The sequence below is a fragment of the Clostridioides sp. ES-S-0054-01 genome (genome assembly GCA_021561035.1).
Taxonomy (GTDB): Bacteria; Bacillota; Clostridia; order Peptostreptococcales; family Peptostreptococcaceae; genus Clostridioides.
In genome coordinates this window covers 2404188-2634873 of record CP067346.1, presented here as the reverse complement: position 1 = coordinate 2634873, position 230686 = coordinate 2404188, and the positions used below count along the sequence as shown (strand labels likewise).

General features: G+C 28.8%; 201 protein-coding genes, 1 tRNA gene, 2 pseudogenes and 1 riboswitch (1 of these 205 running past the window's edge). Of the genes and pseudogenes, 170 read left to right on the top strand and 34 right to left on the bottom strand.

Features of this window, described 5'->3' with window-relative positions; genetic code table 11:
* The 17 genes from recG to JJC02_12310 form a co-directional block, all read left to right on the top strand.
* Window positions 1-87, top strand: partial view of an ATP-dependent DNA helicase RecG gene (recG, locus tag JJC02_12390; GenBank protein UDN53701.1) — the 3' end only. 1971 nt of this gene lie to the left of the window's left edge; only the last 87 of its 2058 coding nucleotides appear in the window; the start codon falls outside the window, past its left edge; it ends in the stop codon at window positions 85-87.
* A gap of 58 nt (window positions 88-145) precedes the next feature.
* Entirely contained in the window at window positions 146-700 is a 555-nt protein-coding gene (gene rsmD, locus JJC02_12385) for a 16S rRNA (guanine(966)-N(2))-methyltransferase RsmD (protein ID UDN53700.1), read from the top strand.
* Between the two features lies 1 nt (window position 701).
* Window positions 702-1199, top strand: a complete 498-nt coding sequence (gene coaD / locus JJC02_12380) for a pantetheine-phosphate adenylyltransferase (protein ID UDN53699.1) — start codon at window positions 702-704, stop codon at window positions 1197-1199.
* Between the two features lie 3 nt (window positions 1200-1202).
* Window positions 1203-1727, top strand: coding sequence for a hypothetical protein (locus JJC02_12375; protein UDN53698.1), 525 nt, complete (start codon window positions 1203-1205; stop codon window positions 1725-1727).
* A 349-nt stretch (window positions 1728-2076) separates the two neighbouring features.
* Window positions 2077-3996 (top strand): transcription antiterminator, encoded by a 1920-nt coding sequence (locus JJC02_12370; GenBank protein UDN53697.1) that lies wholly within the window; start codon window positions 2077-2079, stop codon window positions 3994-3996.
* 12 nt (window positions 3997-4008) lie between these two features.
* The gene (locus tag JJC02_12365) at window positions 4009-4287 is read left to right on the top strand and encodes a PTS sugar transporter subunit IIB (protein ID UDN53696.1); all 279 of its coding nucleotides are present in this window, start codon (window positions 4009-4011) and stop codon (window positions 4285-4287) included.
* 130 nt (window positions 4288-4417) lie between these two features.
* Window positions 4418-5677: a PTS ascorbate transporter subunit IIC gene (locus tag JJC02_12360; protein ID UDN53695.1), complete on the top strand. Its 1260-nt coding sequence runs from the start codon at window positions 4418-4420 to the stop codon at window positions 5675-5677.
* Between the two features lie 2 nt (window positions 5678-5679).
* The gene (locus tag JJC02_12355; protein ID UDN53694.1) at window positions 5680-6420 is read left to right on the top strand and encodes an SIS domain-containing protein; all 741 of its coding nucleotides are present in this window, start codon (window positions 5680-5682) and stop codon (window positions 6418-6420) included.
* A gap of 292 nt (window positions 6421-6712) precedes the next feature.
* On the top strand, window positions 6713-8023 hold the full coding sequence (locus JJC02_12350) for a sugar ABC transporter substrate-binding protein (protein ID UDN53693.1): 1311 nt from the start codon (window positions 6713-6715) through the stop codon (window positions 8021-8023).
* A gap of 97 nt (window positions 8024-8120) precedes the next feature.
* Entirely contained in the window at window positions 8121-9038 is a 918-nt protein-coding gene (locus JJC02_12345; protein ID UDN53692.1) for a sugar ABC transporter permease, read from the top strand.
* A 15-nt stretch (window positions 9039-9053) separates the two neighbouring features.
* Window positions 9054-9863, top strand: coding sequence for a carbohydrate ABC transporter permease (locus tag JJC02_12340; protein UDN53691.1), 810 nt, complete (start codon window positions 9054-9056; stop codon window positions 9861-9863).
* 56 nt (window positions 9864-9919) lie between these two features.
* Window positions 9920-11668, top strand: coding sequence for a DUF4091 domain-containing protein (locus JJC02_12335; GenBank protein UDN53690.1), 1749 nt, complete (start codon window positions 9920-9922; stop codon window positions 11666-11668).
* Between the two features lie 305 nt (window positions 11669-11973).
* Window positions 11974-12954 (top strand): glycoside hydrolase family 5 protein, encoded by a 981-nt coding sequence (locus tag JJC02_12330; GenBank protein UDN53689.1) that lies wholly within the window; start codon window positions 11974-11976, stop codon window positions 12952-12954.
* Between the two features lie 4 nt (window positions 12955-12958).
* Entirely contained in the window at window positions 12959-15265 is a 2307-nt protein-coding gene (locus JJC02_12325) for a glycosyltransferase (GenBank protein ID UDN53688.1), read from the top strand.
* Entirely contained in the window at window positions 15237-16352 is a 1116-nt protein-coding gene (locus JJC02_12320) for a hypothetical protein (protein ID UDN53687.1), read from the top strand. Before JJC02_12325 ends, JJC02_12320 begins: the two co-directional genes overlap by 29 nt.
* Window positions 16353-16369: 17 nt before the next feature.
* The gene (locus JJC02_12315; protein ID UDN53686.1) at window positions 16370-17788 is read left to right on the top strand and encodes an MBOAT family protein; all 1419 of its coding nucleotides are present in this window, start codon (window positions 16370-16372) and stop codon (window positions 17786-17788) included.
* 15 nt (window positions 17789-17803) lie between these two features.
* Window positions 17804-19012, top strand: a complete 1209-nt coding sequence (locus tag JJC02_12310) for a hypothetical protein (protein ID UDN53685.1) — start codon at window positions 17804-17806, stop codon at window positions 19010-19012.
* 80 nt (window positions 19013-19092) lie between these two features.
* On the opposite strand, the gene JJC02_12305 is transcribed toward JJC02_12310, so the two are convergent.
* Entirely contained in the window at window positions 19093-20481 is a 1389-nt protein-coding gene (locus tag JJC02_12305) for a cation:dicarboxylase symporter family transporter (GenBank protein ID UDN53684.1), read from the bottom strand.
* 339 nt (window positions 20482-20820) lie between these two features.
* Between JJC02_12305 and JJC02_12300 the strand changes: the two genes are divergently transcribed.
* Window positions 20821-22155 carry a CoA-disulfide reductase gene (locus JJC02_12300; protein UDN53683.1) on the top strand — a complete coding sequence of 445 codons (1335 nt, stop codon included), beginning with the start codon at window positions 20821-20823 and terminating at the stop codon, window positions 22153-22155.
* 130 nt (window positions 22156-22285) lie between these two features.
* Here JJC02_12300 and JJC02_12295 read toward each other — a convergent pair whose 3' ends face one another.
* Window positions 22286-23203 carry a ribonuclease Z gene (locus JJC02_12295; protein ID UDN53682.1) on the bottom strand — a complete coding sequence of 306 codons (918 nt, stop codon included), beginning with the start codon at window positions 23201-23203 and terminating at the stop codon, window positions 22286-22288.
* A 410-nt stretch (window positions 23204-23613) separates the two neighbouring features.
* Here JJC02_12295 and JJC02_12290 point away from each other — a divergent pair, with 410 nt between their 5' ends.
* From JJC02_12290 to JJC02_12260, 7 genes and pseudogenes are all read left to right on the top strand, one after another.
* Window positions 23614-25455 carry a bifunctional metallophosphatase/5'-nucleotidase gene (locus tag JJC02_12290; protein ID UDN53681.1) on the top strand — a complete coding sequence of 614 codons (1842 nt, stop codon included), beginning with the start codon at window positions 23614-23616 and terminating at the stop codon, window positions 25453-25455.
* A 305-nt stretch (window positions 25456-25760) separates the two neighbouring features.
* Window positions 25761-26468: a response regulator transcription factor gene (locus JJC02_12285; protein ID UDN53680.1), complete on the top strand. Its 708-nt coding sequence runs from the start codon at window positions 25761-25763 to the stop codon at window positions 26466-26468.
* Entirely contained in the window at window positions 26462-27772 is a 1311-nt protein-coding gene (locus JJC02_12280; protein ID UDN53679.1) for a HAMP domain-containing histidine kinase, read from the top strand. Before JJC02_12285 ends, JJC02_12280 begins: the two co-directional genes overlap by 7 nt.
* Window positions 27773-27888: 116 nt before the next feature.
* Window positions 27889-28572, top strand: a complete 684-nt coding sequence (locus tag JJC02_12275) for an ABC transporter ATP-binding protein (GenBank protein ID UDN53678.1) — start codon at window positions 27889-27891, stop codon at window positions 28570-28572.
* Window positions 28565-30952 (top strand): FtsX-like permease family protein, encoded by a 2388-nt coding sequence (locus JJC02_12270; GenBank protein UDN53677.1) that lies wholly within the window; start codon window positions 28565-28567, stop codon window positions 30950-30952. The genes JJC02_12275 and JJC02_12270 overlap by 8 nt, the downstream gene beginning before the upstream one ends.
* Before the next feature lie 279 nt (window positions 30953-31231).
* Window positions 31232-32374, top strand: coding sequence for an alanine--glyoxylate aminotransferase family protein (locus JJC02_12265; protein UDN53676.1), 1143 nt, complete (start codon window positions 31232-31234; stop codon window positions 32372-32374).
* 18 nt (window positions 32375-32392) lie between these two features.
* Window positions 32393-32521 (top strand): annotated as a pseudogene (locus tag JJC02_12260) (ECF transporter S component).
* Between the two features lie 361 nt (window positions 32522-32882).
* On the opposite strand, the gene JJC02_12255 reads toward JJC02_12260, so the two are convergent.
* Entirely contained in the window at window positions 32883-34886 is a 2004-nt protein-coding gene (locus tag JJC02_12255) for an alpha amylase C-terminal domain-containing protein (GenBank protein UDN53675.1), read from the bottom strand.
* A 152-nt stretch (window positions 34887-35038) separates the two neighbouring features.
* Entirely contained in the window at window positions 35039-35677 is a 639-nt protein-coding gene (gene recX / locus JJC02_12250; protein UDN53674.1) for a recombination regulator RecX, read from the bottom strand.
* Between the two features lie 275 nt (window positions 35678-35952).
* Here recX and JJC02_12245 point away from each other — a divergent pair, with 275 nt between their 5' ends.
* From JJC02_12245 to JJC02_12220, 6 genes and pseudogenes are all read left to right on the top strand, one after another.
* Window positions 35953-36642, top strand: coding sequence for a nicotinate-nucleotide adenylyltransferase (locus JJC02_12245; GenBank protein ID UDN53673.1), 690 nt, complete (start codon window positions 35953-35955; stop codon window positions 36640-36642).
* Entirely contained in the window at window positions 36643-37215 is a 573-nt protein-coding gene (gene yqeK / locus JJC02_12240; GenBank protein UDN53672.1) for a bis(5'-nucleosyl)-tetraphosphatase (symmetrical) YqeK, read from the top strand.
* A 116-nt stretch (window positions 37216-37331) separates the two neighbouring features.
* Window positions 37332-37682 carry a ribosome silencing factor gene (gene rsfS / locus JJC02_12235; GenBank protein ID UDN53671.1) on the top strand — a complete coding sequence of 117 codons (351 nt, stop codon included), beginning with the start codon at window positions 37332-37334 and terminating at the stop codon, window positions 37680-37682.
* 352 nt (window positions 37683-38034) lie between these two features.
* Complete coding sequence (locus tag JJC02_12230) at window positions 38035-40455, top strand: leucine--tRNA ligase (protein ID UDN53670.1); 2421 nt, start codon at window positions 38035-38037, stop codon at window positions 40453-40455.
* A gap of 878 nt (window positions 40456-41333) precedes the next feature.
* Window positions 41334-42002: a VanZ family protein gene (locus JJC02_12225; protein ID UDN53669.1), complete on the top strand. Its 669-nt coding sequence runs from the start codon at window positions 41334-41336 to the stop codon at window positions 42000-42002.
* A 39-nt stretch (window positions 42003-42041) separates the two neighbouring features.
* Window positions 42042-42122: pseudogene (locus tag JJC02_12220) on the top strand (VOC family protein).
* A gap of 202 nt (window positions 42123-42324) precedes the next feature.
* Here the strand turns inward: JJC02_12220 and JJC02_12215 are convergent.
* Entirely contained in the window at window positions 42325-43320 is a 996-nt protein-coding gene (locus tag JJC02_12215) for an asparaginase (protein ID UDN53668.1), read from the bottom strand.
* 120 nt (window positions 43321-43440) lie between these two features.
* Window positions 43441-45069, bottom strand: coding sequence for an aspartate 4-decarboxylase (gene aspD / locus JJC02_12210; GenBank protein ID UDN53667.1), 1629 nt, complete (start codon window positions 45067-45069; stop codon window positions 43441-43443).
* 651 nt (window positions 45070-45720) lie between these two features.
* Between aspD and JJC02_12205 the strand changes: the two genes are divergently transcribed.
* The 6 genes from JJC02_12205 (at window position 45721) to JJC02_12180 (ending at window position 52023) form a co-directional block, all read left to right on the top strand.
* Entirely contained in the window at window positions 45721-46938 is a 1218-nt protein-coding gene (locus JJC02_12205) for a threonine ammonia-lyase (GenBank protein UDN53666.1), read from the top strand.
* 94 nt (window positions 46939-47032) lie between these two features.
* The gene (locus tag JJC02_12200) at window positions 47033-47413 is read left to right on the top strand and encodes a RidA family protein (protein UDN53665.1); all 381 of its coding nucleotides are present in this window, start codon (window positions 47033-47035) and stop codon (window positions 47411-47413) included.
* Between the two features lie 289 nt (window positions 47414-47702).
* Window positions 47703-48185: a PTS glucose transporter subunit IIA gene (locus tag JJC02_12195; GenBank protein ID UDN53664.1), complete on the top strand. Its 483-nt coding sequence runs from the start codon at window positions 47703-47705 to the stop codon at window positions 48183-48185.
* 20 nt (window positions 48186-48205) lie between these two features.
* A complete protein-coding gene (locus tag JJC02_12190; protein UDN53663.1) occupies window positions 48206-49021 on the top strand; it encodes a PRD domain-containing protein in 816 nt (271 codons plus the stop codon).
* Window positions 49022-49073: 52 nt separating this feature from the next.
* The gene (locus tag JJC02_12185) at window positions 49074-50624 is read left to right on the top strand and encodes a PTS transporter subunit EIIC (GenBank protein ID UDN53662.1); all 1551 of its coding nucleotides are present in this window, start codon (window positions 49074-49076) and stop codon (window positions 50622-50624) included.
* A gap of 46 nt (window positions 50625-50670) precedes the next feature.
* Window positions 50671-52023 carry a 6-phospho-alpha-glucosidase gene (locus JJC02_12180; protein UDN53661.1) on the top strand — a complete coding sequence of 451 codons (1353 nt, stop codon included), beginning with the start codon at window positions 50671-50673 and terminating at the stop codon, window positions 52021-52023.
* Between the two features lie 211 nt (window positions 52024-52234).
* On the opposite strand, the gene JJC02_12175 is transcribed toward JJC02_12180, so the two are convergent.
* Together JJC02_12175 and JJC02_12170 are read right to left on the bottom strand one after the other, a co-directional pair.
* On the bottom strand, window positions 52235-53635 hold the full coding sequence (locus JJC02_12175) for a multidrug efflux MFS transporter (protein UDN53660.1): 1401 nt from the start codon (window positions 53633-53635) through the stop codon (window positions 52235-52237).
* A gap of 3 nt (window positions 53636-53638) precedes the next feature.
* Window positions 53639-54547, bottom strand: coding sequence for a TetR/AcrR family transcriptional regulator (locus tag JJC02_12170; GenBank protein UDN53659.1), 909 nt, complete (start codon window positions 54545-54547; stop codon window positions 53639-53641).
* Between the two features lie 260 nt (window positions 54548-54807).
* Here JJC02_12170 and JJC02_12165 point away from each other — a divergent pair, with 260 nt between their 5' ends.
* Together JJC02_12165 and JJC02_12160 are read left to right on the top strand one after the other, a co-directional pair.
* The gene (locus tag JJC02_12165; protein ID UDN53658.1) at window positions 54808-55455 is read left to right on the top strand and encodes a M15 family metallopeptidase; all 648 of its coding nucleotides are present in this window, start codon (window positions 54808-54810) and stop codon (window positions 55453-55455) included.
* Between the two features lie 324 nt (window positions 55456-55779).
* Window positions 55780-58419 carry a cation-translocating P-type ATPase gene (locus JJC02_12160; protein ID UDN53657.1) on the top strand — a complete coding sequence of 880 codons (2640 nt, stop codon included), beginning with the start codon at window positions 55780-55782 and terminating at the stop codon, window positions 58417-58419.
* Between the two features lie 58 nt (window positions 58420-58477).
* Here JJC02_12160 and JJC02_12155 read toward each other — a convergent pair whose 3' ends face one another.
* Window positions 58478-59581, bottom strand: a complete 1104-nt coding sequence (locus JJC02_12155) for a histidinol-phosphate aminotransferase family protein (GenBank protein UDN53656.1) — start codon at window positions 59579-59581, stop codon at window positions 58478-58480.
* 360 nt (window positions 59582-59941) lie between these two features.
* Here JJC02_12155 and JJC02_12150 point away from each other — a divergent pair, with 360 nt between their 5' ends.
* The 10 genes from JJC02_12150 (at window position 59942) to JJC02_12105 (ending at window position 71367) form a co-directional block, all read left to right on the top strand.
* A complete protein-coding gene (locus JJC02_12150) occupies window positions 59942-60763 on the top strand; it encodes an HAD family phosphatase (protein UDN53655.1) in 822 nt (273 codons plus the stop codon).
* Window positions 60764-61018: 255 nt separating this feature from the next.
* Window positions 61019-62335, top strand: a complete 1317-nt coding sequence (gene argH / locus JJC02_12145) for an argininosuccinate lyase (GenBank protein ID UDN53654.1) — start codon at window positions 61019-61021, stop codon at window positions 62333-62335.
* A gap of 337 nt (window positions 62336-62672) precedes the next feature.
* The gene (locus tag JJC02_12140; GenBank protein UDN53653.1) at window positions 62673-64046 is read left to right on the top strand and encodes a carbohydrate ABC transporter substrate-binding protein; all 1374 of its coding nucleotides are present in this window, start codon (window positions 62673-62675) and stop codon (window positions 64044-64046) included.
* Between the two features lie 65 nt (window positions 64047-64111).
* Window positions 64112-65008, top strand: coding sequence for a sugar ABC transporter permease (locus JJC02_12135; protein UDN53652.1), 897 nt, complete (start codon window positions 64112-64114; stop codon window positions 65006-65008).
* A gap of 21 nt (window positions 65009-65029) precedes the next feature.
* Window positions 65030-65857: a carbohydrate ABC transporter permease gene (locus JJC02_12130; protein ID UDN53651.1), complete on the top strand. Its 828-nt coding sequence runs from the start codon at window positions 65030-65032 to the stop codon at window positions 65855-65857.
* A gap of 14 nt (window positions 65858-65871) precedes the next feature.
* On the top strand, window positions 65872-66957 hold the full coding sequence (locus JJC02_12125; protein UDN53650.1) for a glycoside hydrolase family 130 protein: 1086 nt from the start codon (window positions 65872-65874) through the stop codon (window positions 66955-66957).
* Window positions 66958-67027: 70 nt separating this feature from the next.
* Entirely contained in the window at window positions 67028-68044 is a 1017-nt protein-coding gene (locus tag JJC02_12120; GenBank protein ID UDN53649.1) for a LacI family DNA-binding transcriptional regulator, read from the top strand.
* Between the two features lie 23 nt (window positions 68045-68067).
* Window positions 68068-69651 carry an alpha-glucosidase gene (locus tag JJC02_12115; protein ID UDN53648.1) on the top strand — a complete coding sequence of 528 codons (1584 nt, stop codon included), beginning with the start codon at window positions 68068-68070 and terminating at the stop codon, window positions 69649-69651.
* Window positions 69652-69683: 32 nt separating this feature from the next.
* On the top strand, window positions 69684-70631 hold the full coding sequence (locus tag JJC02_12110) for a DUF1861 family protein (GenBank protein UDN53647.1): 948 nt from the start codon (window positions 69684-69686) through the stop codon (window positions 70629-70631).
* A 403-nt stretch (window positions 70632-71034) separates the two neighbouring features.
* Window positions 71035-71367, top strand: coding sequence for a DUF2325 domain-containing protein (locus JJC02_12105; GenBank protein UDN53646.1), 333 nt, complete (start codon window positions 71035-71037; stop codon window positions 71365-71367).
* Window positions 71368-71559: 192 nt separating this feature from the next.
* Here the strand turns inward: JJC02_12105 and JJC02_12100 are convergent, their stop codons facing one another.
* Complete coding sequence (locus JJC02_12100) at window positions 71560-72849, bottom strand: D-alanyl-D-alanine carboxypeptidase (GenBank protein ID UDN53645.1); 1290 nt, start codon at window positions 72847-72849, stop codon at window positions 71560-71562.
* Between the two features lie 79 nt (window positions 72850-72928).
* Between JJC02_12100 and JJC02_12095 the strand changes: the two genes are divergently transcribed.
* The 5 genes from JJC02_12095 to JJC02_12075 all read left to right on the top strand — a co-directional run bounded on the left by JJC02_12095 (window position 72929) and on the right by JJC02_12075 (window position 81031).
* On the top strand, window positions 72929-73633 hold the full coding sequence (locus JJC02_12095; GenBank protein ID UDN53644.1) for a helix-hairpin-helix domain-containing protein: 705 nt from the start codon (window positions 72929-72931) through the stop codon (window positions 73631-73633).
* Between the two features lie 81 nt (window positions 73634-73714).
* Complete coding sequence (gene selD / locus JJC02_12090; GenBank protein UDN53643.1) at window positions 73715-74761, top strand: selenide, water dikinase SelD; 1047 nt, start codon at window positions 73715-73717, stop codon at window positions 74759-74761.
* 17 nt (window positions 74762-74778) lie between these two features.
* Window positions 74779-76191 carry an L-seryl-tRNA(Sec) selenium transferase gene (locus JJC02_12085; protein ID UDN53642.1) on the top strand — a complete coding sequence of 471 codons (1413 nt, stop codon included), beginning with the start codon at window positions 74779-74781 and terminating at the stop codon, window positions 76189-76191.
* Between the two features lie 113 nt (window positions 76192-76304).
* Window positions 76305-78188 (top strand): selenocysteine-specific translation elongation factor, encoded by a 1884-nt coding sequence (gene selB / locus JJC02_12080; protein ID UDN53641.1) that lies wholly within the window; start codon window positions 76305-76307, stop codon window positions 78186-78188.
* A 104-nt stretch (window positions 78189-78292) separates the two neighbouring features.
* Window positions 78293-81031, top strand: a complete 2739-nt coding sequence (locus JJC02_12075; GenBank protein ID UDN53640.1) for a sporulation-associated two-component system sensor histidine kinase — start codon at window positions 78293-78295, stop codon at window positions 81029-81031.
* 119 nt (window positions 81032-81150) lie between these two features.
* Here JJC02_12075 and manA read toward each other — a convergent pair whose 3' ends face one another.
* Window positions 81151-82095 (bottom strand): mannose-6-phosphate isomerase, class I, encoded by a 945-nt coding sequence (manA, locus tag JJC02_12070; GenBank protein ID UDN53639.1) that lies wholly within the window; start codon window positions 82093-82095, stop codon window positions 81151-81153.
* 171 nt (window positions 82096-82266) lie between these two features.
* Here manA and JJC02_12065 point away from each other — a divergent pair, with 171 nt between their 5' ends.
* The 7 genes from JJC02_12065 (at window position 82267) to JJC02_12035 (ending at window position 90109) form a co-directional block, all read left to right on the top strand.
* Window positions 82267-83628, top strand: a complete 1362-nt coding sequence (locus tag JJC02_12065) for a Sapep family Mn(2+)-dependent dipeptidase (protein UDN53638.1) — start codon at window positions 82267-82269, stop codon at window positions 83626-83628.
* A gap of 87 nt (window positions 83629-83715) precedes the next feature.
* Window positions 83716-85605: a transcription antiterminator gene (locus JJC02_12060; GenBank protein ID UDN53637.1), complete on the top strand. Its 1890-nt coding sequence runs from the start codon at window positions 83716-83718 to the stop codon at window positions 85603-85605.
* 14 nt (window positions 85606-85619) lie between these two features.
* A complete protein-coding gene (locus JJC02_12055; protein ID UDN53636.1) occupies window positions 85620-86075 on the top strand; it encodes a PTS sugar transporter subunit IIA in 456 nt (151 codons plus the stop codon).
* Window positions 86076-86133: 58 nt separating this feature from the next.
* Entirely contained in the window at window positions 86134-86451 is a 318-nt protein-coding gene (locus JJC02_12050; protein UDN53635.1) for a PTS fructose transporter subunit IIB, read from the top strand.
* Between the two features lie 24 nt (window positions 86452-86475).
* Window positions 86476-87708: a PTS fructose transporter subunit IIC gene (locus JJC02_12045; protein ID UDN53634.1), complete on the top strand. Its 1233-nt coding sequence runs from the start codon at window positions 86476-86478 to the stop codon at window positions 87706-87708.
* Window positions 87709-87812: 104 nt separating this feature from the next.
* Window positions 87813-88877, top strand: a complete 1065-nt coding sequence (locus JJC02_12040; protein UDN53633.1) for an aminopeptidase P family protein — start codon at window positions 87813-87815, stop codon at window positions 88875-88877.
* 53 nt (window positions 88878-88930) lie between these two features.
* On the top strand, window positions 88931-90109 hold the full coding sequence (locus JJC02_12035) for a PatB family C-S lyase (GenBank protein UDN53632.1): 1179 nt from the start codon (window positions 88931-88933) through the stop codon (window positions 90107-90109).
* A 190-nt stretch (window positions 90110-90299) separates the two neighbouring features.
* On the opposite strand, the gene JJC02_12030 is transcribed toward JJC02_12035, so the two are convergent.
* Window positions 90300-91355, bottom strand: a complete 1056-nt coding sequence (locus JJC02_12030) for an FAD:protein FMN transferase (GenBank protein UDN53631.1) — start codon at window positions 91353-91355, stop codon at window positions 90300-90302.
* A 66-nt stretch (window positions 91356-91421) separates the two neighbouring features.
* On the opposite strand from JJC02_12030, the gene JJC02_12025 reads away from it, so the two are divergent.
* From JJC02_12025 to JJC02_12005, 5 genes are all read left to right on the top strand, one after another.
* Complete coding sequence (locus tag JJC02_12025; GenBank protein UDN53630.1) at window positions 91422-91793, top strand: NusG domain II-containing protein; 372 nt, start codon at window positions 91422-91424, stop codon at window positions 91791-91793.
* Window positions 91794-91829: 36 nt separating this feature from the next.
* Window positions 91830-92504 carry a uracil-DNA glycosylase gene (locus JJC02_12020; GenBank protein UDN53629.1) on the top strand — a complete coding sequence of 225 codons (675 nt, stop codon included), beginning with the start codon at window positions 91830-91832 and terminating at the stop codon, window positions 92502-92504.
* 248 nt (window positions 92505-92752) lie between these two features.
* Window positions 92753-93592, top strand: a complete 840-nt coding sequence (locus JJC02_12015) for a G5 domain-containing protein (protein ID UDN53628.1) — start codon at window positions 92753-92755, stop codon at window positions 93590-93592.
* 243 nt (window positions 93593-93835) lie between these two features.
* Window positions 93836-93932, top strand: a tRNA-Sec gene (locus JJC02_12010).
* Window positions 93933-94085: 153 nt separating this feature from the next.
* On the top strand, window positions 94086-94793 hold the full coding sequence (locus JJC02_12005; GenBank protein ID UDN53627.1) for a tRNA threonylcarbamoyladenosine dehydratase: 708 nt from the start codon (window positions 94086-94088) through the stop codon (window positions 94791-94793).
* Window positions 94794-94934: 141 nt separating this feature from the next.
* On the opposite strand, the gene JJC02_12000 is transcribed toward JJC02_12005, so the two are convergent.
* Window positions 94935-95771 carry an MBL fold metallo-hydrolase gene (locus tag JJC02_12000; protein ID UDN53626.1) on the bottom strand — a complete coding sequence of 279 codons (837 nt, stop codon included), beginning with the start codon at window positions 95769-95771 and terminating at the stop codon, window positions 94935-94937.
* A gap of 188 nt (window positions 95772-95959) precedes the next feature.
* On the opposite strand from JJC02_12000, the gene JJC02_11995 reads away from it, so the two are divergent.
* The 4 genes from JJC02_11995 to holA all read left to right on the top strand — a co-directional run bounded on the left by JJC02_11995 (window position 95960) and on the right by holA (window position 100470).
* Window positions 95960-96865, top strand: a complete 906-nt coding sequence (locus tag JJC02_11995; GenBank protein ID UDN53625.1) for a DUF2156 domain-containing protein — start codon at window positions 95960-95962, stop codon at window positions 96863-96865.
* Window positions 96866-96873: 8 nt separating this feature from the next.
* A complete protein-coding gene (locus tag JJC02_11990; GenBank protein UDN53624.1) occupies window positions 96874-98058 on the top strand; it encodes a GNAT family N-acetyltransferase in 1185 nt (394 codons plus the stop codon).
* Between the two features lie 113 nt (window positions 98059-98171).
* Window positions 98172-99473, top strand: a complete 1302-nt coding sequence (locus JJC02_11985; GenBank protein ID UDN56421.1) for a ComEC/Rec2 family competence protein — start codon at window positions 98172-98174, stop codon at window positions 99471-99473.
* A complete protein-coding gene (holA, locus tag JJC02_11980) occupies window positions 99427-100470 on the top strand; it encodes a DNA polymerase III subunit delta (protein UDN53623.1) in 1044 nt (347 codons plus the stop codon). The genes JJC02_11985 and holA overlap by 47 nt, the downstream gene beginning before the upstream one ends.
* 181 nt (window positions 100471-100651) lie before the next feature.
* On the opposite strand, the gene rpsT is transcribed toward holA, so the two are convergent.
* The gene (rpsT, locus tag JJC02_11975; protein ID UDN53622.1) at window positions 100652-100918 is read right to left on the bottom strand and encodes a 30S ribosomal protein S20; all 267 of its coding nucleotides are present in this window, start codon (window positions 100916-100918) and stop codon (window positions 100652-100654) included.
* A gap of 524 nt (window positions 100919-101442) precedes the next feature.
* Here rpsT and JJC02_11970 point away from each other — a divergent pair.
* The 15 genes from JJC02_11970 to JJC02_11900 all read left to right on the top strand — a co-directional run bounded on the left by JJC02_11970 (window position 101443) and on the right by JJC02_11900 (window position 120230).
* The gene (locus JJC02_11970) at window positions 101443-101964 is read left to right on the top strand and encodes a helix-turn-helix domain-containing protein (GenBank protein ID UDN53621.1); all 522 of its coding nucleotides are present in this window, start codon (window positions 101443-101445) and stop codon (window positions 101962-101964) included.
* 33 nt (window positions 101965-101997) lie between these two features.
* On the top strand, window positions 101998-102774 hold the full coding sequence (locus tag JJC02_11965; GenBank protein ID UDN53620.1) for an alpha/beta hydrolase: 777 nt from the start codon (window positions 101998-102000) through the stop codon (window positions 102772-102774).
* A gap of 351 nt (window positions 102775-103125) precedes the next feature.
* A complete protein-coding gene (locus tag JJC02_11960; protein UDN53619.1) occupies window positions 103126-104079 on the top strand; it encodes a GPR endopeptidase in 954 nt (317 codons plus the stop codon).
* A 17-nt stretch (window positions 104080-104096) separates the two neighbouring features.
* Entirely contained in the window at window positions 104097-105116 is a 1020-nt protein-coding gene (locus JJC02_11955; GenBank protein ID UDN53618.1) for a stage II sporulation protein P, read from the top strand.
* Window positions 105117-105146: 30 nt separating this feature from the next.
* Window positions 105147-105398, top strand: coding sequence for a hypothetical protein (locus tag JJC02_11950; protein UDN53617.1), 252 nt, complete (start codon window positions 105147-105149; stop codon window positions 105396-105398).
* A 281-nt stretch (window positions 105399-105679) separates the two neighbouring features.
* Window positions 105680-107485 (top strand): elongation factor 4, encoded by a 1806-nt coding sequence (lepA, locus tag JJC02_11945; GenBank protein ID UDN53616.1) that lies wholly within the window; start codon window positions 105680-105682, stop codon window positions 107483-107485.
* Window positions 107486-107625: 140 nt separating this feature from the next.
* Window positions 107626-108963: a CCA tRNA nucleotidyltransferase gene (locus JJC02_11940; protein ID UDN53615.1), complete on the top strand. Its 1338-nt coding sequence runs from the start codon at window positions 107626-107628 to the stop codon at window positions 108961-108963.
* A gap of 236 nt (window positions 108964-109199) precedes the next feature.
* The gene (locus JJC02_11935; GenBank protein UDN53614.1) at window positions 109200-110516 is read left to right on the top strand and encodes an amino acid permease; all 1317 of its coding nucleotides are present in this window, start codon (window positions 109200-109202) and stop codon (window positions 110514-110516) included.
* A gap of 169 nt (window positions 110517-110685) precedes the next feature.
* Window positions 110686-111861 carry an oxygen-independent coproporphyrinogen III oxidase gene (locus JJC02_11930; GenBank protein UDN53613.1) on the top strand — a complete coding sequence of 392 codons (1176 nt, stop codon included), beginning with the start codon at window positions 110686-110688 and terminating at the stop codon, window positions 111859-111861.
* A gap of 102 nt (window positions 111862-111963) precedes the next feature.
* Window positions 111964-112983 carry a heat-inducible transcription repressor HrcA gene (gene hrcA, locus JJC02_11925; protein UDN53612.1) on the top strand — a complete coding sequence of 340 codons (1020 nt, stop codon included), beginning with the start codon at window positions 111964-111966 and terminating at the stop codon, window positions 112981-112983.
* A 29-nt stretch (window positions 112984-113012) separates the two neighbouring features.
* Window positions 113013-113633, top strand: a complete 621-nt coding sequence (gene grpE, locus JJC02_11920) for a nucleotide exchange factor GrpE (protein ID UDN53611.1) — start codon at window positions 113013-113015, stop codon at window positions 113631-113633.
* Between the two features lie 91 nt (window positions 113634-113724).
* Window positions 113725-115572: a molecular chaperone DnaK gene (gene dnaK / locus JJC02_11915; GenBank protein ID UDN53610.1), complete on the top strand. Its 1848-nt coding sequence runs from the start codon at window positions 113725-113727 to the stop codon at window positions 115570-115572.
* A 210-nt stretch (window positions 115573-115782) separates the two neighbouring features.
* On the top strand, window positions 115783-116937 hold the full coding sequence (gene dnaJ, locus JJC02_11910; protein ID UDN53609.1) for a molecular chaperone DnaJ: 1155 nt from the start codon (window positions 115783-115785) through the stop codon (window positions 116935-116937).
* Between the two features lie 952 nt (window positions 116938-117889).
* On the top strand, window positions 117890-118825 hold the full coding sequence (locus JJC02_11905) for an ROK family protein (GenBank protein UDN53608.1): 936 nt from the start codon (window positions 117890-117892) through the stop codon (window positions 118823-118825).
* A 31-nt stretch (window positions 118826-118856) separates the two neighbouring features.
* Window positions 118857-120230, top strand: coding sequence for an MFS transporter (locus JJC02_11900; protein ID UDN53607.1), 1374 nt, complete (start codon window positions 118857-118859; stop codon window positions 120228-120230).
* 187 nt (window positions 120231-120417) lie between these two features.
* Here the strand turns inward: JJC02_11900 and JJC02_11895 are convergent, their stop codons facing one another.
* Both JJC02_11895 and ugpC read right to left on the bottom strand, forming a co-directional pair.
* Complete coding sequence (locus JJC02_11895; protein ID UDN53606.1) at window positions 120418-121185, bottom strand: helix-turn-helix domain-containing protein; 768 nt, start codon at window positions 121183-121185, stop codon at window positions 120418-120420.
* A gap of 29 nt (window positions 121186-121214) precedes the next feature.
* Complete coding sequence (gene ugpC / locus JJC02_11890) at window positions 121215-122324, bottom strand: sn-glycerol-3-phosphate ABC transporter ATP-binding protein UgpC (protein UDN53605.1); 1110 nt, start codon at window positions 122322-122324, stop codon at window positions 121215-121217.
* 457 nt (window positions 122325-122781) lie between these two features.
* Between ugpC and JJC02_11885 the strand changes: the two genes are divergently transcribed.
* From JJC02_11885 to JJC02_11655, 47 genes are all read left to right on the top strand, one after another.
* Window positions 122782-122958, top strand: coding sequence for a hypothetical protein (locus JJC02_11885; protein ID UDN53604.1), 177 nt, complete (start codon window positions 122782-122784; stop codon window positions 122956-122958).
* Between the two features lie 102 nt (window positions 122959-123060).
* Window positions 123061-123798: a CRISPR-associated endoribonuclease Cas6 gene (gene cas6 / locus JJC02_11880; protein UDN53603.1), complete on the top strand. Its 738-nt coding sequence runs from the start codon at window positions 123061-123063 to the stop codon at window positions 123796-123798.
* A gap of 4 nt (window positions 123799-123802) precedes the next feature.
* Window positions 123803-125269, top strand: coding sequence for a hypothetical protein (locus JJC02_11875; GenBank protein UDN53602.1), 1467 nt, complete (start codon window positions 123803-123805; stop codon window positions 125267-125269).
* A 19-nt stretch (window positions 125270-125288) separates the two neighbouring features.
* Window positions 125289-126302: a DevR family CRISPR-associated autoregulator gene (locus JJC02_11870; GenBank protein ID UDN53601.1), complete on the top strand. Its 1014-nt coding sequence runs from the start codon at window positions 125289-125291 to the stop codon at window positions 126300-126302.
* Between the two features lie 14 nt (window positions 126303-126316).
* Window positions 126317-127114 carry a CRISPR-associated protein Cas5 gene (gene cas5, locus JJC02_11865; protein ID UDN53600.1) on the top strand — a complete coding sequence of 266 codons (798 nt, stop codon included), beginning with the start codon at window positions 126317-126319 and terminating at the stop codon, window positions 127112-127114.
* Window positions 127115-127140: 26 nt separating this feature from the next.
* Complete coding sequence (gene cas3, locus JJC02_11860; GenBank protein ID UDN53599.1) at window positions 127141-129537, top strand: CRISPR-associated helicase Cas3'; 2397 nt, start codon at window positions 127141-127143, stop codon at window positions 129535-129537.
* Window positions 129538-129847: 310 nt separating this feature from the next.
* Complete coding sequence (gene prmA / locus JJC02_11855) at window positions 129848-130795, top strand: 50S ribosomal protein L11 methyltransferase (protein UDN53598.1); 948 nt, start codon at window positions 129848-129850, stop codon at window positions 130793-130795.
* An 18-nt stretch (window positions 130796-130813) separates the two neighbouring features.
* Complete coding sequence (locus tag JJC02_11850; protein ID UDN53597.1) at window positions 130814-131572, top strand: 16S rRNA (uracil(1498)-N(3))-methyltransferase; 759 nt, start codon at window positions 130814-130816, stop codon at window positions 131570-131572.
* Between the two features lies 1 nt (window position 131573).
* Window positions 131574-132872, top strand: coding sequence for a tRNA (N(6)-L-threonylcarbamoyladenosine(37)-C(2))-methylthiotransferase MtaB (gene mtaB / locus JJC02_11845; GenBank protein ID UDN53596.1), 1299 nt, complete (start codon window positions 131574-131576; stop codon window positions 132870-132872).
* A gap of 42 nt (window positions 132873-132914) precedes the next feature.
* Complete coding sequence (locus JJC02_11840) at window positions 132915-133265, top strand: histidine triad nucleotide-binding protein (protein ID UDN53595.1); 351 nt, start codon at window positions 132915-132917, stop codon at window positions 133263-133265.
* 162 nt (window positions 133266-133427) lie between these two features.
* The gene (locus tag JJC02_11835) at window positions 133428-133607 is read left to right on the top strand and encodes a 30S ribosomal protein S21 (GenBank protein UDN53594.1); all 180 of its coding nucleotides are present in this window, start codon (window positions 133428-133430) and stop codon (window positions 133605-133607) included.
* A 29-nt stretch (window positions 133608-133636) separates the two neighbouring features.
* Window positions 133637-134080 (top strand): GatB/YqeY domain-containing protein, encoded by a 444-nt coding sequence (locus JJC02_11830; GenBank protein ID UDN53593.1) that lies wholly within the window; start codon window positions 133637-133639, stop codon window positions 134078-134080.
* Between the two features lie 110 nt (window positions 134081-134190).
* Window positions 134191-134688 (top strand): tryptophan-rich sensory protein, encoded by a 498-nt coding sequence (locus JJC02_11825; GenBank protein UDN53592.1) that lies wholly within the window; start codon window positions 134191-134193, stop codon window positions 134686-134688.
* A 192-nt stretch (window positions 134689-134880) separates the two neighbouring features.
* Window positions 134881-135435 (top strand): ribosome-associated translation inhibitor RaiA, encoded by a 555-nt coding sequence (gene raiA / locus JJC02_11820; GenBank protein ID UDN53591.1) that lies wholly within the window; start codon window positions 134881-134883, stop codon window positions 135433-135435.
* Between the two features lie 212 nt (window positions 135436-135647).
* Complete coding sequence (locus JJC02_11815; GenBank protein UDN53590.1) at window positions 135648-135884, top strand: YabP/YqfC family sporulation protein; 237 nt, start codon at window positions 135648-135650, stop codon at window positions 135882-135884.
* Window positions 135885-135896: 12 nt separating this feature from the next.
* Window positions 135897-137240 (top strand): sporulation protein YqfD, encoded by a 1344-nt coding sequence (gene yqfD, locus JJC02_11810; protein ID UDN53589.1) that lies wholly within the window; start codon window positions 135897-135899, stop codon window positions 137238-137240.
* Complete coding sequence (locus tag JJC02_11805; protein UDN53588.1) at window positions 137179-138294, top strand: PhoH family protein; 1116 nt, start codon at window positions 137179-137181, stop codon at window positions 138292-138294. Before yqfD ends, JJC02_11805 begins: the two co-directional genes overlap by 62 nt.
* A gap of 56 nt (window positions 138295-138350) precedes the next feature.
* Window positions 138351-138812: an rRNA maturation RNase YbeY gene (gene ybeY, locus JJC02_11800; GenBank protein ID UDN53587.1), complete on the top strand. Its 462-nt coding sequence runs from the start codon at window positions 138351-138353 to the stop codon at window positions 138810-138812.
* Window positions 138813-138817: 5 nt separating this feature from the next.
* The gene (locus tag JJC02_11795) at window positions 138818-139537 is read left to right on the top strand and encodes a diacylglycerol kinase (protein UDN53586.1); all 720 of its coding nucleotides are present in this window, start codon (window positions 138818-138820) and stop codon (window positions 139535-139537) included.
* A gap of 118 nt (window positions 139538-139655) precedes the next feature.
* On the top strand, window positions 139656-140057 hold the full coding sequence (locus JJC02_11790) for a cytidine deaminase (protein UDN53585.1): 402 nt from the start codon (window positions 139656-139658) through the stop codon (window positions 140055-140057).
* Between the two features lie 66 nt (window positions 140058-140123).
* On the top strand, window positions 140124-141017 hold the full coding sequence (gene era, locus JJC02_11785; GenBank protein ID UDN53584.1) for a GTPase Era: 894 nt from the start codon (window positions 140124-140126) through the stop codon (window positions 141015-141017).
* Window positions 141018-141028: 11 nt separating this feature from the next.
* Window positions 141029-142408 carry a magnesium transporter gene (gene mgtE / locus JJC02_11780; GenBank protein UDN53583.1) on the top strand — a complete coding sequence of 460 codons (1380 nt, stop codon included), beginning with the start codon at window positions 141029-141031 and terminating at the stop codon, window positions 142406-142408.
* 72 nt (window positions 142409-142480) lie between these two features.
* Complete coding sequence (locus tag JJC02_11775) at window positions 142481-142636, top strand: YqzL family protein (GenBank protein UDN53582.1); 156 nt, start codon at window positions 142481-142483, stop codon at window positions 142634-142636.
* Window positions 142602-143375: a DNA repair protein RecO gene (gene recO / locus JJC02_11770; protein ID UDN53581.1), complete on the top strand. Its 774-nt coding sequence runs from the start codon at window positions 142602-142604 to the stop codon at window positions 143373-143375. Before JJC02_11775 ends, recO begins: the two co-directional genes overlap by 35 nt.
* Entirely contained in the window at window positions 143368-143967 is a 600-nt protein-coding gene (locus tag JJC02_11765) for a DUF4342 domain-containing protein (protein UDN53580.1), read from the top strand. Before recO ends, JJC02_11765 begins: the two co-directional genes overlap by 8 nt.
* Window positions 143968-144126: 159 nt before the next feature.
* Complete coding sequence (gene glyQ, locus JJC02_11760; protein UDN53579.1) at window positions 144127-145005, top strand: glycine--tRNA ligase subunit alpha; 879 nt, start codon at window positions 144127-144129, stop codon at window positions 145003-145005.
* Window positions 145005-147071 (top strand): glycine--tRNA ligase subunit beta, encoded by a 2067-nt coding sequence (locus JJC02_11755; GenBank protein UDN53578.1) that lies wholly within the window; start codon window positions 145005-145007, stop codon window positions 147069-147071. Before glyQ ends, JJC02_11755 begins: the two co-directional genes overlap by 1 nt.
* 386 nt (window positions 147072-147457) lie before the next feature.
* A complete protein-coding gene (locus tag JJC02_11750; protein UDN53577.1) occupies window positions 147458-148225 on the top strand; it encodes an IclR family transcriptional regulator in 768 nt (255 codons plus the stop codon).
* A 286-nt stretch (window positions 148226-148511) separates the two neighbouring features.
* Window positions 148512-148709, top strand: a complete 198-nt coding sequence (locus tag JJC02_11745) for a 4Fe-4S binding protein (protein UDN53576.1) — start codon at window positions 148512-148514, stop codon at window positions 148707-148709.
* Window positions 148710-148736: 27 nt separating this feature from the next.
* Window positions 148737-149813, top strand: coding sequence for a 3-methyl-2-oxobutanoate dehydrogenase subunit VorB (gene vorB / locus JJC02_11740; GenBank protein UDN53575.1), 1077 nt, complete (start codon window positions 148737-148739; stop codon window positions 149811-149813).
* A 2-nt stretch (window positions 149814-149815) separates the two neighbouring features.
* Window positions 149816-150535 (top strand): 2-oxoglutarate oxidoreductase, encoded by a 720-nt coding sequence (locus tag JJC02_11735; protein UDN53574.1) that lies wholly within the window; start codon window positions 149816-149818, stop codon window positions 150533-150535.
* Window positions 150536-150547: 12 nt separating this feature from the next.
* A complete protein-coding gene (locus JJC02_11730) occupies window positions 150548-151087 on the top strand; it encodes a 2-oxoacid:acceptor oxidoreductase family protein (GenBank protein UDN53573.1) in 540 nt (179 codons plus the stop codon).
* Window positions 151088-151234: 147 nt separating this feature from the next.
* Window positions 151235-152293 (top strand): butyrate kinase, encoded by a 1059-nt coding sequence (gene buk / locus JJC02_11725; protein ID UDN53572.1) that lies wholly within the window; start codon window positions 151235-151237, stop codon window positions 152291-152293.
* Window positions 152294-152310: 17 nt separating this feature from the next.
* Window positions 152311-153204, top strand: coding sequence for a bifunctional enoyl-CoA hydratase/phosphate acetyltransferase (locus JJC02_11720; GenBank protein UDN53571.1), 894 nt, complete (start codon window positions 152311-152313; stop codon window positions 153202-153204).
* Window positions 153205-153233: 29 nt separating this feature from the next.
* Window positions 153234-154442, top strand: coding sequence for a PLP-dependent aminotransferase family protein (locus tag JJC02_11715; GenBank protein UDN53570.1), 1209 nt, complete (start codon window positions 153234-153236; stop codon window positions 154440-154442).
* Between the two features lie 23 nt (window positions 154443-154465).
* On the top strand, window positions 154466-155725 hold the full coding sequence (locus JJC02_11710; protein UDN53569.1) for an MFS transporter: 1260 nt from the start codon (window positions 154466-154468) through the stop codon (window positions 155723-155725).
* A 660-nt stretch (window positions 155726-156385) separates the two neighbouring features.
* Window positions 156386-157522 carry a M20 family metallopeptidase gene (locus JJC02_11705; protein ID UDN53568.1) on the top strand — a complete coding sequence of 379 codons (1137 nt, stop codon included), beginning with the start codon at window positions 156386-156388 and terminating at the stop codon, window positions 157520-157522.
* 766 nt (window positions 157523-158288) lie between these two features.
* A complete protein-coding gene (locus tag JJC02_11700; protein UDN53567.1) occupies window positions 158289-158834 on the top strand; it encodes a PTS glucitol/sorbitol transporter subunit IIC in 546 nt (181 codons plus the stop codon).
* 12 nt (window positions 158835-158846) lie between these two features.
* On the top strand, window positions 158847-159860 hold the full coding sequence (locus tag JJC02_11695) for a PTS glucitol/sorbitol transporter subunit IIB (protein UDN53566.1): 1014 nt from the start codon (window positions 158847-158849) through the stop codon (window positions 159858-159860).
* Between the two features lie 220 nt (window positions 159861-160080).
* Window positions 160081-162054 (top strand): BglG family transcription antiterminator, encoded by a 1974-nt coding sequence (locus JJC02_11690; protein ID UDN53565.1) that lies wholly within the window; start codon window positions 160081-160083, stop codon window positions 162052-162054.
* A gap of 68 nt (window positions 162055-162122) precedes the next feature.
* Window positions 162123-162482 carry a hypothetical protein gene (locus tag JJC02_11685; protein UDN53564.1) on the top strand — a complete coding sequence of 120 codons (360 nt, stop codon included), beginning with the start codon at window positions 162123-162125 and terminating at the stop codon, window positions 162480-162482.
* Between the two features lie 34 nt (window positions 162483-162516).
* Complete coding sequence (locus JJC02_11680; GenBank protein UDN53563.1) at window positions 162517-162873, top strand: PTS glucitol/sorbitol transporter subunit IIA; 357 nt, start codon at window positions 162517-162519, stop codon at window positions 162871-162873.
* A gap of 36 nt (window positions 162874-162909) precedes the next feature.
* Window positions 162910-164202, top strand: coding sequence for an NAD(P)-dependent oxidoreductase (locus tag JJC02_11675; GenBank protein ID UDN53562.1), 1293 nt, complete (start codon window positions 162910-162912; stop codon window positions 164200-164202).
* Window positions 164203-164638: 436 nt separating this feature from the next.
* Window positions 164639-165277: a helix-turn-helix transcriptional regulator gene (locus JJC02_11670; GenBank protein ID UDN53561.1), complete on the top strand. Its 639-nt coding sequence runs from the start codon at window positions 164639-164641 to the stop codon at window positions 165275-165277.
* A 6-nt stretch (window positions 165278-165283) separates the two neighbouring features.
* The gene (locus JJC02_11665; protein UDN53560.1) at window positions 165284-166126 is read left to right on the top strand and encodes a kinase/pyrophosphorylase; all 843 of its coding nucleotides are present in this window, start codon (window positions 165284-165286) and stop codon (window positions 166124-166126) included.
* 60 nt (window positions 166127-166186) lie between these two features.
* Window positions 166187-168814, top strand: a complete 2628-nt coding sequence (locus JJC02_11660; protein ID UDN53559.1) for a pyruvate, phosphate dikinase — start codon at window positions 166187-166189, stop codon at window positions 168812-168814.
* Window positions 168815-169026: 212 nt separating this feature from the next.
* On the top strand, window positions 169027-169272 hold the full coding sequence (locus tag JJC02_11655) for a zinc ribbon domain-containing protein (protein UDN53558.1): 246 nt from the start codon (window positions 169027-169029) through the stop codon (window positions 169270-169272).
* A gap of 276 nt (window positions 169273-169548) precedes the next feature.
* Here the strand turns inward: JJC02_11655 and JJC02_11650 are convergent, their stop codons facing one another.
* From JJC02_11650 to JJC02_11640, 3 genes are read right to left on the bottom strand one after another with little or no spacing between them, the layout of a single operon-like run.
* Window positions 169549-170871, bottom strand: coding sequence for a TolC family protein (locus JJC02_11650; GenBank protein UDN53557.1), 1323 nt, complete (start codon window positions 170869-170871; stop codon window positions 169549-169551).
* A 21-nt stretch (window positions 170872-170892) separates the two neighbouring features.
* Window positions 170893-174027, bottom strand: a complete 3135-nt coding sequence (locus JJC02_11645) for an efflux RND transporter permease subunit (protein ID UDN53556.1) — start codon at window positions 174025-174027, stop codon at window positions 170893-170895.
* A gap of 3 nt (window positions 174028-174030) precedes the next feature.
* Complete coding sequence (locus JJC02_11640; protein ID UDN53555.1) at window positions 174031-175254, bottom strand: efflux RND transporter periplasmic adaptor subunit; 1224 nt, start codon at window positions 175252-175254, stop codon at window positions 174031-174033.
* Window positions 175255-175507: 253 nt separating this feature from the next.
* Between JJC02_11640 and JJC02_11635 the strand changes: the two genes are divergently transcribed.
* Window positions 175508-175993 carry a MarR family transcriptional regulator gene (locus tag JJC02_11635; protein UDN53554.1) on the top strand — a complete coding sequence of 162 codons (486 nt, stop codon included), beginning with the start codon at window positions 175508-175510 and terminating at the stop codon, window positions 175991-175993.
* Between the two features lie 97 nt (window positions 175994-176090).
* Here JJC02_11635 and JJC02_11630 read toward each other — a convergent pair whose 3' ends face one another.
* The gene (locus JJC02_11630) at window positions 176091-178319 is read right to left on the bottom strand and encodes a type IA DNA topoisomerase (GenBank protein UDN53553.1); all 2229 of its coding nucleotides are present in this window, start codon (window positions 178317-178319) and stop codon (window positions 176091-176093) included.
* Between the two features lie 112 nt (window positions 178320-178431).
* Between JJC02_11630 and dut the strand changes: the two genes are divergently transcribed.
* Complete coding sequence (gene dut / locus JJC02_11625; GenBank protein ID UDN53552.1) at window positions 178432-178863, top strand: dUTP diphosphatase; 432 nt, start codon at window positions 178432-178434, stop codon at window positions 178861-178863.
* A 261-nt stretch (window positions 178864-179124) separates the two neighbouring features.
* On the top strand, window positions 179125-180315 hold the full coding sequence (locus JJC02_11620) for an SH3 domain-containing protein (protein ID UDN53551.1): 1191 nt from the start codon (window positions 179125-179127) through the stop codon (window positions 180313-180315).
* A gap of 239 nt (window positions 180316-180554) precedes the next feature.
* Here JJC02_11620 and JJC02_11615 read toward each other — a convergent pair whose 3' ends face one another.
* The 3 genes from JJC02_11615 to JJC02_11605 are packed head-to-tail and all read right to left on the bottom strand — an operon-like array spanning window position 180555 to window position 181631.
* Complete coding sequence (locus tag JJC02_11615; protein UDN53550.1) at window positions 180555-181127, bottom strand: manganese catalase family protein; 573 nt, start codon at window positions 181125-181127, stop codon at window positions 180555-180557.
* A 28-nt stretch (window positions 181128-181155) separates the two neighbouring features.
* Window positions 181156-181422 carry a spore coat protein CotJB gene (locus JJC02_11610; protein UDN53549.1) on the bottom strand — a complete coding sequence of 89 codons (267 nt, stop codon included), beginning with the start codon at window positions 181420-181422 and terminating at the stop codon, window positions 181156-181158.
* The gene (locus tag JJC02_11605) at window positions 181422-181631 is read right to left on the bottom strand and encodes a spore coat associated protein CotJA (GenBank protein UDN53548.1); all 210 of its coding nucleotides are present in this window, start codon (window positions 181629-181631) and stop codon (window positions 181422-181424) included. Before JJC02_11605 ends, JJC02_11610 begins: the two co-directional genes overlap by 1 nt.
* 268 nt (window positions 181632-181899) lie before the next feature.
* Between JJC02_11605 and JJC02_11600 the strand changes: the two genes are divergently transcribed.
* From JJC02_11600 to JJC02_11550, 11 genes are all read left to right on the top strand, one after another.
* Entirely contained in the window at window positions 181900-182760 is an 861-nt protein-coding gene (locus JJC02_11600) for a tRNA 2-thiocytidine biosynthesis protein TtcA (protein UDN53547.1), read from the top strand.
* 47 nt (window positions 182761-182807) lie between these two features.
* Entirely contained in the window at window positions 182808-183836 is a 1029-nt protein-coding gene (locus JJC02_11595) for an exonuclease domain-containing protein (protein ID UDN53546.1), read from the top strand.
* A 396-nt stretch (window positions 183837-184232) separates the two neighbouring features.
* A complete protein-coding gene (locus tag JJC02_11590; protein ID UDN53545.1) occupies window positions 184233-184901 on the top strand; it encodes a hypothetical protein in 669 nt (222 codons plus the stop codon).
* Between the two features lie 157 nt (window positions 184902-185058).
* Complete coding sequence (locus JJC02_11585; protein ID UDN53544.1) at window positions 185059-185565, top strand: 3'-5' exonuclease; 507 nt, start codon at window positions 185059-185061, stop codon at window positions 185563-185565.
* A 128-nt stretch (window positions 185566-185693) separates the two neighbouring features.
* Window positions 185694-186677, top strand: a complete 984-nt coding sequence (locus JJC02_11580; GenBank protein ID UDN53543.1) for a transglycosylase domain-containing protein — start codon at window positions 185694-185696, stop codon at window positions 186675-186677.
* 354 nt (window positions 186678-187031) lie between these two features.
* On the top strand, window positions 187032-187736 hold the full coding sequence (locus tag JJC02_11575; protein ID UDN53542.1) for a B3/4 domain-containing protein: 705 nt from the start codon (window positions 187032-187034) through the stop codon (window positions 187734-187736).
* Window positions 187737-187792: 56 nt separating this feature from the next.
* Window positions 187793-187993: a hypothetical protein gene (locus JJC02_11570; GenBank protein UDN53541.1), complete on the top strand. Its 201-nt coding sequence runs from the start codon at window positions 187793-187795 to the stop codon at window positions 187991-187993.
* 588 nt (window positions 187994-188581) lie between these two features.
* Complete coding sequence (locus JJC02_11565) at window positions 188582-188959, top strand: BlaI/MecI/CopY family transcriptional regulator (protein ID UDN53540.1); 378 nt, start codon at window positions 188582-188584, stop codon at window positions 188957-188959.
* Window positions 188952-189995, top strand: a complete 1044-nt coding sequence (locus JJC02_11560) for a protease (GenBank protein ID UDN53539.1) — start codon at window positions 188952-188954, stop codon at window positions 189993-189995. Before JJC02_11565 ends, JJC02_11560 begins: the two co-directional genes overlap by 8 nt.
* Window positions 189996-190266: 271 nt before the next feature.
* Complete coding sequence (locus JJC02_11555) at window positions 190267-191295, top strand: M56 family metallopeptidase (protein UDN53538.1); 1029 nt, start codon at window positions 190267-190269, stop codon at window positions 191293-191295.
* Between the two features lie 490 nt (window positions 191296-191785).
* Window positions 191786-191962 (top strand): peptidoglycan-binding protein, encoded by a 177-nt coding sequence (locus tag JJC02_11550; GenBank protein ID UDN56420.1) that lies wholly within the window; start codon window positions 191786-191788, stop codon window positions 191960-191962.
* 792 nt (window positions 191963-192754) lie between these two features.
* Here the strand turns inward: JJC02_11550 and JJC02_11545 are convergent.
* Together JJC02_11545 and JJC02_11540 are read right to left on the bottom strand one after the other, a co-directional pair.
* Window positions 192755-193771: an alpha-hydroxy-acid oxidizing protein gene (locus JJC02_11545; GenBank protein ID UDN53537.1), complete on the bottom strand. Its 1017-nt coding sequence runs from the start codon at window positions 193769-193771 to the stop codon at window positions 192755-192757.
* A 328-nt stretch (window positions 193772-194099) separates the two neighbouring features.
* Window positions 194100-194282, bottom strand: coding sequence for a hypothetical protein (locus JJC02_11540; protein ID UDN53536.1), 183 nt, complete (start codon window positions 194280-194282; stop codon window positions 194100-194102).
* Window positions 194283-194595: 313 nt separating this feature from the next.
* Between JJC02_11540 and JJC02_11535 the strand changes: the two genes are divergently transcribed.
* The 8 genes from JJC02_11535 (at window position 194596) to JJC02_11500 (ending at window position 204003) form a co-directional block, all read left to right on the top strand.
* Window positions 194596-195015, top strand: a complete 420-nt coding sequence (locus JJC02_11535) for a DUF3785 domain-containing protein (protein ID UDN53535.1) — start codon at window positions 194596-194598, stop codon at window positions 195013-195015.
* 432 nt (window positions 195016-195447) lie between these two features.
* Window positions 195448-197448 (top strand): sigma 54-interacting transcriptional regulator, encoded by a 2001-nt coding sequence (locus JJC02_11530; GenBank protein ID UDN53534.1) that lies wholly within the window; start codon window positions 195448-195450, stop codon window positions 197446-197448.
* 262 nt (window positions 197449-197710) lie between these two features.
* On the top strand, window positions 197711-198970 hold the full coding sequence (locus JJC02_11525) for an aminotransferase class I/II-fold pyridoxal phosphate-dependent enzyme (protein UDN53533.1): 1260 nt from the start codon (window positions 197711-197713) through the stop codon (window positions 198968-198970).
* Between the two features lie 60 nt (window positions 198971-199030).
* Window positions 199031-200818 carry an indolepyruvate ferredoxin oxidoreductase subunit alpha gene (gene iorA, locus JJC02_11520; GenBank protein UDN53532.1) on the top strand — a complete coding sequence of 596 codons (1788 nt, stop codon included), beginning with the start codon at window positions 199031-199033 and terminating at the stop codon, window positions 200816-200818.
* Window position 200819: 1 nt separating this feature from the next.
* The gene (locus JJC02_11515; protein UDN53531.1) at window positions 200820-201395 is read left to right on the top strand and encodes an indolepyruvate oxidoreductase subunit beta; all 576 of its coding nucleotides are present in this window, start codon (window positions 200820-200822) and stop codon (window positions 201393-201395) included.
* A 52-nt stretch (window positions 201396-201447) separates the two neighbouring features.
* Complete coding sequence (gene buk, locus JJC02_11510; protein UDN53530.1) at window positions 201448-202518, top strand: butyrate kinase; 1071 nt, start codon at window positions 201448-201450, stop codon at window positions 202516-202518.
* 217 nt (window positions 202519-202735) lie between these two features.
* Window positions 202736-203437, top strand: coding sequence for a hypothetical protein (locus JJC02_11505; GenBank protein ID UDN53529.1), 702 nt, complete (start codon window positions 202736-202738; stop codon window positions 203435-203437).
* Window positions 203438-203496: 59 nt separating this feature from the next.
* Window positions 203497-204003 carry an NUDIX domain-containing protein gene (locus tag JJC02_11500; protein UDN53528.1) on the top strand — a complete coding sequence of 169 codons (507 nt, stop codon included), beginning with the start codon at window positions 203497-203499 and terminating at the stop codon, window positions 204001-204003.
* Between the two features lie 369 nt (window positions 204004-204372).
* Here the strand turns inward: JJC02_11500 and JJC02_11495 are convergent, their stop codons facing one another.
* A complete protein-coding gene (locus JJC02_11495) occupies window positions 204373-204681 on the bottom strand; it encodes a DUF1540 domain-containing protein (GenBank protein UDN53527.1) in 309 nt (102 codons plus the stop codon).
* 59 nt (window positions 204682-204740) lie between these two features.
* Window positions 204741-205169, bottom strand: coding sequence for a hypothetical protein (locus JJC02_11490; GenBank protein UDN53526.1), 429 nt, complete (start codon window positions 205167-205169; stop codon window positions 204741-204743).
* Between the two features lie 245 nt (window positions 205170-205414).
* Between JJC02_11490 and JJC02_11485 the strand changes: the two genes are divergently transcribed.
* Together JJC02_11485 and JJC02_11480 are read left to right on the top strand one after the other, a co-directional pair.
* Window positions 205415-205732 (top strand): transposase, encoded by a 318-nt coding sequence (locus tag JJC02_11485; GenBank protein UDN53525.1) that lies wholly within the window; start codon window positions 205415-205417, stop codon window positions 205730-205732.
* Window positions 205690-206586 carry an IS3 family transposase gene (locus JJC02_11480; GenBank protein UDN56419.1) on the top strand — a complete coding sequence of 299 codons (897 nt, stop codon included), beginning with the start codon at window positions 205690-205692 and terminating at the stop codon, window positions 206584-206586. Before JJC02_11485 ends, JJC02_11480 begins: the two co-directional genes overlap by 43 nt.
* Before the next feature lie 108 nt (window positions 206587-206694).
* On the opposite strand, the gene JJC02_11475 is transcribed toward JJC02_11480, so the two are convergent.
* A complete protein-coding gene (locus tag JJC02_11475; GenBank protein ID UDN53524.1) occupies window positions 206695-208152 on the bottom strand; it encodes a carbon starvation protein A in 1458 nt (485 codons plus the stop codon).
* 407 nt (window positions 208153-208559) lie between these two features.
* Between JJC02_11475 and nadA the strand changes: the two genes are divergently transcribed.
* From nadA to nadC, 3 genes are read left to right on the top strand one after another with little or no spacing between them, the layout of a single operon-like run.
* On the top strand, window positions 208560-209474 hold the full coding sequence (gene nadA, locus JJC02_11470) for a quinolinate synthase NadA (protein ID UDN53523.1): 915 nt from the start codon (window positions 208560-208562) through the stop codon (window positions 209472-209474).
* Between the two features lie 12 nt (window positions 209475-209486).
* On the top strand, window positions 209487-210788 hold the full coding sequence (locus JJC02_11465; GenBank protein UDN53522.1) for an L-aspartate oxidase: 1302 nt from the start codon (window positions 209487-209489) through the stop codon (window positions 210786-210788).
* The gene (nadC, locus tag JJC02_11460) at window positions 210769-211605 is read left to right on the top strand and encodes a carboxylating nicotinate-nucleotide diphosphorylase (protein ID UDN53521.1); all 837 of its coding nucleotides are present in this window, start codon (window positions 210769-210771) and stop codon (window positions 211603-211605) included. The genes JJC02_11465 and nadC overlap by 20 nt, the downstream gene beginning before the upstream one ends.
* A 159-nt stretch (window positions 211606-211764) precedes the next feature.
* On the opposite strand, the gene yidA is transcribed toward nadC, so the two are convergent.
* The 6 genes from yidA to JJC02_11430 all read right to left on the bottom strand — a co-directional run bounded on the left by yidA (window position 211765) and on the right by JJC02_11430 (window position 217213).
* Entirely contained in the window at window positions 211765-212586 is an 822-nt protein-coding gene (gene yidA, locus JJC02_11455; protein UDN53520.1) for a sugar-phosphatase, read from the bottom strand.
* Window positions 212587-213009: 423 nt separating this feature from the next.
* On the bottom strand, window positions 213010-214491 hold the full coding sequence (locus JJC02_11450) for a recombinase family protein (protein UDN53519.1): 1482 nt from the start codon (window positions 214489-214491) through the stop codon (window positions 213010-213012).
* A gap of 238 nt (window positions 214492-214729) precedes the next feature.
* On the bottom strand, window positions 214730-215104 hold the full coding sequence (locus JJC02_11445) for a winged helix-turn-helix transcriptional regulator (GenBank protein ID UDN53518.1): 375 nt from the start codon (window positions 215102-215104) through the stop codon (window positions 214730-214732).
* 30 nt (window positions 215105-215134) lie between these two features.
* A complete protein-coding gene (locus tag JJC02_11440) occupies window positions 215135-215428 on the bottom strand; it encodes a response regulator (protein ID UDN53517.1) in 294 nt (97 codons plus the stop codon).
* Between the two features lie 131 nt (window positions 215429-215559).
* Complete coding sequence (locus JJC02_11435; protein ID UDN53516.1) at window positions 215560-216696, bottom strand: alpha/beta hydrolase; 1137 nt, start codon at window positions 216694-216696, stop codon at window positions 215560-215562.
* Window positions 216697-216757: 61 nt separating this feature from the next.
* Window positions 216758-217213, bottom strand: a complete 456-nt coding sequence (locus tag JJC02_11430; GenBank protein ID UDN53515.1) for a MarR family transcriptional regulator — start codon at window positions 217211-217213, stop codon at window positions 216758-216760.
* 467 nt (window positions 217214-217680) lie between these two features.
* On the opposite strand from JJC02_11430, the gene JJC02_11425 reads away from it, so the two are divergent.
* The 11 genes from JJC02_11425 (at window position 217681) to JJC02_11375 (ending at window position 230300) form a co-directional block, all read left to right on the top strand.
* A complete protein-coding gene (locus JJC02_11425) occupies window positions 217681-219375 on the top strand; it encodes a M3 family oligoendopeptidase (GenBank protein ID UDN53514.1) in 1695 nt (564 codons plus the stop codon).
* A 330-nt stretch (window positions 219376-219705) separates the two neighbouring features.
* Window positions 219706-219818, top strand: a riboswitch (glycine riboswitch).
* Window positions 219819-219921: 103 nt separating this feature from the next.
* Window positions 219922-220293: a GrdX family protein gene (locus tag JJC02_11420; protein UDN53513.1), complete on the top strand. Its 372-nt coding sequence runs from the start codon at window positions 219922-219924 to the stop codon at window positions 220291-220293.
* A gap of 94 nt (window positions 220294-220387) precedes the next feature.
* On the top strand, window positions 220388-221335 hold the full coding sequence (gene trxB, locus JJC02_11415) for a thioredoxin-disulfide reductase (protein ID UDN53512.1): 948 nt from the start codon (window positions 220388-220390) through the stop codon (window positions 221333-221335).
* Between the two features lie 62 nt (window positions 221336-221397).
* Entirely contained in the window at window positions 221398-221715 is a 318-nt protein-coding gene (locus JJC02_11410) for a thiol reductase thioredoxin (GenBank protein ID UDN53511.1), read from the top strand.
* A gap of 285 nt (window positions 221716-222000) precedes the next feature.
* Window positions 222001-223287, top strand: a complete 1287-nt coding sequence (locus tag JJC02_11405; protein UDN53510.1) for a glycine/sarcosine/betaine reductase component B subunit — start codon at window positions 222001-222003, stop codon at window positions 223285-223287.
* A 112-nt stretch (window positions 223288-223399) separates the two neighbouring features.
* Window positions 223400-223873 (top strand): glycine/sarcosine/betaine reductase complex selenoprotein A, encoded by a 474-nt coding sequence (locus JJC02_11400; GenBank protein UDN53509.1) that lies wholly within the window; start codon window positions 223400-223402, stop codon window positions 223871-223873.
* A gap of 31 nt (window positions 223874-223904) precedes the next feature.
* A complete protein-coding gene (gene grdB, locus JJC02_11395; protein ID UDN53508.1) occupies window positions 223905-225215 on the top strand; it encodes a glycine reductase complex selenoprotein B in 1311 nt (436 codons plus the stop codon).
* A 240-nt stretch (window positions 225216-225455) separates the two neighbouring features.
* Window positions 225456-226988, top strand: coding sequence for a ketoacyl-ACP synthase III family protein (locus JJC02_11390; protein UDN53507.1), 1533 nt, complete (start codon window positions 225456-225458; stop codon window positions 226986-226988).
* Between the two features lie 10 nt (window positions 226989-226998).
* Window positions 226999-228144 carry a glycine reductase gene (locus JJC02_11385; protein UDN53506.1) on the top strand — a complete coding sequence of 382 codons (1146 nt, stop codon included), beginning with the start codon at window positions 226999-227001 and terminating at the stop codon, window positions 228142-228144.
* Between the two features lie 365 nt (window positions 228145-228509).
* Complete coding sequence (locus JJC02_11380; GenBank protein ID UDN53505.1) at window positions 228510-229589, top strand: aminopeptidase P family protein; 1080 nt, start codon at window positions 228510-228512, stop codon at window positions 229587-229589.
* A gap of 111 nt (window positions 229590-229700) precedes the next feature.
* Window positions 229701-230300 (top strand): hypothetical protein, encoded by a 600-nt coding sequence (locus JJC02_11375; protein ID UDN53504.1) that lies wholly within the window; start codon window positions 229701-229703, stop codon window positions 230298-230300.
* The last annotated feature ends 386 nt before the right edge of the window (window positions 230301-230686 follow it).

The window sequence follows — 230686 nt, the reverse complement described above, 5'->3', positions numbered from 1 at the left end:
AATCTACAATTAAAAGAAAACATGGCACTCAAAAAAGAAATTATAGATAAATTCAAAGATACATTGAAAGAAATTTCATTAAATTAATTTTAAATTATGTTAAAATATTACTAATGTAATAATGTGCTGAAGGGAGATTGTCATATTGAGAGTAATTTCAGGAAAAGCGAGAGGATTGAAACTAAATACTCCAAAAAATGAAGATGTAAGACCAACTACAGATAGGGTAAAAGAGTCTCTATTTAATATGATAAATTCATATATAATGGAAAGTGAAGTTCTGGATTTATTTGCTGGGACTGGCTCTTTAGGAATAGAGTGCTTATCTAGAGGTGCCAAGGCATGTACTTTTGTAGATATCAGTAAGGAAAGTATAAATATTGTTAAGTCTAATATAAAAAAGGCAAGAGTTGAAAATGAAAGTATTATTTTAAACCTTGATTTTAAAACTGCCATAGATAAACTTAAATTGCAAAATAGTAAGTTTGACATAATTTTTATGGACCCTCCATATTATAAAAATATGTTTATAGAAGCTATTAAAAAAATTGATAATTCCAATCTATTGAACGAAGATGGAATAATAGTTGTAGAACATGATACTAATGATTTATTTCCAGATAAAATATGTAAATTAGAGAAAACTAGAGATAAGAAATATGGAAATACTACATTAACTTTTTATAAGATGGAGGAGTAATATGGAAAATAAACTTAGAAAAGCTATATTTGCAGGAAGCTTTGACCCAATTACTAATGGACATTTAGATATTATTTGCAGGGCTTCGAAGTTATTTGACGAATTACAAATAGGAGTATTAAATAATCCTAATAAAAAGGGTCTATTTAGCTTTGATGAAAGAGTAAAGCTTATAGAAAAAAGTACAAGCCATTTAAATAATATAAAAGTTGTGACTTTTAATGGTTTGTTAATAAATTACTGTCAAGAAAATGGGATTGGAGCACTAGTTAGAGGTGTGAGAAGTGGTGCTGATGTTGACTATGAACTTCAAATGGCACATATGAATAGAGAGCTTAATCCAGATATAGAGACTATAATTTTACCAAGCTGTACAAAATATTCATTTATAAGTTCATCTTTAATAAAAGAGGTTTTGCTCTTTGATGCTGATATAAAAAATTTGGTTCCAAAGATTGTTTTGGAAGAATTAAAGAAAAAAACTAGTGGAGGTAATTGATACATGAAGATAGATTTAGAAATGGTTGAACTATTTGAGCAGTTAGAGGAGATATTTAGAAGTGCTTCTACAATTCCTTTCTCACATAAATGCACAGTAGATAAAGACGAAGTTTTGGCAATAATTAATGATATAAGAACTTTGATACCAGAAGAAGTAACACAAGCAGTATGGATTAATAAAGAAAGAAATAAAATAATAAGTCAAGCCAAGCAAGATGCTGCAAATATAGTTGAACAAGCAAAAAAGGAAGCTGAGAGAATACAACAAGAATATCAAGAAAATATAGAAGAATTAAAGAAAAATTCCGAAGATGTAGTAAAAGCATATGTAGAATCTAGTGAACCTGTTGTTCAAGCAGACCAAAGAGCTAAGGATATAGTTGATAGGGCTGAGAGAATAGCAAATGAAATAAGACTTGGGTCAATTGAGTATGCGGAAGATGTGCTTTCTAGTGTTGAGTACAATTTGAAAGAAATATTAGAAGAAGTAAAAAGAGATAAGGATGAGCTTAGACCTAAAAAATAAATTTTAAATGAATAAAAACGGAGCTGTTGCACAAAAAATTCTAAATTGATGTGTGAGAGCTCTCTTTTATTATAGAAATTATTTGCTAATTAATCTTGCTTTTTTATATTAATTATATCTTGTTTTTTGATACTGGTTAAAAGAGTTTAATTTTTTATTTGTTAAAATTAGCTTATTTCTTTGTATAAATGATATGGGTTATTTTCACATTTTTAAATACCTTTAGAATTATATATCTTTTAGATTAGAGTTAAACTGTGCAAATTTATAAAATAATATTAAATCATGTGCAATTATTTGGTATGGCATTATATATGTAAAATGTAGATAATAAAATTAAGGAGGTAGTATGAAGGAGAGGGCTAAAAAAATATTAGATTTTATTATTAAAAATAACAATGTAACATCACAAGAACTACAAGAAAAGTTTGACGTATCAAAAAGAACTATTTATTACGATATCCTAGCTATAAACAAACAACTAGGAAAAAGTGGTAATATAAAAAATGTAAAACACAAATTTATATTTGAAGGTAACTTAAGTAATGCAAGAAAAATAATTTCAGCTGAAGAAGATAAATTTTTAGATAGTGACTATAGAAAAACTTTTATATTAAACAAAATATTACTTGGTGAAAAAATATCAATAGAAAAACTAACAAATGAAATGTTACTTTCAAAAAATACAGTAGTACAAACAATAACTGATGTAAAGAAGTATCTTCAAACAATGGGTCTAAAATTAGAGTACAAGGGAAAATACAAGGTTATAGGTGATGAATATGTTATTAGAGAATTATTCTTAATACTTACTCAAGAAAATGTACTAGAAATTAATTCTATAAGTAAGGAAGTAAGTAGATTTGACACGAAGGGACACGTAAATCTTACAGATTATTCATTATTAAATCTAACTAAGTTTATAAAATTTTTAAATAAAAGAATAAGAGATGGGAAAACATTATACTCCTATAAATATCTAAATGAAGCTAAAAAGATTAGCTACTTTAATAGATGTAAAGACCTTTTATGTGAAGAGGCTAATGAGAATGAACAAGCTTATGTGTGTACTTATGTAAGCTCACTTCCTAGTTTAAATAGTGAGGTTAAGGAGGATTTTGTTGAAGAATATGTAGATAAACTTATAGACAAGTTTGAAGTAAATACAGCAATAAAATTAGAAAGTAAACATGAGTTTAAGAAAAATATTTTAAGGCATCTAAATTCTTCTTATAATAGGATAAGATTTAAGTTCCCTATTAGCAACCCTATGTTAGATGAGACTAAGTATAAACATAAGTCACTTTATAAAATTATAAAATCAATTATAGAAAATGAAGAAGAGTTTCCTGTATTTGAGGGAATAAGGGAAGAAGAGATAGGATTTATAGCAGCATATTTTGGAGGATACTTAAGAGGGTCTAGGGACAATGGTCTGAGAAGAAATAAAGTATTACTGGTTTGCCCTAATGGGCTTATGGTATCAAAGAGTTTGGAAATACAACTATACAAATACATACCAACTATAGAAATAGTCGGTATAGTATCTATTAAGCAACTAAAAGATGTAAATGTATACTATGATTATATAATTACGACTATAAACATACAAAACATAAGTAATGTAATAGTTGTAAATCCTCTTTTAACAGCATCAGATATTCAATTACTTATGAACAAACTCATAAGTGTAAAAGAAAATGAGAAGTATTTCAATCTTGAACTAATAATGCAAGCTATAAGAAAAAATGGAGTTATTAATAATGAAGAAGCACTAAAAGATGATTTATTAAACATAATACATAAGATAGATGAAGGAGAGATGTATCAACCGATGTTAAAGGAATTAATTAATGCAGAAAGGGTCAACATAATAAGAAATGTTAAAGATTGGAAAGAAGCAATAAAAATAGCTTCAAAGCCATTGTTAGAAGATAATTCTATAGAAGAGTTATATATAGAAAATATGATAAAGTCAGTTGAGAAATATGGACCTTATATTGTTTTGGCTGATAGATTTGCTCTACCACATGCAAGTTCTAAAGAGGGCGTAAACAAGCTTGCCATGTCTTTACTTATAGTAGAAGATGAAGTTGATTTATTAGGAAAGCCAGTAAATATATTTATGGTACTAGCTGCTATAGATAATACTACTCATATTAGAGCATTAGCATCACTGTCAGAGATGATGTACGAGGAAGAAAATGTAAAACTAATAATTAATGGCGATAAAAGTTCAATATTAGAACTTATAAATAAGCAAAATTAGGAGGAGTGTAAAATGAAGATATTAGCAGTATGTGGTTTTGGTGTAGGTTCATCAATGGTATTAAAAATGACGATACAAAAGGCACTAAAACAGTTAGGTATCGAATGTGAAGTAGAAAATACAGATATAAATTCAGCTAGAGGTGCTGACTGTGACTGTATATTTACAAGTCAAGAATTATTAAATGAATTAAAAGGAACTTGTAGTGTAGTGGTATATCCAGTTAAAAAGTATATGGACTTAGCAGAAGTCACAGAAGTTGTTCAAACTTTTTTAAATGATAAGAAATAATATGAATTTTAAAAAGTAGATTAAGTTAACCGACATAAAATAAAAACTTACTAAACTAAAAATAGTAATAGGGAGAGGAGGAATTTAGTGATAGAAAACTTAAACAGTTAAACTATCATTAAAAAATATAATGCTTGATTTTATTTCAAATAATATTTTACGTAATCCGTCTATGCTAATTGGATTAATAGCAGCGTTTGGTCTTATTTTACAGAAAAAGAAAGCATCCGATGTTATAAAGGGGTCACTACTTGCAGCTTTCGGAATTATAATTATGGAGACTGGAACAGGTATGTTAGTTAGTTCAATAGCACCAATTAATGGAGCTTTCCAAAGTATAAGTGGTGGTGCAGTAACAAAAGGCTTAAGTGATGTTACTTTTACTGCAAGTTATGGTGGAATTATAGGCTTGGCAATGTTTGTAGGTTTAGCTCTTCACTTAATGATAGCAAGATTTACTCCTATTAAGACAATCTTTTTAACAGGTCACATGCTTTACTGGTTCCCATTTATATTTGTAGCGTCAGGAGTTGAAGCTGGATTAAATGGTGGAGTATTAATAGCTTTTGCAGCAGTATTATCAGCACTCTATTGGTCAATAATGCCATGGCTATTAAGAAAATACGTATTTGATGTTATAGGAGATGATTCTTTTACATTAGGTCATCCATCAGGTTGTTTAGCACTTATATCAGGATTTGTTGCTAAATTAGTAGGAAATAAAGAAAAATCTACAGAAGATATAAACATACCTCAAAGTTTATCATTTTTTAGAGAAATATCTATAAGTGGTGGAATGGCAGTATTTTTAATGTTTATAGTTGTTGGTATAGTAATACCAGATGCATTTAAAGATAGTAATGAGTTTATTGGAACGTATGCAATAAAGCAAGGTCTTTCTTTTGGAGCAGGTCTTATAATAATGCTTCATGGGGTAAGAATGTTAATAAATCAAATAATGCCAGCCTTCCAAGGAATATCAGAAAAAGTTGTACCAAATGCACTACCTGCTTTTGACTGTCCAATATTATTTAACTATAAGCCAAATGCTGTATTAATAGGATTCTTAGTTGCTATGTTAACATCTACAGCTATGATTTTAATATGTAACTATTTTAATGTATTTGACTTATTACTTATACCACTTGTTATAACTTCCTTCTTTGAGTGTGGAGCAGCAGCTGTAATAGGGGAATCACAAGGTGGTATACGTGGAGCTATAATAGGTACAGCTATATCTGCAATATTTATGGTAATTTTAGTAGGAATATCTGCTGTAATTTATTCAGGAACTATTCAAAATTGGATACTAATATTTGGTGGTAATGACCTTTCACTATTTGGTATAATCAGTAAGATTATAGGTTCATTGTTTGGAGGAATATTATAGATATGAAATTTAAATACATAGATGAGATAAGAAGATTAATTGATATAATAGAAAATGAAGAAAAAGTCAATATGGAAAAAGCAGTACAAATCCTTGTTGAAGCAATAGAAAACAAAAAAGCTATATTTTCATTTGGTGCTTCACATGCAGGAATACTAACAGAAGAATTATTCTATAGAGCAGGTGGATGTGTCCTTATAAATCCAGTATTTGCAAAATCTCTAATGTTAGATACAGCACCTATAACTCATACCAGCAAAATGGAAAGACTCGAAGGATATGGTACAGCTTTGGCTGATAAGACCCCAATTAAAAAAGGAGATGTAGTTATAGTTCATTCAGTATCTGGTAGAAATCCAGTAAGTATAGAGTTTGCTATGGAAGCTAAAAAAAATAAGGCAATAGTAATATGTATAACTAATTTAAGTTACTCAAAAAGCGTATCTTCAAGACATTCTTCAGGAAAAAATCTTTATGAAGTATGCGATTTAGTAATAGATAATCATGGTCAAAAGGGAGATGCCTGTGTAGAAATAGATGGATTAAATCAAAGGGTTAGTCCAACTTCTACTGTAATAGCAACTACTGTGATGAATTCTATTATAGCTCAAGTTACTCAGGAATTAGTTAATAGAGGATTAAAGAATCCACCAATTTTCTATAGTGCCAATATAGATGGCGGAGATGAGTTAAATAAGGATATTTTTAATGAGTATAAAGGTGTAATTCACTATGAATACTAAGGTAAGGAAAGTATTTTAATAAATGTTAAAACATATTAATAATATAAATAAGTAGTACTATCACTTAAAAGCTGTAGGTAAGAATCTACAGCTTTTATTGTTGTGTATTGAAAAAGATGAGTAATTAATTTTAAAATATGTGAAAATAGATTGGAAAATATCCGTTAGAAATATTGTAAACGTTGTCATAGAAAAAAACTATATTAAAAAAAAGTAAATAGAAAAAACTGATTAGACAATAAATACATGCTTTGATAATATTTTAAATGGAATAAAAATATGTAGAATTATAATGAAAAAAGAAAATAAAATGGAGGGAATAAAAGTGGGTATATTAAAAAAGTTATGTTCACTAGCTATGGTGGCAATTATGACTACAACACTTATAACAGGGTGTTCAAGTGGAAATGGAAAAGATTCAAAAAAGGATGGCAAAAAAGAAAAGTTAGTACTTTGGATGCCACCAGTAGAAAATAATATGAAGGAAGTTTGGGACCCTATTTTAGATAAATTTGAGGAAAAAAATAACTGTGAAGTAGATTTACAGATAATTCCTTGGGATAATTATTCAGAAAAATTTGCAACAGCCATAAGTGCTGGTGAAGGTCCAGATGTAGGATATATGTATGCAGAAATGTATCCACAGTTTATAGAAAATGGAGCAGTAGAAGATTTAACTAACTATGCAACTAAAGAAGATAAAGAACAGTCTATTTATATAAAAACATCTGAAATGATGGGTGGAATGTATGGTATGCCATTCCAAGCAGCTAATCCAGGTGTATTATACTATAACAAGGATATTTTAGATAAAATAGGAGAAAAACCTCCTAAAACATGGGAAGACTTTAAAAGAATTTGTAAAAAAGCAACACAGGATACTGATGGTGACGGAAAGGTAGACCAATGGGGATTGGCTCAAGGATGGGGGGCTAAAACTTTTGGTAATTTAAACTGGAACTGGTATCCTTATTTATGGCAAGCTGGTGGAGATATATTTAATGATGATTTAAAATCAGTTAAGTTTAATGATAAGAGTGGTTTAAAAGCAGCTAATTTCTTAAAAGAATTACAAGCATATGTGCCTGAAGATTCTTTATCCAAAGATAGTAATGAAATGATAGAAAGTGTATTTGGACCAGGAAAAGCAGCATTTACAGTAATGCTATCTTCTGCTGCAACAAGCGTATTTGATGAATCATTCCCAGACTTAAATTGGGGATTTGTAACTGGGCTAGAAGATAAAAAAGCAGCAACTTTTGGAGCAGTAGACCATCTATCTTTAATGTCAACAGCGAAAAATAAAGAACTTGCATACAAGTTAATACAACATATGTTGAGTGTTGAATCAATGACAGAGTTTCATAAATCAATACCAAGAGCACCAATAACAAAAGGTGAACCGTACCAAGGTGATGAAAGATTCAAGGAAATGGTAGAAAATGACAAAGATGTATATAGACCACTGGTAGTAGGTCCTCATGGAGTTGAAATATATGAATATTTATGGAAAGAGCTTCAAACTATGATTTCGGGAGATAAAACTCCAAAGCAAGCATTAGATGATGCTGCAAAATATTCAAACGATTTATTAGCACAATAAAAGTTTAAAGCTGTAATATGTTGTAAAGTAGTTTACAGATTAAAGTTAGCATTGTATTTATAAATACAATGCTAATATTTATATTGGAGAGGATAAAATGGAAAACTTAGTTAGAGATTTTGAAGAGAATTCAAAAAGGAAAAAAATAAAATTAAATATTAAACCGTATATGTATATATTGCCATTAGGAATAATTTTGGTGTCATTTTATGTGCTACCAATAATAATGTCAATATACTTTAGTTTTACAAAGTATAATATTATTAGCCCAGCTACCTTTATAGGTTTAGAAAACTATAAAAAATTATTTACAGATGAAATATTAAAAGTATCCATTATGAATACTATTAAATTTACTGTTGTTGTAGTACCTTGCCAAACTATCTTATCATTGATTTTGGCAGTTTGGATTACAGGAAAAGGAAGTAGCAAAATAGCTTCATTTGCTAAAGGTGCTATATTTATACCAGTATTATCATCTATGGTTTTGATAGGTATGGTATGGAGGGCTTTATTGAATGGGGAAGGTTCCATTATATATCAGATATTGGGTACTTTTGGAATAGAGTCATCTAAACTTTTAGGAGATAGTAAGACAGCATTACCTACGCTTATGTTTATATCCATGTGGAAAAATATAGGATATTTTATGGTAATTTATATTTCAGCTATAATGAATTTACCAAAGCACTGTTATGAAGTGGCTAAGGTTGACGGAGCTACAAAATTTCAAGAATTTATAAAAATAACTGTACCTTTATTGAAACCAACTACAATAATGGTTGTATTTTTAGGTTCGATATGGTCATTACAAGTATTTGACTTAGTTTATACTGTGACAGGTGGAGGTCCAGGTATATCTACTATGAGTATAGTTATGCATGCATTTAACTTAAACTTTAAAAACTTTAATTCTGGATATGCAATGACTGTAGCAAACGTATTGTTTTTGTTAATAGCAGTAGTTTCGATTTTACAAAACAAGCTTGTAAAACGAGACAATTCAGATTTTTAGAAAGGTAGGTATAATATGAAAACAACAAGAAGATTATTGAGTGATGGTTTACTTTTATTTATAGCATGTGCAAGTTTAGTACCTTTTATATACATGTTGATAATATCATTAAAGATAACATACAACTCATATAGTTTGGATATATCTTTTTCAACAGTAACTCTTCAAAACTATATAGATATCTTTACTAAAAAAGGATTTGCACAATATTTTTTAAATACAGCGATAGTATCTTTTTCAGGTGTATTATTAAATTTAGTATTTAGTACATTAGCAGGATATTCTTTTGCGAAGATGGATTTTAAAGGTAGTGATAAGTTATTCTTATTTATGATAATGACTTTAATTATACCATCTCAAGTTACAATGATACCACTTTATATAATAATGAAGCACTTAGGATGGATAAATAGTTATCTTGCACTTATTATGCCAATACCAACTGCATTTGGTGTATTTATAATGAGGCAAGCTATTTTAGGAGTACCAAAAGAGCTATTAGAATCAGCAAAAATAGATGGTTGTTCAGATTTTAGGATTTTAATACAAATAGTATTACCTCTAATTAAGCCGGCATTAATTACACTAGCAATATTTACTTTTATGGGAGCTTGGAATGAGTTTATGTGGCCTCTTATAGCAACAACTAAAGATGCAATGAGAACATTAACAGTTGGATTATCTACTCTTAAAACATTCCAGATAACTAATTATGGACAAATGATGGCAGGAGCGACAATAACATTTTTACCTCCATTTATTTTCTATTTGATTTTACAGAGTAAATTTGTTGAAGGAGTGTCTTTATCTGGTATAAAAGGTTAAATAGTCCGATTTTAAAATATAGAATAAAATTGTATAAATATGGAGGAATTTAAACTATGGAAATTTCATATGTGCTGAAAGATTGCACATTCAAACACAATAAATATTCTGTTATAGAATCTGAAACTTGGGAAGCTAAGGATTTAGATATTGTAGTAGCTAAAGGTGAAAAATTTGCATTTCAAATTATGCTAAAAGCAACAGAAGAATTTAATTGTACAATTGATAAAAGCAATGCTATATCATGGAAAGGTCTGGGAAATAGAGTAAGATTAGCATTAAATGTGTCTAATAGCTTAGAAAATAATTTTAGTATAAATATATTAGGATATGTTCAAGATGACACAAAAGCATTTGTAAATGATGCTATTTTAAGGGACAAAGATATATTAGTAGAGCAATATTTACCTCAAACATTTTGGATTGAAGGTAAAGTACCAGAAGATTTTGAAAAAAATAACTTTAATATAGGTATTGATATATTTAAAAGCTTTGGATATGAAGATGAAGAAAAAGTTTGTACAATTGATGTTCCTGTAGAGGTAAAAAATGTTGTATTAAAGCCTTTGGATGAAAGTAAATTCTTTTTAGATTTATGGCAACATCCAAGTTGTTTAGCTAGAATGTATAAAGTTGAGTTATGGTCTGATATTCATTTTGAAATAATCGATAACTATTTAAAAGAACTGGCTTATTTAGGAGAAAAAGTTGCAACAGTTATAGTTTCAGATTATCCATGGGCAGGACAAAGTTGTTATAAAGTTTATAAAAATCCATCCAACTTATATGAATATAACATGGTAAGTGTATCAAAAGGTTTAGATGGAAAGATTAAATGTAACTTTGATAGTATGGATAAGTATATAAGTATAGCTGATAAGTATAAAATGGCTCAGGAGATAGATTTATTTGGTCTATTAGGTAATTGGTGTGCTGGTGAGTTTGGAAACCCTGTAGAAGGCTATAAGGACCCTATAAGAGTAAGATATTTTGATGAAAGTGATAAAGTATTTAAATTTATAAATAATACAAATGATTTAAAAGAATATATAGGATTAGTGTTAAATCATTTAATAGAATGTGGATTATGGGATAGAGTAAGGATTATAGCTGATGAGCCAAATAATCCAGAAGTAGTCAAAGAGTGTATAGAATTTATAAATTCTACTGTAAGCACTCATCGAGTTAAATATAAATCAGCAACTCACGACCAAAATTTTTTAGATAGAGCTAAAGATGAAATTGATGATATGTCAATAAATTTAAAACTTACTATCCAAAATTATAAAGATATAGAAAATCTAAAGAAAAAAATCAACGACAAAGGTGGAATATTGACTTGGTTTGTATGCTGTTTTCCAGAGAAACCAAATAGTTTTATAAGTTCCCCTTTTGTAGAAAATAGAATAATAGGATGGTATACTTATTATTTTGGTCTTGATGGATTTTTAAGATGGGACTATAATTTATGGACAGAAGACCCTTGGAAAGATTCAAGTTACAAATTCCCTATTTGGAAAGCTGGAGATATGTTTTTTGTTTATCCTGGAAAAGATTTAAAGCCAGTTAGAAGTGTTAGAATGGAGAATTTAAGATTTGGGATACAGGATTTTGAGCTATTTACCATGTTAGAAAAAGAAAAGGGAAGAGAGTATATAGAAGTTGAGATTATGCAAGAATTATTAAATAAAAAAGAAAATGCTGAGATTAAAGGTTTTGGAGATATAGAACTAGGATACTCACTAGATAATTGTGCATATGATAAAGTTAAAAAATATGTATTAGAGTTGTTAGATAGATTATAAAAAAACATAAGGGTGCCTCAAAATGAACTTTTTAGTTCATGAGGCACTCTTTTTGTATGAAATAAAATATATTTTCATTATTTCAATAATGAAAAATAGGCTTATCCCTATTCTGAGACACCCTTTTGTTTTTTTAGTTGTATTTAATGTTTTAAAACAATTATAAACACTATAAAGTTTATAAATGACAATAATTATATATAACATGATGTACTTTAATTTGTTATAATAGGGATTAAGTAATATTATATGGAAGACAATATTGTTGGGAGGAGAGTAAGATAAAAAGAATAGGTATTATTATAATGTTTTTTTTAAGTATAGCTTTTATTGGATTTTATCTTGTAATAAGAGGAAACAGCGATACAATTAAGATGCAACGAGGGATAAATATAGGTAATGCACTAGAATCACCTAAGGATTTTACCTGGGATGTAAAAATGTCAAATAAGTTTTTTGATGATATAAAAGATGCAGGTTTTGACACAGTACGTATACCAGTAAGGTTTTCTGATTATACGTCAGATTCTAATGATTTTAAAATTGACGAAGAATTTTTTAAAAAGATTGATGAATATGTAAATTATGCATTGGATAAAGACTTAATAGTTGTGTTGGATTTACATCATTTTGAGGAAATTATGAAAGAACCAGGAGTTCATAAAGAAGAGTTTTTAAAAATATGGCAACAGATAGCTAATAGGTATCAAAAATATGATAAAAAACTGGTATTTGAATTATTAAATGAACCTAAAGAAAATCTATCTTCACAGTTACTAAATGAATACCTTGAAGAAGCAATAAATATAATTAGAAAAACTAATCCTAAAAGAACACTTATAGTGGGACCATATAATTTCTATCAAATTGATTATTTAAATGAATTAAATATTCCTAAAGATTCTAATATAATAGTTTCTTTTCACTATTATGAACCAAATGATTTTGCATTTCAAGGAAATATCTATCATAAGGGATTTGAGCACTTGAGTAATATTACTTGGGAAGGAACAAATGAACAAATGGATTATTTAAAGAAAAGGTTTGATACTGTGGAAAAATGGGCAAATAAAAATAAAGTAAAAGTCTTTTTGGGTGAATTTGGAATAACAAAAGAGGCACCAGAAGCTTCAAGAAAAGCTTGGATAAAAGCTGTAAGAGAAGAAGCTGAAAAACGAAACTTTTCATGGGCTTATTGGGAACTTGCTTCTGGATTTGGGATATACAATCAAATTGAAGGTACTTGGGATAGAGATATATTAAACGCATTAATAGAAAAGAGGTGATTTTATGAAGAAAAATTCAAAAAAGATACTTATAATTTTAACTATTATTACGAATATCATATATATTTTTTGGAGGATTTTTTATACAGTACCTAAAGAAGAAGGTATGTTTGCCTTAATATGTGCTATAATACTGCTTTTTGTAGAGATAATAGGCATGATGGAAATGTTTGTACATTATTATGGTATGTCAAATATTGAGTATCCTGAAAAACCAATTATAAGTGAAGAGCTTTATCCACATGTAGATGTATTTATTGCAACATATAATGAATCTGTTGATTTGGTGAGAAAAACCATAAATGGATGTATACATATGCAATATCCAGATAAGAAAAAGGTACATATATACGTATGTGATGATGGAAATCGTGAAGAAATGCGTATTCTAGCAGAAAAAATGGGTGTAAATTATATAACTAGAACAGAAAGAGAAGGAGCAAAAGCTGGAAATTTGAATAATGCAATGCAACATACAAACTCCCCTTTGATTGCTACATTTGATGCAGATATGATACCAATGCATGATTTTTTGATTGCTACAGTACCATACTTTTTGAAAAATGAGCAGGCTAAGAAAGATGGAGAAAAAGAGGAGTATGAAAAGGTTGGTTTTGTACAAACCCCACAGAGCTTTTATAATCCAGATTTGTTTCAATTTAATCTGCACTCTGAGGGTAGAATTCCAAATGAGCAAGATTATTTTTACAGAGATATTCAATTGGCTAGAAATAGGACAAATTCTGTAATTTATGGTGGTAGTAATACAGTTATTTCAAGGGAAGCTCTGGAAGAAGTTGATGGATTTTACACTTATTCTATTACGGAAGATTTTGCAACAGGTATCTTAATTCAAAGTAAGGGGTATAGATGCTATGCTATTCCAGAAGTACATGCATCAGGTTTATCTCCTACTGATTTAAAAAGTCTTATTAAGCAACGTGAAAGATGGGCACGTGGATGCATACAAACTGGTAGACGTCTAAATATTTTGTTTAGGAGAGGTTTAGGATTTTGGCAGAAAATAAGTTATATTTCTTCAATTACTTATTGGTATGCAAGTATAAAACGCTTTGTATATATAATGGCACCTATTTTGTTTTCTGTGTTTAATGTGATTGTAGTAAAATGTACATTACTTCAAGTATTGGTGTTTTGGTTACCAATGTATATTTTAAGTAGTTTATCTCTTAAAATATTTTCTCAAAATATAAGAAATACTAGATGGAGCAATATATATGAAACTATAATGTTTCAGTCTTTGATGCCAGCAGTAATACTTGAAACGTTCGCAATATCCAAAAATAAATTTTCAGTAACAAATAAGAATAAATTAGAAGAAAGTAAAATGTATAAATTTTTACAGGGAATACCTTATTTTATTTATATAGTGTTATCTATAATAGGAATTTTAAAAATGTTTATAGCAATATTTGAAATGAGTTCAATGACATATTCAGTTGTACTATTTTGGTTAATTGGAAACTTTTTCAATCTTGTTATGGCTACATTATTTATATCAGGAAGACAACAGTTAAGAAAGTCTGAGCGTTATATTGCTGAAATTGATTTTAAGTTAAAGAAAAATTCTTATGTTCTTTCTTCAAAAACAATTGATATATCAGAAAGTGGATTTGCATTTTTGTTGGAAAATCCAGAATATATTTCTCCAGATGAGGAATTTGAGGTAGAGTTTAGAGAAAAATCAGGAAATGAAATGTATATAGCTAATATGAAGGCAAAGATTGTTAATGTTGTTGAAGTGGATTCAAAATGGAAATATGCAGCTTATATTACACATATTGAAGATAGTGAAATAGATAACTGGATGTGTATTGTTCATGATAGAATACCTACTTTACCAATGACAATATCTAATCAACTAGGTTTCTTTGATGATTTGCAAATTAATGTAAAAAAACGTATCGAGAAAACTAGAACATTATCACGAAGAAGTCCAAGAATCAATATGAATTTTCAGATGGATATAAAAAATATAGGTAAATTAAGAATAGTAAATTTTAATTATCAATATGTATTATTAAATTTTGAAAATATAAATACTTATCCTAAAGAAATAGAATTAGAAATTAATGATAATATTGCCCTAGAATGTAATTTATGTGAGGGTAAAACTAATGAAAGAGGTATTTTATATAAAGTGAATAACATTGATAGTGTAATGCAAAATTTCTTTTTAAGAGATGAGATGATGGATTGGATATTACAAAATAAGACAATTATTATTTCAAAACCTAGTAAAAAGAAAGAAAAAAGTACAGATGAGTTTGAACCCATGGAATATATTTAGGAGAGATGAAATGAAAACTTTAAAAGTATTTTTTTGTTCTTTAAAATATTTTATTTTGGTGTTTATTTTTTTTATAAATGCTACTTTTGTAAGTTTAGCAATAAGTAACAAAAATTTAGATTTATATTTTAAAAAGATAGAGAATAATTTAAGTTCTAAAATTACGCATGAAGATAAAGGTATAAAAATAGAAACAGATAGTTCTAAAGATGATGAAGAACGTTATTTATATGTTTACCAAAATATAAAAGAAAATTGGAGTATGTACCATAATTTTTATATTGAGATTCAAAATAAAAATAAAAGCTCTCAACGAATAAATTTAAGTATACAAAGTAAAAGTATGACTGAATTTAGGTTAAAAGAAGGTAGTGAAGTTTTTCTTGAAGATAAAAATATAATCTATTTAGATAAAATAAAAGATGGATGTATAGAAGTACCAGGAGAATTTGAAGGAAAAATTTATGTGAATTTTAATAGTTTTATAAATGATAAAAATAATATGTTATTAGATTTTAATAGACTTTCAGATATTGTTAGTTGGGGGATTACATTTATTCCATCTAATGAAGAACATAATATTGTTATTATAAGAAAGTTATCCTTATTGTCTCAAGAGCAATTAGAATCTTTACATAATACTAAAATAACTGGTGATGAAGAAGTACAAATACCTGTATTGGGTCAGAGCATAAGTCAGTACAAAGTATTAGGGATTGAAAATAATTCAGATGTCAAGTATTCACTTATGGAAAAACAAGATAATATAACTATATCTCAAAAAGGTAAATTAACATTAAACAGTAAAGCCAAACCTGGACAAATTATTTTACAAGTTAATGTTGGTGATAAGTTTAAAATTGGAAAGAAAATAACATTGACTCAATCTTGGAGTATTAATAAAAAGGATAAGGATGGTGTTCCATATACATTAGTATCTCCTGAGCAATCACCGACAGTACAAGACATGAAAGAAATAAATTTTATGAATAATATTATAACACTTATTCGAATTTTATTTATGTCTTTAGTAGCAATGTTTTTAGGAATATACTTATATTGGAAAAAAAAATCAAAGACTAAGTAAAGAGAGGAGGTTATATTTTGTTATTTTCAAGCTTAATTTTTTTATTTTATTTTTTACCAATAACTTTGGTATTATATTATGTATTTAGGTTTAATCGAACGATACAGAATATGATATTACTTGTTGTTAGTTTATTTTTTTATGCTTGGGGAGAACCAAAGTTTGTTGTTATTATGATAGCTTCTATAATAATGAATTATATATTTGGTTTACTAGTAGATAGATATAGAGAAAGTAAAATAAAAGTAAAAATTTTTTTGTTTTTAATGTGTGCATATAATATAGGAGTTTTATTTATATTTAAATACCTAGCTTTTGCACTAAGAAATATTAGCGAACTTATTAGTACTGAATTGACTATACCTAATATTGTTCTACCTATAGGAATTTCATTCTTTACATTTCAAGGAATGTCTTATGTTATAGATGTATATCGTAGACATGGAGAAGTTCAAAAGAATCCTTTTTATGTGGGACTATATATAGCCTTTTTCCCACAATTAATAGCAGGTCCTATAGTTAGATATGAAAGTGTGGCAGAGCAAATTCTTAATAGAAAAGAAACGTGGGATAAATTTTCTATTGGAACTTGTAGGTTTATAACAGGTCTAGGCAAAAAAGTATTAATTTCAAATAACATGGCTATAGTAGCAGATTATATTTATACTATGAATAGTCAAGGAGAAATAGCTGTATCGCTTGCGTGGCTTGGTTCTATAGCTTATACTCTGCAAATATTCTTTGATTTCTCTGCTTATTCAGATATGGCTATAGGATTAGGTCTTATGTTTGGTTTTAAATTTGAAGAAAACTTTAATTATCCATATATATCAAAATCAATCACTGAGTTTTGGAGAAGATGGCATATTTCTTTGGGAATGTGGTTTAAGAGCTATATATACTTTCCACTTGGAGGTTCTAGAGTAGCAAATAAAGATATTATGATTAGAAACATGTTTATAGTATGGTTATTTACTGGAATATGGCATGGAGCAGAATGGACATTTGTAATTTGGGGAATTTTAAATTTTGTTTTCTTAATTATAGAGCGTTTTATAATGTTTGAAAAGATTGAAAATCACAATTTTATAAAACATATTTATACTTTATTAGCAGTTAATTTTGGATGGGTATTATTTAGAGCCCCCAATTTAAAAGAAGCACATAATTATTTTAAAGCTATGTTTGGAGGAAATGGAATTATATGGAGTGATTATACATATATGTTTTTAAAAGAATACTGGATTTTCTTTATGTTTGCATTTATTTTTAGTATACCTATTGCGAAGAAAATCAATAAATTTGTTGTTGAACAAGCTAGATGTAGTATGATATTTAATGTATTTTATCCAATCTCAGCTATTTTATTGTTCTTTATTTCTGTGACATATTTAGTAACTGGAAGCTATAATCCATTTATTTATTTTAATTTTTAATGGAGGAGGAAAAGTATGAGTAGATTTTTCAAAATAAGATTAATAACTGCAATTATGTTCTTAATTGTTTTATTCGCTTTCTCTATCTTTAATATTTGGTATTCTGGAAAAGATATGATACAGGAAATAAAAAATTCAGTTTCTGAGAGAAGTAGTTTAAAAGAGACAATATCATCTATTGATAATACCGTAAATGATAAAGTAATATATAAAAATACATTTATTGAAACTTATGGATATTTACAAAAACTAATGGGTAAAAATGAATTTTCAAAGTTTAGCGTTGTAAAGGATACTTCTGGTAAGATGCATTATACGTATTTTGCTAAATCTCCAAATCAAGTTGGTGTACTAGCAGATAGGGTAAGAAAATTTTCTGAGGAAATGGAGAAACAAAACACGAAATTAGTTTACTTAATGACTCCAGATAAGTACATAAAAGGAGTGACAAAATTTCCAAAAGGCATACCGTATTCTTATAGTAATGAGACAGCAGACAATTTTTTAAATCAACTAAAAAAGTACAATGTTGACTATATTGATTTTAGGGAAAATATTTTAAAAAGTGGTATTCCAAAAGATGATTTATTTTTTAAAACAGACCATCACTGGAAAGTAGAAACTTCTTTTTGGGCTTTTGGAGAGTTAGTTGAGCAACTCAATAAAAAATACAGTATGAATTTAGATGAAAATCATTATTATAGAGATAAGGAAAATTATAATTCAATTCTATACCCTAAGTCATTTCTTGGTTCTATGGGAAGGAAGACTGGTATTTTATATGGCGGGATAGATGATTTTACATTAATTTATCCTAAATTTAAGACCAATTATACATATTATACAGATTCTAAATCACAGAAATTTGAATTAAAAGGAAGATTTGAAGAGAGTTTGATATTATCATATCCTTTTAATGCAGACCTTAATTTAATGAATGCTCAATCAGACAAGTATTTTACATATTTATTGGGAAATAGACCATTAGTTAAAATAAAAAATACAGAAAATCCAGAAGGATTAAAAGTGCTATTTGTTAAAGACTCTTTAATCGTACCAACAGCAGCATTCTTTTCCTCTGTTTGTTCAAATATAGATATGATAGACCCTAGATATTATGATGGAGATATATTAGAATATGCAAAGTCTCAAGACTACGACTTTGTTTTTATATCTGTATATCCTCAGAATCTTGTAAAAGAATTTTTTCCATTTTGTGAATAAATGTGTCAATAAATTTTCTAATAAAATAAAAAATAAATGGCTAACTGATTAAAAATTAGCCATTTATTTTTATACTTATTTTAAGAAATATTTTTCTTGTTAAACACTTCTTTATCGACTTTTCCAAGTGATTTTCCTACAGTGATTGACGATATCATAGCACCATTAACATTTATCATTGTACGTCCCATATCTAGTATAGGGTCTATTGCAAGTATACCACCAACTAATGGGAAATAAGAGCCAAGACCCACTCCAGATATAACAACTGAAACTGCCATTGTAGCAGTTCCTGGAAGCCCTGCTATTCCAAAAGAACTAATTGTTATAACTATTAACAACATAACATAAAAGCTCATATCCATGTTTACACCAGCCATATTAGCAAGTGTTACAGCCATTAAAGCGGGATATATACCTGCACAACCATTCATACCCATATTTGCACCTAAACTTGCTGTAAAGCTTGATACACCCTCATCAACTCCGTGATTTTGTACTAGACTTTCTATAGTCACAGGCAATGTTCCTAAACTAGAACGAGAAGTAAATGCTAGAAGTAGAGCTTCAATTGAATTTTTTATATAATTAATGGGATTTAAACCATTTAAAGTTATAAAAATTAAATGTATAACAAACAATATTGCAACTGATATATAAAGAGCCAATATAAAATGTAAAACAGATACTATTGAGTTAATACCTTGTGAAGTTATTGTGTTTGCAAGTAGAGCAACAACAGCATAGGGCATAAATTTAATAACAGTCATAGATACACTTACAATTATTTTATAAGATGCTTCTATAAAATCTATAAATGGTTTTATTGTTTCAAAATGTTTTTTACTTAATCTCTTTATTGATGTAGCTATAAATGTAGCAAATATTATTGTAGCTACAATATTTCCATTTGCCATAGCCATTACAGGATTAGATGGTAGTAATCCTCTTAAAGTATCGACAAGAGAATTTATTTCTTTAAGCTCTTGATTTACTTCTAAAGTAGGAAGATTGACTCCTACACCTAACTTCATTATATTTGCAACGACAATTCCAACAATTGCAGCTATAGCAGTAGTAGTAAGAAGCATACCTAAAGACTTAAATGTCAGAGTTTTAAGATTGTTATCTTTCATATTAATAATTACTTTTATGATAGATAAGAAAACTAAAGGTACTACTAACATTTTTAATAAGTCCATAAATCCAGAGCCAAATAGGCTATACCATTTACTTACTTCTTGTAGCCAAGTGACTTGAGTTGTATCATTAGGAAAACCAGCAAAAGCTTGAATTATAATTCCTAATATAAGTCCTAGTATTGTAGCATATATTGTTCTCAATGAAAATTTAATTTTTTTCTTTTCAAATTGTCTAACAATAAAGAATGTACCTAGAAGCAAGATTATGAAAAAAATTGTTTTAAAATCTGTAATCATAAGAAATTGTGATAAGAATGAACTTTCCAATATTTTTTCTCCTTTATCTAAAAATAAATTTTTCTAAGCTTAAATAATATCAATATATTAAAAAAATGTCAATATTATATCATAATTTACTGAAATAGGATAAATTAATTTAATTTACAGAAATGTGATTAAATACAGAAAAATAGGGTATAATATATGGTCAAAGAATTTAATTTAGGGTAAGAAAAGATAAAACAGCTTTTATAAAATTTGATTTCAAATAAAAAAATGTTAAAAAAATAACTTTGATTTATTATAAAGATGTGTACATAGAATATATATCAAATGAAAAGCTCAAAATAAGTAAAGAAATTAATTAGACATCAAAGGAGAGATAAAATGAGAGTAATAATAATTGGTGGTGTTGCAGCTGGTATGAGTGCTGCAGCAAAATTAAAAAGAATAAAACCTGAGTATGAAGTGGTTGTTTATGAAAAAACAGAGATAGTATCTTTTGGTGCCTGTGGATTACCATACTTTGTTGGAGGATTTTTTGATGATGCTAATGACTTATTAGCAAGAACACCTGAAAAACTTAGAGAGTCTGGGATTGATTTAAATATATTTAGAGAGGTTATTGAGGTTGATAGTGAATCTAAGAAAATAAAAGTAAAAAATATAAAAACAGGTGAAATATATGAAGATTACTATGATAAATTGATGATAGCAACAGGAGCAAGAAGTATTATGCCTCCTATAAAAAATTTAGAATTGAAGAATGTTTCCACATTAAAAAGTTTATATGATGGGGAATATTTAAAAAAACTTTTAAGCAATGAAGAAAATAAAAGAGTGACAATAATAGGTGCTGGTTTTATAGGATTAGAAGCAGTTGAGGCATGTAAGAAATTAGGTAAAGATGTACATGTAATTCAGTTGGAAGATAGAATATTACCACAAGTATTTGATAAGGAAATTACAGATGTATTAGAAGAAGAAATAAATAGACATAATGTTAAACTGCACTTGGATGAAATGGTTGTAGAACTGTATGGAGAAGATAAAGTACAAAAAGTTATAACAAATAAAGGCGAAATAGATACAGATGTAGTAATAATTGCTACTGGTGTAAGACCTAATACAGAGTTTTTGTTAAATACTAATATAAAAATGCTAAAAAATGGGGCTATAGTGGTTGATGAGTATGGAAGAACTTCTGTAGAGGATATATACTCTGCTGGAGATTGTGCAACTATAAAAAATATAGTAAGTAATGAAAATGTATATGTGCCTTTAGCTACTGGAGCTAATAAATTGGGTAGGATAGTAGGAGAAAACCTAGCAGGAAGAGAAGTTTCTTATCAAGGTTCACTATCTTCAAGTTGTATAAAGATTATGGATATGGAAGCTGCTTCAACTGGAATTACAGAAAGACAAGCTAAAGATTTAGGCATAAATGTCAAATCTAAATTTATTTCTGACTATAATCAAACTCATTATTACCCAGGAAGAAATAAAATATATGTAAAGCTTATTTATGATGCAGATACAAAAGTTATTTTAGGTGGACAAGTGGCAGGTTTTAAGGATGCTGTACAAAGAGCAAATGTATTGGCAGCTGCTATCTTTGGAAAAATGACTACAAAGCAACTTGGAATGTTAGATTTGTGTTATGCTCCACCATTTGCAAGAACATGGGATGTTTTAAATGTAGCTGGAAATGTATCTAAATAATAGTATTTAGATTATAGTTAATATAGTTGCAAGCAATTAAAGGAATGAATTTGCCTAAAATATTTTTATCAAGGTAAAATTCATTCCTAAATTTTTATTCTAAATTTTTGATAATAAAGATTACATTAAATTATTCATCAAAATTTAAATGTAGACTTAATCTATCTTCTCCAAGAATGGTCTTTTCAAAAACATTAGTAGCATTTTCTAAATACATACTAGGTGTATCTAGAGAAGGGCTAAAATGTGTCAGTAAAAGTTGTTTAACATTTCCTAGATTTGCAAGATTCGCAGCTTCTCTAAAAGTCATATGTTTGTTTCTAACAGCTTTTGATATATCTAAATCATCACCATACATGGCTTCACATATAAATAAATCACTATCTTTTATAAAGTCTGGTATTGATTCTATAGGTCTTGTATCGGTTGTAAGACTTATCTTAACTCCCTTTCTCGATTCTCCTAAGACCATATCTGAAGTGTATTTTTTTGAATCTAAAACTATACTTTGACCTTCTTGGAGCTTATTCCATAACATTTTAGGAACTTCATTTTTAGTTGCTTTATCTATATCAAATTTAGGGTTTCTTTTAAAATTAAAACTGTATCCTAAACACTCTATGGAGTGTTCTAAATTGATTGTTGAAATTTCTAAATTTCTTAAAAATTTATTATCTAAAGAAAAATTGCCTTGAGGATTTTCTATAATTTTTAAAGTATATGGTATATATTCTACTAAATTTCTCATAGAACGAATACAATCGACTATTCCAACTGGGCCAATTATAGTTAAATCACTTGTACGACCGCTATTTCCAATCGTTGATAAAAGTCCTAAAAGTCCAAATATATGGTCACCATGTAAATGGGTTATACAAATTAAGTCTATATCTTTAAAGCCACATTTTTTTAGCTTCATAGATACCTGAGTACCTTCTCCACAGTCAATTAGTATTTTTCTACCTTTATAGTTTATAAATACAGAGGATAGAAATCTGTTTGGCGTAGGTACATTTCCACCACATCCAAGTAAAGTTAAATCTATCATTTTTTCCCCTTTCTAAAATTAACACAAGTCTGCTGTTTGTTTTTATTATGATATCCTATTATAATTATTTTAACATTAAATATAACAATAAATGTGTATTTGAGTCAAGAAATATTATCAAATAGAGTTTTTATATAACAAGGTGATTTAAAAGTACCTCAATGGACTTTTAAAAGAGACCAGTTGAAAAGATTTTAAAATAATAATTTTATATAATAAAAGAAAAATATAGATGTGAAAAAATGTAATTAGATTAAAACTAATTGGATATGGACAAAATTAAATTGATAGATAAATATTAAAAATTACACTAATCAATCTTACTATAGTTTAATATTTATCTAAAAAGTTTTATGTAAAATATAAATTTTATCTTAAAGCTAAAACTAATTTGAGGAGGCTAATTTATATTGAAGATTAGAAGGTATTTAATTTTGGTAATTATAATTCTAATTACAACAAGTCAGAGTTTTATTTCTTATGGACTAGAGCGATTTGAAGAAATAACTATTTTTCACACTAATGATATACATGGAAGATATGCTGAAGGTGATGACCATATACAAATAGGAAATCTAGCCACATTGAAAAAAGAAACTCCAAACTCAATTTTAGTAGATGCAGGAGACTGTTTGCATGGACTTTCAATAGTAAATATGGATAGAGGGAAAAGTGCAATTGAATTAATTAAGTGTGCTGGATATGACTATATTACTCCTGGAAATCATGACTTTAATTATGGAAAAGATAGACTGTTTGAGTTATCTAAAAGTGCTAATTTAGGAGAGAATACTTTAAAATTTTTGTCATCAAATATTTTTGAAAATGGAAAAAAAGTTTTTGATAGTAATGATATAAAAGAAATAGATGGAATAAAAATAGGATTTTTTGGACTCTCAACCCAGGAAACAAAGAGCAAAACTAGATTTAAAAATGTGGAAGGGTTAGAGTTTAAAAATCCTATAGAAAGTGCAACAGAACAAGTAAATGAATTAAAAGGAAAAGGTGCCAATGTAATAGTTGCAATATGTCATATTGGTACAAACAGTTTAAGTAAGCCGAATAGTATAGACATAGCAAATGAGGTTCAAGGAATTGATTTGATTATTGATGGGCACAGCCACACTAAGTTTGAAAATGGTAAACAGGTGGGTGATACATTGATTGTAAGTACTGGACAATATTTAGAGAACATTGGTGAGGTAAAATTAACTTTGGATACTAATGATATAGAAAATATAAAAATAGAAAATAAATCAGCTAGATTAATCGGAAAAGAAGAAGCATTAAGATATAAGCTTGACTTTGATGTAAGTAAAAAGGTTGATAAAATAAAAGAACAACAAGAAAAAATATTAGATAAAGTTATAGGTGTAACTACAAATACTCTGGATGGTTCATATGAAAATGTAAGGATAAAAGAAACTAATTTAGGTAATTTAATAAGTGACATTTTACTAGATAAAACTAATGCTGATATTTCTTTATTTAATGGAGGGAATATTCGAGATACGATAGAAAAAGGCAATATAACAAGAAGAGATATTGTAGATGTATTTCCTTTTAGCAATACTATAGTTACCAAAGAGCTTACAGGAGCACAGATTAAAGATGTGTTGGAGCATGGAGTAAAACTTTATCCAGAAAAAAGTTCAGCCTTTTTACAAGTAGGAGGAATTTCATATTACTTTAATCCTAAACAAAAAGAAGGTGAAAGAATAACAGGTATTCAAAAAGAAGGAAAGCCATTAGATTTAAATAAAAAGTATGTAGTTGCAACGAATGATTATATAGCCTCAGGTGGAGATGAATTTCCTTGTTTTTCAAAAGAGCCAGTACTAAAGGAGTTTGGAAATTTAGAGAGTGCAGTCATTGAATATATAGAGTACAAAAAAGAAATATCAAAAATTGTAGATGGAAGAATTGGTATTAAATCTAAAGATGAGTTAATAAGCAAGAATCATGAGAGTGATTTGATATTAAGTGAAAATGAAAAAAGTATCAATGATAATGAAGAGAATCTATCTAATAATATAAAAAGCTCTGATAGTGATAAAAATAAAAGCTTAGATAAAACAAGTGCTAGAGAAAGTTCTAATCTAGGAATATCTAAAAGAGAAGCTAAAGAAAAATCTCCTAAAACAGGAGATTTAGGTTTTTCAAATAGTATAATTATATTTATAGTTTCAAGTACATTAATATGTTTATTGAATTTTAATCAAAAAGAGTTAAAGGATAAAAAATCAAAATAAAAATTAATGAGCAAAAGTTAGTAGATAGTAATTTAATTTTAGATAATAGTAAACAGCAAAGGAAATTGGTTATATAAATATTAATTTCCTTTGTTTTTATGCTTTAACATGATTACTTTTAAATAAAATTGTATGTTATGAAAAATAATTACACTAAATGGTATAGTATTATGGCTATTTTTAGTTTTTATTCAAGTAAATGAAATCATATTAACAACTTCTGATATATTTACAAATTGATAAAAAAATGATTTTACTAGTATGATATAATTTATCTAGTATGTATGATAATGGAGGATATAGGGATGAATAATATACTACTTTTGGAAGATGACAAATCTTTAAATAGAGGAATTAGTTTTAAATTAAAAAAAGAAGGATACAATGTTTTTAGTGCATTTGGTATAGAAGAAGCAAAAAATATTTTCGCAAAAGAAGAGATATGCTTAATTATTTCCGATATAGGTCTACCTGATGGTAGTGGTTTTGACTTTTGTGAGGAGATTAGAAAGAAAAGTGATGTTTACATAATAATGTTGACAGCTCTTGATGAAGAGGTGGATATTGTCACAGGATATGATTTAGGTGCAGATGATTATATCACAAAGCCTTTTAGCTTGATGGTATTAATATCAAAAGTGAATGCGCTTATGAAAAGAGTAAATACAGTAAAAAATTATACTCTATTAGTTTGTGATGATTTATTCTTTTATTATATAGAAAATAAATTAATTATAAGAACAGATGATAAGGAAGAAGAGATAATTTTAAGTAAGACAGAGACAAAACTATTAAAATATTTGATGGAAAATTCTATGCAGACATTGACTAAAGAACAACTGTTAGAATCTTTATGGGATAGTAGTGGTAATTTTGTAGATGATAATACGATTGCAGTAAATATAAGAAGACTTAGACAAAAGGTTGAAAAAAATCCATCTGAACCTAAATATATAAAAACAGTAAGAGGGGTTGGATATATGTGGGGAGAAAGGAGTATAAAAAAATGCTAAAAAATATGAACCTCAAAGATGGTTTAAGTGTGAAAGATGATTATATAATGAGAAGAGTTATTGTATATTCTGTTTTATCTGTACTAATAGTAACCCTTGTATTTATACTTTTTGAATATAGCAGATTACATAAATTGTATGAACATCAAATAAAAAATACTCAAAATATTGCTGGAATATTGATTGAAAAATATCCTAATGATGAAATAGATATAGTAAATTCTATTTATAATTCCGATTATAGTAAGGTGTCTACTGGAGAAAAGGCATTTAAGAAATTTGGCTATGGATTGGAAAATAAAATGTCAAATGATAAAAATTTTAGTTTATACTTAAAATCTTTTTTTAAGGAATCATTTTTTATTTTTTTAATGATGTTTATAGTAGTTATAGGTATAATATATTATTTTATAAGATACATAAATAAAAGATTGAGTAAAATTTATTTTATAGTAGATAAGATGGCACAAGAAAACTACTTGAAGGACACTACTGAGTCAGAAGAAACTGGTTATCTAGTAGAATATAATGAGTATTTTAAAGAAGGTACATTTAGTAAGATAAATAACTGTCTATATGAGCTTAATAGAAGTTTAAAGATAAAGTTTATTAAATTAGAAAAAGAAAAAGAAAGTGTAAAATCATTAGTAACAGATATTTCCCATCAATTAAAAACTCCTTTAGCATCCTTAAAATTATACAATACATTACTTATAGAAGAAAAATTAGAAGAAGATGAAGCCAACGAGTTCTTATTAACCAATAAGGCTTCTATAAATAAATTAGAAAATTTAATAAATTCTTTAGTGAACATATCAAGGTTAGAAATTAGCATGATAAACATAAAAAAAGAAGATAATGATATAAAAAATACTATTCTAAATGCAGTAAAAAGTGTTACCCCTAAGGCTAAGAGCAAAAGTATAACATTAAATTTAAATGAATTTAACAGTAGAATTATACCACATGATAAAAAGTGGACTGAGGAGAGTATTTTTAATGTATTAGATAATGCTGTAAAGTACACACAGGTAAATGGAGAAATAAATATATCTGTAGAAGAAACTGCTAATTTCTTTAAAATTATAATAGAGGATAATGGCATAGGGATTGAAAAAAATGAGTTTAATAATATATTTAAACGTTTTTATAGAGGTTCTGCTGATGAAATTGAATCTGTAGAAGGTAGTGGGGTAGGATTGTATTTAAGTAGAAAGATTTTAGAAGAACAAGGTGGAAATATTATAGTTTCTTCAAAAGTAGGGATAGGGAGCAAGTTTTCTTTGTTTCTTACAACTATGTAATATTAAATGAAAGGAAAATGTAAGCCTCTACATTTATTATATAAGTATAAACAGCTCCAGAAATAAAAAATTAATAAAATATGGGGTAATATAACTTAGAATGAGGGGATAATTTTATGAAAATACTATATACTGAAAATTTATCAAAGCATTATGGAAAAGGAGAAAACTTAGTAAGAGCTTTGGACAATGTTAACTTAGAAATAAATGAAGGTGAATTTGTTGCAATAATAGGAAAATCAGGTTCTGGAAAAAGTACACTTTTACATATGATTGGAGGTCTTGATATACCTACATCTGGGAAGGTGTATATAGATAATAAAAATATATTTACATTAAAAGAAGAAGAACTAGCTGTGTTTAGAAGAAGAAAAATAGGGTTTATATTTCAAAGCTATAATTTAATTCCATCTCTTAATGTATGGGAAAATGTAGTGTTGCCAATCGGTCTAGATGGTAGAGAAGTAGATGAATCTTTTATAAAAGAACTTTTGAAATCATTAGGACTTGAAAATAAACATGACGTTTTACCAAATACATTATCAGGTGGTCAACAACAAAGGGTGGCAATAGCAAGAGCATTAGCTACAAGACCAGCTATAATACTTGCTGATGAACCAACTGGAAACCTAGATTCTAAAACATCTGATGAGGTTATGAGTATATTAAAATCTATGTCTAAGAAGTACAGTCAAACTCTAGTTATGATAACTCATGATGACAGTATAGCCCAAATGGCTGATAGAGTTATATTCATAGAAGATGGCAGGGTGTCAAAGGTTGGTGATAAAAATGATTAATACTACTAAAATAGCAAAAAGTAATTTAAAACAAAATAAATCAAAAAGTATTCTAATAATAATCACTATAATACTTTCTACTTTAATGCTTTCTTCTATTGGAATTTATATTGTTGATGCAGGAGCATATCAAAAAGAAAATACTATAAAGTATTCAGGTAATTATCAAGGTATATTAGCAAATGTAGATGAAAAACAGGCTGATATATTGAGTAATCATGCAGATGTTGAATTAACTGGTGAAATGAATGGAGTAGGTGTTGAAAAACTGGAAGATGATTCAAATATTTCTCTAGCATACATGAATGAAGATGCTTTGAAATTAAATAGTTTTGAACTTATCAAAGGAAAATTGCCAACAAAAGAGAATGAAATTGTGTTAGATAGTGGAGCTTTAAAGGCACTTGGTTATAAAAATAAAGACTTAGGTGAAAAGATAAAAATATCTTATAATGACTATAAAAATGATAAAAAAATTGAAAAAGAGTTCGTTATAAGTGGAATCTTAAAAACTAGCGAAATATCTGAAGCAGGTAAATATTATTATGCTATTATATCAGAATTATATATGAGAAATACTAGAGATATGTCACAAGAAGATTTTAATATTTATGTAAAATTTAATGATAAAAGTAATTTATCAATAGAGCAAGCAAAAGAAAAATTAGATAAAATTGCTAATGATATAGGACTTGATACTATTAATACTGCTGTAAATGAAAATTATATAAATGCTTTAAAACCAGATATGGAAACGATTATGGGTGGAGGTTTTGTAGGATTAGTAATTGTATTATCTAGTATTTTAGTAATATACAATATATTTTATATTTCAATAGTTACAAAAGTTCAAGAATTTGGAAAACTTAGAGCAATTGGTGCAACTAAGAAACAAATAAAAAATATAGTGTTTAAGGAAGGGTTTATATTAGCCGGAATAGCAATACCAATAGGAATAATTTTAGGCTATGTACTTGCAAATATTATAATAAAATCATTTATGGATATAGATGTAAAATCATCACGATTACCAGTTATATTATCGGTTGTGGTAATAAGCTTTATATCTGTTGTTTTATCACTTTTAAAACCAATGAAAGTAGCATCAAAAGTATCCATTGTTGACGCAGTAAGATATACAGGAAATAAAATAAGTAATAAGAGTAAGAGAAAAGGATATAAAAATATAAATCTAAAGAGATTATCACATGCCAATTTAGAAAGAAATAAAAAACGTACTTACATGACATTGGCATCACTTATACTTAGTGGAACTATATTTATAACAGTATCAACTGCTTTAGAAAGTTTTGATGCTGAGAAGATGGCAAGAGAACACTTTCCTTATGATATAGAAGTTAGACTATCTGGCTATGAAATGGACAGTGATAAAAACCCTAAAAATAATTTAAATATTTTACAAATGGATAATCCTCTAAGTAAAGTTTTTTTTAATCAAATAAAGAACATGAAAGGAATTAAAAGAATAGAGTCTGCAAGAAGTGTAAAAATTGGTATGGAGGATTATGATGTTGAATTTAAGTATGACCTTTTACAAAGTATAAATGAAAATGATGTAAAATCATTAAATAAGAATCTAATAGATGGAAAAGTAAATCTTGAAAGACTGCAAACTGGAGATGAAATAGTAATTACTCATGTTGATACAGCAAAGGAAATGGGAGTAAAAGCAGGAGATAAAATAAGATTAACTTTATATGATGGAGATAAAAAGATAAAAAAAGAATTTAAAGTTCAAGCAATAGCTATGGGAGTTCCAAGTTTTGGCATAGGGAAAGATTTTATTGATAGAACTTTGAAATACGATTCAACTAGTAGCTTGGGAATATATACAGAAGAAGGAAAGTATCAAGAAATCAAAGATAGTATCAAGAAGATTGCTAAAAATAATGGATTTTTAGAGACCGATTTTATAGATAGTAGAATTGAGTCAAATAAGGCTACTATTTCATTTATAAAGATAATGGGATACACGCTAACAGGCATAATAGGTGTGATTGGATTTATGAATCTTGTCAACACAATGATAACTAGCATAGTTACTAGAAAAAAAGAGCTTGGCATGCTTCAAGCTATTGGTCTTACTAATAAACAACTAGTGAAAATGCTTAATTCAGAGTCAATGTATTACACTTCTGGAATGATGATAGGAAGTATTTTATTTGGAGGTATATTAGGGTATATTGCTGTTATACTTCTAAAAAAGACTGGATTATCTTATGCAACATATTCTTTGCCAATAGTACCAATCTTGTTGATGATTGTGTGTATTCTTATAGCTCAATTTATAACAATTTATTTGATAGGACGAAGTTTTAATAAAGAATCTCTTATTGATAGAGTAAGATACAGTGAATAAAATGCAAATATTTATGGTTAGTTTAACTAGAAAAAAGCATATAAAAAATATAGTTAAAGAGATTCATAATTAAATAGGTTAAAGTATAGTCACGGAGCAAACAATTTAAACTGATGTTTGCTCTGTATTTTATTATGTAAACAATAATATATCTAATAGACTGATATTATTCATGTTAGAAAATGTATCGGTACAATTCTAAAAAAGTATAAAATTGTACCATATAAAATGAAAATTTTGTATAATAATCGTATAGAAAATAAATAGGAGCTGATATATATGAATAAGAAGATTAATTATGCACCAGGACCAACTGAAACTAGGGAAAATGTAAGATTAGCAAGAGCAGAAAAAACAACAAATCCAGATATAGATATTGATTTTGTTGAATTTTATAAAAAGACATGCGAGAAGTTTGGCAATATAGTTGGAACAAAAAACGATGTTTACATATTGAGTGGTGAAGGAATATTAGGGCTTGAAGCAGCATGTGCATCACTTACCGAAAAAGGAGATAGAGTACTTGTAATTGACAATGGTATATATGGAGAAGGTTTTAAAGATTTTGTAACAATGTATGGTGGGGAGCATGTGCTTTTTTCAAGTGAATATACTAAAAGTATAGATATTGATGAATTGAAAGCATTTTTAGATAAGGATAGTAATTTTAAATATGCAACAGTAGTGCATTGTGATACTCCAACTGGTGTATTAAATGATGTAAGCAAAATATGTCCATTACTTAAGGAATATGGAATATTAACTGTAGTTGATTCTGTAGCAGGTATGGTAGGAGAAAGATTAAGTGTAGATGAATCTAAAATAGATATAATATTAGGTGGTTCACAAAAAGCTATTTCTGCACCAGCAGGACTTACTATAATTGGAATAAGTCAGGATGCAAAAAATTGTATAAAAAATAGAAAAACTGATGTAATAGGTTTTTATTGTAATTTAAATATATGGGAAGGCTATTATGAAAAAAAATACTTCCCTTACACGATGCCAATAAGTGACATAATGGGGCTTGATAAAGCACTTGATAATATATTAGAAGAAGGAATAGAAAACGTATTAAATAGACATGAAAAAATAGCTTATAGTGTTAGAAAAGCTATTGAGGAATATGGTCTAGAATTATTTTTAGAAGAAGGGTATTCTAACACAGTTACAGCTATAAAAATTCCTGAAAGTATAGGAGCTTTAAAGCTTACTGATTACATGCTTAAAAATTATAATACACTTGTTGCAACATCACTAAATCAATATATGGATACTATTTTAAGAATAGGTCATATGGGAGAAAATGCAAATTTAAATAAAATAGAGCATGTATTAAATGTTTTGGATAAAAGTTTAAATGCATTAGGATTTAAAGGAAATGGAAATTTGTTAAACTTATTTAATAAGTATTATTTTTAATAGATAGGGGTATATAGCATGGAAGTTACAACTAAGCAAAAATTTACAACGAAAGACATGCTGGAAACTTCCCTATTAATAGCATTAGTATTTATTGCAACTAAATTTATAAATATAAGATTACCAATATCTATAAATGGTGGCTTGAGTATTTAGGAACTGTTAAGATGAATATAATACCACAAATTAAAAGTTGGAAATTATAGAACTGAATGTAAAAGATAGTTAAATAGTATTAAACCAAATTAGCCAAATAACATTTTGTATTTAAATTGTTATTTGGCTTTTAGTGTTTATTTTAATATGAGTGTTATATACTAGAAAAACCAACAAACTGTTAGAGTGTGGATTATCATAATGTCATATTCGGGAGCTAAAAGGCTTAATACTGATTTGTCAATGTGTCTTTTTAGCATGTTGAACAGGTATATTGCCATGCTTTCATTATTTTATTTTTTTGCCTTATACTGGACTACATTTGCAGTTTCCTAATATATTTGGCTCATATTTAAATACCATTATCTAAAAGTACTATTGCTGTACGAGAGGCAATAGGCATTTTAGAAGAAGGAGGAGTTGAGCTAAAGTATACATCATAATCTCTTAAGTTTTCTTTTTTTGTGTTTCCTCCAAACTCTACCATATCAGTATTTAATATCGTTTTGTAGTTTGTATTTTGAAACTTTGAAATATCAACTGATTGTATTAGATTAGGGTGGAAATTAAATATAAATAAATATTTGCCCTTACTGTACACCAAAATCTTTTTATCATTATCCATATGTATAAGTTCATGACTATTTTGGATAAAAATATCACTGTATTTTGTAAGTTCGAGCATAGATTTATCAAAACTTAATAATTGTTTATACTTTAAGTTGTTATCTCCTGAAAGGCTCCATTGTCTTCTGGCATACTTATAGCTCCAATTATTGCCTTCTCGTGGAAAATCAATCCATTCAGGATGCCCAAATTCATTTCCCATAAAATTTAGATACCCTTCACCTGCTAGAGAAAAAGTTATTAATTTAATTAGTTTAATAAGAGACATTGCTCTATTGATAACATGATTATTTGAGTTTATTTCCATGTTCCAGTACATTTCCTTGTCAGCTAACCAAAAAATAATTGTTTTATCGCCAACCAATGCTTGGTCATGAGATTCACAATATCCTATATTTTTTTCACCAGGACGTCTAGTTGTAAGCTCATACCACATTTTACCCAAATCCCAGTTTTCATCAGATAAGTTAGAAATAGTTTTTATCCAAAAATCAGGCACTCCCATTGCAAGTCTATAGTCAAATCCAATTCCGCCATCTTTTATAGGTATACACATACCAGGCATTCCGCTCATATCTTCTGCGATACTTATTGAATTAGGTTTAATTTCTTTTATCAATTCATTTGCAAATTGGAGATATGTTATAGCTTCAATATCTGTATTCATACTAAAATATTTTTCATAACTATCAAATGAAACTCCAAGACCGTGGTTATGATACAACATTGAAGTTACACCATCAAACCTAAAACCATCAAAATGGTACTCATGTAACCAAAATTTTATATTTGAAAGCAAAAAATGTATTACCTCAGGTTTACCATAGTTAAAGAGCTTTGTACCCCAAGCAGGATGATTTCCCTTTGAACCTGAATGGAAGAATTGATGTTCACTTCCATCAAACTCATTTATTCCCTCCAAAGTATTCTTTACAGCATGAGAATGAACTAAATCTAATAAAACAGCAATTCCCATAGAATGAGCAGTATTTATGAGATTTTTTAAGTCTTCAGGAGTACCAAACCTAGAGGAGATTGCATAAAAGTTTGAAACTTGATACCCAAAAGATGCATAATATGGATGCTCCATAATAGCCATAAGCTGAATGGTATTGTAGCCAGCTTTTTTTATCTTAGGAAGTATTTTTTCAGTAAATTCATTATAAGTTCCAATAGATTCGCTTTCAGTAGACATACCTATATGACATTCATAGATTAGTGGAGAAGTTATGTTTTTTAAGTCAAAATCATTGTCAGTCCAGATAAATGGAGTCTTTGGTTGCCATATTTGTCCATTAAATCCACCAAAATCTTTTTGAATTACTCTTTTTATATATAATGGTATACGGTCAAATGTTTTTCCATTTGCAGTAACTTGTAGCTTTACCTCTGATTTGTGAGGCAAGCTATTTTGACCAGGAATAAATATTTCCCAATTACCAGAACCAATTTTTTTTAGAAGATGAGATTTTCTATTCCAATTATTAAAGTCACCAATTAATGATAAACTATCTGCATTTGGAGCCCATTCTCTGTAAAACCATCCATCATTTGTTTGATGAAAGCCATAATAAAGATGAGCATTTGCAAAAGAATTAAAATCTTTATAGTTGGTTAATAGTTTTGCTTTAACATCTTCATAATGTTTCATTCGTTTTTTTATGTCAGATTCAAATGGTTGTAAGTATACATCAATGTCTAAAATTTTAAATTTTTTTTGACTTTTCATTTTATTTCTCCTCCATAATAAATATTACATCTAAAAAATAATATTTATCTCATACTATCTTCTCTATATAATTGATATATATTATATAATCCTAATAAAAAGCTTAAAACACCAATAATTAATTTCATAATTTACCTCCTTAGTATTTACACTTATATATCGTATTCATCAAAATTTAAAAGTTTGTTCAAAACTCTTTTAATAATATCATAATCAAAGCCTTTATAGGAAAGATGTTGAGAAATTTTTTGATATATTTTCTTTTTATCTTCTTTCTTTACCCTTTCAAATCTTTTTTTTGCTAGATACATAGCATTTTCAAATTCAATATCCTTATCTAATTCAGATACTGCTTCATCAATTGTACTTCTATTGATACCTTTATTATATAGGTTTTGCTTAATTCTATTTTTACCACATTTATTTAAGTTAACGTTTGTGTTAACTATTTTTTGAGCTAATATGCTATCATTTATTAGATTATAACTTTTAAGAAAATCCATAACCCTCTCAATTATGTTTTCATCAAATTCTACTGATAGCTTTTCTTTTATTTTTTTTTCAGATTGGTCAGCATGGGATAAAATGTTTAGTGCTTTATTTTTAGCTTTTATATACATCTCATCATCTAAAATGGTTTTTAATTCCTCCTCATTTATTTCATCCCCTTTTTTTAAATTAAATGTATAAACAAGTTCTTTAAATATAGCAATAAAAAATTTATCATCTACATAAATATTAACTCTATCATCCTTTCTTTTTTGTTGTTCTATTTTTGTAATTATACTCATAAATCCTCCTTTTTTATATGTAATTATATTAACAAAAGCAACTAATCAAATTTAACAAAAAACTTATATTTATATGTTATATTTTATCAAAATTAAGACAAAATAGTAAAAAGTTATTTTTATTAAAAAGTAAAGTAAAGTCATGTTAAATAATTATTTTTTAAAGTATTTTTTAGCATATAAATATAATTATATACCCCAAAAAACAAATTATAAGCTTTAAGAAATAAAAAATAATGGTACAATAGTATTATAACATTAAAAGGAGACAAAATATGAGAAGTGAAAATCTAGTTAAGATGGCAGAGTTGAAAAATACTGAAAAACTAGAGAAATTTAATCGCCATAAAGGCAAAATTAAAATAGGTATATTGGGAGGTACTTTTGACCCTATACACTATGCTCATTTAGCAACAGCAGAATTTATTAGAGACAAGTATGACATTGACAAAATTATCTTTATACCATCAGGAAATCCACCACATAAATTATGTATCACTACAGACAAGTATGATAGATATAATATGACACTTCTAGCAACTGAAAGCAACGAAGATTTTTTAGTTTCAAAAGTAGAAATCGAAAGAAAAAAAAGGACTTATACAATAGATACATTAAAATACTTAAAGAAGAAATACAAAAATGCAGACATTTATTTTATAACAGGTGCAGATGCGATTTGTAGTGTTGAAGAGTGGAAAGATGTAAAGAAAAACTTTGAGTTAGCTACTTTTATAGCTGCAACTAGACCAGGAATTAGTTTGTTAAGGTCACAAGAGACTATAGAAAAACTAACTAAAAAGTATAATGCTGACATTATAACAGTTTATGTTCCATCACTGGATATATCGTCCACATATATAAGGGAACAGCTAAATGAAGGCAAGTCAATACGTTACTTAGTACCCGAAAATGTAGAAAATTATTTATATGAAAATAAACTATATCAATATGGAGATGATTAAATGAACTTAGAGAATATTAACCAGAGACTAAATCAAATGCTACCAATGGGGAGGCTTAGCCACTCAAAAAATGTTGCAAAATGTGCTGAAAAATTATGTGAGATTTATGGATGTGACAAAGAAAAAGCTTACTTAGCAGGAATGATTCATGATTGTGCAAAGTATTTAAGTGACAAGGAAATAGAGGATTATGTCAATAAGTATGAAATATATTTAGACCCAATAGAGGATGGAAACCGTTCATTGTCTCATAGTGTAATTGGGGCGTACATATGCGAGTATGAGTTTGAAGTAGAAGATGAAGATATTATAAATGCAATCAAATATCATACAACAGGAAGAGAGGATATGTCTCTTTTAGAAAAAATAATTTACATAGCTGATTTAATTGAAGAAGGGAGAAAATTCCCGGTTGTAGATACATTAAGAGAATTAGCATATGGAGGCAAGCTTGATGAAGCACTTTTAACTTCTTTTAATAATACTTTAATGTTTGTCATCAATAAAAAAGAAGAGATACATCCAAGAACAATTATGGCAAGAAATTATCTAATTAAAGAAAAGTTATTATAAAAAACCTATATAAAGGCAAACATATTAATAAATTTAAAGTTGACTATGTTACAAAATCGTATTAATATGTTACAATAACTAAGTGCATTTTAATTAGGAAAGTGAGGAATTTTTATATGACAGTGGAACAAATGACAAAAATAGCATATGATGCCATAGAAGATAAATTGGGTCAAGATACAGTTATAATAAATATAGGAAAAGTTTCTAGTTTGTGTGATTATTTTATTATTACTACAGCATCTTCTCAGAGACAGGTAAAAGCTATTGCTGATAATGTGGAAGATGAATTAGCAAAACTAGGATTAGAACCAAGAGGTAAAGAAGGACAAGGAACTCAAACTTGGGTGCTTCTTGATTATGGAGACATAATGGTTCATGTATTTAATGAGGAAAATAGAGGGTTTTATAATTTAGAAAAATTATGGAAAGATGCTCCTTATATAGATGTTGACACATTAGCATAAACATGATAATATATGTTATTATAATTAGAAAATTTAAAAAATTATATTAAATTGAATAGACTAGAGCAGTAAAAGATTATATTTTTTCAGAGAGTTAGTGGTAGGTGAGAACTAATATTATGTAACTTTGAACTTACTAGATTAAAATCTATTCTCCATAGCTGGATTAAAAGCTATCTAAGAGGGTCTATATTAATGTAGGCTAATTAGGGTGGTACCGCGAAGATTTATCCTCGTCCCTAAACGTAAGTTTAGTGACGAGGATTTTTTATTTTCAAAGAATTATTTGGAAATTATAAGTAAATAATACTAAATAAGGTAATTATACACAACTAAAAATAGGAGGTAAAATATGAGCGTATATAATTTTAAAGAAGTAGAGTCGAAATGGCAAAAAATTTGGAAAGACAATAACCAATATAAAATGGATACTGCACAAACTGAAAAACCTAATTATTATACACTAGAAATGTTCCCTTATCCATCTGGAAAGATACATATGGGACATGTTAGAAATTATTCTATAGGTGATGTTGTTGCAAGATTCAAAAAAATGGAAGGGTATAATGTACTTCATCCAATGGGATGGGATTCTTTTGGTTTACCAGCTGAAAATGCAGCTATAAAACATGGAATACATCCACATAAATGGACAATGGAAAATATAGAAGAAATGAAAGAGCAATTAAATTTATTAGGGCTTAGTTATGATTGGGATAAGGAAGTTGCAACTTCAACTCCAGAGTACTATAGATTCACTCAAGAAATATTTTTGAAGTTTTTAGAGCATGGGCTTGCATACAAGAAGAAATCTTATGTTAACTGGTGTCCTTCTTGTGAAACTGTTCTTGCAAATGAGCAAGTTGTTCAAGGAGCATGTGAGAGATGTAAAGCAACAGTATTAAAGAAAGATTTGGAACAATGGTATTTTAAGACTACTGAATTTGCAGAAGAATTACTTAATGACTTAGATACATTAGATGGATGGCCAGAAAAGGTTAAAACAATGCAAAAAAATTGGATAGGTAAAAGTACAGGAGCAGATTTAGTTTTTGATATAGATGGAACTGATAAATCTATGACAGTATTTACAACTAGACCAGACACAACTTATGGAGTTACTTATATGGTACTTGCTCCAGAGCATGAATTAGTTAAAGAATTGGTTGCAGGGACTGAATATGAAGCAGATGTTGAAGCTTTTGTTCAAAAAATGCATACTATGACAGAAATAGAAAGAACAGCAGCTGATGTAGAAAAAGAAGGAATGTTTATAGGTAGATATGTTATAAATCCTTTAAATGGCAAGAAAGTTCCTCTATGGATAGCTAACTATGTATTAGTTGAGTATGGAACAGGTGCTATAATGGCAGTTCCAGCACATGATGAAAGAGATAGAGATTTTGCTGAAAAATATAATTTAGACATAATTGATGTAATAACAGAAGATAACAAAATGATAAACTCAGAAGAGTTTAATGGATTAGATGCTTCAGAAGGATTTGAAGGAATAATAAATAAGTTAGAAAAAGAAGGTAGAGGAAAGAGAACAATTAATTATAGATTAAGAGACTGGTTAGTTTCAAGACAAAGATACTGGGGTTGTCCTATACCTGTAGTTTATTGTGATGAATGTGGAATAGTTCCAGTTAAGAAGGAAGATTTACCAGTTCTTTTACCAACAGATGTTGAATTTACTGGAAAAGGAGAATCTCCACTTACTACTTCAAAAAAATTTATGTCAACAACTTGTCCTCATTGTGGAAAACCAGCTAGAAGAGAAGTTGATACTATGGATACATTTGTTGATTCTTCTTGGTATTTCTTAAGATATGTGGATAGTAATAATGAAAATGAACCATTTAGTAAAGAATTAGTTAATAGATGGCATCCAGTAGACCAGTATATAGGTGGAGTAGAACATGCTATAATGCACTTACTTTATGCAAGATGGTTTGTAAAAGCATTTAAGAGCATGGGTATGATAGACTTCGATGAGCCATTTAAAAACTTACTTACTCAAGGAATGGTTCTTATGGATGGCTCTAAAATGAGTAAGTCTAAAGGTAACACAGTATCTCCTATAGATATAATAGATGAGTATGGAGCAGATACTGCAAGACTTTTCGTATTATTTGCAGCACCACCAGAAAGAGATTTAGACTGGTCAGAGCAAGGTGTCGATGGATGTTTTAGATTCTTAAATAGAGTTTATAGATTGGTTGATGAGTTAGCAGATGTGGTTAAAAAGGATGTAGAGTTTGGAGAATTAAATTCTCAAGATAAAGATATGAGATATACTATACATTCTACACTTAAAAAAGTTACTGCTGATTTGAGTGAAAAATTCGGATTTAATACTGCTATATCAGCTCTTATGGAATTAATAAATGATATGTATAAATATAAAGAGTTGGATAATATAAACGAAGCAGTTATAAAAGAAGGTGTACAAACTATAGTAACTATAATTGCACCATTTGCACCTCATTTAGGTGAAGAATTATGGACTATGATAGGTAAAGAGGGAAGTGTATTTGATATAGACTGGCCTAAATATGATGAAAAAGCTTTAGTAAAAGATGAAATAGAGGTTGTTGTACAAGTCAATGGAAAAGTTAGAGGAAAATTAACTGTTAACTCAAATATATCTAAAGAAGAGATGGAAAAAGTAGCTTTAGAAGATGAAAAAATAAAAGGATTAGTTGAAGGTAAAACTATAGTTAAAGTTATAGCTGTACCTAAAAAATTAGTAAATGTAGTTGTTAAATAACTCAAAAATATAAACAAAAATATAAATTTATAAAATAAATGAGGCTGTCTCAAAATAGAGATAAGCCTTTTTTTCATTGTTGAAATCATGAAAATAGATTTGATTTTATACAAAAAATGATTAAAGAACTAAAAAGTTCATTCTTATACACCTTAATTGTTGTTTTAAACATTATTATAATTAATATTAAATCGCGTTAATGTATTAAGTGGTATGTAAATCATTCAGTTTCTAAAGTGTTGTTCATGGAGGAACTACTCTAAGTTTAGACGAAAAAATATAATTATTGTATTTTTGAAATTTTTTTTATATAATAAAAATAGACAAAAAAGGTGCGTATCTATGGCTTTATCTGAAACACCCAGACAACGAAATTCAGATTCATATAATAGCTACCATATTTCTAAAAAGGAACTTGCAAAAAAGATAGGCGTTTCCACTTCCCAGTTGATTAAAATTATCAGCAGGAAAACAAGGATGGTCAGCAGCGTTATTCTAATGGGTGTCTTGATATATCCAAGTTGGGATTGTCTGAGAATGTTATCAAAGAACTTGTGATAGGTGCAGTAGATGTGGAGATTCTCAACCGTCTTATGGAGCATAAAAACTTCCAACGCCTGATAAATCTGATACGGATTTATTCTCAGAATATGGTTGCTTTGGGAGATATGGAGCGTAACCAGTTTATTGATATGGTGACCATTTTTTTCTAATTTGATGAAAGAATCCCCAGAATACCATACAGAAGTAAGACAGGAATTAACTGATGGTATAAAATGCTAAAGGTAATTTTAAGAATTTTGATAGAATGATTTTAAGATTTATCTGCTATTTTGTTTTTTAGAAATAATTGAAATGTTATGAGGAGGTATGTACAAATGGAGATTGTATCAAATAATCAATCAGGTGTAGAAATTCAACTCAGTCTGTTTGAAGCTATCAAAGATTTATTGTTAATTAATCCTATTTTCTTGTTGGGAACTATCTTGATTGGTATTTCCTTAGTTGTAATATTCAAGAAAAATAGTGATATTCCAAAGGTCAAAACATCTATTTTATCACTGGCAATGTATTATTACTTATGTGTAGCACTATCGCATATTGTTGGTATCCCTACACTCAGTGAATGTATAAGACTTTCACAGTTAGGAGAAACGTTCTTTAATCCAAACATAAATCTTATTCCTTTTAGTGATGGATTTAGTTTGAGCTTTATTTTGAATATTTTACTTTTTGTCCCATTAGGTTTTTTATGTCCGCTTATCAGCAAAACTTTTGAACGTTTGAGAAATACATTCTTGATTGGTTTTGGATTATCTCTCTTTATCGAAACTATTCAGCTTTTTACGTTACACAGAGCAACCGATATAGACGACTTACTCACGAATGTAATTGGAACAATAATAGGCTATTTCTGCTTCAAACTGATTGCTAAATTGCGAATTGTAAAACTACATTCAGATGATGACTCTATGGAACAGGATTACACAGTATGTATTCCGATTGCCATTATAATAGTTGCCCTTATATTGGGATTTTTTAGTTAAGTTCCAAATAGCTAATTTGGGAATTATGGAGGTCATTAAGTGAATAAAATTACTTTTATATATTTAGGCGTAAAAAGTATGGAGAAGTCAATTAAATTTTATAGAGATGGATTAGGATTTTAGATTACAAACTTCCAGTTTACCAAGGAGATAGCAAAGTCGTGTGTCAAAGGGTGACCATTTAGAAATCCAGACAATATAACAGACAGTATGTTACCTTTTACAGGAGCATACTGTCTGTTATGTTGTCAACATCCCATTTTATGGTTTGTGTGTAGTTTCTTGTAAACTGAACTAAATAATTAAATAGAAGCTATTTTGTTTAACAATAGATTCCTTTTTCAAAGAAGTCTTTGATTTCATCAAGGTTATCAGTTTTTCCAAGTGCTAAGATAAGTTTTATTCTAGCTTTTTGACCTGGAAGGTCTCCACCAAATATACATCCAAGGTTTTTTAGGTCTCTACCAGAACCAAAGTAACCATAACTATCGAACACTCTACCTGAATGGCATCTAGAAACTATAACCACAGGAAGTCCTTTTTCTCTAGCATATTCAACTCCAGAAAGCATTTGAGGAGGAACATTACCTCTACCCATTGCCTCAATAACTATACCCTTATATCCACTATCAACAGCAAATCTTATAAAATCAGCATTTTCTCCTACATATGCTTTAAATAAAGCAACTTTAGATTCTACCTTATCAGTATCTATAATTGTTCTATTTACAATATCTCTTGTAAGGACAAGTTCATTGCAGTCAATTATTCCCAATGGGCCACTAGTTAGAGATTTAAATGTATTTAGAGAAAGAGTATTTGTTTTAGTAGCTTCAGAAGCTAACAATACTTCATTATTTAAAACTACAAGGACACCTTTGCCCATAGCATCTTTGGATACTGCAGTACAAACTGATGCAGATAAATTACTTGAACCATCATATCCAAGTTCAGAGCTACTTCTCATAGCACCTGTCACTATTACAGGTTTGATATTGTCAATTGTAAGGTCTAGAAAATAAGCTGTTTCTTCTAAACTATCTGTACCATGTGTTATTACAACTCCTGTAATATCTTCTCTTGCTAATAAATCATTTACATAATTTTTTAATTCCATCATTCTATAAGGTGTTATATGAGGTCCTGGAATTTCATCAAAGTTAAAAACTTCAACATCTGCAACTTTATCAATGTTGGTAACCATTGATAATATTTGTTCACCTGATAAAGTTGGTATAGCAGCTCCGACTTTATCATCTACTGTCATGGATATAGTTCCACCAGTAAAAACTATGGCAACTTTTTTCTTAATACTCATACTATTCTCTGCCTTTCATAAATAAAATTTATAATTCCGATAGGATTATATCAAAAAAAGTAGTTAAGGTCTACCTAAACTCTTTTATTCATATAATTTAGATATTTCAGTGTAATATAATTATTTTTTAATTTTTTGCCATTCAACAATATAACCATTTAGTATTTCTCTTATGGCTTTTCCTATCTTAGTGTAAGCTTCATCATATAAATTTGCTAGAGATATTCTAATTGACCATTCAGGGCCATAGAATCCATTTCCACTTAGTAAAACTACTGAATAGTCATTAGCTAATTTATAAAGGACATCTACTGGAGATGCATTCTTACTTATAAATTTAAATAAATCTTCTCCGTAGTTTAATTTAGCCCATTCCTCAATATCAAACTGAGTATAATATGCAGCATTATTTTTATTTTCATTAATTGGAAGTTCTAAGGCTTCAAATAATAGTTTTTGACGCCTATGGCAGATACTCATATTGAGTTTTTTGTAAGCATCAACTTTGTCAATCAATGCAAAGGCAGAGAAAAATGCCATTTGTACTTGCTGTGGAGTAGAAAGACCAGCAGTATGGTTAAGAGCAACAAGTCTACTATCAGCAACAACTCTTTCCATAAATGAAAGACTAGAAGGATTAAGACTCATATCACTGTAACGCTTATCAACAGATTTTTTTAGCTCTCCAGTTAAATCATTTATTTTCTTATCAAAAACATTTTTCTTATGAAGTGCAAATGTACCAAGTCTCCATCCTGTAACTCCAAAATATTTTGAATAAGAATAAACTCCAACAGTGTTGTAAGGTAGTTTTGACATCAATGATGAAAAATCTTCTACAAAAGTTCCATAGACATCATCCGATATTATCATTAAATCCTTATTATAATTTTCAATTACATCTATTAGATTATTACAAGATGTCTCATCCATAGCTATAGATGCAGGATTATTAGGGTTAACAACGAATAAAGCTTTAATAGATTTGTCACGAAGTTTCTCTAATTCTTTTTTAGTATACTGCCATGTATGAGCACCTTTTTCGTCAACTTCATTAGCATTTATATTTACAACTTTAAAGTCATAACGAGGAAGATTAGGTATTTCAAGATAAGGTGTAAATATTGGAGTCATTAAGGCTATGGTATCACCCTTTTTTAAAAGTTCATTTGCCATTAATGAATCAAATATATAACACATAGCAGCTGTAGCACCTTCAACAGCAAAAATCTCTACATCACCATATTTACCTGATATATCGTATTTCATTTCTTGAACTAGGTAATCGTGTACTATTTTTTCCATATGAGGTAACATTCTATCTGGAAGTGGATAATTATCACCAATAATTCCATCAGCTAGTTCATGAACAAATTCATCTCCATCAAATCCAAGTTCGTTTATACCAAAGTTTATAATATCTCTAGCTAAATATGCTCCTGGCATATCTATATTTTCATTTATAAATTTAAAAAATCTTTCTTTAATACCCTTTTTTTGAGGCATTCCAGCCAAGTGACCTAAATCCCAATTAGAACGAGTTTCAGTAATGGCAAAGTGACCAAAAGTAAAAAAGGCTTCTCTAGCAGTTGAACAAGTCCAGTTTGGATTTCCACGACCTGCATCAAGTAATTCCCTGTTATTTTCTTTTGCGGTGTATTTTGCGATATCTATTAATTTGTCCTTAAATTCAAAAGGGCTTATTTTTCCATATATGTTTTTGATTTCTTTATAAGTATGATTTTTCATTTTAAATTCCTCCTTATGTAATAAGTTTCACATTTTTATAATAAAATAAACAAGTTGGCAAAATGATTATACTTTAATTATAATAGGTTTATAGAAAAAGTAAAGTATGAAATTAAAATAATAGCTGTATTTAACCTTATTAAATATGTATTAAAATAAAAAATACTTTTTAATAAAAAATGATTGCCATATAAAATAAATCTTCAATTTAATTAGCATCTTGGTTTTTTATTTTATTAATATGTATAGTTTTCTAATTTTGAATAAAAATAAAGTAAAACTTTCTTTTATATTGAAGTTGTTTAGTAAGACGTATATTTTATTATTTTGTTAACATTAATAATGTTAAATAAAGTAAAAAAAATAGATTTTGAATAAATAAAATAATATAAAATACAAATTTTAACAAAAATAATAAAGTATATGTTGTTATTTTGATAAAAATGTAAAAAATATTTTTATATTATCATTTAATGTAATTTAAATTAATTGAAGATACATATTTATTGTATTCAATTATTGTATTTTTAGGTTTTTTGTGATTAATTAAAAAATTATAAAAATCGTTTACATGTTGATTTTTCAAAAAAAAAGATATAGAATTATATAGAAAGTAATAAACAAAAATTGGATTTACGGGAGTGGAATAAAATGATAAATGTTACCTTAACAGATGTAAAAAAAGCTAGAGAGACCATTAAGGACATAGTTAAAAAAACTGATTTACTTGAAAGCGTTAAACTTAGCGAAAAAACAGGTGCGAAGGTGTTCTATAAATGTGAAAACCTTCAAAAAACGGGTTCTTTTAAATTAAGAGGAGCTTGTAACAAAATAGCAAGTTTAACAGATGAAGAAAAGGCAAATGGAGTTATAGCTTCAAGTGCAGGAAATCATGCTCAAGGTGTTGCATTAGGGGCAAAAATGACTGGTATAAAATCTACAATAGTAATGCCAGCAACTGCACCTTTAGCAAAAGTTAGTGCAACTAAAGGTTATGGTGCAGAAGTAGTTTTAAATGGTACGGTTTATGATGATGCATATGCAAAAGCTGTTGAAATACAAAAAGAAACAGGAGCAACTTTCTTACATCCATTCAATGATAAGTATGTTATAGCAGGACAAGGAACTATATCTCTTGAGATTTTTGAACAATTAGACAATAAAGTTGATACTATATTATGTCCAGTTGGTGGAGGAGGTATCATCTCTGGTGTTGCTGTTGCAGCAAAAGCTCTAAATCCTAATGTGAAAATAGTTGGTGTCCAAACTGCAAATATACCTTCAATGAAAGAGTCAATAAAAAATGGAAAAGTAACAACAGCATTTAATGATACTACAATAGCTGATGGTATAGCTGTTAAAACTCCAGGAGATTTAACTTTTGAGATAATAAATGAATTAGTTGATGAAATAGTAGTGGTTGAAGAGACAGAAATTGCAGAATCAATATTATTTATGATGGAAAGTCAAAAGATAGTTTCAGAAGGTGCTGGAGCTGTATGTACGGCTGCTATATTAAGTGGTAAGTATGTACCAGCAAAAGATGAAAATGTAGTTTGTATAATATCTGGTGGTAATATAGACATAAATACATTATATAGAATAATAGGTGTTGCTTTAGCTAAAGAAGGAAGAAGATATTCATTTAGTACAATTATGGAAGATAAACCAGGAAACTTTGCTGAATTAACTAGAATAATAAGTGAGAATGGTGGAAACATTTTAAGTGCTAATCAAGGTAAATTATCAGCAGGGGAAGCTCTAGGAAAACAAAGTGCGGAATTTATATTAGAGACAATAGATTATGAACATATAGCTAGAATAAAGAAAGCTATAGAAGAAAAAGGTTTTAAAATTATAGAATTATAATGAAAAGTGTATATAATATATAAGAAAAATAGTATAATAGTGTATGAAGATACATTTTATATGTATTAGATTAACGAATTAGGAGGATTTTAAAATGAAACATGAAGTAATACATACTAATGATGCACCAGCAGCTTTAGGACCATATTCTCAAGCTATAAAAGCTGGAAATTTATTATTTGTATCTGGACAAGTTCCTCTTGTACCAGAGACTATGGAAGTAGTTGAAGGAGATGTACAAGCTCAAACTGCTCAATCTTTAAAAAATCTTAAAGCTATATTAGCTGAAAGCGGAGCTGATTTTTCAAATGTAGTTAAGACTACAGTGTTTATAAAAGATATGAATGAATTTGGAGCTATAAACGAAGTTTATGCTGAATATTTTGGAGAAAATAAACCAGCAAGAGCTTGTGTAGAAGTTGCTAGATTACCAAAAGACGTTAAAGTTGAAATAGAAGTAATAGCTGTATTATAAGAATACAATACTTTTAATTTAAAAAGGCTGAAGCACTATCTTCTAGTGATTCAGCTTTTTTATATAAAAAATAAATCATAAGCTTAAAAAGCTATGATGAATATTGTCGAGTTAAAAAATAAAATTAAAATAAATATTGCAATATTTTTGAGAAGGTTTTATAATGAATATATAATTTGAAACGTGTAACTATTAAATTAGGCATGAGTTCTTGGATATTTTTATCTTTAGGATTCATGCCTTTTTTGTATTGAAAGTTAAAAAATTTATTTAATAAGGAGGAAATACTGTGTTAAATTTTTTCAAGAAAAATAAAGACTATAAAGTACATGCAGTAGTGAGTGGTAATAGCATTAATATTGAGAAAGTAAACGATTCCGTGTTTTCAAAAAAGTTAATGGGAGATGGAATTGCAATTATTCCTAATAGTGATGTTGTTGTAGCTCCTTGTGATGGTAAAGTAACTGTGCTTACAGAGTCAAAGCATGCATTTGGTATGGTTTCAGATGAGGGAGTTGAAATATTAGTCCATATAGGAATTGATACAGTTAATTTACAGGGTGAAGGATTTAAAAATGAAGTGTCTCAAGGAGATATTGTTAAAAAAGGTAATCCAATAATAAGTTTTGAAAGAGAAAAAATAAATTCTAAGGGAATTGATTGTACAATAGTAATGGTTGTGTTAAACCATAGTGAATTCTCGAAAATAAATTGCATAGTAGAGAATGAGGTTGTTGCTGGGCAAGATACTGTTATTGAAATTATGAAATAATAGGAAGGGATTAATTCAATATGAGAGTAGTAAAAATCTTTAATAATAATGCACTATCTACGGTAACTAACGACGGAAAAGATGCTATTTTACTAGGTCTTGGTATAGGTTTTAATAAACGTCCAGGAGATAAAGTTAATGAAGATAAAATAGAAAAGATTTATTATGTTCAAGACCATATGCAGACGAAATTCTTAGAATTGTTAAAAAATGTTAGCCCAGAAGTGATGGATGCTTCGCAACAAATTATAAGTCTTATACCAGGAAATGAGGGGAAGTTTAATAATAAAGGAATATTATCTTTAGTAGAACATATTAGTTTTGCAATAGATAGGATGAAAAATAATGTTTTTTTACCTAATTTAATGCTTTTGGATATAAAGATGATGTATTCAAAAGAATTTGAATTGGGAGTAAAAGCTTTAGACATTATATACAAAGTATGTCATATCCATTTGCCTGAAGATGAAGCAGGTTACATAGCTTTACATTTTGTTAATTTACAATCAAATGATAATTTGGCATATGATACTTTAAAATTTGTAAAAGGTAGTGTGGATTTGATTAAAGAATGTTATGGATTAGAATTAGATGAATCTAGTTTAAGTACATTACGTTTTAGAACTCATCTTAAATTTCTTGCCCAAAGAATTTTTAAGAATGAAATTTGTCAGGATGATAAAATGCTTGAGATGTATGATTATTTAATTAACAATCATCCTAAAAATAAAGAATATTTAGAAAAGTTAAATGTATATATTGAAAAAGAATTTAGATATAAATTAGATAAACCTGAAAAAATTTATTTACTACTACACCTAACAAAAATATTATAGGAATGAAATGAATTAATAATAGAAATATATATAATTTTAGGGGGGTATAAGATTGAAAGAGAAACTACTTGGAGGATTGGAAACATTTGCAAAAGCAATGGTTCAACCATTAATGTATTTATCAAGTGCAGGGATATTAATGGTCGTAGGGGTACTACTTACAAACGATATGCTATTAGGAGTACTTCCGTTTTTTAAATGGGAACCAATTCAAATATTTGGAAACTTAATTTATAACTGTATAATGGCTATTATTAATAATCTTGCTGTTATATTTGCTATAGGTATTCCAGCTGCACTAGCAAAAAAAGAGAAGCACAAAGCAGCATTAATAGGCTTTATGAGCTATATAATATACCTTACAGCGTCTAATACTATGTTGACCTCACTAGGTCAACTAGCGAAAGAAAGCAAAATGCTTGGATTGATAGGGACTGGACAAGCTACTATTTTAGGTATTCAAGTTGTAGACACAAGTGTATTTGGTGGAATTATTTTAGGGTGTATAGCTGGATATGTATTTAATCGTACAAGTAGCAAAACATTTAAAGGAGCTTTACAGATATATTCTGGAGCAAATTTTAGTTTTATATGTATGTTCTTTGTATCTATTTTAATTGGCGTTGTGAGTAACTTCATATGGCCATTAGCCCAACAAGGAATAGCCTCTCTTGCAAATGTCATCAAAGATACAGGTACATTTGGTTTATTCTTATATGGCTTTTTAGAGAGAATATTAGTACCAACTGGGCTTCACCATTTAATCTATACACCGTTTCAATTCTCTGATTTAGGAGGAGTACTTAAAGTTGGTGCAGATACAGTTTCAGGAGCTTATGCTATAGTTATGACAGAAATGAATTTACCAGTTGAGCGCTTTTCAGATAGTATATACTACATGGCAACTGGATTTACAAAGATGTTTGGCTATATAGGTATAGGAGCTGCATTTATTTATACTGCATATAAGCAAAATAAAAAGAAGGTCAAGGCAACGATTATTCCACTAATAATTACAGCAGTATTAGCCTCTGTAACAGAACCATTAGATTTTATGTTTGTATTCTGTGCACCACTTTTATTCTTTGTACATGCAGTTATAGCTGGGCTTTTTATAGCTTTATTAAAAATATTTGATGTTACTGCATTATGTGGAGGTAACTTATTAGTGTCAATTATAATGAATACTACAGTAGGTATAGAAAAAACACACTGGCCAGTAATGATGATATTAGGGCTTGTACAAATTATTGTATACTTTGTAGTATTTAGTTTCTTAATTAAGAAATTTAATTACAAAACACCAGGTCGTGAAGATGAGAGTACAGCGACAGACAAAGGACAATCAAAACCACTTAATTTAGATACAGATATAGAAAATATAATTGATGGGTTAGGTGGAAAAGAAAATGTTAATACAGTAGAAAATTGTATTACTAGATTACGTGTTAATGTAAAAGATGAAAGTAAGATTAATGAAGATATAATTAACTTAACACCAAACAGTGGAATTGTAAGGAAAGGAAAAGATATACAAATAATTTTTGGGCTTCATGTGCATGAAGTAAGACGTGCAGTAGAAGATTTTTTAGAAGCTTATTAAAGATACATATAATTTATATAGAGTTTATAGAGGAGGAATAATTATTATGATTATTACTATTGTTGGTGGAGGAAGTACATTTACTCCAGGTATTGTTAAGTCGATTGCATTAAGAGAAAAAGAGTTAGAGCTTGATGAAATTCGCTTATTCGATATTGATAAAGAACGTCAAGATAAAGTAGCTGTAGTTGTCGACTGGATATTAAAAGAAGATGTTAAAACAGATATTAAACTAACTGTAACTAATTGTGAAAAAGAAGCTTATACAGATGCTACATTTATATTTGCACAAATGCGTGTTGGTAAATACGAAATGCGTGAGCAGGATGAAAAAATTCCATTAAAATATGGTTGTGTGGGTCAAGAAACTTGTGGTTGTGGGGGGATGGCATACGGACTTCGTACAATACAACCAATGATAAAGGTTATTGACGATGTAGAAAAATATGCTAAAAAAGATTACTGGATATTAAATTACTCTAATCCTGCTGCAATCGTTTCTGAAGCTTGTCGTAAGTTAAGACCAAAGGCAAGGATTATAAATATCTGTGATATGCCAATAGCTATTATAGATATGATAGCTGGGTCATTAAATATCAATGACGTTCATAATATACGCTATGATTATTTTGGTCTAAATCATTTTGGATGGTTTACTTCAATAGATTATAAACATAGAGACTTAATGGAAGAGATTAAGGAATACATAAAAGAAAATAAAATATTACTACCAAAATCTTATATAGAAAACTTAAATAAAAGTCGTAGTACAGGAAATCGCCATGCTGTAAGTAGCTGGATACATGTTTGGGAATCTGTTTATACAATGTTAGAAAGTTTCCCAAAATATTTGCCAAACACTTATTTAACATACTATCTTTTAAGTAAAGAAACAGTGGAACATTCAAATATAAATCGTACTCGTGCAAATGAAGTTATGGAGAGCCGTGAAAAAGATTTATTTGAAGGTGTGAGACATTACTTAGAAACTGGAGAAATTTCTGAAAAAGCATTTTATGCAGGCTCACATGGAGATTGGATTAGTGATTTGGCAGTTTCAATTAAAAATGATACACGTAGTCGTTTTTTAGTTATAACTGAAAATCGTGGAGCTATCCCAAACATGCCATATGATGCAATGGTAGAAATTCCAGCATACATTGGTAAAGATGGTCCAGAAGTTATTGCTCGAGGTCCAATACCTCTATTCCAACAAGGATTAATGATGCAACAACTCAACAGTGAAAAATTGATAGTAGAAGCTTATATTGAAAATAGTTATGAAAAAGCTTTACAAGCATTTACATTAAATAAAACTGTTCCAAGTATGAATGTCGCTAAAGAAATTTTGGATGAAATGATAGAAGTTAATAAGGAATATTGGCCAGAATTAAGATAGAAGGGTAGAAGAAAAGGTTTCTACTTAATATTTGGGTATGTTTTTCGAGTCTTTTACCCTATTAATTGGAATGGTAAAGATAAATGAGTGTTTAATATAGGTGCTATATAGGAAAAATATAGAATAATTAAAAATGTACTGGTTAAAATAAGTGAAAAGGAGTTATCACAGAGCAAACTTAGATTGTTCGTATGACAACTCCTTTTTTATATTAGTTTCTAACAATTTGATGTTCTTTTATAAAACATATAGAGATAATTAAACCAATAAATGCAAGCGTAGCAGCTGTTGAAAATGCAACATCCATTCCGTGTATGTTAGACAGAATAGCTGAACTCATATGAGCTTTTTTAGTGGCAGCAGTCATTATAGTAATAAGTACAGCAGAGCCTATAGCGCCGGATATTTGTCTGAGTGTACTATTGATTGCTGTAGCATGAGAAATAAGCTCTCTGTCTAGGGTTTTAAGTCCCCATGTAGTTAATGGCATTAGAACTAGTGAAATACCAATCATACGTATACAATACATCAGTGATACATAAATTAAAGATGTATCTTGACCTAAAAAAGCAAAAGATAAAGTTCCTAAAAATAAACAGCCAGTTCCTAATATTGATAAAGCTTGAGGTCCGTATTTATCTAAGTGACGACCTGCAACTGGATTTAATGCAACCATCAATATAGCACCAGGCAACATTAATGAACCTGAAGATAATGCAGAAAATCTCCTTACAGATTGAACGTATAGAGGAATCATTAATGTAGCAGACATCATTGAAGCATATACAATCATAATTAATACTGTAGAAATTAGGAATGGTTTGTTTTTAAAAACCCTCAATTCTAAAAACGGTTCTTTAGCTTTTAATTGACGTAGTGTAAATAAAATTAATGATATAATTCCTATAATTATTGGTAAATATGTGGCAATATTAGTCCATCCATAATTACCTTGATTAGTAAATCCAACCAACAAACCACCAAAACCTAGAGAAGATAGTATTATTGAAGGTATATCTAATTTTAGTTTTTGAGCTTCTCCAACATTTTTTAGTAGAATAAATGAAAGTATAACATCTAATACAGCAATAGGTGAAAGAAGTAAAAATAAACTATGCCAACCAAATGAATCTACTAACCATCCAGATAAAGTTGGTCCTATAGCTGGAGCAAATCCTACTGTAATACCGACTAAACTCATAGCTGAACCACGTTTTTCAACAGGACATAAATAGAGTATAATGACCTGTAACAGTGGCATTAAAGAACCAGAACCTACTGCTTGTAATACACGAGCAACTAGCATAGTTGAAAAGCTATTAGAAAAAAGTGCAATGACACATCCTAGAGAAAATATAGTCATTGATGTAATGAATAATTTTCTAGTACTAAATCTATTTATTAAATAAGCTGTTGTGGGTACAATAATACCTGCAATAAGTAGATAAATTGTTGTTAACCACTGACCGACATCAGCAGTAATTTTAAAATCTGACATTATATTAGGTAATGCTGTTGATAATAGTGTTTGACTAAGAGAACTTATAAAAGCACCAGTCATTACGATTGCTATTATTAAATTTCCTTTTTTATTGTTACTTTGGGTTTCCATAATTTATAACGTCTCCTTTTTTAATTGATTTTTAATGCTGTTCAATAAAAGTACCTTTGGTCTCAAAATGTCTTCTTTTTCTAAGTATGTAATCATTGCATCCATAATTAAAGAATCATATTGCTGGTTTTTGCCCTCGATATATAATTTTTTTGTTGCTTGTAGTAACTTAGGGTTTTCAAGGAGATAAGTGTCCGTTTTGATTAGCTCTTCTATATCTTGTATCGTTTTAAAAAATAGCGATTTATTATGAATGGAAAAGTAAGCTTCATCTTCTTGTTCATGTAAAAACATTGATTTTTTAATTAAAGGGTTTAGATTATCCATATTTTCTACAACTAAATCTAGAATTTGTATAGTAAATTTAGCAATAAAGTATACATTTATTTCTCTTTTTTGTACATGAATAATGTATATAAACTGGTGAATTAGAGCATCTAATAAGAAAACTAAATCAAATATGATGTTTTCTATTTTATCCCCATAGTTATCGAATAAGCTGAGCTTGTATTCATTCAATAAGTTAGCTCGGGATTTTTTTTGCAGTTTACTTGTAGCCTTACGTTGCACTTCAGAAAAATTTTCTCTTATATAGGTATTTATGGTAGTTCTAGAAAAAATATTTCCCCATACAGCAATTATCTTTCTATTTAACTTCTCAGATGATGGAATGTCATTATTTTCATTGATGGAATGTATAATTTCTAAAAACTTTTCGTCATAATAATTGATTATTTCGCAGATAAAACTTTCCTTAGTTTCAAAATGCTTATAAAAAGTAGCTTTAGACATTTTACACTCTTTTACAATATCTAGTATTGAAGTATTTTGAAAACCTTTTTGGTCAAAAATTCTTTCTGCAATAGTTATAATAAGTCTTTGTTTGTCTGTCACTTTATTATCTCCCTTCATACAAAAACATTAAGTACTATATAGTACCTATAAGTTTCTATAAATATATTATACATCATTTGGAAAAAAAATCAATATATGCACTATAATATGAAATTTTTGAAAAATTTGTTGTTATTTTTAATCGTATAAAGAAGAAACTTAAGAGTTTCTTAAGAATTGTTTAAAGAAATTGCAATAAATTAGTGGTATGATTATAATGTGAGAAAAAGTGTCTTAGAATTTTTCTGTATCAAATTCCAATTATGGAGGTGTAGTATATGAAAAAGAAAATTTGTGTAGCCATAATTTTTGCTCTATTTATAGTTTTTGTAAAAATGTTTATTGATAGTTCTAGTGAAGGAAGGAAAATTATGGCATATGAATTAAGTAAATACAGAAGAGGCGTAAATGTATTATCAATAAATAATATTATAGTAGCAAATAAAAAATACAGTTTACCTGAAAACTATTCTCCTCAGGAAAATAGTGAAGCGAAAGATGCTTTTTATAGAATGAATAAAAATGCTCAAAAATCAGGATTAAATTTAAAAGCTTTTAGTACATATAGAAGCTATGAATATCAAGATAGATTATTTAAGTCATATGTAAAAGAACATGGAGAAAAAGAAGCAAATAGATTTTCAGCTAAACCTGGAGAGAGTGAGCATCAAACTGGACTTGCTTTTGATATTGGAGGAGATGACCAGTCTTGTTGGGCAAATAAAAAGTTCAACAATACAAAAGAAGCTAAGTGGTTGTATGAAAATGCATATAAATATGGTTTTATACTTAGATATCCAGAAGGTAAAGAGCATATAACAGGATATATGTATGAATCTTGGCACTATAGATATGTTGGAACTGAACATAGCAAAAACTTTGCAATGAATAACTTGACTTTAGAAGAATACTTACATATAAATTAAGAGATGGTTTGTTAAAATTAGGTTAAAATAAAAAATAAACTAGACTATTAATTGTGTAAAGTGATATAATGTAAATACAATTTAAGATAACTACTCGAAGGGGAGTAGCTTACACGAAAGTGGTAATTAATCGTCAAGACAGTAGAAATACTCGGTTAATTAGCAAGGAATTCCTTGATAGCAAGACCTTCAAAATAAGCATTAGGTATGTTTGTTTTGGGGTCTTTTTTTATTCAAGGAATTTTTATTTAAAAAAATTTAAATTTCAAGTATACATAAGAGTCCCCAAACATAAAATAAATTTATTAAAGAGGAGGGCAACAAATGTCTTACAAAAGTACTTATAAAGAAGTAATTAAAAATTTAGACTCAAGCTTATCTGGTTTGAGCAATGAAAGAGCAGAAGAGCTGTTAGAAAAAAATGGAGCTAATGAATTAAAAGAAGCAGATAAAATTCCTACTTATAAGCTTTTCTTAGAAAGTTTTAAAGACCCATTAGTAATAATTCTATTGATAGCTGCCTTAGTACAAATATTTTTAGGTGAAACCGTGGAGTCTATAATAATTTTTGCAGTTATTATTATAAACTCTGTTCTAGGTGTTGTACAAACAAAAAAAGCAGAAAGTTCATTAGAAAGTTTGAAAAATTTATCTGCACCAAACGCAAAGGTAATAAGAGACAATAAAAAAATGACAATTCCAGCAAAAAATTTAGTAGTTGGAGATATTGTATTCTTAGAAGCTGGCGATTACATACCAGCAGATGGAAGACTTATAGAAGCACAATCTCTCAAGGTTGTAGAAGGTATGTTGACTGGAGAATCAGAACCAGTTTTAAAGCATACAGAAAAAATAAGTGAAGATGTAAGTTTAGGCGACCAGAAAAATATGGTATTTAGTGGCGCTGTAGTTGTTTATGGTAGAGGTTCTTTTGTAGTAACTGGAACAGGTATGAATACTGAAATGGGTAAAATAGCTGGACTTTTAGAAAGTGCTGAAAATAAACTTACACCGTTACAACAAAAGATAGAGGATTTTAGTAAAAAGCTTGGTGTAGGTATTGTAGTACTTGCTATTTTAATATTTATAATTCAAGTAGCAAGAAATTATTTTATAGCTGGAAATGGAGAAATGACACAAATTATTTTAGATTCATTCATGTTCTCTGTAGCAGTAGCAGTGGCAGCTATACCAGAAGCTTTATCATCAATAGTTACTATAGTATTGGCTGTTGGAACAAATAGTATGGCAAAAAAACAAGCTATAATAAGAAAATTACCAGCAGTAGAAACTTTAGGCTCAACAAGTGTGATATGTACTGATAAAACAGGTACTCTTACACAAAATAAAATGACAGTTGTTGATTATTATATGTATGGAACTAATAATGATGAGTTAAATAAAGAAAAGGTAAACTATTCTTATCATGCTAAATTATTGACTATGGTTTCTACGTTGTGTAATGATTCTCATATAACTAGTGACGGTAAAGAAGTTGGTGACCCGACAGAAGTAGCTTTAATAAATTACTCAAGTAAAAATGATTTAGATTATGATAAATTAAGAAGTAAGTATATCAGAATAAATGAAATACCATTTGACTCAGATAGAAAGCTTATGTCTACTGTAAATAGTATATATGGAGATTATATAATGTTTACAAAAGGTGCTCCAGATATTGTGTTTAGTAGATGTAAATATGCTTTGAAAAATGGTTCAAAAGTAGATATAACAGATGAGATAATAGAAGAATATAAACATAAAAATGAAGAGTTTTCAAATAGAGCACTTAGAGTATTAGCTTTTGCAATAAAAGATGTCCCAGAGGAAGATTTTACACCTTCAATTGATGATGAGCATGATATGACATTGGTTGGAATAATGGCAATGATAGACCCACCAAGAGAAGAAGTAATGGATGCTGTAAAAGAGGCAAAGAGTGCTGGTATAAAAACTGTTATGATAACTGGTGACCACAAAACAACAGCAGCAGCAATTGCAAAAGAGATTGGTATAATGGAAGATGGAGACTTAGCTCTTACTGGAAAAGAGCTTGATGCTTTGAGTGAAGAACAACTATATGAAAAATTAGAAAATATAAGTGTATATGCCAGAGTCTCACCAGAAAATAAAATTCGTATAGTAAAGGCATGGCAACATAAGAATAATATAACAGCAATGACTGGTGATGGTGTTAATGATGCACCTGCATTAAAACAAGCAGATATAGGAATCGGTATGGGAAGTGGTACTGATGTAGCAAAAGATGCTTCTGCTATGGTATTGGTTGATGATAACTTTGCAAGTATAGTAAAGGCTGTTGAAGTTGGTAGAACAGTATACAGTAATATAATAAAATCAATTACGTATCTATTTGCAGGAAACTTAGGAGCTATAGTGGCCATATTATTTGCAGTATTTGCAGGTTGGTCAAATCCATTTACAGCTTTACAACTTTTATTTATAAACTTAGTAAATGACTCTTTACCAGCAATTGCACTAGGGTTTGAAAAGTCAGAAAAAAATATAATGAATAAACCTCCTAGACATCCAGATGAAAGTATACTAGCAGGAGGAACAATGAAGGCAGTTGTTATAAGAGGTTGTATAATAGGTATAGTTACAATAATTGCACAGTATGTAGGTTTACAAGTATCTCCAGAACTTGGAGTAGCAATGGCATTTTCAACATTGATATTAGCTAGAATAATGCAAACATTACCTGCACGTTCTAATAATCAAACAGTAATAAAATTAGGTTTTTTCAGTAATAAATATGTTATAGGAGCAGTTGTAGTTTGCTTTGGACTTTACTCTTTAACACTAATACCAGTGTTAAGAGGAATATTCTCTATACCAACAACATTTGGATTATACCAATTGGGAATTTGTTTAGGTCTAGCGTTGATTTCATCAATATTAATGGAACTTAACAAATTAATAAATAGAAGTGAAATAAAATAATTAAAAAATTAAAGGGACATATTAGTTTTAATAATATGTCCCTTATAGATAATCTAATTTACTCTATATTATCAATTATTTGGAATGCTTTTATAACTTCAGGTAGTTCTTTTTCTTCAGGCATTCTAAATCTTATGAAATTTTTATCAAGTCCAGTGAAATCACTTCCAGATATAACTCTTATTTTTAATTTTGCAAATTCTTGTTGTAAATCTATTTCCCTGTTCTTATGTTCAACTGTCATTATTGATACAGTATCACTAGTTTCAGCTATATTAAGGTTTTTCCATGGAATCAATAATTGACTTTTTATATCTTTTGTTTTTTCCTTTAATTCTTCTATAAATTGAACATCATCCAATAAATTGGCTGCAATAGTACGAGATATTTCAGATACTTCGTAAGGAGTAGAAATTTTTTTAATAGGGCTAACAAGTTGTTCTGGAAGAACTGCATATCCTGCTCTTAGTCCTGCTAAACCAAAACCTTTTGAAAATGTTTTTAAAACAATTACATTATCATAATTATTTAGAAGTTTGACAGCTGAATTTTCTTTTGGCATGTATTCACCATAAGCTTCATCTACTATAACTGCTATATCATATTTATCTGCTTCCTTTACTATATTTTCAATTGATGATAAAGGTATAATTTGTCCTGTAGGATTGTTTGGATTATCAATGTAAATTACTTTATATTCTGGATTTATTTTTTCAATGAATTCTTTTTCATTAAATTTAAAATTATCTTCTTTCTTTAAAAGAACATAATCATAAGTAGCACCGTGCATCTTTATGTCTGTTTCATATTCTGAGAATTGTGGTGAATATCCTAAAACTTTGTCTCCTTTTTCAATAAACAGTCTATTTAAAAGGTAAATAACATGTATAGAACCATCTGCCAAACAAATTCTATTCGTATCTAATGTTGTGAAATCTTTCCAATAATCAACTATATTGTCTTTTAAAGTAATTGAATGAGGATATCCTCTTATCATATCAAATTTTAAAGCATTAAAAGCTTCTACAGCTTTTTTTGAGTAAGACACTGTATTTATACCTTCTCCACAGTCTATCTCAAATACATCTTCTGAATGTCCGGATTCTATTGCATAACTTTTTTTCAACTGCATTTCAATGGCTTTGTTAATTTTTAATTTCATAGTTTATCACTCCTTATTTAGTCAATAATAAATGTTATAAAAGTCGCTAGATTTAAAATATTATGAAAATATATAATAGTAAAAAATGAATATAAATATTATAATAGCTCACTTTATTTAATATGATTATATATCATATATTGTAAAATTTCTAGCATTATAAGACTATAAATTGAAAATATTCAGAAAAATACTACAAGAAACGATTTATTTTGCTTTTAAAATAAGTTAAACGAATGTTATTAATTTTGTAAATTGAAATGGTTTAAGTATAAAGTTATGATATAATCTAATAAGGGTAATTCTTTAGACTATATTAAGGAAATATAAGTATACAATAAAAAGTTATGGAGTTGGATTATGGGATATAAATTAATTGTAACAGATATGGATGGAACTTTATTAGGCAATAATCATAAAGTTACAGATGAAAATAAAACTGCACTACAAAAAGTTATAAAAAGTGGTGTTAATGTAACTTTAGCAACAGGAAGAGCCTTCGATTCAGCTAAATGCAATGTAGATTTTCTTAAAGAAGACATGCCAATAATAGCTTGTAATGGTTCATTAATAAGAGAGCAAAATGGAAATATAATATATTCAAATAAGATTGATACAACAACATGTTTAAATATCTTAGATGTATTAGATAAATACGATATTTACTATCAATGTAATAGTATAGATTCTATGCTTTCAAAAAAAATAGAAGGAATTGAAGAGAGATTAAGTGTATTTTTAGGCTCTGAGACAGAAGTAATTATAAAAGATGATTTGAGAGAAGAAATCTTTAAAAAAGATATACTAAAATTTGTAATTATAGAAGAAAAAAACCCATCTATTTTGGATGAAATAAGAAAAGAATTAAGAAAAGTTCAAGGAATAAAGATAACTTCTTCATGGCCAAATAATATTGAAGTTATGAATGAAGGTGTTGATAAAGGTAATGCAGTTAAAATTTTAGCTGAAAAACTGAACATAGATAGAGAAGATATAATTGCATTTGGAGATAATTATAACGATATAGAAATGATAAAGTTTGCTGGTCTTGGAGTAGCTATGGGAAATGCAGAAGAATTAATTAAACAAGAAGCTGATTATGTTACAGCTACCAATCAAGATAGTGGAGTTGCAAAGGCAATTTATAAATTCTTAGAGTTAAAAGAATCCCTTAGTTCTTAAGAACGGTATATACAGGAAAAAATAGATTGACTATTTTGTCTATAGTAATTATAATACAAATAGATAAAACATAAAAACTTAGATTCAGTGAAGAAGAGAGTAGATATAAAGAAAATCTCAGCGAGTTAGGAATGGTGTGAGCCTAATGATAACACGGAATATTTCGTCTCTTGGTCTTTTTGACCAGGAGATTTTTTAGTTAAAGTATAAATATTATAATTAAAATACAAAAATTTAAAATATGAGGTGAAAGGCATGAAATTATGGGGCGGACGCTTTAGAAAAGCGGAAAATCAACTTATGGAAGAGTTTAATAAATCTTTTGGTTATGACTGTGTACTGTACAAAAAAGATATTGAAGGAAGTATAGCACATGTTCATATGCAGGTAAAATGTGGTCTTTTAACAGAGGAAGAAGGAAAGGCTATAACTGAAGGATTAAAAGGGATACTTGAAGATGTAAAAAATGGAAAGTTGGCATTGGATGGAGAGTATGAAGATATACATAGTTTTACTGAGATAAATTTAATTCAAAGAATTGGAGATGTTGGCAAGAAGCTTCATACAGCACGTAGTAGAAATGACCAAGTTGCAGTTGATATGAGACTGTATGCCAAAGAAAAGGCAAATGATTTGGTGGATTTAATATCTGAGTTTAAAGCTACTATAAAAGATGTTGCTGACAAAAACCCAGTGATGATGCCAGGTTATACTCATCTTCAAAGAGCACAAGTAGTGACATTTAAGCATCACTTAATGGCATATTACAGTATGTTTGATAGAGATGAGAAAAGAATAAAAAATGCTATAGAAATATTGGATGAATCACCTTTAGGTTGTGGGGCTTTAGCAGGAACTACGCATGATATAGATAGAAATATAACTTGTGAACAATTAGGATTTAAAAAAGTAGTAGATAACTTTATGGATGGAGTAAGTGATAGAGATTATTTATTAGAGTTAATGAGTGACTTTTCAATTATAATGATGCACTTAAGTAGATTAAGTGAAGAGTTGATACTTTGGAGTTCTCAAGAATTTGGATTTGTTGAGATAGATGATTTATATACAACTGGAAGTAGTATAATGCCTCAGAAGAAAAATCCTGATGGTGCAGAACTTATAAGAGGTAAGACTGGCAGAGTATATGGAAACTTATTTGGTCTTTTTACAGTAATGAAAGGAATACCATTAGCATATAATAAGGACATGCAAGAAGATAAAGAAGGTTTCTTTGATAGTGTACATACTCTTGAAATGTGCATACAAATAATGGATAGAATGATAGCTACATTAAAGGTAAATGAGGATAAAATGAAACAAGCAGTAAAAAATGGTTTTTTAAATGCAACAGAAGTTGCTGATTATTTAGTTAAAAATAATGTTGCCTTTAGAGATGCACACGGTATAGTGGGAAGTATTGTTATATATTGTGAAGACAATAAAAAGGCAATAGAAGATTTAACATTAGAAGAATTACATAAGTTCTCATATGCCTTTAAGGAAGATATTTATGATTTTATTGATTATGAGAGTATCTTAAATAAAGGAATAAAAAAGAATTTAAAATAATATATTGGATTTCTAAAGGAGTTATCTCATAACAAATTTAATTTGCTCATGCGATAGCTTCTTATTTTTTTGTACAAAAAAGGACGTATCACTATTTTCTAGTGTGACAGCCCCTTTTATGGTTAATCAGTTATATAAAATTTAAAATATTTTATAAAGTTTAAATTAAAGTGTAAAATAAATAAAAATTAAAGTAAAAATAAATGGAAATTAAAGTGAATTAGATTTAAAATAAATATGAAAAGGTTTGCAAGAAGTGCTGGTTTAAAGTTTAAATTAAAGTGATTTTAAAGTGAGATATCACTAGGTAGGTATTTATAATAGGGAGGATTATATGATGAAAAAAGTAAAAAAGGGAATTGCTTTATTAGCGTTATCAAGTATTATGATTGGAACATTGAGTGGTTGCACTAAAAATGATGCAAGTTCATCAGATGAGATTACAGTAAGTTTTTGGTCATCTCCACAAAAGGTTCAATATGATTTTTGGGAAGGTAAGGCAAAAGAATTTAATAGTAAAGAATTAAGAATTAATGATAAGGTTGTAAAGGTAGAAGTACAACAAATGCCTGAGACACCATCCTCAGAAGCGGGAATACAAAATGCTCTAGCAACAGATACTGTTCCAGCAATATCAGAAAATGTAAATAGAGGTTTTGCAGCAACATTAGCAGATTCTGATGCGATATACAATTTAGATGAAGAAGAATGGTTTAAAGATGTAGTAAAAAATAAGGATATCGAAGATGTTATAGAAGGTTGGCAAATAGAAGGAAAACAATATGTTATTCCTCAATATGTTAACCCAATGGTATTACAATGGAATTCAAAAGGATTAAAAGCATTAGGATATGACAATCCTCCAGCAACAAAAGCAGAATTTGAGGAATTAATAACAACATTTAGAGCAAATAAAGACAAGATGAAAGAAGTTGGTGTAAGTAGTGTTATGTATAGAAATCAACTTATAAGACCAGATTTCTGGTGGGATAGATGGAATGATTTCCAAAACATTTACTTATCATTTAGTGGAGGAAAACCATGGGTTGAAGGTAATAAATTAGTTCTAGATAAAGAAGTAACAAAAGAAGTATTCGAATTCTTTGGAACAATGGGAGATACTTTATTAACTCAAGAAATACCTAATTTATGGGCAGAAGAAAAACCTCAAGCATTGTGTTCTATAGCAGCACCATGGGAAATAAATGCTCTTAGAGAAGGCGGTAAGATATATGGTGAGGATTATGTATTTGGTCCAATGATAGTGAAAAATGAAGGTGACACAGCATACAATTTCGCTGATTCAAAAGGCTTAGTCTTATACAAAGATGCAAATATTACAGATGAAATACATCAAGGTGCAGTGGAATTTGTTAAGTGGTTATACAGTGAAGAAAATTCTTCAAAAACTGATTTAGAGTGGGTTCAAGCAACAACGATGTTACCTGTTAGAGGAGATTTAGTAGAAAATGATACATTCAAAACTTACTTAGATGAAAATGTTGAATTAAAAGTATTAGCACAAGAAGTACCAAATGCAGTTCCATGTATGCCACATGGAAAAATGGCTGAAATTCAAGAAGCTTTAGGTGGACCTTTAGCAGAATATATTGAAATCACATTAGGGTCAACTAGTTTAAAACCTACTGATGCAACTAAATATGTTGATAAAGCATTTGATGCTATGAAGCAAGCTGGTGGATTAGAGTAAAGTCAAAAAGGTAAAGCGAAAATAAAATACTTTATTTTCGCTTTATCATAAAGGAGGGATGATGGATGAAAGAAAAAATACAAGGTTTAAGTAATAAAGGTGGAGTTCTGGGGTGGCTTTTCAATATACCTTACTTGGTTTACTCTTTAATATATTTCTTAATCCCACTAGGATGGGCTATTTGGTTATCAGCTACAGATTGGAATTTAATGTCTATCAATAAAAACTTTGTAGGAATAGATAATTTTATTAGATTGTTTAGTGATTCAAAAATAAAGGCAGTTTTTTTTAATTCATTTAAATATTTAGTACCAATTGTTGTATTATCATTTATTGTTGCAATGATTATTGCATTATTAGTTTATAACTTACCAGATAAGATAAAGGGTTTTACAGCAGTATTATTTTTTATACCGTATTTAACTTCAGGGGTAGCAGTATCAGTAGTGGTAAGATATTTCTTTAGTTACAATTCCGCTTTAAGTATATTTTTGAGGGATAATGGAATTAATATCGATTGGTTTAGAGATTCTGGATGGGCTTTTGCCATAATTATAGGAATAATTGTTTGGAAAATGTCGGGTTATTATGCACTATTTATATTGTCAGCATTAGAATCTATACCAGACGATGTACATGATGCATGTAAAATAGATGGAGTTTATGGATTTAAAAAGTTTACATGTGTAATATTACCAATGATACTACCTACTTTAACAACAGTTTTAGTTTTAGCATCAGGTTTAGCGTTTGGGATATTTACTGAGCCATATTTATTAACTGGAGGTGGTCCTAACTTAGCAACTACAACTTGGCAACTAGAAATATACAATACATCATTCACTAATTTCCAATCAGGATATGGTGCTGCTATAGCAATAGCCAATGCGGTTCATATATTTATAACTATTAAGATATTAAATGTAGTTATGGATAAAATTAATGCTAAGTATGGAGCATAAAAATAAGGGGAGGTTAAAAATATGAGTAATAAAAAGAAAGTAAATAAGATTTTAGTTATAATAGCAACTTTGATAATATTAGCGATGTCTTTATTCCCATATTACTATATGATAATTCAATCATTTGCTTCATGGAATCAAGTTGATAAAGTTATAATACCAACTAGTTTTGATTTAAGTAGTTATAAATACTTGCTAGGTGGAGCTGGTGGAGCAACTGTAAGTATGTGGATAAAAGCATTAGTTAATTCATTTATAGTCTCTTTGCCTACGGCAATAATGTCAGTAGTAGTAGGATTACTTGTTGGATATTCTATATCTAAAATGAAAAGATTTAAAGGTGAAAAATTTATAATGAACACACTTTTATTTCAAATGTTCTTCCCAGTAATAATACTATTAGTGCCAAGATACATGCTAACAAAACCATTAACAAATACTTATATAGGAATGATAATACCTTTGTCAGTATCTATTTGGGGAATATTCATGTACATAAATTATTTTAAATCTTTGCCAAATGATGTATTTGAAGCAGCTAGAATAGACGGTGCTTCAGAATTAAGAATACTAGGTAGCATTGCATTTCCTGTAACAAAATCAGTTACAACAATAGTATTCTTATCTACATTCATGAGTAGATGGGGAGAACTTATGTGGGATATGTTAATTTCACCAAAGGTAGATATGCAAACATTAAATGTTTTAATATCTACTCAATTTAAACCAATGGGAAATTTACCAGGTCCAATGTATGCAGCTTCAGTAATATTAACATTACCGATAATAATTATGTTTTTGTGTTTCTCTAAACACTTTAAAGAAGGGATAAACTTTATGCTTAAATAGTAGGGGGAAAAGTAATGAATAATATAAATGTAATAAGAAGTAAAAATAATCCATTAATAAAACCAAGTGATGTAAGACCAAGTAGGGAAGATTTTAAAGTGGATGGTGTGTTTAATTGTGGGGTTTGTAAATACAACAATGAGTATATATTACTTTGTAGAATAGCAGAATCAGTTAAAGTTGATTCAAATAAGGAAGTAAAAATTCCTATAGTAGTTAATAAGGATGGAGAAGATGTTATAGAAGTAATATCTTTTAATAAAGATGTAGATACACAATATGACTATTCAGACTCACGTTCTTTATGGACAATAGATAATAGAGGAGCTAAAAAAATAGCGTACTTAACATCATTATCACACATTAGAGTAGCAAGGTCAAAAGATGGAGAAAACTTTATAATAGATGATGAGCCATTTATAAAACCAATAGCGTCAGAAGAAGAGTGGGGAATTGAAGATCCAAGAATAACTGAAATAGATGGAATTTACTACATAAACTATACATCAGTAACAAGAAATGGAGCAGCAACGTCATTAGTATCTACTAAAGATTTTATTAGTTATGAAAGACATGGTATAATATTTGCACCTGAAAATAAAGATGTAACTATTTTCCCTGAAAAAATAAATGGAAAATATATAGCATACAATAGACCTGTGCCTTGTGCAATAGGGGGTCCTGACATGTGGATAGCAGAATCTCCAGATTTAATGCACTGGGGTAAGCAAAGATACTTTTATGGTGTAACAAATGAAGACTCTTGGGAAAATGGAAGAGTTGGTGGTGGAGCAGTGCCATTTTTAACAGAAAAAGGATGGGTTAAAATTTACCATGCGGCAGATAAGAATAATAGATATTGTTTAGGAGCATTTCTACTTGATAAAAATGAACCATGTAAAATATTAGCGAAGACAAATAAGCCTATATTAGAGCCTGATGCAGATTATGAAAGGGAAGGATTCTTTGCAAACGTAGTATTTACATGTGGATGTATATTTGAAGATGGAATTGTAAAGATATATTATGGTGCAGCAGATGATAAGGTTTGTAGAGCGGATATAAAGATTGAAGAAATATTTGCAATGTTAGAGGTTTAATGAAATCTAAGTTTGTTGGTTAATTTGTTGACCAATGTCTTAAATTATATAGAATTTGGAGCGTTAATTTATGAGAAGAGTAACAATGAAGGATATATCAAATAAACTAGATATATCTATAAATGCAGTATCTTTAGCTTTAAACAACAAGGTGGGTGTGAGCGAAGAGACCAGAAAAATGGTATTAAATGTAGCGGAAGAACTAGGATATTTAGAGAAATCTCCTAAATTTGTAAAATCATATGCACAAAAAAATATATGCGTAATTATTAAAAAAATTTACTTTGAAGATAATACTTTTTATTCTAAGGTAATGAAAGGAATAAGTGATGAAGCTAGTAAAAACAACTATGATATTATAACCTGTATAAAAGATGATTCAAAAAATATTCCTAGTTGTGTAGAAACAAAGAAGGTCTGTGGGGTAGTAGTAATAGGAACTATAGATGATGATTACTTATTCAAACTAAAACAATACAATATTCCAGTAGTATTAGTTGACCATACATCATTACTTTATAATACTGATAGCATACTGACTGATAATAAAATGGGTAGTTTTAAAATAACGAAATTACTTTTTGATAAAGGATATGAAAAAATAGGATTTTTTGGAGACTTAGAATACTCTTTGAGTGTTAAGGAAAGATATTTTGGATATAAAGAGGCTATTAAAAAATTTGCACCTACAGAAATTAATGTAAAAGAAACTATACATAAATATTCAATTTTAAGCGATATAGAAGAGTATATATTAAATGGAGAACATAAAAAAATTCAAGAAATTATAAAAAATGTAAGTGCATTACCAGATGCATTTGTATGCTCTAATGATAATGCAGCTATTATGTTAATTACTTCATTGACAGATTTAGGATATAACGTTCCAAAAGATATCGCAGTAGTCGGATTTGATGATATAGCTATGAATTCACTATTAGTTCCAAAATTAACTACAGTAAGAGTAAATAAAGAACTTATGGGAATAAAAGCTGTTAAACGATTACTTTGGAGATTAAACAATAAAAAAGAGATGACCGAAAATTTAGTTATGGGTGTCGATGTGATAGAACGAGCTAGCTGTTAAAATGAAATTTGGAAGGAGAATATATGCAAAATAAATGGTGGAGAGAATCTGTATTTTATGAGATATATATGCCTAGTTTTAAGGATGGAAATGGTGATGGTATAGGAGATTTCAAAGGAATAACATCAAAACTAGATTATTTAAAAGATTTAGGAATAAAGGGGATTTGGCTGACACCATTTTATCCATCTCCTAAAGTCGATAATGGATATGATATATTGGATTATTATAATGTAGATAAAGATTATGGAACCTTAGAAGATTTTAAGGAATTTTTAAACAGGGCTCATAACTTAGATATAAAAGTCATAATAGACATAGTTCTTAATCACACATCTAATGAACACCCTTGGTTTAAAGAGTCAAAATCATCGATAGATAGTAAGAAGAGAGATTTTTATATTTGGAGAAAGTGTATTCCAAATAATTGGGAATCTTTTTTTGGTGGAGAAGCATGGGAATATGATGAAAATACAAAAGAGTATTATTATCATGCATTTGCAAAAGAGCAAGTAGACTTGAATTGGTCAAATCCAAAGGTTTATGAAGCTATGAAAGATGTATTGAAGTACTGGCTAAACTTTGGAGTTGATGGATTTAGGTTTGATGTTATAAATTTCTTAACAATACAAGATGATTTAAAGGTTGATAATCCGTTTGATGAAAATGGTGAACAAATACATAAATATGATAAGGATCAAGATGGTGTATTAGACATAATAAAGAGATTAGTAAAAGATGTTAGAAACATTAAGGAAGATGCTTTTCTTGTGGGAGAAGTAGGTACAGAATATTTTAATGAATTAAAACCATATTGTAGTGAAAATTTATTAGATGTTGTGTTTAACTTTAACCTAGGTAGTATAGATGAATTTTCAATAGAGAAAGTATATAAAGAAATACGATGTATGAATGAAGAATATGATGAAAATCAGATACCTACAATATTTTTTAATAGTCATGATATGGGAAGAAGTATAACAAGATTTAATCCGAAGGGGAATTGTAATGGTATTGAAAAAGCTATAGCAGCTTTACTTTTGACAACTAAAGGTGTTCCATTTATTTATTTTGGTGAAGAAATAGGTATGGAAGACTTGGTTTGTTATGATATTAATAAAATGAATGATATACAAGGAATAACTAAATATAAATTAGAAATAGCAAAAGGTAAGTCAGAGTATGAAGCGTTAAAATCAGCAAATAAAAGCTCTAGAGATAAGTCCAGAAGCCCTATGCAGTGGAATAGTGATAGCAATTATGGTTTTAGTAAAACCAAATCTTGGATTAATATAGAGGACAAGAAAGATAAAACAACAGTTGAAAAAGCTATAAAGGACAATAAGAGTTTATTAAACTTATACAAAGAATTAATAAAAATAAGATGTAATACAACAGCACTATTATATGGGGATTATGAGGATTTGAAGTTAGAAAACGGTGTATTAAGCTTTAAAAGAAAATATAATGATATAGTTGTAGACGTTGTAATTAACTTTAGCAAGGAGGACTATACTCTCAAAATAGATAAAATAGAACTTTTAAACACATCAGAAAACAATATATTAAAACCATATGATTTCTCAATATATATGAGTAAATTATAAAAAATAATAAACTAATAATTAAGAGGTAAGATATGTCTACTTTAAAAACAATCGAACAATTATTAAATGAATATAATGCAAAAGATATAAAATTCTATGGCAAAGAAAAAATAGAATTCGAAAATGTTGGTGAAAAAGATGTATATAATATAAGTGCACCCTTTATGGATGAAAATGAATTAGTAATAGCAGGAAGAGTAGAGTCTAGAGATAGTGAACATTCAGAAATTCACTTTTTTGTTAAAAGAAATGGAAAATGGATACAAAGAGAAAATACTAAAAAATTTACTTTACAAGACCCATTTTTTACTTTTATAAATGGAGAATTGATATTAGGTGGAGTGGAAATATTCCAACATCCAACTATAGAAAACTCATTAGGATGGAGAACCGTATTTTATAAAGGTAAAGATATAAACTCTTTAGAAGAATGTTTCAAGGGTCCTGATGGAATGAAAGATTTAAGACTCGTCGAGTTAAAGGATAAAAAAATAGGAGTTTTGACTAGACCACAAGGAAACAAAGGTGGTAGAGGTAAAATAGGATTTACAATAGTTAATAAAATAGAAGATTTGACTGTAGATGTTATAGAAGATGCACCGTTACTAGAAAATCAATTTACTGATTTAGAGTGGGGTGGAGCGAATGAAGCACATTTATTAAAAGATGGAAGAATTGGAGTGTTAGGACATATTGCTTGCTTTGATAACAATGGGGGTAGACATTATTATCCAATGGTATTCATATTAAACCCAGTAACTAATGAAACTACTGATATACAATTAATAGCAACTAGAAAAGATTTTTTAGAAGGACCTTCAAAAAGACCAGACTTAGTTGATGTGGTATTTAGTGGAGGATTAGTAAGGCACAATGATAAAACGGCAACTTTATATGCTGGAATAAGTGATGCTGATGCTCAACTGATAACAATTGTAGACCCTTTTAATGGATATATAGACACTAAACCTTCCATTTGAAAACTTTAATATTGGAAAGTATTTAAGCGATGAACTCAAGATAGTTACTTAAATAATGATGCAAATGTTGCTACGTTGGCAGAGGTTTTGTTCAGAAAGAATATCTTCTGGAACTGCTATAATGAAAAACGCTCAAAATGCTGTAGATAGCGGATTAGTGCATACAATTATTATATAAGAATCCCAGGTTGTTTTGAATTTGGGATTTATTTTTTGTGTAAAAATTTATTATATAAAAGCAAGAAATTTAAAAGGAGTAATGTTTAAAATATATATAAATAAAAAAATTATTATTAAAATGATAATTAATATCAATAAGTATTGACAAAATTATTTTTAGATACTATTATATATGATATAAATAATAATGAAAATCAATATCAAATAAATGGGAGGAAATCTAATGAACTTATTAGTGATTGGTGGTCATGAAAGAATGGAAAAAGATTATATGGTTATGGCCAAGAAAAAAGGTTATAAGACAAAGGTGTACACTACTATGTCATCTAAATTAAATAATTCTATAGGAAGACCAGATGCAGTTGTTATACTTACATCAACAGTTTCACATAAGATGTCTAGAACGGTTGAGTCTCAAGCTAAAAAACAAGATATATTAATCGTAAGACATAAAAATAGTAGTAAGGTAGCATTTAATGAATGTCTAGACATGGTCGATGAATGTCTAGGAAACTGTTCAAAATGTAAGCTTAAGGATAAACAAAAAAATATATAAGTATAAAAAATACATAAACATAAAATTAAAGGGGCTGTCTCAAAATAGAGATAAGCTTCTTTTTCATTGCTGAAATGATGAAGATATATTTGATTTCATATAAAAAAGAGTGCCTCATGAACTAAAAAGTTCATTTTAAGACACCTCTAAATTTATAAGAATGAGTATATTATAAAGTTTTTATTATAATTGCTACTTTTTCATATTTCTTTTACTTCTAACCTTTTTTCTACTTTTCTTCTTAATATTTGAAGCTATTATAAATAAAATTAAAAGGATTAAAATACCTGCAACAATCTTAACAAAAGTCGTTAAAGTGTTATTTCCAGTTAAAAATGGAAGACTGCTATCAAGATTATTTTTTGCAATCAAATCTATACTATTTTCTAGTTTACCATCATTATATATATTTAAAGTACCAATCTTAGCGCCTTTTTTTATAGGTAAATCAATTTTATTTAGCTCTGTTTTAGTATCATAGTTTCCTTGAGATTCATTTTTTTCTAAGAATATTTTATAACTATTTTTTGGTCCATAAATCAATTCATGTTGTTTTGTAAATAATACTTTTTTAGTATCAGTATATTTTTCTTTATCAACAATAGTAGCACACTTAAAGTTATCAAATCCATAATCAATCAAAATACGTGAGTCTAAATATAAATCAGCATTAGTTGAATTAAATACAGCAGCGATAACCCTTCTTCCATCTTTTACAGCACTAGATAAAAGACACTTACCAGCAGCATCAGTATATCCAGTTTTTATACCATCAACTATATCATATTTTATATTTATAGGTTGACCTTTATATGTAATCTTATCATGTGATGTTAAAAACTTATTAGTGTTTATAAAGTATCTCTCATAGGGATATGCTTTTGTAGCTTCAAATTTAAGTGACTTAGTTTTTACAATTTGTCTAAAAGTATTATTATTCATAGCTTCTCTAGCTATAAGAGCCATATCATGAGCTGTTGTGTAGTGATTTGGGTCTGGTAATCCATGAGGATTATTAAAATGAGTATTATTAGCTCCAATTTTCTTTGCTTCAGAGTTCATAAGGTCAATAAATTTTTGTACATCTCCACCACCAACATATCTAGCTAATACAAAGGCAGCATCATTAGCGGAATGAACTAAAAGAGCATTTAGTAACTGCTTTACAGTAAAAGATTCTCCTTCTTTTAGATACATACTAGAACCATCTATTTGAGGTAAGTTTTTAATTTCTATTACTTGATTTAAATCTTTAACCTCCTTTAGAACTAGGCAAGCTGTCCATGCTTTAGTTGTTGAAGCTGGATAAAGCTTAGAATTTCCATCTTTATTATATAGTATTTTGCCAGATTCATAGTCCATTAAAACTGCATGTTTAGCAACTATAGCTGGTTCATCATCTGCAAAAGAGATATTAGAGCTTCCTAAAAATGAAGTAAATATCAATAAACAGATTAATAAAAGTGATAAATTTCTTTTCATTGTGAGCCTCCAAATTTTAAATTCATCTTTTAGTATAGCACATATTTGTCAATAATTAAAAGAAAGGAGTGATTAATATATGAAAAAAAAGGTAAAATTTATTTCGTTTTTTGTTTTATTTATTTTAATAATATCATCAGTAATCATTTATAAATCACATATTTTTAAAGATGATATTTATGTCGTAAGTAAAAAAAATTCACCTAATGAAAAAACACATGCTGTAGAGAAAGAAATTAAAAATGAAGATAATAGTCAAAATAAAGTAGTTAAAGACATAGATAAAAATTTTCAAAATAATAAAATAACTATATACATAAGTGGAGCAGTAAATAGACCAGGGATTGTAACTATAGAGTCAGATAAGAGACTTTATGATGCCGTAGAATTACTGGGAGGAACAACAAAAGAAGCTGATTTAAATGGAGTCAATTTATCAGTGAGGTTAGAAGACGAACAACATTACATAATACCTAAAATAGGTGAAGCAACATCTGTGACAAGCAATGATGATTCCAATAAATTAAATCAAAAAAACGAGTCAAGAAGTGAGTCTAAAAATAAAGATAATAAAAATATATCTAATGAATCAAAAGTAAATATAAATGTAGCAACGATAGAAGAATTGGATTCTCTACCTGGGGTTGGAGAAGCTACAGCCAATAAAATTTTACAACACAGAGAAGAAAATGGACAGTTTAATTCAATTGAGGAGATAAAAAATGTAAATGGTATTGGAGATAAAAAATATGAAAATATAAAAGATTTAATTTGTGTAGACTAAAATATAATACAAAACTTACTTATAGATATGGTATTATAAATATGTGTGTATATGTGGAAATTTAGTAAAGGAGGCACTTTTATGAAAAAAGAACAAAAAAAACTTACAGAGATGACAACAGCAGGTGGTTGAGCCGCTAAAATAGGGCCAGAGGTTCTGGCATCAGTTTTATCTCAATTGCCTAAAAATGATAATATAGAAAATTTATTAGTAGGACTAGATACAGCAGATGATGCTGCAGTTTATAAATTAAATGATGATATGGCACTTATTCAAACATTAGACTTCTTTACACCAATGGTAGATGACCCATATGTATTTGGACAAATTGCTGCATCAAATTCACTATCAGATGTATATGCTATGGGAGGCAAACCTTTGGTTGCAATGAATATTGTTTGTTTTCCATCATGTCATAATATGGATGTGCTTGCAGAAATATTAAAAGGTGGGTTTGATAAAGTGAAAGAAAGCGGAGCACTTTTAGTTGGAGGACATACTGTAGATGATAAAGAGCCTAAATATGGTCTTTCAGTTTCTGGGATTGTAAGTCCAAATAAAGTTTTGTCAAATGCTACTGCAAAGACTGGTGATAAATTAATTATAACAAAACCAATTGGAGTAGGTGTATTAAATACTGCCATGAAAGAAGGTATGGTAGAACAACATATAGCAGATAAAGTAATAGAAATAATGATACATTTAAATAAATATGCAGCAATGAGCTTTGATAAGTTTGATGTAAATTCAGTTACAGATATAACTGGTTTTGGTTTACTTGGTCATACTTTAGAAATGGCTAAAGCTTCTGAAGTAAGTATTGAAATTGAATCAAAACATGTACCAATTATTGAAGGCGCAATAGAGATGGCACAAATGGGAATTATACCTGCTGGTATGTATAAAAATATGAATTATGTATCTAAAGATGTAGAAGTTGTAGGAGATGTGGAAGTTGCAGTTCAAGATATTTTATACGACCCACAAACATCAGGAGGGTTATTAATTTCAGTAAAAGAAGAACTTGCAGAGGAACTTGTAAAAGATATGAAATTAAATGGAGCAATAGAAGCAAAAATTATAGGTTCTGTAGTTCCAAAAGGGGAAAAATATATTACAGTTTTATAAAATATTATAGAGAAAGAGTGATTGTTTTGAGCAAAAGAGAGTTGTTTGCAATGTTACCTTCAGTTGATGAAGTGTTAAATGATAATAGAATTGTAGCAATAATAGATGAATATCCTAGAAGCTTAGTTTTAGAATCTGTAAGAGAAATAATAGATTTTAAAAGACAATTTATATTAAGATTAAAAGAAGAAGTATCAAATTCTGTAACAATAGAATTTGATGAAATAATAGAATCTACGATAGAGAGAGTTAAATTAAATTACTCATTATCCTTAAAAAAGGTTATAAATGCAACTGGTACAGTTATTCATACAAATTTGGGGAGGTCTTTGCTTAGTGAAGATATAAAAGATGAATTATGGTGTGCTGCTTCAAGGTATTCAAATTTAGAATACGATTTGGAGAATGGAGAAAGAGGTTCAAGATACTCCCATTTAACTAGTACAATAAAAAGACTTACTGGTGCGGAAGATGTATTAGTTGTAAATAATAATGCAGCAGCAGTGCTTCTTGTACTTAGCACAATGGCTAAAGGAGGAGAAGCAATTGTATCTCGTGGAGAATTAGTTGAAGTAGGTGGCTCATTTAGAATTCCAAGTATAATGTCTCTTAGTGGTGCAGAATTAGTTGAAGTTGGTTCAACCAATAAAACGCATTTAAAAGATTACAAAGAGGCCATTACGGAAGATACAAATGTATTGATGAAAGTGCATACAAGTAACTATAGAATTATGGGATTCACAGAGAGTGTTTCTATAGAAGAACTAGTTAATTTAGGTAAAAAATATAAATTGCCTGTAATAGAAGACCTAGGAAGTGGGGTATTTATAGATTTATCAAAATATGGTCTATCGTATGAACCAACTGTATTAGATTCTATACGACAAGGTGCAGATGTAGTAACTTTTAGTGGAGATAAGATGCTTGGAGGTCCACAAGCTGGTATTATAGTTGGGAAAAAAGAGTATATAGAAAAAATGAAGAAAAATCAACTTACTAGAGCACTTAGAGTCGACAAACTCACAATATGCGCTCTTGAAGCAACATTGAGAATGTATTTGGATGAGACAAAGGCTATAGAAAATATACCTACTTTAAAAATGTTGACGTATAAAATTGAAGAATTAGAAGTAAAAGCAAATAAACTATTTGAAAAAATAACTGCTTTGAACTTAAATGCCAATATAAATATAGAAGATGGATTTTCTCAAGTGGGAGGAGGGTCTATGCCTCTTGAAACTATAAGCACAAAGGTAATAACAATAACTCCTGAACATATGAATGTTTCATCTTTAGAAAAGAAACTAAGACTTGGTGAAGCACATATAATAGCTAGAGTGTATGATAATAAATATGTACTAGATGTAAGAACTATATTTGATGATGAATTTGATGTAATAGTTGAGGAATTGAGAAAAGCATTTAATTAAATAAATTTGACTTAATAAATATTAAATTTAGAAGTATAAGTATTAAATTTTGATTAAAAAATAGCTACGCACACTTGTGACTTTGGTCATGAGAGGTTCAGAGGGGGCAAAAAATGAAAAATGTAGTAATTGGAACAGCAGGTCATATTGACCACGGGAAAACTACTCTTATAAAAGCATTGACTGGAAGAGAAACTGATACATTAGATGAAGAAAAAAAGAGAGGCATTTCAATAAACTTAGGATTTACTTATTTTGATTTACCAAACAACAGAAGAGCTGGAATTGTAGATGTACCGGGACACGAAAAGTTTATAAAAAACATGTTAGCTGGAGCATCAGGGATTGATATAGTTTTACTTGTTGTAGCAGCAGATGAAGGGGTTATGCCACAGACAGTTGAGCATTTAGATATTCTAAGCTTTTTAAATATCAAAAATGGAATAGTGGTTCTAACTAAGTCTGATACTGTGGATGATGAATTTAGAGAGTTAGTAAAAGAAGATATTTGTGAAAAAATAAAAGGAACTTTTCTTGAAGATGCTGAAATAATTGAAGTTGATTCTATATCTAAAAAAGGTATAGACACCCTTATTGAAAAAATAGATAAAATGAGTGATGATATAGAAGATAAAAATGAAAACTCTCCAGCCAGACTTAATATAGACAGAGTATTTTCAATAAAAGGGTTTGGTACTGTGATAACAGGTACTTTAATAGAAGGAAAGATAAGTATAGAAGATGATTTGGTTATATATCCACAAGTATTAAAAACAAAAATAAGAAGTATACAAGTTCATGGAGAAAATAAAGATACAGCTTATGCAGGACAAAGAACAGCAATCAATATATCAAATGTAAAAGTGGATGATATAAAAAGAGGGGATGTTTTAGCTGCACCAAACTCATTAGAGGAATCAATGATGTTAGATGTAAAATTATCATTGGTAAATCATTTAGACAAAGGATTGAAACATTGGGACAGATTAAGGTTGTATCATGGAACTAGAGAGATACTTTGTAGAGCAGTTCCACTAGATAAAGAATTGATTGAAAGTGGAGAAAGTGGATATGTTCAGTTAAGACTTGAAGAAAGTATAGTATCTAAAAAAGGCGATACATTTGTAGTTAGACGTTATTCTCCAATGGAAACTATCGGTGGAGGTGTAATAATTGACCCATCCCCTAAAAAACATAAGAAATTTGATGAAAAAGTTATAGAAGCATTAAAAATAAAAGAAAAAGGCGAACTTAAAGATATAATAGAAGAGTATTTAAAAAGGAATCTAAAAAATTATCCAAATATAAAAGAAATAATGAGCTATAGTGGTGCTCATGAAGAAGATGTAAAAAGAGCACTTGAAACACTTATATCAGAAGATAAAGTATTTATTATAGGAAATATGTATATGCATATAAATCAATACAATAAGTTAAAGGAAAATACAATAAAGCTTTTAAGTGAGTATCATAAGAAATATAGACTTAGAAAAGGAATGTTAAAAGAAGAAGTAAGGTCTAAGATAGAGAGCAATTTCAAAACTAGGGAGATGGATATTTTATTAGAAAAATTATCTACAGAAAACGCCATAAAAATAGAAAATAATATAGTATCTCTGTTAGATTTTGAAGTTATTTTAAATGAGAAACAAAAAGAAATAGCAAAAAAAATAGAAAAAAGATTAAAATCATGTGGAGTTTCTTCTATACTGACAATAGATGAAGTTTCTGAAGGAAATCATAACTATGCTGAAGTATTGGAGTCAATGATAGGTAATAAAGTAGAGAAATTAGATGATTTGTATATAATGGACAAAGGTATTTATGAAAATGCAAAGAATACTTTGATAAATTATATAAAAGAAAATAAAGAAATAACATTAGGAGAATACAGAGATTTGATTGATTCTAGTAGAAAAAATTGCATGATTATATTGGAAAACTTCGATAGAAACAAAATAACTAAAAGAGTAGAAAACAAAAGAATTTTGTTTTAGCAGAAAATGTCTGTTTTTGCTTTAAGGTATAAAGAAGGAATTATAATGTCGAGTATCGTATAATTAATTATTATAAAATATTAATTAAGAGGAAGTGTAAAGTATTGAAGAATATAATACCTGATGTAAAACCAGATATAAAAGAAAGAGAAGACATGAGCCTTTTATTTATAATAATGGGCTCAGTACTTTTATTATTTATTATAAAAGATACAGATAAGTATGAAACTCTATTACATGCCATATATACTATATTCTTAGTAGCCACAGGAATAATTATATTTAATACTACAAAATTTAAAGTGGATTCATTTTCTACATTTTTAGGATTAATTTTTATAGCCACTGGAGCATTTGAGTGTATATATTTATTTAATTCCTTAGGAATTAGAACTAAGTCTGTAATGGAGATTAATAGCACGATATCAGCAATAACAGATTTATTTCCTATACTGGGTGTATACTTAAGTTTTAAATTTGTTAAGGATAATAAACAAATTTATTCAAGTATAATTTTATTTATAGCAACTGTTACATTAACAATAATATCTTTATTCATAATATCTGAAATTTGTGACTATCTAGGAAATGGTACATCACAATATACTTTAGGAGTTATAATATCTATATTCACAATAATTATTTCTATTATTAGTGTAATTGAATTAAACTCAAGTTCAAATGAAAGTAAATGGGAATATAATGAAAAAAAGATTTTTAATAGAATAATAGTAATAATAATCTTATCAAGGGCTCCAAATCTATTGCATATAGTTATTGCTGATAGGAGTGTAGAGAGGATATTATCACAGATAATAATAAATGTAGCCTTATATTATTTATATAATTACATAGTATCTAAGAATATTAATAAAACAGCGCTAGAATTACATGATACAAATGAAGAATTGACAATAAAAACGGAAAGTTTAAAAGAAAAGAACAAAAAATTAATCTATGAGACAGAAAAGATAGAGGAACTTAAGGGAATACTTATGAGAAGAGAATCTAGACTACAATCTACATTAGATGTAGCAGTAAATAGCATAGTTGTATTTAACAAAGATGGAGATATTACATACGCAAATAAGAGTTTTAGAAATACTTTTGGAGATTATAAAGAACAAGATAAATTGACTGATAAAATAAAAAACTTCAACGATTTAATAGAAAGCATTCACTATGTGTTTGTACATGAGAAGAATGTAGAAAAACTTATTAATACAAGTAATAATAAAGTTTATCAAGCTATATTTGCTCCTTTAATTATTGCTTTACAAACAGAAGGGGTATTATGTGTACTAGAAGATAAGACCAAGAAAAAGGAATATGAACGCAAACTTATTGAAGCAAATAAGAGAAGCAGAGATTTTTTAGAAAGTATTGGAGATGGCATAGTAGTACTTGAAGGTAATAACAAAATATACGTTAATAATGCATGTAGAGAAATTTTTAAAAATAAATTAGAAAGTATTGATTTTTCAGCAGTATGTAAAAGTGAAGAAAGTATAGAAAAAAGATATGTAATAGATGGTGAAGTAAAGTACGTAGAGATGAGTTTTTCTCAGTATACTAATGCTGGGACTGATAAAACTATTATTGTGATACGTGATACAACGTCTCGAAAAATATCTCAAATAAAACTTGAGGAAAGTCAATCATCCTATTCAAGATTTATAGATATATTACCTGATGGCATATGCTTACTAAAAGAAGATTTAAGTATAAACTATGCAAATAAATCGTTTTTAGATATGCTAGCTTTTACAAATATAGATGATATAAAAGACTCTAATATTAAGGTATTAATGAATGCAAATACTGAAGAAAAAATGAAATTTACTGATAATATGGCTAAAGTTCTAAATGAAAATAGAAGTATACTTTTACTAGAGTATGAGTTGATAAATAGTTATGATGATATAGTAGAAGTAGAATTAAGTGCATTACCTTTTGCTATATATAACAGTAGATACATAATGCTTATTATAAAAGATTTAGTACACAAGAAATATTCTGAACAAGCAGAAAAAGAACTGCTTGAAAGATTTAAAACAGATAAAATCAAAACTGAGTTTTTTGCAAATATGTCTCACGAGTTAAAAACTCCACTAAATGTTATATCAAGTTCAAATCAACTAGTAGATTCTTTCTATAGAAGTGAAAAGATAAAAGACTACAACAATAATATTAAGTCTCATGTAGATTTAGTAAGACAAAGTTCTTATAGGCTTCAAAGATTAATAAATAATATTATAGATTTAACAAAGATGGAGTCTGGGTTTTATACACTAAAGCTTGCAAAATACAATATTGTATCTGTAATAGAAGACTTATTTATGAATATAGAAGAGTATACAAGTAGAAAAGATATAAAAATTCTATTTGATACAGAACTTGAAGAAATTAATGTTTATATAGACAAAGTTGAAATTGAGAGGATTATGTTGAATCTATTGTCAAACTGCATTAAGTTTACTGATAATGGCGGATGGATATACGTAAATATCTATCATAAAATAGATAGGATAATCATAAGTGTAAAAGATACTGGAGTTGGAATACCTAAAGATAAGTTAGAATTGATTTTTGAAGAATTTTCACAAGTTGATAAGACTCTATCTAGAAATACTGAAGGAAGTGGAATAGGACTTGCTATAGTTAAGAATTTAGTAAATCTTCATGGTGGAGATATAGAAGTAGTAAGTGAAGTGAATAAAGGTACGGAATTCTTGATTTCACTTCCAATAAAAAGTTTTAATAGTGAACATTATACAGAAGATAAGAGAATATATAATATTCAAGAAAAAATAAAAATAGAATTTTCCGATATATATTATTAGAGGTTATTACAAAATAAAATGAAATTAAAATACTATATGTTTATAGTCAAATCTTTTATAAAAAATGGGCTATCATAAAGTGATTATTATGATAGCCTATTTTTAGTTTGATTTTATATCTATATATGAGAACATATAATCTCTAAACTACCTTCAAAGCTAAAATCTCCAAAGTTATTTGGTAATATGAAGTGCATTCCCTTTTTTAAATCATATTCAACAGAATTGTGTACTAGTTTTCCATTTCCATCTAGTACACTATATAATGAAAAAGGTGTATTATGTGTAAATTTACATTTTCCAAAAACATCTAGTTTATAAACGCTAAAAAATTCATTTGATACAAATGTTGTGCATTTAAATTGTGGTGTTGATACGGTTTTATAATCAGTATCAAAATTTATATGAGGAACATTCGTAACATCTATTGACTTTTGAACATGAAGTTCACGTTTATTGCCTGAATTGTCAGTTCTATCATAATCATAAACTCTATAAGTAGTATCTGAATTTTGCTGAGTTTCTAAAATTAATGTTCCTTTACATATAGCATGTATAGTTCCACTTGGAACATAAAAAAAATCTCCCTTTTTTATGTTAACTTTTCTAAGTAGTTTGTCCCATTCATTATTATTTATCATATCTACAAATTCTTTACGAGATTTTGCATTATGACCTATTATAATTTCTGCATCATCAGAACAATCTATTACATACCAACACTCCGTCTTACCTAACTCTCCATTTTCATTTTTCTTAGCATATTCATCATCTGGATGAACTTGAACTGATAAATTATCATTTGCATCCAATATTTTTGTAAGCAAAGGAAATTTATCTCCAGGTGTATTTCCAAATAATTCTCTATTTTTATCCCATAATTCAGACAGTTTTTTACCTTTATATTCTCCATTTTCTATTAAGCAATCTCCATTTTTATGAGAACTTATAGCCCAACATTCACCAGTTGTTGGTGAATCTATTTCATAATTAAATTTATCTTTAAGTGCAGTACCGCCCCATATTCTATCCATAAAAATAGGTTTTAAAAATAGTGGTTCCATAATCTTGTTCCTCCTATAATATTAAATTTATCCTACAAATAATTATATATAAATAGATTATAAAATCAAGAGTAAAAAAGTTTTGTCCCTTGAAATGACATAAAGTATAAGGAGTTATCAAATAAGATAAACTATGATTATAATATAAAGTTCTAAATTGGAGTGATAATTATGACATTATTTAAGGAAGAAAGCAAAAAATATGAAGAAGAATTTTTGAAATTGTTGGAAGAGTGGATAAGCATACCTTCATTTTATGATAAAAAAACTGCATCTAAAGATATGCCTTTTGGAAAAGGTGTATATGATGCATTGAATTGGTTTGAAAATTTAGGCAGAAAAAACAATTTTAAAGTAAAAAATATAGATAATCATGCTGTTCAAATTGAATATGGACATGGTAAAGAGTATGTAGATATATTTGGACATTGTGATGTCGTAAATCCAGGAGAAGGATGGGACAGTGAGCCATTTAAATTAAATATTATAGGCGATAAATTAGTTGCTAGAGGAGTATCTGATAATAAAGGACCTATGATAGTGAATTTTTTAGCACTAAAAATGATAAGGGATTTAGAGATTGATTTAAAAAGAAAGGTTAGATTAATAGTTGGAGGAAATGAAGAGAGTGGATTTAAATGTATAAAGCATTATTATAGCAAAGAACCATATGGTGTATGTGGATTTACTCCAGATGCTAAATTTCCTGTGTTAAATGGAGAAAAAGGTGGAGCAATAATAAAATTAGTTTCAAATATAGATGATAAATCTTTATACGTAAGTGGTGGAATAGAGTTTAATACAATACCAGATAAAGTGTATATAAATAATATAGAAAAATTGGGTAAAGATAATATCTGTTGTGATGTTAACAATAAATCAATAAGTTCTGATAATGGCAGTTATATTGTGCATGGAAAAGGTGGACATTCATCTAAACCTGAAAAATCAAATAATCCTATATTAGGTACAATTAAACTTATGTCAGAGATTATTGATGAAGAGTGGGCAAAAGACTTGTATAAATTAATAAACGAAGATAATATAGATGGAAAATTATTTAATTTAAATATTGAAGGAAAATGTGGAATTTTATCAATGGTTCCAACAATAATAAATATAGTAGATGGAAAGCTAGAAATAGTTTTAAGTGTTAGATATCCAGAAGTATTAACAATTGAAGATATAATAAAAAAATTTGATTTGTATATGAAGAGAAATAACATTAATAAATTTAGGATTATTGGGGAAAATTTAAAGCAAGCAAATTATATAGATAGAAATTCAAAACTTGTAAAAAGTTTGCACGATATATATATAAAGTATTCTGGTGATTTAAAAAATGATGTTAGAGTAACTAGTGCAGGAAGTTATGCTTCTGAAATGAATAATTCAGTAATATTTGGTTGTGAATTTCCTGATGGAAGTTTTGGAAATGTCCATAGTGCTAATGAATTTGCTAGCTTAGATAGATTTATAAATGCAATAGCCATATATGCAGATGCAATAATTGCATTATGTAACAAAATATAAATACAAAATGTCCCTTATACAGACATATTATATATACAATTAAAATTTTACTTGATATATAATTGAAATCAAAGAGAAGGTGATACAATGATAACTAAGAAACATGCATTAATAGTAAAAAGTTTAAGCAATAAAGACGGATATATGACATCAAGTGAACTAGCTATCAAATTGGATGTGTCCACTAAAACTATTAAAAGATATATAGCAGATTTAAATAGTATTTTAAGCAAGTATGATTTGGTAATAGCTTCTTCTAGAGGTATAGGATATAAGTTAAGTGGCTCTAAAAGCAGTATAGCAAGAGCTGTTAAAGAAGCAAATAAATATATTGATGGTTTTTTAGATGACTCTGAAGAATCAAGAATGTCAAATATAATATGTATGCTTATTAATAGAAATTATATGAGTATAGAAGCAATGGCAGAAGAATTAAATCTAAGTATAGCCGCTATAAATAAATTGTCTAGTAAGCTTAAAAGAAAACTTGAAAAGTATGACTTAGTTATAAAATCTAAACCTTACTATGGAAGCTATATACATGGTGAAGAAATTAATATAAGACAATTGATTACTGACTATGCAATAAAATTGGATGAAAAAAGTAGAGTCAAGGTGTTTTTAGATGATATCAGTGAAAACGATATATACTGTATAGAAAGTATTTTAGAAAAACATTTAAGAGAGAACGATACAATAATTTCAGACAAAGATTTTAATCTTTTGATTTCAAAGATAATAGTTTCTGTATTTAGGAGTAAGAGAGGTCATAGCAAACACATAAACTTAATGGATACAAGTTATAGGTTTCATAATTATTACTTTATAGAAAGCTTAATGAAAGAAATCTCTGAAACGATTGGATTTAAACTTGTTGAAGATGAAGTAATTTATATTTCAAATTATTCTGGTGTAATAGCATATAAAGGTACACAAGGAAGAAAAAGCACAAGTGAAGTAGAGGAGCGAATAAGTAGTGTTATAAGTAGTGCACTTCAGGATATATTACTTATTTCAGGTAGTGATTATACAAAAGACGAGGAGTTTATGGTATCAATATCTGACCATATAAAGAGATTTTTAAATAGAGCTAAAGCTAATATAAAATCAAATAATCCCTTACTTCATCAAATAAAAGAGAAGTTTCCAATAGCTTTTAATCTAGCTGTGTTTTTATCAAATAAACTAGAAACTGAATTTAATTTAAAACTTGATGAGGATGAACTTGGATATATAGCTATTCATTTTGCTGCTTCAAATGAAAGAATGAAAAAAAATACTAGTAAAAAAATTTGTATAGTTTGTCATTATGGTATAGGAACAGGACAACTTATATCTGAAAAGTTAAAGCAGAATATAAGTGATTTAAATGTAGTAGGTGTTTATCCAGTTAGATACCTCGATATGGCTATAAGTCAAGATGTCGATTTAATAGTGTCTACTGTTGAATTAAAAGGATATGAAAAACCTGTCTTATATATAGAAAACATATTTGATGATAGCTTAATTGAAAACGTAAACAAAGCCTTTTATGAAAAGGAAGAAAGAAGAAAGATAATAAGTAACATGTTTGATGAAAAAGCTTTTTTTAGCATAAAGGCTAGCACTAAAGAAGAGGTTATACTTTCACTTTCAAATAAACTAAAAGAAAGAGGCTTTATAGAAGAAAGTTCTATAAAAAGCATAATAGATAGAGAAAATATTTCATCAACTGAAATAGGAAATCTAGTGGCAATACCTCACACAATAGTGAAGGGAGATAAAAAATCTATAATAGGAGTTGGAATACTTGAAAATCCCATAATTTGGGATAAGCAGGAGGTTCAACTAGTATTTATGGTATTTTTTAATACTAAAGAAAAACATAATTTCTCGATATTTAAATACCTTTATAATTTTATAAAAGACGAAGGTGGAGTAAGAGGAATTATTAAAATATGTGATTTTAATAAATTAATGACACTGATAGGTAATTAAGGAGGAAATTAATAATGGGAACAAACATATTTAACAAAGAATATGTATTTTTAAATGTTGATGCTAAATCAAAGATTGAGGTTTTAAAATTTATAGCAAAAAAAGCTAAAGAATTAAACTTAACAGAAGATGAAAGTTTTGTATATGAAGGTTTAATGGCTAGAGAAGAACAATTTACTACAAATTTAGGAGAATCTATAGCAATACCTCATACTAAAAATGATGCAATTGAAAATCCAGCAGTAGTAGTGTTGAAGTTTAATGAAGATGTTATTTGGAATGAAGGTGAAGATAAGGTTAAATTGGCGATAAGCTTGCTTATGCCAGGAAAAAGTAAAGAAAATATTCATCTTAAATTATTATCATCTCTTTCAAGAAAATTAATAAATAAAGACTTTAAAGATTCTCTTTTAAAGAGTGATAATGCTGAGGAAATATCTAACTTAATAAATGAAGCTTTAGGTTTATAAATAAACACTAAGGTTAAAATAAAACAAATAATTAATTAAAAAATAGGAGGAATTTAAAATGAATAAAAAATTAGTCGCATTATGTGCTTGTCCAATGGGATTAGCTCACACTTTCATGGCAGCAGAAGCAATAGAGCAAGCAGCAAAGGCATTAGGTTATGAAGCAAAAGTTGAAACTCAAGGTGCAGATGGTGTACAAAATGAGTTGACAAGAGATGATATATTAGGAGCAACTATGGTAATACATGCAGTGGCAATAACACCAGAAGGTATGGAAAGATTCGATGGTTGTGAAGTTTATGAAGTTGAATTACAAGAAGCTATAAAAAATGCAGAGGGTGTTATAAAAGAAATAGAAGAAGATTTAGGAATATAATAAATTTATTGTGGAGGAAATAGAATGGCAATTAAGAAAAAGGTTATAAATAGTTCAGGTGCTTCTACTCCATCTAGTCCAACTCAATCAAAGGGAAATGGAAAATGGAAAGAAATAAGTAAACATATAATGACGGGTATATCATATATGATACCAGTTTTAGTAATGGGTGGACTTATAGGAGCTTTATCTCAATTAATACCATATGCTATATTAGGGCTTGACCCATCTGTAGGTATAGTTGATGCTATGAACTCAGGTGAATTTACAGGATTCAAGCTTAGTCTTTTAAATATGGCACAATTAATGTCAAATTTCGGATTTACTTTATTTGGATTTGCAATACCACTATTTGCAGCATTTTGTGCAAACTCTATAGGTGGAAAAACAGCCTTAATTGCAGGATTTATAGGAGGGTATATAGCCAATAAACCTGTAGGTGTACCACAATTTGTGGATGGACAATGGACTGAAGTTGTTCCAGTTGCATCAGGATTTTTAGGCGCAATATTAATAGCATTCATAATAGGATATTTTGTAAAATGGTTAAATAAATCTATAAAAGTTTCTCATAACTGGTTAGCTTTTAAAACAACATTTTTAATACCATTAATAGCATCATTAGCTTGTATGGTATTGATGATATTTATAATAACTCCATTTGGTGGATTAATTAATGAAAGTATGAAAAACTTCTTAACAGCAGCAGGAGCAGCAGGAGAATATGTATATGCAACAGCTTTAGCAGCAGCTACAGCATTTGACTTAGGAGGACCAATAAATAAAGCAGCAGGATTTGTTGCACTTGGTTTAACTACAGAGAATGTACTGCCAATAACAGCAAGAACAATAGCCATAGTTGTTCCTCCAATTGGATTAGGATTAACAACATTATTAGATAAAAGACTAGTAGGAAGAAGAGTATACGATAGACAATTCTATCAAGCAGGAAAAACTTCTATGTTCTTATCATTTATGGGTATATCTGAAGGAGCAATACCATTTGCACTTGAGAGACCAGGTTTTGTTATACCTTTAAATATAATAGGAAGTGTAATAGGAGCTATTACAGGTATAGTTCTAGGAGCAATTCAATGGTTCCCAGAGTCAGCTATATGGGCATGGCCTCTAGTAGATAACTTATTTGGATATGTAATAGGTATAGCAGTTGGTGCTATATTCATAGCAGTAGGAAATATATTCTATAGAAATAAATTAATAAAAGATGGTAAACTTGTTGTAGATTATATCGACTAGTATTTAATTTTTACTATCTATAAATAACCTTGGCTGGTAATATGGTTTTAATCAATATTACCAGCCTTACCTATATGATTAATTAAAGGCGGTGGAGATAAGGTATGGATAAGCTAGAAAAAGTAAGAGAGTATCTTAGAGAATATGATATTGAAGGATTTCTTATCAATAGTCCTACAAATAAGTTTTATGTCGGAAATCTATTTAGTTCTTCAGGTTATGTTTTTATAACAAAGGAAGCACAATATATAATAGTAGATTTTAGATATTTTGAAGAAATTAAAAGAAAATCGAGTTTATTTGATGTAGTATTAATGGACAAAAATAGAACTCATTTCGATATAATTAATGATATTTGTAGAGAGCAGAATATAAGAAAAATAGGATTTGAAGGAAATGAAGTATCCTTTGATTCATATAAAAGTATGAGTAATAAGTTAATTGCAACCTTAAAATCAGTTGACTTATCTACTTTAAGGAAAGAAAAAGATGAAGACGAAATAAAATATATAAAAAAGGCTTGTGAAATAGTCGATGCTACATTTTATCATATAATTGATTTTATAAAAGTTGGTATGACTGAAAAGCAAGTTGAAAATGAAATTGTTAGGGTTATAAAAGATTTAGGTGGTCAAAAAGAATCTTTTGACACAATAGTTGCATCTGGGATTAGAGGAGCATTGCCTCATGGAAAAGCAAGTGAAAAAGTTATAGAGTATGGAGATTTTGTTACTTTTGATTTTGGTGCTAAGTATAATAATTATTGTTCAGATATTACTAGAACCATTTGTATGGGTACTATAAATAAAGAGTTAGAAGAAATATATAATATAGTAAGAGAAGCAAATGAAGAGTGTATAAAGGTTTTAAGACCAGGAATGACTACTGGAGAGATAGATAAAGTTGCAAGAGATATAATTGGCTCATATGGATATGCTGATAATTTTGGTCATAATCTAGGTCATGGTGTAGGCATCATGGTTCATGAATATCCTGCATTAGCTCCTGAATCAAATGAAATATTAAAAGAAGGTATGATTGTAACTATAGAGCCGGGTATATATGTTCCAAGTCTCGGAGGTGTAAGAATAGAAGATGATGTACTTATAACACAAGGTGGATGCATGAGGTTGACTACATCTACTAAGGATTTAATAGTTGTAAGTTAAAAATAAACTAGATAAATATTTCATAAAAATAAGAAAAGAAGAGGTAAATTTAAATGTATAATTTTGATGACAGACCAGATAGAGTAAGTGAAAAGTGTAGAAAGTGGGATTTAAACATTATAAGAGATAAATTTGGTAATATTAGAGAAGATTTTGTACCAATGTGGATTGCTGATATGGACTTTAAAATACCAACAGAAATAGAAAATAAATTTATTGAAGTTGTAAAAAGAGGTGTGTTTGGATATACATACTGTTATGATGAGTTTTATGATTCAGTTATTGAGTGGCAAAAAAATATGCATGAGGTAAATGTAGAAAAAGAATGGATTACATTAACTTATGGAACTGTATCAACACTTCACTACGTAGTACAAGCTTTTTGTAAAAAAGGTGATAGTATAATATTAAATACACCAGTTTATGACCCTTTTGAATCATCAGCAAAAAAACAGGGTGTAAATGTAGTTTGTAATACACTAGATGTTATAAATGATAGATATTATATAAATTTTGATAAATTAGAAATTCAAATTAAAGAAAATCAACCTAAGTTAATGATGTTTTGTACACCACATAATCCATCTGGAAGGATATGGACGATTGAAGAAATGACAAGAGTAGCAACTATATGTAAAGAAAATAATGTTATTTTGGTTGCAGATGAAGTACATGCAGAGCATATTCATTATGGAAAATTTAATTCAATACTTAAGATTGAAAAAGAGCTTTTAGAAAATGTTATTCTATTGACATCACCAAATAAAGGATTTAATCTTGGGGGATTAAAGACTTCTTATTCAATAGTTATAAATAAGGGTATAAGAGATAGATTTAGAAATAAACTAAAGCAAAATTCTATAACTTCTCCAAATGTGTTTGGAATAATAGGATTGATAACTGCTTATAATGAATGTCGTGAGTGGTTAAGTGGTGTAAATGAATATATAAAATCAAATTATGAACTTTTAGAAACGTGGGTAAATAAATATAATAAGATTAAATTGATGAAGATGGAATCATCTTATTTAGCTTGGATGGATATAAGTGGATTAGGTATAAGTGCAAGTGAATTTACAGATAAGTTGGCTATTGATACAGGGGTATTATTAGAAGATGGAAGTCATTTTGTAAAAGATGGTGAGAACTATGTCAGAATAAATTTAGGAACTCAAAAAGAAAATGTAATTGAAGCTTTAAATAGAATGGATTTATTTTTAAAGTCTTTATAAAAATTAGTTGAATTAGTGTTTTATATAAATTTGAACTATTAATATGGTATATACATAAGTACAATTTGTTTTAGACTACTTAGTATATACCATATTTTATATAAAATTTAAATTTGCGTTAGTTATGTGATAACTATTTAAATTCGTGTGTATTTTGTACGTATATAGGTATAGTTATTATTTAAACTCATTATTTATTTAATTTTTCAATAGAAAAAGCTTCATTTGTAAGTTTAAAATTATCTTTTATACCCTTAGTTAAGTATATTTTTTTATCCTTAGTTATAAATATAGCATCTACATTATCAATGCTATTAATTAAATCCATACCTTTCTCAAGTCCAAGTCCAAATGTAGAAGTAGATAAAGCATCACAATTAATAGATTTATCGGAGATTATCGTAACACTACTTAAGTTGTTTTCAAAAGGATACCCAGTAAATGGATTTAGCATATGATGATATATTTTTCCATCTTTTTCGATAAATCTTTCATAGATTCCAGAGGTAACAACAGATTTATTTGTTGTTTCTATGTTTCCTATAGACTCACCATTTTTACTAGTTGGGTCTTGAATACCTATTTTAAAAGGTTTATCATTTTTACCATTTTCTAAAGTAAATATATTCCCTCCTAAGTTTACTAAACCTTTTTGTACACCTTCTGATTTTAGATAAGCTACAATTTTATCAGCAGCATATCCTTTAGCTATGGCACCTAAATCAATTTTCATGTTTTCTTTGGTTAATTTTATAGATTTATTTTTTTTATCCAAGAGAATGTTTTTATAATCAATAAGAGGCAGAAGATTTTGTATCTCAAAATCACTTGGCACTTTAGCTTTATCTGTACCAATTGCCCATAAATTTGATATTGGACCAACTGTTATATCAAAATATCCATTTGATAATTTGGAATATTGTATGGATTCTTTTACAACGAAAAATGTATCATCTGAAACTTTGACAAATTTCTTACCAGCATTATCATTTATTTTAGAAGCATCACTTCCTGGTATATGAGTACTCATTTTGTTGTCAATATATCTTAAAATTGAATCACATTCATTTAAGATTTTATCACTTTTGGATTCTTTTACATTAAATACAGTAACTTCATTTACTGTACCAAGGTAGTAGCTAGTTTTACTATATTTAGTATTCTGGCTTGAATTCCTAAAAAATGAAAATAAAATTAATGCTAAAATCAATATCACAAAAATAAATGTGATTTTTTTCTTATTCATGGTATATTCCTCCTATGAAATTGTGTTATTATTTTATTATAACATAATTTCATAGGAGGACAAAAAATGAAGAAAAAAGACATTCTTCTTATTTTAGGCATTTTGGTTGTTATTACAGCATGTTATGGGATAATAAATGTTATAAATTCTAAAAATGCTGGAAATATTGAGATTTATGTAGATAATAAATTGTATAAAACTGTTTCAATAAATGCCAAAGAAGAATTTAAAATAGAGAATAGAGGGGGGTATAACATAGTAAAGATTCATGATAAAGGGGTTGAGATAGTAGATGCTTCATGTCCTGACAAGGTCTGTGTACACACTGGGTTTATAAATAAGCCAAGTCAAAGTATAGTTTGTATACCTAATAGAGTGAGCATAAAAATAAATACAAATGAAAAGAATGATAATCAAGAAGATATAATTTCTAAATAAAATAATAAAAATAATTGAAAGGAATTGGTGATAATTATGGTTAACTTAGGAAACGATTGGGATGAATTATTGAAAGAAGAATTTGAAAAAGATTACTACTTAAATTTAAGAAAATTTCTTATAGAAGAATATAGAACACGTCAAATTTTTCCAAATATGCACAATATATATGAAGCTTTAAAACACACTTCATATAAAGATACTAAAGTTTTAATACTAGGACAAGACCCCTATCATGGAGATAATCAAGCTCATGGTTTAGCTTTTTCAGTTCAACCACAAGTGAAAACTCCACCATCTCTGTTAAATATGTATAAAGAACTAAAAGATGATTTAGGGTGCTTTATACCCAACAATGGGTATTTAATGCCTTGGGCAGACCAAGGAGTGTTACTTTTAAATACTGCTCTTACTGTTAGAGCGCATGAAGCTAATTCTCATAAGGATAAAGGATGGGAAATTTTTACTGATAGAGTAATCTCTATTTTAAGTGAGCGTGAAGACCCAGTTATTTTTGTATTATGGGGAAGTAATGCACGTAAAAAAGTAGAGTTGATTGATACAAGTAAGCATTATATTTTGGAAGCACCTCATCCAAGCCCATTGTCAGCAAATAAAGGCTTTTTTGGATGTAAACACTTCTCTAAGATAAATAAAATTTTGGAAAAGTTAGGAAAAGAACCTATTGATTGGCAAATAGAAAACATATAAAAGTAAAAGGTAACAAAATGATAACAAAACAACAATAAACAATGACATTGTTGTAACTAATAGAAATATGCTTAAATGGTTGAAAATACTATATATGCATATTTCTATTTTTTTGTCAAGTTGACAACTCTTGAAAAAATAGTTACAATTTAGTTACACAAAAAAACACAAATAAAAAAGAAACTTACAAAGCAGAATTTTATGAAGCAAAATATATAGTGTAAAAAATCTTAGGGAGGAAATTTTATATGAATTTTAAAAAATTGAGTAATGCTAAAGTCTCGGTAATGGCGGTTGTTTTATCAGTTGGAATATTATCGGGATACTCTGCACTTAATAAACAAGTAACATTAGTAGTAAGGGGAGAAGAAAGAACTATATCAACGTTCAGTTCTAATGTAGGAGACCTTTTAGAATCTCAAAACATTAGCTATGATGCAAATGATATAGTTACTTTAGATGAAAATTCAAAGTTATCTAATGGAGATAAAATAGAAGTAATTGATGTAAAGGAAAAAACAGTTGTAGAAACTAAAGACATTCCATTTGAAGTTACAGTTGTTGAAGATGATTCTTTATTAAAGGGAGATTCTAAAGTTAAAGAAGAAGGAAAGTCTGGTAAAAGTGAATTAATATATAAAGAAACTTATCACAATGGAAAGAAAGTAGAAAAGGACTTTGTGAAAAAGGTTGTTAAAGCTGAGCCAGTAAATAAGGTTGTAAGCAAAGGGACAAAGGTAGAAATGCAAGTAGCCTCATCAAGGGGAGAAAGCTCAAGAAGAATGGCTTCATCATCATCTAGTAGCAGTAGTAGCAACAATGGTAAAAATATGAGAGTGGTAGCAACTGCATATACTGGTCATAGTATAACTGCAACAGGAACAAAACCTAAGTGGGGAACAATAGCTGTAGACCCTAAGGTTATACCATATGGAACTAAAGTTTATATACCTCAATTTGATATGGTGTTTACTGCAGAAGACTGTGGTGGAGCAATAAAAGGAAATAAAATTGATATATATATGAATGATTCAAAAACAGTTTATAACTGGGGAAGAAAAACTATAGATATACGTATATTAAAATAGTTAAATAATTTATATTTACACTGGAAATTATATTTTAATTATATAGAGAAGAAACTCTTTATAGATTCTTAAAATATAATTTCCAGTTTTTTAGTTTAGATATACAATAAAAGATGTAAATTTTAACCATGTATAGATAAAAGCTATTTAAATTATAATTTACTATCAGATGAATCTATAAAAATTGTTGCAAAGAGTCAAAATATATGATATTATAGATTTCGTTGAGAAGGATTTCATTATGGGAGTGGATGGGTGCCGGTGTGCCCTCTAGTCTTCAAAACTAGTATGAGGGGTTAAGAGCCTCTTAGGTGGGTTCGATTCCCACGCATTCCCGCCAGTATGTAAAGGGTATCTTTTAATATTAAAAGATACCTTTTTAAATTTATTTTAAGATAATTTACTTTTAATAATATATGATATTTTTGTATTATATAATGTAAATTTTCTAATACTATTATATATTTAGATAAAAGTCTAGGAGAGTGGAAAGATGGAAAATAACTTTACAACAAGAACTAGTTTTTTAGTTGGAGATGATGGGATAGAAAAACTTAATAATTCAAATATAATAGTATTTGGAGTTGGAGGAGTTGGTAGTTTTACTGTTGAAGCTTTAGCAAGAGCTGGAGTAGGTAATATTACTATTGTAGATTTTGATGATGTAGATATAACCAATATAAATAGACAAATACCAGCCTTACATTCAACTGTAGGAAGGTATAAAGTTGATGTTATGGAAGAAAGAATATTAGATATAAATCCTAATATCAATATAAAAAAAATAAGAAGTCTTTATAATAAAGACACTAGTGATGAAATACTTACTGAAAGATATGATTATGTTGTGGATGCAATAGACATGGTAAGTTCTAAAATACATCTAATTGAAACTTGTGAAAAAAAAGGATTAAAAGTAATAAGTTCTATGGGTATGGGAAATAAGTTAGACCCAACTAAAATAGTTGTTACGGATATACACAAAACAAGCACTTGTCCTTTAGCTAAAGTTATGAGGAAAGAACTTAGAGATAGAGGTATTAAAAAATTAAAAGTAGTATATTCTACTGAACAACCAATAGAACTTAAAAAGAAAGTAATGAATGGCAGAAAAGTAACGCCTGGTAGTGTATCATTTGTTCCCTCTGTAGGAGGGCTAGTAATCGCATCTGTAATAGTTAATGAACTATTAGGACAATAAGTTTTAAATATTTTAATTTATAAATTTTATATACCAACTTGAAGGCTAGAAGCATTAATATAAAACAATTTTATATTCATACTTTTAGCCTAATTATTTTACATTACCTTATTTTATGTAGTTGTAGTTTTGTTTTTTATATTATGTATCTATCTCATATTTATGTTTTGTGAATATAATTTCTCCATCACTATAAAAAACAATATCTCCTATTTTGTCTGTTCTATAAATTGATACATGGTTTTGTTTTAGATTATTAATAACTTCTCTGTGTGGATGACCATATTGATTTTTATATCCACATGATATTGCAGCTATATCTGGACTAATTTTTTTTATAAATTCTAAAGATGATGAAGAATTACTTCCATGATGACCTATTTTTATAAAATTAATATTGTTTAATTCAAAAGAGCGTAAGATTTCTTTTTCATTCTGTTCTTCAGCATCGCCCATAAATAAAAAAGAGTTATCATTAAAAGTTAATTTGAAAACTATAGAATTTAAATTAGATTCTTCTTGTATATATGATGGACTTAATACATATATATTTATATTGCTATCTATGTTTAAAACATCATCTTTGTAGAGATACTGAATAGATAGGTCTTTATCAGTACAAGAATTTATTAGGTTTTGATAAGATTCACTATCTGTTGATTGTTCGGGCATATACACGGAATTTACATTAAACTTTTTTATAACATTGTCAAGGCTTCCTATATGGTCTGAATCTGGATGTGTAGCTATTATAATGTCAATAGTCTTTATTCTTTTTTGTCTAAGATAACTAATAATTATGTTTTCACTATCTTCATCACCTCCATCAATTAATATATTCTTGTTTGTGGGTGTTTGTACTAAAATACTATCACCTTGACCTACATCAATCATATGTACAGATAGTAGAGATTTTTTGTCACAACCGCTTAAAAGTGATATTATAATAAGTATTGATAAAAAAATTTTATTTCTCAATAAAAAATCACTCCATTCATTACATGTTTATATAAATTTATGATGGGTAATATAAGATATATATGACTTATTATATTTTATATTTTAAACAATATAAATGAAATTAATACCATAACAAAATTGGAGTTTTTATAGATACAAAATAAAATTTTTTAAAAATTAAGCAATAAAAAAGGTAGGAGGATTTTATGTTTTTCAAAGATATTGAACTAAATTCAAAAAAAGAGTTAGACCCATATTTTGATTTAGTAGATTATGAAGCTTGTGAGTACTGTTTTAGTACTTTATATATGTGGCAACATGTTTATAAGACGGGATATTATATAGGTGAAGATTTTGCTGTTTTAGTTGGTGAGTATGAAGGAGATAGTTTCTCAATATTACCACTTGCTAAAAAAGACAAACTTCCAGAAGTAGTAGATTTTGTACTTGAATATTTTTCTAAAAATAATAAAAAAATATACCTAAGAGGTATTACTACTGAAGTAATAGAATTTTTAAAAGAAAAATATCCAGATAGATTTGAGTATATAGAAGAAAGAGATTTATTTGACTATATCTATGATGCAGAAAGTTTAAGAACTCTAGCTGGCAAGAAGAATCAAAAGAAAAGAAATCATATAAATTATTTCTTAAAAGAGTATGCAGGTAGATATGAAGCCAAGTTATTAGATAAAGAAAACTTTGATGAGTGTTTAGTATTAATGAAAGAATGGGAAAGTAATAAAGAAGAAAATAATGAATTTGATGAAAGTATGGATGATGAATTAATAGGTATCAAAAAGATATTTAACCATTATGATGTATTAAAAGACAAGGTAAAAGTGTTTGGTGTCTATGTAGATGGAAAATTAGAAGCTTTTAGTATAGGAGAACTTTTAAATAAAAATATGGCATTGATTCATATAGAAAAAGCTAATACTGATATAAGAGGTCTGTACCCATTTATAAATCAGCAATTTTTAGTAAGTGAATTTAAGGATGTTGAATTTGTGAATAGAGAAGAAGATTTAGGTATTGAAGGATTGAGAAAAGCTAAACTTTCTTATCATCCTTGTAGATTTGTTGAAAAGTACAGTGTTAGGGAGGCTTAGTAGACTATATGGAGATTAGATATGCTAAAGAAGAAGAAATAGAAAGTATAAAAGAGATTTGGAGCTATTGTTTTAACGACAGCGAGAGTTTTATGAAGTACTATTTTAGTGATAAATATAAATCTGAAAATACTGTAGTGGCTTTAGATGAAGGAAAAATTATTTCCTCTCTTCAGCTAAATCAGTATAAGTTATTACTAAATAATAAGGTATATAATACATCTTATGTCGTGGGAGTTTCTACACTTCCAGAAGGAAGAGGAACTGGGTATATGAGTAAAGTAATTAAATTTACTTTAAACGAATTGTATAAAAGAGGGCAATTAGTGTCTATATTGATGCCTATTGACTATAGACTTTATAGAAGATTTGGATATGAGCATTGTTATGACCAGATTGAATATACTATTAATACAGATGACTTAAAAAATTTTAAGTCAAGTGGAAGAATGATAAAGTCTGATTTATCACAAATTGATGATTTGATACGAATAGATAGAACTTTTTTAAATGAGGTTAATGGTAATGTGTTAAAAGATGAACATTATTATGAAAACTTATTTAAAGAGATTCAAAGTGAAGATGGATTTTTATACATTCATGAAGGAAATGAGAAGGATGGATATATAGTTTATTTTCTTCATGGAGATAAAATATTTGTTAGAGAGTTATTTTATAAAAATATAGATGCTCTTAAATCAATGCTCAAATTTATATATAATCATAATACTCAATGTAAGATAGCTACTATATCTACTCCTATAATAGATAAGATAAGATTTATATTAGACAACCCTAAGGATAGTGAGATAAAAATAAAACCTTTTATGATGGGAAGAGTTATAAATGTAAAGAAATTTATTGAAGATATAGATATTGATAAGGATATTAATGGTTCAGTTAATTTATTAGTAGAAGACAAGTTTATAGATGAAAATAATGGTCTATTTAAAATTTCTGTACAGAATAAGAAGGTATCTGTACAGAAATTATATAAAAAAGATACAGAAAAGGTTCAAGAAGGTTTTGATATTAAATTAGATATAAATACCTTAACACAGTTAGCATTTTCCTATATAGATGTAAAAGAAGCTCTTTTCTTAAACGATATAAAAGATGTTTCAGAAGAAACGATAGAAATACTTAATTGTATTTTCTTTAAAAAAAATAATTATATAAATGAATATATATAAGTAGAATACGTCAAAAGATTTTTATAACTTTTTGACGTATTTTTTTGTTTATATAATAATTTATCTTGTTTAAAAATTTACTATTTGAAAATAATCTAAATAATATGTTTTATATAGGAGTGATTATAATTCAAATAAGAAGACCTTTATTAATTATATTAATATTTGTGATAGTTATATCATTTATCATAACGAATAATGTGAAAAGTGATGCAGAGCTTAATGATAAGATAATAACTATACAGGGAATAGTTAAAGGGCAAGTTAAAAAGAAAAAATACAATCAATATAAGGTAGGAGTTTTTCTGATAAATGATTATACGAGAAATAAAAATTTGAAAATTGGTCAAGAAGTTAGCATTACAGGCAAATTTAAAAGCTTAGACAAAATGAAGTATGATGATTTTGATTATGGAAGATATATAAAAAGCACTGGCTATAAAGGTATAATATATATAAATAACTATAAAATTATTGGTAAAAATAAAATTTATTCTTTAATAGGAAAAATAAAGTCTTATATTAGTAAGACTTATAGGTATTTATATAAGAAAAACTCAGACTTTATAAATTCTATATTATTAGCAGAAGTTGAAAATTTGACTGACGAACAAAAAGAAATTTTTACTAGAACGGGAACTAGCCATGTAATATCTATATCAGGTCTTCATACAGGTATACTATGTGTAATTATATCCTTTCTATTAAGAGGTATAAATAAATTGTATAAATTATTAATACTGTCGATTTTTACAACTTTATATTGTATAATGGTAGGTGCGTCTCCATCCATAGTTAGGTCTATAACATTTGTTATGGTTTTTTATTTATCAATATTCATTGATAGAAAAAAAGATGGAATATCGGCATTGTCTCTAATAGGGATAGTTTTAATTATGAATAACCCCTATGTTATATATAATGTAAGTTTTCAATTATCTTTTTTAGCTACATTTTCTATATTAATATTCTATAATAAAATAAATAGTATTATAAAATTAAGTATGGTATCATTGACAATATCATCAAATATATTAACTTTGCCTATAATTTATTATACATTTAAAGGTATACCACTGCTTTCAATTATAGGAAATTTAATTATAGTACCATTTGTAGGAGTAATGATGTATTTAAGTATTGCAAGTTTAATAGTATTTAAAATAAGTGTAGTAATAGCTAAAATTATATCCCTTTTTAATAGTACACTGATAGAAAGCATATTTTTTTTACTAGAGAAACTCAGTAATTTAAGCTTTGCATACATTAATATAGAAAATCCTAAATTTTATATTGTAGTGATTTATTACATAGGAGTGTTTTTTTACATATTTTACATAGAAGGAAAAGAGATAAAGGAGCAAGAAAATGAATTACAAGGATATTATAAGGAATGTAAAAGAGAAAAATTTTGAAAAAATGTATCTTTTTTATGGAAGAGAGTATTATTTAATCGAGAATGCAATAAAAGCATTTAAAGATAGTCTAAACGAGGGAATGCTTGATTTTAATTTAGATATAATAGATGGAAAGGAAATAGTCTTAAATCAGCTTATAAGCTCTATAGAAACACTTCCATTTATGGATGATAGAAAAATAGTAATAATAAAAGACTTTGAACTATTAAGGGGAAAGAAAAAGAATTTTACAGATAGTGATGAGAAATACTTAATAGAGCATTTAGACAATACTCCAGACACTACCACTATAGTTTTTGTTGTATATGGGGATGTTGACAAAAGAAAATCTCTAGTTAAGAAAATAGGGAATAATGGAATCGTTTTTGATTGTGACAAACTTTCTGATATGGATTTATTTAAATGGATAAAAAAATCTTTTGCTTTAAATGACGTTATAATAGAAAATTCTCAAATAATGTATTTTATTGAACAAGAAGGATATAGAGATAAGAGTAGTGAAAAGACTTTATCTGATTTAGAAAACGAAATAAATAAAATAAGTTCATTTGTTGGTAAAGGAAATAACGTAACCAATGATGTAATTGATAAATTATCTCAAAAAAAAGTTGAGAACGATATATTCAAATTAATCGATTATATTGGAGAACAAGATGCTTCTAATGCAATGAAAATATTAAACGATATGATACAGGAAGGTGAGTCTGTTTTAGGTATATTTTCTATGATAGCAAGACAATTTAAAATAATTATGCAAGTAAGACAGTTACAACTTGATGGATATTCAACAAAACTTATAGCTGATAAATTAAAAATGCATCAATTTGTTGTAGGAAAAGCATTAAAGCAAACTAAAAATTTTTCTGATGATATAATTGTAGAAATATTAAATTATATATTAGAAAGTGATTATAAAATAAAGACAGGTCTTATAAGGGATACTTTAGCGGTAGAAATGTTGGTTAGTAAGTATTGTAAAAGAAGAGTTATATAAATTAACAGTATATAAAAAATAAATAGTAGGATTATTGTAGTTTAAAATAAAATAGACTAAATTGAGTTTAAGTATATAATACACTATAATATATCTAACTATTTATTTTTTATTGTATAAATTTTCAAAATAAAAAACCCCTACATAGGGGTCATTATATATAAGAAATATAAACTGGTAATTAAGCGTTCATACCGTTTAGTTTTTGAGCTAATTTAGCTACTTTTCTAGCTGCAGCATTCTTATGTATAGTTCCTTTAGAAGCTACTTGGTATATTCTTTTTTGAGCATATTGGAACTTAGCAACAGCATCCTCTCTGTTTCCAGCTGCAACAGCATCTTCGAATCTTCTTATTGCAGTTTTTATTTGAGATTTTCTAACTCTATTTAAAGCAGTTTTCTTTTCGATAACACTTATTCTTTTCTTAGCTGATTTTATATTTGCCACCGTGTTCACCTCCCTGTATTTTTTTATCATATTCATCGTCAACATATTAGATTTTAACAGAAATAAATCTAAAAATCAAGGATTATTATTTATATATTTTAATAATGTTTTTAATTTTGATTTTTTAGACTATAGATTGTGTATAAATAATTTGCAATATCTTGTTTTTATGTTAACGTATTTTATTTTTTAAATATTTTAACTCATATAAATTAATACTTTATTTTTACAACAAATATTTTGAAATAATACAAATTATTAACATACATTTTGATAGTATTTCCAATAATTATAAGATAATACAAGAAATTACTTATTTTTCTAAATTTAATAAAAAAATTTAGAAAAATATAAATTTATATGCTTAATTAAGATAATTTTTCCAATAATTAAGATGATTTTTTTATTTTATAGTATATCATTTAAGTAGAACTATAATATCTAGAGGTATTTATATCATAAACTTGATTAGTCTAAAAAAATAGACTATAATATTTTTATAGACCAAAGAAAGGGCTGATAAGATGGACATAGCAAAACTAATTTTAAATCCTGCAAGGCTTCGTATTTTACAGTATATTCGACTTCATGGCAGTGTTCGCACATCTGATATTGTAAAGTATTTAAATGATATTCCTCGTGCAACAGTTTATCACCATGTAAAAATTTTAGAAGAGAACAATATGATTGAAGTAATTGAAGAAAATCGTGTGCGTGGTACTATTGAAAAGGTTTATGCACTAAAGGAATATACAACATCTATGGAAGGAGAGACCTTCGTTGCACTTTCTACAGCATTTTATGTAGGTCTGATGCAGGAAATGAATGAATATTTTAGTAGAAAAGAGCAAGACCATAAAAAAGACAATGTATTTTTCTCTTCAGCATTGCTATATATGAGTGACAGTGAATATAAAAGTCTTCTTAAAAATATAGCTGATTTATTGAAGCCATATATAGAACAAAAGCCTAAATCAAATCTAAAACTTAGAAAACTTTCAATTATATCTTCTCCACCTACAATTGATAATGATAAAACAAAATAACATGAATCCCATTTTTATAAAAGGAGGTTACATATGAAATTTCATGAGTTTGGAAATAAAAACAGACCACATATTATGTTGATTCATGGAGGAGGGAATGCGTGGTGGAACTATTTGCGACAAGCAGAAGTTTTGTCTAACAACTATCATGTGATACTTCCTACATTGGATGGTCATGGAGAAGAATATGAAACAACTTACATTTCTACAGAGGATACAGCAGATAAGTTGATATCATATATAGATGAAAATTGCAGTGGGCGTCTTTTTGCTTTGTGTGGAGTATCGCTTGGTGGTCAAATTGTCATGGAACTTTTATCTCGGAAGCATGATATTGCTAAAAAAGCAATTATAGATGGTAGTATCTGCTACCCAAGACCTACTATGGCAAGGTTTTGTATTGCTGGTATCCGATTTTTTGGAGGGCTTCTATTTAGTGAGAAGGCTTGTCGCTTTCAAATTGCTATGATGCCAAAATTATTACCTGAAAATATGCAGTACCCAGATGAAATAAAAGCATACTATATGAAGGATATGCCAAATGTGAGAAAAGAAACATTCTATAATATGTATCGCACTTACATGATGAACTATACACTTAAAGCGAATGTTAAAAAAACCACAGCACAAGTAATGTATTGGTATGGAGAAAAAGAAATGAAATGTGTTAAAAGATCTGCAAAAATGTTTAAGTCTTATGTATCTTCTTGTGAGATTTATGAGGCTAAGGGATACAATCATGGATATTTATCACTTTATCTTCCAAATGAATGGTTGGAAATTGCTGAACCATTTTTTCAACAGGAATAAAGAAGTGAGGTGATTATAAGATAATTACTACCTATTTTTTAAAATGTAGTAAATGAATGAGATATGATAGGAAAAGAATTATTTTAAAGATAGTATATTAATGAGTGAAAACTTAATAGAAAAATGATAAATGGATTAAAGGTAGCGCCTATGTAAATAGTTGCTATTTTTTTATGTTTGTAAATAAATGATAGATATGAAAGTTTACTGACAAATTACTGACCAAACTCAATTTTCTTACATTGAAAGCCTTAATTTTACTTGTTTTAAATAAATTTATAGTTTTTTGTTATAAAATACTAAATTTTGTTAACAATTATAATTAGCATTTAATTTATACTGGAGGTTTATATGATTAATGTAAGAACAGATTTAGCTTTAGAAGCTAGTGAAATGTGTGAAAAGTCTCAAGAAGGAAGTAGTATTCCTGGCGTAAAAATAGAAACTAAAGAATTAGAAAACTGTATTGTAACAAAAGTTGAAGTAATAGATAGACAAGGCGCAGAGATAATGAACAAGGATATAGGAAAGTATATAACTCTGGAAAGTAATCTTATGAAGTTTGATGATGATGAATCAAGAGAAGAAATGATAAGTTATTTGAAAGATGAATTAGTAGATATATTTGGACAAGACAAAAACAAAAAAACATTGGTAATTGGTCTTGGAAATAGAAATATTACTTCTGATGCATTAGGACCAAAAAGTGTATCAAAAACACTTGTAACTAGACATATTTTTAAAAATTATAATAAAGATTATGATGATGATTTTTCTGAGGTGTCAGCTTTAAGCCCAGGAGTTATGGGAGTTACTGGAATAGAGACTAGTGAAATAGTAAAGTCATTAGTTGAAAAAGTAAAACCAGATAGAGTAGTAGCAATAGACGCATTGGCTTCAAGAAAAATGGAAAGAGTAAACTCTACTATACAAATATCAACAGCAGGAATATCACCTGGTGGAGGTGTTGGCAATACAAGAAAATCTCTAACTAAAGAAACTTTAGGAGTAGATGTTATTGGAATAGGAGTACCAACAGTGGTTGATGCAGCAACTCTTACAATAGATGTTTTAGATATGGCAATAGACAATTTAATAGCTCAATCAGAAGAAACAGAAAGTTTTTATGAAATGTTGAAAAAACTTAAAGAAGAAGAAAAATATCATCTAATAAAGGATTCACTAGACCCATATGACAAGAATTTAATAGTAACACCAAAGGATATAGATGATACAATCGAAAATCTATCTATAATAATAAGCGAAGGTCTAAATAGGTCTTTACATCCAGGTAGATTGGTATAAAATAAGGAGGAACAATTATGTTTAAAAAATGCATTAAAGTAGTAACCTTGACTTTTATATTAGCATGCATTTTACCAGGAAAATCATTGGCTTTGAATCAGGATGATTTTTTAAAGTTTTTAGTAAATTCATCTTATCCAGAAGCTAAAGTCGAAGGAAATGATACAAAAGATAAAAAGAATAATAAAAATAAAGAAACAAGCAAAGAAAATAAGGAAGAAAGTAAAGAAGAAAATAATAAATCTAAAGATGCAAGTAAAGTTGATAATAAAAAAGAGAGTGAAAAAGAATATATAAAACTTTATGTTGGTAAAGAAAATGTTCCAGATATTGAGTCAAAAAATTCAGATACAACTGAAACTAGCACGACATCTAGTTCAGATTATAAGGATGATTTAAGGGTAACTAAAGAAAATCCAAGAATCTTGATATATCATACTCATGGATGTGAAACTTATTCAAATTCACCTGCTGGAAACTACCATTCAAGAGATAAGAAAAATTCAGTAATGGAAGTAGGAAGTGCATTAACTAGTGCTTTAGATAGCAAGGGATGGGGTGTAGTTCATACAACTAAGTACCACGACTATCCATCTTATAATAACTCTTATGCAAGTAGCTTAAAAACAATACAAAGTATATTACCTAAATATAATTCAGTGGACATAGCAATAGATTTACATAGAGATGCTAGGGATTTAACTAATCCAGCCACTAAGGAAAAAGACCATTTAAAATATACAACTATGATAAATGGAGAGAGAGTATCAAAGTTCTTCTTTGTTGTAGGAGGCAAAAACACAAATAGAGCACAACTTAGAGCTTTAGCAGAAGATATAACTGCTTTTGCTGAGAAGAAATATCCTGGCTTGGTATCTCCAATAGTAGAAAAAGACTATGCTAGATTCAATCAATTTGCAGTTAAGAATCATATGTTGATAGAAATAGGAAATAACGCAACAAGTGTAGAAGAGTCTAAAGCTACTACAAAGTATCTAGCTGAGATTTTAGATGAATATTTTAAACAAAAAAATTAGAGCTTTAAGGTATAATTAGGAGCATGTTAAATGAGCCGATTAGAAAAAAATATAGAAAGTAAAAGTAAGCTAAGAAAATACAAGTATATTATGAAAATTATGTTTTTAATTACTATGATTATAGGTACATCAGTTTGTGTATTTATAGTAGACAGTAATGCAAAAAGTATGTTAGGAATGAAACAATATGATTTTCCAAGTATTAAATTTGATATAACAAAATTTGATTTTGATATATCGAACTTTGATATACATGAAATCATCAGAAAATTTAATAAGTAATAATAAGTGAATAAGGTTTATTGATTAAAATAAGCCTTATTTTAGTTATGTATTTTTGATGTATAAAATAAAAATTCATTAACTGTATTTTATAGGATTTACTTTAAGTTTACGATATTATATAATATTTAGTGTTAGACTTGATAATCCACATATAATGTGGATAATTTTGTTTAGTGCCAATTAGTTTATATTCAAAAATTTTAAATTTGGTATATAAAGAGTTTTTATATAATGTAAAATAATAACTATAAGAATAATCAAGAGGAGGGAATTTTAAGGTGGACAATAAACAAAGTAGAACTAGAAATTTTAGTATAATTGCACACATAGACCATGGAAAGTCTACCTTAGCTGATAGATTAATACAACAAACTGGGCTTGTTAGTGAAAGAGACATGAAAAGTCAATTACTTGACAATATGGACCTTGAAAGGGAAAGAGGAATCACTATAAAGCTTCAAAACATAAGATTAATGTATAAAGCGAAGGATGGAAATGAATATTACTTAAATCTCATAGACACACCTGGACATGTAGACTTTAACTATGAGGTATCAAGAAGTTTAGCTGCATGTGAGGGAGCATTATTGGTAGTTGATGCAGCTCAAGGTGTTGAGGCACAAACTTTAGCTAATGTTTATCTTGCTATAGACCAAGATTTAGAAATATTACCAATAATAAATAAAATAGATTTACCAAGTGCAAGACCAGAAGAAGTAAAAAATGAAATAGAAGATTTAATAGGGCTTGACTCAAGTGAAGCACCTCTTATTTCTGCTAAGACTGGTTTAAATATAGAAGATGTCTTAGAAGACATTGTAAAAAATGTTCCTCCACCTAAAGGAGATAATGAAGCTCCATTAAAGGCATTAATATTCGATTCTTACTATGATGCTTATAAAGGTGTTGTAGCTTATGTTAGAGTATTTGAAGGAACTGTTAAAAAGGGTATGACAATAAAAATGATGAATACCAATAAAAAGTTTGAAGTAACTGAAGTTGGTGTCATGGCTCCAGGTCAAACTGAACTTAGTGAATTATCAGCAGGTGATGTTGGTTATATTGCGGCTAGCATAAAAGATATAAGAAGTTGTCGTGTTGGTGATACGATAACAGACTCAAATAATCCTACAGAAGAACCTTTACCAGGGTACAAAAAAGCTACTCCAATGGTATATTGTGGTATATATCCAGGAGAAGGAGAAAAGTATGAAAATGTTAGAGATGCTCTTGAAAAGCTTCAAGTAAACGATGCTGCACTTGAATATGAAGCTGAGACTTCAGCAGCATTAGGATTTGGTTTTAGATGTGGTTTCTTAGGTCTTTTACATATGGAGATAATGCAAGAAAGACTTGAGAGAGAATTTAATCTTGATATAATTACTACAGCGCCATCTGTTATATATAGAGTTACAAAAATGGATGGAGAGGTTGTAATGATACAAAATCCTGCAAACTTACCAGAACCATCTGAGATAAAGATGATAGAAGAGCCGATAGTAAAAGGAGATATAATAGTTCCTAAAGACTATGTAGGTGTTGTTATGGAACTTTGTCAGGAAAGACGTGGAAACATGTTAAATATGGAATATATAGATGAGAGAAGAGTAATGCTTCACTATGACCTTCCTCTCAATGAAGTTGTTTACGATTTCTTTGATGCCTTGAAATCAAGAACTAGAGGTTATGGTTCTCTTGATTATGAGGTTAAAGGTTATGTAGCATCTACACTTGTAAAACTTGATATATTAATTAATAAAGAGCAAGTTGATGCACTTAGTTTTATTGTTCACGAAACTCGTGCTTTTCCTAGAGGAAAGGCAATGTGTGAGAAATTAAAAGGAGAGATTCCAAGACATCAGTTTGCTATACCTATACAAGCTGCTGTTGGTAATAAGGTTATTGCAAGGGAAACAATAAGTGCTCTAAGAAAAGATGTCCTTGCTAAATGTTATGGTGGAGATATATCTCGTAAGAAGAAACTTCTTGAAAAGCAAAAAGAAGGTAAGAAACGTATGAGACAAATTGGTTCTGTTGAAGTTCCTCAAAAAGCATTTATGTCTGTACTTAAATTGGATGAATAAATTTAGATAAAGATATTTAAAAGCTAGAGTGATTTTAGATTTATTTCTAAATTAATCTAGCTTTTTTGTAGTATATTTTAAGTAAACTCATAGAAAATATAAGTAAGAATATATTAAAAAAGAATAAAAAGGTGATATTTATGATTAATATAGAAATTCCTAAAAAAGTAGACTATATAATTAAAGAATTAGAAAAGAATGGTTATGAAGCTTATGTAGTTGGAGGATGTGTCAGAGATTGTTTATTGGAAAGAATTCCAAATGATTGGGATATAACAACTAGTGCTAGACCAGAGGTAGTAGTAGAATTATTTGAAAAAACAATTCCAACTGGTATACAACATGGGACTGTAACAGTTATGATTGAACATGAACCATTTGAAGTAACAACTTATAGAATTGATGGAAATTATAGTGATGGTAGACATCCAGATTCAATAGAATTTACAAATAACATAGTTAATGACTTATCAAGAAGAGATTTTACTATCAATGCAATTGCATACAATCCAAAGACAGGATTAGTCGACCCATTTGATGGCTATGAAGATATACAAAATAAGTATATACGTTGTGTTGGAAACCCAGTAGATAGATTTGAAGAAGATGCACTTAGAATGCTTAGAGCAGTTAGATTTTCGGCACAACTCAATTTTAAAATAGCTGAAGGTACTGAGCAAAGTATTCATAAAAAATCAGCATTGATAAAAAATGTTTCTATGGAAAGAATACAGACTGAATTTAATAAAATGCTAGTATCTGATTCATCTAAATTAAATTTGTTAAATTCAACAGGTTTGTTGAAATTTATAATTCCTGAAATATGTGAATTAGAAGATGTTACTCAACATAATCCATATCACATTTATGATGTGCAAAAACACACTTTAATAGCCACAGAAGTAATTGAAGATGAACTGTATTTAAAACTTACAATGTTATTTCATGATTTGGGTAAAAAAGTAACTAAAACAACTGACAAAAATGGTATTGACCACTTTTATACTCATAGTAGAGAATCTGTAAAGATTGCAAAGAAGATTTTGAAGAGACTTAAGTATGATAATTGTACTATTAATAAAGTTTTACTATTAATACAATATCATGATTATAGGATAGAACCAAAAAGGAAAATAATTAAAAAGTTATTAAATAAACTAGAAAATGTTGAACTATTTGAAGATTTAATAAAAGTTAATTGGGCTGATACACTTGCTAAAAACCCAAAATATGCGAAAAAAAAGATATTGAACCTTATTGAGTGTGAAAAAGAATTCAAACACATAATAAATCAAAAGGAATGCTTTAATATTAAAGACTTAGCTATTAACGGAAAAGATTTAATGTCTATAGGGGTAAAACCAGGTAAAGACATGGGACATATCTTAAATAAGATGCTTGAAATTGTTATAAATAATCCAGAGTTAAATGAAAAAGAAATACTGAAAGAAAAAGTATTAAATATATACACATTTTAGATTCAAATATAAAAATTTGATTTAATCAATTTAAAAATCAAAAATACAATACTTATTTAGATAAAGTAAATAATTTTTAGAGTCTATTTTAGAAACTAAGATTATACAGTTTTTAAATATGTAGAAACTTAATCTAGAATTAGCAGATTAATATAAAAAAAAACTTTGGGAATACTATAACCATAAATTTATAAAATTAATATTTTATACACTATAAAACAGTGAGGAGGGACAGTATGCGTACTCAACTACAAAAGACTATTGGTCTTTCAGCAGCTCTTTCTACTGTTGTAGGTATGGTTATAGGTTCGGGAGTTTTTTTTAAGCCACAGGCGATATACACTACAACTAATGGAGCTCCAGGTCTAGGTATTATAGCATGGCTTTTAGGTGGTTTTATAACAATAACTGCTGGGCTTACAGCTACAGAAATTTCAGCTGCTATACCAAAAACTGGTGGTATGATGATTTATATCGAAGAGATATATGGACAAAAATTAGGTTTTTTAACTGGATGGATGCAAACTGTATTATTTTTCCCAGGTACATCAGCAGCACTAGGAGTAATATTTGCTCAACAAGCATCTGAGCTTTTAGGCATGAGCCCAAGTAATATGTCTAATGTACTTCCTATAGCAATTGGAGTTATATTATTTCTAGCAGTACTAAATATAATAGGCTCATCTTTAGGAGGAAAAGTTCAGACAGTGGCCACTATTGGAAAGATGATACCTTTAATTTTAATAATAATATTTGGATTTATTAAAGGGCAAAGTAGTGAAGTATTAAATCCATTTGTAGGAGATGGTGTAAATGCATCAAATGCACTTGGACAAGCATTAATAGCTACTTTGTTTGCATATGATGGTTGGATAAATGTTGGAGCTATATCAGGAGAAATGAAGTCTCCAGAGAAAGATTTGCCAAGAGCAATAGTTGGCGGTTTATCATTAGTTATGGCAGTTTATATTATAATAAATATAGCTTATCTTTGGGTAGTGCCAGCAAGTGAATTAGCAACAGTTACTTCGCCAGCCACATTAGTTGCAACAAGATTATTTGGAAATATAGGTGGAAAAGTGATAACTGTGGGTATATTAATATCAGTATTTGGGACATTGAATGGATACTTATTGACAGGTTCAAGGATACCTTATACATTAGCTGAAATGGGAACTTTACCAGCATCTAAAACTCTTTTAAAAGTAAACTCTGGAGGTTCTCCTGTAAATTCAATACTACTTATAACTGTGTTAGCCTGTGTATATGCATTATCTGGTCAATTTAATCTTTTGACAGACTTAACTATATTTTCAATATGGGTATTTTATGTATTGACTTTTATAGGTGTTATGAGGCTTAGAAGAGAAAAGCCAGAGTTATACAGACCATATAAAGTTCCTTTATATCCAATAATACCAATTATAGCTATATTAGGTGGACTGTTTGTGATAATAAATCAAATAATGACTTCAACAGTAATATCTTTAGGTGGAATATTTATAACACTATTAGGTTTACCAGTTTATTATTATATGAAAAAAAATAACTAATTATTTTAAGTTAAACAAATTTGGATGAAAGTCAAGGCATACTTTTATCCAAATTTGTTGTAGTATTACATAATAAAAGTGTATGATTTCTTACTTGATGTACTATTTTGTTTGATTTATAATTTAGTAATTGCTATTTTAAGATAATTTAAGAAATGAGGAATATAAAATGTTAGGACTTTATGTACATATTCCATTTTGTGTGAAAAAATGTAAGTATTGTGATTTTAATTCTTATAAAATGGACATAGATTCAAAAAAAAGATATATAGAAGATTTAAAAATAGAAATGGAATTATACAGCAACAAATTATATAAAGATAATAACTATAAGGAGAAAGAAGATTGTAGTTTAAACAAAACAGATACAATAACCAGTATATTTATAGGTGGAGGAACACCTAGCATTTTAACATCTAATGAAATAAGAGAAGTGTTTACAAGTATAAAAGAAGTGTTTAATATAGATGAAAATGCAGAAATAACTATAGAATGTAATCCTGGGACATTGACCATAGAAAAATTAAAAGCTATGAAAGATGTTGGTATCAATAGGCTTAGTATAGGATTGCAAGCTGTTCAAGAAAAGCATTTGAACTTTATTGGAAGAATACATACTTATGAAGAATTTGAGAAAAACTATAAAGATGCATTAAGTGTAGGCTTTAAAAATATTAATATAGATTTAATGTACAGCCTTCCAAATCAAACTCTATGTGATTGGAAGGAAACTCTTCAAAAAGTTGTAGACTTAAATCCAACACATATATCAGCTTATTCTCTTATACTAGAAGAAGGCACTGAACTATACAATATGCATGAGAGTAATAAATTTGAACTTATAGATGAAAATATAGATATAGAAATGTATGAGTATACAATAAATTATCTAAAGTCAAAAGGGTATAATCAATATGAAATATCAAATTACTCAAAAGAAGGCTATAATTGTGAGCATAATATTTTATACTGGGAATGTGAACATTATATAGGGCTTGGAGCAGGAGCTTCTGGCTATATTGATAATAATAGATACAATAATCTAGAATCTTTAGAAGAATATCATTTAAGTTTGGTAAAAAGAGAAAAACCAATACAAGAAAGTGAAAATCTTTCTATAAAAGATATGATAGAAGAAAAGATATTTATGGGGCTTCGAATGAATAAAGGTATAAAATTTGAAGATTTTAAAAAAAAATTTGGAATAGATTTTAGAGAAAAATACAGCAAGCAAATAGAAATGCTATCGACTAGAAGGCTTATAAATAAAAGCTTTGAGGGTATACAGTTAACTCAAAAAGGAAGAGAAATATCTAATAGTATATTTATAGAATTTATGGAATAATTTTTAAAGTGTTGACAAAATAAATTTATAATGGTATATAATATATATAATCTTTTTAGCACTCGAACTTGGTGAGTGCTAACAGCTAGGAGGTATAATAATATGGAATTAAATGAAAGAAAATTAAATATCCTCAAAGCTATAGTTAAAGATTATATAGAAACAGCTGAAGCTATAGGTTCTAGAACAATATCTAAAAGACATGATTTAGGTGTTAGTGCTGCTACTATAAGAAATGAAATGGCTGACCTTGAAGAATTAGGGTACTTAATTCAGCCTCATACTTCTGCGGGTAGAGTTCCATCTGAAAAAGGCTATAAGTTATATGTAAACTCTCTTATGAGTAAAAGCGAACTGGATGATAATGATAAGATTCTTATTGAACAGTGTATGAATCACAACATAAATCATATAAAAGAATTGATTCATGAAACTTCTAAGCTATTATCTCAACTAACAAACTATACAACTGTAGCAGTTACCAAGAGTTTAATAAATCAAAGTGTTATAAAGCACATACAGTTGGTTGCTATGAATGACAATAATATTTTACTTATAGTTGTAACAGATAAAGGAGACTTAAAAAAAGCTAACCTTACAACTAATGTATATTTAGAACAATCTAAGTTAAATTTGATTTCTGATAATCTTACAAGGAAGCTCTTAGGTAAAAGTATAACAGATTTGGATGATAATCTAATTGCTTTTATTAAATATGAAATAAGTGAGTATTCTGGGCTTATAGATGAGCTTTTAAATGCTTTGAACTCAAATATGAAAGAAGAAGATTTTTCTCTATCATTGAATGGAGCTACTAATATATTTAGCTATCCAGAATTTAATGATGTATTAAAAGCAAAGTCATTTTTAAATATGTTAGAAAAAAAGGAAACGATAGCTGACATAATTAAATCAAAGGGAATACAAAAAGACAATCTAAATATAATAATTGGTAGTGATAATGATTGTGAATTGGCACAGGATTGTAGTATAGTTACAGCAACTTATAATGTAGATAGAGACTTGGTTGGGCGAATAAGCTTCATAGGCCCTACAAGAATGGATTATGCTAGAATTTACTCTATAATAAATTATATGAGTTTATTAATTAATAGAAAGTAAAGAAATTTTAAATTGCGAGGTGTAAAGTCTTGGATAAAAAAAATGAACAACAAGAAGTAAGAGAAGAAAATGATACTTCCATTAACCAAGAATCTGAAACTCAAGTAGAGTTAGAAGAAGAAGTTATTAATGAAGAATGTGAAGATTCAAGTGAACAAACAGATGAAAAAGAAGTTGATGATGAAAATGTAACAGATATAAATTCTAAGTTAGCAGAAAAGAAATTGCAGGATGAACTAGATGAATTAAATGATAAATATCAAAGACTTCAAGCCGAATATGCAAACTACAGAAGAAGAACTCAACAAGAGAAAGAGACAATAGGTGTATTTGCAAATGAAAAGATAATAACTGAGTTAATACCAGTTATAGATAGTATGGAAAGAGCCTTAGATGCATGTGAAGATAAGGAGGATACTATGTATAAGGGTATAAGCCTTGTACATAAACAGTTAATAGACACTTTAGTAAAATTTGGAGTAGAAGAAATAGAAGCAGAATCTAAGGAATTTGATCCAAATTTACATTTAGCAGTTATGCAAGAAAGCGTAGATGGAGTTGAAGCAAATCAAGTAGTAATGGTGCTTCAAAAAGGATATAAGCTAGGAACTAAAGTTATAAGACCTTCAATGGTTAAAGTTTCTTGCTAAGTATAAATTAAAGGTTAAAATATTTAACCTAATATAAAATATTCAAATAAGTAAAACTTAATTATATAATTACTCAAGGAGGATTTTAGTCATGGGAAAAATAATAGGAATAGATTTAGGAACAACAAATTCATGTGTTGCAGTATTAGAAGGTGGAGAAGCACAAATAATAGCAAATAGTGAAGGTATGAGAACTACTCCATCAGTAGTAGCATTTACAAAAGATGGTGAAAGAATAGTTGGAGAACCTGCAAAAAGACAAGCAGTTACAAATGCAGATAAAACAATAACTTCTATAAAAACTCATATGGGAACTGATTATAAAGTAAATATAGATGGGAAATCATATACTCCACAAGAAATATCAGCAATAATTTTACAAAAATTAAAATCAGATGCAGAAAGTTACTTAGGACAAACAGTAACAGAAGCAGTTATAACAGTTCCAGCTTACTTTACAGATGCTCAAAGACAAGCTACTAAAGATGCTGGTAGAATAGCAGGGCTTGATGTTAAGAGAATAATAAATGAGCCAACAGCAGCAGCACTTGCTTATGGTATGGATAAATTAGACCAAGAAAAGAAAATATTAGTATTTGACTTAGGTGGAGGAACTTTTGACGTATCTATACTTGAAATAGGAGATGGAACTTTCGAAGTTTTAGCTACAGCTGGTAATAATAGATTAGGTGGAGATGATTTTGACCAAATAGTAATAGATTACTTAGCAGAGGAATTCAAAAAAGCTGAAGGTGTAGATTTAAGAAATGATAAAATGGCTCTTCAAAGATTAAAAGAAGCAGCAGAAAAAGCTAAGAAAGAACTATCATCAACAATGAGTTCAAATATAAACTTACCTTTCATAACTGCTACAGCAGAAGGACCAAAACACTTAAATATAGATTTATCAAGAGCTAAATTTGAGGAATTAACTAGAGGTTTAGTTGAAAAAACTATGGAGCCAACTAAGACAGCTTTACAAGATGCAGGACTTTCTACAGGTGATATAGATGATGTATTATTAGTAGGTGGTTCTACAAGAATACCAGCAGTACAAGAAGCTGTTAAGAAATTTATAGGAAAAGAACCTCACAAAGGTATAAATCCAGATGAGTGTGTTGCAGCAGGTGCTTCTATACAAGCAGGAGTTTTAGCAGGAGATGTTAAAGATTTATTATTACTAGATGTTACTCCACTATCTCTTGGTATAGAAACTATGGGTAATGTAATGACTAAGATAATAGAGAGAAATACTACAATACCAACTAAGAAATCTCAAGTATTCTCAACTGCTGCCGATAATCAAACAGCTGTTGATATACATGTTCTTCAAGGTGAAAGAAGTATGGCTTATGACAATACAACTTTAGGAAGATTCCAATTAACAGATATACCACCAGCACAAAGAGGAATACCTCAAATAGAAGTTACTTTTGATATAGATGCAAATGGTATAGTTAATGTTTCAGCTAAAGATTTAGGTACAGGAAAAGAACAAAAAATAACTATAACATCAAACACTAATTTATCAGAAGCAGAAATAGAGCAAAAGATAAAAGAAGCAGAAATGAATGCAGAAGCTGACAAACAAAAGAAAGAAAAAATAGAAGCATTCAATCAAGCTGAATCTACTATATATCAAACTGAAAAAACTTTAAATGAACTTGGAGATAAAATAAGTTCAGGTGACAAAGAGGATATAGAAAAAGCTATAGCAGATTTAAAAGCTGTAAAAGATAATCAAGATGCTACAGCAGAAGAACTTAAGAAAGCTACAGATGAAGTAATGACTAAGTTCCAAAAAGTATCTCAAGAGATGTACCAACAAGCAGCTCAAGAGCAACAAGCAGCACAAGGTGCAGAACAAGCTCAAGACAATGGACCTAAAGATGACAATGTGGTAGATGCTGACTTTAAAGAAGTAGATGAAGATAAATAAGATATATAATATGTAATACTAAATGATAATTGGAGCATATATGATTTATGAAAATCATATAGATGTTAAAGATATATGGACAATACACATCATAAAGAATATAATATATCATAGATTATATAACTTAAAGTAGAATATAAGAATTAATGATAGCTTGTAGTTTATTATTCTACAAGCTATCGTTTTGTAAAACGAAGGTGGTGTCAATTTTTGAGTACAAAAAGGGATTATTATGAAGTCTTAGGTATCAGTAAAGGTGCAGAAGCTCAAGAGATAAAAAAAGCTTACAGAAAATTAGCAATGAAGTACCATCCAGATAGAAATCCTGGAGATAAAGAAGCAGAAGAAAAGTTTAAAGAGATAAATGAAGCTTATGAAGTGTTATCTGATGATACAAAGAGAAAAACTTACGACCAGTTTGGACATGATGGGCTAAATGGTCAAGGCGGTTTTGGTGGTCAAGGAGGATTTGGCGGTCAAGGCTTTGGTGGTTTTGAAGATATGTTCGGAGATATATTTGGTGACATGTTTGGAGGAAGCTTTGGAGGTGGAAGACAGAGAAGAAGAGGTCCTCAACGTGGTGCAGATATAAGACAAAGCGTTACTATATCTTTTGAAGAAGCTGCATTTGGTAAAAAGATGTCTATAAAATTAAATCGAAGTGAAGAGTGTGAAGAGTGTAATGGAACTGGAGCAAAACCAGGGACATCAAAGAAAACTTGTTCAACTTGTAGTGGAACTGGTCAAGTTAGAACTGTTCAAAGAACTCCATTTGGTAATATAGCAAGTTCAAGACCATGTAGTACTTGTAATGGGACTGGAGAAGTAATTGAATCTCCATGTAGTAAATGTCATGGAACTGGAAATACAAGAAAAGTTAAGACTATAGAAGTAGATATACCTGCTGGTATAGATGATGGTCAAATGATAAAACTTTCTGGTCAAGGTGAAGTAGGAGAAAAAGGTGCTCCAAGAGGAGACTTATATATTGTAGTTAATGTTAAGTCACATCCACTGTTTACTAGAGATGGAAATGATATTTATTTTGAAATGCCAATTACATTTGTTCAAGCAACTTTAGGTGATGAAATAGAAGTACCTACTTTGGATGGAAAAGTTAAATATAGTGTACCAGAAGGAACACAGACTGGAACTGTATTTAGACTTAAAGAAAAAGGCATTCCTAGAATTAGAGGTAATTCAAGAGGAGACCAATATGTTAAAGTTGTAGTTGAAATTCCTAAAAAATTAAATGATAAGCAAAAAGAACTATTGAGAGCATTTGCGAAGGAGTGCGGGTCGAACGTCCACGAAAAGAAGAAAACATTCGGACAAAAAATAGAAGATATGTTTAAGAAAAAGTAGTTAAAATAGCCAATATATAATCATATTTTTGAAGTCTTAGTTATTTATGAGATTTTCAATGAACATATTATGATTTTTATATTGGCTATTTTTGTATAGAAAAATAAAACTGAATATAGATAATTTTCTGAAAAATACTTGTCCTAAAATATATAATGTGTTATAATATAACCAAACAAAAGAAAGGGGTGATTCCAGTGGGAACGGATGTGGCACTGCCAAATGATGAAGAAAACTTTATTGTAATATGTAAGATAAAATTAGATGCTTTTAGTGCTAGATTAAGTACTGGAAAGACTCATAAGCTGGGATAATTATTGTAATTACCTAGACCTAAATTTTTAGCAGTAAAATAGTCATATTATATGGACAAAGCATCTAATTTTTAAATCTTTTGCATGAATTAAAATTTTTATAAAGGATATATCTAATTAGAATTTAGTTAGTGTAACCTAGTTATAAACTACTTTTAGTATATACATGTGTAAAAAGATATGTATGTGGTATTAATTGCTGTGTTAGATATGTATGTAAAGAAATATATATCTGGTTTAGGTATATGCAAATAAATATGCATATATTCTATATAAAGGTTTTAGTATAAATTACTAAAATATGAGATTATTTTTATAGAAAGTTAATTTATGCCAATTAAAAAACATGTTTAAGATTTGTTTGATGTTTAGTTATAAATAATATTGTATATAAAAAATAAGTAGAAACAAAGGTTTAAAATGTTTGCTTTAAATATAGCTTGTTTTGAACACTTGCCAAATTAAAATAATTAATAAAATAGGCATCTTCTCATAGTAAGAATATACTGTGAGAAGATGTTTTTGCTTTGTTTATAAACTTTTATGAAAAATTTGCATAGTATCACATTTTAATATACTATATATATAATAAAATATAGGTAAAAATTAAATAATTCAAAAGAGAAAGGTGAAAAAGGATGTATTATATAGGTGTAGACATAGGAGGAACAGGTATACAAGCCGGTGTAGTTGATAATTATGGGAAGATACTTTTTAGGTCAGAATGTAAAACAGTAATTGAAAAAGGTTTTGAAGGAATACTTTATGACATAAAAGTAATGATTGATAAGTTGTTGGAAGATAACAAGCTTACTATGAGTGACATAAAATCCATTGGATTTGGTGTGCCTGGATTTATAAACAAAGATGGGTTAGTAACTTGTGTAAATTTAAAATGGGATAGAAAAGACTTTAATAAGGAACTAAAAAGAATATTTCCAGATGTTGAAATTCATGGAGAAAATGATGCGACAGTAGCAGCACTTGGAGAAGCAAAGTTTGGAAGTATGAAAGGTGCTAATGTTGGTGTCCTATATACTTTAGGAACTGGTGTAGGTGGAGGAATAATAATTAATCAAAAAGTTTTTTCTGGAGCACATGGACTGGGTTCGGAAATAGGTCATCAAATTATAGGAGAAAACTATTTTAATTGTAATTGTGGAAATAATGGTTGTGTAGAAACTTTTTGTTCAGCAACTGCAATTATAAAGTATTCTCAAAAGCTGATACAAGAAGGAGAAAAGAGTAGTATCTTAGATTTAGCAGAAGGTGATTTAGAAAATATAAATGCAAAGATGGTGTTTGATGCATATAGAGAAGATGACTTAGTTGCAATTAAAGTAATAAATAGGTTTAAAGAGTATTTAGCAAAAACTTTTGCAAATACAATAAATTCTTTAGACCCGGAAATTATATCTATAGGTGGAGGTATTTCTAAATCTAGTGATATAATACTTGATGGAATAGAAGACTTGGTAAGAAAATTTGTATTATACAAAGAAGAAGATATAGCTACAATTACGTGTGCAACTTTAGGTTCAGACGCAGGAATTATAGGAGCAGCTTTTTTATAAGGTAAATAAACTGCTTATTGGAGGCGCGATTATGGGTAAAACAAATGCTAGAAGAACGCTTTTTTTGGTAGCCATAGGTTCAGGAACTATGCTGAATCCTCTTAATTCTTCTATGATTTCACTTGCTTTACATAGTATACAAAATGATTTTCATATTAGTTTTACAACGGTATCTTGGATTGTTTCAGCATTTTATTTAGCTAGTGCTATTGCACAACCAGTTTCAGGTAAGATAGGAGATTTAATAGGTAGAAAAGTTTTATTTTTGAGTGGTTTAATACTTGTAATTTTATCAGCATCTATAGTACCGTTTGTTCAATCGTTCTTTATATTGATTTTTATAAGAGTAATTCAAGCAATTGGAACAAGTACTCTATATCCATCTGGGGTTGCTCTTATACAAAATAATATAAAGGAAAGACAGTCTTCTGCATTAGCAGTTCTAACCATTTTTGCTTCAACTACATCAGGGTTAGGTCCAACACTTGGAGGATTATTGTTGGATTTAGGAGGATGGCATGCTATATTTCTCGTAAATATACCTATTGTTATGGTTTCTATATGCCTAGGGTATTTTTTATTCCCCAAAGAGGCAAAAGAGAAGACATCTATAAAAGAGACTTTAAAAAGTGTTTTATCAAGATTAGATATTATTGGTATACTTCTATTTTCAATTGCAATGATTTTTATATTGATATTTATGCTATCTATGAAGGAGTCTTTTAATTTGGAACAACTTATATTAGGTATAATATTGATATGTCTTTTTATTTGGCATGAGTTGAAAACAAAATTGCCATTTATAGATATTAAGCTTTTTGTAAGTAACCCTAAATTGTCAAAGGTTTACTTACAGTTTATTATATTAAATTTCTTTAATTATATTTTGTTTTTTGGTCTTCCTAGCTATTTTCAAGATGCATTACATTATAGTGCAAAGTCGACTGGATTATTTATGTTATTTATGTCTGGTATAGGTATATTTATATCTCCATTAACTGGAAAATGGATAGATAAATCTGGAACTAGATTTCCTCTTGTTATGTCATCAATTTTTATGTTTATTAGTGCAGTACTTCTTTCAGTAATTTTTGTTCATATATCAGTAATAGGAAAAGGTATTATTTTATCATTAGCAGGTATTAGTTATGGAGTTGGTAATGTAGCATTACAATCCTCTATGTTTGAAGAAAGTCCTACTGACAGTATAGGGACAGCTTCTGGCCTTTTTCAAACTAGTCGTTATTTAGGCTCTATTTTAGCAACTGTTTTACTTGGAATGGTATTTGAGGCAAGTATAACATCAGAACAATTTCAGATATTAGGATATGTGATGGTGGTCTTAGGTACGATAAGTTTTTTATTGAATTTTATATTAAAGAAAGAATTAAGAAAAGTAAAATAGTGGACTTATGAACTTAATAAGTATAATAGTTGATAAGTTTAAAAATACTGTTTGTAAAACATAACTGATTGGATATTTATGAACTCTAAGCTTTGAAGTATAGAGTATTTCATAAGTATACAATATTTTGAATTAAAATTAAGCAGAAATTTGAACTAGTCTTTCAAATCTCTGCTTAATTTAGTAGTTAAATTTTTTTATAGAGAAAATAAGATTTGACACTCAGATAAAAAATCATTGCACTTTCAAATTTCTTTAAATCAAATCCAAGTATCTCGTTAATTTTTTCCAATCTATATACTAGTGTGTTTCTATGTAAAAACATACTATTAGATGTCTTAGAAATGTTTAAGTCATTATTTATAAATTTTATTCCTGTATATAGAAGTTCTTCGTCAATAGATTTAATCTTATTAAAATCTATTAATTTATTGAGTATATTATCCTCATTAATTAAATCTAAAGTTTTATATCTAATAAGGTCAAATAAATTTAAAAACTTATTTTCAGCGTTGTCTTTTACAATATGAGGTAGTAAATCAGAACATAACTGTAATCTAAAATCAAAATCAAATTTATTATCTAATTCACCAAGATAAAAAATATAAGTACTTTGATAAGTTTCAGTTTCAATTATATTTTGTGTAGTTACATTGATATCTAAGTCATATTTAGAATTTACCACAATGAAACCATTGAGTTGTATTATATTTATGTCATCATATAAGTTATAAAAAATATTTTTTATATATTCAAAGTCTATGTGAGATTGATAAATTAAATAAAAGTTACCTTTTAGATTATCAAGATTATTTTTATCTAGAAAATCAATAACATAAATAGCATTATTGAAAGTAACTAAATGGCTATTAGCATTTAAACTTTGATTTTCATATGGATAGATATTTATTTTTTTATTAAGTTGTCTTTCTAAAAAACCTTTTAACTCTTCCATAAAGTCTCCTTAAAAATAAGATTATATTCTTATCTTATAGCTAAAGTAGTTTCTTTGTCAAATATGTGTATTCTACTATTATCAACTGAAAGTGTTAAGTCATCACCAACATTAATTCTGTTTTTACTATCAAATCTAATTGTTATCGTATTTTCACCTAGTTTTAAGTGAGCATAAGTCTCTGCTCCCATAAGTTCTTTTATTTCAATCTTTGATTTAAAACAAGTATCTGGATTGGATTTAATAAAAGTATCTTCTACATGAATATCTTCTGGTCTAATACCTATAATAACTTCATTATTAATATAATTGTCTTTTATTAAATCATAGTGTTTTTCTTTATTCAATTTAAGCTTAATATTTTCATTTTGTGCATAAATTTCGTTGTTTTCTTCTATTAATATTGCATCAATGAAGTTCATCTGTGGTGCTCCAATAAACCCTGCAACAAATATATTAGCTGGATAGTCGTATACATCTTGTGGTGTTGCAATTTGTTGAACTACTCCATCTTTCATTACTACGATTCTATCAGCCATAGTCATAGCTTCAACTTGGTCATGTGTTACATAGATAAATGTAGTTCCAAGCTGTTGGTGTAGCTTAGTTATCTCTGTTCTCATGGCAGTTCTAAGTTTTGCATCTAAATTGGATAGAGGTTCATCCATTAAAAATACCTTAGGATTTCTAACTATTGCACGTCCTAAAGCAACCCTTTGTCTCTGTCCTCCAGATAGTGTTTTAGGTTTTTTATCTAAAAGAGGTAATAAATCTAATATTTTAGCAGCCTCTTTAACTTTTTTGTCTATTTCATCTTTGGGTAATTTTCTAAGTTTAAGTGCAAATGCCATGTTTTCATAAACAGATAAGTGGGGATATAAAGCATAGTTTTGAAAAACCATAGCTATATCTCTATCTTTTGGTTCTATATTATTGACAAGTTTATCTCCAATGTATAGTTCTCCTTCAGAGATTTCTTCAAGACCAGCAATCATTCTAAGTGTAGTCGATTTGCCACAACCAGATGGTCCTACTAAGACGATAAATTCTTTATCTTTAATGTCTATGTTTATGTTTTTTACTGCGTTAAATCCATTTGAGTAAAGTTTTGATATATTTTTTAAAATTACTTCTGACATAGTATTCTCCTTAATATTTAAGTTTTAATTATATAGTATCAAATTTTTTTATTATATTAAATGTTTAAAATGACTAAATGTATTTGTATAATGTGTATATCAAAAATTTGGAATAAGAATTTTTTTAATTTAAAAAATGTATTTTAATTTAGAAAAGTTTTATGTATAATAGTATATAGCTTTTAGCTCAACAAAATGGGATTTAAATATCAATTTAATTTATATGGAAATAGTATTATATTAATAGTTTAGATTAACAATGAGGAGTATAAAAATAAAATCATATAATTAAAATTATATTGATTCTACATGATTAAATTTCTAATCAAATTAATTATGTAGAATATATTTAGCCTATCAAATTAAATATAAGAAATAAAATCTTGACTCTATATAAGTAATATCATATAATGTAAATATGATTTAATAAATATAAAAATATAGAGGGGGAATAAATATGAATTTAAACAAAATAAAAGAAATAATTAAGAAAGGGTTAAAAAATTTTATGAAAATAGTAGTAAATTTATTTTGTAATAAATTATCTCATTACATGTTATATGTTATTTCTATTTCAGTAGTAATAAAAATTACAATGGACATAAATTTATACATATCTATTTTAAAATATTAACTATCTTATAAATATAAAAAATTCATAGATACATATATTTATGAATTTTTTATATTACAAACAGAGAATAATGAATTATACTAGAAGGTAGGAGGTGAAGGCATGAGTAGAATTTCAATTTTTATGGAATCATGTAATGGCAAATTTCCAAATGAAAATTCAATGTTGTCAGTTTCCTTTATAAAAAATATTCTAAATGCAGAAAACAAAGATTTTGCTAAAAGCATATTTAACTATGGGGAAGAAGGAAAAAACAATAAGCAAATAAAGGATATAAATACAGCCATTTACATACCAAATCTTATAAGGAGCAAAAATGAGTTACTTGTTGATGGAGATATAATATTTAATATAAGTTTTTATAATTATTCTATGTTCAGTAACTTATACAATGGAATTTTAAAAGTTAAGGAGCTAGAATATAAGGGCTATAGATTTAAAATAAAAAATATAAAAATACATAAAGAACACGAGATAAAAGAAAATGGTGCTATATTTAAAACTATGTCTCCTATAATAATTAAAAATAAAGAAGGTAAATATTTAGATGTAGAAGATTCAAACTATATAGAATGTTTAAACTATATAGCTAATCTAACTCTGGAGAGTATAAGAGGTAGAGGGCTTATAAAGCCACTAGAATTTATACCTCTTAACTTTAAAAAAAGAGTTTTAAAAGAAAAGATTCGTGGATTTAAAGAAAGAGAATATTACTATATAAACGCTTATTCAGGAACATTTTTTTTAAAAGGAGATGTAAAAGATTTAAATGCACTGTATAAAATGGGGATTGGATATAGAAGGACGGAAAATGCAGGAATGGTTGATATATTAAAGTAGCGAGGTGAGAGCAATAAAAGCTAAATTTTATAGATCAGGTGATATTGTAAGAGATATTGGCATTGTTTACTTTTATGAATTACTAATGGATTTAAAAAACGAACTAGAAAAAAATGATTATAAGCTAAAATTTACTTGTGAGTTAAATAGAAATTATTTATCTTTAGAATCTGCAGAATATATAGACCCTAAGTATATATCTGATTATATATTAGAAAATCAACTTTTTAAGGTATTTAAAAATGGAAAAAAGGAAACTTTAGAAAAAATATTTAATAATATAGATAATTTGACGTATGTAAATTTTATTGAGGAATTAGATAAAGCTTCTGCAACTGAGAAACAAAAGGAAGGTATTAAAAAAGATTTTAAAAACAGAAGATTTCCATATGTTAGAAATAGTGGTAAATATGGATTAAACACGAGTTTAGAAAACATGGAAACAAATGTAAAAAAAATAGTCGATACTGTAATCAAATCAAATATAGAAATAAATAAAATTGATTTGACACAATATGAAGAAAAAGATAGTGTATGTAATGTTTGTAATATAAATAAAACAACAAAACTAGATATTGATTTAAGAGAACGAAAAGACTCTAAGTATAACTTTTTATTTAGAGGTGCAGAAAAATCAGGCTTTAAAAGAAGTGGACAAGTTGAAAGTAATATTTGTTTTGAGTGTGAATTTTTCAACTTAATGTGTATTTTATATATAAATTTAAAAAGACCAATGGTTTTTGCATATACGAATGATTTAAGAGAATTAGCATTTTTAAATCATAAGATAATGCTTAAAAGAAAAATGTATTCAGATAAATCATTTTATAAAAAACTTTTGCATGAAAAAATAAGTTCAATTAGACTATATAGGTTTGATATTGATACGAATAAAGGTATAATTCTAAAGTTTGACTCTATTATAGAGTATAAAGAATTATTAAAAAAAATTGAACTTATAGATATTATAGATAATTATAATTTCTCAAGAGAGCCAGGTAATACTAAAAATTTGGGTAAAAAAATGATTGATAATGGAAATTTATCAAATTTAAAAGAATTATTACTTGATAATATAAGTGTTTTAAAGCAATCAACTGGAACTTCTCGAGAAATGGATTTTGTATCTAGCTCATATAATATCGGTTTATATATAAAATTGTGTTGGATTGTAAATGGGGAGGAGGAGTATAAAATGAAAAACTATATGGAAGGTAATTTAATATATTCAAGGGTAGGTAAAGACTTATTTAATAAAATGACAGATGAATCCAGAAGAAAAAATTTTTCTATGAAAGTGATTCAACTACTTAAGTCTAATGATAGAACTCAGCTATTTCAAACTATAATGCATGTGTTAGTTTCTAATGGAATCTTAATAGGAGAAGGGTTTGTAGAAGGTCTAATGCAGAGTTCTGAATTAGAATTAAATACAAATGTAGGTCTATTTATTCAAGAAATCATGAAATAAAAAAGGGGGAAAATTTAAAATGAATGAAAAGAGAGTAAAAGGAGTAACATTAACTATATTGACAGAAAGCCCAGTTCCACTTTCGTATGACCAAGGGTATGGAAATTATACACCAATAAAAAAAGAACAATATAGAGATAAAGTACATGCAAAAACTAGTATAGCTACAATAACATATGACTTAAGAAGAATGCTCCATCAAGAATATGGTTGGAATTTAAGTAATATTATTTTTGGGAAAAAAGGAAATGTATATCCATCTATTAAGAAAAATGTAGGATGTGTAGATGAAAATGGATTAGAGACTGATGTATTTGGTTATTTAATACCACTTAAAGATAAAGGTTCTATAAGTAAAGCTTCTCCACTTAGAATAATACCTTTTAGGTCATTAAATCCATATAGAGGTTCAACACAGTTAATAACAAATAGAGGCTTTTTAAGTAGTGAATTTGGTAGAAAATATTATGATGAGAAGGAAGAAAATGAAGTACCTAGAGATGAAAATTTTCCAACAACACAAGCATTGGCAATAGAAGAGACTTTATCTGATTACTACGTTTATACAATAACATTGGAGCTTGATAGAATAGGAGTAGTAGAAGTAGAAGATGGAAAGTTACTTTTGCCAGAAGAAAGAAAATTTATGAGCAAAGACTTAAGAGAAAAAGCAGTAAAAGATATACTGGATGTAATTACTGTGTTTACAAGAAATATAAAACATTCATCAGTACTATTAAAACCACTTGCAGTAATGGGTGGAGCTTTTGATAAAGTTGTACCATTTTTTTGGGATGATGTAGATTATAATGCTGATAGTGGGGAGATAAATTTAGATGGAGTTATAGAAACTATAGAGAGTTATAGCCTTGAAGAAAGTAATACAATACTTGCTATCAATGATAGGTTAAAAATTTCAAATAAAAAGGAATTAAATAAGTTTAATTTAAGTAAATATCCTGTAAAAGAGATTAAAAATCTAGCAGATAGATTGGAAATTGGAGAAGATAACATGTGGTATTTAAAAGAGTAGGAGGTTTTTAAACTATGAAAGTATTACAATGTAAACTTAAGCAACCAACTGCTCATTATAGAGACCCAAAAGTATTTCAAAATGAATATATAAGTACTTTAAATTTACCATCTAAAACGACAATAATGGGAATGATAACATATTTATGTGATAGAAGATTAAACTTCGATATAGATATAGGAATAATTGGAACATATCACCATAGAGAACTAGAATTTTCAAGAGGAGAGAACATTGATTTTTGGAATGAATATACAAATATGAGAAAAGGCAAAGATAAAGAAAAGTTTTTGCTTCAAGGAAACTACTATGATTACTATAAAGAGCATAAAGCTCAAAATAGCATATTAAACTATGAAGTTCTTAAACAAGTAGAACTGACTATATTTATTTCTTGCAAGGATGATAAAGAACTTGAATTTATTAGAAAAAAGCTTGAAAGCCCATGTAAATATGCAAATTTAGGAAGAAAAGAAGATTTTGTAATACCAAGTGAAAAAGGGTGTTTTGTGAAAGAAGTTGAGTTAAAAGAGGTTATACCTATGAATACTCGTGATGCTATAAAAGAAAATATAAAATTAAAGAATACATATGTAAGAGTTGACTTAAGAGATAAAGATAATGTCGAGACTATAATAAATCAAGGTTTATTGATTGCATTACCTCATAAATATAAAGATTTAGAAGCAAATAGAGATGATAGAGTTTATGAGTTTTGCCATTATATATATGTTGATAATGATGGTATATATCCTAAAAATATTAAGGTAAATGTGTGTATTGATACAAAAGAAGTTTTTACATGGCTTTAAATTATTTTGAAAGATAGGTGTTTATCATGCAAAAAGAAATATTAGCTAAGTCATACAATTTAAGAACTAATCAACAAGAACAAACATTAGTTGAACATATTAAGGATTTATTTGAAGTATTAGAATCTATATTAGAGCTAAATTTATATTCAAATAAAGATATAGAGATACTGAAAATATGTTGTGCTTTGCACGATTTAGGAAAAATTAATTCAATTATGCAACAAAAAATGGAGATTAATAATAAAATATCGTCTAGTTGTTCAGAAAAAGAGAGGAAAAAATTAGAGTCTGACAAAAAATCTTTAAAAAAGATAGCAAGACACAATATATTATCTGGAGCATTTTTAAGAGATATATTAGAAAAAATGAACTTGTCAGAAGAAGATAAGTTATATATATATAAAAGTATAATGTTACATCATGGAAACTATGAAGATTATATGAGGTTAAGTACTAGTAAAGTTCAAGAAGAAATTTATGATTATATTGAAAAAGGCATTTTAGAAAAAGAAGAGTTTAATCTGAAAGATATAGAGATTTATATAAAGGACATTTTAGATGTAGATTTTAAATTTAGTGAAGATGTATTGGATTATGATTACATAGATAAATTAAGTGAAAGTATGGTTATAGACAGTGATTATAACAATGGTCAAATAGAAGATTCAATTTTAAATTATAGAAAGTTTAAGTATATTTTATATAAAGGGATGCTGAACTTAATAGACCATAGTGCATCAAGTAGACAGAAAGGTATAAAATTTTATAACGATTTTACTAATGAAGAAGTTGATGAAATGATTCTAACTGAGATATATAAGAGTCATGATAATTTAGACAAAAATAATATAGAATTTAACCCTATACAAAAAAGACTACGAGAACTTTCTGGAAGAAATGTTCTGACTGTTGCATTTACAGGTTCAGGAAAAACAGCTGCAGATTATAGAAAGACTTTTAAAAGAAAATTCTTTTTAGTACCAAATAAAATATCAGCAGAAAGTTTTTATAGAAAAAATATTTTTCAAAATAAAAATGATTTAGATGCAAGAAATAGTAATGATTACATTGGATTACTTCATGGAGATATAAATTTATATTCAGAGAATGAAGATAATGGAGAACATGATTTTGTATTGACATTAAGGGATATAGATTTGAGTATAAATTTTTGTAAACCTTGTGTAATTGCAACAGTTGACCAGTTATTGCTTAGTATGTTTAAATTTCCAGGATATGAAAAAATATTTGCAGCTGTAAAAAATGCATCTATAACTGTTGATGAAGTACATTTATTAGAACCTAAGATGTTTTTGATTTTGATATATTTTATGCAATTTGCATGCAAATACTTAGATGTTGATTTTCACTTAATGACAGCCACACTTCCAAATTCATATAAAGAGCAAATGATAAATAAGGGAATTATTTTTCAAGAAGAATGTAATGAAAATGTTACTGATAAAGGAGAAATAGTTTTTATTGAAAGTAACAAGGAAGAAGAGGTTTATGAAGGTAAAAATGTAAAGGTTTCTTTTATAAAGGAAAAAGAAATCAAGTCAATAGTTGAAGGTGCTTTAGAAAATAAACAAAAAATTCTTATAATAAAGAATACTATTGATTCAGTGAATAGAACGTATGAGTTTTTAAAAGAAAATTTATCAGATAAGTATAGTGGTGTAGATATAGATGTTTTACATAGTAGATTTAAATTCAAAGATAAAAGAGATAAATATAGTAAAATATTAAATGGTGAGGGTGATATTTGGATATCAACTCAATCAGTAGAAATATCTTTGGATTTGGATTTCAATACAATAATAAGTGATTTAGCAACTATGGATAGCTTGATACAAAGAATGGGTAGATGCAATAGAAATAATAAATATGAATATGGAAATTTTTATATTCTACCTAGTGAAGATAAGATTTATGATAACAAACTTAAAAACACAACTAAAAACATCTTAAAGGACATATTAAAAACTAACTCTATTTTTACAATGGGAATTAGAAAAACTATTTTAGATGATTACTATGATAATAGTGTAGTTAAAAAATATTTTGAAGAGAATTTTATAAGTTGTGATAAAGAAATTAAAAATATTTATGGCATAAATAAAGAAGTTTTTGATGGATTGGATTTAATTTTCAATTTTGAGCCTTACAAAAATATTGTTGATAGTAAGAAGGAAGCAGTTAAAATTTTTAGAGATGTTGATGTTAGTTATAAAATTATTCTGGAAGAAGATTTTTATAAGGAAGATAGAGATTTACAGCAGGATTCTATTCAAGTATCAAAATTTATATTTAATAGATTATATTATTATGGCTTAATAAGCAAAGTAGAAGGATACATGGTACTAAAATCTAGTAGAAAGTTTGATTATAATAATACTGTAGGCTTAATTTTAAAGTGAGCATATGTTTAATATAATATGCCTTTAGACCTTGAAAATACAAAAGACACTACTGTAGGCTCACTGCAAAAACTATCTTTTAAAAAGAAAAATAAGCTGTGATATAGAGTGTTTCCAATGTGTCTAATAGATAATAAATTTGATGTTTAAGATTAACTAAGTGGATTTTAAATTATGAATAGAATTCTAATTCTTCATAATAATCAGGAAGTTTAAAACCAATAATATAAAACAATAAAATATTATATTTATGATATAATAAAAGTTATGGAAAAATAGGAATATTACTATAAAGAAGAGAGGTAAACTTATGAATAATTGGATAGAAGTAACTATAAAAACAACAACAGAAGCAGTTGAGCCTATAACAAATATACTATATGAACAAGGAGCTGGTGGGGCTGTAATAGAAGACCCAAAAGACTTTTTATTTCAAAAGAAAAATGAACTAGATTGGGATTATGTTGAAGAAGAAGTATTTAAAAAGAATGAGGAAGACGACGTACTTATAAAAACTTATGTTTCAGAAGAAAAAAATGTGATGGAATTTGTCGAAATAATAAAGCAAAAAGTTTTAGGGTTAAAAGATTTTGGTATAGATATAGGTGAAGGAAGTGTATCACTAGACCAAGTAAATGAAGCTGATTGGGCAAATGCATGGAAGGCATACTACAAACCAACAAAAGTGGGACAAAGGGTAGTAGTAAAACCTACATGGGAAGATTATACTATGCAAGAGGGAGATTTAATCATAGAGCTTGACCCTGGAATGGCATTTGGTACAGGGACACATGAGACTACTAGTATGTGCATTAGAGAATTAGAAAAGTATGTGAATAAAGATTCTAAAGTATTTGATATTGGTTGTGGTAGTGGAATTCTTGCAATAGCAGCAGCTAAATTAGGAGCAAAAGAAGTTGTAGCTGTAGATTTAGATGAAGTGGCAGTAAAAGTTGCAAAAGAAAATGTTCTTGAAAATAAAGTTGAAAAAAATGTATCTGTAATGCATGGTAATTTAACCGATGTAATAAAAGATAAAGCTGATATAATAGTTGCAAATATAATAGCTGATATAATAAAGATACTTGCAAATGATGTGCAAAACTTTATGAAAGAAGATGCTATATTCATATCTTCAGGTATAATTTTGGATAAAGTAGAGGAAGTTAAAGATAGCTTAATTGAAAATGGATTTGAAATAGTTGAAGTTCAAAAATTAGGTGAATGGTCAGCAATAGTTTCTAAGCTTAAAAGATAGGGGATATGGTGACGTATAATGGATAGATTTTTTGTTGAAAAAAATAATATAAATCTACAAGATAGAACTTGCACTATAGAAGGTGAAGATGTAAAACACATTTCAAAGGTTTTAAGATGCAAGCCAGGTGAAAAACTTGAGATATGTGACAAGAATAATAATGAGTATATTTGTGAGATAATGAATATAGATAAGAGTATAGTTAATTTAAATATTTTAGAAAAAGTTGATATAAATAGAGAATCAAAACTTAAAATAAGACTATATCAGGGACTTCCAAAAGCTCCAAAAATGGAGATGATACTTCAAAAATTAACTGAAGTGGGTGTAGAAGAAATAATATTAGTTCAAACTAAGAGAAGTGTCGCTAAAGTTGATGATAAGAAAGAAGATAAAAAATTTGAACGTTGGGAAAGAATAATTTATGAAGCAGCAAAGCAAAGTAAAAGAGGTAAGATACCAAAACTAAGAGGTGTTTTAAGTTTTAAAGAAGCTTTAGAAGATATGAAAAAAAATAATACAAATATTTGCCCTTATGAAAATGAAAGAACCGTTTCAATAAAACATACACTTAGAAAATGTGATTCTAGTATAGATAGCATTGGAATTTTTATAGGTCCAGAAGGTGGATTTTCTGAAGAAGAAATAGAACAAGTACAAAAAAATAATTGTAGTGTTGTATCATTAGGGCCTAGGATATTAAGAACTGAGACAGCTTCTGTTGTAGCATCAACAATAGCTTTGTATGAGCTAAGTGATTTAGGAGGAGAAAAATAAATTGAAAAAAGTAGCTTTTTATACACTTGGGTGTAAAGTCAATCAATATGAAACGGAAGCTATGCTAGAACTATTTGAAAAAGATGGCTATGAACAAGTTAATAGTGAAGAATATGCTGACGTTTACGTTATAAATACATGTACAGTTACTCATATGAGTGATAGAAAATCTCGTCAATACATAAGACGAGTTAAAAAGAAAAATCCAAATGCAATAATAGCCGTTGTAGGATGCTATTCTCAAGTATCACCAGAAGAAATTTTGGATATAGAAGAAGTAAATTTAGTAATGGGTACAAATGATAGAAGAAAGATTGTTGAAGAAATTAGAAAGATAGATGCAAATAAAAAAGTTAGTACAGTTGATGATATAATGAAGGTTAAAGCATTTGAAGAAATAGAAATTAGCCAAACTAATGGAAAGACTAGAGCATTTATGAAAATACAAGATGGATGTGATAGATTTTGTACCTACTGTATCATTCCTTATGCCAGAGGACGCGTTAGAAGTAGAGATATTGATAGTATAGTCGATGAAGTGAAAAAATTGGCTAATAATGGCTATAAAGAGGTCGTATTAACAGGAATACATGTTGCTTCTTATGGAAAAGATTTAAAGGATAAGGATATTAAACTTCTTGATGTAATAAAACGAATAAACGAAATAGATGAAATAGAGAGAATTAGACTTAGCTCTGTTGAACCAATTTTATTTACAGATGAATTTGTAAATGAAGTTTTAAAAATGGATAAAGTTTGCCCTCATTACCATTTATCACTTCAAAGTGGATGTGATGAAACTCTAAAAAGAATGAATAGACGATACACAACTTCAGAGTACAAAACTATTGTAGATAGATTGAGAAGTAAAATGCCAGATGTTGCAATAACTACAGATGTAATAGTAGGGTTTCCCGGAGAGACAAATGAAGAATTTAAAAAAACGTATGAGTTTTTAAAAGAAATAGAGCTTTCACAAATGCATATTTTTAAATATTCACCAAGAAAAGGAACTCCAGCTGCAACTATGGAAAATCAAGTCGACCCTCAAATGAAACATTTTAGAAGTGAACAACTTTTAAATTTAAGTAAAGTAAATTTTAATAAATTTGCAAATAAATTTATTGGTCGTGAGTTGGATGTTTTATTTGAACAAAATCTAGAAGGCAATAAATATGAAGGACTAACTTCAAACTATATAAGAGTTGTTGTTGAAAGTGACAAAAATATACAAGGTCAGATATTAAAAGTGAAAATAAATGATGTAAAAGACGAATATGTAGAAGGAATTTTGCTATAACATGTAGAAATTATAATATTTATAAGATAGGAGGTGGAAAAAATGGATTGTATTTTTTGTAAAATAGCGAACGGAGAAATACCTTCAACTAAAGTTTATGAAGATGATAGAGTCTTAGCGTTTAATGACTTGAACCCAGTTGCTCCATACCATATATTAGTTGTACCTAAAAAACATTATGATAGTTTAATTGATATTACTGATAAAGAGATGGACATTGTGTCACATATTCATGTTGTTATTAATAAAATAGCTAAAGAGAAAGGTTTTGACCAAACTGGATTCAGAATCATAAATAATTGTGGAAGTGATGGAGGGCAAGAAGTTAAACATTTGCACTATCATATTTTAGCTGGTAAAAAGCTTCCTAATTACGAAGCGGGACAAAACTAAACTAAATTATTGAAAAATTGAGTTTCTTCTTGATAAAAATACTTGATAAAAGTAAAAATTTAGTTTATAATAAACAAAGTGTTAGGTTGTAATGCATATTATGCAAAAAGAACATAGTTACAGTCCCAGCATAATTGCGCTATTGGAGGGAGGGAAAAAGAAATGTCAGAAGTAAGAGTTAGAGAGAATGAAACATTAGACAGCGCTTTAAGAAGATTCAAGCGTCAATGTGCAATGTCTGGCATCATGTCAGAAGTGAGAAAAAGAGAGCACTATGATAAGCCAAGCGTTAAGCGTAAGAAAAAAGCTGAAGCAGCAAGAAGAAAAAACGCTAAGAAATAGTAGTAAATAAGAATAAAGAGGTGAAGGGGATGTCCCTTAAGCAAAAGTTACAAGAGGATTTGAAATCTTCGATGAAAAACAAAGATACAGTGAGAAAATCTGTAGTAACTTTAATAAGAGCTTCTATAAAGCAGTATGAGGTTGATAACAGAGTCGAGCTTGATGAAGATGGAATTATCGATGTAATAGCAAAGCAATTAAAGCAACGTAGAGATGCATTAGTTGAATTTGAAAAAGCTGGAAGAGAAGACTTAATAAAAGAAACAGAAGTTGAAATTGAAGTTTTAAAAGAGTACCTACCTCAACAATTAAGCGAAGAAGAGTTAGAAGAAATTGTAAAATCTACTATATCTGAAGTAGGAGCAACTTCTATGAAGGATATGGGAAAAATAATGTCAGTTATCCAACCAAAGGTTAAAGGAAGAGCTGATGGAAAACTTATAAATAAGTTGGTAAAACAAAACTTACAATAGATTGATATAGCCTAGAGAGAAATCTCTAGGCTTTTTATAGTTTTTGGGAATAACAAGTCATATCTGAGCATATCTATAATCAAAGAAAATTTTGAAAGAAGGGGAAAAATTTGATTATATCAGTAAAAGAAATTAGAAATTTTTTGATAAACATATTGATACCATTAATAATAGGTTACTTAAGTAGCACTTTAGCAATGATTATTAGTGGTACAGATATTTCAACCTACTATTTGCAACTCACAAAGCCAAGCTTTGCACCACCAGCTTTTATCTTTCCTATAGTTTGGACTGTATTGTACATATTGATGGGTATATCTTCATACCTAATATTAAGAAAGGGTTACAATTTACCTAAAGTAAGAGATGCGATTTTTTATTATGTATTACAACTTGTATTAAACTTTGTTTGGAGTATATTATTTTTTGGTTTTGGACTTAGATTTACAGCTTTAATAGATATAATAATAATGATTTTAGTTTCTATAGTAATGATTTCGAAGTTTTCTAAAATAGATAAGAGATCTGGATACATAAATTTGATTTATTTGATGTGGCTTGTTTATGCAGGATTTTTGAACTATTTTATATGGTTTATTAATAAATAGTATGTAAAGATTTTGTAAATTACCCTGTACTTTTAATAATATCATACTAAAGAAAAAATAAATAGACTATTAAAAATAATCATTTTCATATACAATAATATTAATTTAAATATAATAAATTTATAAAAATTGTATTTAAAGATTAACATATTAAAGTATTAGAATTGGAAAGGCTTGAAGGGAGAGGTTTTTATGCAAATAATAGTATCTGGGAGACAAATGAAATTAACTGACGGAATAAAAGGATACGTAGATGGAAAATTAAGTAGGTTAGAAAAATACCTTGATCCTGAATCAGAAGTGAAAGTAACAGTAAGTGCGAAAAAGGATAGACAAAAAGTGGAGGTTACAATAATTCCTATTAATGGGCAAATAATAAGAGCAGAAGATGTAGAAGACGATTTATATGCGGCAATTGACATTGTTTGTGACAAATTAAGTAGACAAGTTGTCAAATATAAAACTAAAGTTAAAGACAAAGGTCAAAATAATAAGAGCATAAGATTTGAAAATGTTGACTTTATAGATAATAGCAATGAATTTGATGATTATGATAATGAAGATGAAAATATAGTTATAGAGAGAAGAAAGAAATTTAATGTAAAACCTATGAGTTCTGAAGAGGCTATACTTCAAATGGAACTAGTAGGACATAATTTCTATATGTTTAGAAATCAAGATAATTTTGAAATAAACATAGTGTATAAGCGTAAAGCTGGTGGATATGGTTTAATAGAACAAGACTAATAAAAAAATTGTATACGTTTAGATTTTATATAAAAAAATAAAAAGGTAATTATGTTGATTTTTTATCAATATGATTACCTTTTTATTTTTTAAATAATATATTAAATATTAGGTATTTATTATATAAAAATTTTAAAACTAATCTGTTACAACATCAATAAAGTGCATAAATACCTATTTCAAGCATAAAATTAATTAAGGGGGTAATGCTTATGTTAGAAATATCCACTGATTTACAAGTAAATCAACCAGTTATTACTGTTACAAGTAATACGTTTATTAGTATAGAAAATTATCTATCAATATTAGAATATGAAGTTGATTTAATAAGAATAAAGACTAAGGTTAAAACAATTAAAATATCTGGAGATAAACTTTCACTTAAGTATATTACTGATAGTGAGATAGGTATAAAAGGAATTATATACAATGTTGAGTATGTTGATTAGGAGGAGATACACTTGATAAGTTTTATAAGGGGATACTACGTTATAGTTGTAGAAGGAGTAGGACTCGAACAATTTTTAAATCATCTTATAAGAAATGGTATAAGTGTTTACAATGTAACTAGAATAAAAAATACTAAAATGGAGTTTCATATAGATAGACAAGATATAAAAGAATTTAAGAATGTTTATAGAGGAAGTAAATTTGATATAAAAGTAAAACAAAAAACAGGTGTTCCTTTTATTATCAAAAGAGTTTATAAGCACAAAGGTATGTGGATTTGTGCTGTTGTCTCTTTATTTTTATTGATGTCAACATCACAGTTTGTGACAGATGTATATATACAATCTCCTGAAGGTATAAAAAAAGAAGCTCTTAAAAGTGAGCTTTACAAGGTTGGAGTAAGACCAGGTGTTTACAAGAAGAGTATTGATAGAAAAGAAGTTAGAGACCATATGATGTCTAAATTTAATGATGTGGCATATTTATCTATTAATGTAAAAGGAACAAATATATTTGTTACTGTCACAAAAAAGGCAGAATCCTTAAAATCTACAGACCAATCAAATTATTGTAATGTAATTGCTTTAAAAAATGGTATAATAGAAAAGGTAATCCCTAGAAGTGGTAAATCAGTAATTAAGTCTGGAGATATAGTACAAAAGGGAGATGTTTTATTAAATGGAGCTAATACAAAATCAATACCAGAAGTATGGGCAAGTACTTTTTATGAATCCAAAAAAAAGGCAAGTTATGTAGATACTGTAAATAAAAAGACTGGAGAAAAGAAAAATATATATACACTAAGTTTTTATGATAAAGAATTTACAATGAGAAAAAACATAAAGTATAAAGATTATGTTGTTGAAAATAAAGAAAAAAAATTATCAATAGGAGACTATACTTTTCCGATAAAGATAAAGACGAGTACTTTTTATGAAACAAAAAAAGTTGAAGTAAAAAGGAATAAAGAAGAGTTAAAAAAAGAATTATCTGAAAAAGCTTTAAAAGAGTTAGAATATATAATCCCAGCTTCGGCTAGAATAATAGATGTAAAACATAATTTTAAGGTCAATAAAAATATGTTAGAATATTTAATAACAGTTCAAACTAGTGAAAATATTGCTAAAATTTATCCTCTTAGTAAATCAGAAGCAGAAAGGTTTATAAAGGAAGAAAGTAAACCAAATGAAGGTGAAGAGGAAGTTCCTTCCAATCCAGAAAAGAGACCATTAAATGATATAAGAAATGAATTTGATGAGGATAATAAGGATAATAAAGACCAAAACAATCCTAGTGAAAATAATAGTAATCAAAATAGTAATAATAATCAAAATAATAATAGCAATAACAACTAATAAAATTAAACTTAAAATTTTAGGAGGACTAATTCAATTGATAATACAAAAGAAATTTACAATAGCAGATGGTAACTTTGAAAGAGAGTTATTTGGCAACTTTGATGAGAATGTAAAATTAATAGAGAAGACTTTAAATATAGATGTAATACTTAGAGAAGGAAATATAATTTTAATTGGAGAAGAAAAGAATGTAGATTCTGCATTAAAGCTTATGAATGAATTACATCAAACTGTATCAAATGGTAAGCATTTAGACAAACAGAGTATTTCTTATTCATTATCTCTTTTACTTGAAGGTAGTGAACAAAAAATAAAAGAACTTGAGGGAACAATTGTCATAACTCAAAGAGGTAAAGCTGTTCAACCTAAAACTTTAGGTCAAAAAGAATATATAAAACTTATAGAAAATAATGATATAACTTTTGGCGTTGGACCTGCTGGAACAGGAAAGACTTATCTTGCTGTTGCTATGGCAGTAAAGGCCTTTAAAAGAGATGAAGTTAGTAGAATTATACTTACAAGACCAGCTGTGGAAGCAGGAGAGAGTCTAGGTTTTTTACCAGGAGACTTAAAGGACAAAGTTGATCCATATTTAAGACCATTATACGATGCACTATTTGAAATGTTGGGTGCTGATAAATTTAATAAATACTTAGAAAGAGGTACTATTGAGGTCGCACCACTTGCATTCATGAGAGGTAGAACACTTGATAACTCATTTATAATATTAGATGAAGCTCAAAACACTACTTCTGAACAAATGAAAATGTTTTTAACTAGACTAGGATTTGGTTCTAAAGCTGTAGTTACAGGTGATGTAACGCAAACCGATTTACCACAAAATAAGAAGAGTGGTCTAATACAAGCTACAGAGATTCTTAAAGGAGTTCCAGGGATTGGGTCTATAATGTTAACAGATAGAGATGTTGTAAGACATGAATTGGTGCAGAGAATAATAAGAGCTTATGAGAAACACAATAAAAGAGAAGAATTTAAAAAAGAAGAACGTAAAAAAGTGAAAATACAGGAAAAGACTTTCAAAAGAAAGTAAAAGTGTAGTAATATAGATATATAGCATTATTAATGAATAAAAAGTAGGTGTAGTTAATGGATTTGATATTAGATGATAGACAAGATAAATTAGAAGTAAATGAGGAGTTAATTGAAAAGATAAAGGATATAATCTTAGAATGTTTAGATTATGAAGGATATGATGATAATTATGAAGTGAGTCTTTCTTTTGTAGATAATAAAGAGATTCATGAATTAAATAGAGAATATAGAGGAGTTGATAGAGTGACTGATGTTTTATCATTTCCTCTTTTAAGTGATGATTTTGAGGATGTTGAGTTAGAGGAAGAATCTCTAGGTGATATAGTAGTATCTCTTGAAAGAGCATTAGAACAGAGTATAGAGTATAATCATAGTTTTGAAAGAGAAGTATGTTTTTTAATATGTCATAGTATGTTTCATCTTTTAGGTTATGACCACGATACAGATGAAAATGCAAAGGAAATGAGAGAAAAAGAAGAGCACATATTAAATAAGTTAAACATAACAAGGGAGTAGTTTTTATGAAACCAGAAAAAACTCGTCAAGGTATAATTAAAGCGTTTAATGCAGCTATAGAAGGGATATTGTATACATTTAAATTTGAAAGAAACATGAAAATACATTATTTAGGTTCGGTTGCTGTTCTTATAATAAGTTTGTTTTTTAACTTTTCAAAATTAGAAATGATAATGTTACTTATGGCCATATGTTTAGTTGTAGTTGCTGAGATGTTTAATACAGCTATAGAAAAAGCTGTTGATTTAGTAACTGATGAATATCATGTGCTTGCTAAGATAGCAAAAGATGTTGCAGCTGGTGGTGTTTTAGTAGCAGCACTAAACTCAGTAGTAGTTGGATATATTTTGTTTTATGATAAATTGACAGATATATCTGGGATATTAATTTATAAAATAAGAGAATCAGAATTACATATAACCTTGATATGTATATTATTGGTTCTTATAGCTGTTGTAGTTGTAAAAGCATTGACTTCTACAGGTACTCCTCTAAAAGGGGGAATGCCAAGTGGTCATGCTGCTTTATCATTTGCCATAGCAACTGCAATTACACTTATGACTGAAAGAGTCGTTGCATCTACTCTTGCATATATAATGGCTGTATTAGTTGCCCAAAGTAGGATTGAAGGAAAAATACATACATTTTGGGAGACTATAGCTGGAGCTTTATTAGGTGTATTGATAGCTATATTAGTATTTCAGCTTGGAATGTTCTATAATTAAAATAAATGTACATAAAATATTTAAAATAAAACAAATCTGTGCTAATTAAATTTTTATGATATAATGTAGAGTATTAAATAAAAATAACTTTTAATTATTGTATACAGGAGGAACTGTTGTGGATAACATAGAATTGTTAAGGTTGGCAGAAGATGCCAGACAACATTCTTATTCTCCTTACTCGAGCTTTAGAGTGGGTGCAGCTCTTTTAACTAAGAGTGGTAAAGTTTATACTGGATGTAATATAGAATGTGCATCATTAGGTGGAACAAATTGTGCAGAAAGAACAGCTATTTTTAAAGCAATATCAGAAGGTGATAAGGATATATATAAAATAGCTATAGCAAGTGATAACTCAGAAAATAATGAGCAAACATATCCTTGTGGAATATGCAGGCAGGTAATTATAGAGTTTGGTTCTGATATAAAAATAATAACAGGATATACTAAAGGAGAGGTGTTTGAGCATGATATAAAGGATTTGTTGCCAAACTATTTCTCTGGAAATGATTTAAAATAGATTTAAAAAATATAAATAAATTTAAAGTAATTAAAACAAGAAGATAAAAAAGTTAGGAGACAGTTAATGTTTAAATCAGGTTTTGTCAGTATAGTAGGTAGACCAAATGTAGGAAAATCTACTTTAATGAATAATGTAGTTGGAGAAAAAATAGCTATAATGAGTGATAAGCCTCAAACTACAAGAAATACAATACAAGCAGTATATACAGATGAAGAGATGCAGATAGTATTTTTAGATACACCAGGTATTCATAAACCAAAAAATAAATTAGGTGAATTTATGGTAAAGGCAGCAACGGAAGCCTTTAAAAATGTGGATTTAATATTATTTGTAGTTGATGATTCTAAAAAAATAGGTCCTGGAGATAGAAAGATAATAGAGGATTTAAGAAGTGTTAAAACACCAATAATTCTAGTTGTAAACAAAATAGACCAACTAGACCAAAAAGATGAGCTATTTGATATAATCAAAATGTATGATAATGAAGGTATTTTTAAAGAAATAGTACCAATATCAGCATTAAAAGGAAAGAATACGGATACTCTAATAAAAGTTATACAAAATTATTTAGAAGAAGGTCCAAAGTATTTTCCAGATTATATGATTACAGACCAGCCAGAGAGGGTATTAATAGCAGAACTTATAAGAGAAAAAGTTCTTCATTATCTTAATGATGAAATACCTCATGGCGTAGCTGTTGAAATTGAAAAAATGAAAGCAAGAAATGATAAAGAAATAGTAGATGTATCTGCCGTAATATACTGTGAAAGAGATTCACATAAGGGAATAATAATAGGAAAAAATGGTAGGAAACTAAAAGGAATAGGCAAATCAGCAAGACAAGATATAGAATTACTTTTAGGTTCACAAATAAATCTTCAATTATGGGTTAAAGTCAAAGAAAATTGGAGAAATTTACAAAATTATATAAATAATTTTGGATATAATGATAAATAAAGGTGGGTTATATGGATAGGAAACTGGATGCTTCCCAATATTTATTATATGAAGTAAAGTCATTAATTGATAATAATAAAGTATTGGAGTTAAGAGAATTAATAGAGGAATATCATATAATTGATATATTCGATATAATGGAAAATTTAGAGGAAGATATGAAAATTCAATTGTTTGAAGTACTTCCTTTAGACATGGCATCTTCTATATTAGAAGAAGGTAGTGTAGAGTTTTTTATTAGTATTTTATCTAAGCTGGATGTAGAACACTCAAAAAATATACTTGAACTTATGTCTCTTGGAGACATGGCAGACAAGTTAAGTGAACTTGAAGAAGAAGAAAGAGAACATATAATAAATCTTTTGAATCAAGAGAATGCTGATTATGTAAAAGAGCTATTATTCTATGATGAAGATTCTGCTGGTGGAACAATGACTACTGGATATATTTCTATAAATAAAGATATGACAGCTCTTGAAGCGATAGATCATATGAGAGAAGAAGCTGAAGAAGCTGAAACTATTTATTATATATATGTGGTTGATGATGAAGAAAAGCTAGTTGGAGTATTGTCATTAAGAGAATTAATAATAGCTAGAGATGCAAATATAGTAGAAGATTTGATGAGTGAAAATATAATCTCTGTTTATGTAGATGAGGATAGAGAAGAAGCAGTGAGATTAGTATCTAAATACAATTTAATAGCAATTCCAGTAGTAGATAGACAAGAGAAATTAAAAGGGATAATAACAGTAGATGATATAATCGATGTAATGGAAGAAGAAGCAACTGAAGATATGTATAAGTTTGCAGGAAGTTCAGAACATGAAAGAGAAGTTGCTGAAAAAGAAAATCCTACCTTGAAAGAGCAAATAATATCAGCACTTAGAGGAAGATTACCTTGGTTAATTATTACATTAGTAGGAGGATTGTTGGCTTCATTAATACTTTCTAACTTAGACTATGTAATGAATCCTGTATATGCTCCATTGGTATTTTTTATACCTGTAGTAATTGGTATGGGTGGAAATATTGGAACTCAATCATCATCTGTTACAGTAATAACATTATCTAATAAAGATTTGAATTTTAGCAATGTGGTTAGAGAAGGTATTGTAGGAATTATTACAGGTCTTTTATGTAGTATAATAACAGGTATTATAATTTACTTTGTTATGAGAGAGTTAGACATTGTATTAATTGTTTCAATATCATTATTTATAAATATGGTTTTAGGTGCAACAATAGGTGCGTTTATGCCTGTCTTATTAAAAAAAATGAATGCAGACCCATCTACAGTTTCATCACCAATTATATCTACAGCTCTTGATATAACTGGTATAGCAGTTTACTTTATAATAACAACAGCATTATTGTCAAAAATTGTTTAATAACTTTATGTATGATTTATCCTCTTCTTACTAAAAATATAAGTATAAATGTAAGAAGGGGGTTTTTTAAAAATGAACAATATCAGTTGGGAAGTTTTTAAAAAAACAGGTAGTATAGATGCATATTTATATTTCTGTGATTGCAAAAACATATATGAAGAAATTGAAGAAGTAAGGGAGAAAAAAGAAGACGATGATAATCCTGAACACCCAGGGGATAGTACTTAAAGCTATAAGGTATAAGGAAAGTGACATAATACTTACACTATTTACAAGAAAGCTTGGAAAAGTATCTGCAATAGCAAAAGGAGCCAAAAAAAATAAGAGCTCTTTGCTTTCATCATCACAGTTATTTTCTTATAGCAATTTTACCTTAAAAAAACAAGGTAATATGTACAAGGTTACTCAAAGTGAAATAATAAAAAGTTTTTATAATATATCCTATGATATAGAGGCATTTTCTTATGCTACATATATTACAAAATTAGTTGAAAATTCTATACTTGAAAATCAGACTAATAATAGGCTATTTATATTACTTGCGCAGACTCTGTATTTGTACACACAAGAGAATACAGATAATAGGTTTATAACAGCAGCATTCGAGTTAAAATTTTTAGACTATATAGGATTTAAACCTATAGTAAATAAATGCATTAATTGTGAATGTAAAATTTTGCAAAACTCTGTGTTTAATATCTACGAAGGTGGTATACTATGTAGTAAGTGTAGTAAACTTTTTGATAATAATATAAAATTAGACTTAACAACTATAAGTCTTATGGAATATGTATTAAGGAATGATATTTTAACATGCAGTAAAGCTAAAGTATCAAAATATATAACACATGAGCTTGAGAATATTCTAGACAAGTATTTAAAAGTTTATGTCGATAATATTAATTTTAAATCATTACACGTATTACAAAGTGTAAAAAATAATAAGGGAGTGGATAATGATGAGTAGTAATATAACTATTGAAATGGTTGATTCAGTCTTTGAAAGAGTTCCAGGAGCAACTTATGCAGAAGCAAAAGAAGCATTAGTAATATGCGATGGAGATGTAATTGAGGCAGTAATATATCTAGAAAATAAAAAAAATACTTGTAATTGTAAAGCAAAATCTGCTAAAGAAACTATGGAAGAAGTGTTTGGTAAAGATGGAGAAAATATAAAATCTCAACTAAAAGAGCTTCTCAGAAAAAGTAGTGTAGTAAGAATAATAATTGAAAAAGATGGAAAAACTATGATGAATATTCCTTTAACAGTTGGAGTTGTTGGATTAGCTTTTGTGCCATTAGCTACTTTAGTTGGATTGTCAGCTGCTGTTATAAGTAAATATCGTATAAAAGTTCAAAATGAAGAAGATGGAGAACTTGTAGATTTAGGTGAATTGAATGAAGAAAAACTTCATGTTTTGAAGAATATGATAACTAATGCAGCTAAAGATGTGAAGGATGTAGTGGTTGACAAAAAAGAAGATGACAAAGATGTAACTGCTGACCTTATGAAAGAAGAATTTGAAAAGAATAAAGAAGACGAAGACGAAAATAAATAGATATAAAGAGACTTTTAAAAAATGAAGAGAAGATAATTATAAGAATTATCGCTAACATTGACAAATTTTATAGAATTTGATATTCTAAAAGTTGTAGAAGAACTATTAAAATAGCCTTTCGTGTAGACGAGAGGCTTTATTGTTATAGGAGGGATTTTTATGAATTTTCAAGAGATGATACTGGCGTTGCAAAAATACTGGTCAAAGCAAGGTTGTATCATGATGCAACCTTATGATATTGAAAAAGGTGCAGGAACTATGAATCCTAATACTTTTTTAAGATCATTAGGACCTGAGCCTTGGCAAGTATGCTATGTAGAGCCTTCAAGAAGACCAGCTGATGGAAGATATGGTGAAAACCCAAACAGACTATATCAACATCATCAGTTCCAAGTTATATTAAAACCATCTCCAGATAATATACAAGAGTTATATTTGGAAAGTCTAAAAGAAATTGGAATTGACCCAAGTGAGCATGATATAAGATTTGTTGAAGACAACTGGGAAGCTGCTACAGTTGGTGCATGGGGACTTGGATGGGAAGTTTGGCTAGATGGTATGGAAATAACTCAATTTACGTATTTCCAACAAGTAGGTAATATTGAATGTGAGCTTGAGACAGGAGAAATTACATATGGATTAGAAAGATTAGCTATGTACATTCAAGAAGTTGATAGTGTTTATGATTTAAAATGGAATGATAAAATAACTTATGGTGAAGTATTTAATAAAGCTGAGTATGAAAACTCAATGTATGCGTTTGAATTATGTGATGCAGATATGTTGTTTAATCTGTTTGATATATATGAAAAAGAAGCATTAAGACTTATGGAAAATGGACTTGTAATACCTTCATACGATTATGTGTTAAAATGCTCTCATGCATTTAATACATTGGATGCAAGAGGAGCAATAGGAGTTAGTCAAAGAGCTTCATTTATAGGTAGAGTTAGAAATATGGCAAAGACTGTTGCAGAAACTTTTGTAAAACAAAGAGAAGAAATGGGATTCCCTCTTTTAAAGGAAGGTGACAAATAATGAAAAATTATCTTTTATTTGAAATCGGTGTCGAAGAAATGCCATCAAGATTTGTAGGCAGTACACTGGAACAATTAAAAAACAATCTTAGTAAATTATTTGATGAAAATAGAATATCTTTTGACAGAATAAATGCGTATGGGACACCAAGAAGATTGACTTTGGTGGTTGAAGGATTGAGTGATAGACAAAGTGATTTAGAAGAAGAAATAAAAGGTCCTTCTAAGAAAATTGCTGTTGATGCAGAAAATAATTTAACAAAGCCAGCTTTAGGATTTATAAAAAGCAAAGGATTAAGTGAATCTGATATATACTTTAAACAAGTTGGAAAAGATGAATATATCTTTGCTACTATAAAGCAAGATGGAAAAGAGACTTCAGAAGTATTAAAAGATATATTACCAGAGACTATAAAATCTGTAGTGTTCCCAAAAGCCATGCGTTGGGGAGGAAAAAATCTTAAATTTGCAAGACCTATAAGATGGATAGTTACATTGTTAAATGATAAAGTATTAGAGTTTGATTTAGAAGGAATAATATCTTCTAATATAACAAAAGGTCATAGATTTTTAGGAGAAAGTACAATAGAAGTCAATTCTATAGAAGATTATTTTGAAAAATTAGAAAAAAATTATATAGTTTTAGACCAAAATAAGAGAAAAGAAATCATAAGAAAGCAATGTATAGAAGTAGCAAATTCTTTGGGTGGAGAAGTTGAATTTGATGAAGATTTACTTGAAGAGGTAACTTACTTGGTTGAATATCCAACTGCTTTTTATGGAGAATTTGATACAGATTATATAAAACTACCAAAAGAAGTTGTTATAACTCCTATGAAACAGCATCAAAGATATTTCCCAGTGCTTAAAGACGGAAAACTATTACCTAATTTTATAGCTGTTAGAAATGGCGATTCTTACAAAATAGACAATGTTAAAGCTGGAAACGAAAAGGTTTTAGAAGCAAGACTTGCAGATGCTTTATTTTTCTATAGAGAAGATACTAAGAGAAACTTAGAAAGTTACATAGAAAAATTAAAAACTGTTGTATTCCAAGTAAAACTAGGAACTATTTATGACAAAACTTTAAGACTTGAAAAGTTAAGTGCTGATATACTTGATAGTTTAGGTTTAGTAGATGAAAAGGCAGATACTATAAGAGCTGCTAAACTATGTAAGGCAGACTTGGTTACTGGAATGGTAGGAGAATTTGATGAATTACAAGGTTTTATGGGAAAAGAATATGCAAAAGTTGGAGGAGAAAATGAGGTTGTAAGTGAAGCTATTTTTGAGCATTATCTTCCAAGATTTGCAGGAGATATGCTTCCTAAGACTAATGCGGGGGTTGCCTTATCAATAGCTGATAAATTGGATTCAATAGCAGGTTTCTTTGCTATAGGTATACAACCAACAGGTTCTCAAGATCCATATGCTTTAAGAAGACAAGCTTTAGGTATACTTAGTATACTTATGGATAGAAAAGTTGCTGTGGATATAAAAGTACTTATTGAACATGCTTTAGATAATTACTCTGAATTAAATTTTAATAAAGAAGAAGTTGTTGAACAAATAATGAATTTCTTCAATGAGAGAGTAAAAAATCTATTTAAAGATTTAGGAATAAGATATGATGTTGTCGATGCTGTTTTAAGTTCTGATATAAATGATATTTCTGATATGCACATGAGAGCTTTAGAACTTAATAATTGGCTAGAAAAAGATGAATTAGTAGAGATGCTTACTGCCTTTAATAGAGTTTCTACTTTAGCCCAAAAAGCAGAAAGCGATAAGGTTGATAAATCTTTATTAAAAGAAGATGCGGAAATTAAACTTTACAATGAGTTTAAACAAGTAAAGGTAAAAGTCGAGGAATTATTAAAAGATAAAAAATATGGTGTTGCTTTGGATGAATTTGCATCTTTAAGACCAGTAGTTGATAACTTATTTGATTCAGTTATGGTTATGGATAATGATGAAGATGTTAAGAATAATAGACTTGGTCTACTTAAACAAATATATGATACTATGCTAGAGATTTGTGATTTATCTAAAATTGTTTATAAATAAAATTCAAACCATTTATAAAAAATGAGATAGCTTATAACTATCTCATTTTTTATAAGTAAATATAATAAATTATATTTTTCCTAATCTAGTCTTACCTATTTCAAAACTACTTCCAACAAACAATTCAAATACATCTGTAGATACACCGTCAATATTCTTCCTTTTACAACATAAACCTATACTACCAACTTGGTGAACACCACATGAATTTAAACTTCTTCATTTAAAAACTTTGAAGAATATTCTTTAAAATTAGCTAGTTCATTTAATAATATTTTGTTTTATAAAATAAAATTAAGATAAATAGATAATTTTGTAATTTTAATATATAATATTTAATAGAGTGTTGAAGTAGCACTTAATATTTTCAGGAGGAGTTTTTGTATATGGGAGAAATAATAAATGCATTAGATAGAGCCCTAGACATAATTTTGTTATTATATCATGAAAAGAGAGAAATGGGAATAACTGAAATAAGTAAGGCTATGGGAGTATATAAAAGTACTGTTCATAGAACTTTGGTCACTCTTGAAAACAAAGGCTTTGTTATACAAAACACAGAGAATGGTAAGTATTGGCTAGGAATAAATTTATATGCAATAGGTATGGTTGTGGGAGAAAAAATGTCATTGACTGAAATAGTAAAACCATATACGAAAAAATTAAATCAAGAATTTAACGAAGTAGTTAATGTGTCTATATTAGAAGAAAGAGCTCAAGATTCTCCAAGAAGTATCATAATACATAAAGAATATGGTTCAAATCAACTACTCTCAGTAAATCCATCAGTTGGCTCAAGTAGTGAATGTTATTGTTCAGCAGTTGGAAAGTGTCTTATGGCATTTAATGATTCTATAGACTTTGAAAAATATAGAAAGACACCAATACACAAGTATACAGAACATACAATTGATAATTGGGATGATATGATGCTTTTTTTAGCAAAAATAAAAGAACAAGGATATGCCATAGATGATGAAGAACTAGAACATGGACTAACTTGTATTGGAGCACCTATCTTAGATAAAAACAATAAAGCTATTGCAGCAATAAGTCTATCAGGTCCGACTATAAGAATGAGAGAAGGGGACTTTGAGTATAAAATTAAAAGAGTTATAGAAACTGCAAAAAGTATATCTGAACTTTTTAGATGATTTTTTAATCTGCATAATAAAAATAGGCTATATTCAAATTGTTACTTACAAATAACAATTTAAATATAGCCCCTTTTTATTTAATCTAAAATTAAATATTTTTAAAATTTAAAATATTATTGAAATATATAAGCGAATGTGTTATCTTCTAATTAAGTGGTATAAAATAGAACAAAGTTCTAAACAATAGAACAAAATTGAGGCATATATAGTGTTTATACAAAATATAAATATTATATATTTAAAATTAAGTAAAAAATATTACATTAAAGGGGAGATTTGAGAAATGGAAAAAGTCAAGTTGAGTGTTGAAAGATGTAAGGGATGTTATCTTTGTATTGAAGCTTGCAAAAAAGATGCAATAAGTCTTTCTGATTACACAAATAAAAAAGGCTTTGTAACTATTAAAGTCGATGAAGAAAAGTGTATTCAATGTGGCGCTTGTTATACAATGTGTCCTGATTTAGTATTTGAGATATTATAAATTATTTTTATTAGAGGGAGGAAAAGTATGCAAAGTTTATTGATTAAAGGAAATGAAGCTTTAGCAGAAGGTGCTATACGTGGTGGATGTAGATTTTATGCAGGCTATCCAATAACACCACAATCAGAAATATTAGAAATGATGGCATGGAGACAAAAAGAAGTTGGAGGAGTATTTATCCAAGGTGAATCAGAAATAGCTAGTGTAAATATGGTTATGGGAGCAAGTGCACTTGGAGCAAGAGCTATGACTTCTTCATCTGGTCCAGGATTTTCATTAAAACAAGAAGGCATTGCATATTGGGTATCAGCTGGTTTACCAGCAGTTGTAGCATGTGTACAAAGATATGGTATAGGTGATGGATTTATAGGAGCTGGTCAAGATAACTATTGGCAGGCAGTAAAAGGTGGGGGAAATGGAGATTATCATTTAATAGTATTGGCACCTAATAGTGTTCAAGAAAATATGGATATGGCATATGAGTCTTTTGAATTAGCTGAAAAATATATGCATCCGGTACTTATACTTTCTGATGCTACAATAGGTCAAATGGTAGAGCCTTGTATAGCACCACCTATGAAAGAATACGATATGGATAAGGCTCCATGGGCTGCTAAAGGAACACCTGTAGGAGAAAAAAATAAAGTCATAACTGATATAACATATTTTGAAGACCAAGATACATGGCAAAAAGGCTATATAGAAAAAATGAGAAAAGTTCAAGAAAATGAACAAAGATGGGAAGAGATAGAAATAGAAGATGCCGAAGTAGTATTTGTGGCATACGGCATTTCATCGAGAATAGCAGAAGGTGCAGTTAGAGATGCTAGAGTAAAAGGAATAAAATTAGGATTAATAAGACCAAAAACATTGTGGCCTTATCCAAGAAAAGCATTTAAGAAATTAAGTAATTCATTGAAGGGACTTGTAACAGTTGAAATGAATATGATGGCACAAATGAAGGAAGATGTAATTATAGCATGTGATAATAGATTTCCAGTATATTCAGTAGCAACAGCTCAATATATGGCAGAAGTAAATCAATTAATAGATTTTGCTCAACAGATTATAGATGGAAAAGCTAAGCAAGAGGAGGTATTTTAATTATGGCTAAAAAAGCACCAGCAATAATGATGTGTGAAAATATGTTCTGTGGAGGCTGTGGTCATTCTATAGTAGATAGAATTATTGGAGAAGTATTAACAGAAATGGATATATGTAAAGATACAATTATATGTTCGGATATAGGATGTAATCATATGTTTCAATTTAGTATGAATGTAGATGTTGTCGTCCCTCCTCATGGTAAAATGGGTGCAGCAATGGCAGCTATGAAAAGAGTTAGACCAGATAAGTATATATTTACAATAGCTGGAGATGGTGGAGCTTATGCAATAGGGCTTGGAGAAACTATGTCAGCTGCTACTAGAAATGATAATGTAATCTTTCTTGTTATGAACAATAACATGTTTGCAATGACAGGAGGTCAAATGGCTCCAACTACTGTAGAGGGTCAATACACAGCTTCTACTCCATCAGGTAGAAATTACGCAGAACACGGTTCAACATTTGATGTTGTAAAAGTTATGGGAAATTTAGATATAGCATATCTAGCAAGAGGAACAATAACTAACCCTAAAGAAATAAATACAACAAAAAGGTACATCAAAAAAGCACTAGAAAAACAAAAAGAAAAAAAAGGGTTTTGCTTAATAGAAGTGCTTGTACCATGTCCAACAAACTGGGGACTAAAGCCAGTAGATGCTATGAAGAGAATTGAAAATGAACTTGTTCCAAAGTATCCACTTGGAGAATTTATTGGTTAGGGAGGAAATGATATGTTGAAAGAAATTATATGTGCTGGTTTTGGAGGACAGGGAGTTCTTACAGCAGGAAAGATTATAATGTATGTTGCATATAAGGCAGAAAAAAAAATTACGTGGTTTCCATCTTATGGAAACGAGATGAGAGGTGGAAGTGCAAACTGTAATGTTGTTGTAAGTGATGAAAAAATTGCAAATCCTTGTGTAAAAAATCCAGATATATTATTGGGAATGAATAGTGTATCAGTAGATAAGTATGAAAGTTTAATTAAAACAAATGGTTATATGTTTGTCAATGACTCACTAGTAAGTAAGGATAAAAAATACAGAGAAGATATTAATGTTATAAGAGTACCTGTTACTGAAATAGCACAAAATTTAGGCAATGAAAAAGCTGCTAATATTTGTATGCTAGGTGCTATGGTAAAGAATTTAGATTTATTTACAAAAGAAGAATTTGAAAGTGGCATGTGTGAGTACTTTGAAAATCAAGGGAAAGGCAAGTTTAATGCCAAAAATGTAGAAGCATTTGAAGCTGGATACGACTATAAATGAATATTTTAAATATTTATTGAAATACTTATTTTTATGTGTTAGTATTTAATTAATAAAATATAGAACGTCGTTCTGTATAACAGAACAATGGTTTTGGATTAAAATATAAGAACGATGTTCTATATAGTAAAACTAGGGGGGGTTAAATTGAAAATTCTAGTAATAAATCCTGGTGGTACATCTACAAAGATTTCTGTTTTTCAAGATAAAAATGAAGTTTTGAAAAAAAATATAACTCATACAAGAGAAGATTTAAAAAGCTTTGCTAAAGTATTTGATGAATATGGCTATAGAAAACAATTAATAGTGGATATTTTAAGTAGTGAGAATCATAGTATAAATTCTTTTGATGCAGTAGTTGGTCGTGGTGGACTTATGAAAGCTATAAAAGGTGGAACTTATGCTGTGAGTGAAGAAATGATTGAGGATATGAGAAATGAAATAAATGGAGAACATGCATCAAATTTAGGGGCATTATTAGCTAAAACTATAGCTGACGAAATAGGAGTACAATCATTTGTAGTAGACCCAGTTTCTGTAGATGAATTTGATGATGTATCAAGAGTTACAGGAATATCAGATATAGAAAAAGCTAGCTGGTTACATGCATTAAATCATAAGGCTGTTTCAAGAAAAATTGCACAAAAACTAGGTGGAAAATACGAGGATTATAACTTTATTGTAGCTCATTTAGGTTCAGGAATATCGATTGTAGCACATAAACAAGGCAAAATGATTGATGGAAGTGGTGGAAGGTCTGATGGTCCATTTTCTCCAGAAAGAAGTGGTGGATTGCTTGCATATCCTCTTATAGAATTGTGTTACTCTGGAAAATATACTCATAATGAAATGGTCGAAAAAGTAAGCTCGATTGGAGGAATGTACGACTACTTAGGTACAAAAGACATGATAGAAATTGAAAACAGAATCAAGGATGGTGATGAAAAGGCAAAACTTATAATGGATGCATTTATTTATCAAGTAGCAAAAGAAATTTCCATGTATGGAGCTTCACTTTCAGGTAATGTAGATAGAGTTATTTTAACAGGAGGGATATCTCATTCAGAAATGGTAGTTAAAGGAGTCATAGAAAAAGTTTCATATCTAGCTCCAATAGAGATAGTACCAGGAGAGATGGAAATGGAAGCACTTGCTCTTGGAGCTCTTAGAGTACTTAATGGAGAAGAGATAGCAAAAACTTATTAATATTTAGGAGAAAGAGTATGTTAAAAGATTTTAACAATTTATTGGAAGAAGCTAAAAAGCTTGAACCTGTTATTGTAAGTGTTGCTGTTGCCGAAGACAAAGAAGTATTAAAGGCTGTTAAATCAGCGACAGATTTAAATATTATAAAGCCAATTCTTGTAGGAGATAAAGATAAAATAGAAAATATATCGAGAGAAATCGGATTAAAAGGTCATGAAATAATAGGGTGTCAAAATCCTTATGAATCAGTTAAAAAAGCTGTGGAAATGGTTAAGAATAAGGAAGCTAAAGTTCTTATGAAGGGATTAGTAAATACAAGTGTCTATATGAGAGCTATATTAAATAAAGAAAATGGTCTTAGAACGGGAAGATTATTGAGTTTACTTGCAGTATATGAATTACCTCAATATCACAAACTTCTTTATTGTACTGATAGTGGAATAAATGTATCACCAAATTTAAATCAAAAAAAGGATATAATGATAAATGCACTTCTTACTATGAAAAGTATAGGCATGGAAAATCCTAAAACTGCAATACTTACTGCAAATGAAATGGTAGACCCTAAGATACAATCTACAGTGGATGCAAACCTACTTGTGGAAATGGAAAAAACGGGAGAAATACCAAATTGTATAGTGGAAGGTCCAATAGCATTTGATGTAGCATTTGATGCACATGCAGCAGAACATAAAGGTATTAAAAGTAATATTGCTGGTGATGTTGACTTACTAGTATTTCCAAATATAGAAGCAGGAAATATACTAGGAAAGTCATGGCTTAGATTTAATAAAGCTAAGTGGGCAGGTATAGTTTTAGGAGCAACAAATCCAATAATTTTAGGTTCACGTTCTGATACAGCTGAAATTAAAATAAATTCAATAGCATTAGCGTGCCTAGCATCACAATAAGAAATTATTATTAAGGAGGATAAAGTATTATGAAATATGCAAAAAGAATGGATATGGTAAAAGCTTCAGCGATAAGAGATTCTCAAAAGAAAATAGCTCAGAAGGTAGCAAGTGGTGGAACGGTTATATCTTTTGCTGCAGGGCTTCCTGACCCAAATTTATTTCCAATAGAAGAGATAAGTGAAATAACTCAAAAAGTACTTAATGAAAGAGGAAAATTTGCCCTAGCGTATGGACCTACTAAAGGTGAAGATGAGTTATTAGAGCTACTAGTAAAAAGAATGAAGGAAGAGGAAAATATTGATACAAAAGCAGAAAATATCATAATAACTACTGGGTCACAACAAGGTATAGCTCTTAGTGCTATGATTTTATTGGAAAAGGGGGATGTAGTAGTTACAGAGAATCCAAGTTACTTAGGTGCAATAAATGCATTTAGACCTTATGAATGTGATTTTTTAGGGGTAGATACAGACGAAGAAGGAATGGTAACAGATGATTTAGAAAAAATATTATCTGAAAATTCTGATATAAAAGTAATCTATGTAATACCAACATTTCAAAATCCTACAGGAAAAACATGGTCTTTACAAAGAAGAAAAAATTTTATGGAAGTTGTAAATAAATATGATGTCATAGTAATAGAAGATAATCCTTATGGAGAAATAAGATTTACACCAGAGCCTCTGCCTACACTTAAATCTCTTGATACTAAAGATAAAGTATTGTATCTAGGGTCATTTTCAAAGGTATTGTGTCCAGGATTCAGAGTTGCTTGGATGTGCGGTAATGTAGACCTCATAGATAAGGCAGAACTTTTAAAACAAGGTGTAGATTTACAGTCAAATCAATTTTCTCAAGTACAAGTACTAGAATTTTTGAAGAAATATAACTTAAATGAACATATAGAAAAAATAAGAGCAGAGTATAAAAAGAGATGCTTATTGATGCTAGATGCTATGAAGAAACACTTCCCAGAGGAAGCTAAATATACAGAGCCAGATGGAGGAATGTTTATATGGGTAGAACTTCCTGAAAGCATAAATGTAGATGATTTATTAGATAAAGCTATTGATGCTGGAGTTGCTTATGTCTCTGGAGAATCCTTCTTTGCAAATAATGGTCCAAAAAATACTATGAGACTTAACTATACAACAATGTCAGAGGAACAAATTGTTAAAGGTGTTGAGATACTTGCAGAAGTTATAAAAAAAGAACTCAATTATGCTTGTGAATAAATATAAAAAGTGAGGGTTTGAATATGGGAGAAAAAGGAAACGGTATAAAGTTTGGAAAGTTAATATTTCAACTTGTTATTATAGCAATATCTTGGGAATTAGTTTATATTATACCATTTATCCAATATACATTATATGACCCAATCCTAAAAGCATTAGAATGTACAAACACTCAACTTGGTTTTTTACTTACAATTTATGGATTAGGAAATATATTTGGAGCTCCTATAGGAGGTTGGCTAGCAGATAGATTTGATTATAGAAAGATAATTTTAGGTTCTGTGTTTCTTAATGGAGTAGTATCATTTTTATTTGCATTTAATATGAACTATCCATTTGCAGTTGTGACTTGGGTAGGTTGTGCAATCACATCATTAGTTATGAACTATCCTTCTATGGTAAAGATACTTAGAGTTATAGGAAAAGATAATCAAGGTAAAGTTTATGGATTTAATGAAGCTATGGTTGGAGTTTCTGGAGTAGTAATGGGAGCAATATTCTTATATATTTATACATGCTTTGCAACTCCAACATTGGGTATGAGATGGGTAATGATATCTTTAGGAATATTATCAATAGCGATGTGTCCAGTATTATGGTTTGTAATTAAAGATGTAGATACTAATGAAGAAAAAGAGGAAGCAAGTGAAAAAATGTCTGCTGGTGATTTTATGACAGTACTAAAATCACTAAATACTTGGCTAGTAGGTATAAGCATATTCTGTGTATATTCATTTACAGTTACAATGTCTTATTTTACACCATATATAACATCAGTACTCGGAGGTTCTGTGGCACTATCTGGTGCATTAGCAATAATAAGACAGCATGGTCTAAAATTATTTGGAGCACCATTTGGAGGATATTGTGCAGACAAATTAAAATCTCCTACAAAAGTACTTTTACCAATATATGTATTTGGTATAGCAGTAATAGTTTTATTCCTAGTATTACCTGCATCAACTCCAATGACTATATTCATAGCTCTAACATTTGTAGTAGGTATATTAGGTTACATGGGAAAAGGTATTTACTATGCAGTCCAAGATGAAGTAAAAGTTCCAGTTAAATATTCAGCAACTACTATAGGTATAGCTGCAGCTTTAGGATTTTCACCAGATGTATTCCAATTTGCATTAATAGGACATTGGATAGATACTTATGGTAATAAAGGTTACACATACACATTTATATTCCAGATAGCAATTCTAGTTATTGGGATACTATCTTGTTTATATATATTAAAGGTTAAGAAGAGAAGAGCAAGTAAATTAGAAGCTTAAATATTCAATTTGGAGATTAAGTATATGTAAATATAATACTTATTTTGATGAATATGATTGTATAGATAACATGAAAAATATAAATAGATTAAGTTTTATAATAATGTTTAGATAATAAAGTGTAAAAATAAAAATGTTATCAAGTTTTCTAGGCTTTAGCATAAAGTTACCCCTGAAGGTATAAAATTGAGTAGCAATTATTATCTATTTGCATATTTACATAAACCTATTTAATTTAAATTTTAAAAGGATTTCAAAACTAGATGGTAGTTGTGCTCAATTTTATACCTCATAATAAATACGAAAATTTAAAATCTAACTAGATATTATTTAATTATATGTTAACAAATATATATTGTACTATTTATATAGTAACAATTTCAGGCTTTTCATTATATGTATTCCAATTTATCTTGTTTGATTATTGCTCAAACACACATTGTTAAAAAGTTTATAAATTTATGTTTAGATATGATTATCTAAGACAGAAAAAGATGGAATAAAAAGGAACGATAGAACTTTTAATCCTATAGATTTGGATGTAAGAAATGCTGAATTTGGGGAAAATAGATGCCTAAAAGAGAATAAGCATGAGTTAAATTAAAGTTATATATAGGATATAAGAATTACTAAATAAATTTAGTGGGAGGTAGGGTTAATATGAAAGAAAAAATAATACAAGTAGCGGATTTAAAGAAAGAAAAAATTTTAGAGCTATGTCAATCTTTATATGATGAACCAGAAATTGCTTTACAAGAATATAAATCTGCTAAAAAAATAGCAGATTTTTTAAGAGAAGAGGGTTTTGAGGTTGAGGAAAAATTGGCAGGTATGGATACAGCTTTTAAAGCAACCAAGAAAAATGGCGATGGTCCAAGAATAGCATTTATTGCAGAATACGATGCTCTTCCAGGTAATGGTCATGCATGTGGGCATCATTTAATAGCATCTATGGGAGTTGGAGCTGGAATAGCTCTTTCAAGTATACTGGATACTTACAAAGGGGAAGTAAGTATAATCGGAACACCTGCTGAAGAAACTGGAGATGGAAAGCCTTACTTGATAGAACATGGGGTATTTGATGGCTATGATGTAGCAATGATGATACATCCAAATTCCAAAACTTGTGTAACACCAGAAATTATAGCAATAGGAGGTCTAGATTTCATATTTACTGGAAAAGCATCTCATGCAGGAGCTAAGCCATATAACGGAATAAATGCCCTAGATGCAGTAGTACTACTATATAACAATATAAATGCACTGAGACAACAGCTAGTAGATGGAACGAGAATACACGGTATTATTCTAGAAGCAGGTACTGCTGCAAACGTAATACCTGATATGGGAAAAGTAAGACTAGAGATAAGAGCAAAAGAACAAGATTACTTTGATGAAGTAGTAGAAAAAGTGAAAAATTGTGCTAGAGGTGCTGCAATAGCCACTGGATGTGAGCTTGAGTTTTATCACTTTGAGCCAACTTGTCAAGGATTAAATGAAAATAAAGTTTTGGCAGGTATATTTACAAAGGTAATGGAAGAATTTAGTATATATGAAGATGAGCAAGTAATGTTAGGTTCAACAGATATGGGAAATTTAAGTCAAATAATACCGTGTATACATCCTTTGATGAAGTTTTCTGAAAATGGAGAAGAAATACATACAAAAGAATTTTTAGAGGCTTCTATAAATTCATATGCAAAAGATAGAGTAATTGATGGTATAAAAATATTAGCTTTAACAGGATTTAATTTATTTGAAAATCCAGAGTTATTGAAAAAAATGAAAGAAGAGTAGCGTATAGACTATCTTTAATTTGTAGCACAAAATATCATGAATGATAACAGTTCGAATCATAAAATCAATTAAAGGTACTGTCTGATTTTTTTCGATTTTGTTGAATAAAAAATGTATTTAATCATTTTAAATAATTAGACTATATAAATCATCTGAAAGTTTTTATTTGTCGTATTGAATTAGCTATAATATTTTAGTATAGTGATAAAAAGGTGATAGATATAGCTATTGGTAGTGGATTTGAATCTTCAGAAGCATTTAGTAGGGATTGAAGTTCATAGTTATGAGAAGTGGTATCTTAGATAATTTAGATAAAACTTATGAATATATATGGGTACTTGGTTTCTAAGCTCAAAAAAATAAATTGATACTTATATATCTATAAAATAATCTATAAGAAAACTAAAAAATAATTTGATTAAAAAATAGATGCTTATAAAAGGGCATCTGTTTTTTTATTTTTATCAGATTTAGATAATTTTAATAATAAAAGAAATAAAAATAAGTTCTTAAATTTCTAAGAAGAATTTAAATTATAGTCGAAATAAAATTTGTATATTTCTGAAAATTCTAATTAGTACAATTTTTTCCTTTATAAAGTTGAAAAAAGGTGTATTTATTTATCAAAAATATTATATTAAAATGATATTAATAAAAAAACATTTATAATAATATCGTATAGTACAGAAAAAAGAAGTAATTTGTAAAATTTATGGTGAGTAGTAAAATTAAAAATTTAAAAATATTATAGGGAGGTTATAATTTTATGGAAAACGTTATTACAGGTCTAAGTAAAGGTGCAGAGTGGTTTATTGGTTTGTTTCAGAAAGGGGGAGAACAATTTGTAGGTCTTGTTTCAGGTACTCTTCCAACGCTAATTGTATTAATGGTAGCTATTAATTCTTTGATTAAGATAATTGGTGAAGAAAGAGTTAATAATTGGGCTTCTAAACTAGGAAAAAATTCTTTTACAAGATATATTCTACTTCCACTAGTATCGGTATTTTTCTTAGGAAATCCTATGTGTTATACATTTGGTAGATTTTTAAAAGAAGAACATAAAGCAGGATTTTATGATGCAGCAGTTTCATTTGTACATCCAATTACAGGGCTTTTTCCACATGCAAATGCAGGAGAACTTTTTGTATGGTTGGGAATATCAGCAGGTTTGACTACTTTGGGTAAAGAAACTACTACACTGGCATTGTGGTATTTTATAGTTGGTCTAATTGTAATTTTTATAAGAGGTATAATAACAGAAAAAATGTATGCTTTTTTAACAAGAAAAAATAAAGTAACAAATAAGGCTTAGGAGGTAGATAAAATGGAAGAAAATAAAATATTAAAAATAGAAAAGGGAACTTCAGGTTGGGGAGGTCCCTTGTATATAAAAAAAGAAGGCAATAGAAATAAGATACTATCAATGACTGCTGGTGGTATCCATGAAGTAACATTAAAAATAAAAGAACTACTGGGTTATGAAATTGTAGATGGATTTAAAACTGGAGTTTCTGATGAAGAAGTGGCAGTAGTTATTATTGATTGTGGTGGAACTGCTAGATGTGGAGTTTATCCAAAGAAAAAAAAACCTACAATTAATGTAAATCCAGTTGGAAAAACAGGTCCTTTAGCAAAATTTATAACAGAGGAATATTATGTATCAGATGTCACTCCTAATTGCATAAGTGTTGTAGATGGAGAAAACATGCAAAAAAAATCTCAAGAAAATAAAAGTGAAAATAAGAGTTCTATTAGAAAGCCTGATAATTATGATGAGGTTAAGTCAAAAGCTCAGGGAGAATACGCTAAAAAGAATATAATACTTTCCATTGGTCAAGGGGCAGGACAAGTAGTATCAAAGTTTTATGATGCAGGTCGAGATACTATTCAAATGGTAATGAATAATGTAATACCATTTATGGCATTTGTAAGTATGCTTATGGGAATTATTTTAGCATCTGGATTGGGAGATTGGATTGCAAAAGTCATATCTCCACTTGCTGGTAATATCGGTGGATTATTAATTATCTCAATAATTTGCACACTTCCATTCTTATCACCAATATTAGGACCTGGTGCAGTTATAGCTCAAGTGGTAGGAACTCTTGTAGGTACACAAATTGGTCTTAGTGCAATACCAGCATATTTAGCACTTCCAGCTTTATTTGCAATAAATGGACAAGCTGGATGTGATTTTGTCCCAGTAGGACTAAGTTTAGGAGAGGCAGAACCAGAAACTGTGGAATATGGTGTTCCAGCTTTATTTTACTCTCGTTTAATAACTGGACCAATATCTGTTATCATTGCATATGGAGTTGCAGTATTTGCATTGAGATAATATTTAATATCAAGATAAGGTTTGAAATTAATTAATAAAATTGTAAATATAAATTTAAGCTAGTCAAGATTTTTGCTAATGAAAGACTAGCTTTTATACTATTAATTAGCTGTAATTATCGATTTAGATTAATACTAAATTTTCCTTTATTAAAGTGAAATTTTATGTATTAATTTAGTTTCAAATTTGTACTAGAATGAAATCAAGGAGGAGATACAAAATGAGTGTAACTGAGAAAATTCCTTCTATTGACCGTAAGATATTTAAGATATTGATTATGTGTAGTAAAAAAGAGTTTGTAAGTATTAATTCAATAGCAAATGAATTGAATGTCACAACTAGAAGTGTAAGGACGTATATAAAACAATTGAATAAAGATTTAGGTAGTGATATAGCAGTAGTCAAATATATAAAGGGTCAAGGTTATAAACTGGAAATAAAAGATGAGCAGATACTCAATAATATTATTGATATGAATAGAAAAAATGTATTTTCATTAAATTCAAAAGAAGATAGGGTAGAGTTTATACTAAATTATTTGATAGAACTAGATGGATTTATTACACTTGATAGTTTGGCTGATGAGATGTGCGTAGGAAGAACTACTTTAGTAAATGATTTCCAGTATGTAGAAAAAGTTTTGGCTTCATATAATTTAAACTTAATAAAAAAACAGAATACAGGTATGAAATTGAATGGAAATGAACTTGATATTAGGCTTTTTATATTAAATCAGTTGTATAAAAATTCAAGGAAGGATTTCAATAATTCAAAGTATTTTAAAGGAATAAAAAAAGAAGAAATTATAAATTTAGAAGAAAAATTATTCACTTTATTTAAAAAAAATAATTTTTATGTTACAGATGAAATGTTAAGAGAGGTTATTAACTACATAATAGTTTTAGTCTATAGAGTAAAAGAAACAAAGAAAGTAAAAGAATATGATGTAAAGTTTGATTTACTTAAATCATATGATGAATACTTTATTGCTAGGGAAATAAAACATATAATATCAGAAATGTTTGAATGTATTTTAAATGATGAAGAAATTATTTATTTAACTATACCACTAGTGAGTGGAAATGCACCAGCATCAGAATGTGCTTTAAATAGTAGCAGAATTAGCAAAAATATTGATGAGTTGATGGAAAATATATTTAATCAAATATATGTTGATATGGGAATTTCTATAAATGAAGATGAATTAAGAGTAGGATTAGGATATCATCTTAGTTTTACTCTAAACAGGCTATTATTTAATATAAAGTTAAAGAATGTTTTGCTAGAAGAGATTAAGCAAAACTATATACTTCCATTTAAATTAGCACAAATAGCAGGAAGAGTAATAGGAAATAAGTATAACTTAGAAGTTTCAGAAGATGAGATTGGTTATATAGCAATTCATTTCAGTGGATATTTAGAAAGAAATAGTAGTAGGCTCTATTCAATAAAGAAAATCGCAATTATATGTAGTACAGGTCTAGGAACAGCAAAACTATTAAAAATAAGAGTAGAAAAATTGATAGGAAATAATCCTAAAATTGATACGCTTTCAAGTTTTAATTTGAGAAATATTAATTTAGATGAATATGATATAGTTTTTACAACTATTGATTTAGACACATCAAATATAAACACAATAGTATTAAAAATAAATACAATCTTTGATGAAAATAAACTAAGAGAACAATTAAAGACAGTGTTGTGTTTGAGAGAAGGAAATATTGATACTACCAATTCTACAAATTTACTAATAAATAATTTACTGGATGAAGATAAATTTATGATATTGAATGAAAAGACTATAATTGGCTCATTAGAAAAAATGATGGATAATCTTATGGCTTTAGGATGTATTGATGATAAGTTTAGAAAAAATATAATCAATAGAGAAGAAAAATCTCCTACAGTCTTTGATAAGGGTCTATTATTCCCCCATTCTGTAAATGAAAAATCAGATAAATTTTTAATGGCAGTCGGAATTTTAGAAGAACCAATAGAATATGCAAATAGAAGTATAAAAATAATTCTTATGACAATGTTCCCATGTGAGAATAAAATGGATTCAGACTTATTGGTGAAAATTTATGAAGAAGTTTTAAAGATAGGACAAGATGTAAAATTGACAAATAAGATAAGTAAATGTAGAAGTTTTTTAGAATTTAAAAAGGTATTACTTAAAAGCCTTATGTAACTATCGTACAGAATTTATAGTTATTGTGCAAAATTAAAAATAATATGATTTGTGGAAGGTGTATAAATATGAAAATACTTTTGATTTTATTTGTTGCTTATATTCTAAATACTATATTTATAATGAAGCAGAATAAATTGTATTTTAAAACCTTAAATAGAGCTAAAAAAAAGGGTGACATAGTCTCTACAGGTAAAAAGAAAAGATATTTTTCTAAAGGAAGTATAGCTATTATATCTTCAGATTTAGATGGATTTATAAAGTTTGGAGAAATTTTAAAGGGGCGTACAGTAATGGCTAAGTTTAAAAAAATTGAAGAAATAGAAGGATTAGATATATATAGTGCAGAGCAAAAATTTAAAGATGAAGAGAGTATTGTACAAGCTATAGAATTTATAAAAGAAAAAATAAATGTTTCTTTTAATTAACTTAATATAAATATAAATTATCAGGAGGAATGTCATGAAATATGAAGTTAAGATAAGTGGAATAGGTAGTTTAGTTAAAGAGTTAATAGATGAAAGTAATTGTCTTATTATATATGACGAAACAATTAACGATGAAGACTTAAAGGATATATCTGTAATTCATTCAGTATCAAAATTAAAAAGTGATGTTGAAATAGGGGATACACTTACTATAGGAAATAGAGATTATTGTATAGTTTCAGTTGGTGATATTGCTCAGAAGACCCTTAGAGAAATTGGGCACTGTACAATCAAATTTGATGGAAAATGTGAAGTAAACTTACCAGGAGAAATACATGTGGAAATAGGAAATCCAAACATAACTATTGGAGATTTAATAACTATTTCTTAATTTGAAAATAAAATTATTATAACAGGAGGAATTAGTATGTTAGATTTAAACAGAAAACTTGCAAAATTGGAGGAAGAAGGTAAAAAAATAAAAGTAGCTCTTATCGGAGCTGGGCATATGGGAAATGGAATGGTAAGCCAAATGGCAAATATGAAAGGTATCGAGGCTTCTATTGTTGTAGATATAAATTTAGAGTTAGCTCATAAAGCATTTACTGATGCAGGAATAGATGAAGAAATTATAGATAATGTAACAAATGAAAATGATGCAGAAATGAAATTACAAGAAGGAAAAGTATTGACATGTAATGATTTTCTTGTGGCTTGTAAAACTAAGTCAATAGATGTGGTTATAGATGCAACTGGTGGTATTGCAATTGGTGCAGAGATAGCATTAAATTCTATTTTAAATAAAAAACATATAGTTATGTTAAACGCTGAAACTGATTGTGTTGTTGGACCAATACTTAAAAAATTAGCAGACGATGCTGGAGTAATATTTACAGGTTCTGCAGGAGATGAGCCAGGTGCAGTAATGGAATTATTTGATTTTGCAGATGCAATGGGGTTTGAAGTTAGAGTAATAGGTAAAGGCAAAAATAATAAATTAGATTTAGATTGTAATCCTGATACAGTTAGGGACGAAGCAGAAAGAAAAGGAGCTTCACCTCATATGATAGCTTCTTTTAAAGAAGGGACTAAAACAATGGTAGAAATGGCTTTAATGTGTAATGCAACTGGATTTGTACCTGATGTAAGAGGTGGTCATGGTATTGAGGCTACAGTCGATGAAGTACCTAAGAAATATGCATTAAAAAGCGAAGGTGGAGTATTAGATAATTATGGTGTAGTTGATTTTGTAAATGGTATAGCACCTGGAGTTTTCGTAGTAGTTGCTCATAAATTAAAAGCAGTTAATGATGAACTAAAATATTTAAGTATGGGTGATGGACCTAATTACATATTATATAGACCATATCATTTATGTAGTTTAGAGACTCCTTTATCAGCAGCTATGGCAGTTTTAGAAAATAAGGCTACAATAGTGCCTAAAGCTGGGTTAGTTGCAGAAGTTATGACTATAGCTAAGAAAGATTTGAAAAAAGGTGAATATATGGATGGGTATGGAGAATATACATGCTATGGTACTATAGAAAAATACGATGTAGCAAAAGCTATGAACGCTGTACCTATTGGCTTGATAAGCAAAAAGACTAAAGTTGTCAAAGATATTAAAAAAGGTGAAGTTATAACTTATGACATGGTAGAGATAGAAAAAGATACTACTTTATATCATTTAAGACAATTACAAGAAAAAATATTTGGGTAAGATTTAATAGTAATATAAAATAGATATTAGTTAAAAGGGTTGATGGTTGTTTCTAAATCAGCCCTTTTAAATTTTTATATGTTCTTGTTAGGAGATTTTCTCTAGAAGTATATTATAGGTTATTTGTAGTTATAAAAATTAATTTAAATTGGTTATGCAATTTTGTATTCATATTAAAATAATATTATTAAAAATTTTAATATAAAATGAATTAAAATGACCAATTATGTATTATAATATTAACTGTAATACTAATATAGTTCTATTAATTAAAGAAATATCCCCCATTAATATATAATAAATATCTTTAAGCGAGAGAACTTAGTAAAAAATATATCGTATTCAATAAAAAATCTGTTTACAGAATGGTATATATAGTTATATAATATACTATATAAGATGCGAAAAGATAAAAAGTATAGCACAATGAAAGAAGGTGATTATTATTCAGCTTAATGAAAGACAACTAAAAATTATAGATATAGTTAAGGAAAATGAACCAATAACGAGTGAAAGTATTGCCTCCAGCTTGAATGTGACTCGTGCTACACTTAGATCTGATTTAGCTATATTGACAATGACAGGAATATTAGACGCAAGACCAAAAGTTGGATATTTTTATTCAGGAGTTAGTGAAATTAACTTAATTGGTAAAAGTATAAAAGAAAAAACAGTAGAAGATATAATGAGCATGCCTGTACTAGCTAAGAAGGACGAAAGTATATATGATGTAATAGTCACTATGTTTTTATCTGATGTAGGGAGTATAGTTATTATAGATGAGAATGAAGAGTTATGTGGAGTTGTTTCCAGAAAAGACTTGTTAAAAGCAACTATAGGAGGTTCTGATATAAATAAGATGCCAATAGGTATGATAATGACAAGAACTCCAAATGTAGTCACTTTGACTAAAGGAGCAAGTGTTTTATTAGCTTCAAGAAAAATAATAGAACATGAAGTAGATTCGATTCCAATTGTTGAATATAAGGGAGAAGACAAAAATCATATGAGAGTTGTTGGGAGAATATCAAAGACCAACATAACTAGGCTATTTTTAGAAATAGTTGACAATTAAGGAGGTATGCTGGTGAAAAACCTAATTATATATGCAGTATCAGATTCAGTAGGGGAGACTGCGCAACAAGTTGCAAAAGCATGTATGTCTCAATTTTATGTAAATGAAACTTATGAAATAAAAAGATTTCCATACATGATTAACAAAGGAGTACTACTTGAAACTTTGGAGAATGCAAAAGCTGAAAACGCTTTGATTGTATATACATTAGTTGATGAAGAGTTATGCAGTATTGTTGAAAGGTATTGTGAAAGAGAAGGTCTTAGTTGTATAGACCTTATGACAGATATACTAAGAGAAATAAGCAAGAGAACAGGAAGAAAACCTAAAAGAGAAGCTGGTATAATTAGAAAATTAGATGAATCTTACTTTAAGAGAGTTGAAGCTATAGAGTTTGCAGTAAAATATGATGATGGGAAAGACCCTAGAGGTGTTCTTCAAGCAGACATAATTTTAGTGGGAATCTCAAGAACATCTAAAACTCCTTTGAGCATGTATTTAGCTAATAAAAATATAAAAGTAGCTAATGTTCCATTAGTTCCAGAAATACCAATTCCTAAAGAAGTATTTGAGATAGATACTAAAAAGATAATAGGTCTTACTAATTCACCTGAAAAGCTAAATGAGATAAGAACTCAAAGGTTAAAAGCCTTAGGTCTATCCAGTAAGGCAAACTATGCTAATTTAGAAAGAATACTTCAGGAGTTAGATTATTCAGAAGAGATAATGAAAAGAATTGGATGCCCAGTAATAAATGTTTCAAATAAGGCAATAGAGGAAACAGCAGGTATAATTTTAGACATAATGAAAGAAAATGGTCTAAAGATATACAAAGAAATAGAAATTTAATAATGTCTATTAATAAAAATGATATAAATTAAAATAAAAAGATTAATGGGGGATTTAACAATGGAAACTAAGTATGTTTATAGTTTTGGTGAAGGAAGCAAAGACATGAAATCTTTACTAGGAGGTAAAGGTGCCAATTTAGCAGAAATGACTAAGATAGGTTTACCTGTTCCTCCTGGATTCACTATAACAACAGAAGCATGTAATGATTATTATGTTAACAATGAAAGTATAAGAGAAGATATAATAAAAGAAATAGAAGAGCATTTAGCCACTTTAGAAAAAGAATTAGATAAAACATTAGGATGCAATAAGAATCCATTATTAGTATCAGTTCGTTCTGGTGCAGTATTCTCTATGCCAGGAATGATGGATACAATTCTTAATCTAGGTCTTAATGATAATAGTGTTGTTGGTCTAGCAGAGGCTACACAAAATGAAAGATTTGCATATGATAGTTACAGAAGATTCATACAAATGTTTTCTGATGTTGCTATGGAAGTTCCAAAATATAAATTTGAAAATGTATTAGACAGAGTAAAAGAAGAAAAAGGATACACAGTTGATACAGAACTTACAACTGAGGATTTAAAAGAAATAGTAAAAGAATTTAAAGCAATTTACAAAAAAGAAATAAAAAATGATTTCCCACAAGACCCAAAAGAGCAATTAATGCTTGCAATAGAGGCTGTATTTAAATCATGGAATAATCCTCGTGCAATCGTATACCGCAAGTTGAATGATATAGCTCATAACTTAGGAACAGCAGTAAATATTCAATCAATGGTATTTGGTAATATGGGAGAAACTAGTGGTACAGGTGTTGCATTTACTAGAAATCCAGCCACAGGAGAAAATAAATTATTTGGTGAATTCTTGATGAATGCACAAGGCGAAGACGTTGTTGCAGGTATAAGAACTCCTCAAAATATATCAACTCTTGCTGATGTAATGCCAGCTGTATTTGATGAATTCGTAAAAATTACTCATATACTTGAAGGTCACTATAAAGATATGCAAGATATAGAGTTTACTATAGAAAATGAAAGATTATATATACTACAAACTAGAAATGGTAAGAGAACAGCAAAAGCAGCAATAAATGTAGCAGTTGATTTAGTTGAAGCTGGAATAATTGATGAAAAAGAAGCTATAATGAGAATTGAGCCTAATCAATTAGACCAATTATTACATCCAAAATTTGAAGATAACGCATTAAAAGAAGCTAAAGTTATAGCAAAAGGTTTACCAGCATCACCAGGTGCGGCAAGTGGTAAAGTTTATTTCAATGCTGATGATGTAGTAAAAGCAAATGAAAAAGGAGAAAAAGTAGTTTTAGTTAGACTAGAGACATCTCCAGAAGATATAGAAGGTATGATTAAAGCTGAAGGAATTCTTACAGCTAGAGGTGGAATGACATCACATGCAGCAGTTGTTGCTAGAGGTATGGGCAAATGTTGTGTTGCTGGATGTGGAGAGATAAAAGTTGATGAGTTTAATAAAGAAATAAGAGCACTTGATGATGTAGTTATAAAAGAAGGAGAATACATTTCTATAGATGGTTCTACAGGAAATGTGTACCTAGGAGATGTTAAGAAAACAGAAGTATCTTTAACTGGAAACTTTGAAAAATTGATGAACTGGGTAGATAAGCACAAATGTATGATGGTTAGAACTAATGCAGATAATCCTAGAGATGCTCGTGCAGCTATAGAGTTTGGTGCTGAAGGTATAGGTCTATGTAGAACTGAGCATATGTTCTTTGATGAAGATAGATTACCAGCAGTTAGAGAAATGATATTATCTAATACAGTAGAGCAAAGAGAAAAAGCACTTGAAAAAATATTACCAATGCAAAGAGAAGATTTTGTAGAGTTATTCAAAGTTATGGATGGAAAACCAGTTAATATAAGATTACTAGACCCACCACTACATGAATTCTTACCTCATGATGATGAGACTATAGAAGAACTTGCAGAATCTATGGGAATAAAAGTAAGTGATATTAAGAAGAGAATAGTTGATTTAGATGAATTTAATCCAATGCTTGGACACAGAGGTTGTAGACTTGCAATAACTTATCCTGAAATATGTGTAATGCAATCTAAAGCCATAATACAAGGAGCTATAGAAGCAATAAGAGCAGGTGTTAAAGTTTCTCCAGAAATAATGGTTCCATTAGTTGGAGAAGTAAATGAGTTAAAGATAATAAGAAAAATGATAGTAGATACTGTTGATGCTATAATAAAAGAAGAAGGGGTAGAAGTTCCTTATACTATAGGTACTATGATAGAAATACCTAGAGCTTGTTTAACTGCTGATGAAATAGCACAAGAAGCGGACTTCTTCAGTTTTGGTACTAATGACTTAACTCAAATGGCATTTGGATATTCAAGAGATGATGCTGGTAAATTCTTAAGTCAATATGTAGATGAAGAAATACTAGAAAAGGACCCATTCCAAGTACTAGACCAAAATGGTGTTGGTAAATTGGTTAAGATGGGAGCTAAATTAGGTAGAGAAGTTAAACCAGAATTAAAACTAGGAATATGTGGAGAGCATGGTGGAGAACCATCTTCAGTAGAGTTCTGTTATAGTGTGGGGCTTAACTATGTATCTTGTTCACCATTTAGGGTGCCAATTGCTAGACTTGCAGCAGCTCAAGCATCTATAAAAAATCCTAGATAATAATAGACTGTAAAATATATAACTAAATTAAAATAATATCCCCTATTGTTTAATGTATCAAATTAAGTATTTGTAAGTTGAATATAGGGGATATTTATTATAAAAATTTAACTTATATAGTTGTAAGTGAAACGTATTTAATTATATTGCATATATTACTGTAGAGAGAAATTTTAACTATAATTAAATTGAGTTTACTGGAGGGGATAAAGTTGACAAAGTGTCCTAAATGTGGAAAGGAAGTATCATCACGTCCAGGTAGTGTATGCCCACGATGTGGATTTAAAGTAGCAGAGGAAAGTCTAAAAATAAGATGTCCAGAACCTAGCTGTAGGGCTTTGGTATCTAGGAAATTGGACTATTGTCCTAAATGTGGATGCAAACTTAGAGGATATAATATTTCTGAATTTGTTAATATGGTGAGATGCAAAATAGATGAGACATTTGATAAAAGATAATTAAATTTAGAGTTAAGCTTTTGAGGGTGTCTCAAAATGAACTTTTTAGTTCATGAGGCACTCTTTTTTGTGTGAAATCAAATATATTTTTATTATTTAAATAATGAAAAAGAGGCTTATCTCTATTTTGAGATAGCCTCTATCAAAGTATACGGTTTTATAAGTAAATATATCTTTGCTAATCTATTTCTATTATTTGCCTTCTGAATCTTCCATGATTAAAGTTACGAGTGTGCATAGCTATTTTTTAATCAAATGTATGTTAAAGTAATCTTTCTATTTACTAGAATTGTTTCCAGTATTAAGTATCCAAGGCTTCTCTATACCATTTTTTAATGAGTTATAATTCACAATAAGTGTGTCATAGCTATTTTTAGCATCATCATTACTTACAACTTGTTTTTTATAATCAGTTAGAGTAATTAATCCTAAATCATATCTTAATTTAGTATTTTTTAATTGTTTTTCTGATAGTTCAAGTTGCTTTTTAGTAGTCTGAATTGTATCTTCTAAAGCAAGTAATTGAGCATAGCTATCAATTAATCCTTTTTTAAGAGCTTTCTTACTGTCTTCTAATGTTACTAGACCATTTTCAGTATTGTATTTTTGCTGAAGATAATTTGCATAAGTAGTAAGACCAGCAGCATAAGTTTTTCTTTCAAGATTATATGCGTCAACTTTGTTTTTATATTGTTCATAATCTTTTTTATACTTATCCATAAGAACATTATATTCATCATCAGTTAGACTACCTTGTTCTGGTTTTTTGGGAGCAACTGGTCTTGTAAGACTAGGTCTATCTGGTAAATCTACTTTATTCTCATCATCATCATAAAAACTTTCTTCTGTACGTTCTAAAATCAATTGGTCATATTTTAAATATTTATTAACCTTACCTTCCATATATGAATCAACTGAGCCACCTACTCTAAAAGATTCAAATCTATATTCTTTATCTAATTGATAATTGTTTAAATCTATATTAGTTAACAATTTAAAATAGTCTTGGTTATTTTTTAGTTCTTGAAGTTTGGCTTTTTGAGTATTTTGTAATGTCTGAAGTTCAAGTTCAGCTGACTCAGTTTCTAAAGAGGTTACTAACCCTAAATCCTTTTTTAATTTCATATCTTTAATTTCTTTAGTTTTTATCTCAATATTGTTTTTTATCTTATCTAGTTCATTTTCTCTTGAGACTAAATCATTAAATTTATTAGTAATGTCGTTGGCTATTTGGTCTTCCATAAATTCTTTAGCTTGCTCACTTTGATTTTTAAGAAGTCCCATTTGGTCATATGGAAATGAGTTGTTACCTTCATCATACCTATCAATTTCATCTTGTACTTTTAACTTTTCTTTTAACATTTTTATTTCTTCTGATTTCATTTTTAATTTTTCACTATTTTTAAGTGCAGCACTTACAGCTTCTCTAGCAGTCAAAATTTCCTTTTCAGATGTTCTTTTATTTGATTCACTTACAATGGAATTATCAACTTTATTTATAGAAGAAGTATTATCATCTGCATAAATTGGTATTAGATTGGCTGTTATTATACCAACACCACAGCCAATTGCAACCATTTTGCTAACTCTTTTATTCAATACAATCACCCTCCATTCTATTTAAACTTTAGCTTTCAATTTTGGTTTCTTTATTATCTTGCGCTTTATACTTCCTATTTTATCTGTTATCTTACCAAATATTTTAGGCATTTTGCCTGAAAACTTATTTTCCCATTTATCAAATATTAAGTATATAGTAGGTATAAGTACCAAAGTTATAAGTGTAGATACAGTTAGACCACCCATTATAACTATAGCTAGTGGTTGCATTGTCTCCCCACCTTCACCAAGAGATAGTGCTGTTGGTAACATACCTAAAATTGTTGTTGCTGTAGTCATTAGAACTGGTCTTAATCTTGCTGCACAACCAATTGAAACCAAACCAATTAAATCATTATTACGATTTGCTTTTCTAAGTTGCTCTATGTAGTCAATAAGAACTATACCATTATTAACAACGATACCTATAAGTAAGATTATACCTAGCATACCGACAGTACTTAAACTTTGACCACTAACTAGAAGAGAAAGTACAACTCCAACAAATGCAAATGGAACACAGAACATAATTATAAATGGTTTACTAAATGATTCAAACTGAGCTACCATTACCATATAAACTAATGCTATAGCTATGACCATTGAAAATCCAAGACTCGCCATAGATTCATTCATCATCTCTGTTTCACCACCAACACCTATAGAGTAATCTTTAGGAATTACCATTTTGTTCGTTTTCTCTAATGCTAGTTTTGTAGCAGTACCAGCATCTAAATTGTCAAGTGTAGCAGTTATATTTACAGAAAAGTCTCCATCAGTTCTAGATATAGATTGTAAACCATCTGCCATTTTTATGTCTGAAAAAGCCCCAAGAGGAACTTCTTTTCCAGTTGCCGAATTTACTTTTAATTGTTTAATATCTTCTAGATTATCAATACTATCTGCTTTAAATTTTAGATTTACATCGACCTTGTAATCATCAATTGTGGCAGTAGTAACTGAATCACCATTTATTGCTGTACGTAATAATCCTGCAATTTCAGTAGTATTTACACCATATTCCTGAGCTTTGTGTTTGTCTATTGTAAATTGAGCCTCTTGTGTTGTATCTGCAAGAGACGTTTCAACGTTTCTAAATCCTTTTATAGAACTAAATTCTTTTTCAGCTTCTTTTCCTAATATCTTCAATACATCTAAATCAGGACCTTTCATTTCTAATGTGAAGTCTGCTCCTCCAGCTCCACCCATAACACTACTGTTTTGACTTACGTTTATTTTACAATCTGGCACAGTAGCAACCCTATCAATTATCTCTTTTTCTATTTCATCAGTAGTCCTTTTTCTATTTTTTTGAGATTCTAATTCAATTGCTATATTTGCTATATTATTGTTTGAATCTGATGTTAAAGTTGTTATTAAAGTTTTAACTTCTGGAATATCTGAAACTTTTTTCTCGGTCATAGATACATAATAATCATTGTATTCTAGGCTAAGACCTTTTGGAAGTTCTATAGAAATAGATAATTCTCCCTTGTCTGCAGCAGGCATAAAGTCCATACCTATGAATCCCATTCCAAATAGGGAAGCTACAAAAATAAGTAAACTTGATATTACAACTAAACGTTGATGTCTCAAACATACACTTAATAATTTTTTATATGCTTCACTTACCTTATCAAATATAGGGCTATCTTTTTCTTGCATCTTTTGGCTATTTTTTCCTCTACTTAATTTTGCAAATACACTAGGAACAAGTGTAATTGCACCTATAAAAGAGAAGGCTAGGGAAGCTATTAGTGTTTTACCCAATGCTCCAAAGGTTATTTTGGCTATACCTTCTGTAAACATAATAGGCAAGAATATTGCTATAGTAGTCAATGTCGATGCAAGTATTGCATTGGTTACAGTTCTTGTTCCCTCAATAGCACAATCGTCAAGACTTAACCTACCACTTTTCCTATATTTAAATATATTTTCAATTACAACTGTAGCATTATCAACAACCATACCAACTGAAATTACCAATGAACTTGCAGTAATAAGGTTTAAACTTTCACCAGTAAAGTAGAGAATTGCTATAGCACCTATTATAGAAATTGGTATTGCAACTGCAACAACTAGTGAAGCTCTTACACTTTTTAGGAAAGCAAATATTACAATAAATGCAATAACAGCACTTATAAGTAAGTTGCTCATTACACTGTTTATTGATTCGCTTATGTATGAACTTGTATCGTTAGCAATTTTAATTTTAAATTGAGGATTTTCTTTATTCAATTCATCCACATATTTATATGCACTTTGCATAACTTTTACAGTATTGGCATCCTGTTGTTTAGAAATATCAATTACTAAACTGTCTTTTCCATTGTATCTATAAATACTGTCTTTGTCTGCGTATCCATAATCTACACTACAAAGATTATCTAATCTAACTGTATTTCCTCCCTTTACAGGAATTTGAATCTGTTTTATGTCCTCTAAAGATTCTAGTTTATCAATTGCTCTTAGAACTATTTTATCCTCACCTTGAGTAATTGAACCATAAGGGAATGTTTTATTACTAGATGATAAAATGCCCTTTATAGTTGATAAACTGACTCCATAATTTGAAAGAACCGCTGGGTCAGCTATTACATTAATTTGTGCTTTTTCTCCACCTTTAAGGTCTGCTGATGTAACACCATCTATAGATTCTATTTTAGGTTGAATTACATCCTCAGCATATTTTCTTAATGCCTGTGAACTATTTTCATTTCCTCCAGATATAACAAGCTGACCTATAGCTTGTGCATTCATATCTAATTTTAGAACTGTTGGTTTAGCTGAATCATCTGGAAGGCTAGTCTGCAATGCATCAACTTTAGACCTAACATCATTCATTATCTCATCTAAATTAGTTCCAAATTCAAATTGAGCCACTACCATAGAAACACTTTCTTGTGAACTTGATATAGTAGATTTTACATTTGAAACAGCTGATAAACTTTCGTCAACTTTTTGACTAATTTGTTCATCGACGTCTTGAGGACCAGCACCTGTCCAAGTAGTCATAACCATTACAACCGGTATTTCTATATCAGGCATTAGGTTTATTGACATTTTCTTATATCCAATACCACCAAAAACTATTAATACTAAAAAGACCATTATGATTGTGAGAGGACGTTTAACGGAAGTATGTGTTAAATTCATAGTCTAATTCTCCTTTTCTACAGGAAATATCTTAGTTCCATCAGAAATAAGACTTATCCCTCCAATAATCACTGTATCTTTATCACTCACACCACTTTTAATTTCTGTTTTATCCTCTGTTACAATTCCAGTTTGAACTAATTTTTTCTTTGCTATATTATCTTTGTTTGTTATGTATACATATTTCTTTCCATTTTCTTCAAATATAGCCTTTTTAGGCACTGTAACAGCACCATTTTCTTTTTCGACAATTAAGTTTACTTGAGCAGACATTCCTGCTTTAAACTTGTTGTTTGTATTAGTAACAAGTACTTTAACAGGATATAAAGACGTCTGAGGGTCAACTACTGAGGGTACATAATCTATTTTTCCTAGAACTCTTTGGCCCTCAATTATAACATCTACATTTCCATCCTTCTTAAATTTACCTATATCTGATTCTGCCACATTTAAATCAACTTCTAATATATTAGGATTAGAAATAATAAAAGCTGGCTGTGATTGTGTTATCATTTCTTTTGAATCAAAGTTTTTAGCCGTTATTGTACCATCTACTGGAGATGTTAATGTTAATTTATCTAAGTTACTCATTGCTAAATTATATGATACTTGAGCCTGATCAAGTTGTTTTTTAGCAAGTGATTTAGATTGAGGTATACTTTTTGAAATTACTGTATCATATGCTCTTTGAGCAGAATCTAGTTGTTGCCTTGATTGTTTCAAAGCAAATACTATCTTTTTAAATTGGTCTAAACTAATTACTTCCTGATCATAAAGAACCCTATTATTGTCATAATTTCTTTGAGATTCGTCATATTGAATCTTTGCATTATCAAGAGCTGTTTTTGCTTGATTTACCTGAGCTTCTAATGAGCCACCAGTGGCACTTGAATAACTTGCTTTTGCTAAATCTAGTGCTGCCTTACTCTGTTTTACACTATTTTCTAGCTCTGGACTGCTTATGCTCAATAATTCATCTCCTTTTCTTACATTTTGCCCAAGTTTTACATAAACTTCTTGAACTGTGCCAACAGTCTGTGCAGTAACAGCTGTTTCATCTTTAACCTTTGTAGTTCCTGAGAAAGAATTTGTGTTTTCAATTTCTCCACCTACTGCTTTTTGAACAGAGACTGCTATTGGTTTCTCAGGTTCAGATTCTTCTGTTTTTCCACATCCAACTAAAAACAGTGAACTACACATTAAGAAAACTATTAAATATCTTTTCATATTTCCTCCTATTATATATTACACACTAGCTTATTGTAGAATTTAAAGTGTCTTATAATTTAAGTTTAGTTTTAGACTAATTAAAAAACTTCCCTTTTATTGGCAATTTATAATTCTCTAATTTGATTATAAATTTATAATTATTATGAGTCAATAACTTTTTCTTGTTTTAAATTTATTAATAGTTTATAATTTATACTATATTAAATAACGAATATTTTATTATATTATCTATTGAAGGGATGTTACGAATATGGATAACAACAAGATACTTAAAATAGCGGACTCTTTTTTAGACTTTTTATTTGTACTTGAGAATAATATATTTAAAGAAAGTGATTTGTTAAAAAAATTTCAAAATAACTCGGATATAATGAAAGCGTATTTTGAAGAATGTCCAATGGCTCCATCGCATGCTAAGGTAATTCTTTATCTTATGACATCGAATTCATCATCAATCTCTCAAATAGCTTCTAATTTAGGAATTTTAAAATCAAACATGACACCGATTATTGATAGATTAGTGGAACATGGTTTAGTCAATAAATTTCCTGATCCAAAAGATAGAAGAATTCTTAGAGTTGAATTAACAGATAAGGCATTTGAATTATTTGATGCGGTAAAAGCCATTTTCAAAGAATCTCTAGTAAAAAAATTATCGAATCTTTCTGATGAAGAGCTAACTTTATTGGATGAACATACACTAAAGTTATCAGAAATAGTAAAGAAATTAGGTTAGCTATCACTATTTACAAAGTTAAAACTTTGCAAGAAAAGAAATGGCAGTAGCATAATATTCTATATTATACTACTGCCATTTCTTTTCTTATGAGTATTTAGTTATCAAACTCTATTTTCCAATTAAAATAGCCAGTATCTGGGTTTTTATTATATTTTAATGTAGCATCAAATTTATTACCGTTTTTAGCAGTTAAAGATTTTACTCTTGTTTCACCTTTTTTTAAAATATTTTTGACCATTGTTTTGTTAACTTTCTTTTTATAAAGACTTAAGTACTTATCATTTTTCCAAATAACAAATTTACATTCTTTGTGATTTTTACAAGCAAATCCTTTATCAAATTCAAGTACATCACCTTGACAAATAGGACATTTACCAAGGGATTGATTTTCATCATTATTTCTACCTTCTTTTTTGATGTCAGAATCTTTTGATATACCAACTTCTTTTTCAGCATTAGTCACATCTTTTTTCTGTTTTTTTTCTTTTGTTTTGGTAAATTTTTTAGTTTTTGAATCAAAAGTATATGCTTCTGTGTTTATATTTTTTGAAGCGTCTTGTTTTATAATATTTACATTTTGATATATAAAACTAATTATATTAGTAAGATATTCTTTTCTAGTGTATTTTCCTTTTTGAATATCGCTCAAGCTTTTTTCAAGTTTTCCAGTATAATCTACATCAAATAAGTCTTTAACAGGAAAAATTTCAACTAAATTTTTTCCAAGGTCTGTTATAGAATAAGATTTTCCTTTTTTCTTTACATATCCTACTTGATTTATCTTATTTAATACATCAGCACGTGTGGCTGATGTTCCAATTGAATATCCAGACAGCACTGTTGTATCTTTTTCAGGCACATTTTTGCCACAATTTTTCATAGCTTTTAAAAGGGTGTCCTCAGTATATGGCTTAGGTGGAGTAGTTTGCTTAGTTAGTGGTTTTATTTCTAATACATCTACAATATCATCTTTATTCACAAGTGGAAGTAAATCGTTTTTTTCTTCCTTATTATATACTTCAAGATATCCTTTTGATTTAAGTACCTTACCTTTTGTTAAAAAAGTACAATTATCTACTTCAGTCTTAATTTCTGTGTTCTCATATTCAGCAGGAGGCATAAAGTTTGCTATAAACCTATCTTTTATAGTATCATAAACTAATTGTTCATCCTTAGATAAGCTTTTGGGAATTATATAAGTTGGGGTTATAGCACTATGAGAGTCTACCTTAGAAGAATCAAAGACCCTTTTAGTTTTAGAAAACTTAATTTTATTTTCGTATTCAAGACCAACCTTTAGTTTGTCTAGAGTTTGAGAAGCTTTTGAAGCCAAACTTTCTTCCAAGAAAATAGAATCAGTTCTAGGGTAAGTTATATATCCACCCTTACCATTCCCCTCATAAAGAGATTGACAGACGTTTAAAACCTTGTCAGATGTAAAACTCGAATACTTAGAAGTTATATATCCTTGAAGTGATGTCAAACTAAAAAGTTTTGGTGCATATTCTTTTGACATAGTAACTTTTTTATCTAGTATTTTACCAGTTTCAGACGTAATTGAAGCTATAATTTTATTTGCATCTTCAAGTGTATCAAATTTACTTTCTTTGCCCTTAACATATTTACCTTTATATTCACCAGTTTCAGCTTTAAAATGACCTTCTATTTCATAATAAGTTTTAGGAACGAAATTTAGTATTTCCATATCTCTATCATAGACTAATTTAACTGTTGGAAGAATTACTCTACCTATATTTAATAATTTTCCATTTCCATATTTTAATGTAGCAACAGAAGTGAAATTTATTCCAATCAACCAGTCAGTAATGAGCCTTGTATATCCAGCAGCTTGAAGATTTCTCATCTCATCTTCGTCTTTTAAGTTTTTTATACCTCTTGTAATATCTTCTGGTGTCCATTCATTTACCAAGATTCTTTTTACTGGTTTTTTATTTTTTGCAAGTAAAAATATTAAAAATGCTATAAGTTCTCCTTCTCGGTCATTATCAGTAGCATTTATTACATATTCCACATCTTTTCTATTCAAAAGCTTTTTTACAGTGTTGAATTGTTTGGTTTTAGAACTATCAATTTTAAATTTAAACTTATCTTCAGGAACAAATGGAAAATTATTCATTTTCCAAGATCCAGAATATTTATCTTTATCATAATCCTTCATATCATATAATGATACTAAGTGTCCAACCGCATAAGTAATTATATAATCATTTCCTTCAAAGTAGCCATCTTGTCTGGTCTTTGCACCTAAAAATGATGCTATAGTTTTTGCCACAGATGGTTTCTCAGCAAGTACAAGTTTCATAAAAAATCCTCCTTTAAAACACTAATAATTATATTACCACAAAAAAATAAAAAACTTCAAGAGGTCTAAATTTAAGTTATAATATTTATAGAAAGTTGAAAGGAGATATAAAATGTACAATTTGAAAGTAAAAAAACTAAGTGATGATGCTATAATACCTAATTTCGCTCATAAAGGTGATGCTGGTATGGATTTGTATTCTATAGAAGAGGTTGTAATACCTTCTGGAGAGACTAAACTTATTAAAACTGGAATATGTATAGAGCTTCCTGCTATGACAGAAGCACAGGTAAGACCTAGAAGTGGGCTTGCCTTAAAACATTCTATTACTGTGTTAAATACACCAGGAACTATTGATGAAGGATATAGAGGAGAGCTTAAGATTATATTAATAAATCATGGGAAAAATGATTTTAAGGTTGAAAAGCATATGAAAATTGCTCAAATGATAGTAAAACCTATCTATGATATTAACATAGAAGAAGTAAAAGAATTAAGTGACTCTGAAAGAGGAAAAGGTGGGTTTGGCTCAACTGGATTTTAAAAAGTTACAAAAAAGTTAAAAAATATAGCCATCTTTTAAAAAGGTAAAAGATGGCTATATTGCTAAATTACAGGCTATTAATGATTAAAATTCATTCATGGTAATTTATGGTAAATAAATATTGCTATAGACAAATAGTTACAAATTTGTAATAATATTAATATAAAAGAAATAATTGATATTTTAATATAGTGTCAATTATTTTTTTTATATTTAGAAATGAAATAAAGATAGTAGAAAAGAGGAGATGAGTGGAAAGTTATGAATTTTAATCAAAAGAGGATAGCAGCCAGTATAATGGCAACTGCGATAATAATGCCTACCATGGGTAACTTAGCATATGCTAATGAGTCCGAAGTAGAAAGTGTAAGCATGGAAAGCAGAACAATAACAGGGAATGCGGTAAATTTTAGAAAAGGACCAGGTACAAACCATGAATCAATGGGGAAACTTTACAAAGGTGATAAAGTTGAGTACGTAGGAAAAGATGGTTCTTGGGTAAAAGTTAAATATAATGGAAACACAGGTTATGTGCATGGGAATTATGTAGCAATAAATAACCTTGGAAATAGTAATGAAAGTAACGATGCTTCAGTTAAGTCAACAAAAGTTGTAACAGCAAAGGGATTAAATTTTAGAACAGGGCCAAGTACAAGTAGTTCTAAAATATCTACACTAGGATACGGGACTGAAGTTGGATACATATCTGAGTCAAATGGATGGTCAAAAATAAGTTCTAATGGTAGAGTGGGTTATGTTTCAAGTAAATATTTAGGAACTAGTGTAAATGACTCTACAAATGAAAATGATGTAAACAGTTCAAATGACCTTGTAAAAGATACAAAGGTTGTAACAGCAAAGTCATTGAACCTTAGAACAGGACCAGGTACAGGTCATTCTAAAGTATCTACATTAAGCTATGGTACTGAAGTTGGAAGCATTTCTGAAAATGGAGGATGGACAAAAGTAAGTCATGACAATCAAACAGGATACGTGTCAAGTCAATATCTTGCTGAAAAAGGTTCTGTTGATACTTCAACTCCAGCTGATTCAACTAATTCTCCAAGTCAGGGAGCTGACAGTGTAATAAGTTTTGCAAAAACACTACTTGGAAAACCATATGTATGGGGAGCAGAAGGTCCAAATAGTTTTGACTGTTCTGGATTCACACAATACGTTATGAAAAAATCTGCAGGAGTTAGTATACCAAGAGTATCGAGAGACCAAAGCAAGTATGGAACATATGTAAATAGAGGAGACCTTAGAAGTGGAGATTTAATATTTTTTGATACACAAGGTTCAAACAATGGTTCTGTAAGTCATGTTGGAATATATATGGGAAATGGAGATATGATACATGCATCTTCAGGTTCATCAAAAAAGGTAACAATATCTAATATAAATAGTAGCTACTATTCAAGTAGATATGTAAACGCAAGAAGAGTTTTATAATTATTTTTTATTATGAAACTTAATAAATAGATTTTTCTTTATTGCTTATAATATGAAAGCAGGTACAATATTGATAGTAACATATATTAAATTTATGCTACTATTTGGTTGGTACCTGCTTTTTTTATTTATTTTCTCCGTTTATAGAAAATAAGTTGTATTTATATTTTTTTATAAATTTTAACACAAACAGTAAATTATAAATTATCAAATAGTAGTAGTTTATATAAATAAAAATTTTAGAATATTTTTTGAGATTCTTCTAACTCATAAGCGTCCATTAAAGCTTCTCCAAATCTCTGATAGTGAATTATTTCCCTTTGACCTAAGAATTTTAGTACATTTATAACATCAACATCATCTGTTAGATTTATAAGTTGATAATAAGTTGCAAGTGCCTTTTGTTCAGCTGCCATATCCTCATGTAAATCAGTTACAGGGTTTGACATAACTGCAATAGGTCTTACATCAAATGGAACACCATTTGAATCTGTTGGATAAAGTCCATATCCATTTTGAGCATAATTTGAACCAAGACCTGCAGCTTTTAGTTCTTCAGGGCTTGCATCAGAAGTCAACTGATAAACCATAGCACAGATAACCTCAACGTGAGCTAGTTCCTCTGTACCAATATCTGTTAAAAGTGCACGCATATTACCAGTAGGCATTGTATATCTTTGGCTTAAATATCTCAATGATGCAGCAAGTTCTCCATTTGGTCCACCAAATTGAGTTATAAGAAATTTAGCCATTCTAGGGTCGCAAGTTTTTATATTAACTGGGTGTTGTATAGTTTTCTGATATATCCACATAAATTCTCAATCCTCCAATACTCGATGTCTAATAATTAAATTCTCTGTCCCAAGGCCAAGGTTGGTCAGCCCATTGCCAAGGGCATCTACTTGGAGCATACCCAAAGTTAGTTAAAGGACCGTATTTATTTTCGTAAGCATATCTAGCTTGCGCAAATTGATTACATAATGAATTGTAAGTGTTGATAGCATTTTTATCGTTAGGATGATTGTCTAAATATAAGTTCATATCAACACATGCAAAAGATGTCTCCTGAATTTTTCTCATAAGTTCAGCTCTAGATGAATCTTTCATTATCTTCTACCTCCTCTATATTTTTTTGGCTTAGCATATAATTCTTTGTTGTACATTTCAGATTCTAATAAGTTTAGTTCTGGGAATATAGTTCCAAATTTTAATGCATCAGAAAGGCAGTACATTTCTGTGAAAATTTGATTGTTAACATATGGTCTAGCCAAAGATGAACCACAATTTTTTTTGATATCTCTAGTTTTATTTTCCAAGATGAAAACCTCCTTGTTGTAAATAGATAGGTAACTCTATCTAGTGTATAATATTCAATCATTTAAAAATCGTTACTCATAATAAAATATTAAATGAGAAAAATAAAAAAGATAATAAAAGAAAGAGGTTATTTATGTTATTATAAGTTTATGTGTTATTGCAAATTATAAATTATTTATTAAAATTAAAGTAAAAATTATAGTATTTTGTGAATGAAGGTAGACTTTTTTTAAAAATATTATTAACATAAATATACGAGGTGATTAAATGAGTGAGCTATCAGGAAAAGGCTGTGAAATTATAGTTCCTTTTGAGGAAAGGCTTCCAGTAAGAGATATAGAAAAAAGTATAATAAAAAAGTATAGAAAAAATTTATGGTCCAAGTTTATGAAGGCAATAAGAGATTATAAATTAGTTGAAGAAGGGGATAAGATAGCTGTAGCAATTTCTGGTGGAAAAGACAGTATTCTTATGGCTAAAATGTTTCAAGAGTTAAAGAAACATGGACAAGTTAATTTTGATGTTGAATTTGTTGCTATGGACCCTGGATACCATGCAAATATAAGACAATTACTTATAGATAATTGTAAATATCTAAATATACCAATACATTTATTTGATTCAAGAATATTTGAAATAGCAGATGAAATAGCAAAAGATTATCCATGTTATATGTGTGCAAGAATGAGGAGAGGAGCATTATATTCAAAAGCAGAAGAGTTAGGATGTAATAAACTTGCATTAGGTCATCATTATGATGATGTAATAGAGACAACAATGCTTAACTTATTGTGTGCTGGCAATTTTAAAACAATGCTTCCTAAACTTAATTCCACTAATTTTGAAGGTATAAAAATCATAAGACCACTTTATTATATAAGAGAAGAACATATTATAAGATTTATTCAACATAGTGGTATATGGCCATTAAATTGTGCATGTATGGTTGCTGCTAAAAAAACAGGCAATAAGAGATATGAAATAAAAGACTTAATAAAGAGTCTAGAACCAAATTTTAAAAATGTAGAAAAGTCTATATTTAAGGCAGCAGAAAATGTAAATCTTGATTCAGTACTTGGCTGGCAAAAAGATGGGGAGAAACATTCTTTCTTAGAAAATTTTGAATAAAAGTAATTAAAAAGAATCACTATAAACAATTGGAAAGGGTGTTTATATTGAAAAGAGTATATATAGATTTTGAAATGAATATGCCAAATTCTAAATCAAAGAGAGCAGTATTAAATTCTGATATAATTGCAATTGGAGCAGTTATGTATAATGAAAAAACAAAAAATATTGCTAAATTTAAATCTTTAATAAGACCAGTAAGTAATGATGAATTGTATCCTCATATACAGGAATTAACACATATATCTTCTGAAGAATTGAAGAATGCACCAAGTTATGAAGAGGTCATGAGAAAGTTTAAAAAATGGCTTGGCATATTTTCTGACATTAAAGGGATATATACTTTTGGTAATTTAGATTTGACATGTTTCAATAACACAGATATGAGAAGTTCTAAAAAAAATAATCATCCAAGATTTGTAAATAATATTAGAGATTTATTTGTAGATATAAAAGAAAAATATATAAACTGTGGTATGAGATGTATGAACTATATATCATTGAAAAATTTACTTGAATTTATTAACTTAGAGTTTAGTGGAGATGCTCATGACCCATTAAATGATGCATATAATTTATTTATTTTGGATGAAGCAATCACAAATAATATAGATATACAAAATCTTTTGATAATACGTGATATAATAAGACCACCATTCAATTCTATAAATTGTAATTTAGATAATTGTTTTGATAAATTTAAGGAGTCACTATATAAAAAAGAAGGAAATTATAATATTGTAGATTTTTCGATTGAGATAATAAAAACTGTGAGAATGTACTTATCAACAATCATAGATGTAAATATACAAAATTTAGAGGTTGTGAAGGATATAAGTAAAAAATTGGATACTATAGATAAATTGAAAGATATAGCGGAAGGTTATTTTTATTTATTAGAAGATGTGTATTTCGACATGAAAGACATACTAGAAGACTTAATGCTTTATAGAGTGCATGAAGATGAGTATAAGTATGAGGTAGAAAATATAATAAAAATGTTTGATGAGGACTTATATAATGAAAAAATATATATAAGTGAATTTAATAATTTAAATGTTATTAACAAGGTATAGGAAATTATAAATAAGAGAATAAAACTTGATAATTATAATAATTTTTTATAAGATTAAATCGAAATAAAACTAAATTAATATAAAAATAATATATAATAAAAAATGTAGAAAGTATAGATGCTTTCTACATTTTTTATTGTATATTATTTTAAGTTTAAAAATGTATTATATGTTTTATAATTAATATATTTTATACTTGTAAAACATAAAAACTAGTTATTGTTAAAGTAATTGATTTGTTGTATTATAATTTACCTTTATATTTGACTTATATTAATACAAATAATTTCAAGGTTAATTTTATGCAATATAGTATTATAAAAGTATAAATAGCATTCAATAAAAATATATATTGTATTAGGTATCTTAAATAAATTTTTTAAAGGGTGATTTTTTATGCAAAATATAACTAGTTATTTTAGAACAATACTATGTGTATTTATATGCTTATCATCTATATTTATATTTACTCAGCTAGTTAGAGTATTTATTAATAAGAAGAAGGTTAATCAAAAAATTAAATCAAAAAAAGGATTTAGATATGATAGAGATTTGATTGAAGCTAGAAGAGAAGAAATACATATAAATAACAACAATAATAATAAAAATAAGAGTAGCAATAAGAAATTAAAAGAAGAAAAAGTATTTAAATATGATAATGGCGATTTATATAAAGGTGAATTTGTTGATGGGAAGAAAAATGGATTTGGGATATATATTTTTTCAAGTAAGGAAAAGTATGAAGGCTTGTGGAAAGATGATAAGATGCATGGAATAGGAAAATATACTTATAGAGATGGTTCAATATATACAGGTGAATTTAAATATGGATTAAAAAATGGTTTGGGGAAATTAACGTATCCCAATAATGATATTTATAAGGGCTATTTTTTAGATAATAAGAAAAATGGGAAGGGTGTATTATACAAAAATGATGGAAATAAACAGGCAGGAATATGGGAAGATGATGAACAGTGTAAAAGTTTGGATTTTAAAGATTTAAATAATAATAAAATAAGCAAGGTTTATCAAAATAGATTAAATAACAATAAAGCAAAAATTTAGTCATTATAATAAAAAATCTTTATTTATGGCGGAATATAGAATATATCTATGTTGTAATTTGTAAAATCTTTCTATATCATATAAAATTAAGTATTGATTAGTCTATTACATAAATATAGAATATAAATATATCCATTTGATAATAAGGAGAAGAGATATGAAAGAATATGTAGTTGTGGATTTAGAAACTACAGGATTAGATCCATATAAAGGTTGTGAAATAATAGAAATAGGAATAACAGAAATAAAAAATGAACAAATTGTAAAAAACTATTCAAGGTTGATAAAACCTAAAGGAATAATTTCTTCATTTATAACAGAATTGACACATATAAGCAATGAAATGGTAGAAAATGAAGAACCTTTAGAATTAGTTTTACCTAGATTTAGAAAATACATAGGTAATAGAACTATAATTGCACACAATGCGAAATTTGATTTAAAGTTTTTAAATTACTATCTTAGAACATTAGATTTAGAACCAATAAACAATTATATATGTACGCTAGAGTTATTAAAAAAGTGTAAAAGTTATAAAGGAAAAAATAAGAAGCTTGAAACAGCTTGTGCTTATTACAATATAGAGAATATAAATGCTCATAGAGCTGACAGTGATACTTTAGCAACTGCAAAACTATTTTTGAAAATAAAAGATGAATATTAATCATAAATATAGAGAAAATTAGTGAAAATATGTTTTATAAAATTTGACCCTTAAGCTTACAATTTTGTTCTTTGATTTATTTTGTAGAACAATGTATAATGTACCTTATATGAGGAAGGGAGACTAAAATGGGTTATTACAACGATGATGATAATAATAAAATAAGACGTAAAAAAGTCAGCAACAGTAAAGATAGTAATAAAAAATCTAAACATTATAAGACAAGTTCTAGCAAAAGAATAAGTGAAAAAGTAGATTCACAGAATCTTATAAAAAGAGATAGAGATAGTTTTACAAGAGATAATGTAAGACCTTTAAATACAGATTATAAGCAAAGAGAAAGAAGAAGAGGCGAGTATAAAGAAAGAGAGACAAAATTAAAAAGTAAAAAAAGAAAAAAACAAAAAAGGATTAAAATAGTTAGAGCATTGTTATCTATTATGCTAGTTGCACTGATTGTATTTTCAGTGATAGGTGCAATATTTACAGTTTCAGCTATAAAAGGTTCACCTGAAATTACTAAAAAATTAATTAGGTCTAAATATATAAGTAGTGAGGTTGTAAGTATAAAGCAAATGCCAAATGATTTAAAGCACGCAATAGTTTCTATAGAGGATGAGAGATTTTATAAGCATAAAGGAGTAGATGCTATTTCTCTAGTTAGGTCAGTACTAAATAATGTGTTTACAGATACAACGCAAGGTGGAAGTACTATAGATATGCAAGTTTCAAAGAACCTGCTTACTAGTGATGATAAAAATATGAAACGAAAAATAAGAGATATGTATAATGCTAAGCAGATGAATAAGATTATGACTAAGGATGAAATTCTTGAAGCTTATTTAAATAATATGTATCTAGGCAAAAATGCATATGGAGCTGCAAAGGGAGCTGAAGTCTACTTTGGTAAAAAAGTTAGTGAATTAAATCTAGCTGAATGCGCTATGTTGGCTGGTATGACAAATAACCCTGCAAGGTATATTGACCATGGAGAGGCTAAGAAGAGACAGGTGATTGTATTGTATAAGATGCATGAGCTTGGTTATATAACTGATAAGGAGTATAGAATAGCAAAAGCTGATGACACTCCATTTAAATCTGAAATTGATTAAAAATGTAAAGAATACAGTGTTTTCAATAGATTGAATAGCTAGAGATGTAACAAAATAGGTGATTTGTCACCCATTTGACACCGTAATTACAATCTGGTGGCAAATTGTTTTAATATATAAATTGGATAATAGAGTCTTGTTTTAAATACTATATTATGATAAAATTTATTTGTATTTTATCAATTAAAAAACATATAGTTTAGTTTTCTAGGGTTCCGCATTTTATAATGGTCAGGTCCAAGAGAAAACGCACAATTATTGTGTACACGGAAGGATAAAAGCCTGGGAGATATTTAATAATATTTCTATAGGCTTTTTTATTTTTACATATTTTAAATTTGAGGAGGTTTTCTAATGAAAAAATTTGTTGTTGAGGATGCGTTTTGGAATCTATTTCCTAGTGCAAAGATTGGGGTTGTTATCTGTCATGATATAGATAACTTTATAAAAGATGAAGACTATAAGAAAATAATTTTGCAGGGAGAAGAAGAAGCATTAAAACACTTGGAGAATTCAGAATTTAGCAACAACCAAGTGATTAAAGTATGGAGAGAAGCATTTAAAAAATTTAAAACGAAAAAAGGAGCAAGGTCGTCTATTGAGGCATTATTAAAAAGAGTCCATAATGGAAATCATATAGGAACTATTAACCCCTTAGTGGATATCTACAATTTTATCTCATTAAAATATGCATTACCTTGTGGAGGAGAAGATATAGATAAATTTATAGGAGATATTAGGCTAACTAGAGCAATTGGCAATGAGGAATTTATTCCACTAGGGACAGATGAAAATTCATCTCCATATGAAGGAGAGATAGTTTATAAAGATGATGCTGGAGCAATTTGTAGATGTTGGAATTGGCGTGAAGCAGTGAGAACTATGCTTACTGAAAATACTAACAATGCCTTTTTATGTATTGAATTAGTAGATGAAAGTAGATTTAAAGAATTTGAAAATGCTTTAAATGAATTAGCTAAAATAGTTCAAGAAAAACTAGGTGGGAGATGTAAAATTTCAATTTTAGATATTGACAATAGAGAAGTATCAATAAATTAATTTGGGGATGATGTTTGTAATGGGTTATTTTAGTTATAAAGATATTTATATTGAGGATGGGAAAATTTATTTTAGGTATAACGATTATCAAAGGATATAATGATGATGAGGATTCTATTGATAAGATAAAAAGTATTGTTTACAAATTATCTCAAGATAAAATAATTGTTGAAAGAATAAATGATGGAAAGTTTAAGAAAAAGCTTGGTTCATTTGAAGAAATTTCAAAGGAATTGTGTAATATTAAAAACATTTAAAAGCAAGAAACAATTAAGTATTGATATGACTAATTATGAATATGGTGAGATTTGATGTTGTAAGGGAAAGAAAGCTATAAGTTTAAAATGATTTATAGACATTATATCCTATTAAAGAAAATAAAAATCTAGAATATAATAAAAGCCTTTAAAATAATAAATGTATTTTAAGGGATTTTTATTATGTTCTTTTTTTAGAGGATAATGATTTAACTATTTAGGAGCTATGCCATGTCAATTATAGTTAATTTAGATATGTTTGTAAATAATCAATATAAAATAGATATTTTAATTAAGGTAAAGTGAAAATAAGGAGATTATTAAAATTTATTATATATTGCCCTAGTTTATTTTAAAAAAAAGTATTATAATATCCCTTGTGCGAAAATAACATTCTACACTATTATAACTAAATATATAAAAAGTAGAATATTTAAGCAAATATATTTTAAAATCTAACTTTTAGTATTTTAATAAATTAGAAAATTAACAAAAAATACAAAAATTCACATTTTTTTCATAAAGTGTTTGACTATGAAATTCACATGTTGTAGAATTAAGATAGTAAAAGTTTTGAGGGAGGTGCAAATGATGATAAAGAAAATACCACAAGCAGAACTAAAAGTAATGAAATTCATTTGGAGAGTAGATGCTACAGTGACATCAAAAGAGGTTATTGAAGCTATGGGAAAAAAATATGGCTGGAAACAAACTACTACACTGACACTTTTATCGAGACTAGTAAAAAGAGGATTTTTAGATGCTCAAAAAATAGACAGATATACACATTACACAATAGTTATAAAACACAAAGAATATTTAAGTTTTGAGACAAAGGATTTCCTAACTAATATACATGATGACTCTTTGAAAAGCTTAATTGTAGCATTACATGATGATGAAAACATAGGTAAAGACACGCTGAACTTTTTAGAAAGTTATTTTGAAAATTTGAAGGATGAATAATTGTATGATATATATCTTTGAAAATCTTATACAGACAACTATTATATGTAGTATTGGTATTTGTCTATTATTATTTTTGAAAAGATATGTGTTTAAAAAGTTTAGTAAGAGATTCAATTATTATATTTGGTTGGTAATAGTCTTTAGAATGTTACTTTTTCTATTTAATTATACTGTAACTTATGAAGTAAAGAAGAATAACAGAAATACAGTAGGAAATAGTATTACACAAATTGATATTCCTAAAGATAATAATCTTATGCTATATGTAGCTTATTTATGGGTATTTGTAGCAATAGTTATTGCAGTTTATACATTTATAAAGTATACAAGGTTTAAAAATCTTGTTGTTGATGTATCTTATGATATTGAGGATAATGATGTAAACTATCTCTATAAAAATTTATTAGAAGAATTAAACATAAAAAAGAAAATTGAGCTAAGAGGTTCTGATGAATTGATAAGCCCAGCAGGTATGGGATTATTTAAGTCATACATATTTTTACCAGATTATCCTTATAGTAAGGATGAGTTAACTTGGATTTTAAAACATGAATTGATGCATTTTAAAAACAAAGATATTCTAATAAAGTTTTTAGTGTTGTCTGTGAAAATAATATATTGCTTTAATCCACTTGTTTATATAATGAGCAGTAAAGTAAATCTAGATTGTGAATTATGTTGTGATGAAAGTGTTTTAGCTGATTGTTCTCTAAGAGATAAAAAAGAATATGCATTAGCACTTATAAAGTCAATTAAGTTAAGTAAGAATTATCATAGTGGGGTTTTAACTACAGAATTTAATAAGACAAACTTAGAAAAGAGACTTGAGAGTATTGTTAAAAAGAAGGGTAAAAGTGGTATTATAATAGCATTTACTTTGATTTGTGTGTCTTTAGCAACTTATTTTAATTTTGAAAAAATTAGTTTTGATAATTCCAATACTTTGAGAACAATAGGGATTTTCAATAATACAAAAGCAGATCTTAAAGGAGATGGTTTGTCAGGTCGTACACGTATGTATCAAGACTATTAAGTTTAAAAATAAATATTTATACTTAATAACTATGATTAATATTAGTAAAAATACTCTTATATATTTAAAATTTATATAAATATACATATTATATGATGTTGATAAAATAAAAGGAACATTTAGACTCTAAGAAAAAGTATTTTTAAAGTACTATATATAAAGATCCTTTAAAAAGTTTAATTTTGGTATTAAAATGAATAGAACAATATAGATAAAAATAAGCTAGATTTTTCAAAAATCTATTTTAATAATCTAGGAGAAAGATAATTATATGTTATATATATTTGAAAATCTTATACAAACAACTATTATATGTAGTATTGGTATTTGTCTGTTATTATTTTTAACAAAATTTTTCTTTAAGAATTTTAGTAAGAAGTTTAATTATTATATTTGGTTGATAATAATTTTTAGAATGTTATTTTTTATGTTTAATTATACAATATTATATGAGGGAAAAAAATCTAAAAGTAATTTAGTAGGAAATAATATTATAAAAATTATTCCTATGAATAATAACTTTATGCTATATCTAACTTATTTATGGATATTTATAACTATACTAATTGCAGTTTATACATTCATAAAATATACAAAATTTAAGAACTTTGTTGTTGACGTATCTTATGATATTGAAGATGATGATATAAATTGTATCTATAGAAGTTTGGTGAAAGAACTAAATATAAGGAATAGAATTAAATTAAGAGGTTCTGATGAATTGACAAGTCCAGCAGGTATGGGATTATTTAAGTCATACATATTTTTACCAGATTATTCTTATAGTAAGGATGAATTAAGTTGGGTTTTAAGACATGAATTAATGCATTTTAAAAACAAGGATATTCTAATAAAATTTCTAATTTTGTTTGTAAAAATAATATATTGGTTTAATCCATTTGTCTATATAATGAGCAATAGAGTAAATCTAGATTGTGAATTATGTTGTGATGAAAGTGTTTTAAATAACTGTTCTTTGAAAGAGAAAAAAGAATATGCATTAGCACTTATAAAGTCAATTAAGTTAAGTAAGAATTATAATGGTAGTATTTTGACAACAGAGTTTAATAAGACAAACTTAGAAAAGAGACTTGAGAGTATTGTTAAAAAGAAGGGTAAAAGTGGTATTATAATAGCATTTACCTTGACTTGTATATCTTTAGTAACTTATTTTAATTTTGAAAAAATTAGCTTTGATAATTCTAATACTTTGAGAACAATAGGAATTCTCAATAATACAAAAGCAGATCTTAAAGAAGATGGCTTATCAGGTCGTACACGTATGTATCAAGACTATTAAGTTTAAAAATAAATATTTATATATAATATTTTTACAAAAAGTATCAAGGAGGAGTAAAACATTGAAAAGAATAACAAAAATTTTAGTAATTACATCTTGTCTAACATTAGCATTTAGTAATACTGTATTTGCAAATGTGGATAATAAAAATTCTAACTATGTAAATGTATCAAATAAAAAATCTGATGAAAAATCATTTACAGTATCAGGGTATGAATTTACTTATCAAAATGCACCAGAGGAAGTTAAGAAAGGATATGAAAAGAGTTGTGAAGAATTTAATATAAAACCTTCTCCAGATAACATAATTTTTGTACCTGATGATAATATAAGCACTTATGATTTAGATGAGTATATAGATGCTAGAACTTGGTTTGATGTTTCGTATTCTAAAAGTGGGGGATATTTTAAAGTTGTAGGTGGAAATAAAAATTATACTGTAAGTACAAGTGTTACTGTAGGTTATGGGTATGTTACATCAGGTAATCCAGTGCATTTGGTTCAAATTTTATGTAGGAATCTAGCAGGTGTTAATATTGAGCCTGATAGCCAATTTGGAAATAATACATATAATGCAGTTAAAACATTACAAGGTAAACTTGGTTTAACAAGAGATGGAATCGTAGGAAAACAAACTTGGGAAGCTGCAGGAAATAGAATTCCATAAATAGAAAAAAAGAAATAATAAACTTATAAGTTTATTATTTCTTTTTTTTAAATAGAATGTGTATTCTTCTAAAAAAATAGTGATAATTAAAATATTAAATATCACTATATAAAGGCAGGTGTACACTTTTTATATTTATTAAAAACTAAATATTAAAAAGAATTATTAAAAAATATATTGTCAAAACAAGTACAGATGTTCAATATATGTTAAAAGATTTATTTGCAATTATAATTCACTAAATGTTAGAAGTGTAGTTTGATAATCACTTAGGTTATGATAGATATGATGATAAGAATAAAAATACTAAAAACTCTAGAAATGGATATAGAAACAAAAACGTTAAATTAGATTTTGTAGGAAAATAGGATAATAAATATATAACAACATTAAGAAGCTAGCGAAGTAATTGGAATGAAATAGCAACATATTTTAATGTACTCCTCAAATGATTCTTTGTATAACTGAAAAATGGACTCAAAAGATTAGAAATTGGACTCAAATTTTAGATACTTTAAGTACTTATTTTGAAGAAAGAAATTTAATTCTAAATTCATAAAGATAAAAATAAATATTTCAAAAAATTAAGAAATTTTTTGAAGGAGTAATAATTTTTGTAAAAATGGAAAAATACGGAAATAAGGCTATGCTTTTTATGCTATAGCCTTATTAATAAATACTTAATCATCACTTCAAAAATAAATTTTTATCTAAAGAATAAACATAAATATTTTCAGATTCATATGAAATGATATAATATTTAAATATAAATCTTATAAAATTGTTTTACAATCATTTCCATATAACCCTACTATCAATATCCTTAACCTCTTGACAACCAGTCAAAATCATAGTCTCATACAACTCATTTCTAATCTTATCTATAAAAAACTCCACACCATCAATACCACCACCAAAAGAAGCAGTAACAAAAGGTCTCCCTATCAAAACAGCATCAGCACCTAAACCAAGCATCTTAACTACATCAACACCAGTTCTAACACCACCGTCAACAAGTATTGTTATCTTTCCCTTTACAGCCTTAGCTATATCTGGAAGTACATCACAAGTACCAGGAGTATAATCAAGCACTCTTCCACCATGATTTGAAACTATAATAGCACTGGCACCAGATTCTACAGCCATCAAAGCATCATCTACAGTCATAATTCCTTTTATAATAAAAGGTAATCTAGTAGACTCAACCAATTCTCCAATTTCATCAATTGTCTTAGGAGAAAAAGGATTTTCTTGATGCTGTTTGTTGATTAATCCACAAGCATCAAGGTCTACACCAACTGCAAAAGCACCTGCTTTTTCAGACAATTTAATCTTTTCTATTATCTTTGAATTTTTCCAAGGCTTTATAAATACAATCCCATCTCCACCATTATCTTTTAATACATCTAAATTATCCAATAAAAAAGTATCTACATTAGTATCACCAACCATGGCATAAATTCCAGAATTGGAGCAACCTCTAACAACAGGTTCTATGTATTCTTTTTCAGAAACTTTACCGCCCATATTTAATATAGTACCTGATATGGGTGCAGCGAATATAGGAGAACTCATTTTTTTACCAAACAATTCTATAGATGTATCTGGATTTGAAACATTATGTATTACTCTCATATTTATCTTTATTTTTTCTAGACTCTTTCTATTCTCAATAAAAGATGAGCCACTTCCTTTACCACCCATACCAGGAACATTTCCAGCACAAGCTAATCCATTACAAATTTTACATACTTTGCATGTTCCATTAAAGTTTTCTCTGGCTGATTTTAGCAGGTCATTATAATTCATATAAAAACTCTCCTTTTCATAATATTAAATTTGAGTATTACTATGATGAAAATATCTTAATTGTAAATGTAGAGGTGATATTATGATGAGTTAAACTAGATAATACATATTAGATATTTTTATTCTTGTAGATACTTAAATTATAGCATATGAGATAGGTAAATTTTAGAAAAAATTAATTTATTTAAGTATACATTTTGAGAAAATTTAAAAAGGCCATATATAGATTTTTAGAGAATTCTATATATAGCCTTTAAGTTTATGTCAATCTTTTTTATTAATGAATAAATAATATGGAATACAATATACAAAAAAGTTTCTTAAAATGCTAGGATAATCCCCACTTACAGAGTAACTTCATTATGCTGTGTAAATTTGAATCAACAATATTTTCTCCATATCTAACCATAAAATCCTCTAGCTGTGTGTCAATAAATGAATAATATCCACTTAGACTATCAATGTATGCAGTCATTAGGTGCATACATTCATCACTCTTATCTTTATACATATATATCTCCCCCTATATACAATATATAAATTTAGATACTAAATTGTATCATATTAAATAGTTAAGTGTGTCACATCTATACAGTTCTATATTTATATCCTTATATTAATAGTTAAATTAAGTTTTGACAATAGGTTTTGGGAAACTGGATGCTTAAAACGTAAACTTGGATTTTAAAAGAATTAAGTTAGATGTATAGCAATATTTGTATATATGACTTAATTAATTGGAAAGATTATAAACAATTACTTTTATTAAGTTTGTTTAAGTGGTAGAATAACTTGGGGATTAATAATTATAAGGAGGATATAATATGAGTTTATACAAATTTATATATAATGATAAGGAATATTTATTAAAAGAGGATAATTGTAGCGCTTTAATAAATGATGAAGAAAATCCAGTTCAAGGAGTAAGTATTTCAAAAATAATTGATATACTTAATGAAGCAGAAGAAGTTGATTTTGATATAGAATATTATCAAGAAGCATGTCCACTGTGTTTAGAAGGAGTAAAAGAAAAGAAAAAATTCTTTCCATTTTTAGAATATCATTTTTATATTTTCAGTAAAGATGGAGAATACGTAATAAGTAATATATCTATTGATTATAAAGGATTATCTTTTAATAAATTATCAAGGGCAAATAAGGTTGATAATAGTTATATTGTAAGTGTGATAATTTGTGAGAATTGTCAGGATTATATAGTTCAGATAGAAAATTGTATAGTTTAGTATAAAGTATGTCTTAATTTAAGAGAAATCTCTAAATTGAGACATGGACTTTTTTCAAAAATAGTATGGAAAATTACTAAATTTGTGAGATAATGTAAGTCGGAGGCGAGTTACAAGTTATCAATTAAACTAATAAGCGAAAACCAAGTTATAGTTATTGTAGATTTAGAGATAAATAATATATGGTGAAAAATCATAAGCTAGAGAAAGCTATAAGTGAAGTAAGTTGGTCTGAGTTTAGAAGAATGTTAGAATATAAAACCAAATAGTATGGTAGAGAAGTTATAGTGTAAGATAAGAATCTTGCATCTAGTCAGTTATGTTCAGAGTGTGGTTATAAAAATCCAGTAGTAAATAACCTAGGTATAAGAAAATGGTAATGTCCAGAATGTAGAGCAATCTATGATAGAGATACTATAATTTAAAATTGAGGTGATTTTGTTGCGAAAAAAAATAGGAATTATAGCCTCTGATATTGAATTAAAAGAGAGAATAGAAGAATTATATAGAGAAGATGTAGAAAATGGAACTATAATAATTGACATACTTAATCTAGACTTAATGGAAAATCAAGGACGTATACTTGTTGAAAAAGGTGCTCAAGCTATAATTGGTAGAGGTGGAGGTTATAGTCTAGTAATAGATACAGTAAATGTACCTGTTATACCAATGAATATGAAATCAACTGACCTCTTAAGGGCAATAGAATTAGCAAAACAGTATTCTAAAAAAGTAGTATTAATTCTTGGGGATAACGAAGTTTCTTTTGATTATGTTGGCTGGAGAAATGTTATAAGTACTGAAATAACTGAAGAATGGTTTGAATCTAAGTATGAGATAAGAAGTAAAGTTGTAAAATATATAGACCAAAAAGATGAAGTTGTAATCGTAGGTGGAGGTCTAGCTTGTTCTTTTGCAAGACAATATGGCATTGATAGTGTATTTGCAACTGCTAGTGATGAATCTATAAGAGAAGCTGTTGAGTATTGTAAGAAATTATTGGATACATTAGGTGAAGAAAAATTTAATAATGAAGTGTTGCGAAATATACTCGATGGTATAAAAGATGGAGTAATTGCGATAGATAGTAATGGTAGTATAATTTTGTACAATGAAAGTGCAAAAAATATGCTTAAAGTAGAGAGAAAATGTGCACTCAATAAATACATATTAGATGTGTTCCCAAAAATGGAGTGGATGTTAGATTGTTTACATGAAAAAGAGGATGTAGAAGATAGAAAGATAAGAAATATAAATAACTTAATTGTTAATACTAGAACGACATTGATAAAAGTTGATAATAGTACTTACGGGGTTTTAGGAATAATACAAGATATAACTAAGCTACAAAACTTAGAAAGAAAAATAAGATTTGATTTAAATCAAAAAGGTCTCTATGCTAGATATACTTTTGATGATTTTTTATTTAAAGATAAATTAACTAAAGAGTTTATTGAAGAAGCTAAGAAAATTGGAAAAAGCGACTATACAACTTTACTCTATGGAGAAAGTGGGTCTGGTAAAGAAATTATAGCCCATAGTATACACAATATAAGTAAAAGAAAAGACAGACCTTTTGTTGCCATAAACTGTGCTACTATAGCAGAGAACTTGCTTGAAAGTGAACTTTTTGGATATGAAGAAGGTGCATTTACTGGTGCTAGAAAAGGTGGAAAAAGAGGGTTGTTTGAACTTGCTCATGGAGGGACACTTTTTTTAGATGAAATAAATAGTCTATCTTTTAATATTCAGACAAAACTATTAAGAGTAATAGAAGAACGCCAAATAATGAGAATTGGTTCTGATTATATAATACCTTTAGATATAAGAATTATTGCAGCAACGAATGAATCTTTGACTGAAAAAATAGTTATGGGTACATTTAGAGCAGATTTATTTTATAGGTTGAGTAGTTTGGAAATAAATATTCCTCCCCTAAGAGATAGAAGAGAAGATATAATACCTTTGTTTAAAAATTTTGTAAATGAAGTATTAAAGGATGATGGTCTTAATGGAATAAACAGCATAGATGAAAATTTTGTTTTGACTAAAGATGAAATGGATAAACTATATAATTATAGTTGGCCTGGAAATGTAAGAGAGCTAAAGACAATAGCTCAAAAATATGTTGTGACAGGTAAAATTAAATTAAGACAAGATAGAATTTTTAAAACTAAAAAAGTACTTCCTAGTTCTGAGATAGACAAATTTAATTCTGAAACGACAGCAAGTGTAGAAGTCCAAGATGAGTCTATAGATATAAGTAAGATAAATGATGGTAAGGTAAGTATAGATATAAAAGAAGTAAATAAGTATGTTGAAGAAAAAATAATAAGCATGCTTTTTGCTCAGGGACTTTCTAAAAATGAAGTTGCACAAGTTCTTGGAATAAGTAGGACATCTTTATGGAAAAAATACAACAAAAATATTTAGATATAACTACATATAGATTATTTTGAAAGTAATGTTAATTTTTTTAAACAAGTGTTAAGAAAAATTAACGTTATTTTTTTGCAAATTTTTGTTTTTTTAGACAAGCATATATATTTATAAGAAAAACAACAAAAATACTTAATTTAATAATGAAAAAAATCAGAATTCTAAACAAAATCAGTTTTACATAAAGTAAACTTTATTGGCATGGTAATTGCTTGATATATAATGAAAGAGTAAATACAATTTTAGGGGTGATGGTATGAGTCAAAGTATGGTTGGCAAGCATGCAATATGGCCAAAAGAAAATGATGTTATATTTAGCATATCTGGTAGAGCTCAAGCAGTAGAGAAGACTTTAGGTATGGATAATGTAATAAATGCAACAATAGGTGCTCTAATGGATGATTCAGGAAAATTAATAACAATGAAAACTGTATATGAAGAATATAAAGCATTAGATAACTGTGAGATAGGTGCATATGCGGCTCTTGAAGGTCAACCAGAGTACTTAGAAGCAGTTAAAAAAGTATTTTTCAGAGATTACTTACCAGAAGGACATATAAGAGTATTAGCTTCACCAGGAGGAAGTGGTGCAATAAAATTAGCTGTATGGAACTATACTAATGAAGGAGATGAGGTCTTAACATCTGATTGGTTCTGGAGTCCATATGTAAGTATAGCTGAAGAAGCTAATAGAAAAGTAGTTAATTACCAGCTGTTTGATGAAAATAGAAAGTTTAATTTTGAGTCATTCAAAGAAAATTTTGTAAATATAGCTCAAAAACAAGATAGAGTTTTTACAATTATAAACACACCAGCTCACAATCCAACTGGATATAGTGTTGCAGATGATGAATGGGATAAAATATTAGACTTATCAAAAGAAGTTGCAAAAGATAAAGATAAAAAGATAATATTTTTCATAGATTCAGCATATATTGACTTTGCAGGTGATGATGATGTCTGTAGAAAGTTTTTTAAAAAGTTTTCTAATCTTCCTGAAAACGTTCTTGTATTGGTTGGGTTCAGTATGTCAAAAGGATTTACAGCTTATGGTATGAGGATGGGGGCTATAATTTGTATATCTTCAAGTGAAGATGTAGCTGAAGAATTCCATTATTCATGTGTTCATTCATGTAGAGCAAACTGGTCAAATTGTAATAGAAGTGCTATGGCAGTATTATCTAACATTGTAAATGACCCTAAAAAATTCAAAGAATATGAAGATGAAAAAGAATTATACAAAAAGATGCTTACTAGAAGAGCAGATGTATTTGTAAAAGAAGCTGAAAGAGTGGGCTTAGAAATTCTTCCATATATAGCAGGATTCTTTGTAAGTATACCATGTGATAATCCAAGAGAAGTATGTGAAGAATTGACTAAACATAATCTATTTGCAGTTCCATTAAAAATGGGCATAAGATTTGCAGTTTGTGCAGTTTCAGAAGAAAAATGTAAGAAAGCCCCAAGTATTATAAAAGAAGCGCTTGATAGTTTAGAAGTAAAAATAAATAATTAATTTCATTGAACAAATTGGGTGGACTATGAATTTAATAATTGTAGATGGAGGGAATTTTATATGAAACAATTGATGACAGGTAATGAAGCAATTGCACGTGGAGCTTATGAGGCTGGTGTTAAATATGCATCTGCATATCCAGGGACTCCAAGTACAGAAATACTAGAAAATATAGCAACATATAAAGATGCGATAGTTGCAGAGTGGGCTCCAAACGAAAAGGTAGCACTTGAGGCTGCTATAGGGGGTTCAATTGCAGGAGCAAGAACAATGGCTTCTATGAAACATGTTGGTGTGAATGTTGCAGCTGATCCAATATTTACTTATGCATATACAGGCGTAAATGGTGGTATGGTACTTATTACAGCAGATGAACCGGGAATGCATTCATCTCAAAACGAGCAAGACAATAGGATGTATGCAAAATTTGCAAAGATACCTTTATTTGAACCATCAACTAGCCAAGAAGCTAAAGATATGATAAAAGAAGCTTTTGAAGTTAGTGAAAAATATGATACACCAGTTTTATATAGAGTTACAACAAGACTCTGTCATTCAAAAGGATTAGTAGAATGCTATGATAGAGAAGAAGTTGAAATTAAAGAGTATGTTAAAAATGCTAAGAAGATGGTAACTGTTCCAGCAAATGCTCAAATAAGAAGAGGCGTTGTTGAAGAGAGAATGGAAACTCTTAAAAAATTCTCAAATGAAACTGATTTAAACTACTATGAGATAAATGATACAAAAATAGGTGTTATAGCTTCAGGTATGTGTTGTAATTTTGCTAAAGAAGTCTTTGGAAAAAATGCATCATATATGAAGTTAGGATTTACAAATCCACTACCTTATGAAAAAATAAAAGAATTTGCAGATAAAGTTGATAAAATATATGTTATAGAAGAAAATGACCCATTTATAGAAGAACAAATAAAAGCGTATGGAATAGATTGTATTGGAAAAGATGTAATACCTCCATATGGAGAAATGACACCAGATGTTTTAAGAAAAGCTATATTTGGAAAAACAAATGATACTATAGAATACAAATCTGAATTAGTAACACCAAGACCACCAAGTTTCTGTGCAGGATGTCCACATAGAGGATTCTTCTATGAGCTTGGAAAGAGAAAAAATTTAATAGTTGGTGGAGATATAGGATGTTATACTCTTGGATTTGCTCCTCCATATAATGGAATAGATTATGTTGTTTGTATGGGTTCGGCTTTTGGAACTGCACATGGAGCTCAAAAAGTTCTTAATATGAAGGATGGTAATGAAAAAAGATTAGTAGGTGTACTTGGAGATTCAACATTCTTCCATACAGGAATAAATGGACTTTTAGATGTAGTTTACAATAGAGGTAATTCTATATCAGTTATATTAGACAATAGAATAACTGGAATGACAGGTCACCAAGAAAACCCAGGTTCAGGATATACTTTACAAGGTGCTAAAACTAAAGAAGTTGATATAGAAGGATTAGTTAAAGCTTGTGGAATAGAACATGTAAGAGTTATAGACCCTAACAATTTAAAAGAAGTAAATGAAGCACTAGATTGGGCTTTAGCGATAGAAGATGAACCATCAGTAATAATAACAAGATGGCCATGTGTACTTAAAAAATTCTCTAAAGAAGATATAGAAGAGTTTAATAATCCATTTAAAACTAAGTGTAAGGTTGACCATGATAAATGTATAGGATGTAAATTATGTTTGAAAACTGGATGTCCAGCTCTATCATTTGATAAAGAGAATAAATTATCAAATATAGATAGAAATCAGTGTGTAGGATGTGGAGTATGTTCACAAGTTTGTCCAAAACAAGCAATAGTTAAGGAGGAAAAATAATATGACTAAGAGTATACTTTTGGTAGGTGTAGGAGGTCAAGGAACTATACTTGCTAGTAAATTATTAACTATGGGATTGATGGAAGCTGGATACGATGTAAAAATGAGTGAAATACATGGAATGAGTCAAAGAGGAGGTTCAGTTTCTTCACAAGTTAGATATGGAGATTGTGTTCATTCTCCAGTTATAGAAATTGGTGGAGCAGACATATTAGTATCTTTTGAAAAAATGGAAGCTTTAAGATGGTTCAATTATTTAAAACCAGAAGGAAAAGCTTTAGTAAATAATCATAGAATAGATTCTATGACTGTTTTAATCGGAGGAGTTGAATATCAAGAAAGTGATATAGATGAAGAGTTAAATAGATTAAATGCAAAGGTTATAAATGCAGCTGATAAAGCTGAAGAACTAGGAAATTCAAAAATAATGAATGTTATTTTATTAGGATGTCTAGTTAAATCTATGCAACTAGAGTCTATTGATTGGGAAAAAATTATAAGTGAAAATGTTAAACCAAAATTTGTTGAATTAAATATAAAAGCTTTCCATGAAGGCATGGAAATGGTTGGCAAATAGTCTATAATAGATATAAGTAGACTATAGAAATTAAGGTGAAAGGAAGAAAATTATGACTTACAGAATATTAGCCATAAATCCAGGCTCTACTTCTACAAAAATAGCAGTATATGATGGAGAAGAACAAATTCTTGTGAAGACAATAGACCATCCAGCTGAAGAAATTGCAAGATATAATACTATACAAGACCAATTTGAAATGCGTAAGGAAGCAGTTTTGAATATTCTTAAAGAAAATAGTATAGATTTAAAGTCTCTTAGTGCAATAGTAGGAAGAGGTGGAGTTTTACCACCAGTAAAATCAGGAGCGTATTTAGTAAATGAAGAAATGATTGATGTACTTAGACATAGACCGGTGCTTGAACATGCTTCAAATTTAGGTGCTGTTGTGGCACATGCAATATCAGAACCTCTTGGAATAAACTCATATATTTATGATTCTGTTGCAGTAGATGAGCTTATAGATGTAGCAAGAATATCTGGGCTTTGTGGGATGGATAGAGCAAGTGCAGGGCATGCATTAAATACTCGAGCAATGGCTTTAAAATATGCTAAAGATAATGGAAAAGATTATAAGAGCTTAAACTTAATAGTAGCTCATATTGGTGGAGGAGTAAGTATTTATCTTCATGAAAAAGGAAGAATGGTTGATATGCTATCTGATGATGAAGGGCCATTTTCTCCAGAAAGGTCAGGAAGAGTACCTGCTACAAAATTAGTGGCTGCTTGTTATTCAGGTAAATATTCAGAAAGAGAAATGACTAAAAAGATAAGAGGTAAAGGTGGTATAGTTTCATATCTAAATACTGTAGATGCTAGAGAAGTTGAAAAAATGATAGCAGAAGGAAATAAAGAAGCAAAAATTATTTATGAAGCAATGGCTTATCAACTGGCAAAAGGTATTGGAGAACTAGCAACTGTAGTAGATGGAAAAGTAGATGCTATAATTATAACAGGTGGAATTGCATATTCTGAAATGTTTACCTCAATGGTTAAAAAGAAAGTTGAATTTATAGCACCTGTAGAAATTATGGCAGGAGAAAATGAATTGGAATCGCTTGCTTTTGGAACTTTAAGAGTACTAAATGGAGAAGAAGAAGCTAGAGTTTACAGTGAAAATTAATAAGAAAAACTAAAAATGTTTATATACTAAAAAAGTGGTATATCCGTTTTTATACACGAAAGCTTAGAGTATAGGTGAAAATGTATAAAATATGGATTGCCACTTTTTTATAATTAAAATTTTATCTTAAGCTAATGAAGAATTCTGTAAAATTTAGTATTTATATATATATTTTATTGGTATTTATTGTTATTATTATTATGAGGAGTGATTTTTGATGGGAAAAATAAATTTAAAAAGTATGATAAGATTATTTTCGGGTTTCTTTATATTTGCAATTTCTTCTGTGCTTATGATTAATGCACATGTAGGTCTTATGCCTTGGGATGTACTTCATCAAGGTTTATCTATAAAACTAGGTATAACTATAGGTCAGGCTTCTATAATGGTAGGAGTTATAATCGTTATATTGGATGCAGTTTTTGGTGAAAATATAGGATGGGGTACACTATTTAACATGACATTTATAGGAATTTTTATTGATTTAGTAATATTTTCTGGAGCGATACCTCACGCAAGTAACACTTATGTAGGTGTATTTATGGTTGTTATAGGAATTATTTTGGCAGCTATAGCAAGCTTTTTATATTTAGGTGTTTGTCTTGGAAGTGGACCGAGAGATGGGCTTATGATTGCTCTTCAGAAAAGAACCAATAAATCTGTACGTCTTGTCAGAACAATTCTTGAAATACTAGCATTGATTGTTGGTTGGCTATTAGGAGGTTCTGTAGGTATTGGTACGCTTGTAAGTGCTTTAGGGTTAGGATATGTATTACAAATAGTGTTTAGAATATTTAAATTTGATACAAAGTCGCTGAAACATAGATTTATTATAGATGACATAAGAGAGTGGAAGGAAAAGAAAAGTGAGGAACATAAATGTAAATCAGGTATTGCAATAAAAAATGAGCAGAACTAATTATACTAAAATATATTTGTAGTTTATCTAATTTATAGTAAATGTAAGGAGATTTTGAAATGGAATTATGGGATTTATATAATGCCAATGGAGTTAAAACAGGAAATGTTATAAAAAGAGGTAATTCTATTGAAGAAGGTTATTATCATTTAGCAGTTGAAGTATGGATTTTAAATAGTGACTCTCAAATTTTAATTCAGAAAAGGTCTAAAAGTAAAAAGACATTGCCAAATATGTGGGGGATGACAACTGGATGTATTGTTTCTGGGGAAGAAAGTTTAGAAGGAGCAATTCGTGAAGCAAAGGAAGAAATAGGGATAGATATAAGTAAAGACGAAATGAAGGTTTTTAGAAGTATGATTCATGATGATACCCTTTGGGATGTATATTTGGTTAAAAAAGAATATGATATATCAAAAGCTATTTTACAGGAGGAAGAAGTAAGTGAAGTAAAGTGGGTAAGTACAGATGAAATAAGACAATTACTAAAAGAGGGTTTGTTTTTTGAATATCCAGAAATATACGAATTACTATCTCATATAGATAATAATAAATTAAACATATGATGTTGAGTAGATTTTAGTATAAGTATGATTATTTAAAATTTATCTTCTCTAAATTTTAATATTGTTTTATGAAAAATTAATAAGTAATTTTTAATATTTTTCTACTCGTTTTTATTATTTTACTTGTAGGAGAACACTATTTAGGTATATGGGGATTATTAATTGGAGTTCCAATATTCATGCTCCTTATGGATATTCTAGGTGTTAAATTTACCTCTAGGTAATATATAAAATAATAATTTATTTGTATATATGGATTATGATTTACTTTAAAAAAGAACCTATAATTAGACATCATTAATAAAGACGTCTATTTGATAGGTTCCATTTTGCTTTTTGTAAATACTATAAAGTTAAATAAAAAGAAATTTATTTCATTTCAAAAGTTTCACAACTTGCATTTTTTTCATTTATATGAACTTTTTCAGCTTTACAAAGTTCATTTTTATTGTATTTACATTTTACAGCTTCACAATAAATGTTATCTGTATCAACTTGGTTAGTTTCATTAGAACGACTAGTTATTCCAGACGTATATTTGTCTTCAAAAGAAGCACAATAAGTATTTTCTGTAGTAGTTGCTTGCTTTCCGTCTACTTTTATGCTACCAGCATAGCAGTATCCGCTAGTATTATAAGCGCAATTAGTGGCAGCACAATTTAAATTATTATTTTTCATAAATAACCTCCTAAGTTTTATTTAAACTTATTATGTGAAGTTATTTAAATTTTATACACTTATTTACAATTACATTTATTACATTTAACAACTACATCTTTGGAAGTTTCCCTTCCTAAATTTTTATTAACATGATATACATCAACATTTTCAGTTGATCCACATATAGAACACTTAGAATTGTTTTCTAGTAAAGTTCTTTCCTTAAATAACTTCCAGTACATAGAATTGATGTAATCATTATAATTTACCTTGAGGCATGTCTCAAGAAAGTTTATGTATAGATTGTCTAAATCTCCTGTATTTAACTCTGTATATTCTGGTTCAAAATATTCACAACATCCTCTAAAGTCAGGTTTTGTATCTGAAATAACACATCTAATATCATATCTATAGTCTAGGCTAGGCCCCTTAAATGAAAGATGTGTGCAAAAAGAGCAAGATGTTTCTGGTAGATTTTTTTCAAGTTCATATAATTTATTATTCATAAGTATTCCTCCAAAAAAATTTATTTTAAGTATATAAATAAATAGATTGTTTTAAAACTTTTATTTATTTATATTATAAACATAGGATAAATATTCCAATAAAGAGGAAACACTTAAATATTTATTGCTGTATTAAATGAAAAAGAGGTCAATCTCTAACTTAGTATAATCCCCTTATAGTAGACATTTAAATAAAAGGCTATTATAATAGGTCTAAAAAGCGTATACTCTAAGGGGGTTTTTCTATGTCTAAAAAACACAAAAAATATAGCAAAGAACTTAAACTAAAAGCTGTAAACTTATATATAAAAGAAGGATACTCATCATACAAAATTGCTGAGATGCTGAATATAAGAAGCAAAACACAAGTTCAAAACTGGGTAAAAGATTATAAAAATAAAGGTAAAACTGCGTTTAATGATGAAACTAGGGGCAGATTTAAAAATATTAGTCTAGAAAATGATAATAGAAAATTTAAATCTGTTGAAGAAGAATTGAAGTACTTACGCATGGAGAATGAATTCTTAAAAAAGTTAAGTACCCTATTGGACAAGTCAAAGTAAGCGATAAATTTAAAACAATTAAACTTATGTCTAGGAAGTATAGTATTTCTAGTATGTGTAAGTTGATAGGTGTGTCAAGAAGCGGTTACTATAAATGGCTAAGTTATTCTAAAAAATCTTCCGATAGGGGTATCAAAGATAGAATTATTAAGGATTATATAATTGAAATACATAAAAAATATAGAGGAACTTACGGTAGAAAAAGAATTTGTACTTATTTAAATAAAATACTTGATAGCCCTATTAATCATAAGAGAGTATATAGGTTGATGAAAGAACTAGGTATTAAATCTATTATTAGAAAGAAAGTATATAGACGTAAGTTTAAATCATATGAGATATATGATAATATATTAAATCGTGAATTTAGAGCTAATCAACCATTAGAAAAAATTTGTATGGATATAACATACATACCTATCGGTAAAAAATTCTTATATATGAATGTAGCCAAAGATTTATTTAATGGTGAAATAGTGGCATATGAGATAAGTACAAAAATGGATACTAAATTAGTTAATAATACAGTAAATCAACTAATAAATATGAATTTAGCTAAAGATTGTATTTTACATACAGATCAAGGTTCACAATATACAAGTAGATCTTACTCTAAAAGGCTTAAGGATAATGGTATTATACAATCAATGTCCCGAAAGGGCAACTGCTGGGATAATGCTCCTATAGAAAGTTTTTTCAGTCATTTTAAATCTGAATTAATATATTTAATTGATACTACAGATCCAAAGAAAATGATTAGTCTAATAAATGATTATATTTATTTTTATAATAATGAAAGAATACAATTAAAAAACGGAATGAGTCCGATTGAATATCGAACTCATTGTGCGTAAAGATAGCCTTTTTTAAGTCTGTCTACTTGACAGGGACATATCCAAACTTGAGAAAACCTCTTTTTCGTTACTTTTTTTAATTTAATTTAAATGTGATTTTATTTATTTTTAGTCAGCTAATTTGGTATCTGCTTTGCTTTTTAACTTTTTACCAGAGCGTACAGTTAAAACAGCATATAATACAGTAAATATAGCAGCTAAAGCATATGATATATTTATGTTTAAGTTAAATCCAATTTGAGCATTAAATATATAACTGAATATAACAAAAGAGTAAAACATACCTGGAATTAAGCTTATAATATAATTCTTTTCTTTTATTATAAGGTAAACTGTAATCATTGCAAATGCAAATATAGCGATAGTTTGATTACTCCATGAGAAGTATCTCCACAATATATTAAATCCAGAAGCACTAAGCTTTGCAAATACGAGGATGGCTATTACAGGAATAAATATACAGATTGATAATATAACACGATGTTTCTTTTCCTTTTGGTCATAATGAAAGTAATCTGCAAGCATTAATCTTAAAGATCTTAAAGCTGTATCTCCAGAAGTTATTGGTAAAACAATAACACCTATTATGGCTATGATACCACCAATAGAGCCAAGTAAATCTCTTGCAACTAAACCTATTACATCAGGAGAACCTATTAATTCCTTAGGTATTCCTTTATTGTAAATACCCATAGCAGCTGCAGCCCAAATCATTGCAATTAGACCTTCTAAAATCATCATGTTATAAAAAGTAGCTTTTCCTTCTTTTTCACTTGAAACTGATCTTGCTATAAGAGTAGCTTGAGTTGAGTGGAATCCAGAAACTATACCACAAGCAACTGTAACGAAGAATGTAGGGATAAGAGGAATTCCATCAGGATGAATACCTTTCCAATTTGCAAGACTTAGATTAGCTAGATCATAACCTTGTGTAAATATCCCTATTCCAACACCAATAGCAGATAAAAGTAAGATAGCTCCAAATATTGGATATATTTTTCCTATGATTTTATCAATTGGAAATAGTGTTGCACATAAGTAATATAGAAAGATAATTCCGTAAACTATCCAGACAACTGGATTATTTATAGTTGATTTCATATTTAAGATTTGAGTAACAACTAAATCTCCAGGTGTGTAAATAAAAACTGCACCAACTAAAAGCATTAAAAGACAAAGGAATATATTATAGACTTGAAATACTTTGTTACCTAGAAATCTACTGATAAGGGAAGGCATCTGTGATCCTTTTTCTCTTATACTAATCATTCCACTCATATAGTCATGTAAAGCTCCTCCAAATACACAGCCAATAGGTATTAGTATAAATGCTATTGGACCAAACAATATACCTTGGATAGGTCCTAGAATTGGACCTGTACCAGCTATATTAAGCAACTCGATTAGACTATTTTTCCACTTTTTCATTGGAACATAATCTACTCCGTCGCTTTGAGCAAGTGCAGGTGTTTTTCTGTCGTCTGGGCCAAATACTTTTTCGCAATAAGCACCGTATAAAACACCTCCTATTAGTAATATAGCCAAGCCGATTAAGAATGTTGTCATAATATCACCCCATTTATAAAAAATTTTGGACTCTGTATATATATCATCTAAATGTGTAGGTTTACATAAAATTTAATTCTAGAAAACCTACAAGTTCTATAAAATACTAAAACTAATATAATTTCATAAATAAATACATATACATAACCATGTACTTAGTATACATGTATTTGGCAAAATTTTCAATATTATAATAATAAAGAATACAAATAAAATTATGGTAATATTTTAAAAAAATATAAAAAATATTTTAAATAGGTAAGGAAAAAATAGAGATTAATTTATACTGTAAATATCTATATATTAACAATATTAAGAGTTCTAAAATTCTTGAAGAAAAAATAGTCAAGTGATATAATGAGTTTACAGGTGTATATACACTAGTACATATAGAAAGCGGTGCAATTATGGATAAAGATTTAACATATCAAATCAAAGAGTTAAAGAAAGAAAAAAATGCAATAATACTTGCCCATTTTTATCAACCACCAGAAATACAAGAATTAGCAGATGCAGTTGGCGACTCATATTATTTAAGTGAAATTGCTAGAGACTGTAAAGAAGAAGTGGTTGTATTTTGTGGAGTGAGATTTATGGGAGAAAGTGCTAAGATATTATCACCTGAAAAAACTGTATTGATGCCAGTAAGTAATGCTGGGTGTGCTATGGCAGATATGGTAGATGAAGAAGGTGTGATAAAACTAAAACAACAGTATCCAAATGCTTTGGTTGTATGTTATATAAACTCTACAGCTAAAGTTAAGGCGCATTGTGATGTTTCAGTTACATCGTCTAGTGCAATTAAAATATTAGAAAACATAGATAATAGAGAAATCATATTCCTTCCAGATAAAAATTTAGGAGGATATATTGCAGAGAAATTTCCAGATAAAGACTTTATATTTTGGGATGGATATTGTAAATACCATAACAATATAAAGACTGAAGAAATAATTGAATTAAAAGATAAGTATAAGGATGCAGAAGTATTGGTACATCCAGAATGTAAAAAAGAAATAAGAGATTTAGGAGATTATGTAGGTAGTACATCAGGAATAATAAAGTATGCTACTAATAGTGAAAATAAAGATTTTATAATAGCAACTGAAGAAGGTATATTGCACGAATTAAAGAAAAAGAATCCTAATAAAAACTTTTATATTCCTGGTGGAAAAATACTATGTACAGATATGAAAAAGACAACATTAGAAAATCTATACAGTACGCTTAAAAATATGGAAAATGAAGTTATTGTAGAAGACAAAATTATGGAAAAGGCTTTAAATTCACTGCTTAACATGCACCAATTAGCAGAAGGATAGAGGGATAGATTTATGAATTTAAAACAAGATGTTTTAATAGTTGGAAGTGGCGTTTCAGGATTATATTGTGCATTAAATTTAGATAAAAATTTAAATGTGTTAGTAGTATCGAAATCAACAATTGAAAATAACAATACATATCTTGCACAAGGTGGAATTTCAACTGCTAGAAATATTGATGATATAGAGTCTTTTGTAGAAGATACAATGAAGGCTGGACAGTATAAAAATAGAGTTGAAGCAGTCCAAGTTCTTGCAGATGAATCTATAGAAAATGTAGGGCAGATAGTAGAGTATGGTATGCATTTAGATAAAGAAAACGGAGAGATAGATTACACAAGAGAAGGAGCTCATAGTGTAAATCGAATAGTTCATAGCAAGGACAATACTGGAGAAGTTGTTTTTAAGACTTTATTAAAAGAAGTTAAAACTAGAGAAAATATAACTCTTATAGAAAATGCCTATCTTTTGGATATATTAAAAGATGGCAATAAATGTATCGGAGCTAGAATTTTTAAGTCTAAAAAAGAGATTCATGTTTTTTCAAAAATAGTAGTTTTAGCCACAGGTGGAATTGGTGGGCTTTTTAAAAATTCTACTAACCAAAGACACCTTACAGGTGATGGAATTGCAATAGCTTTAAGAAATAATATAAAAATAGAAAATTTAGAATATATTCAAATACATCCTACAGCATTTTATGAAGAGAATAGTGAAGGTAGGAGAATGCTTATATCTGAATCATTAAGAGGGGAGGGAGCTAGGCTTTTAAATAAAAATAAAGAAAGGTTTGTAGATGAACTTCTTCCTAGAGATGTAGTTTCAAAAGCAATTTTTGAACAAATGGAAAAAGATAATTTACCTTATGTGTATTTAGATGCAACACATCTAGATAATGAGTATTTAATTAATAGGTTTTCCTTCATTTACAATGAATGTTTAGCTAGAGGAACAGATATAACCAAAGAATATATAAAGGTATCTCCTGCACAACATTATTTTATGGGTGGGATACATGTAGATTTGGATTCAAAAACATCTATGGAAAATTTATATGCAGTTGGTGAAATTAGTTGTACAGGTGTTCATGGAGCAAATAGATTGGCAAGTAATTCATTACTTGAAGGGCTTGTATTTTCAAAGAGAGCAGCTAAAAATATAAACTCAGTTATAGATAATATAAAAGTTAAATTTATAGATACATCAGATATGAATATAGATATAGAACAGATAAAAAAAGAGAATAAAATATTAGTTATAAAAGAAATTGAAAGAACAAGTGAGGATTTTGGCGATGAATTATTTGATTATTGATAGAATGATACAAGATGCTTTAATAGAAGATGTTCCAAGTGAAGATATAACAACTAATTCTATTGTAGATAAAAATTCTAAATCTACTGTAGATTTAATTTGTAAAGAAGAGGGCATAATAGCTGGTCTAGGCGTATTTAAGAGAGTTTTTGATATACTTGGAGGTGTAGATGTAGAATTATATAAAAATGATGGTGATATGGTAAAGAATCGTGAAAAGATAGCTGTATTAACTGGCAATACTAGAAACTTACTTGTAGGAGAGCGTGTAGCATTAAATTATTTACAGAGAATGAGCGGTATAGCTACTATTACAAGTAAGTATGTCAAAAAGCTTGAAGGCACAAATACAAAGTTATTAGATAGTAGAAAAACGATACCTAATCTTAGAATATTAGATAAGTATTCTGTTAAAGTAGGTGGAGGATGCAATCATAGATTTAATTTATCTGATGGAATATTGCTTAAAGACAACCATATTGGGGTTGCTGGTGGCGTTAAGAATGCAGTTGAATTAGCTAGAAAGAACACTTCTTTTGTCAGAAAAATAGAAGTAGAAGTGGAAACTTTAGATATGGTAAAAGAAGCTATAGAAGCCAAAGCAGATATAATAATGTTGGATAATATGAGCTTAGAAATGGCAAAACAAGCAGTAGATATTATAAATGGAAGAGCAATTATAGAATTTTCTGGAAATGTAAATTTAGAGACTATAGAATCTATAGGAAAAATTGGTGTGGATGTTGTTTCTGTAGGAGCACTTACACATTCTGTTAAAGCTCTTGATATAAGTATGAAAAATTTGAAAAATATATAGTGAGATAAACTCAATATGATAAATAATTAAAAAAGATTACTTAAATTGCACAACATCTTTAAGTAATCTTTTTAAGTATTTATACAATACAATCTATTTTACAAATTTTAATATATAATAATACTTAGACATAAATATATGCATTTATTTCACAATTGTTTAAATAGCTTTATTAAGTATATATTTATTTATAACTTTTGCAACTCCATTTTCGTTGTTGGTATCAGTAACATAATCAGCAATTTCTTTTATACTATTACGTGCATTTCCCATAGCTACACCAAGACCTGCATACTTTATCATATGTTGGTCATTTTCTTCATCACCAACAGCAATAGCATTTTCTATAGGTATATTTAGATTAGCGCATAATGTTTTAAGTGCAGTTCCTTTATTAGTAGTTTTACCTAAAAATTCTAGATAAAAAGGAGCAGACCTTACTATAGTATATTTATTGAATAAATTTTTAGGTAGCTGTTGTATGATTTCTTCCAATCTTTCTGGTTCATCAACTATCATGATTTTACAGATTTTAATAGATTCATCAATTTTATCTTTTTGTATATATTTGACTTCTATATCATTTAATTTCGCTTCATGAAGTGTATATTTGCCAGGAGTTTCATTTGGTGTAATTAAATTTGTCATTGTATTTATGTGTATTTTAGTATTATATTTTTTACAAATGTTATTATATATAAAATCAAAATCATCTAAAGTCATTTCTACATCATGTATAATTTTTTCACTTTTAACTTCTTGAATAATTGCTCCATTAAAGCATATAACATAATCACCTTCATCTGTTAAATTTAGTTGATTTAGAAGTTCTTTTACACCAGGAAGAGGTCTGCCTGTTGTTATAACTACTTTGGCTCCAGCCTTTTTTGCTTCTTGAATGGATTCAAAGACTTCAGGAGTAATCCTTTTTTGTGTGTCTAATATTGTTCCATCAATGTCTAGTGCGATTAATTTGTACATATCAACCTCCAATAAATTATATACTCAAATTTCCTGTGAAAACGTTGACACAGCTAGTGTTGAACAAAGTTTCAGTGGGAAATATGATTTGTTTTGTATACTATTATATCAAGAGATAAGTAATTTAGAAAGCTTAATAATATTAATTTTTTGGTAAAAATATTGCTTATGTGACATGGTAGCGTAAAAATTTTGTAATTAATAATTCCAGAATTCTTAATTACAAGCAATGGCATCGTTTGCACTATTAATATAATACAAATTTATCTTAATAGAGCTAAAAGTTTTAAATAAATAGATTTATGGTAATTTGTTATAGTAGTTAGTTTTGTGTTATAAAATATTGTAATTCCATTAATCATATGTTATTATTCAACATGGTTAAAGGTTCTTGACAATGGTATAATGCGAAGTGAGAAAAAATCAAAGTTTCCAATGTATCACGACTTGCTCACTTATGGCCCGCACTTGTAAAACAAGAGTGTCAAGCACCCGGCGCTTGTCGTCAAAGTCAACAGACTCCCAGTCCCGCAGATAGCCGGATATGCTTTCAACCTGAGAGGACGAAACGGAATTAGTGGTGAGGTCGGCCACCAGTTTTGCCTGGGCTTGCCGTTGCCCGTCCAATTCCTCAATACGGCTATTCGCGTATTGTAGCAAGGTGGGGTTTGCGCCGGAAAGCGTGTCAAGCAGTTTTTCAATCTCGGCCTCGGTTTTGGCAAGCGCGGCGCGGGCGACGGTCAGTTTCGGATTGTAGCTTTCGGTTTTGGTGCCTTTCAGCGTTTGGAACGCCCGCATTTTCTTAACCATTTCCGCATACACGGCTTGTTCAAGCACTTGCTTTGTCAGAGTGCCCGCGCCTTGACAGCCCTTATTTTCCGAGCGTTGTTTACACCGAAGATAGGTAACTCCATTCGGAGCGTTGAGACTTGCAAGGGCATATCCGCAACAGCCACACTTGATTTTCCCAGCCAGCCATGTATTATGGCATTTGCGCCCGTTCTGGAATGTGGTGTTTTGTGATAGCTTGCGCTGGACGGACAGCCAGAGCCCCGACGGTATGCGGCCCTTATGGGGGGTTATGACGAGGATCGGCTCCTCACCCTCCCGACCCTGATACAGATAGCACCCATAATCACCCGTGAACAGTTCCGGTGGGCTTTCAATTTTTACACCCTGGGCCTTGAAATATTCGTAAATATCCATATCGGCCTGGACGTAAACCGGGTTTCTCAAAAGCTGGCCCAAAAAACCGCGTTTGAGCGTTTTCCCATACACCAGAATATTCTGCGTGGTGAAGTACCGGGTTATATCCCCGTATGAGGTTTCCGGCTCCCCGTACATTTCAAACATCATCTCGACGTAATCCATCTCCGCGTTTTCCACCAGCTTTTTAGTTTTAATCCCGTCCATGACGATGGGCTCCAAATCAAAACCGTAAGCCGCCCGGCCCCGCATATAGTAGCTTTTGGCGCACCGGGAATAAAAGGCGTCCGTTACACGCATTTGGATGCTTTCGCGTTCCAGTTGCGCGAACACAATACAGATATTGAGCATCGCCCGGCCCATTGGGGTTGAGGTATCAAACTTTTCCGTGCAGGAGACAAACTCCACGTTGTACTGCTTGAATATTTCCATGAGCTTTGCGAAGTCCACAATGGAGCGGCTGATCCTGTCCAGCTTGTAAACGACTACCCGTTTAATCAGCCCGGCCTTGATGTCACCCAAAAGCCGCTGGAAGTCGGGGCGGTCAATGTTCTTGCCGGAATAGCCCTTGTCTTTATATTCATTTCCCTCACCGCCTTTTAATTCGTACCGGCAAAACTCAAACTGGCTTTCAATGCTGATACTGTCCTTTTTGTCAATAGATTGTCTACCGTAAATCGCGTCTATTCTGTTATCCATAATTAGCTCCTTTTCTGTTGGAACAGGAGGCAACCTACAACTATATTATACCTCTGCCGGCCCCTTTCAACAAGGATGCCGCCGCAAAGGGGAACGGGCGACCTCTGGACATTTTGTCCAGAAGTCGCCCGCTCTGTATTAAGGGAAAAAATATCTCTCTATCAATCAACCGCACTTTGAAGCCAAAAGAGAAACCTCTAATGATAAATATTTTGAAAAATACGCTAATAGGCGCTTGCTATTCCTTTTTGCGCCTGGAGGCTTTGAAGCGATAGCCCACGCCTCGGACATTTTCTATGCAGTCTCCATCGCCCAGCTTTTGCCGCAGGCGGCTTACAGGGATGGCGTTGGTTTCGTCACCCTCAAAATCATCGCCCCATACATAGTAGCGCAGTTGTTCATGGGTGAGCACCCGCTCAGCCTGAGAGGACAGCATATACAGCAGATCAAACTCCCGGCGGGGCAAGTCCAATTCCCGCCCATTGTAGACCACGCGGCGGGTAAGGGGATCGATCAACAGGTTTTCAAACGTGACGATGGTATAGCACCGCTGGCCGGGTAGGGGCGGGGCGGTGGCATTGTACGGAGCAGGGCCTGGGCTCGAAACAGGCACTCCTGGAGCTCCAGGGGTTTTTCCAGAAAATCATCCGCCCCCAATCGGAATGCCCTTGTTCTCAATGTCACCCAGGGAGGACAGCACCAGGATCGGCATATTCCGCATTTGCCTCATAAAGCGGAGCAGTTGAAAACCGTCTGTTTCCGATAGGGAAATATCCAGGATCACAAGCTCGTAGTTATGACGGTTAAGGCGCTCGATGCCATCTATCACAGACAGGGTGTAATAAGCACTGATGCCGTATTCAGTCAAAGCGTACTTGATGGCTTTGCAGTTTTTCAAATCGCTATCAATAATCAAAACTCGGTGCTCCGCATTCATTGCGTAACCCTTCTTTCTAATGAATGGCCTTACCACCTCGGGACATAATGTCCAGAGATACCACTAGATGTCCAAACGATAGATTTTATGTAGTACAGCGCGGCTGTAAGCTATTTATGATGTAAGAACAATTAATGTAGAAAGTATTTCCCCAACCAATTTATAATGGTATTGACTGCCAGCATATGATTACCAATCTGACAATGTTGTTCACCCCCCTCTGCTATTGTAAACAATCTGCAAGACAGACTCTTTGCATGATTTATAGATTTTTCAAGTCTATAAAATTGTTTGAGGGGAATGTAGTGATCTTTCTCTCCTGCCAGAAGCAATACATCTTGCGTGATTAAACCTGTAATTTCTGATAGGTTGTGATAAGATAGGTTCTGATAAAACTCAAAAGGGGATTTCGATCCTGTAATATACATTCCCTGGGATAGTGCCCAATCCGCCAGAACATTATTTCTTGCAATTATACCAGTTAGACCATTTAGCAGTCGTTCCCATTTGTTATAATAAGCAAATTGAATAATTTTGCAGATGGGAAGCGGAAATATATTTGTCATTACTTCAAATCCATTGTCCATCACATCGTATGCAACCACTGCTGATATTCTTTTTTCATACGCAGCACTTCGCAACGCAAAATAACCGCCCCATGAAATACCGACCATCGCACATTTTTCAATATGGAAATAAGTCAAAATAGTTGATGTAGCTTTTTCAAAATCAAAGCGAAAGTATAATTTTTCTTTAAGGCATTTCCCTTGTCCTGGCCCATCAAAAAGGAGAATTTCATAACCCTGAGATACAAGTTCATGCACTTGTAATACAAATTCCTCGATAAAAGAGTCATACCCACCACAGACAATAACTGTTCCTTTAGGATGTGGATGGGAAAGTTTTAAGCAATAAAGATGTTTCCCTTCAAAGGGAATCTGTACTTTTTCATAGTGTAAATGCAATTCCAAATCAAAGCCACGGTAAAAGCAATTTATACATCTATCATAGGCGCTCTCTTTTCTTTCATCATTTGCTTTCAAGAAAAACTCAGCCATACGATAATAATAAGCGGCATGAAGGTAGTGATTATTTTTCTCAGCACATCGCGCCATATCAGACCAAACCATGTACCAGTCTTCAAAAGTCTGTATCTCTGGAATACGAGCTTTAATAATCTCACGATTGCATGCTAATTCCCCATAGGTTAAAACCCTGTTGGCCTGAAAATTGAACTGAGGAATCGGGTTTATAATGGTATATCCCATTGTCTTGACACCTCCACGTGTTAAGCAGCTTAACACAAAATGTAAAATAAACAGATTGCTACTACATTAAAATTTCTTTCCACATCTTTTGAACATCGACAGCCAATGAAGAAAGAATATTAAGTGTTTCAGATGGATATTTTTCTAATATGTTAATTAATTCTGCCCTCAATAAAGTATGCTGTTTCTCATGCATATCAAATACCTGTTTCCCCTTTTCAGTAAGAAATAAGATAACTTCATTTTCCGTGTTTGGTGAAACACGTTTTTCAATGAACCCCTTTTTAACAAGTTTGCTAATTGCTTGTGATACAGCACTTTTTGATGTCCCTTGCAGTTTTGCCAAATCAGTTACATTAATATTTTCATGCGTTCCGATAGCGGCAATGGTATGAATTTCAGCTAAATAAATTTGAGGTTCAATTTCATAAGTATGCATCCGCTTTTCCAGGACAGAATATTGGTTTATAACCTGAAGAAACAGTTCACACAGGTGGTCAATCGATAAGTTATCCATAACACTTCTCCTCTGTTAATATACTTAACAGCATACACCATAGATCAAAAGATGTCAAGTAAGCTACAATGCTCATCGCGTAGTTTTAAAAGTTTGCGCACTACCAGCAAGCAAGGCAGGTGTGGCCACACCTGCGATTTTCGCGCCCGCAGGGGGCCGCGAAAATGCCTGTTGGGGTTGCTCCCCAAACCCGCCACCTCTGGACAAAATGTCCAGAAGTGCACGGAATTGACCAACGTTGGGCTGTGTTTCACCTTGCACGCAAAAACGCCGTCCATTGTTTCCAATGGCGGCGTTTTGATGTAGGTTGGCACCTATGTTTTCAGTTGTTTTATTATGCCCTTGTCAAGAACCTTTACAGTATAAAGAATATTTAATATATATAATAATTTTATAAAAGAGTATTACATTACATGTAAAGCTATACTTATAAATACAATAAAATAAAGTTGTAAAGGAGTGTTTAAATGAAATTTTCAGAGTTTAAGTATGAAAGACCCAATTACAATAGTATGAAAAAAGAGTTTTTGAGTTGTATAGAAGATATAAATAATTCTCGTAATTATAAAGAGCAACAAAAAAATATACATAAGATTAATTTATTGAGGAATAAAATAGAAACGTTGTCAAATATAGCATCGATAAGCTATAGTACAGATACACTTAATAAATTCTATCAAGAAGAAAAAAACTATTGGGATGAATATATGCCTTTGTATGAAGAATTAAATTCACATTTTTATAATGCTATTGTAAATTCAAAGTTTAAATATGATTTGATAAAAGAGTTTGGAGAACAATTTTTTACAATAGTAGAATATTCTTTAAAAAGTTTTTCTAAAGAAATAATAAGTGAATTGCAGGAAGAAAATAAATTGTGTTCAGAGTATACTAGACTTTTAGCATCAGCCGAGATAATGTTTGATGGAGAAGAAAGAAATTTATCTGGTATGGGGAAATTTATGTATTCTAAGTGCAGAAAAACGAGAGAACTAGCAAATAAAGCATATTATAATTTCTTTGAAGAAAATGAATCTGAATTTGATGATATATTTGATAAACTAGTAAAACTTAGAGATAAGATATCTAAAAAATTAGGTTTTGAAGATTTTGTAGAGCTTGGATATATCAGAATGATGAGAAGTGACTACAGAGAAGATATGATAGAAAGTGTTAGAAAACAAGTATTAAAATATGTTGTTCCAATGGCCAATGAACTTTATGAAAAACAAGCTAAAAGGATTGGTTTAGAGTATTTAAGTTACATAGATGAAGGCGTGGAATTTTTAACAGGAAATGCAAGTTTAAAGGGAGATTCAAGATACATAATTCAAAATGGTAAAAGGATGTATTCTGAACTGTCGAAAGAAACAGATGGATTTTTTAATTTTATGTTAGAAAATGAACTTATGGATTTAGAAACAAAGAAAGGAAAAGGAGCTGGAGGGTATTGTACCTATATACCAGATTACAAGTCGCCATTCGTTTTTTCTAATTTTAATCAAACTGCTGATGATATAGATGTATTAACACATGAAGCAGGACATGCATTTCAGTTGTATATGTCTAGATGGATTGATATGCCAGAAATTAATTTTCCAACGCTTGACAGTTGTGAAATCCATTCAATGAGTATGGAATTTATAACATGGCCGTGGATGGATTTATTTTTTAAAGAAGATACAGATAAATACAAATTTACTCACTTATCATCTGCAATTAAATTTATACCTTATGGAGTAATTGTTGATGAATTTCAACACTATATTTATAAAAATCCTAATGTAGATAAATCAAAAAGAAAGGAAATTTGGAGATTTTTAGAGAAAAAATACTTACCTCATAGAAAGTATGATGATAATTATTTTTTAGAAAGAGGTTGTTGGTGGTTTAAGCAAGGTCATATATTTAAAAATCCATTTTATTACATAGATTATGTATTAGCTCAAATTTGTGCATTACAATTTTGGAAAAAAATGATTCAAGATAGGGATGCAGGATGGCAAGATTATATAAATATCTGTGAAGTTGGAGGAACAAAATCATTTTTAGACATTGTGAGTATGGGAAATTTGTATTCTCCATTTGATAATGACTGTATTAAGTCTATTATAGGTGATGTTAAATCTTGGTTTGATGAAATAAATGACAACAAATTATAAAAAATTATGAGAATTTCACATCATAAGATTAAAAATTAAAAAAGTATGTAGAAAACAAATATTTGTTGTAAAAATAGTCTTATTTTTAATCAATTTGATAAAATAAACCAAAAAAGGTTTGCACTTAAAAAAAAAAGAAAATACAGGAAATATGCAATATCAACATTTGGAAAAAAAAGTAAAAATGTATACAAAATACATATAAAAAAACTATTGCAAATTTTATAGAATGTTTATATACTTAAGTCAACAGAGATAGAAAAAAGCTATTTAAAGAAAATAAAGGATAAATTGCTTGATTTTCAATTTTCTGAAAACTTAATAATCCGGATGAAGAGTATGGGAGACTGCTTTATAAAAAAGCGACCGAAGGGACAAATTTAATCTTAATTTACCCAAAAGATTAGATGAAATTCTCAGGTAAAGATGACTGTACTTGGACGGGGCTCTGAAAATGATTTTAACAGGGAAGACAAATTGGGAGATTTGTTTTTCCTGTTTTTTATTTATCAAGTAATAAATAAAAGTTTGAAAGAGAGTAAAAAAATGATAATAATTACGAATAATCCAAAAGTAAAAGAAGAAGTTCAAGACAGAGATATTTTGTTTAAAGATACAACGTATATTGGAATCTTAGAAGCAAGTAGGGATTTGATACATGAAGGTTATGAACTTTTATCTCATCCACTTTATGGGAGTGTAAAACCAAATGAAACACCTTACAGAACTGTTATACTAAAGAAAGGAAATCGTTTGGATATAAACTCTTTAACCTTAATTGAAGAAGCAATCATTACTGCAAGTAAATTTCAGAATAATAAAAAGACTCCAAAATGGACAGAAAGTGTTCAAGATGATTTTAGAGTAATTGATTATGATATATTTTATAATACAATACAAAGAATGCAGTATGAATAAAGATGTTTATAAAAAGTTGTTAAAACAGCATAAATATTAAATCTAATTTAATATTAAATAAAATGAGAAATTTAATTGGGGAGGATAAGTCAAAATGGAAAATGTGTATGACTTAGTAATAATTGGTTCAGGACCAGCAGGGCTTGCAGCAGGTCTTTATGGAGCAAGAGCAAAGTTGAAAACTCTAATCCTAGAAAAAGATAAGACTGGCGGGCAAATTGTAATAACACATGAAATTGCAAATTATCCAGGGTCAGTTCCAAATGCAACAGGTCCAAGTCTAATAGCTAGAATGGTTGAACAATGTAAAGAGTTTGGAGCAGAAATGCTAAGAGACAACATTGTAGATACTGAACTAGATGGAGATATAAAAGTTTTAAAAGGGGAAAAAGCAGAATATAGAGCAAAAGCAGTAATAATAGGAACAGGAGCAACTCCAAGAAAGATTGGTTGTCCTGGAGAAAAAGAACTTACTGGTAAAGGTGTTTCATATTGTGCAACTTGTGATGCAGATTTCTTTGAAGATTTTGAAGTATTTGTTGTAGGTGGAGGAGACAGTGCATTAGAAGAAGCAATGTATTTAACTAAATTTGCTAGAAAAGTAACAATTGTACATAGAAGACAAGGATTTAGATGCGCTAAGAGTGTTGAAGAAAAAGCAAAAGCTAATCCAAAGATAGAATTTTTACTAGATACAGTAATAGAAGAAATTAAAGGTGATGGAATATTAGAATCAGTCGTATTTAAAAATAAAGTAACTGGAGAAACTCATGAGTACTTTGCAGATGAAGAAGATGGAACAATGGGAGTATTTGTTTTCGTTGGATTGGATGCTCAAACCGATTTATTCAAAGGCAAAGTTGATATGGATGAAAAAGGTTACATAATAACTGATGAAGATATGAGAACTAACATACCAGGTGTATTTGCAGCAGGAGATTGTAGATCTAAAACTCTAAGACAGGTTGTAACTGCAACTAATGATGGAGCAATTGCATCTATAGTGGCTGAGAAATATATTGATGAAAAATTTGGGAACTAAAGTCTGTAAATTAAATTTAATGAATAATATTTAAAATAAAAATTTCAAGGGGGAATAAGAAAATGTTAGATTTAGATAAGGCTACATTTGAAGAAGAAGTTTTAAATGCAGAAGGTTTTGTATTTGTTGATTTTTGGAGTGAAGGTTGTGAGCCTTGTAAAGCTTTAATGCCAGATGTTCATAAATTAGCTGAAACTTATGGAGATAAAATAAAATTCTGTAAGATGGATACAACAAAAGCTAGAAGATTAGCTATAAAACAAAAAGTACTAGGTCTTCCAACTATGGCTATATACAAAGATGGGGAAAAAGTAGATGAAGTTACTAAGGATGACGCTACAGTTCCTAATATAGAAAACATGATTAAAAAATACCTTTAATGTGTTGATAAGGTATTAACAATGTGAAAATAAAAGAAGAAATCTACATTTAGTCTGAAGATAAAAGAAAAAAGTTTTTATGATTAACTTTGTTAAAAAAATAATTTTAGGTAAAATAATTTTTTTACAATAAATATTTTTTACTAATAAAACAAAGATTTGAGACATAAAAACACAATAAATATAAAAGATGTCTTTAAGATAAATAAGATAAATTGTAAAATGATATAATTTTGAGAAAAACTCAAATGCATATACACAAATTAAATAACAGGAGGTGCAAGTATGCGTCTTGAATTAGGGAAAATCTTTATAAAAGATGTTCAATTTGGTGATGTAACACAAGTAAAAGATGGAGTATTATTCATCAATAAGCAAGAGATGCTACAAGAAATTGGTGGAGATGAGCATATTAAATCTATAGATATAGAATTAGCTCGTCCAGGTGAAAGCATAAGAATAACACCTGTAAAAGATGTTATTGAACCAAGAGTAAAAGTTGAAGGTAATGGGGGAATATTCCCAGGTATCATGTCTAAGGTTGACACTGTAGGAGAAGGAAAAACTCACGCGTTAAAAGGTGTAGCTGTTGTAACTACTGGAAAAATAGTAGGTTTCCAAGAAGGTATAATAGACATGACTGGAGAAGGAGCTAAGTACACTCCATTTTCTAAATTAAATAATGTGGTAGTAATAGCTGAACCTATTGACGGTTTAAAACAATACGCTCATGAAAAAGCTGTTAGAATGATAGGATTCAAAGCAGCAATGTATTTAGGAGAAGTAGCAAGAAATCTTACTCCAGATGAAGTTTCAGTATATGAAACTAAACCTCTTCTTGAATCAATAAAAGAATATCCAGAACTTCCAAAAGTAGGATATGTTTATATGCTTCAGACTCAAGGTTTATTACATGATACTTATGTATATGGAGTAGATGCAAAACAAATAGTACCAACTTTATTATATCCAACAGAATTAATGGACGGAGCAATTGTAAGTGGTAACTGTGTTTCTGCATGTGACAAAAACCCAAGTTATGTTCATATAAACAATGGGGTTGTTGAAGATTTGTATGCAAGACATGGTAAAGATATAAACTTTGTAGGCGTAATTATAACTAATGAAAATGTTTACTTAGCAGATAAAGAAAGATCTTCAAACTGGACTTCTAAATTATGTAAATATTTAGGATTAGATGCAGTTATAGTTTCACAAGAAGGTTTTGGAAATCCTGATACTGACCTTATAATGAACTGTAAGAAGATAGAAATGCAAGGTGTTAAAACAGTTATAGTTACAGATGAATATGCTGGACGTGATGGAGGTTCTCAATCACTTGCAGATGCAGATGTAAGAGCTGATGCTGTTGTAACAGGTGGAAATGCTAACCAAGTTGTAGTACTTCCTAAGCTAGATAAAGTAATTGGTCACCTAGAAGTAGTAGATGTAATAGCTGGTGGTTCTGATGGAAGTTTAAAAGCTGATGGAACTATTGAAGTTGAAATACAAGCTATAACAGGTGCAACTAATGAAACAGGATTTGGTCACTTAACTGCTAAAGGATATTAAGAAGTATTTTATTAAACGATTGAGTAATATTAATAAAACATATTATAGATAAATTATAATAAATGTTATAGATATATAAAAATATATTAGAAATATAATAAGGAGGATTATTATGAGTTTACTTAGTAATAAAAAGGTTCTTATAATAGGTGACCGTGATGGTATACCAGGACCTGCGATAGAAGAATGTGTAAAAACAGTAGAAGGAGCAGAGGTTGTTTTCTCATCTACAGAATGCTTTGTCTGAACTGCTGCTGGGGCTATGGACTTAGAAAATCAAAACAGAGTTAAAGATGCTGCTGATAAATTCGGAGCTGAAAATGTTGTGATTTTACTAGGTGCTGCTGAAGCCGAAGCTGCAGGTCTTGCAGCCGAAACAGTAACTGCTGGAGATCCAACTTTCGCTGGACCACTTGCTGGAGTTGCTTTAGGATTAAGTGTTTACCACGTTGTTGAGGAACCAATAAAATCATTATTTGATGAAAGTGTATATGAAGACCAAATAAGTATGATGGAAATGGTTTTAGAAGTTGAAGAAATAGAAGAAGAAATGTCTGGTATAAGAGAAGAATTTTGTAAATTTTAATGCCTAAAAGCAAAAGGGGTGAAACTAAGAAATGGGAAAACTAAAAGCAGTACATTATATTAATCAGTTCTTTGCTGGTATAGGCGGAGAAGAAAAAGCTGATACTAAGCCACACGTGGCAGAAACTTTACCTCCAATAAGTTTACAACTTGATAAATTATTAGGTGAAGATATTGAAATAGTTGGAACAGTAGTTTGTGGAGATAGCTATTTCAATGAAAATATTGATAGTGCAAGTGAAGAAGTTTTATCAATGGTAAAAGGTTTTGAACCACAACTTTTCATAGCTGGTCCTGCGTTTAATGCTGGTAGATATGGGGTTGCTGCTGGAACAATAACTAAAGTTGTGAAAGATGCTTTAAATATACCAGCTTTAACAGGTATGTATGTTGAAAATCCAGGAGCAGATATGTTCAAAAAGGATGTTTATGTAGTAGAAACTTCTGATTCTGCAGCAGGTATGAGAAAAGCACTTCCTAAGATAGCTAAACTTGCAGTAAAACTTGCTAATGGAGAAGAAATTGGAACTCCTAAAGATGAAGGATACATAGCTAGAGGAATAAGAGTTAACTACTTCCATGAAGACAGAGGTTCTAAGAGAGCTGTTGACATGTTAGTTAAGAAAATAAAAGGTGAACCATTTGAAACTGAATACCCAATGCCAAACTTTGATAGAGTTGACCCAAGTAACGCTGTAAAAGATTTATCAAAATGCAAAATAGCTTTAGTTACTTCTGGTGGTATAGTTCCAAAAGGAAATCCAGATAGAATAGAGTCTTCTTCAGCTTCTAAATACGGAACTTATTCTATAGCAGGAGTTATGGATTTAACAGAAGAGACTTATGAAACTGCACATGGTGGATATGACCCAGTGTATGCAAATTTAGATGCAGATAGAGTATTACCTGTTGATGTTCTTAGAGATTTAGAAAAAGAAGGTGTAATTGGAAAATTACATGAAACTTTCTATACAACTGTAGGTAATGGTACATCTGTTGCAAACTCTAAAAAATATGCTTCTGAAATTGGAGCAGCATTAGTGGCTGATGGTGTAGATGCAGTAATATTAACTTCTACATGAGGTACTTGTACTCGTTGCGGTGCAACGATGGTAAAAGAAATAGAAAAAACTGGACTTCCAGTAGTTCATATGTGTACAGTAGTACCTATTTCATTAACAGTAGGAGCTAACAGAATAGTTCCAACTATAGCAATACCTCATCCACTTGGAAATCCAGCACTTGACCCTACAGAAGAAAAAGCCCTAAGAAGAGGTCTTGTAGAAAAAGCATTAAATGCTTTAACTACAGAAGTAGATGGTCAAACAGTATTTGAAAAATAAAAATAACACACACATATATTATATAGATAAAATATAAACACACACTAAAAATAAAAAATAACTATACACAAAAAAATAATATAGATTTCATGAATGGATAAATTAGAGTTATTCATTCATGAAATCTTAAAAAATGCAAAAATACATAAACAATAATAGAATCAAATATACAATAAAATAATTAGAGTTTTTAATAAGATTAAAAAATAAGTGTTCATAAAATTTATGGAGGTGCACAAAATGACTTATCCAGTTTTAAAAGGGGCAGGCTATGTACTTATTCATACTCCAGATATGATAGTGCAAAATGGAAGTACTTGTACAGTTGAAAGAGCAACAAATCCAGATTCAGAATTTTTAAAAGAAGTAAGTAATCATATAAGAAGTTATGAAGATGTAGTTAACTACATGCCAAATCAAGTTTATATAGGAAATAGAAGACCAGAAGAATTAAGAGATTTACAAATGCCATGGTGTGAACAAAAGATTGAGGGAACTAGAAATGGTAAGTTTGGAGAAATAATGCCTCAAGATGAGTTCATAGCTTTAATGCAAATAAGTGATGCATTTGATTTAGTAAAATTATCGCAAGAATTTATTGATGAAGTAAAACCAAAAATCGAAAATAACTATCCTGAAATTGCACCATTTTTAGGCAAATTAAAGGGTGATGATATAGAAGAAGGTAAAGAATTAGTAGCAACACACATAGCTGAAGGATTATACCATGATGGAAAATTCGTTGGTTATGTAAAAAGAGCACATGATGTAGATGTTAACTTAAATGCCCATACAATGTTTGAAAATCTAGTAGTAAAAGCATCTGGAGTTTTATCTGCTATTCAAATGCTAAGACATAGCAAAATAGACCCTGCTGAAATAGATTATGTTATTGAGTGTTCAGAAGAAGCTTGTGGAGACATAAACCAAAGAGGTGGAGGAAACTTTGCTAAATCAATAGCTGAGATAGTAGGGCTTCAAAATGCAACTGGTTCTGACACAAGAGGATTTTGTGCAGCACCAACACATGCATTAATTCAAGCAGCAGCTTTAGTAAAAGCTGGTATACATAAAAATGTAATGGTAGTAGCAGGTGGAGCAAGTGCTAAACTTGGAATGAATGCTAAAGACCATGTTAAAAAAGGTCTTCCTGTACTTGAAGATGTTGTTGGAGGATTTGCAGTACTTGTATCTGAAAATGATGGTGTAAGTCCAGTTATAAGAACTGATTTAACAGGTAAGCATACTGTTGGAACTGGTTCTTCACCTCAAGCAGTTATGACAGCACTTATAACTTCAGGTCTTGATAGAGCTAATTTAAAAATAACAGATGTTGATGTATATTCAGTTGAAATGCAAAACCCAGATATAACTAAGCCAGCAGGAGCAGGAGATGTTCCAGAAGCAAACTACAAAATGATAGGTGCACTTGCTGTTAAACGTGGAGACTTAGAAAAGAAAGAATTAAAAGATTTTGTTTCTAATAAAGGGCTACCAGGATGGGCGCCAACTCAAGGGCATATACCATCAGGAGCTCCTTATATAGGATTTTTAATAGATGATTTAACTACAGGAGATAGAAATAGAGCTATGATAGTTGGAAAAGGTAGCTTATTCTTAGGAAGAATGACTAACTTATTTGATGGAGTATCTTTCATAGCTGAAAGAAATACAGGTATTACTGAAGAGACTTCAGGAATATCTAAGGATGAAATTAAAAAGATAATAGCTGAATCTATGAAAAAACTAGCATTAGATATGTTAGAAGAATAGGGGTGAGGATATGTCAAAAAAAGTAATTGCAGATGTATTCTTAGAAGTAGCTAATGCAATAGAAAGCGGCGAATTTGGTAAAAAAGTAAAAATTGGTGTTACTACACTTGGAAGTGAACATGGTGTAGAAAATATGGTTAATGGTGCACAATTAGCAAAGTCTAATTTGTTTGATATTGTACTTATTGGACCAAAAGTGGAAACTGACCTTGAAGTAGTTGAAGTTAATGATGAAAAAGAAATGCATACAAAAATGGAAGAATTATTAGATTTAGGATATATTGATGCTTGTGTTACTATGCATTATAATTTTCCAATAGGTGTATCTACAGTAGGTAGAGTAATAACTCCAGCAAAAGGAAAAGAAATGATACTTGCAACTACAACAGGAACAAGTGCTACTAATAGAATAGAAGCAATGGTGAGAAATGCCATTTATGGTATTGCCACAGCTAAATCAATGGGTAATAAATGCCCAAAAGTTGGAATACTGAATGTTGATGGAGCAAGACAAGTTGAGAAATGTTTAAAAGAATTAAAAGATAATGGATATGACATGGAATTTGCTGATTCAATTAGAGCAGATGGTGGGTGCGTAATGAGAGGTAATGATTTACTTGTAGGTGCCCCTGATGTTATGGTTACTGATACATTATCTGGAAATATATTTATGAAAGTATTTTCTTCATATACTACAGGTGGAGATTATGAAGCTCAAGGCTTTGGATATGGTCCTGGGGTTGGAGAGGACTATGATAGAAGAGTTCTTATAGTATCAAGAGCATCAGGTTCTCCAGTAGTAGCAAATGCGTTAAAATATGCTTATGATGTTGTAAAGGGAGATATAAGTAATGTTGCAAGAAGTGAATTTGCAAAGGTTAAAAAAGCAAAATTTGATGATATTATAGCCTCTCTTACTAAAAAAGAAGTTAAAGCTGAAAAAGTAGAAGTTAAAATGCCAGATAAAGAGGTTGTTACTCGTCAAATAGCTGGTGTTGATATAATGGATTTAGAGGATGCAGTATCTGAGTTATGGAAAAATGGAATCTATGCTGAAAGTGGTATGGGTTGCACGGGTCCAATAGTTTTAGTAAATGAAGCTAAAGGGGATTTAGCAGTTGAAACTTTAGTTAAAGCTGGATATACTGCAAAATAAGTATAGATTGTATATGCAAATAAGAACATATAGCCATAATCTTATTGATTATGGTTATATGTTCTTTCTATTAAGTAAATAGTTATGCTAAAGTACTTAAACCTTTAAATTTACATGAGTAAAACTTATATAGAGTGAAAAATTTAGCACGAGGAAGATAATCTTTTTTAGTAGTTTTAATAGCTTTTATAAGAAGAAATATAGTTTGTAAGTGTAGATACACACTAAATGAAAAATAAAGAAATGTTAAAGTAAAATTAATAAAATATAAAAAATTTTAGAAATAAAATATCTATTAGATAAAAAGAATATTAATTAGTGATATAATACAACTAATATAAAATTGATTATTTGGAGGCAAAATCATGAACAGAGTAAAAAAGGTAGTAGAATTGTTGGAATCTAAAGGTCTTGATGCACTGTATCTAACAAAGAAAACTAATGTAAACTATATAAGTGGTTTTCCTGATGAAGAAGCATATGCAGTGATTTGTAAAGATGGAAACTTTTTGGTTACTGATAGTAGATATATGGAGCTTGCAGAAAGTATTTGTAAAGGTTTTGAAATTATAAATTGGCATAATTTTGATAGAAGTGTGGCAAAAGCAGTTAAAAGTGTATGTGATAAAGTAGGTATAAAAAAACTTGGATTTGAAAGAACTAATATAGTATTTGATAAATATGAAGAACTTAAAAATCTGATTGAGAAAGATAATGGAAAATTAATAGCTACAGAAAATATTGTAGAGGCTTTGAGATATGTAAAAGACGAAGAAGAAATCAACAATACAAGAAAAGCTTGTGAAATAGCGGATAAGGCATTAGAAGAATTGATTCCACATATAAAAGCTGGAGTTAGCGAAATTGAATTAGCTACAAAGTTGGAGTACTTTATGAAGATGAATGGAGCACAAAATATAGGATTTGAGACTATATTGATATCAGGTGCAAAGACTTCGTTACTTCATGGTAAACCTAGTGATAAGATTATAGAAAAAGGCGACTTTGTACTTATAGATTATGGTGCTATGTATAATGGTTATATATCTGATACAACTAGAACTTTTATAGTTGGAGAAGCTTCCGAAAAGCAATTAGAGGTATATAATTTGGTTAAGGAAGCGCAAAATGTAGGGGTTGAAAACATGAAAGCTGGTGTACATGCTACAATTCCAGACATTGAAATAAGAAAAGTTGTCAAGAAATATGAAAACTATTACTATCAAGGTATAGGGCATGGAGTTGGTAGAGATGTTCATGAAGAACCTTTCATTGGTAATTATGGTGATAAAATCATAGAAGAGGGATGCATAATAACAATGGAACCAGGTGTTTATTTCCCTGGATGGGGTGGAGTCAGAATAGAAGATACTGTTTTGATTACCAAAAATGGTCCAGAAAGACTTACTAAATTCCCTAAAAATTTGATGATTTTAGATAAATAGTTTAATTTTTATGTATTTTTTTACATAAACATAGCATAATCTCACCATTAAGCTCTCTTTACATATTATAGTAAAGAGGGCTTAATTTTATTGTGTGAGGTGATAATATCCATGTATAAAAAACATAAATTTATAAAAAGTATAAAAAAAGCATGGTATAAAATCAAATTAATTGATAGGTGTCTTATAATTGTAATGGTAATACTAATGTTTCAATCCATATACAATTTATTTGTTAATGAAGTAAATTCACAAGATACTACAACTATTGATGTAGTAGTAAGAACCACTTCAGCAGCTATATTTGGATACTTTTTAAGTGCTAATTTTATAAAGAGACCTTCAAGAAAGTATCTAAATACTGATGTATCTTCAAATCTTTTTATAGATAATAATTTACCTAAGAAAGGTCAAGAATCAAGTCAAAATAATATAATGAATGTCAAAAATACAATTGGATTTACTTCAGAAACTAAGAATTATGAAAAGAAAATACCTATTAATATCAATGAAGATATTGAAGAAGGAGAAACTAGTGAATTACAAATTATTATAGCCACTGTAATTTGTGTAGTAGCATTAATAGTACTTTTTGTTGTAAGGAATTTTACGACTACAACATCAGCTTCTTTAGGTACTATTTCACAGATGAGAGATTTTGTCTCAGGATGTGTGGGTTTTTTGCTAGGTTGTCCAAGTAGACCTGACTAGAAGTATGATTATTAATAAAAATATTGTTAAAAGTATTGGTATAATAATATTTAAATATAACTCATCCAAGTGTACGGGAAAATCTAGCAGTGAAATTTGAAAAAAGATTTAAGGAAAAATGATTACTTGCTAATAATTATGTAGAGCTTAATAGAGAAGAGATAAGAGAAATATTTGCAAATCTTTATTAGTTATAATTTTCATTTATATGTATAGCTAAGATAAACAATGTTAATTATATTTATATAAAAATAAAAATGAGGGAACTTAAATTTAATTAAAGTTAAGTTCTCTTATTTTTATATGGAGTTAAATATAAGTATATTTTTGATTTAAAATATCCCTATATTTAAGTCTATTACTTTATTTGAAATAATTTGTAGAAA

Bases quoted from the DNA above. Each gene is read 5' to 3' on its own strand.
- yqeK (UDN53672.1), top strand. From the start codon at position 36,643: ATGAACTTAGAGAATATTAACCAGAGACTAAATCAAATGCTACCAATG.
- JJC02_11840 (UDN53595.1), top strand. From the start codon at position 132,915: ATGGATTGTATTTTTTGTAAAATAGCGAACGGAGAAATACCTTCAACT.
- JJC02_12025 (UDN53630.1), top strand. From the start codon at position 91,422: ATGAAGAAAAAAGACATTCTTCTTATTTTAGGCATTTTGGTTGTTATT.
- JJC02_12215 (UDN53668.1), bottom strand. From the start codon at position 43,320: ATGAGTATTAAGAAAAAAGTTGCCATAGTTTTTACTGGTGGAACTATA.
- JJC02_12245 (UDN53673.1), top strand. From the start codon at position 35,953: ATGAGAAGTGAAAATCTAGTTAAGATGGCAGAGTTGAAAAATACTGAA.
- JJC02_11680 (UDN53563.1), top strand. From the start codon at position 162,517: ATGAAATATGAAGTTAAGATAAGTGGAATAGGTAGTTTAGTTAAAGAG.
- JJC02_12015 (UDN53628.1), top strand. From the start codon at position 92,753: ATGAATTTTAAAAAATTGAGTAATGCTAAAGTCTCGGTAATGGCGGTT.
- JJC02_12270 (UDN53677.1), top strand. From the start codon at position 28,565: ATGATTAATACTACTAAAATAGCAAAAAGTAATTTAAAACAAAATAAA.
- JJC02_11665 (UDN53560.1), top strand. From the start codon at position 165,284: ATGCTGGTGAAAAACCTAATTATATATGCAGTATCAGATTCAGTAGGG.
- JJC02_11620 (UDN53551.1), top strand. From the start codon at position 179,125: ATGAATTTTAATCAAAAGAGGATAGCAGCCAGTATAATGGCAACTGCG.
- holA (UDN53623.1), top strand. From the start codon at position 99,427: ATGAATTACAAGGATATTATAAGGAATGTAAAAGAGAAAAATTTTGAA.
- JJC02_11715 (UDN53570.1), top strand. From the start codon at position 153,234: ATGAAATATGCAAAAAGAATGGATATGGTAAAAGCTTCAGCGATAAGA.
- mgtE (UDN53583.1), top strand. From the start codon at position 141,029: ATGGATAGGAAACTGGATGCTTCCCAATATTTATTATATGAAGTAAAG.
- manA (UDN53639.1), bottom strand. From the start codon at position 82,095: ATGGAACCACTATTTTTAAAACCTATTTTTATGGATAGAATATGGGGC.
- JJC02_11685 (UDN53564.1), top strand. From the start codon at position 162,123: ATGAAAATACTTTTGATTTTATTTGTTGCTTATATTCTAAATACTATA.
- JJC02_11970 (UDN53621.1), top strand. From the start codon at position 101,443: ATGGACATAGCAAAACTAATTTTAAATCCTGCAAGGCTTCGTATTTTA.
- JJC02_11885 (UDN53604.1), top strand. From the start codon at position 122,782: ATGAATTTAAACAAAATAAAAGAAATAATTAAGAAAGGGTTAAAAAAT.
- JJC02_11700 (UDN53567.1), top strand. From the start codon at position 158,289: ATGGAAAACGTTATTACAGGTCTAAGTAAAGGTGCAGAGTGGTTTATT.
- JJC02_12030 (UDN53631.1), bottom strand. From the start codon at position 91,355: ATGAATAAGAAAAAAATCACATTTATTTTTGTGATATTGATTTTAGCA.
- JJC02_11720 (UDN53571.1), top strand. From the start codon at position 152,311: ATGTTAAAAGATTTTAACAATTTATTGGAAGAAGCTAAAAAGCTTGAA.
- JJC02_12130 (UDN53651.1), top strand. From the start codon at position 65,030: ATGAGTAATAAAAAGAAAGTAAATAAGATTTTAGTTATAATAGCAACT.
- JJC02_11635 (UDN53554.1), top strand. From the start codon at position 175,508: ATGGATAACAACAAGATACTTAAAATAGCGGACTCTTTTTTAGACTTT.
- JJC02_12295 (UDN53682.1), bottom strand. From the start codon at position 23,203: ATGATAGATTTAACTTTACTTGGATGTGGTGGAAATGTACCTACGCCA.
- coaD (UDN53699.1), top strand. From the start codon at position 702: ATGGAAAATAAACTTAGAAAAGCTATATTTGCAGGAAGCTTTGACCCA.
- JJC02_11425 (UDN53514.1), top strand. From the start codon at position 217,681: ATGAAATTTTCAGAGTTTAAGTATGAAAGACCCAATTACAATAGTATG.
- JJC02_11380 (UDN53505.1), top strand. From the start codon at position 228,510: ATGAACAGAGTAAAAAAGGTAGTAGAATTGTTGGAATCTAAAGGTCTT.
- JJC02_11615 (UDN53550.1), bottom strand. From the start codon at position 181,127: ATGTGGATATATCAGAAAACTATACAACACCCAGTTAATATAAAAACT.
- JJC02_12285 (UDN53680.1), top strand. From the start codon at position 25,761: ATGAATAATATACTACTTTTGGAAGATGACAAATCTTTAAATAGAGGA.
- JJC02_12060 (UDN53637.1), top strand. From the start codon at position 83,716: ATGATAACTAAGAAACATGCATTAATAGTAAAAAGTTTAAGCAATAAA.
- JJC02_11990 (UDN53624.1), top strand. From the start codon at position 96,874: ATGGAGATTAGATATGCTAAAGAAGAAGAAATAGAAAGTATAAAAGAG.
- JJC02_12205 (UDN53666.1), top strand. From the start codon at position 45,721: ATGATAAATGTTACCTTAACAGATGTAAAAAAAGCTAGAGAGACCATT.
- nadA (UDN53523.1), top strand. From the start codon at position 208,560: ATGGATAAAGATTTAACATATCAAATCAAAGAGTTAAAGAAAGAAAAA.
- JJC02_12035 (UDN53632.1), top strand. From the start codon at position 88,931: ATGTATAATTTTGATGACAGACCAGATAGAGTAAGTGAAAAGTGTAGA.
- JJC02_11570 (UDN53541.1), top strand. From the start codon at position 187,793: ATGGGAAAATTTATTTTAGGTATAACGATTATCAAAGGATATAATGAT.
- JJC02_11610 (UDN53549.1), bottom strand. From the start codon at position 181,422: ATGAAAGATTCATCTAGAGCTGAACTTATGAGAAAAATTCAGGAGACA.
- JJC02_11775 (UDN53582.1), top strand. From the start codon at position 142,481: ATGAACAATATCAGTTGGGAAGTTTTTAAAAAAACAGGTAGTATAGAT.
- JJC02_12050 (UDN53635.1), top strand. From the start codon at position 86,134: ATGAATAAAAAATTAGTCGCATTATGTGCTTGTCCAATGGGATTAGCT.
- JJC02_11575 (UDN53542.1), top strand. From the start codon at position 187,032: ATGAAAAAATTTGTTGTTGAGGATGCGTTTTGGAATCTATTTCCTAGT.
- JJC02_11420 (UDN53513.1), top strand. From the start codon at position 219,922: ATGATAATAATTACGAATAATCCAAAAGTAAAAGAAGAAGTTCAAGAC.
- JJC02_11870 (UDN53601.1), top strand. From the start codon at position 125,289: ATGAATGAAAAGAGAGTAAAAGGAGTAACATTAACTATATTGACAGAA.
- JJC02_12175 (UDN53660.1), bottom strand. From the start codon at position 53,635: ATGGAAACCCAAAGTAACAATAAAAAAGGAAATTTAATAATAGCAATC.
- JJC02_11950 (UDN53617.1), top strand. From the start codon at position 105,147: ATGAGCCGATTAGAAAAAAATATAGAAAGTAAAAGTAAGCTAAGAAAA.
- glyQ (UDN53579.1), top strand. From the start codon at position 144,127: ATGAATTTTCAAGAGATGATACTGGCGTTGCAAAAATACTGGTCAAAG.
- JJC02_11585 (UDN53544.1), top strand. From the start codon at position 185,059: ATGAAAGAATATGTAGTTGTGGATTTAGAAACTACAGGATTAGATCCA.
- JJC02_12095 (UDN53644.1), top strand. From the start codon at position 72,929: ATGAAAAAAAAGGTAAAATTTATTTCGTTTTTTGTTTTATTTATTTTA.
- dut (UDN53552.1), top strand. From the start codon at position 178,432: ATGTACAATTTGAAAGTAAAAAAACTAAGTGATGATGCTATAATACCT.
- JJC02_12170 (UDN53659.1), bottom strand. From the start codon at position 54,547: ATGAAGGGAGATAATAAAGTGACAGACAAACAAAGACTTATTATAACT.
- JJC02_11900 (UDN53607.1), top strand. From the start codon at position 118,857: ATGGGTAAAACAAATGCTAGAAGAACGCTTTTTTTGGTAGCCATAGGT.
- cas5 (UDN53600.1), top strand. From the start codon at position 126,317: ATGAAAGTATTACAATGTAAACTTAAGCAACCAACTGCTCATTATAGA.
- JJC02_11710 (UDN53569.1), top strand. From the start codon at position 154,466: ATGGGAGAAAAAGGAAACGGTATAAAGTTTGGAAAGTTAATATTTCAA.
- JJC02_11495 (UDN53527.1), bottom strand. From the start codon at position 204,681: ATGAAAAATAATAATTTAAATTGTGCTGCCACTAATTGCGCTTATAAT.
- recO (UDN53581.1), top strand. From the start codon at position 142,602: ATGATAATCCTGAACACCCAGGGGATAGTACTTAAAGCTATAAGGTAT.
- JJC02_12105 (UDN53646.1), top strand. From the start codon at position 71,035: ATGAACTTATTAGTGATTGGTGGTCATGAAAGAATGGAAAAAGATTAT.
- JJC02_11935 (UDN53614.1), top strand. From the start codon at position 109,200: ATGCGTACTCAACTACAAAAGACTATTGGTCTTTCAGCAGCTCTTTCT.
- trxB (UDN53512.1), top strand. From the start codon at position 220,388: ATGGAAAATGTGTATGACTTAGTAATAATTGGTTCAGGACCAGCAGGG.
- JJC02_12110 (UDN53647.1), top strand. From the start codon at position 69,684: ATGTCTACTTTAAAAACAATCGAACAATTATTAAATGAATATAATGCA.
- JJC02_11440 (UDN53517.1), bottom strand. From the start codon at position 215,428: ATGAATGCGGAGCACCGAGTTTTGATTATTGATAGCGATTTGAAAAAC.
- JJC02_12345 (UDN53692.1), top strand. From the start codon at position 8,121: ATGGAAAACTTAGTTAGAGATTTTGAAGAGAATTCAAAAAGGAAAAAA.
- JJC02_11500 (UDN53528.1), top strand. From the start codon at position 203,497: ATGGAATTATGGGATTTATATAATGCCAATGGAGTTAAAACAGGAAAT.
- JJC02_11960 (UDN53619.1), top strand. From the start codon at position 103,126: ATGATTAATGTAAGAACAGATTTAGCTTTAGAAGCTAGTGAAATGTGT.
- JJC02_12275 (UDN53678.1), top strand. From the start codon at position 27,889: ATGAAAATACTATATACTGAAAATTTATCAAAGCATTATGGAAAAGGA.
- JJC02_12365 (UDN53696.1), top strand. From the start codon at position 4,009: ATGAAGATATTAGCAGTATGTGGTTTTGGTGTAGGTTCATCAATGGTA.
- JJC02_12265 (UDN53676.1), top strand. From the start codon at position 31,232: ATGAATAAGAAGATTAATTATGCACCAGGACCAACTGAAACTAGGGAA.
- rsfS (UDN53671.1), top strand. From the start codon at position 37,332: ATGACAGTGGAACAAATGACAAAAATAGCATATGATGCCATAGAAGAT.
- JJC02_12355 (UDN53694.1), top strand. From the start codon at position 5,680: ATGAAATTTAAATACATAGATGAGATAAGAAGATTAATTGATATAATA.
- JJC02_11735 (UDN53574.1), top strand. From the start codon at position 149,816: ATGGCTAAAAAAGCACCAGCAATAATGATGTGTGAAAATATGTTCTGT.
- JJC02_12190 (UDN53663.1), top strand. From the start codon at position 48,206: ATGAGAGTAGTAAAAATCTTTAATAATAATGCACTATCTACGGTAACT.
- JJC02_11430 (UDN53515.1), bottom strand. From the start codon at position 217,213: ATGGATAACTTATCGATTGACCACCTGTGTGAACTGTTTCTTCAGGTT.
- JJC02_11815 (UDN53590.1), top strand. From the start codon at position 135,648: ATGTTAGAAATATCCACTGATTTACAAGTAAATCAACCAGTTATTACT.
- JJC02_11590 (UDN53545.1), top strand. From the start codon at position 184,233: ATGCAAAATATAACTAGTTATTTTAGAACAATACTATGTGTATTTATA.
- JJC02_12320 (UDN53687.1), top strand. From the start codon at position 15,237: ATGAGTTTGAACCCATGGAATATATTTAGGAGAGATGAAATGAAAACT.
- JJC02_11560 (UDN53539.1), top strand. From the start codon at position 188,952: ATGAATAATTGTATGATATATATCTTTGAAAATCTTATACAGACAACT.
- JJC02_11835 (UDN53594.1), top strand. From the start codon at position 133,428: ATGTCAGAAGTAAGAGTTAGAGAGAATGAAACATTAGACAGCGCTTTA.
- JJC02_12225 (UDN53669.1), top strand. From the start codon at position 41,334: ATGGAGATTGTATCAAATAATCAATCAGGTGTAGAAATTCAACTCAGT.
- JJC02_12325 (UDN53688.1), top strand. From the start codon at position 12,959: ATGAAGAAAAATTCAAAAAAGATACTTATAATTTTAACTATTATTACG.
- JJC02_11485 (UDN53525.1), top strand. From the start codon at position 205,415: ATGTCTAAAAAACACAAAAAATATAGCAAAGAACTTAAACTAAAAGCT.
- JJC02_12055 (UDN53636.1), top strand. From the start codon at position 85,620: ATGGGAACAAACATATTTAACAAAGAATATGTATTTTTAAATGTTGAT.
- JJC02_12200 (UDN53665.1), top strand. From the start codon at position 47,033: ATGAAACATGAAGTAATACATACTAATGATGCACCAGCAGCTTTAGGA.
- JJC02_12005 (UDN53627.1), top strand. From the start codon at position 94,086: ATGGAAAATAACTTTACAACAAGAACTAGTTTTTTAGTTGGAGATGAT.
- JJC02_12180 (UDN53661.1), top strand. From the start codon at position 50,671: ATGATTATTACTATTGTTGGTGGAGGAAGTACATTTACTCCAGGTATT.
- JJC02_12360 (UDN53695.1), top strand. From the start codon at position 4,418: ATGCTTGATTTTATTTCAAATAATATTTTACGTAATCCGTCTATGCTA.
- JJC02_12370 (UDN53697.1), top strand. From the start codon at position 2,077: ATGAAGGAGAGGGCTAAAAAAATATTAGATTTTATTATTAAAAATAAC.
- JJC02_12065 (UDN53638.1), top strand. From the start codon at position 82,267: ATGACATTATTTAAGGAAGAAAGCAAAAAATATGAAGAAGAATTTTTG.
- JJC02_11545 (UDN53537.1), bottom strand. From the start codon at position 193,771: ATGAATTATAATGACCTGCTAAAATCAGCCAGAGAAAACTTTAATGGA.
- JJC02_11525 (UDN53533.1), top strand. From the start codon at position 197,711: ATGAGTCAAAGTATGGTTGGCAAGCATGCAATATGGCCAAAAGAAAAT.
- JJC02_11465 (UDN53522.1), top strand. From the start codon at position 209,487: ATGAATTTAAAACAAGATGTTTTAATAGTTGGAAGTGGCGTTTCAGGA.
- JJC02_11850 (UDN53597.1), top strand. From the start codon at position 130,814: ATGGATAGATTTTTTGTTGAAAAAAATAATATAAATCTACAAGATAGA.
- JJC02_11695 (UDN53566.1), top strand. From the start codon at position 158,847: ATGGAAGAAAATAAAATATTAAAAATAGAAAAGGGAACTTCAGGTTGG.
- cas3 (UDN53599.1), top strand. From the start codon at position 127,141: ATGCAAAAAGAAATATTAGCTAAGTCATACAATTTAAGAACTAATCAA.
- JJC02_12125 (UDN53650.1), top strand. From the start codon at position 65,872: ATGAATAATATAAATGTAATAAGAAGTAAAAATAATCCATTAATAAAA.
- JJC02_11730 (UDN53573.1), top strand. From the start codon at position 150,548: ATGTTGAAAGAAATTATATGTGCTGGTTTTGGAGGACAGGGAGTTCTT.
- aspD (UDN53667.1), bottom strand. From the start codon at position 45,069: ATGAAAAATCATACTTATAAAGAAATCAAAAACATATATGGAAAAATA.
- dnaK (UDN53610.1), top strand. From the start codon at position 113,725: ATGGGAAAAATAATAGGAATAGATTTAGGAACAACAAATTCATGTGTT.
- JJC02_12165 (UDN53658.1), top strand. From the start codon at position 54,808: ATGAAAAAGAAAATTTGTGTAGCCATAATTTTTGCTCTATTTATAGTT.
- JJC02_12255 (UDN53675.1), bottom strand. From the start codon at position 34,886: ATGAAAAGTCAAAAAAAATTTAAAATTTTAGACATTGATGTATACTTA.
- JJC02_11795 (UDN53586.1), top strand. From the start codon at position 138,818: ATGAAACCAGAAAAAACTCGTCAAGGTATAATTAAAGCGTTTAATGCA.
- JJC02_11755 (UDN53578.1), top strand. From the start codon at position 145,005: ATGAAAAATTATCTTTTATTTGAAATCGGTGTCGAAGAAATGCCATCA.
- JJC02_11540 (UDN53536.1), bottom strand. From the start codon at position 194,282: ATGTATAAAGATAAGAGTGATGAATGTATGCACCTAATGACTGCATAC.
- JJC02_11640 (UDN53555.1), bottom strand. From the start codon at position 175,254: ATGAAAAGATATTTAATAGTTTTCTTAATGTGTAGTTCACTGTTTTTA.
- iorA (UDN53532.1), top strand. From the start codon at position 199,031: ATGAAACAATTGATGACAGGTAATGAAGCAATTGCACGTGGAGCTTAT.
- JJC02_12330 (UDN53689.1), top strand. From the start codon at position 11,974: ATGTTTTTTTTAAGTATAGCTTTTATTGGATTTTATCTTGTAATAAGA.
- recX (UDN53674.1), bottom strand. From the start codon at position 35,677: ATGAGTATAATTACAAAAATAGAACAACAAAAAAGAAAGGATGATAGA.
- JJC02_11490 (UDN53526.1), bottom strand. From the start codon at position 205,169: ATGAATAATAAATTATATGAACTTGAAAAAAATCTACCAGAAACATCT.
- JJC02_11555 (UDN53538.1), top strand. From the start codon at position 190,267: ATGTTATATATATTTGAAAATCTTATACAAACAACTATTATATGTAGT.
- vorB (UDN53575.1), top strand. From the start codon at position 148,737: ATGCAAAGTTTATTGATTAAAGGAAATGAAGCTTTAGCAGAAGGTGCT.
- JJC02_11660 (UDN53559.1), top strand. From the start codon at position 166,187: ATGGAAACTAAGTATGTTTATAGTTTTGGTGAAGGAAGCAAAGACATG.
- JJC02_12280 (UDN53679.1), top strand. From the start codon at position 26,462: ATGCTAAAAAATATGAACCTCAAAGATGGTTTAAGTGTGAAAGATGAT.
- JJC02_11535 (UDN53535.1), top strand. From the start codon at position 194,596: ATGAGTTTATACAAATTTATATATAATGATAAGGAATATTTATTAAAA.
- JJC02_12020 (UDN53629.1), top strand. From the start codon at position 91,830: ATGGTTAACTTAGGAAACGATTGGGATGAATTATTGAAAGAAGAATTT.
- JJC02_12040 (UDN53633.1), top strand. From the start codon at position 87,813: ATGGATAAGCTAGAAAAAGTAAGAGAGTATCTTAGAGAATATGATATT.
- JJC02_11940 (UDN53615.1), top strand. From the start codon at position 107,626: ATGATTAATATAGAAATTCCTAAAAAAGTAGACTATATAATTAAAGAA.
- JJC02_12300 (UDN53683.1), top strand. From the start codon at position 20,821: ATGAGAGTAATAATAATTGGTGGTGTTGCAGCTGGTATGAGTGCTGCA.
- JJC02_11630 (UDN53553.1), bottom strand. From the start codon at position 178,319: ATGAAACTTGTACTTGCTGAGAAACCATCTGTGGCAAAAACTATAGCA.
- JJC02_11690 (UDN53565.1), top strand. From the start codon at position 160,081: ATGAGTGTAACTGAGAAAATTCCTTCTATTGACCGTAAGATATTTAAG.
- JJC02_12100 (UDN53645.1), bottom strand. From the start codon at position 72,849: ATGAAAAGAAATTTATCACTTTTATTAATCTGTTTATTGATATTTACT.
- ybeY (UDN53587.1), top strand. From the start codon at position 138,351: ATGGATTTGATATTAGATGATAGACAAGATAAATTAGAAGTAAATGAG.
- JJC02_12310 (UDN53685.1), top strand. From the start codon at position 17,804: ATGAGTAGATTTTTCAAAATAAGATTAATAACTGCAATTATGTTCTTA.
- JJC02_12150 (UDN53655.1), top strand. From the start codon at position 59,942: ATGGGATATAAATTAATTGTAACAGATATGGATGGAACTTTATTAGGC.
- JJC02_11905 (UDN53608.1), top strand. From the start codon at position 117,890: ATGTATTATATAGGTGTAGACATAGGAGGAACAGGTATACAAGCCGGT.
- JJC02_12140 (UDN53653.1), top strand. From the start codon at position 62,673: ATGAAAAAAGTAAAAAAGGGAATTGCTTTATTAGCGTTATCAAGTATT.
- JJC02_11410 (UDN53511.1), top strand. From the start codon at position 221,398: ATGTTAGATTTAGATAAGGCTACATTTGAAGAAGAAGTTTTAAATGCA.
- JJC02_12045 (UDN53634.1), top strand. From the start codon at position 86,476: ATGGCAATTAAGAAAAAGGTTATAAATAGTTCAGGTGCTTCTACTCCA.
- JJC02_12375 (UDN53698.1), top strand. From the start codon at position 1,203: ATGAAGATAGATTTAGAAATGGTTGAACTATTTGAGCAGTTAGAGGAG.
- hrcA (UDN53612.1), top strand. From the start codon at position 111,964: ATGGAATTAAATGAAAGAAAATTAAATATCCTCAAAGCTATAGTTAAA.
- JJC02_12155 (UDN53656.1), bottom strand. From the start codon at position 59,581: ATGAAATTAAAAATTAACAAAGCCATTGAAATGCAGTTGAAAAAAAGT.
- JJC02_11765 (UDN53580.1), top strand. From the start codon at position 143,368: ATGAGTAGTAATATAACTATTGAAATGGTTGATTCAGTCTTTGAAAGA.
- JJC02_12230 (UDN53670.1), top strand. From the start codon at position 38,035: ATGAGCGTATATAATTTTAAAGAAGTAGAGTCGAAATGGCAAAAAATT.
- JJC02_11750 (UDN53577.1), top strand. From the start codon at position 147,458: ATGGGAGAAATAATAAATGCATTAGATAGAGCCCTAGACATAATTTTG.
- JJC02_11955 (UDN53618.1), top strand. From the start codon at position 104,097: ATGTTTAAAAAATGCATTAAAGTAGTAACCTTGACTTTTATATTAGCA.
- JJC02_11930 (UDN53613.1), top strand. From the start codon at position 110,686: ATGTTAGGACTTTATGTACATATTCCATTTTGTGTGAAAAAATGTAAG.
- JJC02_12120 (UDN53649.1), top strand. From the start codon at position 67,028: ATGAGAAGAGTAACAATGAAGGATATATCAAATAAACTAGATATATCT.
- JJC02_11565 (UDN53540.1), top strand. From the start codon at position 188,582: ATGATGATAAAGAAAATACCACAAGCAGAACTAAAAGTAATGAAATTC.
- JJC02_11965 (UDN53620.1), top strand. From the start codon at position 101,998: ATGAAATTTCATGAGTTTGGAAATAAAAACAGACCACATATTATGTTG.
- yidA (UDN53520.1), bottom strand. From the start codon at position 212,586: ATGTACAAATTAATCGCACTAGACATTGATGGAACAATATTAGACACA.
- era (UDN53584.1), top strand. From the start codon at position 140,124: ATGTTTAAATCAGGTTTTGTCAGTATAGTAGGTAGACCAAATGTAGGA.
- JJC02_11385 (UDN53506.1), top strand. From the start codon at position 226,999: ATGTCAAAAAAAGTAATTGCAGATGTATTCTTAGAAGTAGCTAATGCA.
- JJC02_11645 (UDN53556.1), bottom strand. From the start codon at position 174,027: ATGAATTTAACACATACTTCCGTTAAACGTCCTCTCACAATCATAATG.
- nadC (UDN53521.1), top strand. From the start codon at position 210,769: ATGAATTATTTGATTATTGATAGAATGATACAAGATGCTTTAATAGAA.
- argH (UDN53654.1), top strand. From the start codon at position 61,019: ATGAAATTATGGGGCGGACGCTTTAGAAAAGCGGAAAATCAACTTATG.
- JJC02_11995 (UDN53625.1), top strand. From the start codon at position 95,960: ATGTTTTTCAAAGATATTGAACTAAATTCAAAAAAAGAGTTAGACCCA.
- JJC02_11830 (UDN53593.1), top strand. From the start codon at position 133,637: ATGTCCCTTAAGCAAAAGTTACAAGAGGATTTGAAATCTTCGATGAAA.
- JJC02_11435 (UDN53516.1), bottom strand. From the start codon at position 216,696: ATGGGATATACCATTATAAACCCGATTCCTCAGTTCAATTTTCAGGCC.
- raiA (UDN53591.1), top strand. From the start codon at position 134,881: ATGCAAATAATAGTATCTGGGAGACAAATGAAATTAACTGACGGAATA.
- JJC02_11375 (UDN53504.1), top strand. From the start codon at position 229,701: ATGTATAAAAAACATAAATTTATAAAAAGTATAAAAAAAGCATGGTAT.
- ugpC (UDN53605.1), bottom strand. From the start codon at position 122,324: ATGTCAGAAGTAATTTTAAAAAATATATCAAAACTTTACTCAAATGGA.
- JJC02_11405 (UDN53510.1), top strand. From the start codon at position 222,001: ATGCGTCTTGAATTAGGGAAAATCTTTATAAAAGATGTTCAATTTGGT.
- JJC02_11895 (UDN53606.1), bottom strand. From the start codon at position 121,185: ATGGAAGAGTTAAAAGGTTTTTTAGAAAGACAACTTAATAAAAAAATA.
- JJC02_11580 (UDN53543.1), top strand. From the start codon at position 185,694: ATGGGTTATTACAACGATGATGATAATAATAAAATAAGACGTAAAAAA.
- cas6 (UDN53603.1), top strand. From the start codon at position 123,061: ATGAGTAGAATTTCAATTTTTATGGAATCATGTAATGGCAAATTTCCA.
- JJC02_11390 (UDN53507.1), top strand. From the start codon at position 225,456: ATGACTTATCCAGTTTTAAAAGGGGCAGGCTATGTACTTATTCATACT.
- JJC02_11475 (UDN53524.1), bottom strand. From the start codon at position 208,152: ATGACAACATTCTTAATCGGCTTGGCTATATTACTAATAGGAGGTGTT.
- JJC02_12160 (UDN53657.1), top strand. From the start codon at position 55,780: ATGTCTTACAAAAGTACTTATAAAGAAGTAATTAAAAATTTAGACTCA.
- prmA (UDN53598.1), top strand. From the start codon at position 129,848: ATGAATAATTGGATAGAAGTAACTATAAAAACAACAACAGAAGCAGTT.
- JJC02_11675 (UDN53562.1), top strand. From the start codon at position 162,910: ATGTTAGATTTAAACAGAAAACTTGCAAAATTGGAGGAAGAAGGTAAA.
- JJC02_12135 (UDN53652.1), top strand. From the start codon at position 64,112: ATGAAAGAAAAAATACAAGGTTTAAGTAATAAAGGTGGAGTTCTGGGG.
- JJC02_11515 (UDN53531.1), top strand. From the start codon at position 200,820: ATGACTAAGAGTATACTTTTGGTAGGTGTAGGAGGTCAAGGAACTATA.
- JJC02_11600 (UDN53547.1), top strand. From the start codon at position 181,900: ATGAGTGAGCTATCAGGAAAAGGCTGTGAAATTATAGTTCCTTTTGAG.
- JJC02_11505 (UDN53529.1), top strand. From the start codon at position 202,736: ATGGGAAAAATAAATTTAAAAAGTATGATAAGATTATTTTCGGGTTTC.
- JJC02_12115 (UDN53648.1), top strand. From the start codon at position 68,068: ATGCAAAATAAATGGTGGAGAGAATCTGTATTTTATGAGATATATATG.
- JJC02_12335 (UDN53690.1), top strand. From the start codon at position 9,920: ATGGAAATTTCATATGTGCTGAAAGATTGCACATTCAAACACAATAAA.
- buk (UDN53530.1), top strand. From the start codon at position 201,448: ATGACTTACAGAATATTAGCCATAAATCCAGGCTCTACTTCTACAAAA.
- JJC02_11705 (UDN53568.1), top strand. From the start codon at position 156,386: ATGAAAGAAAAAATAATACAAGTAGCGGATTTAAAGAAAGAAAAAATT.
- JJC02_11745 (UDN53576.1), top strand. From the start codon at position 148,512: ATGGAAAAAGTCAAGTTGAGTGTTGAAAGATGTAAGGGATGTTATCTT.
- JJC02_11450 (UDN53519.1), bottom strand. From the start codon at position 214,491: ATGGATAACAGAATAGACGCGATTTACGGTAGACAATCTATTGACAAA.
- selB (UDN53641.1), top strand. From the start codon at position 76,305: ATGAAAAATGTAGTAATTGGAACAGCAGGTCATATTGACCACGGGAAA.
- JJC02_12340 (UDN53691.1), top strand. From the start codon at position 9,054: ATGAAAACAACAAGAAGATTATTGAGTGATGGTTTACTTTTATTTATA.
- JJC02_12350 (UDN53693.1), top strand. From the start codon at position 6,713: ATGAAAAAAGAAAATAAAATGGAGGGAATAAAAGTGGGTATATTAAAA.